The organism is Citrobacter sp. CF971, from assembly GCF_006385635.1.
GTDB classification, from domain to species: domain Bacteria; phylum Pseudomonadota; class Gammaproteobacteria; order Enterobacterales; family Enterobacteriaceae; genus Citrobacter; species Citrobacter freundii.
On the sequence record NZ_CP041047.1, the window covers coordinates 57,672 to 281,146 of the forward strand.

At 48.0% G+C, this 223,475-nt stretch carries 247 protein-coding genes, 16 pseudogenes and 3 riboswitches (1 of these 266 only partly in view); of the genes and pseudogenes, 100 read left to right on the plus strand and 163 right to left on the minus strand.

From position 1 onward, the window contains the following. The first annotated feature begins 82 nt into the window (after positions 1–82). The 3 genes from E6P06_RS00395 to arsH all read left to right on the plus strand — a co-directional run bounded on the left by E6P06_RS00395 (position 83) and on the right by arsH (position 2,253). Positions 83–1,096 (plus strand): permease, encoded by a 1,014-nt coding sequence (locus E6P06_RS00395; RefSeq protein ID WP_032951263.1) that lies wholly within the window; start codon positions 83–85, stop codon positions 1,094–1,096. A gap of 102 nt (positions 1,097–1,198) precedes the next feature. Continuing rightward, positions 1,199–1,522 carry a helix-turn-helix transcriptional regulator gene (locus E6P06_RS00400; protein ID WP_032951265.1) on the plus strand — a complete coding sequence of 108 codons (324 nt, stop codon included), beginning with the start codon at positions 1,199–1,201 and terminating at the stop codon, positions 1,520–1,522. A gap of 8 nt (positions 1,523–1,530) precedes the next feature. Beyond that, complete coding sequence (gene arsH / locus E6P06_RS00405) at positions 1,531–2,253, plus strand: arsenical resistance protein ArsH (protein ID WP_032951268.1); 723 nt, start codon at positions 1,531–1,533, stop codon at positions 2,251–2,253. A gap of 237 nt (positions 2,254–2,490) precedes the next feature. On the opposite strand, the gene crcB (E6P06_RS00410) is transcribed toward arsH, so the two are convergent. From crcB (E6P06_RS00410) to E6P06_RS00435, 7 genes and pseudogenes are all read right to left on the minus strand, one after another. Then, positions 2,491–2,844: a fluoride efflux transporter CrcB gene (gene crcB, locus E6P06_RS00410; RefSeq protein ID WP_032951270.1), complete on the minus strand. Its 354-nt coding sequence runs from the start codon at positions 2,842–2,844 to the stop codon at positions 2,491–2,493. A 104-nt stretch (positions 2,845–2,948) separates the two neighbouring features. Continuing rightward, complete coding sequence (eno, locus tag E6P06_RS00415) at positions 2,949–4,238, minus strand: phosphopyruvate hydratase (RefSeq protein WP_032951272.1); 1,290 nt, start codon at positions 4,236–4,238, stop codon at positions 2,949–2,951. A gap of 16 nt (positions 4,239–4,254) precedes the next feature. Beyond that, a complete protein-coding gene (locus tag E6P06_RS00420; protein ID WP_058799390.1) occupies positions 4,255–4,680 on the minus strand; it encodes a universal stress protein in 426 nt (141 codons plus the stop codon). Continuing rightward, positions 4,677–5,585, minus strand: coding sequence for a DHHA2 domain-containing protein (locus E6P06_RS00425; protein ID WP_058799391.1), 909 nt, complete (start codon positions 5,583–5,585; stop codon positions 4,677–4,679). The genes E6P06_RS00420 and E6P06_RS00425 overlap by 4 nt, the downstream gene beginning before the upstream one ends. Before the next feature lie 77 nt (positions 5,586–5,662). Continuing rightward, positions 5,663–5,731: riboswitch (Fluoride riboswitch) on the minus strand. A gap of 146 nt (positions 5,732–5,877) precedes the next feature. Continuing rightward, complete coding sequence (locus E6P06_RS27790; protein WP_058800927.1) at positions 5,878–6,345, minus strand: FAD/NAD(P)-binding oxidoreductase; 468 nt, start codon at positions 6,343–6,345, stop codon at positions 5,878–5,880. A 276-nt stretch (positions 6,346–6,621) separates the two neighbouring features. Further along, a complete protein-coding gene (locus E6P06_RS27795; protein ID WP_223195099.1) occupies positions 6,622–6,834 on the minus strand; it encodes a hypothetical protein in 213 nt (70 codons plus the stop codon). 43 nt (positions 6,835–6,877) lie between these two features. Then, positions 6,878–7,738 (minus strand): annotated as a pseudogene (locus E6P06_RS00435) (MBL fold metallo-hydrolase). Between the two features lie 154 nt (positions 7,739–7,892). Here E6P06_RS00435 and E6P06_RS00440 point away from each other — a divergent pair. From E6P06_RS00440 to E6P06_RS00475, 8 genes and pseudogenes are all read left to right on the plus strand, one after another. Further along, positions 7,893–8,204 (plus strand): annotated as a pseudogene (locus E6P06_RS00440) (metalloregulator ArsR/SmtB family transcription factor). Beyond that, on the plus strand, positions 8,194–8,622 hold the full coding sequence (locus tag E6P06_RS00445) for a YeeE/YedE family protein (RefSeq protein WP_058799394.1): 429 nt from the start codon (positions 8,194–8,196) through the stop codon (positions 8,620–8,622). The pseudogene E6P06_RS00440 and the gene E6P06_RS00445 overlap by 11 nt, the downstream one beginning before the upstream one ends. 40 nt (positions 8,623–8,662) lie before the next feature. Further along, entirely contained in the window at positions 8,663–9,094 is a 432-nt protein-coding gene (locus tag E6P06_RS00450; protein ID WP_009652881.1) for a DUF6691 family protein, read from the plus strand. Between the two features lie 36 nt (positions 9,095–9,130). After that, positions 9,131–9,928, plus strand: coding sequence for a sulfite exporter TauE/SafE family protein (locus E6P06_RS00455; RefSeq protein ID WP_058799395.1), 798 nt, complete (start codon positions 9,131–9,133; stop codon positions 9,926–9,928). A gap of 467 nt (positions 9,929–10,395) precedes the next feature. Beyond that, complete coding sequence (locus tag E6P06_RS00460; RefSeq protein ID WP_032951283.1) at positions 10,396–10,716, plus strand: DUF134 domain-containing protein; 321 nt, start codon at positions 10,396–10,398, stop codon at positions 10,714–10,716. Then, on the plus strand, positions 10,691–11,152 hold the full coding sequence (locus E6P06_RS00465) for a NifB/NifX family molybdenum-iron cluster-binding protein (RefSeq protein ID WP_009652880.1): 462 nt from the start codon (positions 10,691–10,693) through the stop codon (positions 11,150–11,152). The genes E6P06_RS00460 and E6P06_RS00465 overlap by 26 nt, the downstream gene beginning before the upstream one ends. A gap of 232 nt (positions 11,153–11,384) precedes the next feature. Beyond that, positions 11,385–11,735, plus strand: a complete 351-nt coding sequence (locus E6P06_RS00470) for a PaaI family thioesterase (RefSeq protein ID WP_223195104.1) — start codon at positions 11,385–11,387, stop codon at positions 11,733–11,735. Between the two features lie 114 nt (positions 11,736–11,849). Next, positions 11,850–12,326 carry a Dps family protein gene (locus E6P06_RS00475; RefSeq protein ID WP_077946589.1) on the plus strand — a complete coding sequence of 159 codons (477 nt, stop codon included), beginning with the start codon at positions 11,850–11,852 and terminating at the stop codon, positions 12,324–12,326. A 301-nt stretch (positions 12,327–12,627) separates the two neighbouring features. Here the strand turns inward: E6P06_RS00475 and E6P06_RS00480 are convergent, their stop codons facing one another. Then, positions 12,628–12,978, minus strand: a complete 351-nt coding sequence (locus tag E6P06_RS00480; RefSeq protein ID WP_058799396.1) for a helix-turn-helix transcriptional regulator — start codon at positions 12,976–12,978, stop codon at positions 12,628–12,630. Between the two features lie 160 nt (positions 12,979–13,138). Here E6P06_RS00480 and E6P06_RS00485 point away from each other — a divergent pair, with 160 nt between their 5' ends. The 4 genes and pseudogenes from E6P06_RS00485 to E6P06_RS00500 all read left to right on the plus strand — a co-directional run. Beyond that, complete coding sequence (locus tag E6P06_RS00485) at positions 13,139–14,797, plus strand: FAD-dependent oxidoreductase (protein ID WP_058799397.1); 1,659 nt, start codon at positions 13,139–13,141, stop codon at positions 14,795–14,797. A 95-nt stretch (positions 14,798–14,892) separates the two neighbouring features. Continuing rightward, a pseudogene (locus E6P06_RS00490) lies at positions 14,893–15,275 on the plus strand (IS6 family transposase); the annotation flags it as partial. Between the two features lie 91 nt (positions 15,276–15,366). Beyond that, positions 15,367–16,310, plus strand: a pseudogene (locus tag E6P06_RS00495) (integrase core domain-containing protein). A gap of 13 nt (positions 16,311–16,323) precedes the next feature. Beyond that, positions 16,324–16,626 (plus strand): annotated as a pseudogene (locus tag E6P06_RS00500) (DDE-type integrase/transposase/recombinase); the annotation flags it as partial. A gap of 194 nt (positions 16,627–16,820) precedes the next feature. Here the strand turns inward: E6P06_RS00500 and E6P06_RS00505 are convergent. The 7 genes and pseudogenes from E6P06_RS00505 to E6P06_RS00535 all read right to left on the minus strand — a co-directional run bounded on the left by E6P06_RS00505 (position 16,821) and on the right by E6P06_RS00535 (position 22,156). Next, complete coding sequence (locus tag E6P06_RS00505; protein ID WP_032951290.1) at positions 16,821–17,561, minus strand: sulfite exporter TauE/SafE family protein; 741 nt, start codon at positions 17,559–17,561, stop codon at positions 16,821–16,823. 9 nt (positions 17,562–17,570) lie between these two features. After that, positions 17,571–18,194: an FmdE family protein gene (locus tag E6P06_RS00510; protein ID WP_007372374.1), complete on the minus strand. Its 624-nt coding sequence runs from the start codon at positions 18,192–18,194 to the stop codon at positions 17,571–17,573. Positions 18,195–18,742: 548 nt separating this feature from the next. Further along, positions 18,743–19,122, minus strand: a pseudogene (locus E6P06_RS00515) (transposase); the annotation flags it as partial. Beyond that, positions 19,119–20,059, minus strand: a pseudogene (locus E6P06_RS00520) (IS110 family transposase); the annotation flags it as partial. The pseudogenes E6P06_RS00520 and E6P06_RS00515, both read right to left, overlap by 4 nt. 137 nt (positions 20,060–20,196) lie before the next feature. Next, a complete protein-coding gene (locus tag E6P06_RS00525) occupies positions 20,197–20,568 on the minus strand; it encodes a winged helix-turn-helix domain-containing protein (RefSeq protein WP_009651828.1) in 372 nt (123 codons plus the stop codon). Between the two features lie 19 nt (positions 20,569–20,587). Next, on the minus strand, positions 20,588–21,400 hold the full coding sequence (locus tag E6P06_RS00530; RefSeq protein ID WP_007372378.1) for a sulfite exporter TauE/SafE family protein: 813 nt from the start codon (positions 21,398–21,400) through the stop codon (positions 20,588–20,590). 114 nt (positions 21,401–21,514) lie between these two features. Then, complete coding sequence (locus E6P06_RS00535; protein WP_009651826.1) at positions 21,515–22,156, minus strand: recombinase family protein; 642 nt, start codon at positions 22,154–22,156, stop codon at positions 21,515–21,517. Between the two features lie 256 nt (positions 22,157–22,412). Here E6P06_RS00535 and E6P06_RS00540 point away from each other — a divergent pair, with 256 nt between their 5' ends. Further along, positions 22,413–23,621 carry a type II site-specific deoxyribonuclease gene (locus tag E6P06_RS00540; RefSeq protein WP_000110241.1) on the plus strand — a complete coding sequence of 403 codons (1,209 nt, stop codon included), beginning with the start codon at positions 22,413–22,415 and terminating at the stop codon, positions 23,619–23,621. A 33-nt stretch (positions 23,622–23,654) separates the two neighbouring features. Here the strand turns inward: E6P06_RS00540 and E6P06_RS00545 are convergent, their stop codons facing one another. Continuing rightward, entirely contained in the window at positions 23,655–25,088 is a 1,434-nt protein-coding gene (locus E6P06_RS00545) for a DNA cytosine methyltransferase (protein WP_032951294.1), read from the minus strand. Positions 25,089–25,186: 98 nt separating this feature from the next. On the opposite strand from E6P06_RS00545, the pseudogene E6P06_RS00550 reads away from it, so the two are divergent. Both E6P06_RS00550 and E6P06_RS00555 read left to right on the plus strand, forming a co-directional pair. Further along, a pseudogene (locus tag E6P06_RS00550) lies at positions 25,187–25,441 on the plus strand (IS1 family transposase); the annotation flags it as partial. Positions 25,442–25,575: 134 nt separating this feature from the next. Then, complete coding sequence (locus tag E6P06_RS00555; protein WP_032736818.1) at positions 25,576–26,598, plus strand: IS110-like element IS5708 family transposase; 1,023 nt, start codon at positions 25,576–25,578, stop codon at positions 26,596–26,598. 226 nt (positions 26,599–26,824) lie between these two features. Here E6P06_RS00555 and E6P06_RS00560 read toward each other — a convergent pair whose 3' ends face one another. Next, complete coding sequence (locus E6P06_RS00560) at positions 26,825–27,529, minus strand: IS6-like element IS26 family transposase (RefSeq protein WP_001067855.1); 705 nt, start codon at positions 27,527–27,529, stop codon at positions 26,825–26,827. A 63-nt stretch (positions 27,530–27,592) separates the two neighbouring features. On the opposite strand from E6P06_RS00560, the pseudogene E6P06_RS00565 reads away from it, so the two are divergent. Beyond that, positions 27,593–27,856: pseudogene (locus tag E6P06_RS00565) on the plus strand (transposase); the annotation flags it as partial. A gap of 356 nt (positions 27,857–28,212) precedes the next feature. On the opposite strand, the gene E6P06_RS00575 reads toward E6P06_RS00565, so the two are convergent. Then, on the minus strand, positions 28,213–28,716 hold the full coding sequence (locus tag E6P06_RS00575; RefSeq protein ID WP_007372141.1) for a hypothetical protein: 504 nt from the start codon (positions 28,714–28,716) through the stop codon (positions 28,213–28,215). 253 nt (positions 28,717–28,969) lie between these two features. Between E6P06_RS00575 and umuD the strand changes: the two genes are divergently transcribed. From umuD to E6P06_RS00605, 6 genes are all read left to right on the plus strand, one after another. After that, complete coding sequence (gene umuD, locus E6P06_RS00580) at positions 28,970–29,386, plus strand: translesion error-prone DNA polymerase V autoproteolytic subunit (RefSeq protein WP_008786793.1); 417 nt, start codon at positions 28,970–28,972, stop codon at positions 29,384–29,386. Continuing rightward, a complete protein-coding gene (gene umuC, locus E6P06_RS00585) occupies positions 29,386–30,651 on the plus strand; it encodes a translesion error-prone DNA polymerase V subunit UmuC (protein WP_009652912.1) in 1,266 nt (421 codons plus the stop codon). The genes umuD and umuC overlap by 1 nt, the downstream gene beginning before the upstream one ends. A 149-nt stretch (positions 30,652–30,800) precedes the next feature. Further along, positions 30,801–31,691 carry a DNA replication terminus site-binding protein gene (locus E6P06_RS00590; protein ID WP_007372144.1) on the plus strand — a complete coding sequence of 297 codons (891 nt, stop codon included), beginning with the start codon at positions 30,801–30,803 and terminating at the stop codon, positions 31,689–31,691. A gap of 312 nt (positions 31,692–32,003) precedes the next feature. Beyond that, the gene (locus E6P06_RS00595) at positions 32,004–32,384 is read left to right on the plus strand and encodes a type I-E CRISPR-associated protein Cas6/Cse3/CasE (RefSeq protein ID WP_127649377.1); all 381 of its coding nucleotides are present in this window, start codon (positions 32,004–32,006) and stop codon (positions 32,382–32,384) included. A 288-nt stretch (positions 32,385–32,672) separates the two neighbouring features. After that, on the plus strand, positions 32,673–32,930 hold the full coding sequence (locus E6P06_RS00600; protein WP_001333498.1) for a helix-turn-helix transcriptional regulator: 258 nt from the start codon (positions 32,673–32,675) through the stop codon (positions 32,928–32,930). A gap of 170 nt (positions 32,931–33,100) precedes the next feature. After that, positions 33,101–33,592 carry a GNAT family N-acetyltransferase gene (locus tag E6P06_RS00605; RefSeq protein ID WP_000217395.1) on the plus strand — a complete coding sequence of 164 codons (492 nt, stop codon included), beginning with the start codon at positions 33,101–33,103 and terminating at the stop codon, positions 33,590–33,592. Between the two features lie 85 nt (positions 33,593–33,677). Here E6P06_RS00605 and E6P06_RS27800 read toward each other — a convergent pair whose 3' ends face one another. Further along, on the minus strand, positions 33,678–34,361 hold the full coding sequence (locus E6P06_RS27800) for a hypothetical protein (RefSeq protein ID WP_008786796.1): 684 nt from the start codon (positions 34,359–34,361) through the stop codon (positions 33,678–33,680). Between the two features lie 356 nt (positions 34,362–34,717). On the opposite strand from E6P06_RS27800, the gene E6P06_RS00615 reads away from it, so the two are divergent. The 5 genes from E6P06_RS00615 (at position 34,718) to E6P06_RS00635 (ending at position 37,221) form a co-directional block, all read left to right on the plus strand. Then, positions 34,718–35,119 carry a hypothetical protein gene (locus tag E6P06_RS00615; RefSeq protein ID WP_008786797.1) on the plus strand — a complete coding sequence of 134 codons (402 nt, stop codon included), beginning with the start codon at positions 34,718–34,720 and terminating at the stop codon, positions 35,117–35,119. 185 nt (positions 35,120–35,304) lie between these two features. After that, on the plus strand, positions 35,305–35,595 hold the full coding sequence (locus tag E6P06_RS00620; RefSeq protein ID WP_007372147.1) for a hypothetical protein: 291 nt from the start codon (positions 35,305–35,307) through the stop codon (positions 35,593–35,595). Between the two features lie 77 nt (positions 35,596–35,672). After that, positions 35,673–35,909, plus strand: coding sequence for a hypothetical protein (locus E6P06_RS00625; RefSeq protein ID WP_007372148.1), 237 nt, complete (start codon positions 35,673–35,675; stop codon positions 35,907–35,909). Between the two features lie 29 nt (positions 35,910–35,938). Further along, the gene (locus E6P06_RS00630; RefSeq protein ID WP_007372149.1) at positions 35,939–36,490 is read left to right on the plus strand and encodes a hypothetical protein; all 552 of its coding nucleotides are present in this window, start codon (positions 35,939–35,941) and stop codon (positions 36,488–36,490) included. Positions 36,491–36,816: 326 nt separating this feature from the next. Continuing rightward, positions 36,817–37,221: a hypothetical protein gene (locus E6P06_RS00635; protein ID WP_008786799.1), complete on the plus strand. Its 405-nt coding sequence runs from the start codon at positions 36,817–36,819 to the stop codon at positions 37,219–37,221. A gap of 26 nt (positions 37,222–37,247) precedes the next feature. Here the strand turns inward: E6P06_RS00635 and E6P06_RS00640 are convergent, their stop codons facing one another. After that, positions 37,248–38,237, minus strand: coding sequence for a hypothetical protein (locus E6P06_RS00640; RefSeq protein WP_007372150.1), 990 nt, complete (start codon positions 38,235–38,237; stop codon positions 37,248–37,250). Between the two features lie 122 nt (positions 38,238–38,359). On the opposite strand from E6P06_RS00640, the gene E6P06_RS00645 reads away from it, so the two are divergent. From E6P06_RS00645 to E6P06_RS00720, 15 genes are all read left to right on the plus strand, one after another. Next, complete coding sequence (locus E6P06_RS00645; RefSeq protein WP_139934920.1) at positions 38,360–38,683, plus strand: hypothetical protein; 324 nt, start codon at positions 38,360–38,362, stop codon at positions 38,681–38,683. Then, entirely contained in the window at positions 38,676–39,746 is a 1,071-nt protein-coding gene (locus E6P06_RS00650; protein ID WP_007372151.1) for a phosphoadenosine phosphosulfate reductase family protein, read from the plus strand. Before E6P06_RS00645 ends, E6P06_RS00650 begins: the two co-directional genes overlap by 8 nt. Before the next feature lie 109 nt (positions 39,747–39,855). Continuing rightward, complete coding sequence (locus E6P06_RS00655) at positions 39,856–40,173, plus strand: hypothetical protein (protein WP_020996134.1); 318 nt, start codon at positions 39,856–39,858, stop codon at positions 40,171–40,173. A gap of 8 nt (positions 40,174–40,181) precedes the next feature. After that, positions 40,182–40,517, plus strand: coding sequence for a PerC family transcriptional regulator (locus E6P06_RS00660; protein ID WP_008786801.1), 336 nt, complete (start codon positions 40,182–40,184; stop codon positions 40,515–40,517). Positions 40,518–40,900: 383 nt separating this feature from the next. Further along, positions 40,901–41,362 (plus strand): hypothetical protein, encoded by a 462-nt coding sequence (locus E6P06_RS00670; RefSeq protein WP_009653863.1) that lies wholly within the window; start codon positions 40,901–40,903, stop codon positions 41,360–41,362. 90 nt (positions 41,363–41,452) lie between these two features. Then, a complete protein-coding gene (locus tag E6P06_RS00675) occupies positions 41,453–41,854 on the plus strand; it encodes a hypothetical protein (RefSeq protein WP_020996135.1) in 402 nt (133 codons plus the stop codon). Positions 41,855–42,053: 199 nt separating this feature from the next. Beyond that, a complete protein-coding gene (locus tag E6P06_RS00680; RefSeq protein ID WP_007372154.1) occupies positions 42,054–42,938 on the plus strand; it encodes a hypothetical protein in 885 nt (294 codons plus the stop codon). A gap of 79 nt (positions 42,939–43,017) precedes the next feature. Next, a complete protein-coding gene (locus tag E6P06_RS00685; protein WP_007372155.1) occupies positions 43,018–43,545 on the plus strand; it encodes a hypothetical protein in 528 nt (175 codons plus the stop codon). Between the two features lie 5 nt (positions 43,546–43,550). Further along, entirely contained in the window at positions 43,551–43,856 is a 306-nt protein-coding gene (locus E6P06_RS00690) for a hypothetical protein (protein ID WP_032941601.1), read from the plus strand. Positions 43,857–43,868: 12 nt separating this feature from the next. Further along, positions 43,869–44,321 (plus strand): hypothetical protein, encoded by a 453-nt coding sequence (locus E6P06_RS00695; protein WP_007372157.1) that lies wholly within the window; start codon positions 43,869–43,871, stop codon positions 44,319–44,321. Between the two features lie 82 nt (positions 44,322–44,403). Beyond that, positions 44,404–44,934: a hypothetical protein gene (locus E6P06_RS00700; RefSeq protein ID WP_007372158.1), complete on the plus strand. Its 531-nt coding sequence runs from the start codon at positions 44,404–44,406 to the stop codon at positions 44,932–44,934. Positions 44,935–45,256: 322 nt separating this feature from the next. Beyond that, on the plus strand, positions 45,257–45,814 hold the full coding sequence (gene ssb / locus E6P06_RS00705; RefSeq protein ID WP_008786804.1) for a single-stranded DNA-binding protein: 558 nt from the start codon (positions 45,257–45,259) through the stop codon (positions 45,812–45,814). A gap of 55 nt (positions 45,815–45,869) precedes the next feature. Continuing rightward, positions 45,870–46,223 carry a hypothetical protein gene (locus E6P06_RS27525; protein ID WP_154050669.1) on the plus strand — a complete coding sequence of 118 codons (354 nt, stop codon included), beginning with the start codon at positions 45,870–45,872 and terminating at the stop codon, positions 46,221–46,223. 277 nt (positions 46,224–46,500) lie between these two features. Next, on the plus strand, positions 46,501–47,181 hold the full coding sequence (locus E6P06_RS00715; RefSeq protein WP_007372161.1) for a hypothetical protein: 681 nt from the start codon (positions 46,501–46,503) through the stop codon (positions 47,179–47,181). A gap of 27 nt (positions 47,182–47,208) precedes the next feature. After that, positions 47,209–47,523 (plus strand): hypothetical protein, encoded by a 315-nt coding sequence (locus E6P06_RS00720; protein WP_127649449.1) that lies wholly within the window; start codon positions 47,209–47,211, stop codon positions 47,521–47,523. Positions 47,524–47,540: 17 nt separating this feature from the next. On the opposite strand, the gene E6P06_RS00725 is transcribed toward E6P06_RS00720, so the two are convergent. Then, complete coding sequence (locus tag E6P06_RS00725; protein WP_127649446.1) at positions 47,541–47,888, minus strand: hypothetical protein; 348 nt, start codon at positions 47,886–47,888, stop codon at positions 47,541–47,543. A gap of 133 nt (positions 47,889–48,021) precedes the next feature. Between E6P06_RS00725 and E6P06_RS00730 the strand changes: the two genes are divergently transcribed. The 18 genes from E6P06_RS00730 to E6P06_RS00815 all read left to right on the plus strand — a co-directional run bounded on the left by E6P06_RS00730 (position 48,022) and on the right by E6P06_RS00815 (position 60,441). Next, positions 48,022–48,435: a hypothetical protein gene (locus E6P06_RS00730; protein WP_007372162.1), complete on the plus strand. Its 414-nt coding sequence runs from the start codon at positions 48,022–48,024 to the stop codon at positions 48,433–48,435. Between the two features lie 62 nt (positions 48,436–48,497). Next, complete coding sequence (locus E6P06_RS27805) at positions 48,498–48,824, plus strand: hypothetical protein (protein WP_223227020.1); 327 nt, start codon at positions 48,498–48,500, stop codon at positions 48,822–48,824. Beyond that, positions 48,814–49,158: a hypothetical protein gene (locus E6P06_RS00740; RefSeq protein ID WP_032951317.1), complete on the plus strand. Its 345-nt coding sequence runs from the start codon at positions 48,814–48,816 to the stop codon at positions 49,156–49,158. Before E6P06_RS27805 ends, E6P06_RS00740 begins: the two co-directional genes overlap by 11 nt. A gap of 13 nt (positions 49,159–49,171) precedes the next feature. Continuing rightward, positions 49,172–49,471: a hypothetical protein gene (locus E6P06_RS00745; RefSeq protein ID WP_009653866.1), complete on the plus strand. Its 300-nt coding sequence runs from the start codon at positions 49,172–49,174 to the stop codon at positions 49,469–49,471. Between the two features lie 87 nt (positions 49,472–49,558). Beyond that, positions 49,559–50,827, plus strand: coding sequence for a DNA polymerase III subunit beta (dnaN, locus tag E6P06_RS00750; protein ID WP_223307982.1), 1,269 nt, complete (start codon positions 49,559–49,561; stop codon positions 50,825–50,827). A 150-nt stretch (positions 50,828–50,977) separates the two neighbouring features. Continuing rightward, positions 50,978–51,799, plus strand: coding sequence for a Dam family site-specific DNA-(adenine-N6)-methyltransferase (locus tag E6P06_RS00755; RefSeq protein WP_007372165.1), 822 nt, complete (start codon positions 50,978–50,980; stop codon positions 51,797–51,799). Further along, positions 51,796–52,026 carry a hypothetical protein gene (locus E6P06_RS00760; RefSeq protein WP_007372166.1) on the plus strand — a complete coding sequence of 77 codons (231 nt, stop codon included), beginning with the start codon at positions 51,796–51,798 and terminating at the stop codon, positions 52,024–52,026. The genes E6P06_RS00755 and E6P06_RS00760 overlap by 4 nt, the downstream gene beginning before the upstream one ends. After that, positions 52,013–52,996: a recombination-associated protein RdgC gene (gene rdgC, locus E6P06_RS00765; protein WP_007372167.1), complete on the plus strand. Its 984-nt coding sequence runs from the start codon at positions 52,013–52,015 to the stop codon at positions 52,994–52,996. Before E6P06_RS00760 ends, rdgC begins: the two co-directional genes overlap by 14 nt. Before the next feature lie 11 nt (positions 52,997–53,007). Next, entirely contained in the window at positions 53,008–53,886 is an 879-nt protein-coding gene (locus tag E6P06_RS00770) for a hypothetical protein (protein ID WP_009654998.1), read from the plus strand. Further along, positions 53,883–54,485: a hypothetical protein gene (locus E6P06_RS00775; RefSeq protein WP_223226832.1), complete on the plus strand. Its 603-nt coding sequence runs from the start codon at positions 53,883–53,885 to the stop codon at positions 54,483–54,485. The genes E6P06_RS00770 and E6P06_RS00775 overlap by 4 nt, the downstream gene beginning before the upstream one ends. 18 nt (positions 54,486–54,503) lie before the next feature. After that, positions 54,504–54,932 (plus strand): HNH endonuclease, encoded by a 429-nt coding sequence (locus E6P06_RS00780; RefSeq protein WP_032951321.1) that lies wholly within the window; start codon positions 54,504–54,506, stop codon positions 54,930–54,932. Positions 54,933–55,029: 97 nt separating this feature from the next. After that, on the plus strand, positions 55,030–55,512 hold the full coding sequence (locus E6P06_RS00785) for a hypothetical protein (RefSeq protein WP_032951323.1): 483 nt from the start codon (positions 55,030–55,032) through the stop codon (positions 55,510–55,512). Further along, positions 55,502–55,942 (plus strand): hypothetical protein, encoded by a 441-nt coding sequence (locus tag E6P06_RS00790; protein ID WP_223226831.1) that lies wholly within the window; start codon positions 55,502–55,504, stop codon positions 55,940–55,942. Before E6P06_RS00785 ends, E6P06_RS00790 begins: the two co-directional genes overlap by 11 nt. A 51-nt stretch (positions 55,943–55,993) precedes the next feature. Then, the gene (locus tag E6P06_RS00795) at positions 55,994–56,578 is read left to right on the plus strand and encodes a hypothetical protein (protein ID WP_032951326.1); all 585 of its coding nucleotides are present in this window, start codon (positions 55,994–55,996) and stop codon (positions 56,576–56,578) included. 191 nt (positions 56,579–56,769) lie between these two features. Beyond that, on the plus strand, positions 56,770–58,479 hold the full coding sequence (locus E6P06_RS00800; protein WP_007372173.1) for a DUF4942 domain-containing protein: 1,710 nt from the start codon (positions 56,770–56,772) through the stop codon (positions 58,477–58,479). Positions 58,480–58,632: 153 nt separating this feature from the next. After that, positions 58,633–59,388: a hypothetical protein gene (locus tag E6P06_RS00805; RefSeq protein ID WP_009654999.1), complete on the plus strand. Its 756-nt coding sequence runs from the start codon at positions 58,633–58,635 to the stop codon at positions 59,386–59,388. Positions 59,389–59,402: 14 nt separating this feature from the next. Continuing rightward, the gene (locus E6P06_RS00810) at positions 59,403–59,825 is read left to right on the plus strand and encodes a hypothetical protein (protein ID WP_043016719.1); all 423 of its coding nucleotides are present in this window, start codon (positions 59,403–59,405) and stop codon (positions 59,823–59,825) included. Positions 59,826–59,835: 10 nt separating this feature from the next. Further along, positions 59,836–60,441: a hypothetical protein gene (locus tag E6P06_RS00815; protein WP_139934921.1), complete on the plus strand. Its 606-nt coding sequence runs from the start codon at positions 59,836–59,838 to the stop codon at positions 60,439–60,441. A gap of 394 nt (positions 60,442–60,835) precedes the next feature. Here E6P06_RS00815 and E6P06_RS28155 read toward each other — a convergent pair whose 3' ends face one another. Further along, a complete protein-coding gene (locus tag E6P06_RS28155) occupies positions 60,836–61,015 on the minus strand; it encodes a hypothetical protein (protein WP_313859659.1) in 180 nt (59 codons plus the stop codon). Continuing rightward, positions 60,997–61,977 carry an IS5-like element ISKpn26 family transposase gene (locus E6P06_RS00820; protein ID WP_000019445.1) on the minus strand — a complete coding sequence of 327 codons (981 nt, stop codon included), beginning with the start codon at positions 61,975–61,977 and terminating at the stop codon, positions 60,997–60,999. Before E6P06_RS00820 ends, E6P06_RS28155 begins: the two co-directional genes overlap by 19 nt. Here E6P06_RS00820 and E6P06_RS00825 point away from each other — a divergent pair. Further along, entirely contained in the window at positions 61,976–62,683 is a 708-nt protein-coding gene (locus tag E6P06_RS00825; RefSeq protein ID WP_077260398.1) for a GntR family transcriptional regulator, read from the plus strand. The genes E6P06_RS00820 and E6P06_RS00825 overlap by 2 nt on opposite strands. 26 nt (positions 62,684–62,709) lie before the next feature. Here E6P06_RS00825 and E6P06_RS00830 read toward each other — a convergent pair whose 3' ends face one another. Then, on the minus strand, positions 62,710–63,096 hold the full coding sequence (locus tag E6P06_RS00830) for a plasmid partitioning/stability family protein (protein ID WP_046499110.1): 387 nt from the start codon (positions 63,094–63,096) through the stop codon (positions 62,710–62,712). A 13-nt stretch (positions 63,097–63,109) separates the two neighbouring features. Beyond that, on the minus strand, positions 63,110–64,072 hold the full coding sequence (gene parM, locus E6P06_RS00835) for a plasmid segregation protein ParM domain-containing protein (RefSeq protein ID WP_046499539.1): 963 nt from the start codon (positions 64,070–64,072) through the stop codon (positions 63,110–63,112). Between the two features lie 736 nt (positions 64,073–64,808). On the opposite strand from parM, the gene E6P06_RS00840 reads away from it, so the two are divergent. The 6 genes and pseudogenes from E6P06_RS00840 (at position 64,809) to E6P06_RS00865 (ending at position 73,895) form a co-directional block, all read left to right on the plus strand. After that, positions 64,809–66,182, plus strand: a complete 1,374-nt coding sequence (locus tag E6P06_RS00840) for a site-specific integrase (RefSeq protein WP_081354992.1) — start codon at positions 64,809–64,811, stop codon at positions 66,180–66,182. Next, positions 66,172–67,722: a site-specific integrase gene (locus E6P06_RS00845; RefSeq protein ID WP_071199356.1), complete on the plus strand. Its 1,551-nt coding sequence runs from the start codon at positions 66,172–66,174 to the stop codon at positions 67,720–67,722. The genes E6P06_RS00840 and E6P06_RS00845 overlap by 11 nt, the downstream gene beginning before the upstream one ends. Beyond that, positions 67,719–70,082, plus strand: coding sequence for a hypothetical protein (locus tag E6P06_RS00850; RefSeq protein WP_071199357.1), 2,364 nt, complete (start codon positions 67,719–67,721; stop codon positions 70,080–70,082). The genes E6P06_RS00845 and E6P06_RS00850 overlap by 4 nt, the downstream gene beginning before the upstream one ends. Further along, positions 70,082–70,563: pseudogene (locus E6P06_RS00855) on the plus strand (hypothetical protein). The gene E6P06_RS00850 and the pseudogene E6P06_RS00855 overlap by 1 nt, the downstream one beginning before the upstream one ends. Before the next feature lie 192 nt (positions 70,564–70,755). Beyond that, entirely contained in the window at positions 70,756–72,483 is a 1,728-nt protein-coding gene (locus E6P06_RS00860) for an ATP-dependent endonuclease (protein WP_008786699.1), read from the plus strand. Next, positions 72,480–73,895 carry a UvrD-helicase domain-containing protein gene (locus tag E6P06_RS00865; RefSeq protein ID WP_008786698.1) on the plus strand — a complete coding sequence of 472 codons (1,416 nt, stop codon included), beginning with the start codon at positions 72,480–72,482 and terminating at the stop codon, positions 73,893–73,895. The genes E6P06_RS00860 and E6P06_RS00865 overlap by 4 nt, the downstream gene beginning before the upstream one ends. Before the next feature lie 130 nt (positions 73,896–74,025). On the opposite strand, the gene E6P06_RS00870 is transcribed toward E6P06_RS00865, so the two are convergent. The 9 genes and pseudogenes from E6P06_RS00870 to E6P06_RS00910 form a co-directional block, all read right to left on the minus strand. Continuing rightward, entirely contained in the window at positions 74,026–74,787 is a 762-nt protein-coding gene (locus E6P06_RS00870; protein WP_008786697.1) for a hypothetical protein, read from the minus strand. A 531-nt stretch (positions 74,788–75,318) separates the two neighbouring features. Beyond that, the gene (locus E6P06_RS00875; protein WP_020996176.1) at positions 75,319–76,212 is read right to left on the minus strand and encodes a hypothetical protein; all 894 of its coding nucleotides are present in this window, start codon (positions 76,210–76,212) and stop codon (positions 75,319–75,321) included. 332 nt (positions 76,213–76,544) lie between these two features. Next, a pseudogene (locus E6P06_RS00880) lies at positions 76,545–76,691 on the minus strand (DUF2891 family protein); the annotation flags it as partial. Between the two features lie 188 nt (positions 76,692–76,879). Continuing rightward, entirely contained in the window at positions 76,880–77,137 is a 258-nt protein-coding gene (locus E6P06_RS00885) for a molecular chaperone DnaJ (protein ID WP_008786695.1), read from the minus strand. A 72-nt stretch (positions 77,138–77,209) separates the two neighbouring features. Further along, a complete protein-coding gene (locus E6P06_RS00890; protein WP_008786694.1) occupies positions 77,210–78,406 on the minus strand; it encodes a hypothetical protein in 1,197 nt (398 codons plus the stop codon). 383 nt (positions 78,407–78,789) lie between these two features. Continuing rightward, positions 78,790–79,569 (minus strand): HAD-IIB family hydrolase, encoded by a 780-nt coding sequence (locus E6P06_RS00895; RefSeq protein WP_020996177.1) that lies wholly within the window; start codon positions 79,567–79,569, stop codon positions 78,790–78,792. Positions 79,570–79,907: 338 nt separating this feature from the next. Continuing rightward, positions 79,908–80,297 (minus strand): DUF190 domain-containing protein, encoded by a 390-nt coding sequence (locus E6P06_RS00900; protein ID WP_008786692.1) that lies wholly within the window; start codon positions 80,295–80,297, stop codon positions 79,908–79,910. Continuing rightward, positions 80,294–81,667, minus strand: coding sequence for a voltage-gated chloride channel family protein (locus tag E6P06_RS00905; RefSeq protein ID WP_008786691.1), 1,374 nt, complete (start codon positions 81,665–81,667; stop codon positions 80,294–80,296). The genes E6P06_RS00900 and E6P06_RS00905 overlap by 4 nt, the downstream gene beginning before the upstream one ends. A 75-nt stretch (positions 81,668–81,742) precedes the next feature. Next, positions 81,743–81,811, minus strand: a riboswitch (Fluoride riboswitch). Between the two features lie 212 nt (positions 81,812–82,023). Continuing rightward, positions 82,024–82,602: a phosphatase PAP2 family protein gene (locus tag E6P06_RS00910; protein WP_008786690.1), complete on the minus strand. Its 579-nt coding sequence runs from the start codon at positions 82,600–82,602 to the stop codon at positions 82,024–82,026. A gap of 215 nt (positions 82,603–82,817) precedes the next feature. Then, positions 82,818–82,894: riboswitch (Fluoride riboswitch) on the plus strand. 42 nt (positions 82,895–82,936) lie between these two features. On the opposite strand from E6P06_RS00910, the gene E6P06_RS00915 reads away from it, so the two are divergent. Genes E6P06_RS00915 through eno (E6P06_RS00925) form a run of 3 tightly spaced genes read left to right on the plus strand, consistent with a single transcriptional unit; the run spans position 82,937 to position 85,633 of the window. Continuing rightward, positions 82,937–83,899 (plus strand): DHHA2 domain-containing protein, encoded by a 963-nt coding sequence (locus E6P06_RS00915; RefSeq protein WP_008786689.1) that lies wholly within the window; start codon positions 82,937–82,939, stop codon positions 83,897–83,899. Positions 83,900–83,902: 3 nt separating this feature from the next. Beyond that, positions 83,903–84,331: a universal stress protein gene (locus tag E6P06_RS00920; protein WP_008786688.1), complete on the plus strand. Its 429-nt coding sequence runs from the start codon at positions 83,903–83,905 to the stop codon at positions 84,329–84,331. A 15-nt stretch (positions 84,332–84,346) separates the two neighbouring features. Beyond that, entirely contained in the window at positions 84,347–85,633 is a 1,287-nt protein-coding gene (eno, locus tag E6P06_RS00925; RefSeq protein WP_008786687.1) for a phosphopyruvate hydratase, read from the plus strand. 75 nt (positions 85,634–85,708) lie between these two features. Here the strand turns inward: eno (E6P06_RS00925) and E6P06_RS27530 are convergent, their stop codons facing one another. Next, positions 85,709–85,846: a hypothetical protein gene (locus tag E6P06_RS27530; RefSeq protein ID WP_159060712.1), complete on the minus strand. Its 138-nt coding sequence runs from the start codon at positions 85,844–85,846 to the stop codon at positions 85,709–85,711. Positions 85,847–85,951: 105 nt separating this feature from the next. Between E6P06_RS27530 and E6P06_RS00930 the strand changes: the two genes are divergently transcribed. The 3 genes from E6P06_RS00930 to E6P06_RS00940 all read left to right on the plus strand — a co-directional run bounded on the left by E6P06_RS00930 (position 85,952) and on the right by E6P06_RS00940 (position 89,494). Then, complete coding sequence (locus E6P06_RS00930; RefSeq protein WP_020996179.1) at positions 85,952–86,638, plus strand: 2,3-diphosphoglycerate-dependent phosphoglycerate mutase; 687 nt, start codon at positions 85,952–85,954, stop codon at positions 86,636–86,638. A 34-nt stretch (positions 86,639–86,672) separates the two neighbouring features. Next, positions 86,673–87,047: a fluoride efflux transporter CrcB gene (gene crcB, locus E6P06_RS00935; protein ID WP_008786685.1), complete on the plus strand. Its 375-nt coding sequence runs from the start codon at positions 86,673–86,675 to the stop codon at positions 87,045–87,047. Between the two features lie 110 nt (positions 87,048–87,157). Further along, positions 87,158–89,494, plus strand: a complete 2,337-nt coding sequence (locus tag E6P06_RS00940) for an HAD-IC family P-type ATPase (protein ID WP_008786684.1) — start codon at positions 87,158–87,160, stop codon at positions 89,492–89,494. A gap of 64 nt (positions 89,495–89,558) precedes the next feature. On the opposite strand, the gene E6P06_RS00945 is transcribed toward E6P06_RS00940, so the two are convergent. Next, on the minus strand, positions 89,559–91,079 hold the full coding sequence (locus tag E6P06_RS00945; RefSeq protein ID WP_008786683.1) for a DNA mismatch repair protein MutS: 1,521 nt from the start codon (positions 91,077–91,079) through the stop codon (positions 89,559–89,561). Continuing rightward, positions 91,076–91,369 carry a hypothetical protein gene (locus E6P06_RS00950; protein WP_246862879.1) on the minus strand — a complete coding sequence of 98 codons (294 nt, stop codon included), beginning with the start codon at positions 91,367–91,369 and terminating at the stop codon, positions 91,076–91,078. Before E6P06_RS00950 ends, E6P06_RS00945 begins: the two co-directional genes overlap by 4 nt. Positions 91,370–91,463: 94 nt before the next feature. Here E6P06_RS00950 and E6P06_RS00955 point away from each other — a divergent pair, with 94 nt between their 5' ends. The 3 genes and pseudogenes from E6P06_RS00955 to E6P06_RS00970 all read left to right on the plus strand — a co-directional run. Further along, the gene (locus E6P06_RS00955; RefSeq protein ID WP_059331711.1) at positions 91,464–92,168 is read left to right on the plus strand and encodes an IS6-like element IS26 family transposase; all 705 of its coding nucleotides are present in this window, start codon (positions 91,464–91,466) and stop codon (positions 92,166–92,168) included. Positions 92,169–92,482: 314 nt separating this feature from the next. After that, the gene (locus tag E6P06_RS00965; RefSeq protein ID WP_139934922.1) at positions 92,483–94,174 is read left to right on the plus strand and encodes a PAS domain-containing methyl-accepting chemotaxis protein; all 1,692 of its coding nucleotides are present in this window, start codon (positions 92,483–92,485) and stop codon (positions 94,172–94,174) included. A 112-nt stretch (positions 94,175–94,286) separates the two neighbouring features. Further along, a pseudogene (locus tag E6P06_RS00970) lies at positions 94,287–94,406 on the plus strand (AAA family ATPase); the annotation flags it as partial. Positions 94,407–94,741: 335 nt separating this feature from the next. On the opposite strand, the gene E6P06_RS00975 reads toward E6P06_RS00970, so the two are convergent. From E6P06_RS00975 to E6P06_RS00985, 3 genes and pseudogenes are all read right to left on the minus strand, one after another. Continuing rightward, positions 94,742–95,446, minus strand: a complete 705-nt coding sequence (locus E6P06_RS00975) for an IS6-like element IS26 family transposase (protein ID WP_001067855.1) — start codon at positions 95,444–95,446, stop codon at positions 94,742–94,744. Between the two features lie 192 nt (positions 95,447–95,638). Beyond that, positions 95,639–96,790: a Na+/H+ antiporter NhaA gene (nhaA, locus tag E6P06_RS00980; protein WP_001000602.1), complete on the minus strand. Its 1,152-nt coding sequence runs from the start codon at positions 96,788–96,790 to the stop codon at positions 95,639–95,641. Positions 96,791–96,950: 160 nt separating this feature from the next. Beyond that, a pseudogene (locus tag E6P06_RS00985) lies at positions 96,951–97,193 on the minus strand (IS3 family transposase); the annotation flags it as partial. 56 nt (positions 97,194–97,249) lie between these two features. On the opposite strand from E6P06_RS00985, the gene E6P06_RS00990 reads away from it, so the two are divergent. Further along, positions 97,250–97,947, plus strand: a protein-coding gene (locus E6P06_RS00990) for an IS1-like element IS1B family transposase (RefSeq protein ID WP_095033700.1) whose coding sequence is annotated in 2 segments (ribosomal slippage) — positions 97,250–97,499 and positions 97,499–97,947 — 699 coding nt in all. Because the reading frame shifts where the segments join, the coding sequence is not laid out codon by codon here. A gap of 297 nt (positions 97,948–98,244) precedes the next feature. Here E6P06_RS00990 and E6P06_RS00995 read toward each other — a convergent pair. Beyond that, the gene (locus E6P06_RS00995) at positions 98,245–99,858 is read right to left on the minus strand and encodes an HNH endonuclease signature motif containing protein (protein WP_007372347.1); all 1,614 of its coding nucleotides are present in this window, start codon (positions 99,856–99,858) and stop codon (positions 98,245–98,247) included. A gap of 579 nt (positions 99,859–100,437) precedes the next feature. On the opposite strand from E6P06_RS00995, the gene E6P06_RS27535 reads away from it, so the two are divergent. Next, positions 100,438–100,704, plus strand: coding sequence for a hypothetical protein (locus E6P06_RS27535; RefSeq protein ID WP_016241542.1), 267 nt, complete (start codon positions 100,438–100,440; stop codon positions 100,702–100,704). A 211-nt stretch (positions 100,705–100,915) separates the two neighbouring features. Here E6P06_RS27535 and E6P06_RS01005 read toward each other — a convergent pair whose 3' ends face one another. Further along, complete coding sequence (locus tag E6P06_RS01005; RefSeq protein ID WP_007372345.1) at positions 100,916–101,134, minus strand: hypothetical protein; 219 nt, start codon at positions 101,132–101,134, stop codon at positions 100,916–100,918. Positions 101,135–101,416: 282 nt separating this feature from the next. Here E6P06_RS01005 and E6P06_RS01010 point away from each other — a divergent pair, with 282 nt between their 5' ends. Next, complete coding sequence (locus tag E6P06_RS01010) at positions 101,417–101,740, plus strand: hypothetical protein (protein WP_007372343.1); 324 nt, start codon at positions 101,417–101,419, stop codon at positions 101,738–101,740. Between the two features lie 35 nt (positions 101,741–101,775). On the opposite strand, the gene E6P06_RS01015 is transcribed toward E6P06_RS01010, so the two are convergent. From E6P06_RS01015 to E6P06_RS01055, 9 genes are all read right to left on the minus strand, one after another. Then, positions 101,776–102,639, minus strand: coding sequence for a hypothetical protein (locus E6P06_RS01015; RefSeq protein ID WP_016241543.1), 864 nt, complete (start codon positions 102,637–102,639; stop codon positions 101,776–101,778). A 240-nt stretch (positions 102,640–102,879) separates the two neighbouring features. Next, complete coding sequence (locus E6P06_RS27810; protein ID WP_223226822.1) at positions 102,880–103,254, minus strand: hypothetical protein; 375 nt, start codon at positions 103,252–103,254, stop codon at positions 102,880–102,882. 205 nt (positions 103,255–103,459) lie between these two features. Then, positions 103,460–104,257: an IS21-like element helper ATPase IstB gene (gene istB / locus E6P06_RS01025; protein ID WP_048213831.1), complete on the minus strand. Its 798-nt coding sequence runs from the start codon at positions 104,255–104,257 to the stop codon at positions 103,460–103,462. Further along, the gene (istA, locus tag E6P06_RS01030) at positions 104,257–105,429 is read right to left on the minus strand and encodes an IS21 family transposase (RefSeq protein ID WP_048213832.1); all 1,173 of its coding nucleotides are present in this window, start codon (positions 105,427–105,429) and stop codon (positions 104,257–104,259) included. Before istA ends, istB begins: the two co-directional genes overlap by 1 nt. Positions 105,430–105,555: 126 nt before the next feature. Beyond that, entirely contained in the window at positions 105,556–105,954 is a 399-nt protein-coding gene (locus E6P06_RS01035) for a hypothetical protein (protein ID WP_016241545.1), read from the minus strand. A 21-nt stretch (positions 105,955–105,975) separates the two neighbouring features. Then, positions 105,976–106,293, minus strand: coding sequence for a hypothetical protein (locus E6P06_RS01040; protein WP_009651680.1), 318 nt, complete (start codon positions 106,291–106,293; stop codon positions 105,976–105,978). Positions 106,294–106,380: 87 nt separating this feature from the next. Beyond that, positions 106,381–106,866 (minus strand): hypothetical protein, encoded by a 486-nt coding sequence (locus tag E6P06_RS01045; RefSeq protein WP_007372340.1) that lies wholly within the window; start codon positions 106,864–106,866, stop codon positions 106,381–106,383. Between the two features lie 410 nt (positions 106,867–107,276). Further along, complete coding sequence (locus tag E6P06_RS01050) at positions 107,277–108,143, minus strand: RepB family plasmid replication initiator protein (protein ID WP_008786567.1); 867 nt, start codon at positions 108,141–108,143, stop codon at positions 107,277–107,279. Positions 108,144–108,715: 572 nt separating this feature from the next. Next, positions 108,716–108,964 carry a hypothetical protein gene (locus tag E6P06_RS01055; RefSeq protein ID WP_016241546.1) on the minus strand — a complete coding sequence of 83 codons (249 nt, stop codon included), beginning with the start codon at positions 108,962–108,964 and terminating at the stop codon, positions 108,716–108,718. Between the two features lie 925 nt (positions 108,965–109,889). Between E6P06_RS01055 and E6P06_RS01060 the strand changes: the two genes are divergently transcribed. Further along, positions 109,890–111,008, plus strand: a complete 1,119-nt coding sequence (locus E6P06_RS01060; RefSeq protein ID WP_016241547.1) for a RepB family plasmid replication initiator protein — start codon at positions 109,890–109,892, stop codon at positions 111,006–111,008. 1,528 nt (positions 111,009–112,536) lie between these two features. Here E6P06_RS01060 and E6P06_RS01065 read toward each other — a convergent pair. The 4 genes from E6P06_RS01065 to E6P06_RS01080 form a co-directional block, all read right to left on the minus strand. Beyond that, on the minus strand, positions 112,537–113,256 hold the full coding sequence (locus tag E6P06_RS01065) for an HNH endonuclease signature motif containing protein (RefSeq protein WP_007372337.1): 720 nt from the start codon (positions 113,254–113,256) through the stop codon (positions 112,537–112,539). Positions 113,257–113,409: 153 nt separating this feature from the next. Beyond that, positions 113,410–113,835, minus strand: a complete 426-nt coding sequence (locus E6P06_RS01070) for a hypothetical protein (protein ID WP_016241550.1) — start codon at positions 113,833–113,835, stop codon at positions 113,410–113,412. A gap of 111 nt (positions 113,836–113,946) precedes the next feature. Continuing rightward, entirely contained in the window at positions 113,947–114,249 is a 303-nt protein-coding gene (locus E6P06_RS01075; protein WP_007372336.1) for a hypothetical protein, read from the minus strand. Between the two features lie 136 nt (positions 114,250–114,385). Beyond that, positions 114,386–114,931, minus strand: a complete 546-nt coding sequence (locus E6P06_RS01080; RefSeq protein ID WP_007372335.1) for a hypothetical protein — start codon at positions 114,929–114,931, stop codon at positions 114,386–114,388. 416 nt (positions 114,932–115,347) lie between these two features. On the opposite strand from E6P06_RS01080, the gene E6P06_RS01090 reads away from it, so the two are divergent. From E6P06_RS01090 to E6P06_RS01100, 3 genes and pseudogenes are all read left to right on the plus strand, one after another. Then, positions 115,348–116,045, plus strand: a protein-coding gene (locus E6P06_RS01090) for an IS1-like element IS1A family transposase (RefSeq protein ID WP_103215986.1) whose coding sequence is annotated in 2 segments (ribosomal slippage) — positions 115,348–115,597 and positions 115,597–116,045 — 699 coding nt in all. Because the reading frame shifts where the segments join, the coding sequence is not laid out codon by codon here. A 16-nt stretch (positions 116,046–116,061) separates the two neighbouring features. After that, positions 116,062–116,526, plus strand: a pseudogene (gene lacY / locus E6P06_RS01095) (lactose permease); the annotation flags it as partial. Between the two features lie 65 nt (positions 116,527–116,591). After that, positions 116,592–116,732 (plus strand): annotated as a pseudogene (locus E6P06_RS01100) (maltose acetyltransferase domain-containing protein); the annotation flags it as partial. A gap of 14 nt (positions 116,733–116,746) precedes the next feature. Here E6P06_RS01100 and E6P06_RS01105 read toward each other — a convergent pair. The 8 genes and pseudogenes from E6P06_RS01105 to E6P06_RS01135 all read right to left on the minus strand — a co-directional run bounded on the left by E6P06_RS01105 (position 116,747) and on the right by E6P06_RS01135 (position 122,049). Then, positions 116,747–117,442: pseudogene (locus tag E6P06_RS01105) on the minus strand (IS1 family transposase). Positions 117,443–117,616: 174 nt separating this feature from the next. Continuing rightward, a complete protein-coding gene (locus E6P06_RS01110; protein WP_008786579.1) occupies positions 117,617–117,982 on the minus strand; it encodes a hypothetical protein in 366 nt (121 codons plus the stop codon). Positions 117,983–118,108: 126 nt separating this feature from the next. Beyond that, on the minus strand, positions 118,109–118,309 hold the full coding sequence (locus E6P06_RS01115) for a hypothetical protein (protein WP_007372322.1): 201 nt from the start codon (positions 118,307–118,309) through the stop codon (positions 118,109–118,111). Positions 118,310–118,431: 122 nt separating this feature from the next. After that, a complete protein-coding gene (gene dnaB, locus E6P06_RS01120) occupies positions 118,432–119,844 on the minus strand; it encodes a replicative DNA helicase (protein ID WP_007372321.1) in 1,413 nt (470 codons plus the stop codon). 14 nt (positions 119,845–119,858) lie between these two features. Further along, positions 119,859–120,227, minus strand: a complete 369-nt coding sequence (locus tag E6P06_RS01125) for a hypothetical protein (RefSeq protein WP_007372320.1) — start codon at positions 120,225–120,227, stop codon at positions 119,859–119,861. Next, the gene (locus E6P06_RS01130; protein WP_223307977.1) at positions 120,224–120,733 is read right to left on the minus strand and encodes a hypothetical protein; all 510 of its coding nucleotides are present in this window, start codon (positions 120,731–120,733) and stop codon (positions 120,224–120,226) included. The genes E6P06_RS01125 and E6P06_RS01130 overlap by 4 nt, the downstream gene beginning before the upstream one ends. Before the next feature lie 166 nt (positions 120,734–120,899). After that, on the minus strand, positions 120,900–121,088 hold the full coding sequence (locus E6P06_RS28160; protein WP_317811428.1) for a hypothetical protein: 189 nt from the start codon (positions 121,086–121,088) through the stop codon (positions 120,900–120,902). Continuing rightward, positions 121,070–122,049 (minus strand): IS5-like element ISKpn26 family transposase gene (locus E6P06_RS01135; protein WP_016156491.1). Its coding sequence is split into 2 segments (ribosomal slippage): positions 121,070–121,170 and positions 121,170–122,049, totalling 981 coding nucleotides; the frame shifts between segments, so codons are not numbered across the junction. The genes E6P06_RS28160 and E6P06_RS01135 overlap by 19 nt, the downstream gene beginning before the upstream one ends. 366 nt (positions 122,050–122,415) lie before the next feature. Here E6P06_RS01135 and malT point away from each other — a divergent pair. Next, complete coding sequence (gene malT, locus E6P06_RS01140) at positions 122,416–125,121, plus strand: HTH-type transcriptional regulator MalT (RefSeq protein WP_106672542.1); 2,706 nt, start codon at positions 122,416–122,418, stop codon at positions 125,119–125,121. Between the two features lie 40 nt (positions 125,122–125,161). On the opposite strand, the gene E6P06_RS01145 is transcribed toward malT, so the two are convergent. From E6P06_RS01145 to glpE, 3 genes are read right to left on the minus strand one after another with little or no spacing between them, the layout of a single operon-like run. Beyond that, the gene (locus tag E6P06_RS01145; RefSeq protein WP_047372811.1) at positions 125,162–125,920 is read right to left on the minus strand and encodes a DeoR/GlpR family transcriptional regulator; all 759 of its coding nucleotides are present in this window, start codon (positions 125,918–125,920) and stop codon (positions 125,162–125,164) included. Positions 125,921–125,937: 17 nt separating this feature from the next. After that, complete coding sequence (gene glpG, locus E6P06_RS01150) at positions 125,938–126,768, minus strand: rhomboid family intramembrane serine protease GlpG (protein WP_106672543.1); 831 nt, start codon at positions 126,766–126,768, stop codon at positions 125,938–125,940. Between the two features lie 59 nt (positions 126,769–126,827). Further along, on the minus strand, positions 126,828–127,157 hold the full coding sequence (gene glpE / locus E6P06_RS01155) for a thiosulfate sulfurtransferase GlpE (RefSeq protein WP_047372809.1): 330 nt from the start codon (positions 127,155–127,157) through the stop codon (positions 126,828–126,830). A gap of 241 nt (positions 127,158–127,398) precedes the next feature. On the opposite strand from glpE, the gene glpD reads away from it, so the two are divergent. Next, positions 127,399–128,904, plus strand: a complete 1,506-nt coding sequence (glpD, locus tag E6P06_RS01160; RefSeq protein WP_139934924.1) for a glycerol-3-phosphate dehydrogenase — start codon at positions 127,399–127,401, stop codon at positions 128,902–128,904. Positions 128,905–129,147: 243 nt separating this feature from the next. Here glpD and glgP read toward each other — a convergent pair whose 3' ends face one another. The 24 genes from glgP to E6P06_RS01280 form a co-directional block, all read right to left on the minus strand. Next, entirely contained in the window at positions 129,148–131,595 is a 2,448-nt protein-coding gene (gene glgP / locus E6P06_RS01165; protein WP_106672544.1) for a glycogen phosphorylase, read from the minus strand. A gap of 19 nt (positions 131,596–131,614) precedes the next feature. Further along, positions 131,615–133,048, minus strand: a complete 1,434-nt coding sequence (glgA, locus tag E6P06_RS01170) for a glycogen synthase GlgA (RefSeq protein WP_047372806.1) — start codon at positions 133,046–133,048, stop codon at positions 131,615–131,617. Between the two features lie 91 nt (positions 133,049–133,139). Beyond that, on the minus strand, positions 133,140–134,426 hold the full coding sequence (gene glgC, locus E6P06_RS01175) for a glucose-1-phosphate adenylyltransferase (RefSeq protein ID WP_085006299.1): 1,287 nt from the start codon (positions 134,424–134,426) through the stop codon (positions 133,140–133,142). A gap of 14 nt (positions 134,427–134,440) precedes the next feature. Then, positions 134,441–136,417, minus strand: coding sequence for a glycogen debranching protein GlgX (glgX, locus tag E6P06_RS01180; protein WP_106672546.1), 1,977 nt, complete (start codon positions 136,415–136,417; stop codon positions 134,441–134,443). Next, entirely contained in the window at positions 136,417–138,600 is a 2,184-nt protein-coding gene (glgB, locus tag E6P06_RS01185; RefSeq protein ID WP_047372803.1) for a 1,4-alpha-glucan branching enzyme, read from the minus strand. The genes glgX and glgB overlap by 1 nt, the downstream gene beginning before the upstream one ends. 262 nt (positions 138,601–138,862) lie before the next feature. Then, the gene (gene asd, locus E6P06_RS01190) at positions 138,863–139,969 is read right to left on the minus strand and encodes an aspartate-semialdehyde dehydrogenase (protein ID WP_106672547.1); all 1,107 of its coding nucleotides are present in this window, start codon (positions 139,967–139,969) and stop codon (positions 138,863–138,865) included. A 206-nt stretch (positions 139,970–140,175) separates the two neighbouring features. After that, complete coding sequence (locus E6P06_RS01195) at positions 140,176–141,156, minus strand: IS5-like element ISKpn26 family transposase (RefSeq protein ID WP_016156491.1); 981 nt, start codon at positions 141,154–141,156, stop codon at positions 140,176–140,178. Positions 141,157–141,224: 68 nt separating this feature from the next. Then, positions 141,225–142,400: a ParB/RepB/Spo0J family partition protein gene (locus tag E6P06_RS01200; protein WP_007372318.1), complete on the minus strand. Its 1,176-nt coding sequence runs from the start codon at positions 142,398–142,400 to the stop codon at positions 141,225–141,227. A gap of 158 nt (positions 142,401–142,558) precedes the next feature. Beyond that, the gene (locus tag E6P06_RS01205) at positions 142,559–143,245 is read right to left on the minus strand and encodes a hypothetical protein (RefSeq protein ID WP_016241554.1); all 687 of its coding nucleotides are present in this window, start codon (positions 143,243–143,245) and stop codon (positions 142,559–142,561) included. A 20-nt stretch (positions 143,246–143,265) separates the two neighbouring features. Next, positions 143,266–144,015 (minus strand): hypothetical protein, encoded by a 750-nt coding sequence (locus E6P06_RS01210; protein ID WP_007372317.1) that lies wholly within the window; start codon positions 144,013–144,015, stop codon positions 143,266–143,268. A 1-nt stretch (position 144,016) separates the two neighbouring features. Then, entirely contained in the window at positions 144,017–144,334 is a 318-nt protein-coding gene (locus E6P06_RS01215; RefSeq protein WP_007372316.1) for a hypothetical protein, read from the minus strand. Positions 144,335–144,375: 41 nt separating this feature from the next. Further along, complete coding sequence (locus tag E6P06_RS27540; protein WP_009653096.1) at positions 144,376–144,549, minus strand: hypothetical protein; 174 nt, start codon at positions 144,547–144,549, stop codon at positions 144,376–144,378. A gap of 426 nt (positions 144,550–144,975) precedes the next feature. Next, complete coding sequence (locus E6P06_RS01225; RefSeq protein ID WP_008786582.1) at positions 144,976–146,607, minus strand: ATP-binding protein; 1,632 nt, start codon at positions 146,605–146,607, stop codon at positions 144,976–144,978. Between the two features lie 40 nt (positions 146,608–146,647). Next, complete coding sequence (locus E6P06_RS01230; protein ID WP_172745723.1) at positions 146,648–147,133, minus strand: hypothetical protein; 486 nt, start codon at positions 147,131–147,133, stop codon at positions 146,648–146,650. A gap of 39 nt (positions 147,134–147,172) precedes the next feature. Further along, complete coding sequence (locus E6P06_RS01235; protein WP_007372313.1) at positions 147,173–148,177, minus strand: ParB family protein; 1,005 nt, start codon at positions 148,175–148,177, stop codon at positions 147,173–147,175. Beyond that, complete coding sequence (locus E6P06_RS01240; RefSeq protein ID WP_007372312.1) at positions 148,174–149,427, minus strand: ParA family protein; 1,254 nt, start codon at positions 149,425–149,427, stop codon at positions 148,174–148,176. The genes E6P06_RS01235 and E6P06_RS01240 overlap by 4 nt, the downstream gene beginning before the upstream one ends. Before the next feature lie 663 nt (positions 149,428–150,090). After that, the gene (locus E6P06_RS01245) at positions 150,091–150,360 is read right to left on the minus strand and encodes a hypothetical protein (RefSeq protein ID WP_008786584.1); all 270 of its coding nucleotides are present in this window, start codon (positions 150,358–150,360) and stop codon (positions 150,091–150,093) included. Positions 150,361–150,406: 46 nt separating this feature from the next. After that, positions 150,407–150,928, minus strand: coding sequence for a hypothetical protein (locus tag E6P06_RS01250; protein ID WP_007372310.1), 522 nt, complete (start codon positions 150,926–150,928; stop codon positions 150,407–150,409). A 1,128-nt stretch (positions 150,929–152,056) separates the two neighbouring features. Continuing rightward, entirely contained in the window at positions 152,057–152,899 is an 843-nt protein-coding gene (locus tag E6P06_RS01260; RefSeq protein WP_007372307.1) for an HNH endonuclease signature motif containing protein, read from the minus strand. A 567-nt stretch (positions 152,900–153,466) separates the two neighbouring features. Beyond that, a complete protein-coding gene (locus E6P06_RS27545; RefSeq protein WP_007372306.1) occupies positions 153,467–153,631 on the minus strand; it encodes a hypothetical protein in 165 nt (54 codons plus the stop codon). 286 nt (positions 153,632–153,917) lie between these two features. Next, on the minus strand, positions 153,918–154,361 hold the full coding sequence (locus E6P06_RS01265) for a hypothetical protein (protein ID WP_007372305.1): 444 nt from the start codon (positions 154,359–154,361) through the stop codon (positions 153,918–153,920). A gap of 59 nt (positions 154,362–154,420) precedes the next feature. Next, positions 154,421–154,699, minus strand: a complete 279-nt coding sequence (locus tag E6P06_RS01270) for a hypothetical protein (RefSeq protein WP_007372304.1) — start codon at positions 154,697–154,699, stop codon at positions 154,421–154,423. Then, positions 154,671–155,513 (minus strand): hypothetical protein, encoded by an 843-nt coding sequence (locus E6P06_RS01275; protein ID WP_007372303.1) that lies wholly within the window; start codon positions 155,511–155,513, stop codon positions 154,671–154,673. The genes E6P06_RS01270 and E6P06_RS01275 overlap by 29 nt, the downstream gene beginning before the upstream one ends. A 41-nt stretch (positions 155,514–155,554) precedes the next feature. Continuing rightward, a complete protein-coding gene (locus E6P06_RS01280; protein ID WP_007372302.1) occupies positions 155,555–155,872 on the minus strand; it encodes a hypothetical protein in 318 nt (105 codons plus the stop codon). Between the two features lie 154 nt (positions 155,873–156,026). Here E6P06_RS01280 and E6P06_RS01285 point away from each other — a divergent pair, with 154 nt between their 5' ends. From E6P06_RS01285 to E6P06_RS01295, 3 genes are read left to right on the plus strand one after another with little or no spacing between them, the layout of a single operon-like run. Beyond that, on the plus strand, positions 156,027–156,467 hold the full coding sequence (locus E6P06_RS01285; protein ID WP_007372301.1) for an antitoxin Xre/MbcA/ParS toxin-binding domain-containing protein: 441 nt from the start codon (positions 156,027–156,029) through the stop codon (positions 156,465–156,467). Further along, complete coding sequence (locus E6P06_RS01290; protein ID WP_007372300.1) at positions 156,464–156,922, plus strand: RES family NAD+ phosphorylase; 459 nt, start codon at positions 156,464–156,466, stop codon at positions 156,920–156,922. Before E6P06_RS01285 ends, E6P06_RS01290 begins: the two co-directional genes overlap by 4 nt. Positions 156,923–156,965: 43 nt before the next feature. Beyond that, positions 156,966–157,196 carry a hypothetical protein gene (locus E6P06_RS01295; RefSeq protein WP_007372299.1) on the plus strand — a complete coding sequence of 77 codons (231 nt, stop codon included), beginning with the start codon at positions 156,966–156,968 and terminating at the stop codon, positions 157,194–157,196. A gap of 67 nt (positions 157,197–157,263) precedes the next feature. Here the strand turns inward: E6P06_RS01295 and E6P06_RS01300 are convergent, their stop codons facing one another. The 4 genes from E6P06_RS01300 to E6P06_RS01315 form a co-directional block, all read right to left on the minus strand. After that, positions 157,264–157,530 (minus strand): hypothetical protein, encoded by a 267-nt coding sequence (locus tag E6P06_RS01300; protein ID WP_007372298.1) that lies wholly within the window; start codon positions 157,528–157,530, stop codon positions 157,264–157,266. A 49-nt stretch (positions 157,531–157,579) separates the two neighbouring features. Beyond that, positions 157,580–158,134, minus strand: a complete 555-nt coding sequence (locus tag E6P06_RS01305; RefSeq protein ID WP_007372297.1) for a hypothetical protein — start codon at positions 158,132–158,134, stop codon at positions 157,580–157,582. Between the two features lie 158 nt (positions 158,135–158,292). Next, complete coding sequence (locus tag E6P06_RS01310) at positions 158,293–158,634, minus strand: hypothetical protein (RefSeq protein WP_007372296.1); 342 nt, start codon at positions 158,632–158,634, stop codon at positions 158,293–158,295. 118 nt (positions 158,635–158,752) lie between these two features. Further along, entirely contained in the window at positions 158,753–159,196 is a 444-nt protein-coding gene (locus E6P06_RS01315) for a hypothetical protein (RefSeq protein WP_007372295.1), read from the minus strand. Between the two features lie 237 nt (positions 159,197–159,433). On the opposite strand from E6P06_RS01315, the gene E6P06_RS01320 reads away from it, so the two are divergent. Then, positions 159,434–159,772 carry a hypothetical protein gene (locus tag E6P06_RS01320; RefSeq protein WP_007372294.1) on the plus strand — a complete coding sequence of 113 codons (339 nt, stop codon included), beginning with the start codon at positions 159,434–159,436 and terminating at the stop codon, positions 159,770–159,772. Positions 159,773–160,134: 362 nt separating this feature from the next. On the opposite strand, the gene E6P06_RS01325 is transcribed toward E6P06_RS01320, so the two are convergent. The 29 genes from E6P06_RS01325 to E6P06_RS01465 all read right to left on the minus strand — a co-directional run bounded on the left by E6P06_RS01325 (position 160,135) and on the right by E6P06_RS01465 (position 176,320). Continuing rightward, positions 160,135–160,461, minus strand: coding sequence for a hypothetical protein (locus E6P06_RS01325; RefSeq protein ID WP_007372293.1), 327 nt, complete (start codon positions 160,459–160,461; stop codon positions 160,135–160,137). Positions 160,462–160,544: 83 nt separating this feature from the next. Next, positions 160,545–160,943, minus strand: a complete 399-nt coding sequence (locus E6P06_RS01330; RefSeq protein ID WP_007372292.1) for a hypothetical protein — start codon at positions 160,941–160,943, stop codon at positions 160,545–160,547. 10 nt (positions 160,944–160,953) lie between these two features. After that, positions 160,954–161,241, minus strand: a complete 288-nt coding sequence (locus tag E6P06_RS01335) for a hypothetical protein (protein ID WP_016241556.1) — start codon at positions 161,239–161,241, stop codon at positions 160,954–160,956. 301 nt (positions 161,242–161,542) lie between these two features. Continuing rightward, on the minus strand, positions 161,543–162,073 hold the full coding sequence (locus E6P06_RS01340; RefSeq protein WP_016241557.1) for an HAD domain-containing protein: 531 nt from the start codon (positions 162,071–162,073) through the stop codon (positions 161,543–161,545). Between the two features lie 305 nt (positions 162,074–162,378). After that, positions 162,379–162,933, minus strand: a complete 555-nt coding sequence (locus E6P06_RS01350; protein ID WP_007372288.1) for a hypothetical protein — start codon at positions 162,931–162,933, stop codon at positions 162,379–162,381. 154 nt (positions 162,934–163,087) lie between these two features. Next, positions 163,088–163,246 carry a hypothetical protein gene (locus tag E6P06_RS27550; protein ID WP_016241558.1) on the minus strand — a complete coding sequence of 53 codons (159 nt, stop codon included), beginning with the start codon at positions 163,244–163,246 and terminating at the stop codon, positions 163,088–163,090. A 20-nt stretch (positions 163,247–163,266) separates the two neighbouring features. Further along, positions 163,267–163,575 carry a CcdB family protein gene (locus E6P06_RS01355; protein ID WP_007372286.1) on the minus strand — a complete coding sequence of 103 codons (309 nt, stop codon included), beginning with the start codon at positions 163,573–163,575 and terminating at the stop codon, positions 163,267–163,269. A gap of 2 nt (positions 163,576–163,577) precedes the next feature. Beyond that, on the minus strand, positions 163,578–163,817 hold the full coding sequence (locus tag E6P06_RS01360) for a type II toxin-antitoxin system CcdA family antitoxin (protein WP_007372285.1): 240 nt from the start codon (positions 163,815–163,817) through the stop codon (positions 163,578–163,580). Between the two features lie 138 nt (positions 163,818–163,955). After that, positions 163,956–164,420, minus strand: coding sequence for a hypothetical protein (locus E6P06_RS27815; protein ID WP_246862875.1), 465 nt, complete (start codon positions 164,418–164,420; stop codon positions 163,956–163,958). Beyond that, on the minus strand, positions 164,417–165,091 hold the full coding sequence (locus E6P06_RS01370) for a hypothetical protein (protein WP_008786597.1): 675 nt from the start codon (positions 165,089–165,091) through the stop codon (positions 164,417–164,419). The genes E6P06_RS27815 and E6P06_RS01370 overlap by 4 nt, the downstream gene beginning before the upstream one ends. 457 nt (positions 165,092–165,548) lie before the next feature. After that, on the minus strand, positions 165,549–166,181 hold the full coding sequence (locus E6P06_RS01375) for a hypothetical protein (protein ID WP_007372282.1): 633 nt from the start codon (positions 166,179–166,181) through the stop codon (positions 165,549–165,551). Positions 166,182–166,196: 15 nt separating this feature from the next. Next, positions 166,197–166,337 (minus strand): hypothetical protein, encoded by a 141-nt coding sequence (locus E6P06_RS27555; RefSeq protein WP_007372281.1) that lies wholly within the window; start codon positions 166,335–166,337, stop codon positions 166,197–166,199. Positions 166,338–166,484: 147 nt separating this feature from the next. Further along, the gene (locus E6P06_RS01380) at positions 166,485–166,943 is read right to left on the minus strand and encodes a hypothetical protein (RefSeq protein ID WP_008786599.1); all 459 of its coding nucleotides are present in this window, start codon (positions 166,941–166,943) and stop codon (positions 166,485–166,487) included. 400 nt (positions 166,944–167,343) lie between these two features. Further along, the gene (locus tag E6P06_RS01385; RefSeq protein WP_008786601.1) at positions 167,344–167,637 is read right to left on the minus strand and encodes a hypothetical protein; all 294 of its coding nucleotides are present in this window, start codon (positions 167,635–167,637) and stop codon (positions 167,344–167,346) included. A 12-nt stretch (positions 167,638–167,649) separates the two neighbouring features. After that, positions 167,650–167,955 carry a hypothetical protein gene (locus E6P06_RS27560; protein WP_008786602.1) on the minus strand — a complete coding sequence of 102 codons (306 nt, stop codon included), beginning with the start codon at positions 167,953–167,955 and terminating at the stop codon, positions 167,650–167,652. Between the two features lie 154 nt (positions 167,956–168,109). Then, a complete protein-coding gene (locus E6P06_RS01395; RefSeq protein WP_008786603.1) occupies positions 168,110–168,382 on the minus strand; it encodes a hypothetical protein in 273 nt (90 codons plus the stop codon). Positions 168,383–168,497: 115 nt separating this feature from the next. Then, positions 168,498–168,773 (minus strand): hypothetical protein, encoded by a 276-nt coding sequence (locus tag E6P06_RS01400; RefSeq protein WP_020996212.1) that lies wholly within the window; start codon positions 168,771–168,773, stop codon positions 168,498–168,500. A 75-nt stretch (positions 168,774–168,848) separates the two neighbouring features. Continuing rightward, a complete protein-coding gene (locus E6P06_RS01405) occupies positions 168,849–169,325 on the minus strand; it encodes a hypothetical protein (RefSeq protein ID WP_008786605.1) in 477 nt (158 codons plus the stop codon). 35 nt (positions 169,326–169,360) lie between these two features. Continuing rightward, positions 169,361–169,819: a hypothetical protein gene (locus E6P06_RS01410; protein WP_020996211.1), complete on the minus strand. Its 459-nt coding sequence runs from the start codon at positions 169,817–169,819 to the stop codon at positions 169,361–169,363. A 109-nt stretch (positions 169,820–169,928) separates the two neighbouring features. Next, on the minus strand, positions 169,929–170,195 hold the full coding sequence (locus tag E6P06_RS01415; RefSeq protein WP_008786607.1) for a hypothetical protein: 267 nt from the start codon (positions 170,193–170,195) through the stop codon (positions 169,929–169,931). 94 nt (positions 170,196–170,289) lie between these two features. Then, on the minus strand, positions 170,290–170,883 hold the full coding sequence (locus E6P06_RS01420) for a hypothetical protein (protein ID WP_008786608.1): 594 nt from the start codon (positions 170,881–170,883) through the stop codon (positions 170,290–170,292). Positions 170,884–171,034: 151 nt separating this feature from the next. Further along, the gene (locus E6P06_RS01425; protein ID WP_020996210.1) at positions 171,035–171,355 is read right to left on the minus strand and encodes a hypothetical protein; all 321 of its coding nucleotides are present in this window, start codon (positions 171,353–171,355) and stop codon (positions 171,035–171,037) included. A gap of 804 nt (positions 171,356–172,159) precedes the next feature. Continuing rightward, the gene (locus tag E6P06_RS01435; protein WP_008786609.1) at positions 172,160–173,332 is read right to left on the minus strand and encodes a hypothetical protein; all 1,173 of its coding nucleotides are present in this window, start codon (positions 173,330–173,332) and stop codon (positions 172,160–172,162) included. Positions 173,333–173,512: 180 nt separating this feature from the next. Continuing rightward, complete coding sequence (locus E6P06_RS01440; protein WP_139934926.1) at positions 173,513–174,208, minus strand: hypothetical protein; 696 nt, start codon at positions 174,206–174,208, stop codon at positions 173,513–173,515. Between the two features lie 63 nt (positions 174,209–174,271). After that, on the minus strand, positions 174,272–174,655 hold the full coding sequence (locus E6P06_RS01445) for a hypothetical protein (RefSeq protein WP_020996209.1): 384 nt from the start codon (positions 174,653–174,655) through the stop codon (positions 174,272–174,274). Positions 174,656–174,666: 11 nt separating this feature from the next. Next, positions 174,667–174,939, minus strand: coding sequence for a hypothetical protein (locus tag E6P06_RS01450; RefSeq protein WP_008786612.1), 273 nt, complete (start codon positions 174,937–174,939; stop codon positions 174,667–174,669). 15 nt (positions 174,940–174,954) lie between these two features. Further along, a complete protein-coding gene (locus tag E6P06_RS01455; RefSeq protein WP_071846954.1) occupies positions 174,955–175,206 on the minus strand; it encodes a hypothetical protein in 252 nt (83 codons plus the stop codon). Between the two features lie 121 nt (positions 175,207–175,327). Then, the gene (locus tag E6P06_RS27820) at positions 175,328–175,744 is read right to left on the minus strand and encodes a hypothetical protein (RefSeq protein ID WP_008786613.1); all 417 of its coding nucleotides are present in this window, start codon (positions 175,742–175,744) and stop codon (positions 175,328–175,330) included. A 12-nt stretch (positions 175,745–175,756) separates the two neighbouring features. After that, positions 175,757–176,320: a hypothetical protein gene (locus E6P06_RS01465; protein WP_008786614.1), complete on the minus strand. Its 564-nt coding sequence runs from the start codon at positions 176,318–176,320 to the stop codon at positions 175,757–175,759. Positions 176,321–176,438: 118 nt separating this feature from the next. Here E6P06_RS01465 and E6P06_RS01470 point away from each other — a divergent pair, with 118 nt between their 5' ends. Next, a complete protein-coding gene (locus tag E6P06_RS01470) occupies positions 176,439–176,675 on the plus strand; it encodes a hypothetical protein (protein ID WP_139156957.1) in 237 nt (78 codons plus the stop codon). A 57-nt stretch (positions 176,676–176,732) separates the two neighbouring features. Here E6P06_RS01470 and E6P06_RS01475 read toward each other — a convergent pair whose 3' ends face one another. Both E6P06_RS01475 and mobI read right to left on the minus strand, forming a co-directional pair. Then, a complete protein-coding gene (locus E6P06_RS01475) occupies positions 176,733–177,422 on the minus strand; it encodes a hypothetical protein (protein ID WP_008786615.1) in 690 nt (229 codons plus the stop codon). Positions 177,423–178,310: 888 nt separating this feature from the next. Next, a complete protein-coding gene (gene mobI / locus E6P06_RS01485; RefSeq protein ID WP_020996208.1) occupies positions 178,311–178,742 on the minus strand; it encodes a conjugative transfer protein MobI(A/C) in 432 nt (143 codons plus the stop codon). A 1,185-nt stretch (positions 178,743–179,927) separates the two neighbouring features. Here mobI and E6P06_RS01490 point away from each other — a divergent pair. The 6 genes from E6P06_RS01490 to E6P06_RS01515 all read left to right on the plus strand — a co-directional run bounded on the left by E6P06_RS01490 (position 179,928) and on the right by E6P06_RS01515 (position 184,041). Beyond that, positions 179,928–180,950 (plus strand): ParM/StbA family protein, encoded by a 1,023-nt coding sequence (locus tag E6P06_RS01490; RefSeq protein WP_008786616.1) that lies wholly within the window; start codon positions 179,928–179,930, stop codon positions 180,948–180,950. A 14-nt stretch (positions 180,951–180,964) separates the two neighbouring features. Further along, on the plus strand, positions 180,965–181,495 hold the full coding sequence (locus E6P06_RS01495) for a hypothetical protein (RefSeq protein ID WP_020996207.1): 531 nt from the start codon (positions 180,965–180,967) through the stop codon (positions 181,493–181,495). Between the two features lie 31 nt (positions 181,496–181,526). Continuing rightward, positions 181,527–182,087, plus strand: coding sequence for a transglycosylase SLT domain-containing protein (locus E6P06_RS01500; protein ID WP_008786617.1), 561 nt, complete (start codon positions 181,527–181,529; stop codon positions 182,085–182,087). Then, a complete protein-coding gene (locus E6P06_RS01505) occupies positions 182,080–182,610 on the plus strand; it encodes a hypothetical protein (RefSeq protein WP_008786618.1) in 531 nt (176 codons plus the stop codon). The genes E6P06_RS01500 and E6P06_RS01505 overlap by 8 nt, the downstream gene beginning before the upstream one ends. A gap of 2 nt (positions 182,611–182,612) precedes the next feature. Further along, positions 182,613–183,143 carry a FlhC family transcriptional regulator gene (locus E6P06_RS01510; protein ID WP_008786619.1) on the plus strand — a complete coding sequence of 177 codons (531 nt, stop codon included), beginning with the start codon at positions 182,613–182,615 and terminating at the stop codon, positions 183,141–183,143. A 127-nt stretch (positions 183,144–183,270) separates the two neighbouring features. Continuing rightward, positions 183,271–184,041 carry a hypothetical protein gene (locus tag E6P06_RS01515; protein ID WP_008786620.1) on the plus strand — a complete coding sequence of 257 codons (771 nt, stop codon included), beginning with the start codon at positions 183,271–183,273 and terminating at the stop codon, positions 184,039–184,041. Positions 184,042–184,084: 43 nt separating this feature from the next. Here E6P06_RS01515 and traN read toward each other — a convergent pair whose 3' ends face one another. From traN to E6P06_RS01620, 21 genes are all read right to left on the minus strand, one after another. Next, complete coding sequence (traN, locus tag E6P06_RS01520) at positions 184,085–186,742, minus strand: conjugal transfer mating pair stabilization protein TraN (protein WP_008786621.1); 2,658 nt, start codon at positions 186,740–186,742, stop codon at positions 184,085–184,087. A gap of 436 nt (positions 186,743–187,178) precedes the next feature. Then, positions 187,179–190,622, minus strand: coding sequence for a conjugal transfer protein TraG N-terminal domain-containing protein (locus E6P06_RS01525; RefSeq protein ID WP_008786622.1), 3,444 nt, complete (start codon positions 190,620–190,622; stop codon positions 187,179–187,181). 14 nt (positions 190,623–190,636) lie between these two features. Beyond that, on the minus strand, positions 190,637–192,076 hold the full coding sequence (locus E6P06_RS01530; RefSeq protein WP_008786623.1) for a conjugal transfer protein TraH: 1,440 nt from the start codon (positions 192,074–192,076) through the stop codon (positions 190,637–190,639). After that, a complete protein-coding gene (traF, locus tag E6P06_RS01535; RefSeq protein ID WP_008786624.1) occupies positions 192,073–193,173 on the minus strand; it encodes a conjugal transfer protein TraF in 1,101 nt (366 codons plus the stop codon). Before traF ends, E6P06_RS01530 begins: the two co-directional genes overlap by 4 nt. Beyond that, entirely contained in the window at positions 193,151–193,489 is a 339-nt protein-coding gene (locus E6P06_RS01540) for a hypothetical protein (protein ID WP_008786625.1), read from the minus strand. Before E6P06_RS01540 ends, traF begins: the two co-directional genes overlap by 23 nt. A 215-nt stretch (positions 193,490–193,704) precedes the next feature. Continuing rightward, positions 193,705–194,226: a hypothetical protein gene (locus E6P06_RS01545; RefSeq protein WP_008786626.1), complete on the minus strand. Its 522-nt coding sequence runs from the start codon at positions 194,224–194,226 to the stop codon at positions 193,705–193,707. 21 nt (positions 194,227–194,247) lie between these two features. Further along, on the minus strand, positions 194,248–194,637 hold the full coding sequence (locus E6P06_RS01550; protein WP_008786627.1) for a hypothetical protein: 390 nt from the start codon (positions 194,635–194,637) through the stop codon (positions 194,248–194,250). Between the two features lie 24 nt (positions 194,638–194,661). Continuing rightward, a complete protein-coding gene (locus E6P06_RS01555) occupies positions 194,662–194,922 on the minus strand; it encodes a hypothetical protein (RefSeq protein WP_020996204.1) in 261 nt (86 codons plus the stop codon). 27 nt (positions 194,923–194,949) lie between these two features. Beyond that, the gene (locus E6P06_RS01560; protein ID WP_020996203.1) at positions 194,950–195,171 is read right to left on the minus strand and encodes a hypothetical protein; all 222 of its coding nucleotides are present in this window, start codon (positions 195,169–195,171) and stop codon (positions 194,950–194,952) included. Between the two features lie 34 nt (positions 195,172–195,205). Beyond that, a complete protein-coding gene (locus E6P06_RS01565) occupies positions 195,206–195,433 on the minus strand; it encodes a hypothetical protein (RefSeq protein WP_064766556.1) in 228 nt (75 codons plus the stop codon). A 10-nt stretch (positions 195,434–195,443) separates the two neighbouring features. Then, the gene (locus E6P06_RS01570) at positions 195,444–195,752 is read right to left on the minus strand and encodes a hypothetical protein (protein ID WP_020996202.1); all 309 of its coding nucleotides are present in this window, start codon (positions 195,750–195,752) and stop codon (positions 195,444–195,446) included. 55 nt (positions 195,753–195,807) lie between these two features. Further along, positions 195,808–196,308: a hypothetical protein gene (locus E6P06_RS01575; protein ID WP_008786628.1), complete on the minus strand. Its 501-nt coding sequence runs from the start codon at positions 196,306–196,308 to the stop codon at positions 195,808–195,810. Positions 196,309–196,371: 63 nt separating this feature from the next. Further along, positions 196,372–198,285 (minus strand): VWA domain-containing protein, encoded by a 1,914-nt coding sequence (locus E6P06_RS01580; protein ID WP_008786629.1) that lies wholly within the window; start codon positions 198,283–198,285, stop codon positions 196,372–196,374. A 64-nt stretch (positions 198,286–198,349) separates the two neighbouring features. Continuing rightward, positions 198,350–199,705 (minus strand): DUF3150 domain-containing protein, encoded by a 1,356-nt coding sequence (locus tag E6P06_RS01585; protein WP_008786630.1) that lies wholly within the window; start codon positions 199,703–199,705, stop codon positions 198,350–198,352. A gap of 59 nt (positions 199,706–199,764) precedes the next feature. Further along, entirely contained in the window at positions 199,765–200,844 is a 1,080-nt protein-coding gene (locus tag E6P06_RS01590) for an AAA family ATPase (RefSeq protein ID WP_020996201.1), read from the minus strand. A 57-nt stretch (positions 200,845–200,901) separates the two neighbouring features. Beyond that, entirely contained in the window at positions 200,902–201,279 is a 378-nt protein-coding gene (locus tag E6P06_RS01595) for a hypothetical protein (protein ID WP_008786632.1), read from the minus strand. Positions 201,280–201,650: 371 nt separating this feature from the next. Beyond that, on the minus strand, positions 201,651–202,760 hold the full coding sequence (locus tag E6P06_RS01600) for a lambda-exonuclease family protein (protein ID WP_008786633.1): 1,110 nt from the start codon (positions 202,758–202,760) through the stop codon (positions 201,651–201,653). A gap of 57 nt (positions 202,761–202,817) precedes the next feature. Then, positions 202,818–204,374 (minus strand): recombinase RecT, encoded by a 1,557-nt coding sequence (locus E6P06_RS01605; protein WP_020996200.1) that lies wholly within the window; start codon positions 204,372–204,374, stop codon positions 202,818–202,820. A gap of 74 nt (positions 204,375–204,448) precedes the next feature. After that, a complete protein-coding gene (locus E6P06_RS01610) occupies positions 204,449–205,213 on the minus strand; it encodes a single-stranded DNA-binding protein (RefSeq protein ID WP_008786635.1) in 765 nt (254 codons plus the stop codon). 367 nt (positions 205,214–205,580) lie between these two features. Continuing rightward, entirely contained in the window at positions 205,581–206,081 is a 501-nt protein-coding gene (locus E6P06_RS01615; protein ID WP_020996199.1) for a hypothetical protein, read from the minus strand. A gap of 62 nt (positions 206,082–206,143) precedes the next feature. Continuing rightward, entirely contained in the window at positions 206,144–206,755 is a 612-nt protein-coding gene (locus tag E6P06_RS01620; RefSeq protein ID WP_008786636.1) for a hypothetical protein, read from the minus strand. Positions 206,756–207,193: 438 nt separating this feature from the next. Between E6P06_RS01620 and E6P06_RS01625 the strand changes: the two genes are divergently transcribed. Further along, positions 207,194–207,940, plus strand: coding sequence for an AcaB family transcriptional regulator (locus tag E6P06_RS01625; protein WP_008786637.1), 747 nt, complete (start codon positions 207,194–207,196; stop codon positions 207,938–207,940). A gap of 48 nt (positions 207,941–207,988) precedes the next feature. Here E6P06_RS01625 and E6P06_RS01630 read toward each other — a convergent pair whose 3' ends face one another. The 17 genes from E6P06_RS01630 to E6P06_RS01710 all read right to left on the minus strand — a co-directional run. Beyond that, positions 207,989–209,056: a TraU family protein gene (locus E6P06_RS01630; RefSeq protein ID WP_020996198.1), complete on the minus strand. Its 1,068-nt coding sequence runs from the start codon at positions 209,054–209,056 to the stop codon at positions 207,989–207,991. Continuing rightward, positions 209,053–210,366: a TrbC family F-type conjugative pilus assembly protein gene (locus E6P06_RS01635; protein WP_008786639.1), complete on the minus strand. Its 1,314-nt coding sequence runs from the start codon at positions 210,364–210,366 to the stop codon at positions 209,053–209,055. The genes E6P06_RS01630 and E6P06_RS01635 overlap by 4 nt, the downstream gene beginning before the upstream one ends. Beyond that, the gene (gene lepB, locus E6P06_RS01640; protein WP_008786640.1) at positions 210,360–210,884 is read right to left on the minus strand and encodes a signal peptidase I; all 525 of its coding nucleotides are present in this window, start codon (positions 210,882–210,884) and stop codon (positions 210,360–210,362) included. Before lepB ends, E6P06_RS01635 begins: the two co-directional genes overlap by 7 nt. Positions 210,885–210,897: 13 nt before the next feature. Continuing rightward, the gene (locus E6P06_RS01645; RefSeq protein WP_008786641.1) at positions 210,898–211,167 is read right to left on the minus strand and encodes a hypothetical protein; all 270 of its coding nucleotides are present in this window, start codon (positions 211,165–211,167) and stop codon (positions 210,898–210,900) included. Continuing rightward, on the minus strand, positions 211,164–213,650 hold the full coding sequence (gene traC, locus E6P06_RS01650) for a type IV secretion system protein TraC (protein ID WP_008786642.1): 2,487 nt from the start codon (positions 213,648–213,650) through the stop codon (positions 211,164–211,166). The genes E6P06_RS01645 and traC overlap by 4 nt, the downstream gene beginning before the upstream one ends. A gap of 27 nt (positions 213,651–213,677) precedes the next feature. After that, positions 213,678–214,442 carry a DsbC family protein gene (locus tag E6P06_RS01655; RefSeq protein ID WP_020996197.1) on the minus strand — a complete coding sequence of 255 codons (765 nt, stop codon included), beginning with the start codon at positions 214,440–214,442 and terminating at the stop codon, positions 213,678–213,680. Positions 214,443–214,626: 184 nt separating this feature from the next. Continuing rightward, positions 214,627–215,952, minus strand: coding sequence for a YadA-like family protein (locus E6P06_RS01660; RefSeq protein WP_246862876.1), 1,326 nt, complete (start codon positions 215,950–215,952; stop codon positions 214,627–214,629). A gap of 42 nt (positions 215,953–215,994) precedes the next feature. Further along, positions 215,995–217,142, minus strand: a protein-coding gene (locus E6P06_RS01665) for an IS3 family transposase (protein WP_088902985.1) whose coding sequence is annotated in 2 segments (ribosomal slippage) — positions 215,995–216,905 and positions 216,905–217,142 — 1,149 coding nt in all. Because the reading frame shifts where the segments join, the coding sequence is not laid out codon by codon here. 60 nt (positions 217,143–217,202) lie between these two features. Next, positions 217,203–217,460: a hypothetical protein gene (locus E6P06_RS01670; RefSeq protein ID WP_246862877.1), complete on the minus strand. Its 258-nt coding sequence runs from the start codon at positions 217,458–217,460 to the stop codon at positions 217,203–217,205. A 97-nt stretch (positions 217,461–217,557) separates the two neighbouring features. Next, the gene (gene traV / locus E6P06_RS01675; protein ID WP_008786645.1) at positions 217,558–218,124 is read right to left on the minus strand and encodes a type IV conjugative transfer system lipoprotein TraV; all 567 of its coding nucleotides are present in this window, start codon (positions 218,122–218,124) and stop codon (positions 217,558–217,560) included. Next, positions 218,121–219,518 carry a TraB/VirB10 family protein gene (locus E6P06_RS01680; RefSeq protein WP_139934927.1) on the minus strand — a complete coding sequence of 466 codons (1,398 nt, stop codon included), beginning with the start codon at positions 219,516–219,518 and terminating at the stop codon, positions 218,121–218,123. Before E6P06_RS01680 ends, traV begins: the two co-directional genes overlap by 4 nt. A 4-nt stretch (positions 219,519–219,522) precedes the next feature. After that, entirely contained in the window at positions 219,523–220,638 is a 1,116-nt protein-coding gene (locus E6P06_RS01685; RefSeq protein WP_020996196.1) for a type-F conjugative transfer system secretin TraK, read from the minus strand. Between the two features lie 160 nt (positions 220,639–220,798). Further along, entirely contained in the window at positions 220,799–221,425 is a 627-nt protein-coding gene (locus E6P06_RS01690; RefSeq protein ID WP_008786648.1) for a TraE/TraK family type IV conjugative transfer system protein, read from the minus strand. Next, on the minus strand, positions 221,422–221,706 hold the full coding sequence (gene traL, locus E6P06_RS01695; RefSeq protein ID WP_008786649.1) for a type IV conjugative transfer system protein TraL: 285 nt from the start codon (positions 221,704–221,706) through the stop codon (positions 221,422–221,424). Before traL ends, E6P06_RS01690 begins: the two co-directional genes overlap by 4 nt. A gap of 49 nt (positions 221,707–221,755) precedes the next feature. Further along, positions 221,756–222,574: a thioredoxin domain-containing protein gene (locus E6P06_RS01700; protein ID WP_008786650.1), complete on the minus strand. Its 819-nt coding sequence runs from the start codon at positions 222,572–222,574 to the stop codon at positions 221,756–221,758. Further along, on the minus strand, positions 222,571–222,864 hold the full coding sequence (locus E6P06_RS01705) for a hypothetical protein (RefSeq protein ID WP_008786651.1): 294 nt from the start codon (positions 222,862–222,864) through the stop codon (positions 222,571–222,573). Before E6P06_RS01705 ends, E6P06_RS01700 begins: the two co-directional genes overlap by 4 nt. 84 nt (positions 222,865–222,948) lie before the next feature. After that, positions 222,949–223,475 carry the 3' portion of a DUF4400 domain-containing protein gene (locus tag E6P06_RS01710; protein WP_008786652.1) on the minus strand. It continues 124 nt past the right edge of the window, so 527 of the gene's 651 nt are visible here — the last part of the coding sequence; its start codon lies beyond the right edge, outside the window; it ends in the stop codon at positions 222,949–222,951.

The following is a 223,475-nucleotide window of genomic DNA, read 5'->3' on the forward strand; positions in this document are numbered from 1 at the left end:
TCCAGAAATATGATTTACAGTAATGGTTGTTTGTATTACCCTTGCTTAATATTCGATACATCCGGAAATACAGGAGGGTTATATGTCCGCAGAACTGCAGGATGTCGCCGGCATGTTTGCCTTACTCGCCGTCGAACTGTCGGCTTTATTTTTACTCATCAGTTTACTCGTTGGTGTACTGCAAAGGCATGTTCCGCCGGCACGTATCGAGGCATTACTCAGTGCTGGCCGCTTCAGAAGCTATTTTCTGGCGGCGGGCCTGGGGGCTATCACGCCGTTTTGCAGTTGCTCAACCATTCCTGTGCTGAAGGGACTCATCCGCGCGCGCGCCGGATTTGGCCCTATGATGGTCTTTCTCTTTGCATCTCCTCTACTGAACCCGGTCATTATTGCCCTGATGGCCGCGACATTTGGGTTAAGCCTGACGCTGATTTATGCCGGCGCCGCGCTTCTGGTATCACTAATTGCGGGATGGTTACTGCAGATTCTGGGTTTTGATAAATACATACGCAGCGGGGTACATGAGGGGAGGGCTTCCAGCCAGACAATTAAACGCGGCAGTACTGTGAGCAGTAAAAGTCCCTGCTGTGGCGAACACCTGTCCGGAAACCACTCCCGTCAGGCTGACATGACGAGAGCTGTACCGGAAAATTGTTGTAAACCGCAATCTGACGTTAATGCCTTACCCCGCCGTTACAGAGGCTTATGGCGTGATACCTGGGCTGACTTCAGAGGTGTTTTCCCCTACCTGATCGCCGGGATAGCTATCGGAAGTATAATTTATGGTTACCTGCCCACGACGTTACTTGAACAGTATGCCGGACCGGCAAATCCTTTTGCCATTCCTGCTGCGGCGATTATTGGTGTGCCCCTTTATATCCGGGCTGAAGCGGTTATTCCTCTGGCGGCTGCATTACTGGCCAAAGGGGTGGGGGCCGGAACGGTTCTGGCCCTTATCATCGGCAGTGCAGGTGCCAGCCTGACGGAACTGATCCTGTTGCGCGCCCTTTTCAGGTTCAGGCTGCTGGCAGCATTCGTGCTGGTCATTATTTCGATGGCGATAATGGCTGGCTACACAGCTTATCTCTTTTTCTGAACAGCCCGTAAATGCGCCCCTGGACATTACTGCTGTCAGATTTACAGGATTGCTATATTTTAAAATTCCATTATTCTGGAAATACAGATTTAAGGAGGTGTTATGGATATTGTTAAGGCGGCAGATGCACTGAAGGAGCTGGGTCATCCGACCCGGCTCGGCATCTTCAAGGAACTGGTTAAATTTGGATATACAGGCTTGCCTGTCGGGGAGTTACAAAAGCGTCTCGATATCCCGGCGTCGACGCTAAGCCATCACCTGTCTGCCCTGTTGTCTGTGGGGCTTATACGCCAGGAAAGGCAGGGGCGCACTCTGTACTGCCAGCCACAGTATGAACAACTGAGCCAGATTGTCGGATTTTTGCTGGATGAGTGTTGCATGGGCAGCGCAGCCAGTGTTTCAACAGTTACATCAACCCGTGAGTAAAGTCTGCAATGAACAAATTGAATGACAGCCTGCCAAATATCATCCCTCACATTTTCAGCGTGCCGGATTTCACTGATAACCCTGTATCTGAAACCCCAGTGCATGCACCGCGTATTTTGATGCTGTATGGATCTGTACGTGAACGTTCTTACAGCCGCCTGGCGACGGAGGAAGGCGCACGCCTGCTCACCGCCATGGGGGCTGAAGTCCGTATTTTTAATCCGTCAGGGCTTCCCCTGCCAGATGATGCTCCGGATACCCACCCGAAAGTTGCCGAGCTCCGTGAACTGGTGCGATGGTCGGAAGGGATGGTGTGGTGTTCCCCTGAACGTCATGGGGCAATGACCGGGATTATGAAAGCACAGATAGACTGGATCCCACTGAGCGAAGGAGCTGTACGCCCTTCCCAGGGGAAAACGCTGGCGGTGATGCAGGTCAGCGGTGGCTCCCAGTCTTTTAATGCGGTAAACCAGATGCGTATTCTTGGCCGCTGGATGCGAATGATCACCATCCCGAATCAGTCATCAGTCGCCAAAGCCTGGCAGGAATTTGATGAAGAAGGCAGGATGAAGCCCTCAGCCTATTACGACAGGATCGTGGATGTGATGGAAGAGCTGATGAAGTTTACGTTGCTTACCCGGGGAAGAACGGCCTGCCTGGTTGACCGCTACAGTGAACGTAAGGAAAGTGCAGAGGCACTTTCTGCGAGAGTTAATCAGCGCAGTATATAGTATGTCAGGGTACCTGCGGTGTCAGCGTTAGGGGCTCACAGAGGAGGGGTTCCGTAAACCCACCTCTGTTTGAGTAGCTGAATGTCTGCCCAGGTAAATGTCGCGGACTGTAATTGTCTTTAGCCGGATTACCGGCATTGCCTCCAAAGCCCTTCACCGGCACAGTTGTTCTCAGGGTACACCATTAATTATGTGCTTGATTATGCCTGGAGGTTAGTTTTGCCTGGTACCTGAGAATCATATAAGACACGCTATCAGATAAAAACCCGCCGCGGTCATCAGCAGCGATCCCATCACGTGCACCAGTACGGAGGTGAAAGCCCACGTGTAATTTCCTGCCTGCAATAAGGTGAAAACCTCGACAGAAAATGTTGAAAAGGTAGTCAGCCCCCCACACAGACCGGTGACGATCAGCAGTTTCCAGGCCGGATCTACGTGAGGATGACGAATGAAATATGCCATTGCGCCACCAATGATAAATGCTCCCAGCAAATTCACTACCAGGGTTCCGGGTGGAAGAGACGGGAAGAAACTGTTGAATTTCATCCCAAAAAACCAGCGGATAATACATCCCACGGCCCCACCAATCATAATTGCTGCCAGCTGACTCAATGCTGCGTTCCCCACCTAAGAAGAATTAAGGCGTATACCGGACTCATCCGGTATACGCTGCTCTGATGTCCGTGATATGCCCGTCAGAGATGACGAACAAAGGCGTTTATACCTGCATACCGGGCTTCGTTGCCCAGCTCCTGCTCGATGCGCATAAGCTGATTGTATTTTTCAATTCGTTCTCCGCGGCAGGGTGCGCCGGTTTTAAGGTGTCCCGCACGCAGCGCCACCGTCATATCGGCGATAAACGTGTCCATGGTTTCACCGCTGCGGTGCGAAATAAAAGCCCCCCATCCGTTTTCATGACACAGTGAAACTGCGTCAAATGTCTCGCTGAGCGTGCCTATCTGATTAAGTTTAATGAGGGCTGCGCTGGCAAGGTTTTCCTCAATGCCACGGCGGATATACTTCACATTGGTCACGAACAGGTCATCACCGACCAGTTCAGCACGCCCGCCCAGTTTGTCGTGCAGATATTTCCAGCCAGTCCAGTCATCCTCTGCGAGTCCGTCTTCAAGCAGAATTACGGGGAACTGGTTCATCAGTTCCCCGTAATAATCCGTCATCTCTTCAGCACTCAGGGCGCTGTTTTCGGTGCGAAGATGATATTTCCCGTCACGATAAAATTCGCTGGAAGCCGGGTCCATACAGATACTGATGTCTTCCCCCGGACGGTAACCGGCTTTTTCAATGGCCTGAACGATGAATTCCAGAGGCTCTCTGTTTGATGAGACGGCAGGGGCAAATCCGCCTTCATCACCCACCGCAGCAGAGAGATCCCTTGACACAAGGATCTGACGCAGGGCCTGATAGACTTCACTGCCCTGACGAACCGCCTCAGTGAGCGTTGATGCACCGTGCGGTGCTATCATGAACTCCTGAAAGTCAGCGCCCTGACCCCGGGCATGAACGCCACCATTAATAATATTCATGCACGGAACGGGCAGAAGACCGGCATTAAGCCCCCCAAGATAGCGGTACAGTGGCTGACGGGTGACCTGTGCAGCCAGTCTCGCTACTGCCAGCGATACACCCAGAATGGCATTGGCGCCGAGCCGGCTTTTGTTCTCCGTGCCGTCAAGCTCCCGCATAATATTATCCAGCCGCCGCTGCTCCCGCACATCGGCTCCCCTGATGGCATCACAGATTTCAGTATTGACGGCCTTAACAGCATCAAGCACCCCTTTGCCACCAAAACGCCCCGGGTCACCATCGCGGCGCTCAGTTGCCTCCCGCGAACCGGTACTGGCCCCGGAGGGCACTGATGCACGAGCCATCAGCCCGTCAGAAGTCCAGGCATCCACCTCTACAGTGGGGTTACCGCGGGAATCAAGTATTTCGCGAGCGGTGACTTTTTCCAGTATAAAATTCATGGCAATCTCCTGTAACTCAGTCGTAAATGTGTTTAATCAGAACATCCACGTTCAGGTGGTTAACGTATTCAGCTGAACGTGAGGTCAGCGTGCCCATAAACCGGTTACGGTGACCTGCAATCACAAGATCCGCACCGGTATCGGTGATGCATTTCTGTATATCCTCGAAACGCCGCATGGTGACCAGCTCACGGGCGTCAACGTGCTCAACCACCGAGGATGTCAGCTCACTGAGCAGCGCCTTCGCCTGGACAACATCCCTGGAGACGGCATCGTCCATCAGGCTGTCCGAGACATAGTTCATCTCCCGGTAGTCGTTACAGATATGGGCAAGCGTGATTTTCATCTCAAGCAGACGGGACAGAGCCGCCGCCAGTGCGAGAAGGGGAACGCCATCCTCTTTCCCCTGAACCAGAACAAGTGCGTGAGTATAGATTTTCATGGCTGTCTCCGGCCTTGCCTGAGGAAATGTTCGAGCCAGGGCAGAAGTTGTTTCTTGCGGCTGACCATGCCCGGTAAAGAGCATGATGTGGCATTACCGCTCTCCGGTCCGGCGAAATAGAGTGTTGAAAAACACTTATTGATATCGGTTACCATCAGCACGATCAGCCCGGCTCCCGTATTTACCACCATCTGCGCCATCGTATTCCGCAGTTCCTCCAGTAAAGGAGCGACCTGATCAGGTGAGCTCACCTCCAGTTGGGCAATACGCACATCTGTGCCTGCGAGCGAAAAAGTCTTAAGATCTTTATTCAGAATCTGACCGGCCGTCTGTCCGGTGATATCGGTTTTAGCGGCCATAAGGCCGTGAACAAAAGCTTTGTGTTTTATTCCCGACAGCACGAAAAGCTCAGCGGCTGTCCGGATATCGTCTTCCGTCGTGGTGGGAGAACGCAGGTTTACCGTGTCGCTGAGCAGCGCACCAAGAAGCAGGATGCCGAGAGTCGGGGGCATGGTGCGGCGCATTTCTGCATCCATCAGCAACCAGAGTACTGTTGCGCTGCTACCTGCCGGTTTTATCCAGACCTCCGGCGGCAGTAAGGTGGCCAGACCTCCCAGCCGGTGATGATCGATAATTCCGATGATATTACTCTCAGGAAGGTCAGCAGGCCCCTGCGCCGGTTCGGTAAAATCGACCAGCCATACCCGTTCCCCTTTCAGGGGGAAATCGAGAAGGGGGGGCAGGGGGATACCGGCTGTTTCAAAAATATAGCGGGTTTCCGGGTTCGCTTCACCGTTCCTCCACGCACGGGAAGGACGGCCCTGTCGGGAAAGCCAGTCAGCTGTGACAGCGGCGGTACAGATGGCATCACTGTCAGGATTGAGATGACCAAAAACATTAATCAAAGATGTATCCCCGTTAAGGGAAGTATACAGGCCAGAAGGATTTATGAACGGCCTGACATACCTCCTGAAATTCAAGAGTCATATCAGGCGTCATCAGCCCCGGACGGGGCGGTTGGGAAAGGTGGAACGCCATCACCTTGACAATAGTATAAGTCAGAAAAAAGAACCTGTCAGCCAGCTTTTTTCCTTACAGCGAGCCGCTAATGAAACGTAAAATGTAAGGCATTAAAATGATTTTATGCACTGTGAAGCCCTTGACTCAGGTAACCCTAGGCTCTGAACTAACTGTTAATCATGGGCTCCGTTTGGGAAAGTGAAAATATTGTACGTAAGGCGGTTTTTTATATTGCAGTGGCCCGATCAAAGACCGACCGGACCGAGTGCTAACTGTCTCCGAAGATAATTTTTTCGAGATTCTGTAAGTCCTGCTGTGATTGCTCATTGAGATGGACCTCTGCCTTGTCGTACCGGGCACCAACCAGGCACTTCTGGCTAATTGCGTATCTGGTTTTACACCAATAGCCAGCAACACCATCCCCGTCGCCAACACCTCGCCCGTATTCAAACTGAGCTGTAAAAGCTGGGTATCACCCACCTGCGTAATCGCTCCCATACCCGATTGCAAACGCAAATTGACGCCCTTCTGCCGGAGCACCTGGTGTAATACGGCAATCATCTCGGCATCAAGTGGGGTCATCACTTTGGCACCCAACACCAACAATGTCACCCTGAGCCCCAGATTGACCAGTGCCTCCACCATTTTCAACCCGATACCCCCAGACGACCGTGGCATGTGTTAGCCGATGTTAGTGGATATGCGCCAGAATGTTATTCATATCCGGCAGCATACGCAGAGTAAAGACACCAGGGAAGTCAACGCCCTCCAGGGGAGGACGAATTGCATTTCGCTGAGCAGGAGTTTTTCATAGCTCTCGTGGCAAACCTCCCCCGTCTGCTCATTCCTGATGTGGACCACTTTCTTGTTAGCCTCGATCTGCAACACCTGATGCTCAATACGGACATCAATGTTGAAACGTTAAATAAAATCCTGCGGTGCTTTCAAAAGCAATTGCTGGCGTTCGGGGATCTCGCCTCCGATGTGATAAGGCAGACCACAGATGGCCAAAGATACATAGGCACCACGCTCTAACAGAATAATCTCGAGCGTTTCCGATAAACGCCGGGCCCTCACTGTAGCCGAAGCTCCCCCAGCCACACCACCGACAATCACTAACATGATTTTACTCATGATCAACACCATTCCATTTCAGCCAACTATAACCCCTGCTTGGTTACAGATGATTTAAAGGGATTTTTAAATAACAGACGCCATTATCTTCCGCTGACGGGAATTCACCGGCCCGGATATTGATCTGAATCGACGGTAACAGAAGTGCCGGGGTGGCCAGAGTTTTATCCCGCGCCTGCCGAAGCGCCACAAAGGCGGCCAGATCGTTCCCATCATGGAAATGAATATTGGTCTCCCGCTGTTCGGCTACGCTGCTCTGCCATTGGGGCTCCCTGTCTGCAGGGGGATAGTCATGGCACACATATAAACGGGTCTGTGCCGGAAAACTGAGGATCTTACGGATGGAATGATAAAGCTGCTGCGCATCCCCACCCGGGAAATCACAACGCGCGGTGCCCACATCAGGCATAAAAAGGGTATCGCCAAGGAAAATCGCATCAGCAATCTGGAAAGCCATATCTGCTGGCGTATGGCCAGGAACCTGCAACGCCTGCACTGTCAAGCCCCCCAGTTAAAAGGTTTCACCGTCAGTCAGCAGATGGTCAAACTGTGATCCATCCAGTGCAAAGGTGTGCTCAAGGTTAAAAATGGGCTTGAATATCCGCTGAACTTCGACAATTTTTTCGCTGATGGCGATGTTGCCGCCGACCCTCTCGCGCAAATAATGGGCTGCCGAAAGATGATCGGCATGGGCGTGAGTTTCCAGTAACCAATTGACGGTCAGTTGCTGCTTTTTCACGAAATCTATCAGCCGATCGGCGGAGGTTGTCTGAGTCCGGCCGGATTTCGGATCATAGTCCAGAACCGGATCAATAATGGCCGCAATCCCCCCAGTTCTATCGGCCAGCACGTAGCTGACAGTACTGGTAGCCGGATCGTAAAAACCCTCGATAAGTGGTGTCATGGTGAACTCCTAATCTGGACGTTGCATGATGTATCTTCACACAGGCTCGCTTTGATTATATAATATTATATTATATAAGAATTAAAAGTGTTATCGCGAACGTGGATCAGAACAAAGAGAACTCATGAGTAACGTGTTTATTGGCCATAAAAAAATGCGTGATACCGCCAGTGCAGCCACCGCCGTATTGCGTGCTTTGGCGAATGATGACCGGCTACTGCTGCTGTGCCACCTCAGTCAGAGACAAGCTTCTGTGGGGCACATATAAAGTGCTATGGGGATTGGGCAACTGGCATTGTGACAGACGTTGGAAGTCATTCGACGCCTTCAACTCGTGGCAACGCGCCGTGAGGGAAAACAGTTTTTTTACCGAATTGATGAGCCGAATATGTTGATATTACTCATTACCCTCTATCAACTTTACTGTCAGGAAGATGACACAGAAGGTGTTAACCATGACCATTAATCTGGTGCAATTCACTCCGTTACTGAGTTTCTTAGGGGGGGTATTGATCGGCTGTGCGGCCTGGATATTGCTCCTGTTCTGCGGACGTATTGCAGGGATCAGTGGCATAATCGGGGATGCGCTCTCAGCGGGTATCCGAGATCGTGGCTGGCGTCTGGCTTTTCTGATCGGCATTATCGTCTCGCCTCTTTTATATGGCCTCGTTCATCCGCTTCCTGTGATCGAGGTTTCTGCCTCCTGGCCTGTCCTGATGATCGCCGGGTTGCTGGTTGGGATCGGAACCCGCTACGGTTCGGGGTGTACCAGCGGCCATGGGGTTTGCGGTCTGTCGCGTTTATCCTCCCGTTCTCTGGTAGCTATGTTGACGTTTATGGGGGTTGCTTTTATCACCGTCTGGCTGATGGGATTGTGGATTTAGTCAAGCTTGCTCGCACAGTAAATCGCTCAAGGGGACATATATGAATCTGTTTTTTTCTCTGTTGGCAGGTGTGATATTCGGCGTTGGATTAATACTCAGCGGCATGGCAAACCCTGCAAAAGTGATTGGTTTTCTGGATATTACCCGCATCTGGGATCCTTCTCTGGCTTTTGTAATGGGTGGAGCCATCAGCGTGGGTTTCTTCGCTTTCCGGTCAGTGAAACGACGCACCCACTCGGTGTGCGGTGGCGCGATAAATCTGCCGACCAGCAAACAGATTGACAAGCGTTTGATTGGAGGGGCTATTCTGTTTGGCATTGGTTGGGGACTGGCGGGCATTTGCCCTGGTCCTGGACTGGTATTACTTGGTGCAGGGATGATCAAAGGTATGGGTTTTGTTGGTGCAATGGTCGCTGGCATGCTGCTTTTTGAACAGCTTGAACGTAAACGAGCGAAGCGTCATGCATCGTAATTCTGCCCCGAACGTTGTCAGCCATCAGTAACGCCTATGGTCATTTCGTTACTGTCAGGTCTGCTCGTGGGAGCAGTGCTCGGTATCACAGGAGCGGGTGGTGGCATTTTTGCCATTCCCACCCTGGTGATGGGCATGGGATGGGCACCACAACAGGCTGCTCCGGTGGCCCTGGTCGCCGTCGCCGGGAGTGCGGCTCTTGGAACCTTTGAGGCCTGGCGCAAGGGCCTGGTGCGCTATCGTGCCGCTATTGTGATAATACTGGCGGGCGTGCCCATGACGAGCGTTGGGTTATGGGTTGCCCACCGAACTTCCCCTGCGTTGCTGAGCCTGCTGTTTGCGGGGGTAATGCTAATCGTCGCGTGGCGATTGGTTCGGGCCCCCGAGATAGTTGCCAGGCATACTTATCCCGTCGAACTGGATGAACACACCGGACGATTTATCTGGGCTGTAAACACATGGTTGCTGTTTCTCATGTTCGGGGCTGTTACCTGTTTTATGACCGGGCTATTAGCCGTGGGTGGAGGATTTATTATCGTCCCGTTATTGCGGCAATTTACCCCCCTTCCTATTCACAGTTGCATCGCAACCTCGCTGATGATTGTCGCATTGGTAAGTATAGGCGGGATTGCAGTGGCAGTGATACAGGGTGCCACTCTGCCCTTGCCTTTCACTCTCTGGTTTGTGCTTAGTGCTGCGACAGGGATGTCGATTGGCCGAAGGCTAAGCCAGCATTTACCTGAACATATTGTGCAGAAGGGGTTTTCCGGACTACTGATCGTCGTTGCCCTGGGGATGGTATTTAATGCCGTTATGATGAAGTTTAGTGGCTAAGATCAATATGATTGCCGACAGAGATATAAAAGCTCAAGGATAATGAATTCCTTGCTTTATTGTTTCGAACTTATCTGTCGCCTGCAATACCACGGGATTGCTATAACCAGCGACGAACCCGTTGCGTATAGCGTTTCCATTCCAACCCGAAACGTTTTCGAAGCTGTTCCTCTTCAATATCGATATGCAATCTGGCAACTACATTGCAAGTTCAAACCTCATCGAGATAGGTTTTATTAATTAATAGCAGAATGAATCGTCACGGACAATCTTGACACTTCCGAGCCAACTATAAAGGTATAAGGCAGAATCGCCTACCGGTTCAGAGTCATTCCATAGTTCCCTTTGGTATGCTGCACACTCCCAGACTCAAGAGGCAAAGCAAAAAATTCTCCACCGGTGAGCAGAGTATATTGCATATGCCAGTTTACGAGTGTATATATAGCATATGCCAATAAGGAGCCTTCATGCCAAGACCCAGAATTCCCCGTAACATCTGTGGCCGCCCTGCGGATACCTGTTTTAAGCCCAATGCGCGACCGATGAGCCAGCTTGAACATGTTCATTTAAAAGAAGATGAGTTTGAAGCGTTACGACTGGTCGATTTACTGGGCATGCAACAGCAGGAAGCGGCTGTTGCAATGAGGGTTTCAAGACAGACACTGGCCAATGTCCTGAAAGCAGCCCGTTTTAAGGTTGTGGACTGTCTCACTCAGGGCAAGGCCTTAATAATGCACTCTGAAAGGGAAGGAGTTACACAAGATGATCACAGCCATTCCAGTGAATGACGACCGGGTAGCAAATCATTTTACCAAAGCGAGTCACCTTGTCCTAGTGGATGAGCGCGGTGTGGAGCTCAGCCGGACAGAAAATCCCGCGCTGGGCGCAGATTGTTCAGGTAAACGGAAGCTGGTTGACCTTCTGGTTCAACAGCAGGTCAGCCGCGTTGTGGTCCGTAACATCGGGGAACGGATGCTGGGTAAATTATTGGGGCATCAGATCGCGGTGTACCAGACTGACTGTGGCCGTCGTTTGTTCACTGAACTGTGTGATCCGGATACCCGTGTTCTGACTGAACTGAATAAGCCGGAGCAGGGGCGCCAGTCCTTTAATCATGAGGCGAAAGGGAAAAAATGCTGTAACTCTGACGGGAACACAGCAGAAAATGCGTGCCAGGGTGGGCGTCAGCATCATCACGGAAACGGGCGCTGTTGCCATTCATGAGTTTATTTCATCACGGGCGGTGATTTTTATCAGACCCGTACTGTGTATAAACCAGGAGCCGGAATGAATGATGCCGGGAAAGACACTCAGCTGACTGAATTCCTGATGCCTCCCGTCAGTACAACCGGACGCTGAACAGAAACAGATGAATTGTTATCTTGATGCCAGAAATGCCCATAACTGTTGTATGGTTTGTGGTTCCCTCGACAACAACCCTGATACGGTGAACTTAATGTTTTCAGAATACCCGGATGGATCTGTATGTGCTGACTACACGGCCGATCACAGACATCAGGGGTATACGGGTCTTTTACATGGCGGAATGACGAGTACCTTGCTGGATGCCGCAATGACTCACTGCTTGTTTATGCAGGGAGTGCAGGCCCTGACGGCTGAACTGACAGTCAGATTCATTTCACCCGTTTGTACCGGTGACAAGCTGATGGTCTGTGCCAGACTGCTTGGGCAACGCAGGGGGGTTTACCAGCTCGAAGCATGGCTGGCAAAGGGACAGCAGAAAGTAGCTCGTGCCACGGCGAAATTCATTGTCCCGTCGCAGGATATTGCTCTGGCGCATGGCTAGTGTGGCAGACGCCAGGTGTAACTGGTTATTATAAAAATATGAAGCGTGTTTTGCTCAGACCGGAAAGAATAATGGCATATCGTATATCCCACTTAAACAGTGTAAGAGGTAGTTATGAGTAAACAAATAATTGATATTGGTATTCCTGAATCATCCCGGGTGGAGATTGCAGACGGTCTGTCCCGGCTTCTTGCTGACACCTATACCCTGTATATAAAAACACATTACTATCACTGGAATGTAACTGGCCCCATGTTTAACAGCTTACATTTAATGTTTGAAAATCAATACAATGAGCTGGCCACTGCTGTTGATGATATCGCTGAACGTATACGCTCGCTCGGATGCTTCGCGCCCGGCACATATCATGAATTTTCACGTTTAACCGCTGTTAATGAAGACCAGGATATTCCAGCAGCAAAAAACATGATTGAGAATCTTGTCCAGGGCCAGGAGACTGTGGTTAAAACTGCGCGCTCCCTGTTCCCTGTTGTTAATAATGCGAATGATGAAGCCACAGCAGATCTGCTTACACAACGTATCCAGTTACATGAGAAAACTGCCTGGATGTTGCGCAGCCTGCTTGAATAATGTAAACCGGTGGCAGCAGAAAAAACGGTTTGTCAGCCACAGGCCATTGCTGTCAGTGCAGTACCATCCGTGCTGCCGTGGCTGTTTTTTCTGACCGTAATAGTATAAAAACCGATAAATCAATAAGTTAAACAGTGAACGCGTGAGCGATAAATACAGTCCGGACAGGCATTACCGATGGGTATATCCGGACCACTGTCGCTTTCCCGTTATAATATCGCAGATACCGGCCAGGCTCTTCACAACCTGACAGGGTTAATGCTGCAATGATAAAACGGTTTGCGTGGAAAGCAGGATCACATTATTCGTTGTTATGGCTTCCTTTACCTGTGCCTGCCTGCGGGCAGTAGAGATCATACAAGGTATTTAACAACGTCATGATACGGTTATCCTCAATACGGTAATATACCATTTTACCTGCCCGTCGGGTCTCGACAAGCTTCAGGCGGCGCATTACACCCAGTTGCTGAGACAGGGTCGGCTGAGTGATACCGACTGCAGCTTCCAGCTCGGCCACATTCGCTTCCCCCTGGCTTAACTGGCACATCAACAGCAACCGGTCGCTGTTAGCCAGTCCCCGTAAGACATCTGCTGCCCCCAGGGCTGCATTTTTCATATCGGTCTGACGTTTTGTGTCTTCATTCATGGGCATTGCTGGTTTCTCACATTATGTATTTTTATATAATGTTATTTAGTATACTGATGGTGCCATAATTTTGCCACCGTGTTCGCCAGGTCTGCAGCGTCCAGCTGGCCCGGGTAACTAATTATATCTGGCAGACATTTTGCCCCGAGTGAACAGAGAGGATGTAATGAAAATAGTGATTGTTGGTGGTGTTGCCGGCGGTGCGTCCGCTGCAGCCAGAGCTCGCCGGTTGTCAGAAGATGTCAGTATTGTTGTGTTTGAACGGGGAAGCGATGTCTCTTTCGCCAACTGTGGATTGCCTTATCATATAGGCGGAAAAATTCCGTTACGGCAGTCACTTATTCTTAAGACTCCGGAGGATTTTAAATCCCGCTTTAACATAGACGTCCGTACCTGCCATGAAGTGACGTCAGTGGATCCGGTTAATAAAACAGTGACAGTTAAAAATTTGACCTCAGGTGAGATCCATACCGAAGTATGGGATCGTCTACTCCTCAGTACCGGAGCCGCGCCGGTTGTCCCTCCTTTGCCCGGGCTACAGCAAGAGGGCGTCTTTACGCTCCGAAATCTTACTGACATGGATGCTATCCTGGCGTGGATTGAGCAACATAACGTCGCTCACACCACGCTTGTCGGGGGGGGATTCATCGGACTTGAAGTGATGGAGGCTCTGAGCGAACGGGGGATCCGTGTTACCCTGCTGGAGATGGGGGAACAGGTTATGGCTCCGGTTGATCCTGAAATGGCATCAGCCCTGCATCAGGAAATCCGGAATCATGGCGTGGATCTGCGTCTCAGAACGGCACTCACCGAGGTGCTGCGGACAGAAACGGGATTCCGCGTTGCACTGTCTGACGGTGGCTTTGTGCAGACCGACATGGTTATTCTCGCCATCGGGGTAAAACCTGAGAACAGCCTTGCCACAGTAGCCGGGCTCGAAGTGGGTAAACGGGGAGGTATAAGCGTCAATGCCTGTATGCAGACCAGTATTCCTGACATCTACGCCGTGGGGGATGCAGTTGAAACACCTGACCTTGTCTTTCAGGAACCCGCTAATATTCCTCTGGCTGGGCCCGCCAACCGCCAGGGACGCATTGCTGCTGATAACATGCTTGATCACCACAGCCTTTACCATGGCAGTCAGGGGACATCCATTTGTAAGGTATTTTCGCTTAGTATTGGCAGCGTCGGTGCGAATGAAAAGCAACTGAAAGCCCATGGTACCCGATACGAGAAGGTTTACGTCCATGCTGCTGATCATGCCGGTTACTACCCTGGGGCTACGATGATCAGTCTGAAACTGCTGTTCAGCCCCGATACCGGTAAAATTCTGGGGGCCCAGGCGTCAGGGAAAAAAGGGGTTGATAAACGCATCGATGTTCTGTCTGTCGCGCAGCGCGCGGGACTTACCGTCAACGATCTCGAGCATCTTGAGCTGACTTATGCCCCGCCTTTTAACAGTGCAAGGGACGTTGTTAACCAGGCCGGTATGGTGGCGGCAAATGTCATCAGGGGAGATACGGCCATATGTCATGTCAGCGATGTTTTGCAACGGGAACCGGACAGGTATTGTTTAGTTGATATTCGTTCTCCTGAAGAACTGAAACAATTTGGCGAATATCCTGATGCGCTATCCATCCCTCTGGATTCTCTGCGGGAGAATCTTGAAAAATTGCCTGTAGATAAAGAGATTTTTATCGGTTGTCAGAGTGGTCTGCGCGGGCATGTGGCATACCGTATTCTGCAGGCTCACGGCTTCCGGACATATAATCTGAGTGGTGGCTTTATAACCTGGCAGGCGGTTACGGAGTCAATGAGTAAATAAGAGATGAGGTGCCATACACATGGCACCTCATCTGGTTCTGACGCATTAAGACGTCGCCGGGTAACATACTGTTTTTTTTATAATGTTACCTGCCCATGCTTCTGATACGAAAAGCTTTTAAGCGCCTGCACTATCCCATTGATGTTATTGCTCAATGTGTTCGCTGGTATCTGACTTACGCCCTCAGCCTGCGCAATCTCGAAGATATGATGACGGAGCACGTCGTTATCGTTGACCATTCACTCTTCATCGCTGGGTTATGCGCCTGGCACCGTCGTTCCGCCAGTATAAGCGTAATGTAGGTCGGCGGTGGCGGATGGACGAAACTTACATTAAAATCAAAGGCCAGTGGAAATATCTGTACCGGGAGGTTGATACCGCGGGGCAGACCGTCGACTTCCTGTTGACCGCCAGACGCGACGCTGCGGCTGCCTTACGCTTCTTTCGCAAGGCCATTCGCCACCACGGTGAGCCTGAGTAGACTGGCTCCATGAATCTCCAGACAGTTGGTATCACTTAAATTAGTGATAGTCTTAATACTAGTTTTTAGACTAGTCGTTGGAGTCCGGATGATTGATGTTTTAGGTCCGGAGAAGCGCAGACGGCGCAGCCTTCAGGAAAAAATCGCCATTGTTCAGCAGAGCTTTGAACCCGGTATGACCGTGTTGCTGGTTGCCCGTCAGCATAGTGTTGCTGCCAGTCAGCTGTTCCTGTGGCGTAAGCAGTACCAGGAAGGTAGTCTCACCGCCGTTGCTGTGGGTGAACAGGTTATACCCGCGTCGGAACAGGCATCTGCGATGAAGCAAATTAAAGAGCTACAGCGCCTGCTGGGCAAGAAAACCATGGAAAACGAGCTGCTGAAAGAAGCCGTTGAATATGGCCGACAAAAAAGTGGATAGCGCACGTGCCCTTGCTGCCGGAGGATGGCGAATAAGCCTTGTCAGCTGTTGGCTACGGGTCTCACGTGCGCAACTGCATGCTATGGCTCGTCGGTCGAAGAACTGGCAGGAGCGTCGACGCAAGCGCAAGCCTGATGATATTGAAGCTCTGGATCGTATCCATACCGTTATCGGCGATCTGCCTACGTATGGTTATCGTCGGGTGTGGGCACTGCTGCGCAGACAATCAGAAACGGACGACATGGCGGTGATCAATGCCAAACGCGTATACTGAATCATGCGTAAGAATGCGCTGTTTGCTTGAGCGTAAACCGGCAATACCGCCCTTGAAGCCGGCGCATACAGGGAAGGTAGGACTGGAGCCTAAACATACGGCGGTACGTAGCCCGGAAAGCAACGGGATGGCAGAGAGCTTCGTGAAAACGATGAAGCGGGATTACATCAGCATCATACCGAAGCCGGACGGGTTAACAGCGGTAAAGAACTTTGCAGAGGCCTTCGAACATTACAACGAATGGCATCCGCATAGTGCACTGGGGTATCGTTAGCCACGGGAATATCTACGGCGGCGAACCAGTAATGGGTTAAGCGATAAAAAGTGTCTGGAAATATAGGGACTAATCTACTGAGGTTGTAACCATCGATAAAAGCGGTGCCAACATGGCGGCGCTGGCCACACTCAACGCCAGTAAACCTGAAGAAGAAACCATCACCATCAGGCAGAGTAAATACCTGAACAACCTGATTGAGCAGGACCATCGGAATATCAAACGCCGAATACGACAGATACTGGGGTTCAAATCATTTCGGCGAGCGCAGACGATAATGGAGGGCATTGAGTTAGTGCATATGATACGTAAAGGGCAATATCAGCATCCCGCTGAAGAGCCTTTATCACCGGCGGAACAATTTTACCTGTTGGTTGCCTAAAATATAGACAGCGCAATAATTACTGACTTGTCTACGCTAATGCGACAGAACCCAACGAGCTGGATTGCCAATCGGCGAAGACCTCTACGGCAGAAAATCCGAGCGTAACAACGAGCGGCCAATACAGCTTCGCTCCGGTTGAGTTGCCATGAATATGGCCATCGTGTGCTTACATGATTTTGATTCCGTTTATTTTACAAAAGCCCCCAGATGATCTTGACGGCGGTCCCTAACAGGACGAATCCAATGATGTATTTAAGCTGTTGCCCTTTGAGTTTTTCGCTCATTAACCACGCGCCAAATGCAGCCCCTCCCGCCGATGCGATACCGGTGGCACCGACCAGCGAATAATCCATTCCCGAAAGCGTTGCGTGGGCAAAGAAACCGGTCAGAGAAGCAAACACGACCACGAAAGAAGCGGTTGCTGACGCCCGTTTGGGTTCCAGCCCGGCCCCCACGAGTGCCGGGACGATGATGCTGCCACCTCCAACCCCTAACAGGCCACCGACAAAACCCGCAACACCGCCAAGGGACAAACTACTCAACATCTGGCTTCGCGCACTACGCTGAATTCCAGAAGATTTTGGCGCGTACAACAACATCATGAGGCTGGCAAAAATAAGAAAACCGGAGAACAGCCACAGTAGAAAATGGCGGTCTAACCTTTGGCTGACATGAACCCCGATTGGCGACAAAACCACGGCCACAATCAAAATGGGGAGTGCCAACCGCCATTCGACCAAACGCTTGCGAATGAATGTCGTTGTCGACACGCTCGTCGATATGGCATTCAGAAGCAAGGCGGTGGCCATCGCTGCATGAATTTCGACCCCTAGTGCCAAGAAGATCGGAACCAGAATAAAAGCGGCTCCGACTCCGGCCATGGCCATGATAGCGGTTAGAAAAAACGTTGCAACGGCAGCGATGGCAAGCATTTCAATTCCTTAGCAAAATGAGGATACAGTATGTCCAGCCAGTTTTTCCTGGCAAGGAATGCAAAGCCGTCCCGCTTCCGTGTCGATCAGTTTATCGACAAAGACACGTTCCCCACATTTGGCGCATAGTTCCGTGTCAAAGCAGCTTTTACCGCGTGGAAGTTCAAACGGCTTCTTTAGCCCGATATCGAGAAACATTTCTTCCGGCATCGATATGACCTTGTTAACCAGGGGGTCAGTGACTTCGGCGGGAATATCCTGTGGCGCTATGCCTTGTTTGCGTTGGGCAACAAAAGGCGAGTTGAGCATGTTGCCGAAAAACTCGTCCTTTAGCCGTACACGTACTGAGCGCCCGGTCTTCACGTCTATCAGAGTGAAAGCCATCTTGTTGTAATAGCGCTTCTCGATGTTCGACTTGCCGTAGGTGCATCCCGTAGCCGACATTACGCCATCCAGAAAGCATCCCGCAGCATGGCCTTTCCCTGTTTCTGCTATGACATGCAGCTCCTTGTCTTCTGCCCGTTCCACACCGAGCGCTCTCATCGCTGCTTGCGCAGCACGGTAGCCTAAAGGCATTGCTGGACACTTATGGCCGTGAAAGACCATCGCCGCTTCGAATTCATCGTGTGTCATTACTCTATCTCCTTCGTGAGTCGCGTAGCTTCCTGATGAAGCCACTATCTTGAAGACGAATGAACTCGCAAAAGGATGCAGAAATTTTCTTCGAGATTGATTTCAGTAATCCTCACGCCGAGGTGCGTGGTAACAAGCCCGACCACTGTAGTCAAAGTGCACTTGGCAATTACGTATCAACACCTCGCGCAACCGCTGACGAATTCTCCGTAACCTAGACTTCACGACGGAAAGACTTAACTCATGAGTATCGGCAAATTCTTGCTTACAAATGCTGTGCTGGGGGCAGTTTGGATATCGAATCTATGGTCACTCCCGTTTTTGCAACACTGATTTTCGACGATATCATTGGCTTGCTTAAATCTATCCAGCGTCAGAATCGCGCCACGATGAGTTCTGCGCCTGATGAACCTCAGAAAAATCATACGGCTTCAGATGAGCCATTCCGATATACAGGTTCTTCAACAGGCCGGTCGGCCGTTTGTATCATCAATGATCAGCATTCGCAAACCAGATAGGTGATTGTTTAAAAATTTATTGTTAGAGACTTACGACGCGAACGTCTGTTGTCGCGTCGTAAGCACCCAGGCTATCCTGGCCAGCTTGTTTGCGAGTGCGCAGGTCACAACAAAGTTGCTTTTTCTGCACATTAATTCCCTGGCCCAGTTTGCCTTTCTGGTGTTCTAGTTTTTGTTTTTTGTATGAACACTCTGGGGCACTGGACCAGTAATATTCGGATCTTTTTGTTGCCTCGTTTGCTGATCCCCAACAGAGTTGTTCGACCACCGGTGCTGTACTCACGTGGAAGCAGCCCCGTTGCCGCTGCGAAGTCACGACTACTGGCGTAGTGTTTCCCATCGCCAAGCTCAGTGGAAATAGTACTGACCGTGAGCGTTCCCACACAGGGAATGGTCAATAGACGTTGGCCACAACAGCCTGCCAGTACCTTCTGCGCTCAACCAACATACAAACCCAACGGCTGAATGAGTCATTCCTTTTCTCAGCGCCAATAAGCACTGAAAGATCCCCCTGTACCAAGAGCGTTCGCAGATACGAATAACCGGCTTTTGTGATCCTGCCGAGCTTCGGCTTTCCGCCGCTGCTGTATTGTGATTGCGTCAGTCCCAGCCAGGCGGCCAGTTGACGTCCATTTTTAAAATCATGTGCATTACCGATACTGGCGACCAGCGCACAGGCAGTTGTGGGGCCAACGCCCTTTAGCTCCATCAGCCGCTGACTGCGATGATCTGTTTTGGCCATGCGGGACAAAATTCGGTCATATTCAGTGATGTTAGCTTCAATGTGTTCCAGCAAATCATCAACACATTGCTGAACCTGAAGCGGTAAAGAGCTCTTCTGCACAGAAACTATGTGGCGCAGGGCATCAGTATTTTGTGGCGCGATGACACCGAATTCAGATATCAATCCTCGCAGACGATTATACGTTGCTGTTTTCTCTTCTATGAAACCCTGACGGGTGCGGTGTAAGCATTGCATTGCATCGCCTGCTGGCTTTCGTCCTTCACGGGTACAAATCGCATATGTGGGCGACGAACCGCTTCACAGATAGCCTGAGCATCAGCTGCATCATTCTTCCCTGATTTGCCGGCCATGCGGTAAGTAGACACAAATTTAGCGGCCATCAGACGTGGCTCATGACCATACTGCCGAAATAACCTTGCCAAGTAGTGAGCCCCAGAGCATGCTTCCATCCCGATAACACAGGGAGGCAAACCTGCAATGGACTCAGGAAGAGCAGCACGCGAAACTTTAGGTTTAACCAGAACAGTTCTGCCATTCTGATCAACACCGTGAACAGCAAACACATTTTTAGCAAGATCGATACCGACAGTCGTGATAGTCATAACGAATTACTCCGGGACGATGTGTACCCCATGATTGCACAAGAGTTAATCAGGCGCATAATCAGGGAAAGTCCCTTCCATTCGTTAAGATGATTTTTTGTACGGTTATGGCCCGATCAAAGACCGAGCCGAATGGGTTAACTCTCACCGAAGATAATTTTCTCGAGATCCTGCAAGTCCTGCTGTGATTGCTCGTTAAGGTTGGCCTCTGTTTTGTCGTACCAGCTAAGTAACTTCTGGCCAAGTGGTGTCAAAACCGAGCCTCCACCTTTGCTGCCGCCTGTTGACGTGATGACCACGGGCTTACCTATCCCTTTGTTTAACGTATCAATCAGGAGCCACGCCCTTTTATAGGGTATACCCAAATCTTTTGCGGCGGCTGACAGGGAATGAAACCCATCTATAGCGCGCAATAGATCGATTTTACCCGGCCCCAGCGAGATGTTGTCATTAATGTAAATTCGGGGTCTGACCAAAATAAAATCAGATATAAGCGCTTTTTTATTCATCCTGATACCTTTCTCGAAATTATTTTTGCCGGGTGTGTTTGAACGTTTTGATGGCGGAGATAAGAAGGATCACCCCAAGTAAAGTCATAAGTACTTTAACCGGGAACAGGCCGACCAGAAGTCCGCCAATTGCCGCACCAATCACAGATCCGATGACCATCCATACAAACAGCGGCCTTTCTTTTTTCAGAATCTGGAAAGCATCTGCATTTGTATAACGGGAAAAACCAACAATCATTGTGGGCAGGCTAATCATCAATGACAGGCTTCCGGCCAGTTTGATATCAACCCCGAACAGGATAACGATTGTGGGGATCAGAAGCTCACCGCCTGCCACACCGAGCAATGCTGCGACTATCCCGATAAAGAACCCTGAAATCACACCTGCAATAATTGTGGCAATACCGGGTTGAAATAACCCGCCGGAAATACTGTGCAGTGGTAGCCATGCTTCTGAGAACATGACGAACGACAGTAAAACAAGGAGGAGCAGAATGATTCTGTCCAGCCAGATTCTGGACATCTTAATGGCGCGGCCTGCGGCCCACCATGCCCCAATAAGACTTCCTGCCAGTAAATTCATGACAATATCAAGATGCTCTACCAACTGATCGGTGGCTATCGATTTTGTGCGGAAAATTAGAGCGATAGCGACAACAGCGAGGCTCATTGCTTTGTTAAAGATGACGGCTTCCAGGGTGGGTATTTTGAAACTACCGATCAGGACGGGAAGGCGAAACTCAGCCCCACCGAGCCCAATCAGCCCTCCTAAAGCCCCAATTACCGCGCCTGAGAAAAAACCTTTTCCATTCCTTTTTGAAACTGATGACATGCATTCCTCTCTGATTCGTTATGTCATTCTTGACATAACGATGAGCATAGCATTTCAGATGATAAGTTTGATAGTACGTTGTATAGGCGGGAATTGATCCAGCTTAAAGCTGATTCAATCAGTACCGGTGATTTTATTAAGCGCCTGTATCCGACAAACCTGAGAAGAACTGTAGCCGGTTGCTTCTGCTGTCTCCCGTATACTGAGTTTCTTAACCTGTCGGTAGTACAACACCTTCTGGTGTCGTTCACTGTCTGCCTGCTTGCCCCGGTATTTACCCAGGGAATGAGCACGCTCAATTCCCTGTTGCTGTCGCTGGCGACGACTCAGCCAGTCCTTATGCGACATTGCGGCCATCAGATCGATCAACATATTGTTGATCGCCGTGATAACTGCGCGGGTTATCGGGTCAGCCTGTGAAGGATCTTTATCTGACAGAGCCTGCCATGAAGTTGGGACGTCAAGACTGACGATCCGCAGTTCATGTTGCTCAATCTGCTTTTTCAGCGTCATCCAGTCGCTGTTGCTCAGACGGGTCAGACGGTCTATCTGCTCGACAAGTAAAATATCATTGTGGTGACTGTCCATTAGCAGGCGTCCCAGCTCCGGGCGGTCGAGTTTTGTTCCGCTGATATTCTCCCGGTAGTAACTGGCTATTTTATACCCTCGTTCCTGAACGAACTGCTCCAGCATATCTTTTGCTCGATCGGCAAACTGATCTTCCGTCGACGCTCTCAAATAAGCTCTGATGAACATTTTTTCACCGCATTATCGCTTTTAGGTTATTGCATTTATTCTATCGCATATAGGTTATGTCATTCATCGTGTACCGTCACGTTTTTATTATGGCGTCAGGGTGTACCCTATTGCTACAGGTAAGCCTGTTCAAAAAACAGGCTTACCGTACAATAATTCTCTATATCCAAACTGACCCCTGTAACAGCCTTTCTGGCTGTTTGTATATAATTATGAAAAAATGGTGAGTAGAGTTTCAGGGTAACAGGGGATGCTTATGTCGGTTTTCCACAACTGGCTACTTGAGATCGCATGTGAGAATTACTTCGTCTACATCAAACGCCTTTCCGCCAACGATACCGGCGCAACAGGTGGTCACCAGGTAGGGCTTTATATCCCTTCAGGTATCGTTGAAAAACTCTTTCCGTCTATCAACCATACCCGTGAACTGAACCCTTCGGTTTTTCTCACCGCACATGTGTCATCGCATGATTGCCCTGACAGCGAAGCCCGGGCAATTTATTATAACAGCCGTCATTTTGGTAAAACCCGGAATGAAAAAAGGATTACCCGCTGGGGTAGAGGCAGCCCACTTCAGAATCCTGAAAATACAGGGGCTCTGACGCTCCTGGCTTTCAAGCTTGATGAGCAAGGGGGGGACTGTAAGGAAGTAAATATTTGGGTATGCGCCAGCACTGATGAAGAGGACGTCATTGAGACCGCTATTGGTGAAGTTATACCCGGAGCGCTTATATCCGGCCCCGCAGGACAGATTCTAGGCGGACTATCTCTACAGCAAGCGCCAGTAAATCATAAATATATTCTACCTGAAGACTGGCACCTGCGCTTTCCGTCGGGAAGTGAAATTATTCAGTATGCAGCCAGCCATTATGTGAAAAATTCCCTTGATCCGGATGAGCAACTTCTTGACCGCCGGCGCGTGGAGTACGACATATTTCTATTGGTTGAGGAACTGCATGTTCTGGATATCATCCGGAAAGGATTTGGCTCTGTGGATGAATTTATTGCGCTGGCCAATTCTGTCAGCAATCGCCGTAAATCCAGAGCCGGGAAGTCGCTGGAACTGCACCTGGAGCATCTATTCATTGAGCACGGCCTGCGACACTTTGCGACGCAGGCCATCACAGAAGGTAATAAAAAACCCGATTTCCTTTTCCCTTCCGCAGGGGCTTACCACGATACTGAGTTTCCCGTAGAAAATCTGCGCATGCTGGCAGTCAAGACTACCTGTAAGGATCGCTGGCGTCAGATACTGAATGAGGCTGATAAAATTCATCAGGTGCATCTGTTTACACTCCAGGAGGGAGTTTCTCTGGCTCAATATCGGGAGATGCGGGAGTCGGGTGTCAGATTGGTCGTGCCATCATCTCTGCACAAAAAATACCCGGAGGCGGTGAGAGCTGAGCTAATGACGCTAGGTGCGTTTATTGCTGAGCTGACAGGGCTTTACGCAGATATTCCATAGATTATCTCCCGGCATAAATACCGGGAGGAGCGATCAGATTCGTTCAACCTTGCACGAATCGGCATTAACCGCTTTCAGGATATAAGGTTCAAGCAGTTTGGCTACGGCTTCAAACACGGGCACCACTACGGAGTTACCGAACTGCCTGTACGACTGAGTGTCTGACACAGGAATGCGAAAAGGCCTGCCATCTACTTTTTCAAAACCCATAAGGCGCGCGCACTCTCGTGGAGTCAGCCTGCGGGGCCGATGCGCCTGATTTTCTTCGTTCGCGAAGTCTGTTTCACCTGTGGCCATATCCCAGCCACGGTCTATCAGAATTTCAGACCCGTCTTTGTGATAGCGAGCAGAAAGCGTACGGGCAATGCTTTCTTTATTTTCAGGATTAACGAGGCCAAAACCGAATCCGTTACCCTTAGCTGCGTGCTTTTTGGCGTAGTTATAGAGATACTCCCAGAGTTTCGACGTCAGTATATATTTGCTGTCAACCACGGGTTCCAGCAGTTCGCCAAATGACGGACGCTGTTCCGGATAAAAACGACTAATATCGCGCAGGGTAAAGCCCTGGTGAATGTTCAGATCACGACGGAAACCGACCAAAACGATACGTTCTCGGTGCTGAGGTAAAAAGTGCTTTCCGTCGATAACTTTAGGATCGTTTTTGCCCATCTCAGCTGCATCCGCAACTTCATAGCCCAGTTCGTCGAGGGTATCCATGATGACTTTAAAGGTTTTACCCTTGTCATGGCTCTTCAGGTTTTTAACGTTTTCAAGAACAAAGATGGCAGGTTTTTTTGCGCGGATAATACGCGCCACATCGAAGAAAAGCGTTCCCTGAGCCTCACATTCGAAACCATGCGCGCGCCCGAGCGAGTTTTTCTTGCTTACGCCCGCAAGGCTGAACGGTTGACAGGGGAAACCTGCTAGAAGTACATCATGATCCGGCACATGCTCATTAATGTAAGCATAGGCATCGTTTTCAGGTACTTCAGGTTTATCACTGAGCGTGACTTCCCGAATATCGAGATTGAAAGTGTGTTCCTGAGCATCGTTAAACCAGTTAGCTTTATATGTGCGCACAGCCTCTTTATTCCATTCACTGGTAAAAACGCACTGGCCACCGATGGTTTCGAAGCCCTTCCGTATACCTCCAATCCCAGCAAACAGGTCAATAAACCGGAAGGCATAGTCAGGGTGATGTGCAGGCGCTTCCGGAAGCATTTTTCGTAGAAGTTCCTCTTCGGCTAACGTCAGCGCCTTAGGTGAGCACTTACCATTAATCCAGCGATTAAGAGTCTCGCGACTCCACTCATTTTTACCAACTTTTCTAAGCAGTTCAGCCACGTACTTCTGGTCATAGATTTCCAGCACCTGCCCGAGCAGCTTTTTATCATTTTCCTGTCGCAGTTGTTCTTCCGCTTCTGCTTTCTCAAGCAGATCCTGCGCCAGTAATTCAAATTCAGACATATTGCCTCCATTGGGTCTTATGGGTGAAACTGTATCACTCATTTGACCCAGATTGAATGTTTTTATCTGGATATTTAAACAGGTTTATTGTTAGGTAACGCACGTTGGCCACGCTGGAGCGTCTTCTGGGCCTGCTGTCGGCCTTTGAGGTCGTGGTATGGATGACGGATGGCTGGCCGCTGTATGAACCCCGCCTGAAGGGAAAGCTGCACGTTATCAGCAAGCGTTACACTCAGCGCATTGAGTGACATAACCTGAATCTGAGACAACATCTGGCAAGGCTGGGACGGAAGTCACTGTCGTTCTCAAAATCGGTGGAGCTGCATGACATGACTCTGAGGTGTCTGTTAAACCCGTGGCGATTCAAAGCGGACCGTCATACCTGCTTTAGTCACTGGCTTAGCGAATGGAAGGGACTTCCCCTGGATATGCGCCTGGTTAACTTTCATGCAATCATGGGATAAACATTGACCCAGAGGGATTCGTTATGACCATCACCACTGTCGGTATCGATCTTGCTAAAAATGTGTTTGCTGTTCACTGCGTTGACCAAAATGGTAAAGCAGTTCTGGTTAAACCCAAGGTGTCGCGTGCAGCACTTTCTGAACTCATCGCTGGTTTACCTCCCTGTGTCATTGGAATGGAAGCCTGCTCGGGTGCCCACTATTGGGCAAGATTATTCAGGCAGTATGGCCATGATGTCCGGTTGATGGCACCGAAATTTGTCTCACCCTATCGCATGGCGGGTAAGACCGGGAAAAATGATGCAGCTGATGCAATAGCTATTTGTGAGGCTGTGCAGCGGCCGCACATGCGCTTTGTACCCGTCAAAGACGAAAGCCAGCAGGCAATGCAATGCTTACATAGGACAAGACAGGGATTTATTCAGGAAAGAACAGCGACGTATAACCGTCTTCGGGGGTTGGTATCTGAATTCGGGGTTATTGCCCCACAAAGCACTGATGCTCTGCGTCATGCTGTTTCTGACCAGAAGGAAACTCTGCCAGTACAGGTCAGGCTGTGCATTGATGATCTATTAGCACATGTCACTAATATTGAAGAGAAAATCGCCGAATATGACAGGGTGTTATCTCGTGTTGCCAAAACAGATCATCGCAGCCAGCAGTTAATGGAACTGAAAGGTATTGGGCCCACAACGGCGAGTGCGCTGGTCGCCAGTATTGGCAATGCCCATGATTTTAAGAACGGGCGCCAACTGGCAGCCTGGTTGGGGCTAACGCCATCACAATACAGTAGTGGCGGAAAATCAAAGCTTGGCAGGATAACAAAAGCGGGTGATGCCTACCTGCGAACCCTGCTGGTCCAGGGAGCCCGTTCTGTTATGGTAGGGGCAGAGAATAGAACGGACTCGTTTAGCCGTTGGGTCTGCTCGTTGATTGGTAGGCGGGGATACTGGCGTGCTGTCGTTGCAATCGCCGCCAAGAATGCGAGGTTGTGCTGGGCATCATTACATTACGGCGATGACTTCAGACTGTATTCAACAACGTGAAAAATTAAACTGAGTAGTAACTGAACTGTAACTCGTTGATGGTAAAGGGTTAGACCCCCGTGAGAAGTATCTGCATATCCTACTGGATATCACTATCCGATTAACGAAGGAGGATCTCACGAGCGTCTTTCATCAGGGTCCGAATCAATAGCGATTCAGCGTGACCGTTTATAGGGCACTGTTGCAAAGTTAGCGATGAGGCAGCCTTTTGTCTTATTCAAAGGCCTTACATTTCAAAAACTCTGCTTACCAGGCGCATTTCGCCCAGGGGATCACCATAATAAAATGCTGAGGCCTGGCCTTTGCGTAGTGCACGCATCACCTCAATACCTTTGATGGTGGCGTAAGCCGTCTTCATGGATTTAAATCCCAGCGTGGCGCCGATTATCCGTTTCAGTTTGCCATGATCGCATTCAATCACGTTGTTCCGGTACTTAATCTGTCGGTGTTCAACGTCAGACGGGCACCGGCCTTCGCGTTTGAGCAGAGCAAGCGCGCGACCATAGGCGGGCGCTTTATCCGTGTTGATGAATCGCGGGATCTGCCACTTCTTCACGTTGTTGAGGATTTTACCCAGAAACCGGTATGCAGCTTTGCTGTTACGACGGGAGGAGAGATAAAAATCGACAGTGCGGCCCCGGCTGTCGACGGCCCGGTACAGATACGCCCAGCGGCCATTGACCTTCACGTAGGTTTCATCCATGTGCCACGGGCAAAGATCGGAAGGGTTACGCCAGTACCAGCGCAGCCGTTTTTCCATTTCAGGCGCATAACGCTGAACCCAGCGGTAAATCGTGGAGTGATCGACATTCACTCCGCGTTCAGCCAGCATCTCCTGCAGCTCACGGTAACTGATGCCGTATTTGCAGTACCAGCGTACGGCCCACAGAATGATGTCACGCTGAAAATGCCGGCCTTTGAATGGGTTCATGTGCAGCTCCATCAGCAAAAGGGGATGATAAGTTTATCACCACCGACTATTTGCAACAGTGCCCAATACAGCAGCGGGGGAAAGTCGAAACTCGGCAGGATCACAAAAGCCGGTGATTCGTATCTGCGAACGCTTCTGGTTCAGGGGGCTCGTTCAGTGCTTATTGGCGCCGGGAAAAGGACTGACTCATTCAGCCGTTGGGTTTGTATGTTGGTTGAGCGCAGAGGGTACTGGCGGGCTGTTGTGGCCATCGCCGCCAAAAATGCGCGGCTGTGTTGGGCATCACTACATTACGGTGATGATTTCCGGCTGTACTCAGTCAACTAAAGCTCGAAGCTGTATAACCATCTGACCTGCAATTCGTTGATGATAAAGGGTTAGACCCCGTGAGGCCTATCTGGCTATTGTACAGGATATACGTATCCGCTTAACGAACAAGAACCTCACGCGCGTCTTTCATCAGGGCCCGAATCGATGACGATTCATCATGGCCGTTTATAGTACCGCAGTCTCTCCCCTTTATTTTTACTGAAGAGCAGACAGAAACCATAAATACCGGCTTTGACATGCCGGGGAAGTCCTTATAGTACAATAATTTTCGATATCCAAACTGACCCCAAGTAAGGACGGTCGCGCCTGTGGTGGTTTTATCTCCGTGGAGCGCCTGGCCCCGGCCATAATTGTTAGTTCGATACCCCATGAGTCACGCCTCCGGGTATTGCCAGAAAGTCGGGGGCTTCAGCCATACCTTTGCGCGATAACAGCACTAATCTGTCCTGCGGGGTCGAGACAATTTCATCCCCGTTATCCAGTACGCTGCCCACCAGCGCGAGCCCTTTCTCGAAGTGTGTAGCTTTCTGGCCAGCGCTTGAAACAATCCGTGCAGATGAACCATCGGTATAAGTGACTGCATCACCCTCCACTGCGATTTTGACCATTTGACCGTTGCCTAGATCCATAACCCTGGCGCTATCAACAGCGGTTACGACACCACCTCGCGCAGTCAGGCTTCCCTCGACCGCAACACGCCAGATTGCTGTTACCGGGTGTTGGCGATCCCTTTCAGCGTTCTGCTCAATAATTTGTCGAGCATCCACATCCATTGCGGCCAGATCAGCGTCAGAGAAAGGGGATTTGTCAAAGTCGGCCAGCATTTGTTGAGTTGCTTCATTTGTAAACTGCTTCATCGTTATTACTCCTTATAAAATGTACGGATAAATTCCGAATTGTATACGAAGTAAGCACGAGTAAATTCTGAAAATGAACTGAGGAATCATATGGTTGCAATTTGTTATGTGCAGTTACCCACTTCTGGACAAGTGATAAGAAAAACCTGAAGAGTGATAGCGGAAAATAACTTTCGGAAAAGGAGGTGCGAAAATTCCTGGCTCCTGTCTATAATACTGTATGGATATACAGCACCACGAAGAGCAGAGCATTATGAAACTTATCCCAGTGACACAACAATCACCAGGCCAATTCCCGTTGTTCGTTGAGCCTGTCAGCGCAGGTTTCCCTTCAGTCGCTTCCGATTATGTTGATGAATTTATTGATCTAAATACTCACCTCATCAAACATCCATCTGCAACCTACTTCTTACGAGTAACAGGTTCATCGATGGTAGAGGCACGTATTCACGAAGGCGATCTGGTCATCGTGGATAGCTCACTTGAGGCGAAAGAGGGGGATATTGTGATTGCGACCGTTGATGGTGATTTCACCATTAAGCGGTTGCAGCTAAGCCCGGCTCCCGCGCTACTGCCAATGAATAGCCGGATGTCACCGATCTATCTGAAAGAAGGCGAAGAACTGGCCATTTTTGGCGTGGTGACCTTCATCGTGTACAAGGCCTTGTGATGTTCTGCCTGGTGGATTGCAACTCATTTTACGCCTCCTGCGAGAGAGTCTTTCGGCCCGATCTGGTGAACAAGCCAATTGTATGCCTTTCGAACAATGATGGCATGGTCGTGGCACGTTCAGCGGAAGCTAAAAAATTAGGTATCCAGAATGGTGACGTGTACTTCCAGAAGAAAGCATTCTTTGAAGCTAACGGTGTACATGTTTTCAGTTCTAACTATGCCTTGTACGCGGAGATCTCCCGTAGGGTGTGTGAGACATTATTTAAATTCTCCAGTAATACTGAGGTCTACAGTATTGATGAAGTTTTCCTTTCGTTTGAAGGAATGCAGAAAAATTATAATTTTGATGACTATGGAAGAGAAATAAAGAAAACCGTATTAAAGAGCACCCATATACCCGTGGGGGTGGGCATATCGACAACTAAAACTTTGGCAAAACTAGCAAATAAAGCTGCAAAAACATGGACTAAAACAGGCGGAGTGGTTGATCTCAGCAGTCCAGAAAGACAACGTAAATTATTGCCATATATTGACGTAAGCGATGTCTGGGGGGTGGGCCGGAGATATGCCACCAGACTGAACAGCATGGGCATCAGGACTGCTCTCGATCTGGCCAATGCGCCAACATCGCTTATCCGTAACACATTTGGAGTCGTACTGGAGCGAACGCAGCGCGAATTGAATGGCGAGTCCTGCATAGCCCTGGAAGAGGTGAGGAAGGTTAAGCAGCAGATCATCAGCTCGCGTTCATTCGGCCAGAAAATAGAGCACTACGAAGCAATGCACCAGGCGGTGTGTGAGTATGCCGAACGTGCAGGCGAGAAGCTGCGCGAAGAGAAGCAATACTGTCGCTGCATAACGGTTTTTATTGGCACAAGTTACTATTCGAAAACGGCCCCTTACAGTGGCCAGCAGACAGTCAAGCTGGAAAACCCCACCGCCGATACCCGGGAAATCATTGCGGCTGCGGTCGCAGGGCTCCGGCATATCTGGCAGGAGGGATACCGATACCATAAAGCCGGAGTGATGCTATCTGACTTTTATGATAGCGCCACCAGCCAGCTCGATTTGTTTGGTGAGAACCGACTCTTTGCCAATGGTGAAGCGTTGATGGGCGTGATGGATAGAATTAACCGGTCAGGTCGGGGGAAATTATGGTTTGCGGGCCAGGGCATCGACAAAGACTGGACGATGCGGCGGGAGTTATTGTCACCATCCTATCTCACTAACATTAATGAAATCCCTCGCGTCAGGATTGGCTAATCAGCAGTGAAAACTTCATTCGTCATCGATAAAATTCGTCTGTAAACAAAACGAACTTGATATACTCGGTTTCGCTTGTTATGAGTATGTATGTACATACAGTCCTCCGTGCAGCGGAGGGAGTTTAGAGCCCTTTTTCGGGGATAGAAATGAATATCTCAACAACTTTCCAGACGCTGGAGAGCGAGATCACACAACTTCGTGGAGTGCTGGGTTCCCGGCTTCCGCTCAAGGCGAGTGTCTGCGTCCTGCCAGCCGTTGCTGATGGCGAAGAAGATATGGCCATCGAACACATCATGCCTGAGCTGAAACAGGGACACGATGCTGTCCATGCTGCCTGCGCGGCATACGCTGACCTGCATATCAGGGATGGCTATTCGCAGAAGTCCGCTCGGCGCACTACCGGCGTATTATGGTACGACAATACAGATGCGGAATTCTCTCAGCTGGTTACCCGTTTGGTGACATCCATCAACCAGCATAAAGAGAGCATTCAACGCCACATCATCGAAAACTACGGTGGTGATCGCCGACCGGAATACATGCGCTTCAACGCGCTGCATAGCGCCTGCCCTGGTGTCATGACCCTGCATCTCTATCGGCAGCTGCGTATGTTTGATAATGCTAACGTCAATCTGGTCAGTTTCGGCTGGAGGCAAAAGACGCTTTTTAGCAGGGTTAACAAAATCGAGTTGCTCCAGAAGATGGGCAAGGACATCGAGGAAGATGAAGATAAATCAGTCAGACTCAACTCGTTGATTAAGGCTATTGCGCGTGTACCGGAAGAAAAGCTTCGCTTACGCCGTCCGGTTAAAGTGCATCCAGCTGCAAACATCGCGATGGCTGATCCTGAACACCCCGACCAGATACTGCGTCTTTCTGCCGCTTCATCTATGCCGTTCATTATCATTCAGGATGAGCACGTGAAAATTCGGCCATTGCCAGAGTTCGTGGCCAATGAAGTAAAGCCGAGGAGTAACCGCCTCAAGACAGATGTGATCGGTATATTCCACGGCGAAAGTATCGAAATGATTCTCTGACCACACCGGCCAAAGGACTGGCCGTATTCCCCCCTCATAATTTCGTCACTCGCCGTCCATGCCATACCCTGAAACTAATATTGAAAATTCATTATGTTCAGCAAGGAATGTGGCGTGAAATACTTTGAATGTGCGCTCAGGTTCAGAATCGCCCCAGGTGACGTGTATGGGATCCACCAGCAACTGGATAAGGTAGTCCAGGAACGTTCTGGGTCGCGACTCCCATACACCTTCTACTCTCGCAAACAAAGTGCCTCCGACACCCAGGTTGTTCTGAGAACGGCTGTTGCACTCGGGCTCCCTGGCGAAGTCATGAAGGAAATCATGTTTGTGTCTGGCCAGAAAATTCGAATCTGCGGCTCGCTGGCCACTATTCGACGCGAGGAAGCTGGAGGCCGGAAAAGAGAGATTTGTCCACCTGCCCATGAACTCCCGGATTATATCCACTATCACCTGGAACGGGCCGGAGTGATCTGTGGACGGTTACGTATCGTTCGAAGCACCAAGTTCCATATTATTAAGCCCGGGAGCGTTGGCCGTACATCCCACAAGATCATTGTACCGATGAGCCAGTACGATGCTGAATGCGTGATTGAAGATGTCGGCGCACTTGAACAGGCATACGCTTTCGGGATCGGCAGAAAGCGGATATTCGGCTTTGGCTATATGAACAGCATCGAAGTGCTTTCCTGAACAGGCCATTAAGCATAGTTATTATCTGAATTTCAAACCGACTCGCAAACTTACGGCATTAACACTTCTGATACACCCTTTAAATGCTGTAAACTGTTGTAGCCCTTACTAAATCGTAAGAGTGGGGATTTGCAGCCCCGACTAATGACACGCCGTTCATGTACTTGAACGGTTCGCACTCGCTCGCCTGTTTTTTGTCAATGGTGGGTCGGGGCGTGGGAGCCTTACGGCTCGCCAGTCGTCATTAGCTGGTACTGCAAACCATGTTCCGATTCACCACCAAAGGAAATGGAGATGGAAAAACAGGACTGGCATAAGGCAGACATCATAGCTGCGCTACATAAGAAAGGTTTGTCACTTGCCTCACTGAGTAGGGCTAACGGTCTTTCAAGCAGCACTCTGGCAAATGCACTGACACGTGACTGGCCTAGAGGCGAGATCATCATCGCTAATGCAATTGGTGAAGAACCTCAAGAAATATGGCCAACCCGATATTTTGATAAGGCAGGAATGCCGATCAAGAGAATCATAAGAAAACCGGTTTAAATGAAAAAGGCTGGCATTTTTGCTGGCCTTATATACCTCCTGGCTCTGCTACTGAAACCACTAACACCGATCAAATGGTCATCAGCGAAATACCCCGTTCATTTCTATTGACCTCTTTACCTCCATGTAATCAAATTGATGGAATAATAACGGTTACGAGAGACAAACTGATGACGGTGTTATCTGCCCCTGAAATGCGCTTTGGAACCAAACAGGATGTTCCCTTTATCATAGCGGTGATTCGCGACGGTATGCGGGATGGGTATTTTAACTTTGATGATGATGACGGACTGTCTCAGTTCGAAAGTCAGATCTCAGAAGCCATTGCCAGGCGGGAACGGGGAGAGAATTGCGCCGATTTCTTGTTTGTCTTTGATGCTCAACATAATGGCGCAGCGATAGGTTTTGCCCTACTGACGGGCAAAAATGGTGCAAATGGACTTGCTTCACATCTGGAAATCAGGATGTTTGGTGTTACCAGGAGTCAAAGACAAAAAGGATTTGGGCGCTCCATGTTGCAAAGTATTCTGGATGCTACTCCCGGCCATAAAGTGGAGGCATCCTGTCTTCCTGCATCAGTTGTCATGGCCAGGATGCTGACTAATGCGGGTTTTCACGTCAAAGAGATAAGCCCGTTTGGAAAGCGTACTTTCAGACGCTAATGTAAAATTCAGATAAAAAAACCGGCTGACGAATTCAGTCGGTTTAGTAATCCTGCAAAAGGATGCTGGACAGCGACGGACGACTTCAGAGCTGTGGCAATGGCCCCTGGTTATCTTCAGTCGCAGCCTGGTCTTTATCCGGGGTGGCCGTTGCAGTCCGCGAGGCATCAAATGAGACCGTTGGGTCGCTGAGAGTCAGGATGCCAGTGTCTTCAACTTCTCGCGTTGTCAGCGTAAGCTCAGATTTACTGTCATCACACTTATTCGTTTTCTCCGCCAGTGCCTTGCACCAGATATAACGACCTCTCTGGGCATCAGAGACTGAAGGCTCTCCATATTTCTCGATCGCCGACTTCAGTAAGAGATCAGGGTTGCTGAATGAAAAGCGGATTTTGTAAGCCACCGGCTCAATGGGGTCAACTGCCGTATCGGGGATAAAATAGACCACCGTCTCCTGGTGAGCATCTCCCCAGAAAATACTATTCAATGAGTTGTTACTGTAGCGCTTTTGAATTTCTTCACCAGCAGACTGGCCAAGTTTGTCAGTGATAGCAGTGATCGCTTCAGAAGCTGTCATCCGCAGGCTTACCGGCCCTATAGAAAAAGACATAACATCAAAGCTATTCAGGGGGGTAATGGTGCTTTCTGGAGCGGTAGATGAATCGGGTACGTCATCACTGTACAGACTGTCATCCCCCGGAGAAGGCGTTACAGGTGCTGAATTTTGGATGTCAGGTGTGTAGCTGGGATCGGGAGCGTATAGGCCCATTGTATCATTCTGTACAGCAGAATATACCGAAGCGGTCGGCAGGACGGTAAGGAGCGCAAGGGCGCAGTATCCAAGGTATCTGGTCATATTCACCTCGTCAGTAGCAGTTGTCCTACTGTAACAGCGCGAGGTTTGAGAACATCATGGAAATGGGGTCAAAGCGGGGCGAAAAACAAGCCTGATTCACATGGCTTACGTAGCAGCATGGAGATCTCCTGAAGTCGGAGAAAATGAGTCAGATAACGCGAATATCGAAAATGGAACGAAGTACTTAATTACCTAACAGGAGGTACATGTTAACCTGACGAACATTGCTTACTGCCTATTTGTAGATTCAGGCTACAGGGAGAATCCAAGTGCCAAACTGCATACCCCTTAATCCGGTATTACCTAAAAACTTCGACGATACACCTAATGAAAAGCGCTCAAAGTCTCAGCTTGATGCCTGGTGGGATCATCCATATGGCATTACTTGCCCGGACGGGAAAATCACTGTTCGATGCCTGAATGGAGGAGCTTGGGATCGTTCGACAGTGCTGGGAGTAGCGGACAATTACGAAGAAGCCTGCGAGCTCGCAGAGCGCGAGCAATCAGCATGGGTCAAACGCCGTGCGGAGCCAATATTCTACTATAGCGGTGAAGCTCCATTCAGAGCGATAAGGGATGCACAACGTCCTGATCAGGAGCAGACCTTTGTCGCGTCTTTTGACACGCAAGATGAGCTAATCAGCTGGCTTAATAGTCAGAAAACCAGTTAATACCAAGTCTGGAAGTCTGCTTCTCAACAGACTTCCACATTTGATTATCAAGCTCCCCATAATTTGGGTTCAGTATAAACATTCCATTACGTTCTATTCCCCTCATTACATTCATCTATCCGTAAATTTCGTTAGCCAGCACATCGGGGTGATACTGATGTCAGGTAAACAAAACGGATGCAAAAATGCAGACATGTTCGGAAGTCCTGGCGGTTGAAATATTCAATCAAGTTGGACGTGAGGCAGCTATTGCTCAATATAACTTAATTTGTGAAATAGCCCAGCGACGTTACGAAGACAGCCTGGCCAAATATGGTTCCGTGCCAGCTGGTTTCACCGCGCTCAATTTCCTCCATCCGGCAGAACTTCAGGAGCGTTACATCCTGGGGTTGGGAATTCAGCTTTGTATCGATGAGCAGCATGAAGCCAGGGAACGGGTTTTAGCTCGCTGCCTGGCAAGAAAAAGGGCCGCATAAACAGGTGATAAAACAACTCAGCTATAGCTGAACACGCACTAATTGGCTATGTTAACAAAACGAACAAGGTGGCGATTATGTACAGTGAATCTATCGATCGTGCTATCAGTATCCTCAAGGACGCGGGCGAAAAAATCGGTATGGAACTGGGTAGTAATGTGACATCTCAGGAATCAGAACTGCTTGAGGATGCGCTGGTGGGCCTGACTAAAGTTAAAGGGCAACTCTGCGGTAATCACTCCTTAACTGATGTAAAAGCGGACGTCGTGCCTTTTAGTCTCAGTTCGACGAAGAACGTCGATAGCCCGCATTAATTAACAACCACCAACTGGACGGAAGGGATATGACTGAAGACAACGCCGGTAGTGTTTCTGGAAAAGCACAGAACGCCCCAAAAGCAAATGCCCACCTGGACAGGCTCTTTGATTTCATTGTGACAGAAATCAAAGAGCAGGGTGCAGCACCGTCTTACGAGCAGATCTGTTCTTCTCTGGGGTATTCAAAAGGGCTCGTTTCCCGGCGTATCCGGCAGTTGCATGACCAGGGACGAATCATTATCGATGGTGAAAGAAAGTCTATGACGCTGCGCGTAGCGAAAGGACAAGGTCATGATGACATTGCCGAACTCCCGGACATGACCAGTGACAGGAAAGCAATCATCACGTATGTCAAAAAATACATGAACAGAAATGGTGGCCGTGGGCCATCAGTTCACGCAATAGGGAAAGCGCTCGGCTTCTCGAATAACAAGGCGCGTAGACATGTGGACTATCTCGACGAAGTAGAGAGGGTACGTTACAGCCCTCATCTTAATGAAGTAATCGTTATCAATCAGGGTGATTACGTTAAAATTACCCAGGACAACGATGAACCACCGAGCCCGGCAGAAGGTTAGCCATGATTCGCATATGGAGAGAAGTTGTAAACGTAAAGGTTCAGGACGGGAGCCGTAACGGACGAATCTGGTTTCTTGAACTTTCGTGTGGCCATCATGCTGTCAGACGTATACCTCGATTACGTCTGCATAATCTGACGCAATTCGAACGACTTGAGCCACCAGCTAAATGTCACTGTGTATTGTGTGAAATAGATGCTATTGCAGGACAAAAATAGCAATAAACACAACATAAAAGCCCTCAATTTGTCCCCATTGTTTTTAGCCTGACAGCATTGGTACTGATAGCCTAATCATATTTAAACGCATAACCCTATGGTGGACATATGAAAAAAGCTGTTTTTGGCCTTTTAGCACTATTGCCCTTCATAACCAGCGCAGAATCGATCGATCCGAACGATTTCTATGCTCAGCAGCCTTCTCAAAACTACCAACAACCTGCTGCCAGCGAGCAACAGGACGATGCTGACAATTCCAGTGACCAGACAGCTGCGATCGTATTGAACCTGGAAAGTTACAAACCGCTGGGGAATTTTGTAGTCCCCCAGGGAGTAGAACGCCCATTCATTGGTCTTATTAACAGCAAAATTTTCATACTGTCTGAGCAACCAGATAAACGCTTGGCTGGCCTATGGATAGGTCGTAGTCAGGATGGTCGTGAAGCACTTTGTGGTTACCTGAACAACAGTATGCAGGTCAGAAAATGTTATTACATCTTATATCGTGAGTAAAAAATGGGGCCGTAGCCCCATTTATTTTAATGTTTGAATGAGGGTATAAAGGGTATTACTGGATTTGTTCCTAGCGAAGCTAATTCGTTAGGCGCAAGATAACGTCGCAGTTCAGTAATCAATATATCAACTGATTTATCCCAGCCATCTCTCACAATGTTTAGAATGTGCCGAGCTGGATAATGTGTTAGAAAAGGATGGTTGGGGCCAAATTTATTAAGGTGTTCAATAGTACCTATTGCATCGAGATAATCTGTAACAAGATGGTGTTCTGACTCAAAAATAGCGACAAATTTATAACCATCAGCAGCGTTTACCCACTGGCAAGTACAGTCATTAAGCTGAAATTGATTAGAACGTTTTTCCCCCTTGGGTTTAGGATTGACTCCAATACCAAAAGACAAATACAAACCTTTCCTTCCCCAGAAGGCCGGTCTCTTCAAGTCCTGACCATTGTTTCCTTCGACCTCTCCAAGAATGCCAAACAAAGTAGCTGATTCTTGGTTAGGATTCGTTCTCATACGGAAAAGAATGCATAGATCTGCAAACTTTAAGCTATTATAAACTGAATTATAAAAGACATTCTCATGGCCAAGTAGATAAGGATTATGCTCTACCGCAAAATTAGTGCCACTTCTAAAGTCACGGCAGCTAATGAATACACCAAACTGGCTCATATTAGCGAGGATATCGACATTGCGATAATCAGACAAATTAATAAGTATAGTATTTAAGACTTCTCTACCTTCATAACTCATCAGATAGTGGCAGAGCAAATTTTGTAGACCGAAGTTTCTGAACTGATCTTTAATTAAAGAAAAATATCCTTCACCAGCTAATGAAACTAGGTTTCTCATTGTTGGTGTATGTTTCCCCATGAGAGGGGAATTAAAACGTACCTTCATCCGGTTATTATCATAAAGGGTTTCAATAATTGAGCAAAAGTGCATCGCCCAATACGCGTTGTTATCACCAATTAAACCGGGTTTCACTACAGTAGTTTTAGAAAAATCCATTCTGTCTCCAAAGCAGTAATCAGTCACTCATAACACGATATTTGCAGTGAAAGTTATATCTGTAAGCAAATTTCGTCAGCTGTTAGCGTCGTATTAGGCTTAGTAAAAAGCCGGAGGTAGATATGCCTAAAGACGATGTTGCAACAATCATAATCCAGAATGGGTTGACGCATAAAGTAAATGTGATCTGCAAATTCAGCGCACAAATCGACAATCAAATGTTCTCATTCATCATCCATCGCACATTAAGCGTATGTCGATATGCGCTTGTCTGTAAGGTAACAGGCCAAAGAATTGCAGTTCTTGATACCAGTCGAGTAAAGGCACTTGGTATGGAAGCAGCAGGTAAACTAGCGCTATCAGATCTGGCCTCATCATTAGGCGAGACTAGACTTGCTGCGATTCTGACAAATTCACTTCAGAGCAGGAGCGCGGCAAGTGAGTGATTTAATCGACGATAACTTTATTATTCCTGCACTGAGTAGCATAGCAGGCATCACCACGCCACTATCAGGACAAACGTACAGGAACGCTCCAGATATCGACATATCTTGCTATGACGTGATAATCATTTGCCTTAGCGGCGGAAAAGACTCCATAGCCTGCCTTCTCCACTTAATTGACATCGGGGTCGATCTGTCCAGGGTGGAACTCTGGCATCACGATGTTGATGGCCGCGAGGGAAGTACTTTAATGGACTGGCCATTTATGGCCGACTACAACCGCAAAATAGCTTCAACATTTCAGATACCGTTGATGTTCTCCTGGCTTCAGGGAGGAATGGAAGGTGAGATGCTGAAAGAGAATGGCTACAGTCGCCCGCAATGTATCGAAACCCCAGATGGATTAATAATCGCGGAACGTGATATCCAGCGAAGCACTCCCGCCACGCGACTTCGGTTCCCTCAGCAATCACCAAGCCTTAAAACACGTTGGTGCTCATCAGCACTAAAAATTGATGTTGGTCGGCGAGCACTCACAAATCAGAGACGCTTTGACGGAAAAAAGGTGCTTTTTATTACGGGGGAAAGGAGAGCGGAAAGCTCTAATAGATTCAATTACTTACAACTGGAGCCACATACCAGCAGTTGCAAAAAAAGACAAGTTGATGCCTGGAGGCCAGTACTTGAATGGTCTGAAGAACAAGTCTGGGAGATTTTAGCAAAACATCGTGTTACAGCCCCAGTACCGTATCGTCTTGGATGGGGTCGCAGTTCATGCTTAACGTGTATATACAACAGTGCTCGCATATGGGCAACCATCAAACATTATTTCCCCGAGCGTATTCACGCAATGGCCAACTATGAAAACCGCTTTGGGGTCACTATCAGTCGTAAACGAATAAATGTTCTGGATCTAAGCCAGAATATTTCTCCTATTAATATCACGGATGAGGAAGCGCTGCTGCAAGCGGTAAATCCGGTCTATACATTGCCCGTCATTAACATGTCAAAAGAATGGGTGCTACCTGGTGGGGCGTACAACCGGGAGAAATGCGGGTCAGACTAATTAGCCATCAGCGATTTATAGCTGAGATTTCGTCACCTGAATATTACGTGGAAAATAGATATCAAATAGCAACATTGATACAGGCTTAACCGCCTCTGAAGGAAATATTATGACGATGGTAACGGCCAGAAATTGTACTGAAACACGGTTCAACCAGTTATGGGATGCTCTGCATGAAAAAAGCAGTGCGGAAAACGAATCCTTGTTTCAGCAAGAATTGCATCGCTGCCGCAGTAAACGTCAGCGAAGTAAACTGGCCGGGCGATTCGCCGGTGCCTGGCAAACCTTATTCGATGCCTTCTGTGAAGGTCGGGTCTTCTGCTCACTTCTGGACTCGGTTATCCACCAGGAGAGTATCAGCGAATGGCAGGTTGAAGAGTTAATCTCATTCACTTCTGCCCAGATGTCGACTCTATACAAAGGGTAGAGGTAGATATGGGACAAAGAAAATGTGCAGCAGCGTTCCTGCTCGCTGAAGAAATGTACCAGATACCAGCGACCAAATCGGTGATACTTGCCCGGGACCTGGAAGAAAGAGGGTTGTATCTCCGCGCTGCCAGGCAATGGGGAGAGGTCATGTTTGAACATACCCAGTGTACTGAGTACATTGTTGAACAACGGGAACGTTGCATTCGGTTATCCAATTCTCGCCATGAAGACCGTATCAGACAGCATGAGCAGGCAAGTGATCTTCAATATATTCACAAGCATATTAATGATGTATACACACGGATGGGACTAAAAGACGATGGTGTCTTTAATACCGCCTGATTTGTCGACCTTTTCCGTTCATTAAAAAATGAAACTGAGGAGAATGAGCGCACTCTTGACTGATTTTGACGGAGGATTACGTAAGTGGTTAAACAAAGTTTATTTGACCTTATAGGAGCTACCACGGGCCCAGAGCGAGATCTGTTGATCGTAAGCCTTCAGTCTCTACATCGTGAACGAGTAAGCTCATACAATGCATTGTGTACAGCCTGCTCAATCTCTGGAGATAAAGTCCCGCCAATGTCTTTATTCGGCATAGACGAGGTTACTGATGCACTACGCCGGTTAGGTGCATTACCGATCAGATAGTTCTTCAAGTAGTCAGGGTGAACAGGTTTGAATTGATACAAACGGCCTATGCTGAAGAGGAACAGAGATAACTGATGAAAACAAACGAAAACCTGCTGAACAGCATTGGAAAAAGTATTCGAATGTGGCGAGATAACTGCTTCCCTCCATTTCAGCGAGCGTATGGAACATGGTTATTGGTTCTGGTTTCGGTTAATGCCGGGATATGGTTTTACATAACCTCTGACTGGTCTGTACAGTTCGTCGGCAATATAGCAGGGCTCTTGGTTTTCCCAATGCTGGGTCGAAAGGTTTTTACAAAACGCGCCAGATCTTGGCAAGAAGAACTGGATATTAAGCTGGCAAAATACAAACCGCATAACATAGCTGCATGGAGGGAGTTGCAGGCTTATGCCTTGGAATCCAATACGCTATCTTCACAAATTGTTGAACGGTGGTATTTCAAAGAGCGGGAATTTATCAAGACGGCCCAAAAAGGGAAGCCGGGTAGTTCTGAACTCAAATTTCTCAAGAATAATACTGGATCAAAGCCTTAAGGAATCTGAGAGCCGGTGCGTAATGCAGAACCCACAGCCGAAGGGTTTTGGGAGTTAAACTGATACAGCTTTTACCGTGAGGTGGGATTTATGTCGAATGTCTTGCAGAAAGAAAACATCATCATGTCTCTGCCTCATCGTGACTGGAGTTGTGAAGTCATCGAGTGCCGATTAAAAGTGTGCCCCGTACCTGACGAACTCGACAGGGGGAATAACATCTTTTTCATCGTGGAAGACCTTTACCAGCTACGCGAGAACAGTGAATCACTTAACGTGCTTGGACAAATTCTGGCGAAACGTTTCCCACACATACCACCAAAAAGAATGCACCTTGTGCTGCACCGACGTGATGTGCAGAAAGCTCATGGAGTAGCCATCCACCTCTACCGCTTCATGCGTAGCGAGAAAGAAAATAACCGTAGTATTTTCATTGGTCGTAACCCTACTGAAGTTTCCCAGAAGACGGCATACGCCTCGATGTGCATTTTCTGACCACCAGCTGTTGAATCGTCACAATAGCCGACATAGTCGGCTATTTTTTTACGCTAAGAAAAACCATTTATGCCCACAAATTGCGGTTGAAAAAGCTATTTATTTTTGGGTGCAAAACGTCCTCATTCTCACTGTAACAATAAATTTCAACATGTGATTATAGTGAGAGTCGAAGCTGAAACATGAATGGTGGCTACATATGCATGATCTCCAGAATTCGTTAACTAGCAAAAATACCAACATTATCCGTGCTGAATTTGAAAATATGCTTTCTGCGCGTGGAACATCTATCGTGCGTTTTGATACCAACGCAGGGGCGAACAGCGGCGAGTATATAGGAAAAGGAATTCAACGTGAGTGGGTTGGGTATTTGCTAAACCATACGAGTTCTGGCCATACGGTCAAGGCATTTGAACCGGTGTATTCTATTCCTTTAAAAATCAGGCCAGACCTTCAATCCAGAAATATTGCAGACCACCAGACTAAAGTAAAAAAGTTATTTGAAAGTTATGATGAAGCGTATCTTACAGCCGCTATAGACTCAGAAGAGTATTGCAAGCCATTCTGGGTTTATCAGAATGCAGATGACGGTCATTACTCGATCAGTACTCGCGGTTTCAAAAATGCAAATGCACCTGCAAGCATTCCGAGCGATAATCGCATTGATATCGCTCAGATGAAAATGGGATATCCCATGCTCGATTATTGCCATAACATTATACCGTCCTCAGTCGTGCGATTAGGATTTAATGGGCGAGTGTTTACGCAAGGTAAGTATTATTACACCAATGAAGAGGTTTTCAGTTGGTTGTCCCGGAACCCGGATAGCGCAGTTTTCATTACGTTCCCAAAAGTTAACCAGACTGATAGATCTGAATTGATGTCAATTATGAAACGAGAATTCCTGAATTCGTGGGGTTTATTCTCATATTATCGCTGGCTGGGACGCAGCACCGCATTACTGGCATTGAGCCCGGTCAGTTCTAATGCTTCTGTTAAGTTAAGAAGTAGCAATGCACACTTCTTCAAAAATGCAATGCTGGCTGTTAACACGATCATTCCTAAAGGTAACGGAATTTCGTAATCGGAATAGTTACCGTTAGAGTGATTTAAAGATCGATTCATTCTGGAAATTGAACGAAGAAAATTTAATGGGAGTAACTATGACTGCACTACGCCGTATCTCAACAGAACCAAGCTGGACTCCAGTTGGCATCCGGGGCGAAGGGTTACCGACTAAAGCAGGTGTATACCGTTTTATTGTTCCCCGGGAAGCCGATAGCTCAGAACATATTGAGTTTCTGGCGTTAGTGCGCTGGCGTAAACACGGTGTTCATCAACTGTTATTTCCCACCTTTGAATACATCGTATGCGACGAGAATATCGTGCTCCCAGAAGGCACATGCTGGCGTGAACGCGAACCGTGGGATCCAGATACGCTGGGGGAAACCGAGTTCATCATCGTTCCTGAAATGAGCGCGGGTGCTCAACGCTGTCCGTTCTGCAAAGAAGTTCCGCGCATCGTTGGTGATAAATACAACTTTGAGTATAAGGAAAACTACATCACGAAAATGCCTCACCGGTTTAACCGCCTGTGGTTCAGCTGCTGTAAATGGGTTGCTCCTGTGCCCACTTCTGGGATTCAGTCACTGATTACGGCCTGGAACAAAATGCTCGGGTCATCCCGGTAGGAGTAATGATGAAATGTGCGTACCTACGAAAGTTTCTGATCATTGCTTTCATAACCGGCATTAGCGGATGCCAGAGTCTCGGAATAGGGTTAAGCCTGGATGAGCGCTACCAGAAGGCTTATCAGAAAGTACTGGCTGACCCTAATGACGATAACATTAAGACTTTCATGAAACTCAGCCAGGAAAAAGGCGAAAGAGACATGCAAGAGGCAAATTCAAAAGCCGCAGCCGACACTCGTGAAAGCGATAAGGGGTTTACTGAGTATTTTAAATCATATGGCAACGATGGATTTAAGCGGGCCAGACAATAAGAAAGAGGTCATATGTCATTACAGCAATCGCATGAAAATCTGGAGTTCCTGAAGGGGGCGGTCTGGTGCGCCGCAAAACTCGTTCAGGAAATTGGCGATTCAAAAGGTGCAGCTATTCTTATCACAAACTTGCCGGTTGGAATTTTCCCTCAATGTAGCGAAAGGGATTTATTTGTTCTGAGGCAATATGTCAGGAAAGATCTGCCACTTGGTATTGATGCCGAATATAGCGATATCAGGCCGGTCTTAATTGATTATCTGGGAGAGCCAGTAGACCTTCCTGAGTGTGAACTGGATAATTATGAACCGGCTCCTGGTGAAATGCTCCGCTGGGGAGTAACTGGAGATCTCAGTTCCGGGACACGATGTGTGCTGGTGGATAATCTTGCTTATCTCGCTGAAGCAATTGGTATCAGCAACGCACTAAGGCAACAGGCCGCAGAGTCAATCCAGCGCACCCTGTGATTAGTGAGTCGCCCCGAATTTCGTAAGCAGCATAAATGCCCTTAATCTTTATCCTACATATTTCAGGTTGTTGGGGTTTACCATGTACAAAGACCATTTTCCACAAGCGTGTCCTTCATCGATAAAAGAGGGCCAGTCATGCTGGCGGGTATTTATTGATATGGACGTAGACAACCCGTCGAAAATAAAAACCAGCGTCGAATTAATAGAAGTTGGCGTAAAAACAATTCGAATGAAAAAGAATGCGGCAGAAGGCAGTGAAAAAACTGTTTTTCTTGTGGATAAAATCCCTGGAATCACATTTATCAAAATTCGGCCTAGCGACAAAAAGCCAAGCGTCTGGAATACAAGCATCAGCAGTTTCTATAAACATGACGTGGAAATCGGGAAAACATTCCCCGTTGGTATCAGAACGACTAAAAGCGCTGCGTTTCGTACAGCAACAAAAAAAGTTGAACAGAGTATGCAAGAATACACTGATACTATAGCTAAGCTTGAAAACGACTATGTTAAGAATGAGACGGAGATTGCTGAGTACAAAAATGAACTCGCTGCTTACCAAACAATACTCCAAACCCTAAAACGTATGGCAAAAAGGCATCTCAAGCAATAATACATTTCGTCTCTTTTCAGGTAAACAAAATGGAAACACAATGTATTTTCATTGCAGGTTTCAAAAATTGTTTCACTCTGGGCCATACATGTTTAGTATGGGGACATAACAAAGAGAACGCTGGCGAGTACGCTGGCATAAAGATCACCTTTCCCGGCCTGGCCGGGATTTTTTTTGTCTGATGTGCCGTCCTTCTCACCACAAACTTAATATCCTGACTATTTTTATGGATGTGCAGTGCAATTATTTAACGAATTACCATTCGTCACCAGACCGGACAGGCTGATAATAATGTCATCCGATACAGAGCTGGGGAGGGTGTATGACTAATCGTGGCTATAGCAAAGTAATTATCGAAGGTACTGTAGGCCGTGAGCCTGAAATCCGACAACACCCTACCCACGGCATCTACGCAAAGATTTATGTAACAACATCTGAGTCCTCAATGGAGGATAAATCTGGTCTGGAGAAAATTACGGAAGAACACTATCAGATCATTTTGCTTGGTCAATTTGCTGATGTGGCCCGCAATCATCTTCATGTCGGGACAGGAGTGTACCTGGAGGCCCAATTGCGTACCCGCCTAATCAAGGAGGATGGTAAAGAACGCTTCTTTATGGACGTACTTGTCAACCCCGTGAAGGGGCATGTTCTTCGCAAAGTCAATGTAGGCGGTAATAAACTGGTGAGTCGTCACCTCCAGCAGAACCGTGGGCAGGATCACCGGCAGAATACCAGTTATAGCCGCAGGCCACAAAACACGAACGCGAGGCCAGCAACACCACGCAACTCGCCCCCAACAATGGAAAATTATTATTTGGGAAATCAGGATGAAGTTCCAGGAAGCACTGGTGCTTATGGAACTGAGATAGCCTTTTAATGATTAGCAGCATATCTGTTTTAATTTGTATCATAACTAATGGGGAATTATTGCCGTGAATGAATTCAATAACGCACTCCAGACGATACTGGAAAATGGGTCTATGTCATATGGCCAGGCTGCTATTTATGCCGGTGGTGCAATTTGCGTTGCGGCCCTTTTTTCGGCGATACTCAGAAGTGGACTACTGGTAATTTTGGGAATTGTCTCAGGCTTTTATCTGTTCAGTCTCAACACTCCAGACAGTACACTGGCGTATACTGCTGCTGCCTCAGACCGTCTCATCGAGCAGGTTAAAGCTGTCGGTGGATGCGCCACTAGACACATTGAGGATGCGCAAACTCTGGGTATCATCATAAAAAATGGCGATGTTATCGAGATAGCAAAGCAGTGCGGTATTATAAAATAATAACCGTAGCATATTATGATTGATGAATGCCTGAATGGTAATCTGCTCGCGGATTACCATTATTTTTTGAGATGTCTTATAGAACTTATCTAAAATTACATACGACTGTCATGACAGTATAAGGTCTTTATGAAAAACGTCGTCAAAACTTTACTACCCTCAGTGAACACTGGTGATCAAGACGAAAGCGTAAAATCGGATACGCTGACTGGCACTACTAAACCCTGCGACCACGGACTGGTTCATAATCATCTTTTAGGGCAGGAGGCCTGTTACTATGCCAAACACTAACGACTCGCTGACAGGACTCAACGTCGAGCTCGTTGGTGCATCGAAACAAGAGTTTACTCTCCTCACTGAAAACCATCTGATGCGCCGCATCATAGTGGCTTTATCTGAGTTAATGCGTAACGCGGAAGGCGTGATGATTGATTCTCATGTTTACCCGTGGGATCAAGTTCTCCCTGCTGCGATGGACATTCCATCATCCAACGCTTCTGATGAAGAGATACAGAACTGGATGATCAGTGCCTGTAAGGAGTGGCAGTGCGAATACAATCGCCGGGTTCAGTCGTTTACCGCATCAGAAGTAAAAAGCAAAAGCGACACCGAGAACGATAACCTATTCCTGCTGAATATCACCAACCTAGCCCATATGCTGATTGACCGGTTACTGCCGTTTGTCAGTATCGAGGAGATTAATCATGAGGATCCAGATTTACTCCCCCAAGTTATTGATATCGTGAATTATATGGTTGGTGTTATAAATGGTACAACCAGCACACAACAAGTCAGACAAGAATTGTTTACTGCCGGTGCTGATGACGCAGTATTTGCACTCAAACTAAAGCACAAAGAGCTAACCAGCCGGGGTGAAGATGCTGGATGGCTTGAAGAGGCAATGAAGATAATCGAAGAAAACAAACGCCAATCCATCGACTTTATGCAGCGCAGCTAATCGTTCCCATAATAAAAGGGTAATGCTATGAGTAAACATCTGTACTGTATTAAGGGTGTTTTAAAACCCAGGAAATTTTCTGTAAGTCTGATAAGAAATAAACTTAGCTCATTTGGTTTAAGGGGAAGTACTCTTCGTAGCGAAACCGCTCGCATTCTTGCCGGGCCAATAGATGGTATTAAGGGTACGTATCCCTTCGGCTGGTCAGAAGAACATTTTGACCGCAGGATGAAACGCATATTCATTCGCGCCGGTAATGCTTCCAGACTTTCTGATAATCGTCCATTTGCATTAAAACGACGCAGCGCTTTAACTATCAGTAAAAAGTATCTTTCTGTGTAACCACCAGCAGACGAGTTTTACTCGTCTGCCTGGCCCCATGCCTCTAATCTTCGCACCCGAAATGAAGTTGCCTGGAGTTCTCCTGATGAAGTTAACTCAAATGAAACTGTAAGATCGTTTTTGTTCCGGTACTTCCATACATAGCCATTTTGCTGCAATGTTTTGAGTGACTTACGTAGGTTGGGCTCAGCTACATCCTGGCTGTCTGGAACAGAGTTAATAAACCCCAGCAACCTGGTGAATGGCACTATCGCAGTGCCTTTTTCTTTGCACAAAAGAAGAAGTACCAACGCATCCTTCTGAATACGGGAAAAGCGCTCCAGGCGATGTTCAGTACCATCTCCCTGCATATTGGCATTGTTCATAATCAACCTAATCATATGGGATATGATTAAGGTTAAAAAACACCCCCCGTTTTGTCACCCTTTTTTTTTCTTACTCACCACTTAAAGCAGTAAGCTCAGTTCGATAAATCTGAATTAAATAAGGCGAGGTTATATGAAAACGAAATTATTGCTGGCGCTAATTGCGGGATCGACTTTCTGCATCAATATTGCTGAAGCCAATATTCCTCTTAGAGCAGATGGAAGTCCGGCAGCGGGGCAGACACCAACTCAGTTCATTCAGCTTAAAAATGAATGTCCTGAATGCGTCATGGTCGCAACTGATGTAGTAAAGATGCGTAGCGATAGCTGTAAACAGCAGGCATCCATCGATTCTACAATCCTACAGGATCCTGTTTACGCATATCTCAACAGTATCCGTCTGGTAGTTGCCGGGAATGGTGGTTATGCAAGTCCAATCTATACATCCGCCCGTCAGGTCGTAGCGTCAAACATCAATTGCAGTGATGCAAACGACTGGGTAGCGAGAAGTAAAACGGTAATGGATAACACCTTCAAAACGCCGTAAACAATCCCTGAATATTTCGTTGCAGTAATGCTATCCCGTAGTATGACGTTAAAGGCGGAGCTTTGAATCGGGAAAAAATAACTACTGCACTTAGAGGTATTTATATGGGTCGTCACTTTACTGGTCTGATTGATAGTTCGCAGCAAAATTTTACAATGCCAATCCGTCCGTATGGACGGAGCCGCATGGCTGCAAAATTAAAAGGAATCTCCCGATTGAAAAAATCTGAAAAGCATGACGATGAATATCCTGATGAACTCTGGAAATTTATGAGTCCTTCAGAGAAAGCTAAATTTCTGGTCGCGGATGTATTTTCACGCAGTAGTAAAGACTCTTCCGCCATTCAACCGGGAGAACATAAGCAAAAGGAGCATGATAATGAGCACTGATAATTTACTAGCAGAACTCACTTCAAAAACAGGCCTGACAGAAACGGAACTTAATCGGCAGGCATTGATTATCGGTTTGATGGCATTGTGCCACCCGGATGCTATTGCCGGTGATTTGGTGAGCGCGGCACTTACGGGGTCATACTCAGATAGTACTGATAAACTACTTACCCGTGGTGATAACGCATCAGACAGTGTGTTGATGTCCATGCGTATCTTACTTCACCGGTTGAGTAAGTATGAAGGGTCTGATGGCAAAGTAGGTCAGATCAATAAAATGATGCACCGACTCGGCTACTTTAAGGCATCCGATGTGTTACGCGAGGCTCAATAAAGAGGCTCAATTTATGTTCACCATGACGAATTTCGCGTCCAATATTCTTGACATGGTTTTTCTATCAGAAATGGAAGGGGAACTCATTTATATAAAAGCGCTTAGCGGCGTTACTGGTTACGTTCCTCAGATCCATCTTTTCCGCCTCCAGCTTATCGCATTTGATATAGGTTGGTACTACGAGTACAGATTGAATTCAGGCAACCTCATTATAAAGGAAATTGTTGAGGCCATCACATCTCTTGGATGTGCTTTAAATGAATACCAATGGCAGTTCGCGTTTGAATTAGGTTATCGCCGTCACCACAAATAAACTTCATTTTTTCATAATTTGCTATTCGTCACTTGATTGACCGGGGGTACGATTAATTTAACACGGATAATTATGGGAGACAGTAAAATGACAGACGCATCTACAATAGACGCAGTTCAACCAAAGGCAAGACGCTTATCATTTAAAGAGCTTCCAGGGTTTGATATTTCTGCTGAAGCACTTCTCAAAATTATCGAAATGCCGTGTATGGTTATTCGCCGGTCTCCTGCAATGAAAGTACTGGAGATGATCACGCTGCGGTTACGTGGGGATTGTCTTTCTGCCCTTGGCATTGACTTAAACTCTGCCCAAATTACCAGTAAAGGGACGGTATCGGGGGGCAATGGTGATATGGACGTATCAGTACCTGCAACACAACTCTTTTCTTTAATCCGCAACATGCGCGGCGAAGATGAAATTAACGTCCGCTTCCATGCGGCAAAAAACCATCTTGTCATTCGCACCGACAAAAACTCCTATAACATCCCGGTTTGCTTAGACCATATACCCGAAATTCAGGCTGAGACGCTGGAACATAATTACAGCGTTTACTTTCCAACGCAGATGCTGAGTCAGATTATCAAGCGTGTCAGCCACGCTGCGGCTCAGAACGATGTCCGCTTTTATATGAATGGGGTCTACCTCGGTATCGATAATGGCCAATTTATTGCTGTAGCCACTGATGGACATCGTATGGCCGTCAGTTCTCATGATATCGACTTCAGCGATGACGTGGGCGATGAGATTCAATCTCCGACAGCTCCTACCTCTATCAGTAACACGAATGCAGGTGTGATTTTACCCAACGGGGTTTTCCCCGTGCTCCATAAAATCCTGAGCGGTAGCCAGGGTCAATTCAAAATTGACTACAGCAACCGTAACCTGACATTTACGCTCGGAAGCCATACAGTCATTTCAAATCTTGTCGATGGCCGTTACCCGGACTGGAAGCGCGTGGCCAGCACGGTAGCCAAAAATACTGAACTGTTTAAGGTTGATCCTTCTGAACTCACCACCGCACTAAAACGCGCAACCCCATTGCTTAAAGAGGGCTCGCCAAACAACACCAGTGTTTGTGTGATGTCATTCAAAGACAACGCCCTACAGCTTAAGTCGCCCGGCTCAAATGCAATCAGTTGCAAAGAGGTGATGGACATTGCGAAAGAGGCAGGCGAGCCCGAAACAATTGTTGATATCGGTATGAATGCCGATTACCTCCTGGAATCACTGGCAAGCCTGGGGGCGTGTTCGGAAGAAGGAGAAGCCGCACAGATTGCTTTGCGTGATACAACGACCGGCATATTGATTTCAGTAAACAAAAACAATTACGACATCATCATGCCTGTCCGTGTCTGACAAAACGCTCTCGTTTTGTCGGCCTTTTCGAAATAGCCAATTTCATGGGCGTGATAACGTTAAAACAAGCTTCCTGACGGGATGGCTATATGCCATCTCGCTCCCATTGGTCGCGATCACTGCGTCCTAATATTCTGGAGCCAGAATGAAATGAAAAGCGTTCTGAAGTGGGTAGGAGCCAAACACAACATTATGGCAAGTCTTAAGCATGTACTACCGAAAGGTGGTCGGCTTATTGAGCCCTTTGGCGGTTCAGGCGCTGTAATGATGAATACGAATTACCCAGAATACATTTTGGCCGATATTAATAGCGACCTGATCGATACATACCAGAGTATTTTTAAGTCGCCTGAAAAGGTACTTTCTGAGCTTAAACGCCTTTACTGTCTCGGGCGTTCTGAGGACGCCTATTATGAGCTGCGAAGCCAGTTCAATAATCATGATAGTGCAAGTGACACTCAAGCTGCTCTGTTTATCTATCTGAATAGGTTTGGCCATCGCGGACTATGCCGATACAACCGGAAAGGCATCTTTAACGTCCCCTGGGGTTATTACGCCAACCCCTATCTCCCAGAGACAGAGTTATACGCAATGGCTGAGAAAATGTCCTCAGCAACTTTACTTTGCGCCAGCTTCCAGACCACGCTATCAATGGCCCGCCCGGGTGATGTGGTGTATTGCGACCCACCATATGTTAATCCCGGCAGATTCACGGCTTACCATGCCAGCGGTTTTACACCCGCTATGCAGATTGAGCTTACCAAACTGCTCCAGTTGCTGCCTGAACGCGGGGTTCATGTCATCGCATCATGCCACGATGCGCCTGATATTCGTGAGCTTTATCAAGCCTTCGCTATTCATGGTGTGACTGCCCGGAGAAGCATATTTAAAGGCAGCGGGGATGGGAAAAAAGCTTCAGAAATCTTCGCGGTCAAATTAGCGGATAACTCGAAAAAGGGAGCTGCGGCATGAAACGCTTCCATTGTTCTGAAAAGCTGCATAACCCAGAGACTGAGAAATTTTGTCAGGATATCGCCGAACAATATCGGACAGCACCTGATATTGCCGTGGCGCAGTTTAAACAAGTGCTGAGCTCTAAGCCTCTAACTTACTGGGAGTGTGTCGTGATCCGCGAGCGTGTCTCTGACCTTATTAAAATTAATCAAGCAACAGCTGAGGGCCACGATGAGCCAATTTAAACCCAAAAGCCTTGTAGTCTACCGCATCCAAAAAGCTCTGGAATTAGACAAGCTGGATGAACAGTTAAGTGAGTTGAAATACACTCCCTGCGGGCCTAATGATATGGCACGGTCAGGATGGATCCCGCCATTGGGTGAAGATGTCGAGCTGTTAAAGCATGAGTCGAATAATCTCATTCTTCTGACTGTTAAGCACGAATCGAAAATACTTCCTCCCGCGACCATCAAAGAAATTGTGCGAACCCGGGTTCAGAAACTGGAGAAAGAGCAAAACCGCAGGCTAAAGAAAATGGAGATCCAGGCCGTCAACGATGCCGTGCTCGCTGAGCTCATACCAAAGGCTTTCAGCAAATACAGCACTACAAACATTTGGGTGGATACTAAATCACGTCTACTGCTTGTTGAGACCACCAGCCATAAAAAAGCAGATGATGTAACAGCTTTGCTACGTAAAACTATTGGCTCACTTCCAATTATCCCATTCACGCTGGAAACGCCGGTAGAACTGACGTTAACAGAGTGGGTCAAAACAGGAAGTCTGCCGCCTGGCCTAGCTTTATGCGACGAAGCCACGCTCAAAGATGTGCTCGAAAACGGGGGGGTCGTTACAACAAAACGCCAGGATTTGATATGTGATGAGATCGCTCATCACATCGAGGCCGGAAAGCTTGTGACAAAGGTTGCACTGGGCTGGATGAACCAGATGTTTTTCATCCTGAATGACAATTTCATCTTTTCACGACTGACCTTTACGGAAGAACTTATTGAACAGAACGATGACATTTCGCCAGAAGATCACGCCCAAAGATTTGATGCCGATTTCGTTTTGTTTACCTCTGTTGTTATGGAGGTTCTGGACACAATGATAAAAGCCCTCGGGGGTGAAAGCCCAGGACTCATCACAACGCCGTCAGACGAACAACAAGGTGTCGCGGCAGAAGCCAAACAACCAGAAAAAACCTTCCATTAAAGGGCTGAGAGATGATTACAGCTACAGAACTCCAAGAGTTATCACGCCAGGTTGAAAATGCTAACATTGCCCGAGCCCTGGCAGTTAAAGAGTTGGTTAAAGAGACAAGAGATCGTCAGTTTTCATTGTGGGCGCTATTTATTGGTCTCTTCAGAGAGACACCGGCGCGAAAAAAGCTGAACGAATGTGAATTGCATCTTAACCTGCTGCTGCCAAAATGCAGGAGCATCTTTCTTCAATACGTAGTTATGTCCTCGTTGGAAGAAATTTCGAAATCACCAGATTGTGAGATTTATCAGCATCTAGTCAACTGCTGGAAAGAAGCTCAGATAAAATATAACGAGTCAGGCAGACGACTCAAACTTGCAGAAAATGCCCGTGAACTATTAAAAACAGCAAAGGATGAATGTAATAGTGCTTCCACAACTGAATTTCTGGATATGGTTACTACCAGTAAAGCAATATCCATACTTTCAGCAATAGACACATCCTCTGCGAGTAGTTCGTTAAAGAGAGCTATGGGTGCGCTTAAGCGATTAGCAGATGAAATGCCTGCCCGGCAATCACCTATTGATTCAAATTTACCAGATGACACGCTTGATCTGTTTGTCGATCTGACTATAAATCCTGTTATCGATATTCTCTCCTGGTTAAATATTGAAAAGCTGGATAATGCCGAAGTGCAGTGCAGCAAAGCCTTAAAGAAACTTCAGACGTTATTAGGACAACTGGGTGCTGAGCATGATTTGAGAACTAAGGATTATCAATCTCAATTAGATACGCTTAAGAGAATTGAACAACCATACATCAAAAAGGTGATGCGGCATATACCCGAAAATATGAAGTTCAAGGAGCCTGAGTATCTCCAGACTATAGGAATGAACCCATGACTCTAAAATATATAATCGCTCTCGCAATATTTCTGACATTTGTGTGCTTTGCAGCTTTCATACTTATCTACGCGAGTCGAACAAAACGAGAACAACAACAAACTCAGCAACCTTTGGACGAGCATGATCAGCAGGCAGATATTAATGCCGATGCCGACGAGAACGCCGCACTTGATGGGTTGAGCGAGTACTTCATCAAAAAAAATTCGATATTGCCAAAAGTCCTGATGGATCTTTATGTGCGCTTGAGTGCGGTGTTCAATGGTCAGTACATTATCGCACCCCAGGTGCTTGCCCGGGACTTAGTAGAGCTGGAGCTCGAAGATGAACCGGTTGCCCCGGTTGACGTACTTCAGGCGCAACAGTACGCAGATGAATTCGTGTTCGATTTTGTTCTCTCCGATGCGCATACCGGGGAACTAGTGCTAGCAATGATCAATGAAGATGCTATCAGCGCTCAGCCTGAAGGAGAGTTCATTATTGCCCTTTTTAAAAGAACTCACATTCCTGTCTTTCGCTATGAAACGTTGTCAGGCTTGGACGATAACGCCCTGGCAGTCAACATCGCTGAATCAATAGACGATGGCCGATTCTCTTAGTTCCACAAGGAATTTATTATGTCTCTGTCAAAAAAACAAAGAATAGTACTGAGGGCTAAATTTGGTGGTCGATGTGCATATTGTGGCGAGGTACTGAAAGAAAAAGGTTGGCACGCTGATCACGTAGAACCTGTGCTAAGGAAATCCGTACAGGATATGCAAGCTGCGGCCAGAGGGAAATTTAAGCTTAAGGCTACCGGTGAAGTGTTTAATGAAAGTGCCAACTGCTTAGAAAATCTTTTCCCAGCCTGTGCGCCCTGCAATCTGCTCAAAACAACATATTCACTGGAAATGTTCCGCAAACAAATAAGTTTACAGGTTGAAAGGGCACGGAAGAGTAGTATGAATTTCAGAACGGCAGAAAGATTCGGCCAGATAAGCATTGTAGAGAAACCCATTGTTTTCTGGTTTGAACAGTATTCAGAGAAAAATGGTGCTATCAAATAAACGACTAATTTAACATTATCATGGCGCGTATCGCGCACTGCTTCGTCAAATATTCAGCCGTGATAATATTGTTTAGTAGGCCCATTACGGAGCGTATATGACTAATCATACAAACTGGACTGGAGACCTGACCGAAGGCGCAACTATATTTGTAGCCACACCAGATGGCCAGCTCAGCAAATGTAGAGTCGAGTCCGTTCGAGACCGACATTTCTCGGTCGAGGGTATTGAACGTGAATTCGATAAGTTGAATGCCTGCTCAGTTGATGGGTTACTACACTCTTACCCCGACGATTTCGAGTCGAGGGAGTTATTTGGTCTGTGCCAGCAAAAAAACAGGCTCAAGTCTCTGCAAATTGATTCATTATCGTTACAGCAAGTCCAGTACATGCTGGCTGGCCTGGAACTTGCCAGGAAGAGATATGGATACCAGTACCGAGGCAGCAAAGCCGTAGATACCAATCAGAAGGGTAGACTGGCCATGAGCATTGATGATTCGCTTCACCCAATTCAGATCGCTTATATACTGGCAGGTTTAAAATTATCTCTCCTTCAAACAGAGGTGAACCATGACTGCTAACCAACGTAAACGTCCTTCGCGTAACAATCGAGCTGTCCAGTTAACGTCCGAGCAGCTGGTAGAAGCGAAGACGCTTGACCTGAAAGCCCACCATTCGTTTAAAAACCTTATGGGTCTTGCTGCAATCAGTGTCGTGGTGTTTGTCTGTCTTGGCTCCTTGATCCATAAACAACGCTCAGTAATGAACGAATGGGACCTGGGTGAAGTGATCAGAGGCGTTGATTTGAAAGCCGGAACCCTCGCAAAAAACAACTTTTTCATCACCAACAAAGGGCAGTTTGAAGCAAGTGGCGTTACAGTGTCACTTACGGGTACAAAACTGAAATTACAGCAGCATCAGGACGGAAAATATTACGTTTGTAATTCTGCAACAGGTGATTGTGTTCTGGTATCCGATGTACAAGCTGAAAAAATTCGTGACCAGCTGTAGCGAGGGGAAAATATCGGTTACTGTCACCGGTAACCGAAGGAACCTTCGTATATGTCACGACAAGAAGCCGCAACGCAGTTATTTATGTCTGCACCACCAGCAAGTATTGATGTCGTTATTGAGCAGCTGGAAAGGGACGCTCAAGCAGCCGGTATCGATATCCATACAATCTCTGTAATGGCCAGCCTGTTACGTGATCGAATAGAAGCATACAGTGACGTGCTTAAAATCGAGCCTGAGCGGGTGATACACGCACTTGAGGTACTGCGAGGTACGGAAGTGCCGTGGGCTTTTTACACTCCGTCCAGGCTACCTGAGCTTGAAGATGTTCATTGCTGGGAAACTCCTCACGATTTTGACCAAGACCTAGGTGAACACCAGCTGCGGCGCTATATTTGCCCTAAATGCGAGCATGAATCAACCGACCCAATGCGCTGCACGGCTGGCCATGCTCCTGGAGTTAACCAGTATCCTGAAAGCTGTGATGCCACTATCTGGAATTCGCCCGATTCTTGGGATAGTATTAACCCTATAATAAAATTAATTATCAAATCTACGTTCCTGGCTGACCTGACTGTTCATACAATCTTCTATCCAAAAGGGTTGAAGCTTCCTGAAATTCAGGACGTTGAGTAGTCTGCTTCGGGCTCTGTGATCTGATAGTTATATATACCTCATTTAAGACCCCTTACTGGGGTCTCTTTTTTTGGACTTCCGCCGTGCTATGTACTTCACGGTATCCCCAAATATCCCGGCTTATGTAGTTCGTCGATTTGCTTCGTCACCTGCCATACCTGTCTCATAATTTCTCTATTTGGAGAAATCTGATGAACCTACCGACAGCTGTATTAGCGAATAACGATGAAAATGAATCAGACGTCCTCAGCCTTTATGCTAATCCCGTAGACAGTCAAAGTGGCCTCATTGAACATGACGGCTTTCAAAAACTAAATGCCATGCGCGATCTGCTGGTGGAATACAACACAACACTGAAGCACATGCAGGCCATGTATGATGCAGTGATGCGGAACCGGCATGATGAAGCATGGCGCATGTTCTGTGATTCTTGTGACAATTCCATCAAATATACGCTGGCTGTAGAAAATTTGTTCTGTATAGAACGGGCCCGCTGTGCTCTCGATGAAAAGTACTGGCAAAAGCTGCTCGATCTGACCGGCGTAAAACCATTTATGCCCACCGAAAGATACGATGACTGGAACGAAGGATTAAGGGCATGGCGAAAATCATCAGAATCAAATTTTGAGAAGCTTAAGCCTGTACCCTTCAACGAAGAAAGTATCTTTTCTACCGCATTCGCATTGAATGAAGAGAAAAAAGACTACTTCGCCCAGATGGTTCATGGTGTGTTTGAAAAGCTCTCCGCTCTGCATAAGACTAACCGTGCCCAGGGCTTCAGCAACAAACTCATCATAGCCAGCTGCTTACCAAGTAGAGATAACCGCAGATCCTATGACTATCTCAACTATTTTAATGACCTTCGTAAGGTTATTGGACTGATGTATGGACGAAGCGGTGCTGAGGATGTGAATTCGGCTGCGGTCAAAGAGTACATGATGAGTAACCCTGGCGAATGGGTAAGTATTGATAACGATAGTCTTAAAGTGAAGGGGTTTATTAACGGCAATGTGCATATCCTGATTGAGGAGGAAACTTGTGACAATCTCAATCTGGTACTATCCCATTTAATGCCAGGCTGCATTCCTCTCGATCGCCGATACACCACCGGCCATAACTCCGCAAGAACTGTAAAAACCAATGAATATCGGTCGCAGTTGATATCATTCTCTGCTGTTAACTCCTTAATATCATATGCCACTGACCATTTGAACGCGGGCAAACACCTGTCACCGGGGCCGCACACTTTTATCCTGCGGGACAACCAGTCTGTTAGTGAGAAAAAAGAACTGGTGAACATATGGGAGTCATTGGGTGCTGTCAGAAGATATAGAGAAGTATATGACTTTGACTTTAGCCCCGTTGAAGCATTCAAACTTCTGGCATTACATGGTTCTATACCTGACCGCTATACGCACCAGTTCTATGCAACGGTCGGAGAACTCCAGAAACGAGCAATTGATGAATGTATGGTGGCTTCAGGTATGCGTTTGCTGGAACCGAATATCGGTCTTGGTGCGCTACTGAAAGGGTTACCAGAGGGGGTGGATGTTACTGGTTTTGATATACACCCCGCAGCTGTTGCAATTACTGGCCTGCGCTGGAACGTCACCCTTAATGATTTTCTATTGGTCAAGCCTGAAAATACCGGCTTGTTTGAAAGAATTCTGATGAATCCTCCATTTAGTGACTCACGCTGGATTGCACATTTTCAACATGCGATGAGATTCCTGAAACCGGGAGGACGCTTGATAGCAATACTGCCAGGGAGCGCAAAGGAGCATCTTTTAACCCGAGAAGCTGGGCCCGGTTACGACATCAATATTCTGGGTTGCTATGACAACGCCTTTGAAGGAACCGCAGAATCCATAAAACTTTTCTCCGTTGATGCCCATGAATAGTGGGGAAAGGAAGAGCTGGTCGAGTTAATTTCGTCACCCGTAACTGAACAGAAAAAATGAGATAGAGAAAAAGCCGTCAGTTTGTCGATGTTAAATGCTATTCAAATTTTTCAACATGCGACAATTGAGCCAACTACATGAAGAGGAAACACAATGTCAGCATTTCTCATCAATAAATTATCTTTCGAAGATACCAAACAAATAATGTTGTCCTCCATGAAAACAATGGCATCTCTTCATGGTATTTTGGCAATATTCTTGCCGATAATTGCTGGTGGTGGACTCCTGACACTCATCATGAAAAATGTGACAATGGAGGGGCTTGCATTTTTTATCTTACAGCCAGTTGTACTCACCCTCTACCTTACGGCTATCTTATGCCGATATCAAAGCTCAGAGCTAAGATTGAATATCTGGGAAGAACTACGCAACTTTATCGTTGTGTTAGTTTATGCATTATTCCTGACCGTACTAATGATCGTAATATTGTGGTTAGTCAAATTTATGATTGCTTCAGCGGTTGCGGGTGAAACCAACCATGTTGAATATAAACAACCAACATTAACAAGCATTAGTCTGGCTTACTCCAACCTAATAGTGTATTTCAATATGTACGCCCTTGCCACTTTGAGCGTATTTATCGCTACGCCAATGCTCGTTTTATTCATACCAACAGTTACGCGGTGTAAAGGTTCTCTGCTGAAAAGTATACCAGTCATTTGTAAAAGTACTTTTATGAATATTGGGCCGTTGTTCGCATTTTCAGCTATCTCTGGTGTTGTTTTACTTTCGTGGTCATACTTTTCGCTCAGGTATGAATGGTTAATCCCGGCAGCAACTATACCTCTGGCCTACTTATCAATATTGAATTACCAGCTGTCTGAAGCAGCATTGCCTCGTAACCAATAAAAAGGAAACCTGTGATGAGAAAAATAATATTAAATGCGGTTGTTTGTTTATTTGCAATTAATGCATCAAGTTTCGCAATATCAGCGGAAAGCTCTCCATCTCGTGACGAACTGAATGACGTGATGAAAGTTCATGCTTCCGAGATTGCTGCTGTTATCGCATGTAAAGACTACCTCGAAAATGGCGAGGAACGTTTGACTGAAGCGAAATCAAAAGCTGGCCGTGTACTGGGTAAGATGGTAGGCAATCAAGCCAAGGGTAGCGAGTATGCTAGTCGGATTCTGGTAACTGTTAACGAAGCTAAGCCAGATGAGCAACTGAAGGCTGAATTCGACAAGGTCAACCTTGACCACTCAGTCCGCGTTGCAAAATGCGCTCAGCTAGTAGCTGGTAATGCCGCACGTGCGGACGATGCTGATATCAATTATCTGAATTAAGAGGCTAGCAATGGCGAAGATCAGGATCACTCATCGTTATGACATCAATAAAGACATGTTCTATGGCGTAGAAACTAACCAGCCATATGAAAAGGTTGTTCAGAGGTTAGCTTATCTCCAATTGATTCATTCCACGTTGCCTGATTTTCCCTACATGGCTAATTGCCTGGAACAGGCCGATGCAGTAGAACTCTATTGTCGAATCTTTGGTGGTATTCCTTTAAACACAAATCAACATTATACCGCAGAGATTGATTTATATAGGAACTGGGAAATAGATACACGCGAACTCGTTAATGACATTAATTGCCAAAATTCAATTGCCATTTCCGGCTGCGTAGAAAAAATATTTAAATACATTGTTGAAAACTCTGTTCAGATCTATCAGCTCACAAAAGAAGCTTATAAATTAGGGCAGGGCATGACTAATAATGAAAAAGAAGAAATGGCTCTTTTACTGATTTATATGGATTGGCAACTTCAAAGGATGGATCGTGTTTTAATGGGTGAGAATATTCAAAAAGAGTGGGATTGGCGGGATTTTGAGGGAAGGTTAATTTCAGATATTTCGTATTCACCGACCGAGCAACCTGACCTATACATCCACAAAGATTAATGTTATTGACGCACAAGTAGAAAATATTAAGACCTGGCACAAATAGGAGGCAAACACATTAGAAAAAATTAACCATGTATTTATGATGGGTTCTGTTAAGCCTAAAATCGGGGTAGTAATAGATCTGTTATTGAAAATGCCAGACATGCTGATAGAGTTGAACGAATGATAAACGTTTCACCTTCTCTGCTCTGGCGGATGCCAGTTTATGGATGTGCATACTGGAACTATTTGAAATATTTGGGTAGAGGGATCTACTTAATATGTAATGTGATTAAAAACATTCTGTTTTCTATGTGGTCAAAAAGTTCAGTATGAGTGATATATGATTGATGATTACAAAAGCTTCCTCAAAAACCCCGGAAATTTACCGGAACTAATTAGTTACTCTCCGTCAGGCAGACCTAGGGAAGGTGCGAATAAGCAGGTCATTTCTTCCCAAGCTGACTCGCTGATTAAAATTTCGCGGATCTGGGCCGATTTTTTTCCCGCAAACACATCGAATCAGCCTATTTAGGCTATTTTTTCCACCATTTCTGGCGTTATTTCCGGTTTTTACTGAGATCTCTCCCACTGACGTATCATTTGGTCCACCCGAAACAGGTTGGCCAGGGTGAATAACATCGCCAGTTGGTTATCGTTTTTCAGCAGCCCTTTGTATCTGGCTTTCACGAAGCCGAACTGCCGCTTGATGATGCGAAACGGGTGCTCCACCCTGGCACGGATGCTGGCTTTCATGTATTCGATGTTGATGGCCGTTTTGTTCTTGCGCGGATGCTGCTTCAAGGTTTTTACCTTGCCGGGACGCTCGGCGATCAGCCAGTCCACATCCACCTCGGCCAGCTCCTCGCGCTGTGGCGCTCCTTGGTAGCCGGCATCGGCTGAGACAAATTGCTCCTCTCCATGAAGCAGATTACCCAGCTGATTGAGGTCATGCTCGTTGGCCGCGGTGGTGACTAGGCTGTGGGTCAGGCCACTCTTGGCATCGACACCAATGTGGGCCTTCATGCCAAAGTGCCACTGATTGCCTTTCTTGGTCTGATGCATCTCCGGATCGCGTTGCTGCTCTTTGTTCTTGGTAGAGCTGGGGGCCTCAATGATGGTGGCATCCACCAAAGTGCCTTGGGTCATCATGACGCCTGCTTCGGCCAGCCAGCGATTGATGGTCTTGAACAATTGACGTGCCAGTTGATGCTGCTCGAGCAGGTGGCGGAAATTCATGATGGTGGTGCGATCCGGCAGGGCGCTATCCAGGGATAATCGGGCAAACAGGCGCATGGAGGCGATTTCGTACAGGGCATCTTCCATGGCACCGTCGCTCAGGTTGTACCAATGCTGCATGCAGTGAATACGCAGCATGGTCTCCAGCGGATAGGGCCGTCGGCCATTGCCCGCCTTGGGATAAAACGGCTCGATGACAGCGGTCATATTCTGCCATGGCAGAATCTGCTCCATGCGGGAGAGGAAAATCTCTTTTCGGGTCTGACGGCGCTTAGTGCTGAATTCACTATCGGCGAAGGTGAGTTGATGGCTCATGATGTCCCTCTGGGATGCGCTCCGGATGAATATGATGATCTCATATCAGGAACTTGTTCGCACCTTCCCTAGCTTAACGAGACGAGTTGAAGATCGCCTTAAATGCGCACTTATCCTCGGCTACCTCAAGCCCGGTGATAAGGTGGTAACAAAAAACATCGCCGATGCTATGAAAATGAGCGTCACGCCCGTCCGTGAAAGCCTGATACGTTTGTCTGCCAGTAGTGCTCTTGCTTTGACCCCATCACATGCCTTTTTCGTGCCCGTCATCACCAGTGAGCAGTTCAACGAATACATGAGAATGAGGCGATTGATTGAGCCAGAACTGGCAGAAAAGGCCGTACTGAATATGGATGACAAGAGCTTTGAAGAATGCCTATCTATGTGCCAAAAGCTGCGTTCAGCATATGATCGAAGGGATGTTTATCTGGCACACCAGCTCAACCTCACTCTACGGCTGAAGCTTTACATACACGCCGATCTGCCTGAATTTTTCAAAATCGTCACCCAACTTTGGATTAACCTGGGGCCAACTCTGAGTTACACGTTCGAATCTGACTCGGAGGAGAAATGGCCAATATTTTTCTCGTCGCTTGAACTCGCACTTTCAAACAGGGATGCAGGGGCAGCAGCAGATGCCATTAGAGAGTCACTGGATAAGGGGTTGCGGATCTACCTGAGCCTGTTAACCGAGCAAGGTGAGTAAACCGGCTACTAGTAGCCGGTTCTGATTCAACGTTTGAGGTTTTGCATCATCAGGGAGGGTTTAGGAATTTGTTCTTTCTGCTCAGCAGGCTTATCCGAATCAATGGTGGTTGCTGCTCGGATACCTGTGGCCTGGGTTTCCACTGATGAAGAATTCCGTTCAACGGCTATGCCCAGCGTTTGCGACAGGATGTTGCTCAGCGTTTCGGCATTAAACGATGTCGTAGTTTGCGCTGCCAGCAAATTAATTAACCGAGGGTCGAGCTCATGCAAGGCAGAGGCTATTACCAGTGCCTTACGGTAAAATTCCCCCCGGGAGCGTCGGGGTAAGCGCTCCATAATATCAAGAGCTTTACCGTCTTCTGGATTATTGCCGGGCCGGAGCCAGACGAGTAAACGTTTATCTTCTTCCATCACATGACCTCGTTTAGACGCTTGCCATAGCTTTGACGAGCGCGAGCTGCGCGTCAGGCGCTTTGATGACATCCAGCTTAGGGAATAGCTCGACAATATGAGAATGGATGAGCTCAGCACCGCCACCGGCCAGGATGATTTTGTGGACGCTATTCTGACGACGGATATCAGCTGCAACAGCTTCGGCCAGATTTTTCGACTCAGAATCGATAACAGCAATGATGGCATCGATTTTAGAGTGATCATTGACCGCAGAAGCAATCAGATCTCTATCATGACGGTTTTTAATGATGATATCTGCAATGGCATAACTGCTTGGAGACTGGGCATCCTGGAGCGCTGCCATAACAGCTTTCGTCACTCGTGAAACGCCAACATCGCTGTTGCCAAAGATATCGGATATGCCCTCCATTGCCCCCTGAATGATGGCCAGGTCTAGGGTTGTCCCCCCCAGATCGACAACCAGGGTTCGTGTAAGCTGCGTGGTTGTTTTAGGGTCAATCAGATATTCAGCCGCAGGTACTGATTCAGGCATTACGTTAACTTTTACAACATGAAAAGTTTCGCCGTTATTCAGGCTTATTGGGCCCATGACGTTGGCCTTTTTCTTTTCAATGTTAGCTTCGTTCAACTGTGCATCGCTCGTGAAGAACATGGCCACCGGTAGAGTCACTGTAAGTTCAACGTCCTGTGGCTCAAGCCCGGACGTCAAAAGAGCATGATGAATTGCTACACGACTAACAGCGTCGAACTGGAAAGAGGTATGGGTTGTTGTAATTGCAGATGTTGAGCCAATGTCGTGGGTAAATTTCCGCCCATCAATAAGATAGTTGTGGATAGTTTTACCACCAAATGCAAGGGGAGTTGCCCAGCCTTCGCGGAAGGCATTCTGCGAAACATGGGTTTTGATTTCACCATTCTCAACCCAAGCAAGTTTTACGTTCGTTGAGCCGTCATCACAAGCGATGTTCATCATGGTATATACCTCATTAAAATGTTCAAAAGTATCGAAAATCCCAGTCATTTTAGATAGTAAGCTATCATGAAGCAAGGAATGCGCACCTGTAGCGCACATTTAATGTCCGCGAAATGACTATAAAAAGTGAATTACGAGTGTGTTAAACAGGAACGATTCTAGCGGATTGAAATCTGGAGGGTAAACGAGCAAGAGAGATGTAAACGTAATATGCAGAGGTCGGTAGCCCTGGAACATCAACGGTAAAAGTAACAAACCACCCGAAAAATGAACCAGAGCCACCAGATTAAATTGTGACGGTGGATGGCCAATACTGCAAGGGCTTACAAGATAAAGGCACATACAATGTAAGTCCACATGATAGCGTGTATTGGAAAGAAGAGTCACCAAACTGATAGATTTGACCCGGGCCAAAACTGTAGTCAGCAAACTTCGTAACTTATTGAACGGATTGTAGTAGACAAGACAGCTTCTGTGTCGCAATTATCTGAGGCCAATTGGAGCTCATACCAAGCCAAAACCCAGTGCGCACAATGAATGATTAAAACACAAATGCCTTTAAATTCAAGTACATATAACAAAGATTATGTTAAATAACCTCCATAGGTCTATTACTTCATGGTTCACTCATGCGGTCACAGAAATCAGCATGTTGTGAATTTTGAGATACCTCCCTTTTCTCACATTAGGTCTGTCGTACATTTACTTCACCGCATGCTGATTGTTGGGTATTTCTATGTACTCACTTACCCAGATTGTAAGTTCAAACGGCCGAAGGCACTGGATTCTGATGGATGTAAAAATCTGTCTGCCAGCACTTTATCCGCTTAGGTATCTAGTTGACCATCTTGAGTATCGCTCGCTTTCAACTCAATCAGCTTCTCTCCAGGCGATTAAGTTTTTTTATGAGTTCTGGTACATGAAGCATAGAGCCACATTCTGCTATAGCTTTTACTGCTCGGGACATGACCCTGCAATCGCTATTCAGGAGATGACAGATTTTTTTCAATACTTAGAAAATGGTCGCATGGTCAGCTTCGCACCACGATTACTGCCATTTAAACATTCTAGCGGCATGACAAATGCTTCTAGAGTACGTGCAGTGATTAGATTCATAGGCTACCTGATTGCTACCTATGTATCTCCGTACTATCGAAATGAAACGCCCAAAGAATTGTCTCGTCATGCATCCCGTCTCAACACTCGATTGCTGATATGTAAAGACGACTTTAAAACTCTGGAAAGAAGCAATCAGCGGTATTATTCTCGAGTCACTCAAGGATTTCAGAGCATGACTGGTGATATGGTTGAAAATGTATATCGCATAGTCGTACCGAGTTCAAAACATAAAAATAACCTTCTAAACCCCTTCCCTTCAGGATTTATTCAATTTCGCAATTATTTAATTATACGGTTAATGCTCAACTATGGGTTGCGTGTTGGTGAGTTGTTATTGTTAGAGTGCTCATCGGTTAAAGCTAGTATCAGTGGAGATAAATTTAGCTTAATCATTAGTATGCCTCAAAATATGACCGATCCAAGAACACATGCACCATCATTAAAAAATGAGTACTCACATCGAGTTTTGGAACTAGATAAAGCAGATTATGAATTTCTTATTATTTACATGCAGAAAATTAGGAGAAAATCAATAACTCACAACTTCATATTTGCATCAAGACAAAATCCTGAAAGCCCTTTATCCTATAATGCAGTACATTTGATTTTCTCTGAGATAGATAAGGTTTTTTCACTTAACTATCCTGAATGTAAATCAGCAGAGCGCTTTGATGCTCTAATGAAATTTACACCTCATGTTACACGGCATACATGGGCTTACTTAACTATAAAGAAACTATATAATTTACAAAATAAAAGATTTAATGGCGCTGGTAATGATTTTGTCAAAAACTCACTTTCAATAGGGGTGATGGATGAGGCAAAAGAGACTCTCCGTTTGCTGGGCGGTTGGAGTATAAAAAGTCAAATGCCTGAACTTTATGCAAAAAGATTTTTATCTGAGCAAGCCAATGCTGAAAATATCCATCGATTATTACAACATGATTCTGAGCTCGATTACTTGATGAAGGAGTTGTTTGATGGATATTAAATATAATAAACAGTCTCTATCAGACTCTAGAATGTTTGATCGAAATCTATCTTCAAAACTAGAATGTTTAGTCATTCCTAAAGATGTTTTTTTGAAATCTAGCAGCGATTTTGATGATAAGCATATTCACAACGGGGAAAATAAATGGGTTTTTTATTATTCAGGAAGCAAGCGATATGTTTACTTCAAGCTTGATAAGTTAACCAATACTCTATTGAAGTACTTTTGTTTCAAATATGCATCCACGATGTTCCCAACTTTCTTACCAGTACTGTCATATCAGTGGACACAAGCATTCAATTACTGTAGTGAAAATGGCGGTTTTAGATTGAACACTTTGCGACAGTATATTGAAAACGATGACCTAGATGCCAGGGGCTTCTATTCTATATTATTCGGACTGAAGATCCTTTGCTCTGAAGAGTTTCCTGGATTTACTTTGGAAGACTATGAGGATCTTGAGTTTATACCCAGACCAAATGCGTTTAACTGGGATATTTATCAGGATATTGACAATCTCCTCGATCCTTTTGAAAAAAACATGATAAGTAAAGGATTATTTGAAATGGCAGCGGCGTTGGCTAGGGGAAAATATTATGACATCAGAGAACTCAAACATGCCGCAATACTCGGATTAAGTTATGTTACTGGGGCACGTCCTGTGCAGTTGGCAAAATTAGCTGTTAAAGACTTGCGTCTTGATACCTGTGATAATAGCACCGGACTATTTCGATACAGTATTCTGCTACCTTACGTCAAACAACGACGCCTTACGACCGACCGTTTACTGCTGGCTATTCCACCGGAAATTGGTGCGATAATTAAGCAATATGTGGAGCGAACCCAGTTATTACCTGATGATAAAATGTTCGACATGGGAGTGTCCGCCCCTGCTTTTGCCTCTAAGTCTATAAGCCAAGCAATTCTAAACTTCAGCCCACCTGATTATCAAACTGCCGTTGCTTGCGGCGAGGCAGCCCTACCAACAATCACATCAACCGATTTACGCCACAACGTTGGTCACTCACTAGCTATGCAAGGAGCCAGTGCGGAGGAGATTGCTCACATTCTTGGCCATTCATCTCTAGTTGTAGCAAAGCACTACATCCTGGCGACACCAGCCTTGGCATTGATCCGCGCTAAAGCTCTTGGTTCTAACCCCGTCTGGCAAAACATGGTGGCTATGATGTTGACTGGGAAATTGGTCACTTCAAAAGAATGGCAAGGTCGACGTGTGGTTGGAATTGTTGGGGACCGGCTGCACTACGAGATCGGCGGTTGTTCTAGAGCCGATGACGAATGCCCTTTCTGTGAAGTCCGTTGCTGTTATGGTTGCTTATATTACCGCCCTTTCCTCGATGGTCATCACCAGGACGTATTAGAAAGCGTCTCTAAAGAAGTCGATGAGCTAATAGCTGTTTCTGATTGCGTCGGGAATGCTCACAATCCACTAATTTCTATCCACGAAACAACGCAGATCGAAGTCAAGTCAGTAATAGCCCGTTGTCATTTGCATCACGTCAAAGGTTGTGAACAATGAAAAAAAATATTGAGAACTTTGACACTTTTATTACGGAACAAAAAGCCTGGTTCGGTGAGAATCTGGCAGCAGATTTTGCAGAGTCATGGGATAGCCGTACATGGGTGTGTGGGCGCAAAGGCTCCGGCTGGTTACGTGGCAATGGTGATAGTGTATTGCGTTTCGATGAAATTAATCGGCTCAAAGGGATCGACGAGCACCATACTTTATCCGAGCCTTATCAGCTGTTCATGAAAGCCATGTTGGTACTCGTCTACCGAGCTAGAAATCGCAGTATTTCCCCTGCGGTTGCTGTTGCAACGCTGGTTATTTTGAAACGCTGGTACTGCGCTCTCTTCAAGTTAACCGGGCAAACGCATCCCATCTATCTGACTACAGATGTCGTACGTAGCGCAATGGATACTCTGAGTGCTGCATCCCGGCCAGGTGATCCCAACGTTGCCAATTACAAGGGGCGTTGCGTTAAGATTCAAAAATTAGTAAACCATCACGCCTTCACATTAGTAACACTGCAATATGTATCCGATGATCGTTATACCAATCAGACTAATTTGACCCGAAAAGCCCGGGAAACAATCGCTCTAAAACAAAAAGACAAGCTGGATGATACGGCCACTGATGGTGAAGATGCTCTGATTACAATTAGAGGGTTCCTCAATATAGTGTCATTAATCCAGCGAGTCGAAAGCAGCACTGAAAAGATTGCTCTCAATTGCCTTCTGTTACTGATCGTCACCGGATTTCGTTCTGTCGAAGCATTCAATCTCAGGCAGGATGCGTTAGTCAAACGACAAATAGATAGCCAAAATATTAGTAGGCACCTGAAAGATAAGGGGTTACCGGATTATTTTCTTGGCATCCGTTATATTGGTGTTAAGGGAGCAGGTGAACGAACACATTGGGTCGAGCCCTTAGCGGTCCCTTTGGTTGAGAGCATATTCAGCTCGGTTAAGTCGCTAACAGTTGAGTTACGAAAGCATCTCGCAAATTTACGCTCAAAAGAATTTGCTGATTATTTACCTGAGGCAATCTGTGAATTTGAGGGTGAACTCGTTGAACTCGATGATATTGTAGAACACATAGCCCAGTCCTCATCAGAGCTTCGTGGTCGTGCAGGATTACGTGATAAAGTGTCGAAAGCGTTATCAAAACGAGGCTGTATCCCGACTCAAGTCATTCTTGGAACACGTAATCAGAAAGGAAAATATTACTCAAAATCAGACCTTAGCCTTTTTCTTAAAAATGAATTTGGTGATAACAGCGAAAATACTCCCTGTACTCACGCATGGATAGAAAATGGCAAAAGATATGAGGTTATGTATGAGGATTTATTGTTCCTTTTCCCTAAAGGATCTCTGACTTTAAAAAGAGGGTTGGAGCTGAAAACAACACCACAGCCACTTAGTAATGCTGGACTAAACAAATTTCTCGGTAACGTTGACGGTCATTCTTCGGTCTTCAGTAAATATAGGCTGCTCGAAGATGATGGCCGCCCCACCCAGCTCCGTACTCATATTCCTCGTCACAATATAAACACTTTTCTCGCTATTGCTGAGATTTCAGACCACTTACAAGCGATGCTGATGGGGCGTGTTGATATCACTCAAAATCAGCATTATCAGCACCTGGCTCTCAAGGAACGGCGAAAAGCAGCTTCTCTAACCCCTTTAGTTCCAACCGTACCGGAGCAGTCAGCATCTAGTGCTGTTGACGTTGATTCACCTCTCGATGCGGTAAAGAAAAGTGGTTTAATGACGTTTAATCGCGTCCAGAGCCTGGAAATAAATATAAAGGCAAACCTACATACCTTCGATGACCGTAACGATGTTGCAGGCTTCATTGAAGCGTCCTTAGGTGATGGATTATTCGAAGACATTGCCGCTGCGTTTGAAGAAATCAGTAAAAACGAAGGGCCATCGCAAGCATCTGAAATGGTGCAAAGGCACGCTGTACTGCATCCATTGAAATTGGGTTCTTGCATGAGAGACGTTAACTTGTGGGGATGCCCTTATCGAATGAAGTGTCAGGCATTGAAGCCCTGTGAGCATTTCACGTTGACCGGGCGTGTTGATGAATACTCCGCTGTTGTATTCAAAGGTAGGGCATTAAACGAGGCCAAACTTGCTTTTGAACAGTATACCGCAGCCCTTTCTGACAACCAGCTAGTGCAAGGCAATATTGACGATAGTCTTGCACAGCTAGATGCACTAAGTGAGCAATTACGCAGACGCTCAAACTCGTTGGAAGCAATTACCTCACAGGCACTTCTGTCAGGAGAAATAAAGGTGGAAGGTGAAATTCGTACACTGGCTCAATTATTTGCTATCGAGTACCAAAAAATCAAACAAGGAGAAGACTGATGCGTGGTAAAGAACTGGATACTCAGATCGAGCATGAGCTCCAACTGATGCTGATTGAAGGGTTTGATAAATCGCCTATTTCGGCTAAAAGCTTGCATGCCAGACTTAAATCAAATGCATCATCAATGGCGGCTTAAGTACATTAAGTAACATTGAACGAAAACGTCTTATTGCAGCCTATGTCGATCAACAATTATCCCCTCTAAATCTTCGTCCCAAAGAAAAGCAGCAGTATGTGAATCGTAAGACGCGCCAGGCTTTACTTGGTCGTAATCAGCAGTTGCAGGAGGAAAATAAAGAGCTACGTGAACAACTTGCACAAAACACCCTGTCATTGATTGAAATTGTCAAAGCAGTAAAAATCAATACTGTGATACCAGTCGAAAGCCTGCTGGCGCCTCACGTTCTTAGGGAGTTGATAAAAAAAATTGATTTCACGTGGTCAGTGCCACGTATGGCTATGGTGTGTCTTATTGCTTAAAAATTTTCGTATACGAAAACATGAAGCCGAGAATTATAGTGGGCACTAACCCTCGACTCCCCCGATCTTTCATGATCTTTCTTCAGCCAAATCAGGAGCAGCTTTGCATCACAGCTAAATCAGAAAATGTGTGTAATAATTCCTTCCAATTCAATGCAGATACAACATTTTTGGTTTATGAGGGAACGATAAATGGCTGTTATCCGCCACATCAGCATCCAAAACTTTCGGGCAGTGCGACAAGCAGAATGGTGCCCTGGCCCAAGCCTCAATTGTCTGATAGGCCCAGGGGATTCAGGAAAATCGACCATCATTGACGCGATTGACCTGGTGCTTGGCGCAAGAAGATCGTTTACGTTCAGTGATGCAGATTTTCATTTGATGAACACAGCCACGCCAATCTGCATCAGCATAACGCTAGGACAGCTCGATGACGGATTGCTGAATCTCGAAGCTTACGGACGCTATTTTCGTGGGTTCAACATTGAAACGAAAGAAATCCATGATGAACCGCTGGCGGGTGATGAGACTGTGCTCACGCTAAGAATGGTCGTCGAAGATGATCTTGAACCAGACTGGCTCTTATTTTCTGAACGAACAACTGCGGAAGGTCTGGAGAAAAGACTGCAATGGAAGCACCGTGAGCAATTAAGCCCGACGCGCCTTGGGGCTGCATCCCACCACCACCTGGCATGGGGAAATCGCTCAGTATTAAACAAACTTTCAGATGAGGATTTCAATGTCAGCGCAACGCTGGCCGAGCTTTCCCGTCAAACCCGGCAAAGCTTTGCTGCCCGGGAACTTCCGCAGCTTGATGCCATTCTGACCGAAGTCAGAACTATCGCGAATTCACTTGGGGTACCGGTCGGTGAACTGAAAGCGCTTCTGGATGTTAATGGCGTTTCACTCTCTAACAGCGCAATCAGTCTGCATAACAATGATAATACGCCGCTGAGGATGCTTGGCACGGGATCGACCCGTTTACTGGTAAGCGGGTTACAGAAAGCTGTCGGGCGTCCAGGGACCATACTTATTGATGAAGCGGAATATGGGCTGGAGCCCTACAGAATAAGCCAGCTGTTGCATCAACTGGGCTCCCGCGATCCTGAGCCCACTTCGCAGGTATTCATCACCACTCATTCCCCATATGTTCTCCGGGAACTCCAAGCAACCCAACTATGTGTGCTGCGAAAAGTAAATCAACCGGCCCCAGAGCCTTCACACCTTTTCCTGACACTTAGCGGAGAAGATCAGGAACAGGCAACCTTACGGGCCTGCGCTGAAGCCTTCTTTAGCAAAGCCGTGATTGTGGGTGAAGGTGGGACTGAGGTTGGTTTTATCAGAGGACTGGATTTATACAGGCAAAGCAGAGGAAGAACGGGTTTTCAGGATCAAGGTGCCTTTGCTACCGATGGCGCCGGTGGGGAAAAATATTTCAAACGCGCCGAGGTTTTTGCACGACTGGGGTATCGTACTGCATTACTAAAAGACTCAGATATTATCTCGCAAGCACACAGACTAAAGACAGAACATTGCCGGGCCAGGGGCGTGACCATTTTTGAATGGGGTAATGGTTTTTCAACAGAGGGAGCCCTGCTAGCCTGGTGCCCTGTTGAGACTATCCGTGACATTGTTCTCCTCGCTGCGGCTCTGAACAGCCAACAACAGGTGGATCAGCATATTCAGAACTGCTCCCAGGGAGCTTATAACTTTGAAGCATGCACTGAGGAACCAACGATAGAAATGAGAGAGCCCGTGGCGCGTGCGGCAGGTGAATATGGTTGGTTTAAAACGATCGGCAAGGCTGAAGACCTGGCGGAAAATATTGTGGGCCCGGCTATCAATGATTTTTCACGGCCGTTCAAGGCGATAATCAGAGATTTGCTGGGGTGGGCTGCAGATGACGGTGATCAACAATGAGTGTGGATGCCGTTTTAAATGCCACTAAAGGCCTGATTGTAGCGCCTGCCGGATGCGGCAAAACCCACCTGATTACTGACGCTCTGAGTGTTGCACAAAGTAAGCCGTATCTCGTGCTGACGCATACAACTGCAGGTGTAACGGCACTCAAAAAGCGATTGAGTCGTTTTGCAATTCCTCCGCGAAACTATATTGTGACAACAATCGATGGATGGGCGCTGAAGATAGCAGGCTGTTTCCCGGGATTGTGCCCGCTTGACGTTGGTCCTGAAAATCCAACCCTTTTCTACCCTTCTCTTCGCCGTGCCGTACTGAACTTGATTGTTAACGGTAATATTAGCGAAATCATCACAGCTACTTACTCGCGTTTGCTGGTCGATGAATACCAGGACTGCAATAGTGAACAGCATGAACTGACTTGTGCGCTTTCACGTTTGCTACCAACGGTCGTCTTTGGTGACCCGATGCAATGTATCTTCAGCTTCAGCGGCCCTATGCCTGACTGGACCCGAACCGTTGAGACTTTTTTCCCTACTCTGGCAACCTTGCAGACGCCCTGGCGCTGGAACAATGCCCAAACCCCAGATTTGGGCCAATGGATCCTTGAGCAAAGACATCGTTTACTTCGCCGGGAGCGCATTGACTTAAAGTCTTGTCCTGAATATGTCCGTTTTCATCCTCTTTCACGAAATCACAATGACAATATCCAGCGCCAGCAGCGCGAATATTACTCGCTGCTGCGACATTTCCCCAACGACTCGATTTTGGTTATGGGTGATTCACGAAGAGCTTCATCCCGGCATCAATTTGCACAACGTATTAATGGTATTGATGTTGTTGAACCCGTTGATCTGACTGATGTGATGAGAATGGCCACTTCCCTTGACGAGGCTAATACCGCTAACGTGATGCCAAATATATTACAGGCAGCAGCTGAGCTGATGACAAATGTGGGCGTTAGCGCAACCCTACGCAGAATTGGTTCTATTCAAGCCGGTCGAAACATAACGCCCCCTTCTTCACTTGAAATTGCATTAGTAGAGCTTGCACTGGCACCCACCCGACAAAACATGCGAACAACGCTTCTCTTGCTTGAAGAGAAGTATGAAACTCGCGTATTCAGGGCCGGAGCGCTGCAAGTGCTAAAAGATGCAATAAATCTGTCCATCAGTTCACCCGAAAAAAGCATTCATGAATCAGCATCTGTCATTCGTGAACAACGCAGATACCAGGGAGAAGGACGTGTATCGCATCGCTCAATAGGCTCAACACTTCTTCTGAAAGGACTGGAATGCGATCACGCATTAATACTGGATGCAGGAAATATGGGAGCAAGTGATTTGTATGTTGCACTCTCCAGGGGGGCTAAATCTGTTACGGTCTTCTCAGTCCGTGATGAATTCACACCCTGATAGTCCACCAATGGGGCTGGATTTTTTACCTGAGCGGAATCAGTCCGCAATGGCTCAGAAGCATCCAAAGCATCCGTGGCGATTCAAAGTGTTATTTCACTCATAGACCATTCCTTCAATTTCTTTCAATCTATAACTGTGAGGGAGTCGAAATAACTACATTTGATTGCCATTCGGATTCACCACGACGGCGAAAATCTCTGATAACAGCCTCTATGACATCCACGTTCAAAGCTGGCGCATCAACAATCATTTTAAGGCCGATTCCGTAGGAATAGCCAGGTAAGTAACGGTACTCACTGTAAATTTGTATGGGAGTATTAAGCGCTATTTCTTGTTCTCGCTTCGAAAGATACTCAGAAAAAGTTAATCCATTGAATATTGCATAGCGAGTAAGATGCCTTGGACTATCGCGTTGCATGGTATCTAGCCTAAATTCTTCTTCACGCTGATGTGTATTCAACAAACTGTAGGCTTCTTCAAAGGCTAATGAACCAACTACATCATTAAAAGCGGTCTGCGTGGTAATGATTTCAGCATTCCATAATACGTCAGGCTGGAGACCTAAAAAATAGATATCGCTCCAGTTCCAGATATAATCTTTGCTGTTATAATATTGATCTATATCGCATTCATCGTAGAAGATGCCACCATAGATATGACGAGTATTCCGGAGACGATTTTTCAGCTGAATCACTTTTTGCCGACGTTTTCGACGCGAAAGAGAGATAAAAGAGCGATGCTTTCTTATGCTCGGCATTGAGACCTCTATACTATCAGAGTTATGCTTACCTGAAAAATGGCAGCCGATCAGGGTAATGGAAAAAAAGTATACTTTCAAGCGTTGGCTTAAAGTCTGTTCAGCGATAACATCGTTCTTCGTCGCTGACAACTTCCTTGCGCTCCACTATCAGTTCCGAGGCCCGGATTTGCTTTTCCAGTGACCCTGACCTGAAATCCTGCCCCATTCAGAAACATAATTCCGGCATGATCTACGCTGCCTGAACGGAGGTGGTGCCGATGCCCCCTTCTCTTCGTCATGCAACACTATCGCTATGCTTACCGGCTTCGTTATACTGATACAAATTTTATACATCTTTTATTCAGTCAACATTAACAGTATCTCAGTGTGTTTCCCTGTTATTTCTGCGCGGGTTAAACTGAAGCATCGTTTTTTGCTCTGTAGAATCGGAAGCATCTGTCCCGGAAGGACAAATGAAAAAATCAGAAAAGCACAAAGATGCATTGCTGTGCAAATAGGTGACACCTATCCAGAAATACTTGAACCATTGCGGGAAAAATTCGAAATGATTATAAATATCGACAACACCGCCCCACATACCGGGGCAACTAAGATAGTGAATGCTGTTCATTCATGCGACTTGTGAGATGATGGAAGGAAGGTTCTGTCGTGGTCAACTATCTACAAGCCGCTATAATAGTCAATTAATTGCTTGCAAAATTTCTTGCTTCGGATGTTACCAACATAGCTGCTGTTTAACAAAGTACCAAATTGTCGAGCTTTTTCATTATTGAACCCTCGAAATTTGTCTTGGTTGCTGTGATAGATATATATTGATTCAAATTCTCCAATGTTATTTCTTAAGAGCTGTTTATCTATATCTACTGCTATATCGCTAATTAGTGACATGTATTTCTTCAATGATTCCAACTCAACCTTGTCATGGAATTTATCTTCCACTCGATCAACAAAGACGCCATTATCCATTCTGCTGAATGAATGCGCCGCTCGATTTCTTATTTTTCTGATTTTCTCCAATGTTTCAATGTTATCACGAATTGAGGATGGTAATTCCAAAAATACCAATTCGAAATTCCTAGCCCTATCATACCAAGTACCCTTCACAAGGGAGGTTATTATTTTTTCAGTGTTCACTGCTTTGGTGTTTTTAATTAACTTCGTCCCATCAACTGCCCTAGATTCTCCAATCATGACACCTGGGTCTGATAACAAGGAAATTGTGCCAATCCTTTTTATATAAAATTCCAAATATGAAAGGATTGAGGTTAAAGCATTTATATAGCATAAATTCTGGAAGCTCTTGAAGTTTTTCATCCAAAGTGCTTTACTTTTCTCTACTCTTCTAGAGTCTATCCCGGACACATGAAATATATCATGAATAGTTTTATCAGCTTTATCATGCCTTACTAAATACTCCCCAAAGCTTTGTAATGGTACAAAGCTCCAAATATAATTATTTATTTCACAATGGTGTTTGTTAAAAACTCGATAAGAATTTGTATTTGGATCAAGACAACTCCATCTATTGAAACTTTCGTTCTCATCTTCGTTCATGATAACCACGTACTCCTTATTATAAATTTTATGGGCTGTAATTATTCGACTTGCAGAGAATAGCATGAACAAGCATAGTGGTGAATTTCTTTGTAATCCCACTTTAATATACTATATTAACCTTCTTATCCTGCCGATACTCCTGATGTAGACCTCGGTAAACTTAACAATGCTACCGCCATCAGAGTCATAAGTTCCGATAAGGTATTGATGTATCAAATGCTACCAAATTTCATGGATTGTTCAAGAAGGCAATCAGACAACCCCTAAAACTTGATGGGCCTAGCTATGTGATTGCGATGAGACATGGTGACCTGCCGGATGCATCAAGGCAACAACGCTTCGGTCAGCGCTCCGGAAATATACTCATCACCGCCCGGTTCATAGTGCGCAGCATAACGCGTATCGGCGAGATAAAACCGGTTCGCCGCCTGCTGAATTGCGTCCTCAAGTACGGTGTCCTCAAGCGCACGGGCATAAATTCGAGTATCGGTCAAGGCCACCCGTTTCCGAGTAGCCTTGTACTTTATTACCAACATATATGAACTGGTATTTCTATGTGATAAGTTGATGCACTTATGCACCAGTCTTACGCCTGCTCTAGAGACCTTGATTTAACCCTAAACGCCGTGTTAACGAGTGGGTGAGCGTCTTAGGAATGCGGGCGTTAGTCCTTCTCCTCGTCCCAGTCCTCTTCATCATCATCTTCCTCTTCATATTCGTCTTCTTCTTCATCGTCAACTTCGCCCACACCACCGCAGTGGGGGCAGATTGACGTTTCAGTTGTACCATCACCATAACAGGTGTGGCATTGTGCAAAGGGTTTGTCTTCTTCAGGACTGTAACCCGATCCATCGCACTCCGGGCAGGTAACCTCGAATAGGCCGTCTCGGCCATGGCATACTGGGCAAGTTTGAATTGTCATTCTCTCTTCCTCTAATTTTGGGATGCATAAATAAGCCCGGTCAGTAACTGACCGGAGGGAAATCAACACGGCTTACTTAAACCGCGCCTTAAGGGATTTAATTTGGGGGGTCGTTGCCAGCTCACAGCACCAGGCTTCAGTATCTGGGAAGGCAGAAATTTTATGGCGTAGCTCGTGTAGGCGCTCGTTTTCGGGATCAACACCGTGCAGCGGCAAAAAATCCGGGGTCAGGATGCACAGTGCGCAGGCTGCAAAGCCTTCCATGCGCTTTTCAGCGCCCTCAAGCTGTATGGTCACCAAATTACGCGTTAGTCGATCCACTTCCACCGGATCATCACTGTTACGAATAGCCTCTACCACGATTGTGTTGTAATTGCGATAGAGATCGGTTTCGGAATCACCATGCGCAAATACTGGCACCTGGGCCCGACGCTGTCGATATTGTTCAAAGGTCATCTCAATCACCTCTAACGCCAGCTGCTTATCAATCCGGGTCGTATCAGCCTTATAGAAAAGTGATTGTGCTAGCTGATGGCCAGCGTATATCTCTCCAAGCCGAAACATTCCCGAGAGTGCCATGATGCCCCGCCAGGTTTTAATGGGCTCTCCGGTGTTAATCCAGCGTGTAGCAATGGTGCCAACCTCAAGAATGAGCAACTCCCAGGCAGGTGAAGAACGAACTTTGGTCATAAGGCTGTCTTCCTGGGCCAGGAAGTGTAAAGCGATAGCTCGGTACACATGTTTTTGCTCAGGATTCTCAGACCCAACTAAATGATCAAACACATGGTGGAATTCCTCAATCAGGCGGCCTTCATCTTTGGCCTGAACCATCTCCTGATAATTTGATTCATACTTGTCTTCTACAATCGCCAGGGGCTGCACTAACTCGATTAGGTTCACACACTGAACATAAAGATTATCCGGCACCCGGAAATGTGCTTTCGCTGCATGGTGATTGATAAATGCAGACAGGCGGTCAGCCATAGCCTTACGGCGATCAATAACCTGGTTCCAGGACAAACCTTCATCGACGACAAGGGCAAGTGCCGGTATATCATTGAGCTTTTCGACGCCCAGCATGGCAGTCAACAAATCCGTTTCACCCGACTGTTGCCCTTGGACATGGTACGCATCATGGTAACCTTGCCGAAATGTGTTGATATCGGCTACAGAGTCAAATTTTTTGAGACTTGATTTAATGCGGCCGATGGCCGTGCGAGCAAGTTTACGGTCGAATTTCTGCGACGCGAATGACGATGGTGAGTTCATGGTTTTTCCTCAAGTAGACAAAGTCCTGACACATAAAAAGTGCCATGTATTGGACCCGGAGTCGTCTGACCCCCTTGAGGTTGGGTAGTAGCCTAACCCTTTTACCGTATCGCGCTTGCCCTGTGATGTCAATACACCTTACCCCAATGACGCTATAACGCTTTTTACAACCTTTTATTAGTTTGGAAAAGGTCCATGAACTGAAGCAGAGTAAGCTGTCAGAATATATTTAAAAGAGGCGCATTTCCTGTTAGTTCATGAAGTTCTCTTAAAGTGATTTCAACTTTCTGTTAAAAAAATCTTTTATAGCAGAGAAGCACACGCATTAAAAACCCGGCCACTGTCACTGTGACTGGATAAGCCGACGGGACCTGCGTTTCTCATTATCTGGCGGCAATTACCGCATCTGCAATTTCCACAAAACCAGCACCTCCCGGGCCACGGGTGATCCACTGTGGAGGTTTCGGGATTTGATCAAGGAAATCTGATACCGTGCTCACTCCCACCGTATGTTCAAAGAATGAAAACATCGGCGCATCATTCGTCGAGTCGCCGCTATACAATACGGCAGAACGTTCGGCATCAATGTCGAGATCGTAATAATCCCTGAGCACTCGTCGGGCCATAGATAACTTGTCATACTCTCCAGACCAACCAAGAATCCAGAGATTGTTTACGGTGGTTGTCGCACCTGCTTGCGTCAATGCGTTAAGTATTAATGAACACTGATGGGCTTCTGGCGGTTTAGCAAAGGCAATGGACGTCATCCTGAAAGGTTGATCGTCGGCAAAATGAGCGGCAGGAATTTCCCTTTTTATCTGTTCCCCAATTTGCGTCAGGCGCTCAGCGACGTCAGGATATTTTTCTGTGCCGTGCCAGAAGAAACGCTCAATGCCATGACCGTCATTTTGCCTCCTGAAAAACACACCGCCATTTTCACCAATGACACCATCAACTGGCCACATCCGTGCCATCTGGTCGCACCAGCCGGCTGGCGCGGCTGTGACCGGTATCACTTTGACTCCCGCGTTCTGCAACCGTTCCAACGCCATATAGGTTTCAGCCGCAAGGCGCCCCTTGTAAGTCAGCGTTTCATCCATGTCTGTGAGAACAAAACGCACATGTTTAAATGTTGACGAATCTGCGGAACAGATCTCTTTCATAAGCACGCTCGAAGACTTGTAGAGATAATAATGGTTTATAATTAAACGACTTATGGAATTATTAAAGTCAAAATCGTACTAAGTTATAATTTTTATTGCGTTATTTACACCTCAGAGTCGCGTTTGGGCGGTGAAGGTGTGCTGGGTGCGGTTCAGATGCAGCATGTTCATACTCACACAACTTAACATCTCCCAACGGCTCTCGTCGAGTCATGGCGTTCTGAATGAAATCGGAGAAATCTTGCGATGACTAGTCGAAAAATTAAACTGTTATTTTATTACAACATGATATCCGGGGTTCTCTCCCCGGATATTTTATCATGACTACTTTCCTGTATTCAGGCAAACTCAGGTGCATGAAGGGAAATATGGTGAGCATGAGGCTCTTCACATTTTAATAGTACGGCATATACCTTTTTTAACTCTTCCATATTTTCATGAAGAAAAGCTCTCAGATTTTCTTCCGAGTCCAGTAGCTCGAGACACTGGGGATGTGTCATATTGGTTAACTCAGGATGATGGTGAGATAATCGTTTTCCGGGAAGATAACCGGAGGTGACATGATGTAATGTCGCTGCTTTAATGTCTGATTTCTTCGCCACGGAAAGAAGATGCTGCGCCAGTTGGGGAGCTAGTAATCTGTGCCAAAAACGTCTGGCACTGGCTTTAGATGCGACTGGAAAATATAATCTTAAAGCGGCTAAAGTCTGGACTGCATCTGCACTCATTTAGAACTCTCCATTGTGACTTCTTTGTCTTTTTTCGGTTGGATTTTTATTTCATTTTCTTCACTTGATAACGCGAAAGATTTCTTCCTGCGAACAGCAGAAATTTCAGAAATGCGTAGCTCAGACGGAACAAGTGTACGGTATCGGCGGCTTTTGGCATGACCGACTCGCTGGGCATGATAAATCCCGGTATGTCCTGAAAAAAGATATGCCGTAAAGCAGCCGACGGCAGAAAATACCGCCATTTCGGTACCGAACAGTTCCATCGCCATAAAGGTTGTCGCAAGCGGGGTATTTGCCGCACCGGCAAACACAGCTACAAAACCTATCCCGGCCATAAAAGCAAATGGCATGTGCAGAAGAGGAGCGAGAGCATTCCCCAGAGTGGCACCAATGTAAAACAGAGGTGTGACCTCACCACCTTTAAATCCTGTCGCCAGAGAAACGATGGTAAAGCTCATTTTTCCCATAAAATCCATCGGATATAGCGGTTCTTTAAAGGCTCGGACAATTTCCGGAATACCGAGACCAATATAACGGTCAGTACCGATAAACCAGACGGCGGCAGCAATCAGTATCCCTCCGAAAAAAGGACGCAAAGGAGCATATTTAATGTAACGTTTAACGATCCCACTAGCCTTTCCGGTCGCGACAGAGAATACCATTCCTGCCAGCCCGAATACGGCACCCGCTATCACAACGGACAGGAAACTCCATATAGTAAATGCCGGGATGAAATCGATGCGGTAATGTGTGTGATGTACCCCCCATGCCAGACAGACCTGATCGGCAAGCACTGCGGCAACCAGACAGGGGAACAGCGCGTCATAACGAATTCGCCCTATTGCCAGTACTTCCATCCCAAAGATAGCACCGGCCATCGGGGTACCGAATACTGACGAAAAGCCCGCGCTCATCCCAGCCATCAGCAGTATCCGACGAGCGTCTTTCTTCACTTTAAACATATGCGTCAACTGATCGGCCAGGGCTCCCCCCATCTGAACCGCCGTCCCTTCGCGCCCTACCGAAGCGCCAAACAGATGCGACATGAGGGTACCGCCCAGAACCAGTGGCACCATCCTTATCGGAACCACCTTTCTCGGATCGTGTATCTCATCGATAATCAGGTTATTGCCAGCGTTGACGGGCTCGCCATACCAGCTGTAAACCAGTCCGACCAGGAGACCTGCCAGTGGAAGCAACCATATCATCCAGGAATGGGATTCCCGCCATGCTGTGGCATTATCGAGTGAGAGCAGAAATACCGCGGATGCAGTACCTGCCAGTAATGCGATAAGACTCGCAGTAACTAACCATGCCCCTATATAGGAAAATAATTCAATTTGATCGTGGTGTTTTAGTCGTTTCATTGGTCCTGGCTCGTGAGTTTCAGGGCTGACCAATGGGGAGTGCAGAAAATAGCCTACAGTACCGACAAAGGTCAGTGTTCTGTAGGCGTCATTAACTGTCAGAAAACAGTGGTTATAAGGAGGAACGCCATCTCCGCCGGGCACTATACCTGTTCTGCCCAACGTTGACCATGATTTTTCCTGCTTCGCCTGCGGAATTAGCCTCCCCTCATTCGCAAAACCGTAACGGATCGCCGGAAAATGGAGTGTTCCGCAGATTGTCTGCCAGTGAAATATTATTCAGGATAGACAGACCAAGATACAGGAAATGAAGATGACAGTTTTTAAATATTGCCACTGCCATCTCCCACCCATCATTAAATTTTGAATAATTTTAAGCTGATTGTTTTAAAAAAAGAGAATACATATTCACCTTTATATTTCCATAACCGGCAGAAAAGAGCATTAGACACCATCCCCGTGATGACACCTCCTATCATATCGAGAGGAAAATGTACGCCAAGATAAATACGTGACCAGGCGACCAGAATACTAATGCCCAACACCACCAGGCCGGTACGTACTGCCTTTGCGCTGATCAGCGCAAGCGCAAAACACACAAAAATGGTCATATGATCACTCGGGAATGAGTAATCTGCCGTATGCGAAAACCAGACATAGCCCAGCGGAACCATAAATGGTCTTGGATGCGGCCAGAAGGTTCCAATAATCAGGCTCAACACTACACCAATGACCATTGTTAACGTTGAGCGAAGCGCCAGTATCTTTCCTTTTTCTTTACCGGCAAACCATAAAAAAATAATAATAAATGGTATGGCATAAATAAGGGTATTCGCAAAAAAATTCGCAATAACCAGAGCTGAATCAGGCGTTCCAGGCTTAGCGTTCATAGCAAGGAAAATTTTTCTGTTCAGAGTTTCAATTTCATTCAGCATAAATGTTAATTACCCAGAAAAAAGAAGCATAATACTGCCTGATTCTTAATATTCACTTAAGAAAAATCCATGATGGCTGGCAGATCCCCCCAGATTCTCACCGTTCATTCTCGCTGAAGCCCTGGAGGGATAGGATGACACCGCGCGTAAGGAATAACCTACACAACAGAGAACAATAATTGATATTGATTTATTGCAACGGTCCATATAAGATTGATCAACAAGGTGATGGTGCTCCACCTTACCCAACCGCCGGTTTCTTTAAAAACCGGATGATGACGCCTGATATACAGTTGAATTAGTCCTTTTATAGGCATGTATGTCAGGTATCGCTATGAAAAATCAAACCACATTACCGCTTACCTCAGAATCTCTCTCTTTTCAAAGAGATAATCCAATCCATGTCTTCGGTCATCGAAATCCTGACAGCGATGCTATCTGCAGCGCGCTGGTTGTGGCTGACTGGCTTAATTACACTGGTCGTCCCGCAACGCCCTGGCGCCTGGGGGATATCACCCCGGAAACCCGTTACATCCTCAATGTCGCGGGTGTTTCACAACCTGATTTACTCACCGCCGACTTGACTGATAAAACCGTATGGCTGGTTGATTTTACGGATGCGGAGCAGGGACCATCCTCGTTGATGGACAGCAACGTCATCGGCATCATTGACCATCATCGTATTGGCACCCTCATTACCCGCAATCCACCGGATGTCTGGGTGCGGGCGGTAGGATGCTGCGGAACCGTAATTCTCTCAATTCTGATGCATGACATTCCGATGCCGATTACGGCATCTCAGGCAGTGTTGCTGATGGGGGCGATCCTCAGTGATACCGTTGCGCTGACTGGCCCCACCACCACCACTCAGGATCAGGAAGCCGTGGCAGTTTTGCGTGAAATCGCCGGTATCGATTATGACCAGTTTGTGACAGGGCTACTGCGTGCCAAAACAGATATAACCGGGCAATCCACATCGGTATTACTCAATCGTGACGCCAAAAATTACCGGATCCATGATGTGCCGCTGTTGTTGTCACAAATTGAGGTACGCGACATGGCTGATATTACTCCCCTGTTGCCCGCGCTGCTGCAGGAAATGGATAAAACCTGTAAAGACAGTTCGCTGGACATGGTTATTTTGATGGTGACAGACATCACCAACCGGAACTCCGTTTTACTTTTTTCAGATAGCAGCCTGACAGGCTCTCTCCAGATGTCGCTGCCCGGTATGACAAGCCGGAAGAAAGAAATCCTGCCCTGGCTGACCGACCACTTCGCTTCTTATAAGAGGTGATTTATGCAAATTTACCGGCATGCCTTATTACTTGTACAGAATGAAACCGATGGTCTGCTGTTGCTTGAGCAGGCAGAACGTCTGGCAAAAGAGATGGGCACCCGTATTACTGTCGGCCATCTCAGCGCTGACTACCGGGAACTGGATTATACCAGTGATTCATTAACTAAAGATCGCCAGTCACACGAAGTTATTGATGCAAAGGCAATGCTGAGCCGTCTGGTGGAGTCCAGCAGTATTGATATCAAAGTCAGGTCCATCGTCAGTATCCATCGTTTCCGGGACGTCGAAGCCGTTGTTCAGCACGAAGATATTGATCTGGTCATGCTGGGGCATAAAAACCGCCTGTTCGGGGTTTTTTCTTCCTACTCTTTCGAATTTATCAATCACCTTTCTGTTGATGTTTTGATTAAACACATTCCAACCCCATAAAAGAAGGTCAAACTTATGAGCTTTAAAATTGAAAATATCGTCGCAAGAGAAATTCTGGATTCCCGTGGTAACCCGACCGTAGAGGTTGAAGTGACTTCTGAGAGTGGCTGTGTGGCTCGTGCCTCCATTCCTTCAGGCGCCAGCACCGGCTCCCGTGAAGCCATTGAGCATCGCGATGGTGACAAAACCCGTTTTGGCGGTAAAGGTGTACAGGATGCGGTCCGCTGCATAAATACCGAAATTAACGATGCCCTGCAGGGCTACGATGTACGCCGCCAGAAAGAAATCGACAACTGCCTGATAACCCTTGATGGCACAGAAAACAAAGGCCGTCTGGGCGCCAATGCGATCCTTGGCGTGTCGCTGGCAGTATCCCGCCTGGCAGCACAACTATCCTCTACCCCGCTCTACCGTTATCTGGGTGGCGTCGGCGCGAATCTGCTGCCGGTTCCCTGTATGAACATCATTAACGGCGGGGTCCATGCCCGCTGGCAGGGCGCTGATTTTCAGGAGTTTATGATTGCACCATGGGGGGCTTCTTCCGTACGTGAAGCTATTCGCTGGGGCAGTGAGGTCTACCAAGCCCTGCGACAGGTTCTGCTGGAAAAAGGTTTATCCACCGGCGTGGGCGATGAAGGCGGTTTTGCGCCGGCCGTTTCCTCAAATCGCCAGCCGCTGGAGCTTATCGTGGAGGCAATTAGCAAGGCGGGATATCGCCCGGGTGAGGATATCGTTATTTGTATGGATCCGGCCTCCAGTGAGTTCTACGCCGATGGGAAATATACCCTGCGTACTGAAAATACCCGGCTCAGCGCCGAGGAAATGACCCGCTACTATGAGCAATTGGTGAAGGATTTTCCGATAGTCCTGATTGAAGATGGCCTGGCGGAAGATGACTGGGCAGGCTGGCAGATCCTGCACCACACGCTCGGCGATAAAGTTGAGCTGGTTGGCGATGATATCTTTGTGACCAATGTGAAATATATCCAGCGAGGTATCGATGAGAACCTGGCCAATGCAGCACTGATCAAACTTAACCAGATTGGCACCCTGAGCGAAACCATTGAAGCCGTTCAGTTGTGTCAGGATAACAACTGGGGAACCTTTATTTCACACCGGAGCGGGGAAACCGTGGACAGCTTCATTGCGGATATGACCGTAGGCCTACGAGCCGGTCATCTGAAAACCGGCGCTCCCAGCCGCGGGGAACGCATTGAGAAATATAATCAACTGATGCGTATTGAAGATGAATTAGGTGATGCCGCCATCTTTGCCGGTAAAACCGCGTTCAAAAAACGCTGATTCCGTCACCCTTCCCGTATGCTTAGCTACGGGAAGGGGTAAGGTGATCCTATGAACGGAAAAATACTCATACTGTCAACAGCAACGGGGATCCTGGCAACCTGTCTGGTTTTCCTGATCGCCGATGTCTTTTTTAACGTACTGCCAGATGATACCAGCGCTGTTGTAATCGCGCTGTTCATCGGGAGCTGCACCCATCTTCTGATGCGCCACCTCCTTGACCGGAGCCCAGGTAAATTCAGGTAATCAGTACAAACAACTGAACGGGTTCAGGTCCTTCAGGTTCAGTCGCTGTTGGTGACCGACAGGTAGTTGCTTATGGGAAAAATTATTTTACTCCGCCATGGAGAGAGTCAGTGGAATCAGCAAAATCGTTTTACCGGATGGGAAGATGTTCCGCTGACGCAGAAAGGAGTGGAGGAAGCCCGGCGCGCAGCAAACCTGATAAAACGGTCGGGGATCATCATTGATGGTGCCTGCACATCCGTTCTGAATCGGGCAATTCATTCACTCTGGCTGATAATGGAAACGCTGAATCAATTGTGGTTACCGGTGGACAAATCATGGCGGTTAAATGAACGCCATTACGGTGCGCTTCAGGGAATGAATAAGGATGAAGCCGCTCAACAAATTGGCCAGAATATCGTTTATCACTGGCGGAGGAGCTATCGTGGCATCCCTCCTCCGTTGCTGGATGCGCCTGCTTTACTTCATCGTGAGGCACGTTATCGCCATGTGTCCCTGACGGACCTACCGGCGGGTGAAAGTCTGGAAATGACGCAGCGAAGGCTGCTGCCTTACTGGCACCACGTCATTGTCCCGCGTGTTGCCAGTGGTGAAACCATGCTGCTGGTCAGTCATGCTAATGCATTGCGTGCGCTAACCATGTTTATTGAGCAGATTGATGAGAACAAGGTTCCCGATCTGCATGTCCTGACGGGTATCCCCGTACTGTATGAAATGAATGAAAATCGGGCCATCACCGCACGTTATTCCCTTGAATGACGGTCTGATGGTGCCCTGATTTCTGCGAGGTGGTATGTACAAATCATTATTCGCGGTAGTGATAGGCGGCTCGATCGGCTGTGTGATCCGCTGGATACTGTCCATGCGTCTCAATGCACTTTTCCCCAATCTTCCACCTGGCACCCTGGTGGTTAATCTGGTTGGCGGATTTATCATCGGTATGGCACTGGCCTTCTTTGTCCGGCAGCCTCACCTCGATCCCGCCTGGAAGTTTTTTATTACCACCGGCTTATGCGGCGGTATGACCACCTTTTCCACTTTTTCAGCTGAGGTGGTAGTTCTACTTCAGAATGGCAATTATGCATGGGCTGTCATTTCCGTACTGACGCACGTAACTGGCTCGCTTTTGATGACTGCAGCCGGTTTTTTTGTAATGACACTGTTGTAAAGGCATATGCGCCATACACTTAACCGGTGCCATGTCTCCGTCAGACTTTTATTATATCGGCATAACAACACGCCTGACCTGCCGGGTCAGTTTTTTCCGGAGAAGGATGTATGGAGATGACCCCTGAGAATAACGTGAAGGGACTTTCCGAAGCCGAGGTGCAGGCCAGGCTGGTGCAATATGGCTATAACGAAGTACGTGAACAGCCTCCGGGCCAGCTGCGTACGATCCTCAAACGTCTGTGGGGCCCCATCCCCTGGATGCTCGAAATTGCGCTGGTACTCGAAGTGGCTCTGGGAAAGACGGTTGAACCCGCCATCATTGCAGGATGGCTCGCTTTCAGTGCGGTCCTTGGCGGCATTCAGGAACGGCGGGCACAGTCAGCACTTGACCTGCTGCGTAGTCGGCTGAAAGTTAATACCAGTGTATGCCGTGATGGCACCTGGCGCCAGATACCGGCCCGAGGGCTTGTCCCCGGTGACTTTATCGTCTTAACGGCGGGGAACCTGGTCCCTGCCGACTGTATGATTGATGAGGGAGTCGTGGATGTTGACCAGGCAGCCCTGACCGGGGAGTCGACCCAGGAGTCACACAACAAGGGTGATACTCTCTATTCAGGATCGACGATTACACGCGGTAAGGCGACAGGAACCGTCACCGCCACCGGTACCCGAAGCTACTTTGGGCGTACGGCAGAGCTGGTACGAACGGCCAGCTCTGCCAGCCATCTTGAACAGCTTCTGTTCGCTGTTGTGCGCTATCTTGTGACCATTGACGCCGTGCTTGCGGTCATTCTGGCCGTTGTTGCACTCTGGCGCGGTGAAGATTTGTTGCCCCTCGTCCCCTTTTTTCTTGTTCTCATTATTGCGACCGTCCCGGTGACAATGCCGGCAGCCTTTACGGTCGCCAATGCAGTGGAAGCCCGGCGACTGGCGAATCAGGGGGTACTTGTCACCGGCCTGTCAGCGGTACAGGAAGCGGCAACCATGGATGTGCTGTGTATCGACAAAACCGGTACACTGACCAGAAACCAGCAGTCAGTTGCCGGCATAACGGCGCTTCCGGGAGAGAATGAGGACGAGGTACTGGCCTGGGCTGCCGCAGCCTGCGACGAAACGATGCAGGGGCAACTTGAGATGGCGATTCTGGATGCGTTACGACGCCGGGGGGGAATGCCGCACATCCGTGAGCAATTCATCCCGTTCGATCCTGCCACGAAACGTTCCGAAGCCCGTGTGTGTTCAGACAATGACGGATCGTCCGTTCACGTCATTCTGGGTTCACCGATGGTCGTTGCATCACTCGCCGAATCTCCTCCTGAGTTCACCACGATCCAGCAGGCCATGGCGGCGTCCGGCGCCAGGATCCTGGCAGTCGCAACCGGCACCGACGGCCATCTCCGTATCCGAGGGTTGCTGGCACTAGCCGATACACTACGCGATGATGCCGCAGCCCTCGTCAGGGATATCCGGGCACTGGGTATCAGGATAATCATGGTCACCGGTGATACGGTTGATACCGCCAGAGTTATCAGCCGCCAGGCAGGACTCGGTGACCGCTTCGGCGATGCAGCCAGGGACCTGCAGGCACCTCTCCACTTTGATGGTTTTGCTAACTTCTATCCGGAGGAAAAATTCCGTCTGGTGCAGTCCCTGCAACAAACGGGCTGTATAGTCGGCATGACGGGTGACGGTGTGAATGATGCGCCGGCACTGAAACAAGCCGGAGTGGGCATTGCCGTACAAACAGCGTCTGACGTGGCAAAAGCAGCTGCTCAGGTGGTATTGACCCACCCCGGGTTAGACGGTGTTGCCGCCGTCGTATCAGGGGGCCGCTGTGTGTTTCGCCGTATGCTGACCTGGACAATAACGAAAATAGCCCGGACCGTTGAGCTGGCGGCCCTGCTGACCATCGGCTATATCGCGACAGGATTCTTCGTCACACCGCTGGTTCTGATTGCCGTGATTGTGGTTCTCAATGATGTGGTGACCATCACGCTGGCGACAGACCGGTCATGGATTTCTTCATCACCGGAAAGATGGAACGTTGGTGAAATTGCCAGGCTGGGAGGTGTCCTGGCCGCAGGCTGGCTGGTTCTGGCATTCATTATCCTGTGGTTCGTCCTTACCAGGTTGCAGCTTCCCGTCCCACAAATCCAGGCCCTGATGTTCGCCTATCTGATGTATACGGCCCAGATGACGATTTATCTTTCACGAACGCCGGGCCGCTGCTGGTCACTCCGGCCGGGCCGGTTTGTTGTGTTGGCCACGGTGGGCAATATCATCATTGCCACCGTACTGGCTGCCGGTGGTTTTCTTATGACGCCGGTTTCACTGACACTGCTGGTCATCATGTTTGCTCTGGTTTTGCTGGCCACCCTTCTGCTCGATCAGATCAAGATATGGCTCTTCGCCAGAAGACCTGTTGAGGACTCACCGAAAAGCTGAACACAGATTATAACCGTTCGCCATAGCCTGAACGGTTATCGCCTGTCGGGCTATGTGGGGGCATTCAGCTGCGTTCAGCGGGTTGTGCCGGAGGCGTGAAGACCTCCCGGTAGAGGTCTTCACCATAGCTGGTATCCAGTGGTGTCCCTTCCGTCATGCGGAACGTTCTTTCACCATCATCACGCCTCTCCGCGCACAGATAAACCGTATCCTGGTGATACTCCTGATAAAATGCGCAGGCAAATTCCGACGTGTGTGTGACGAAAAACAGCTTCACATGACACTCTGCCAGCGCGGTCACTATCCCCCTGATAATACCGGCTCCTTCCCGGCTGTTGGTGGCGGCAAACGATTCATTAAACAACACCAGATCATCCGGCTTCAGTTCGCTAACGATATCCCGCATGCGTCTGAGCTCTTCATCAAGCTTTCCGCTGACCATATGGCTGTCTTCTTCACATTTATAATGAGTAAAAATCTGCCGGCAGATATCGGAACTGAAACATTCAGCAGACACAAACATTCCCGTCTGCATCATTATCTGAGCCAGGCCAATGCTGCGCAGGAACGTTGATTTTCCACCCTGGTTAGCCCCGGTAATAATAAAGGTATTTTTATTATCCGTTTTCAGGGTATTACTGATGACAGTATCCGGAGAGGTCAGCGCCAGACAGGTATCAAATAATGAATCAAAGACCAGATGGCGCTCCCTTTTGTAGATCGGAACCGGAAAACACTGTGGCACATTCCGGTGATTCAGCACCTCAGCAAGATTCAGGCAGGCGATATAGAAACCCAGCTCAGCACGCAACGCGCGAAAGAAATTGAGCAGATGTGCTGTAGACTGAGCCATTGCGCTGGCAACCAACACCAGTCCTTCATCCTGCAGGTCACTGAGTGCCCTGAACCCATTTTCATCCCGGGGAGCAATCTGTACCGTATAATGTTCCGGTTTGCGGGAAAACAGACGCCGGAACCAGTTTCTGCTCTCCGCGGCAGGCTGGCGAAGAACATAGGCCTCCCCCCGGTTTCCCGCCCCCAGTCTGGCGCTCAGCAATACCCCTTTTTTAAATGTCATCTGCCTGAGGTGTTCCTCGATCACCTCAAGGTATTCATCATTCAGCTCCTGCATAATCATGACAAACAGGCGTTCCATACCGGGTGAGGCGACATGAAGAAGGTTTTTCTCCGCTATTCCCCTGACCTTACGTAAATTGTCCAGCAGAAAACGGGTGAACGAAATGGACTGATGAAGAATGGCGGAAGGGTATCGCCCGAAAATACCGTAATGGAGTTTTTCCTTTTCCATTAACAGGCAGTCCACCACAATTTTATAAAATTCCCTGAAAATTTCAGGATTGTAGAGACAATCGCGCAGGATAGCCTGCCGGTATTCAATATCCTGTACCTCGGTCAATGGTTGTGAACACGCTTTTCTCACCACCGAATACAGAAAATCATCCCCACCGGAAAGCGCCTGAAAGAGGACATCCAGCTCAAGGTCTTTAGTCAGAAGGGTAAAGTGGGCAGGAAATGATTCATCCACGATAAAATCATCATGTTTATACATCAGGTATGCTTTCATCCGTTTAACCCCGCTTTTATTTTTTCGTAGGTCAGCCCATATTTCTGCACCAGGGTGACCGACCATGCCACGCCATCAGCAGGTTTCCTGATAATTTTATAGGTCCGGGAGGCCTCATTATCCTCTTCCACCGTACTCATCATGCTGACGACTGACGTATCCAGTGCCGTCAGTTCATCGATAAACGTCACGCAGATACAAATGGCATCCAGCGCGATGACCTTTTCAATGATCCGGGTACCCAGAAAAATCGCATCGTGTGAGGTTGTGGAGGTGAATATCTCATTCATAATGATGAGACTGCGGGTAGTGGATTTATCCGGCACTGTTGCAAATAGTCGGTGGTGATAAACTTATCATCCCCTTTTGCTGATGGAGCTGCACATGAACCCATTCAAAGGCCGGCATTTTCAGCGTGACATCATTCTGTGGGCCGTACGCTGGTACTGCAAATACGGCATCAGTTACCGTGAGCTGCAGGAGATGCTGGCTGAACGCGGAGTGAATGTCGATCACTCCACGATTTACCGCTGGGTTCAGCGTTATGCGCCTGAAATGGAAAAACGGCTGCGCTGGTACTGGCGTAACCCTTCCGATCTTTGCCCGTGGCACATGGATGAAACCTACGTGAAGGTCAATGGCCGCTGGGCGTATCTGTACCGGGCCGTCGACAGCCGGGGCCGCACTGTCGATTTTTATCTCTCCTCCCGTCGTAACAGCAAAGCTGCATACCGGTTTCTGGGTAAAATCCTCAACAACGTGAAGAAGTGGCAGATCCCGCGATTCATCAACACGGATAAAGCGCCCGCCTATGGTCGCGCGCTTGCTCTGCTCAAACGCGAAGGCCGGTGCCCGTCTGACGTTGAACACCGACAGATTAAGTACCGGAACAACGTGATTGAATGCGATCATGGCAAACTGAAACGGATAATCGGCGCCACGCTGGGATTTAAATCCATGAAGACGGCTTACGGCACCATCAAAGGTATTGAGGTGATGCGTGCACTACGCAAAGGCCAGGCCTCAGCATTTTATTATGGTGATCCCCTGGGCGAAATGCGCCTGGTAAGCAGAGTTTTTGAAATGTAAGGCCTTTGAATAAGACAAAAGGCTGCCTCATCGCTAACTTTGCAACAGTGCCACTTTTTGTGGTGTTTAAATAAAACATTGGGCACCAAAACATATCCAAAAGATGCAAATTTCGTTACCATGAAAACACAAAGGTGTCAGAGAAAGAATCTCGGTCCACCTATAGTTCAAGTCCGACAGGCTGCTAACCGCAGCGATTTGCCGACCTTGCGCGCCTGCATATGCCTGCGCGGGCGACGGTGCAAAAATCGCGCGCATGCTGCGAATCGAACGAACCAAAACCGCAATAGAACACACCGTCCAGGGAGCAAGCAATGCGAACCAACATGCCAGTAACAAATTCCGAGTACATCTTGAAGGACACGGAAACGATCGTTTCCAAGACTGATTTGAGCGGGAATATCACCTACGTTAACCAGGATTTCTGCATTATCAGCGGCTTCTCGGAAGAAGAACTAATTGGATCGCCGCAAAATATCGTGCGTCACCCGGATATGCCGGCTGAGGCGTTCAAAGATTTCTGGAGCACTATCAAGGCCGGCAAAGCGTGGACTGGCCTGGTGAAAAATCGCTGCAAGAACGGCGATTATTATTGGGTCGAGGCCAATGTCGCGCCCATGCTGGAAAACGGCAAAATGGTCGGGTACACATCGATTCGCGTCAAGCCCAGCCGGGAGCAGGTAGCTGCCGCTGACAAAGCCTATCGCACGATCAAAAGTGGCAGCAACGAACTTCAGGTGCACGAAGGCTCGGTCGTCGCGCGCTCATTCTTCCGGCGCTTCGACTGGCTGGCGATCCTGTCGATCAGATCGAAAATCATGCTGTCGTCCGGGCTGCTGACGCTTCTGTTCATTGCAAACCTGGTCTTCTCGGCTTCTGGAAACAAGCAATTCGACGCATGGTCGAGCGCCGCTTCCATCCTCGGCATCGTCCTGGGCCTGGTGTCTGGATTCCTGCTGTACCGCGCCGTCGTCGTGCCGCTGCAAAACGTCAAGCATGACATCGAACGGATGAGCGCGGGCGACCTGAGCGCCAAGATCGACGCCAATGGCGACGATGAGCTGGCGCAGATGATCCAATCGCTGCGCGTGCTGCAAACTAATGTGAAGCTATTGGTCGGCCAGATCAAGGAAGCGACCGATGTCGTCAATAGCGACGCCGCGGAAATCGCAACCGGCAATGCAGACCTGTCGGCCCGCACCGAATCGCAGGCTAGCTCACTGGAGGAAACCGCTTCCTCGATGGAAGAACTGACCAGCACCGTGAAACAGAACGCCGACAATGCACGCGAGGCAAACCGACTGGTTGCGTCTGCATCCGAAACTGCGATAAAAGGCGGCCAGGCGGTCGGCCAGGTGGTCGGCACGATGGGGTCAATCAAGGAAAGCTCCCGCAAGATCGTCGATATCATCGGCGTCATCGACGGCATCGCGTTCCAGACCAACATCCTGGCCTTGAACGCAGCAGTCGAGGCCGCGCGCGCCGGCGAACAGGGCCGCGGCTTCGCGGTGGTAGCCGCCGAAGTGCGCAATCTTGCACAACGCTCGGCAGGCGCCGCCAAAGAAATCAAGTCCCTGATCAGCGACTCGGTCGAGAGAGTCGAGGCTGGCAGCAAGCTGGTCGACGATGCCGGCAAGACGATGGATGAGATCGTCACACAAGTCAAACAGGTTGCCGGCTACATGAGCGACATCACCTTGGCCAGCCAGGAACAAAGCGAAGGAATCGAACAAGTCAATCAAGCGATCACGCAGATGGACGAGGTGACGCAGCAAAATGCGGCGCTGGTCGAACAAGCGGCAGCCGCTGCCGAGGAAATGCAAAGCCAGGCAGGAAAACTGGCCCAGCTGGTCGACAGTTTCAAACTGGTCTCCGGTGCACAGGCAACGCGAAGTGGCAACACGCAGCCTGTTGCCATACGCGCGCCCACCCCGGTTGCACGCAAGCCTGTTGCCGCGATCCGGACGGCAACCCCGAAAAAACTTGCTCTAACCGGCAGGCGGTAGTGCGGTAACTAGAACCAACATTTGAAACATTGCTGAATGGCGCGTCATCACCGCTTATTCTGGGAGAAATGAAATGCTAAACTCATTTACGTAGGAATCCTTGCGGTCCCCCATGACCGAACAGTTCGACGCCAAGTCGGCCGAGATTCGCGCGATGCTCAACAACCAACTCGAACCAAAGCACACGGCCGAGATCCGCGAGCGCATGCTGGCGGCGGGCTTGCCGATATAAGCCATCATTTGCAGTTAGCGTGAGCCGACGGCGGTGAAATGCGAGCTGGCGCCATCGACTGCAAGCTCGTTTGCAGATATTGAGAGCATGTGCGCTCCGTCATTTGCAGTTAATTCGAGCCGAAACCGGTGTCAAATGCGAGCACGGCCGATTTCAAACGCGAGCCGCTACAGCTAAGCCCCTCCTTTTTTTTAACAGTGGCAGGGACTGCTAAAAATGAATGATGGTAGGCGGGATTTCTCAATAAGGAACTAACATGGCTGACTGGTTTATTGCGACTGAGGGCACTGTTGCAAAGTTAGCGATGAGGCAGCCTTTTGTCTTATTCAAAGGCCTTACATTTCAAAAACTCTGCTTACCAGGCGCATTTCGCCCAGGGGATCACCATAATAAAATGCTGAGGCCTGGCCTTTGCGTAGTGCACGCATCACCTCAATACCTTTGATGGTGGCGTAAGCCGTCTTCATGGATTTAAATCCCAGCGTGGCGCCGATTATCCGTTTCAGTTTGCCATGATCGCATTCAATCACGTTGTTCCGGTACTTAATCTGTCGGTGTTCAACGTCAGACGGGCACCGGCCTTCGCGTTTGAGCAGAGCAAGCGCGCGACCATAGGCGGGCGCTTTATCCGTGTTGATGAATCGCGGGATCTGCCACTTCTTCACGTTGTTGAGGATTTTACCCAGAAACCGGTATGCAGCTTTGCTGTTACGACGGGAGGAGAGATAAAAATCGACAGTGCGGCCCCGGCTGTCGACGGCCCGGTACAGATACGCCCAGCGGCCATTGACCTTCACGTAGGTTTCATCCATGTGCCACGGGCAAAGATCGGAAGGGTTACGCCAGTACCAGCGCAGCCGTTTTTCCATTTCAGGCGCATAACGCTGAACCCAGCGGTAAATCGTGGAGTGATCGACATTCACTCCGCGTTCAGCCAGCATCTCCTGCAGCTCACGGTAACTGATGCCGTATTTGCAGTACCAGCGTACGGCCCACAGAATGATGTCACGCTGAAAATGCCGGCCTTTGAATGGGTTCATGTGCAGCTCCATCAGCAAAAGGGGATGATAAGTTTATCACCACCGACTATTTGCAACAGTGCCAAAAATACCCTCAGCAATTAGTGTACTGAGGGTATTGTTAACCATCCGTAGGATCGTTCAACTGATCAATGCCTTAACTGATCGGTGTTATCCCGATTGGGAGGCTTTACAAAATAGCTCATTTTTATCTTACGCTTGCGCTTTCTTAGGCAAAGAAAAGTGCAGTAAGGCATAGCCAAGTAATGCTGCTGTCGTAGAACCCATTAAGATACCGAGTCGAGCATAGGTATCAAATTCAGGACTTACATTTCCGAACGCTAAAGAGGAAATGAAGATAGACATTGTAAAGCCAATACCACACAACACAGATACCGCAAAGATATGCTTGAAGTTAACGCCTTCAGGTAACTTAGCAACGCCCATTTTTACCGCTGCCCAGCTAAAGGTAAAGATACCTAGAGGCTTACCAACCAGTAGACCCAAAGCAATACCGAGTGGCAGCATTGAAGTTAGACCTGACATCGATACGCCTTCTAACGAAATCCCCGCATTGGCAAATGCGAATAGAGGCAGAATACCAAATGCCACGTATGGGTGAAGCGCGTGCTCCATATGTTTAAGTGGAGAATGTTCGCCCTGCTTTCCCTTTAGTGGGATAGCAAAACCAATCACTACACCTGCCAATGTTGCGTGAACACCAGATTTAAGCACCGCGAACCATAAGATCGCACCGACGATCATGTATGGCGTAAGTTTTGTTACTTCCTTCGCATTCAACATGAATAGGACACCAGTCATGATGAAGCCAACAAGCAACGCCATGGTCGACAGGTCACCGGTGTAAAATAGCGCGATAATAACAACTACACCTAAATCATCGATGATAGCAACCGCCAGCAAGAACACTTTTAGGCTTACTGGTACACGCTTACCTAATAACGCCATGATACCTAAAGCAAAAGCGATATCTGTCGCCGCTGGAATTGCCCAACCAGAAATCGCCTCAGGATCGTTGGCATTAAAGGCTACGTAAATAAGAGCAGGAGTTAATATACCGCCAACCGCTGCAATCGCAGGGAAAATTGCGGTTTCTTTTGATTTTAACGCACCTTCAAGCAGCTCTCGCTTAACTTCAAGGCCAATGAGTAAGAAGAAAACAGCCATTAGGCCGTCATTAATCCAGTGAGAAACTGACATACCAAATACATAAGTATGCAGTACAGATTGATAAGTTTCGCCCAGCGGTGAGTTAGCAATGGTCATCGCAATTGCCGCGGCAATCACGAGAAGAATACCACCAGCTGATTCCATTTTGAAAAAGTCACGAATGACATCGTTCATGGTTTCGTCCTTATATTTATTATCTTAATAAACGATTAACAAAGAATGATAAGAGTGTATAGCGGTCGAAAACTTTAGAATAATTGAATCGCCACGGATAATCTAGACACTTCCGAGCCGTTGATTGGACTGACCCCACGCCCGTAGACAAATTCTGTCCTCACGACGAGGCCTGTTCGAAGGCCTCCGGACTGACGCCGCCGAGGTGACTGTGGCGCCGGGCCCGGTTGTAGAACACTTCAATGTAATCGAAGATATCCGCCCGGGCTAGATCCCGGGTTTTGTATATTCTCTTCCTGATGCGCTCTTTTTTCAGTGAACTGAAGAACGATTCGGCCACCGCATTATCCCAGCAGTTGCCACGCCGGCTCATGCTCGGGACCAGGTTATTAGCCCGGCAGAAGGGTGATGCTGCCAACTTACTGATTTAGTGTATGATGGTGTTTTTGAGGTGCTCCAGTGGCTTCTGTTTCTATCAGCTGTCCCTCCTGTTCAGCTACTGACGGGGTGGTGCGTAACGGCAAAAGCACTGCCGGACATCAGCGCTATCTCTGCTCTCACTGCCGTAAAACATGGCAACTGCAGTTCACTTACACCGCTTCTCAACCCGGTACGCACCAGAAAATCATTGATATGGCCATGAATGGCGTTGGATGCCGGGCAACCGCCCGCATTATGGGCGTTGGCCTCAACACGATTTTCCGCCATTTAAAAAACTCAGGCCGCAGTCGGTAACCTCGCGCATACAGCCGGGCAGTGACGTCATCGTCTGCGCGGAAATGGACGAACAGTGGGGATACGTCGGGGCTAAATCGCGCCAGCGCTGGCTGTTTTACGCGTATGACAGGCTCCGGAAGACGGTTGTGGCGCACGTATTCGGTGAACGCACTATGGCGACGCTGGGGCGTCTTATGAGCCTGCTGTCACCCTTTGACGTGGTGATATGGATGACGGATGGCTGGCCGCTGTATGAATCCCGCCTGAAGGGAAAGCTGCACGTAATCAGCAAGCGATATACGCAGCGAATTGAGCGGCATAACCTGAATCTGAGGCAGCACCTGGCACGGCTGGGACGGAAGTCGCTGTCGTTCTCAAAATCGGTGGAGCTGCATGACAAAGTCATCGGGCATTATCTGAACATAAAACACTATCAATAAGTTGGAGTTATTACCGAGCTCTCCATGATTTATATGCAGAACTTCAGCGAATTTGGCCACAGGTGGAAGAGTATTATACTCAGATGCCAACATACCAAATGGAACGTGAGTTTTACGCTGAACTCGTGCAAATAAAGATAAAGGCTGAAGAGTACCTACGTAGAACTAAGCAGGAACAATAAAACAATTCGTTTTTGGGGAGCCCGGTGGGCTCCTTTTTTGTGATGGTTCAATCCGGTGACGTGGGGTTACCGAGCTGGCGCATTCCCACGATTCGCACCTGATGGATTACCGGTTTTACTTGGTCAGTTCTAACCGGCGCTGATAACGCTCCCAGCGCATGACGAGATTCGCCGGGTCTATCGGACGGCAAAGCCCGGTAATCACATGGCCATCGTATTGCTGCAAATCGGGATCTTCGGCCTGCGCGACAGGGTCAACGTGGACGGTCAACGTCTCCGGGCAAATGGCAAGGACGTTGTCGTCAAACAGCCGGTGCAGATCGATACGAAGCAGCAAGCCATTACTCCAGTGATCCAGACCACCAGCACTATGCTCTACCAGGTGTGCGGCCTCTGTCCTGCGGCGTAAGCTTGCTCCTGTAATCACGCAGCGGTCGTTACAGTTTCGACGGACGGTAGCAGCGAAATCAGCCTGATCCGGCCTGGTCACCACGCAGGTTGTAGAGCCTTCACGTTTAGGGTGCGCCAGGGGCGCAACAGACGGTTCCTGCATGGAGACGCGGGATTGTTCAACTTCGACGGAGATCAGGGCTGGCTGGGGTGCTGGCTGCGATTCTCGCACTACATCGTGCGTAATGCCGTTGGTTTCCGCTTCTTTAAGCTTTCCGACCTGGCTTGCTGCGGCCAGCGCACGGTCACGCGCTTCCTGCTTTTCTTCCTTCGTCCATTTACGTTTGGCAGGTTCGTGTGTGGGAGCCGGGAGATTATCTGGTTCATTGACCGGCACAGGGTCAACCATCTTTTTGCCTTGCATTGACTCAGCCATAAACCGGCGAGCCAGCACATCAGCGCGTAGTCCCGTATCGCGATGCTCATAAAGATAGGTGCGAAATTCCGTCACACGTCCGCCCACCAGCTTAATGGCCTCACTCATTCCGGCCTTGTTGATGGAAGCGCTACTGGTTTTCAGGTTGGGCAAACCGTACTGACGTGGGTTTTCTTTCTGGGTGCTTTCAGCGCCGGTCAGACGGCTCTCTCTGATTTTTCCATTATGCCGGGTCGGTGAATCGCCATTCGGATGTTCAGGAGATCGCCAGGTGTCTGCGGGAGGCGTATACGTTGTACCGTTCTTCTGGGCCATGTAGGCGAGCACTTCCCGCATATCAACACGGGTCTTTTTGCGCTCGGCAATACCTTCATCAATCTGACGTTCAAGATCCGCTCGCTTCTCTTTGTGCAGGCGGCGCGATTCCAGTACGGTTTCGTTATCATTCAGGCGTTCTACTATCTCACCGGTATTTAAATTCTGGTTTGCCAGTTCGCGCACCATGCTCAGCACTAAATCGCCCATTGGATGCCGGGTTGTGATACCCAGGCGCTCAAACGCCCGGTTGGTGATCTCGTTTCTGCGGGTTTGATTGGCCAGTTCCGTGATCTTCTTCAGGCGCTCGATTTCGGCAAGCTGTGCCCGCTTCATCAATTCGCTGCCGGTTAGCATGGCAACAATCTGAACCTGACTCTCACCCTTCAGTAAGTGCTCGGTGATGAATGTAGAAAGAGCTGCCCGCCCACCGTGATTTTTAGGGATACCCAGCGTGGCCAGAATGTCTCTCTTTAGAATATTACGCAGGTTAGCGGCCTTTTTTTCCGCTTCATGTTTGGCCTGCATGTCCCGGCTATGCTGCTTACGTTCGGCCCGGGTTTTCTTCACCTTCACTTTCGTCGTCACTACTCTTTACCTGGCAGGGCATCATCATCATTGATACCGGTCGCGGAGGCCTGCGGTCGTTACCTATCCCCCGCCGCTGGCCGCACATTTGATGGCGAGAGTATACCTGCTCTGTCGGCAGCGCGTCTTTTCTTGTCTTCATATATGCAAAATTAGTCCAACATACAAAAGCGATCAGGGTCAACACCCCCGCGTCCACCCTGCAAAGCGCCCTTGACCTTAATACCCACTGAAACCCTCGCGCCCCCGGCCCCTCTTTTTTTTCTCTTTTTTTCTCTCTTTTTCTCATATTTTCTCGCATGGCTCATCCAGCGACCGGAGTCCCTATGTGGGGTTTGCAGGAACCGGACGGAAAGACCGGCACGGCCCGGTTGCCGCAGGCGGGGGAAATGGCCAGACCGGGCACGGCGGTTTCTTTTTAAAATGGTGGGCCCGGGCAGAATGGTTACCCCGGGCACGGGCCCGATCCTGAAAACGACACGGAGGTTTCAGGTACGGCTCCCCTTTCTGCCCCAAGCGAAGCGCAGGGGCAGAAAGGGGAAGTTTATTTGTATGTTGGACTAATAGAGGGTGATGTACGTGAATTCTGCCCGGGTTTTCCCGGCGATTATCCCGGAATCCATCACCGATATTCTTCCCTTTATCCTAATACCGGTGATGGCCACCGGCACAAAATGCAGGGTGTTCCGGCCCGGCGAAGATGCGGCCGCAAACCAGCACGAAAGTGTCGGTCGGAAAAAGGTGAAGCCAATGCTGGTGGCCGCACGGAATTCAGGCGGGCACTCGACGTTACTCACCCACGACTCCGGGTTAACGGTTCGACTCCGGGTAGCCTGGCCCGGGTGAAGCCCGGGGCAGGCTACCCTGTTTTTGTATGTTGGACTATTTTGACGGGTACTGGAGCAAACCACTCTGCCACACGATATGGCATTTAGTTACCGCTCTTGCGGTTCATGGATGAAATAGTCGGTTCTGTCAGGAGGGAGTCAGGGAAATGTGAAGAACCGAAATGGCCACGCTGAAAGATCATGTAGCCAGTTCAGATAAGCAAATTGAGTTAACGCCCTCGCTCATACCGCACCAGCTCTTCAGGTTTAGACAACCACTCTGTAATCTGGTGATCATGCATTGACGTATCGTATTCAAAGTCTGGCGGATAATACATATCGCCAACAAACCACTCTTCCTGCTTTAATTCATCCTCATCTATATCACAACCGCTATCAAGCCAGTCCCATCGGCCTCTTTTGTTAAAAATCACTCTCCCATTCGGCATAAAAGCTCCTTATTCAGTCAGATGGTTACGGTCTCGATATCTCGATGCCAGGTTAACATCGTTCACCAGTTTTACCACGGCTGGACGTTCGGCTTCAGTCCAGGAATCAGGCTGATAGTACACCCGCAGCGATTATCATCAAACTACTTCGCCTCTCAATCCCGCGCTCTCAAATTTCTGTTATGCATCATGCCAGAGTACAATATGAGGACACTATCGCCGGAATATTACCGACCGCCCCGACGATTAACGTTACCGGCCTAAGCTGAGGAAAATGGTTCTATGAAGTCATTTCTGATCAAAATGTCAAACGCGCATAACGAACACATCCGGGAAGTCGCTTCCGTGGATGAAGCTATTCGTATCGCATCCGAAAGAGCAAATGAAGGTTTCTGGCTTCCACCCAGCCGGGTCTGCGAAATGAGCAAGGAACATGAAGGCCGGTATACAGTCGGTGATGATGGCTGGTTCCGCCCCATCGAGCTGGCGGTTCCAGTCGAAATAGAAGAAGTGAAGTCGTCCTACGGGAACGGTGGTTACGACATGATTTCCGTAGGCAAATGGATCCAGACTCAATCAGGCTGGCAACCGTCACCGGCTGTCTGACTCTCCTTTTGTTTCGGTGGGGCTAGAGTGCCCCACTATTCTTCCGCTTTACGCTCGCGTTTTTCTTTGTCGCACTTCACTTTTTCATAAGCCTTGCCAAACCACTTAGGCTCTTTTCCCATCCCCGAATAAGATAGTCCTTCCGGCAGACTCTTCCAGAACACCGTTATCGCCTCGGCAAATTCTCTAAACTGTTCCTCGGAAACTTCAAGTTCTTCGTGGCGAGCTGGTCTCTCTTGCGGATAACCTTCGCATTGCCATACTGAGTAGTACTCCGGGTGAGCATTAACCAGTTTCTGGTGGGCATCACCATCTCCATGTTTATAAACGTTGACAACCTGATGACATGCACTGATTAACGGGAAACATGGCATGTTTCGTACTTCAATACCCAGCCATTCCATCAAATCCATAAGCCTCGGAAAACTGAGGTTCCAGATCAAATCTGATATCACAACCATGTCGAGCCACCGCCAGCTTCTGGCCTCCCGGATAAGCAGATCTCGTAATGCCTTGTCAAACTGGTGGTACATCCCAGCGGTCAGGGAAAGCGTGACCGTGACCTTCATTTCCCGCAACGCAACCCAGTGGCAAGCTTCAATCTGTTCAATATTCTCGTATACGTCACTTTCGTCGTGGTAATCAGGATTGAACCAGTCTCCAGCTGACTCTATAAATGACTCGCCTTTCTTTGTCGCTTCACTCCTGATCTCCACATCACTGAACTGCGACAGCAAACGTTCCTGCGCTTGTTCAGCGTAAAAAAGATGCGGGTTAAGCACCCACGGTCGGTCAATTGCCGCAAAGAAAAAGATGTTCCATCTCGGGTCGATAATTTCTTTTTCAGCATCAACAGCTGGCGCTGATACACTGCGGTTTGATTGTTTTTTTCTACCCATACCACTATCCAAATTAAAAACAGACGAAAAAAAACCGTCCAGCTGGACGGTTAATATCAAAATATCCTTCAGAAGTCTGACACGGGTCAGGCGCTAACCCGGGCAGTCGCTACTCACTAATTAAACCCCGCATAGGGGAAAACAATATTTTGATACTCCGACAACGCACCCCGCGATGGGGGAAGGTATGTCAGGCCAGTCTAACAAACCCAAAGCTCGTTGCAACCGCCAATCAGTGACTTAATCCTGGCAATCCTGATCATCAGTTTCAGTTCCGCAACTTAAGTAATCCATATTTAAAAACATTTTGTTCCCCGAGCCTGCCAATGCAGACAGACCTGAGATTTTACAGATCACGACAATCGACGGTACGCGTTTATAAATCTCGATTTCGCTTTCCCAACTTGACGCAAGATACCTTTCAAGCTGAAGTTCAGGGGTTACATCAACAGGTTGAATTCTGACCACAAAACCGTCTTTTCGCCCCTCATTGCGAAGAGATGTTAGCTGTTTTATCTCTGCATCGTTGAGTGTGGAAAATTTACGGCCATTAAGAATATGAGAGCAAAAATTGAAGCCAGTGATATGAGATGAGCCACCAGTTATCGATTCCAAAATGCTTGCATATTAGCTATCTGGGGGTTAGGCTCGCCTGTTTGCGGAGTGGATTCACATAATTCAAGGAGTCTTTCCAATTCCGATTTGGAATCACCCATACCCAATTCATTGCAAGGAAAAACATTGTGATTATTATTCATGAAAACTTGTCAACGCCAAGATTTATGGCCGTTTTTCGCCATTTTTAATGTCCGCTATTTGATCACTTCTGTTGTCCGCTTTCCGCCATTTCATCATCACTGATTGGCGTTGCGTTTTTAGCCAGCACTCCGGCTTTGCGTTTTTCCTTCAACCGGTAACTTTCTCCTTTTATATTCACTGTGGTTGAGTGGTGCAGCAGCCGATCCAGGATCGCCGTTGCCAGCACGTTATCGCCGAACATCTCTCCCCAGTCTGCGAAGCCTTTGTTTGATGTCAGGATTATGCTCGCTTTTTCATACCGGCGATTCAGCAGGCGGAAGAACAGACTGGCTTCCTCTCTGTTCATCGGCAGGTAGCCTATTTCGTCCAGGATTAGCACACGCGCATAGCTCAGCTGTTGTAGCTGACGCTCCAGCCGGTTTTCCAGCTTCGCTTTCATCAGCGTTGCTACCAGTCTGTCGAGTGGCATGAACAACACCCTGTGACCTGCATCCGCCGCTTTCACGCCGAGGGCTACAGCCAGGTGGGTTTTCCCCACTCCGGGAGGACCCAGCAGGATCACGTTCTCACTGCGTTCCACGAACGCCAGACCGGCCAGCTCCCTGACGACCTTACGATCGATGCCTGGCTGGAAGCTGAAGTCGAACTGCTCCAGCGTTTTGACCCACGGCAGACGAGCCTGCTTCAGCCGGGACTCCATACCGCGCTGATGCCTGCCGTTCCATTCCTGCTGCAGCGCCATGTACAGGAACTCCCGATAGTTCAGCTCTTTTTTAGCTGCCTGCTCCAGCAGACTTTCCACGTGATAACTCAGGTGCTCCATTTTCAGGCGACTCAGCAGCGCTTCAAGTTCATGCATCACAGCAGCTCCTCATACGCACTCAGTGGACGATGCTCCACCATGCTGACCTGCTGCCAGAGCGGGGCATGATGTTCCGGCACCGTTTGCCAGCCAGATGATGCTGAACAGAGCCGGTGTGATGCCACCTGCTGCTCATTACTGTAGATCCGCAACTCATCATCCAGCGATATGCGTATCGAGACCGGCTGGCCACACAGCGTTTCGGGAACGCTGTAGCGATTGCCGCCAACCTCGATATAGCTGTCCCAGGAGACATGGCGGATGTCGAAGTAGCTGGTATCGAAGTCCGTATCAGGCAACGGCTGCAGATGTTCCTGCTCGAGCGCGAAGCGCTGTTCCGGGGTCTGTCTGAACTGGCGAAGCTCCCGTTTGTCAGCCACATCAGCCATCCATTGCTCCAGTTGCTGGTTAACATGAGCGAAGCTGTCGAACCTGCGATAGCGGACGAAGAAGTTCTCCTTGAGATATTTCACCATCCGCTCCACCTTACCTTTGGTTCTGGCCCTGCGCGGACGACAGGCACGCGGCAGGAAGTCATAGTGGTCGGCCAGCAACAGGAACCCGGAGTTGAACACCACTTTCCCGTTGTTATTTTTCAGCACCGCCGCTTTCTGGTTATCAACCAGCACGGTTTTCACACTGCCACCAAAGTAGCGGAAGGTGCGAACCAGCGACTCATAGGTGTGTTCCGCATCCTGCTTTGGCGCGGCGAAGACATGGAAGCGACGGGAGAACCCCAGCGTATTAACCGCGAAGTTAACTTTGCATCGCTGCCCGGCGACCTCCACCTCAACTTCGCCCCAGTCGTGCTGCAACTGGTAAGCGGGCTGGGTTTCGAAGCGGACCGTTTTCTTCGACGGACGCATTTTGCGTTTGGGCTGGATGTAATAGCGCAGCATGGAGCGACCACCGGTGTAACCCATCGCTTTGATTTCTGCGAGGATGACCTCGCCATTCCAGACATTTTCGGCCAGACGTGTATCGATATAATCCATAAACGGCTTCAGTTTGGCCATTTTGTGGCGCGTCTTTCTGGCCGGTGGCTCAGGGTATTTAAGATACCGTCTGACGGTGCGTTCAGAGCAACCCACCTGAGTTGCAATATCGATAATGTACGCACCCTGCTTGCGCATTTGTTTTATCATGTAAAAGTCCTCTCTGCTCAGCATGTCGATGTCCTTTCTGGTGTGAGAACCTCAAGGAAACAACATGTTGGGTGGAGCGGACAATTCAAATGGTGAATTACCGTCTTATATCATTGGCGCTAACAAACTCCGTAGCATTAGATTTGAAGGCTAGTTTTCAACACTATGGGATCCCGAAATAAGTTCTCCCCCCCGCTCCCGGTAAGCTTTCGTTAATACCGCATAACTTTCTGAATTAACATGCTCATCAACCCCCGAACAAATCAGCCGGTTCGTCGGTGCTTCAAAAGCGTGGCGTTCGTATTTTTCGACCACGCGACAATCTTCCGACCATCTCTTGCCGAGCAACAAATCATTTGTGGTAATTGATGGAAACATCATCAATGCAAAAATTCCCCCAAGACAGCCTATTGGCACGAGCCACATGCAAACGATCTTGTTTTCGGAGCGTACAAATTTCAACCCGATGGTAGCGCCTATGATAGTCACGACAAATACCACCAGCAGAATTTTTAAGGGTAAAATCAGATCTGCGGCATAAATTAGCATTAATCATATCTCCTTAACTTTTCAATATTTGGTTCCTTCAAAAAGCCATCCATACTTTCCTTCATCTGGATGATCTGTCTTGTAGTTTATCTGGCAAGTGGTGAACTGACGCATCCATTCTCGTGACCTAAAAAATTTCCCACGAGGAAGTTTATCGCCAGGTAAGCATTGTTCAGCCCATTCGACAAAAGCAGGACAAACCCCCTTAAAGTGAGGAATAACAACTTGCGTGGCTTCTTTACGCATTACTGCTGACTGAATGGTTTTGGGATCAATCGTCATGGCTTCACAGGCTAACCCGACTTCACAAACATTTCTATTCTGCTGATGTTCTGTCATAGCGCCTTCCAGTTGAAGTTAAGTAGGGTCAGTTTGGATTTGAAAATTGTTGTACGGTAAGCCTGTTCTTGAACCTGCTTCGTGATCTTATGCCCGTTTGATGGCCACGGACTGACGCAAAAGTGCAAGAACGTCACTGACACTCATATCCCACGCATCCGCCTGCCGTTTCAGAATAAATGCCCCTACTTCCATTCTTTGGGCATGGTTCAACATATGCGTCAGCATATCCCCACCATGAGAAAAGTTTATCCCGCAGCCGGATGCACCATTGTTGATGAGCGTAAAACCTTTGTTTTTATCGGTTCCGTGAAAGTTTGCCCTCATCTCCTTTTCCAGCCCGAACAATACCGCGCAACATTGAGTTAATTCATAGCGATTCAGCTGGATGACGCGCTTAAGCTCCCATTGGGCTTCTTTTGCGCCATCAGCAATCGGAGCCATAGTGATGTTCACCGTGGGAAACGCATCCTTACCAGGCGAAACCACATATTGAAAATCAAGAGCAGTACGTTTTGCGCCCGTTTGCCGGTCTGCATAAAGCTTCAGCTGCTTACCAAATGTCGAAGTCATAACTATCCTCCAGAACTTAATTTACCCTGGTCATTCCAGCCGACAAAAGATTGTCGGGTTGTTTTCTACAGGCCTTCCCTCTCAATCCCACCGGGTATATTTTCCCCTTCCCTCTCGTTCCCACCGGCGATAAAAACTGTGCAGATTAAAAAAGTATCTTTTTGGGATTAGGCGAACAGCAGTAATTATAAAGAGGAGTGTTATTTTCTTTATTTTTCATGGTAATACAAGTTGTATTCAATAGAGGCCTGACGCGCCCCATCAGCTTTTCAGATGTAAATGGGACTATTTATCCTTTAGCGACTACAAAATCACGGGTGGGTTTGAGAGGGAAACGTCAACTTAGTGTTTTTGACCGGTGGGAATGAGACAGCACATTCCCGGAACCGGGCAAAAAGACGTTTCAAACATCAGGAACCTGTTAGTTTGGGATTCCGATCCGTGATCTGAATGGTGGGTACGCTGGTGTCCACCAGGTAGTAAAATTTCAGGTAACCGATGCTGGCAAGCACATCGAGAGCAGTTCGCATTTTCCGGTTCTGTTCGGCAATGCGCCCATTGAGCAGTAAACGCTGTCGAAGTCTGTCAAAGGTGATCGGGGCTGGATGTTGAGGTAGCGCTTCAAAAAATGTATAGAGCGCCTGAGCCGTTTCATTCCTGGTAAGTAGCTCCAGGGGTTTCTTCCGCAACAGAGTAAGATGATCTGAACGGTACAAATCCCAGAGTCGTTCGTCGGCTTCCAGGATGATGTAATCACTTTCACCATCAAATTCCGCCTCTTTCAGCAACCCGGCTACTTTGAACTTGGTGATCCCCGGGTTCTTCTCAAACCGAATGCTTTTTGAGCGAATCTTCGTCAACGAATCGGCTATCTCATTGCGCAGTTTCGTGCTGTAGCGTTTTGATGGGTAGCCGCAGAGTTTGGCAAATTCACTAAAGGGCATTTTAATCCGGTTACCTTTCAGCGCATCAGGCGATACGCTGAAGGAATGGACGATTGCTGTCCAGCACCGGAAGTCCTGGAAATAATTCAGCATCGGGCCGGTGATCTTTATGTCCGTGTACCCTTCCTGTTTTGCAATTTCCAGACTGGATAGCGCTTCCGTCACGTTTAGCGTGACCGTTGCCTCTGTTCGGCAACTGGGAGTAAAAACGCCCAGGCGGAGCAGTGATACAGGTTGTACTGATGAATTTTTTGTCACCGTCAGCTTTCCAGTCGACGGCTGATTGAAGTCGGGAATAGCGTCCTTGAAAAGAAGAACTTCATTCGAGTTCATCGTGTGGATCCCCCAGTTTTATTGTTATTTTCCGGGTATCTTGGAATGCCCAGTCCGGGCGAATGTATCACGGTGATTTTTATTGATCATGAGAAATAGGGGTCATTTAGTCCCCATTTATCGGGTATTGGTTTTTATTTGTACTAAATCAATACGTTATTTCAGAGATGAATCGGATAAATGTCGTTGACATCAAATTTTTGATCTGCTGCCAGTGTGGACAAAAAATGAATACCGATCACCTATTTTTGAGATTTGTTACGTATGATTATGTTTTTATTTGATGTTTTCATTAGCACAGCAGATGTTGATAATTAAGTTCCTTTCCCCTTCCAATCCCACCGTTATTCCCTTTGAACACCACCAGCTACCAGGCTAACCCCACCGACAGCCCTTCAGAGCTCACTTTTTTCCCTCTCAACCCCACCGGGGCAGGTCTTCAGAGCTTACCAGCTGCGGGTTTGCGGGAGCGGGGATCTTTTTGGTTCTATTTGGTCTTAATCTGGATCGATCTGTTGATCTACCCGGTGGATATGTGGATTAGTTGAGTCACGTCCTTGTTACTCGGTTGCTTAAATTTGGCCACTACGAACTGTCTCAATACCACTCTGAACAACATCCCAGTTGATACCGATATCACCATCGTGAGTTCGGTCTATCAACGCTAAGGTCGACTCAGCTTCGCTAGCTGAAACCTGCGGCATGTTTCGGTCTATTGCTAACTCCTGAACATCAGACTTGTACCAGACACGGACTAGCACCTTTTCGTCAGGGTTCATTTTTTGCAGCTTTGCGATAATTTCTTTTGCAGTTGCGTACATGTGAGTGCCTCTTATCGTTTTGTTTACACAATCAGTAAAGCACCGAGTCAGTAGCTGACGAAGGCAAAAAAGATACTTTTCCACAGGACAGTTCCAATAAAGAGATCCCAAAGGTGCAACGGAGTACAAAAGAGATCCCTGTACGCTGCAAGCCGCATGGTTACTGGGCTCAAGGGCATTTTATGACAATGGTAATGACTTTTTTGACATTGGTAATGATTAAAATGACATTGGTAGTGACTATTTCGACGTTAGTAGTGAGTATTTGTGACAATGGTAGTGAGTTTTATTGTGTGATCTGAAGGTATAACTCTTAAAGAGTTTTGAGTATATTTCTATTATAATTCATATAGATACCATCTATCACCTGTATGATGAAACAAAATTATTAAAATCTTATCCACTGTTTTCTATACGCATTTTCCTTTCATGCCCGTACATATTTTCGACAATTTAGCTATTCGATGTTGATTTAACTCGAAGAGAGAATTTATCCCCATTTTCCACAAGGTAGTTCCAATAATTAGTACCTTACGAGTTCCCATAGATCACAAGAGATCCCCGCAGCTCGGAAGCCAGACGGCACAAGGCCTGGAAGCCAATCGGTGACAACGGTAGTGATTATTTTGACATTGGTAGTGAGTTTTTTAACGGTAGTAGTGAGTTTTTTGACAACGGTAGTGATTGCGGCGACAATGGTAGTGATTTTTTAAAGGATCTTTTTCACCGGAATTGATCCTTTGTTGATAAACTACGTATGTATTTGTTTTTATGTGAATTTCAGAGTTTTATATTTAGTCGTGGCGTTTTTTTAGCCTGGACTTATGCACAATCTGAGATCGTCGCAGAGATCCCTTAAGTGACACTGAGGGCTTTGGGCGATAGTATTCAATAATCTGTTGATTAATACAGTCGATAAACCACTATGACCAATGAGAAAGATTCTGAGCAGCAAGGCCAGATGGTTACCAGGGCTTTCTCTGTAACAGAGAGAGAGACAGGTAAAGAAATTATTTTACGTCCTAATAGCAGCAGGACGGTTCAGTCTATCGCGCTCATGCGCCTTGGGTTGTTTGTGCCATCACCAAAAAGCGTTGGCCGTCAGAGTCGTGAATACAAAACTGTTGGCTTTGATGCCACGAAAGAACTACAGACACTTTCTTTGATGGAGAGCGAGGGTTTCACCAATATCTCGATCGTGGGTCAGCGCCTCGATATGTCTGTTGACTTCAAAACGTGGATGGGAATCATCCGAACGCTAGCTAACCATCCGATTGATAACGATAAGATCAGCCTCAAATTTACTGAGTTTCTGAAGCTCTGTAACCCTGAAAATTATCGTTCCTCTACCGCATCCCGTAAGCGTATCGACGCGTCGTTACGCAGGCTGGCATCCGTGATGTTGTCCTTCACCAGCACCCACTCGTCAAAGGTGTATACGACGCACCTGGTGCAGTCTGCCTTGCTTGACCCGGACTCTGATCAGGTAGAGCTACAGATAGACCCTAAGATATTCGAGTTGTATCAGTACGACCACAAGGTTTTGATGCAGCTGAAGGCTATCAAGGAACTGGCGAAAAAAGAGAGCGCACAGGCGCTTTACACGTTCATTGAGTCACTTCCACCAAATCCAATCCCGATCTCCTTAACGAGACTTAAGAACCGATTAAATCTTAAGACCCGTGCCAACAGCCAGAACGCCACAGTACGTAAGGCATTGGAGGAGCTGGCATCCATTGGTTACCTTCAGTACACCGAAGTAAAAAAAGATGGGAAGGTTTATTTCCAGATCCACAAACGCGATCCTGATTTGAATCTGAACAATATCCAACCACCACCTGATGGTGATGGCGAGGGTGATGCTGATGAGGAGAACAATGGCACGTCGGGTAAAAATAATGGTGAGCCACTGGAAGGTGAATTGTGCCCACCAGATGAGCCCATTGATGGGGATGAAACGTTAACCATCCATGACTTAACAGCTGAAGAACTTCACTACATTCGCAGCCTTAGAAGCCAGAAAAAGAACAATCCCGCCAGCTAGCATTCCCTCCGGGCTGTCAGATGACGGCCTGGAACCCTCCCTCCCTGCACATCGTCAGAGAATCCTGTTTAGCTTAATGACAACGGTATTGAGTGACGCGGTCACTACTGTTGTCATTGCGGGGTGACCACTCATGACAATGGTAATGAGACTAGATAGCTCACTACTGTTGTCATCATCGACATCTCTCCAGACCAGCTTCTCAGGGAAGGTCTTACACCGCTCACTACCATTGTCGGAATCGCCGGTACAGACAAATCGCTGATACCCATGACACCATGACATCGGCAATGAGTCTTGGCAGCTCACTGCTGTTGTCATCATCGACAACTCTCCAGAGCAGCTTCTCGGAGAAGACCTCATACCGCTCACTACCATTGTCGGCATCGTCAGTACGGATTTATCGCTGATTCCCATGACACAATGACAACGGTAATGAGTGATTTGACTCACTACCGCTGTCATTTGCTCCCGGCGCATTTGAATGACCACTGTATTGACTAAGAATACTCACTACCGTTGTCATTCATGATTCAGACCAAGTTCTTACTGCTCCACCAGCACAATGACAACGGAAATGAGTTCTGTTGGTCATTACCGTTGTCATATGCATTCCAGGTTAATCAGGCCTTTCAGGTAGCTATGGTAAGGATTCACTCGCCGTACTGTCTGCTCGTACTTGAGGGGCGGGATGAATGACCGTGGTAGTGACCGCGTCACTCCCTGTCGTTGTCGTTGTATGAATACATGGCCTGTCGGTGACAATGGAAATGAGTCCAACCGCTGTCGTAGCTAACCTGATTGGTCAATGACAATGGATGTGATTTTTTCAAGTCTCTACCATTGTCATCGTTTCCAAGTACATTTCAGTGGGGTCGTTCCGGCGATGACGAATCAAGTGAGTGCGGGATCACAACCATTGTCGAGGCACAACTTGCCGGTTGTAGCCATACCGAACGCTGCGACAACGATAGTGATCTCGATCACTCATTACCGTTGTCACCAGGCGGATGGTGAAGCACCAGAATCACTACTGTTGTCATCTAACATTCTGCTACCCATGCAACCAATGACGATGGTAGTGAGCAACGCCGTCTACTTGCTGTATATAGGGATAGTATGATGAGCCATAACAATGGTAATGACTCACTACCATTGTCATAGTTCCTGTACTTGATTGCCGGTAACCAGACAAGGGTTAACCATTAAGTCACTACCGTTGTCATTACAGAAAGGTACTTTCCTTAATTGTCATTACCGTTGTCGACCATGCACCCTCTTACCAGTAGTAACGGTTCGTTAATTATGTGAAGGTGATCATTACCATTGTCACTGGTTACACTCCCGGCAGATTCAAAAATCGAGTGACAATGGATGTGAGTTCGATGCGCAGGACGGCATCTCAGTGCCGATGGCAATAGTTATGAGCTGACCAGACTGGTGACAACGATAATGAGCCAAGCATTGAAGCCCGTTTGCTACGACAACGGTAATGATTAGGCCTCACTACCGTTGTCAGACACGATGCTTACTTCGGCCAGGTAAGTTCATCCCACCGGGATTTTAACCAGGCAGGGTTTACAGGTTTTCTTGTCGGTAATATTGGCCGAGCTTCATACGCGATGAGATCGTCATCCTTAGCCAGGATAGTGGGGTGGAAATGGATTGTCAGGGTGCTGGGATTAATCACACACAGGCCGTTGTCGTATAACCGATGTATGTCTGCCCGAAGCCACAGGCCATTACTCCAGTGGTCAGAGCCCGCTTTATGATGCTCAATCAGATGTGCTGCTTCTCCCCTGCATTTTGTCTTCACACCGGTGACGACACACCGCTCCATGCAGTTGAAGTATACCCTGTCGCTGAATTTCTTCTGATCAGGACGGGACATCGCACCGTACCGGCGATATCCAAAGCGTTTTGGTGAGACTTTCTCATCCAGGTCATCGTCAAATGAATCCTGACTCTCAGGCCGGAAGGTCTTCAGACGAACTTCCCAGCGAATGCCGTCACGTGCAAATTGCTGCCCTACGCGTGGGTCATCATCAGGCCAGATAGCTATTCCCTTAGCTTTAACAGCCAGCCGGAACTGGCGGGCATCAGCAGGGGTTCCCGTGCGGGTTAGTGTCATAAATTCATGGACACTCCGGTACTCCACTGGTTCTCCTGATGAGCCAGCAGGCCTGGCGAGAACCTTGTCTTTAATATCGCGGGCGAGTTTATCGGTTTGATTTTTATCTGAAGCCATGTGAGCTATGCCATACCGGAAGAGGGAGGCATGAATAATGGGCTGTTTTCCGAGGATAAGCCATAGATACTCACTACTGTTGTCATTCTTGTCGATGACAACAGTAGTGAGTCTGGTTGGTATGCATCATGTCGAAATCGGAGCACCGGTGACTTATCGAATAGTCTGAACTGACTTGTAATGCGCTTGTGCAGGGTGGCCATAAGCCGTATTCGAGCGTGGAACTTCGAGGTGACCCGGCATCCATCCGGTCGTTTTTGCAACCCAGAAACAGCGTTCCTCACCGTCATCGGTAGTGACTCTAACACGACAACCTTCAAGCCCAATTAGTTGGGGGGAAAGATTACCGGGGCAGCATTTCCGGGAAGCGTTAGCATATACCTGCCCGCGCCGCATGAGTTCTGCACATTGTTCAAAATGTTCTTCTGTACCCAGTGCAGCTACTGGTGCTTCAACGTCCATCCAGTCAGCTACGGCGGTTGCTTTTGTATGCAGGAGATCAAATCCGTAGCTTGATAGAATAGAGCCACATTTAAGAACATAGAGCTGCTGCTCTTTGTTAATGTTTTCGAGTTTCATAGCCGCTCCTGTTAGATTATCGTTGCCTGTTATTTAAAACATGGCTTTTCAGTAAATAAATAACCACACCTGCATGACGATTGGGACGCGATAATAAATAACGAGTATCTATTAGCTTTGAGTGCCGAAAAAACCACAATCCATAAGTTGCTCACCAACGGTATTGTCGAATAACATATCGTCTACTGAAACTTCATAGCTATTCTCTGATGAAAAATATCCAGCGTTATCATAGTCGACTTCTAAAGCGTCACCATCAATAACCACAACCTCAGTATTAACGAAAAGATCATCAAGGTCTGAAATAACCTCAATATCTTCACTCTGTTCATCGGTAATGACAATGACAACCATATCATCTTCAAACTCGGAAGCTGATACTTCATCATATCTTGCTGCAATTAAATCTGACATATTAGCCTCCAGTTGAATGTGATTGCCTATATGTCTATATTACCACCCACATGCTTGTGACGAAGTGATTTGGCTTATTTTTAATCGTTTAAAACAAAAAAGCCACCCCGGTTATTTCCTTGGTGGCTAATTGATATTATCCCTCGGCTAGTTCCAGCGCTTCCTTCTGGGAAGTGGCTTCACCGAACCAGACCAGATCATAATGCGTGAAGTCAGTAGATAACATGCTCCTGACCCGTTGTTCCTCTGTTGCCACAGTGCGGCTATAGACAGCTACACAGCGCTCTCTCTTCCCGCCCCGCAATGATGAAGGGCTGTTGAAAATCGCAAAACACATCGTTTCCGGCTTAACGTTAACCCCGCCCATTTTTTCAATGACGTAATCATAGGCAATTTTTTCAATGTCATAAAATGAGCCGTCAGATGACACCATTGAATATTTCAGAACAGTACCCCCCAGAGCTCGCTTAATCTGGTGCTCCCTTTGCTGCTCGTTGTTCCAGCGAAAGGTTTGACGGCTGCTGGGGTGTCCTACTTTCTGTTCCGCTTTTGCACGTGGGCTATAGCCGTCAGCAATGAGTGAATCCATAAATTCACGCATTGATAAAATCTTACCGTTATGACGAATTTGTTTGGCTAGGAAGTTTTCAATACGTTTTTCGTTGGCTTTTTGAAGTGTCATTTTTTCTGGCCTATGGTTCGTTGTCGTTATATTCAGTAAACCATAGGTCGTTCATGTGACGAAACGTGTATTTATTCAACCCTATCTTCAATTATTTCGGTCATTAGAAAACGCAAATGATGATTATCGCCATCAGGATTGATTTTGTTTTTGTGATAATCCATTACGCTTACATTTCTTGCTTGTTTGAAGTGGTAATTATCCATCGCGTTTACAGTTTTCTCATAGTAAGCTTCAGCTGAATAATCCAATAAACTTCGATAATAGGCAGCGACAACATCCCATCGACGATTTTCCGATGCTTTACATAACTCTTCGTCGTCACCTATTGCCGCTATGATATAACCATATATATAGCCAAGGTGATGCTGCCAACTTACTGATTTAGTGTATGATGGTGTTTTTGAGGTGCTCCAGTGGCTTCTGTTTCTATCAGCTGTCCCTCCTGTTCAGCTACTGACGGGGTGGTGCGTAACGGCAAAAGCACTGCCGGACATCAGCGCTATCTCTGCTCTCACTGCCGTAAAACATGGCAACTGCAGTTCACTTACACCGCTTCTCAACCCGGTACGCACCAGAAAATCATTGATATGGCCATGAATGGCGTTGGATGCCGGGCAACTGCCCGCATTATGGGCGTTGGCCTCAACACGATTTTACGTCACTTAAAAAACTCAGGCCGCAGTCGGTAACCTCGCGCATACAGCCGGGCAGTGACGTCATCGTCTGCGCGGAAATGGACGAACAGTGGGGATACGTCGGGGCTAAATCGCGCCAGCGCTGGCTGTTTTACGCGTATGACAGGCTCCGGAAGACGGTTGTTGCGCACGTATTCGGTGAACGCACTATGGCGACGCTGGGGCGTCTTATGAGCCTGCTGTCACCCTTTGACGTGGTGATATGGATGACGGATGGCTGGCCGCTGTATGAATCCCGCCTGAAGGGAAAGCTGCACGTAATCAGCAAGCGATATACGCAGCGAATTGAGCGGCATAACCTGAATCTGAGGCAGCACCTGGCACGGCTGGGACGGAAGTCGCTGTCGTTCTCAAAATCGGTGGAGCTGCATGACAAAGTCATCGGGCATTATCTGAACATAAAACACTATCAATAAGTTGGAGTCATTACCCGTAACGACAATGGGCGAATTACTTAACGCCTCGATTATGTTTTTTGCGCCACTGATCATTAATCGCATCGGTGGGAAAAACGCCCTGCTGCTGGCTGGCACTATTATGTCAGTACGTATTATTGGCTCATCGTTCGCTACCTCAGCACTGGAAGTGGTTATTCTGAAAACGCTGCATATGTTTGAAGTACCGTTCCTGCTGGTGGGCTGCTTTAAATATATTACCAGCCAGTTTGAAGTGCGTTTTTCAGCGACGATTTATCTGGTCTGTTTCTGCTTCTTTAAGCAACTGGCGATGATTTTTATGTCTATTCTGGCGGGCAATATGTATGAAAGCATCGGTTTCCAGGGCGCTTACCTGGTGCTGGGTCTGGTGGCGCTGGGCTTCACCTTAATTTCCGTGTTCACGCTTAGCGGCCCCGGCCCACTTTCTCTGCTGCGTCGCCAGGTGAATGAAGTCGCTTAAGAAATTAATGTCGGATACGGCGCGAGCGCCTTATCCGACCAACTTATCAGGACGGAATGTTAAAAATGAACATGTCGATGACAGAAAAAATAAAAGCAGGCAAGCTATTTACCGATATGTGCGAAGGCTTACCTGAAAAAAGACTTCGTGGGAAAACATTAATGTATGAGTTCAATCACTCGCATCCATCAGAAGTTGAAAAAAGGGTAATGACTCCAACTTATTGATAGTGTTTTATGTTCAGATAATGCCCGATGACTTTGTCATGCAGCTCCACCGATTTTGTGAGCGACAGCGACTTCCGTCCCAGCCGTGCCAGGTGCTGCCTCAGATTCAGGTTATGCCGCTCAATTCGCTGCGTATATCGCTTGCTGATTACGTGCAGCTTTCCCTTCAGGCGGGATTCATACAGCGGCCAGCCATCCGTCATCCATATCACCACGTCAAAGGGTGACAGCAGGCTCATAAGACGCCCCAGCGTCGCCATAGTGCGTTCACCGAATACGTGCGCAAACCGTCTTCCGGAGCCTGTCATACGCGTAAAACAGCCAGCGCTGGCGCGATTTAGCCCCGACGTATCCCCACTGTTCGTCCATTTCCGCGCAGACGATGACGTCACTGCCCGGCTGTATGCGCGAGGTTACCGACTGCGGCCTGAGTTTTTTAAGTGACGTAAAATCGTGTTGAGGCCAACGCCCATAATGCGGGCGGTTGCCCGGCATCCAACGCCATTCATGGCCATATCAATGATTTTCTGGTGCGTACCGGGTTGAGAAGCGGTGTAAGTGAACTGCAGTTGCCATGTTTTACGGCAGTGAGAGCAGAGATAGCGCTGATGTCCGGCGGTGCTTTTGCCGTTACGCACCACCCCGTCAGTAGCTGAACAGGAGGGACAGCTGATAGAAACAGAAGCCACTGGAGCACCTCAAAAACACCATCATACACTAAATCAGTAAGTTGGCAGCATCACCTGATGTGCCAAAGTCGATTACCTGTTGCATGGTTCACCTGTTTATTTATTCGTTTTGTATATTTATTTAAACACGGGCGTACCAGCTGACGAATAAGGCCAGCGGTATTATTTAATGATTTATTTAGTAATCGGGGATGGAAATAATTGATCAAGACAACTCATTGGTTTGCCAATGGCATTTGTGAGCTTTAGAATTTCTCCCGGCGTAACTGCCTTAAGCATTTCAGAGCGCCCTTCACGGATATATTCATCTACAGACATATTCCGCCATCCTGCTTTTGGTCGATTACTGCAACCTTGCCAGTTTGAATCAGCATTATCCCGACGAAGAACATATACATCGATAGAGCGAGTTAACCCTGCACCGAACGCAGCCTGAGCAGTAATTTTCACTTCAGATCCATCCTTGCGTTTAATGACCTGCGATATACGCGTGATTAACTCTTCAGGTGCGGATGCGTTGTTCTGAGTTTCATTTGTCATAAAACACCTCGTGAATATTGTCCGGTTTGTTTACTTATTAAATCACGAGGCATTCGGGTGACGAAGTGATGTTCAGAAAGATACTTTTCTTTGCTGGAGCAGGCTTAACCGTTGGTTGTCTGGATGCTACCATTCATAAGAAATGACGGTTAGCGTATCACTCACCTGTTCTTTGGTGATCTTTGGTTTTACCGGTTCGGGTAAAATTGTAATCGAAATTTGAATAGTTGCCGTTGCCTGTTGCTTTTTATCACCACTATTTCCCTCATCCTGTGCCAGTGCATTCCATGAAACAACGAATAATAAAGCTGAGAGTATCGTTTTCATTTTACACCTATATAAAAGATTGCTGTCCGTAGAACCATTATCTATCGGGCCAATCAGCTGGCGAAATTAAACAGTCGAAAACCTTTAATTAAATATCAGGATAAGGTCAGTAGCTTTTATGGTCAGTCGTCATCATGATACTCAGGGCCACCATAATTATCAAATCGAGACCATTGACCATTAAATGTGAGACGTACTGTCCCTATAGGCCCGTTGCGCTGTTTACCTATGATAATTTCGGCTATACCTTTCATATCGCTATTTTCGTGATAGACCTCATCACGGTAAATAAACATGATCAGGTCAGCATCCTGCTCAATGGAGCCTGACTCTCGCAAATCTGAGTTTACCGGACGTTTATCGGCACGTTGTTCAAGCGAGCGGTTTAGTTGCGATAAAGCGATTACCGGTACATTCAGCTCTTTTGCCAGTGCTTTCAGAGATCGGGAGATTTCAGCAATTTCCAGAGTTCTGTTGTCAGATAACGACGGTACACGCATCAACTGAAGGTAGTCGATCATAATGAGGCTAAGCCCACCGTGTTCGCGGGACAATCGACGCGCCCGGGAGCGAACGTCCATAGGTGTTAGGCCAGAGCTGTCATCAATGTAAATGTTCTTTTTTTCCAGCAGCAGTCCCATTGTGCCGGATAACCGGGCCCAGTCCTCGTCATCGAGCTGTCCGGTTCGGATGCTGGTCTGGTTGACGCGTGATAGCGATGCCAGTGAGCGCATCATGAGCTGTTCCGTAGGCATTTCCAGGCTGAAAATCATGACGGGCTTATCGTTTGTCAGCGATACATTCTCGCAGATGTTCATTGCAAACGTAGTTTTCCCCATTGAGGGTCTGGCAGCGATAATAATCAAATCCGAGGGCTGTAGACCGGCTGTCTTCTTGTTCACGTCCACGTAGCCGGTATCAACTCCAGTGACCCCGTCATGGGGACGCTGGAACAAGGCTTCAATCTTGGTAACGGTTCTGTCCAGAATGCTGCTGATATTTTCCGGCCCACCGCTTTTATTTCCCCTTTGCTCTGCAATCTGGAAAATCCGGCTTTCTGCAAGATCAAGCAATTCGTCACTTGTCCTACCTTCCGGGTTGTAACCGGCCTCGGTTATTTCGTTGGCAACTTTTATCATTTCCCTGATTACGGCACGTTCCCTGACGATCTGCGCGTAGGCAATTATATTTGCCGCACTGGGCGTATTTTTTGACAGTTCTGCCAGATAGGCGAAACCGCCGAGACTATCCAGCTTACCTTCTCCCTCGTTTTCGATGTGCTCAGCGAGGGTTATCAAATCAATCGGGAATTGATTCGCAACGAGCGATCTCATTGCAGAGAAAATTGAGCGATGCGGTCGAGAACTAAAATCCTGCTCACTAACGATTTCTGCCACATCATCCCATCTCTGGTTTTCAAGCATTAACCCGCCCAGCACGGACTGTTCCGCTTCTATCGATTGCGGAGGGGTTTTTAAGCTGTATTCAGCTGTTTGCTTTGTCTCACCTGTTTCGGTAAACGAGATGTCCGCCATAGTCATAAGTGGCCTCAGAGGTTCTGGAATAGCTTTTGTTTTTGTAATTGTCGTGCGCATTCCGATACCAACTCCGGGTAACTGGATGCTATTGCCTTTAGAATTGCTTCAGAGAGCTCATTCGCTTCATCAGAGCGGCCCACCAGCCTCAGCTCGGCTACTGTACCGGGGTCGCAGTTTGTCAGGTTGGCGCGGGCGTAATTGACTTTCAGCCGCGCCAGAAATTCCACCCCGGGCTTGCGCTTCACCGCGTGGACAGAAAGTGTTTTTCGGCAAAATCGACCAGCTGTACGGCGTTCGTGATGCTCCAGAGCTTTTGCTTCCAGCTCCTGCCCGGCGATAACGGTCACATAGAGGCTACTAATCAACGCCGATACATTCATGCAGCAATCCCCCGCTTATTAGCCAGCGCAACGGTATCCAGAAGTACGAAGTCATCAAGCAGGTTCAGTCCTGCGGGCGTCTTCTGATCACGCCATAGCGCATCCAGTACATCGGTGTCTGGCATTCCCGTTGGGATTAGGCTTAGAAGTTCGGATAACGTATCTACCTGTAGCATGTGGCAGATAGAAGCCAGCATTATTCCCTCTGACGCTTTATCCATAAGACCACCGATCAGAATCTGAATTTCCGGGGTCATAACAAAATGCTCATAATTGGATTTATTGAATCGGCACTGAATGAGTTTATAACCCTTGAACTCAGTAATTAACTCCTGAAGGAATACATGCAGCATATCTGGTTTTGTTTTTCTAATAGCCGCTACCTGCATTGCAATTTTTAAAATGCCATCATCAACTCTTTCGTGCGGGCATCCTGCGGAGGAATAAATACTTTTTGCCTTTTCGAGCCAATTTTGCAGCTCGATATAATTAGTCTGAATATTCAACGCGACCCCCATTGCTATCCAAAAAAGTCTATAACCCTGATATTTTAATGCGCTCCTGTCTATCATCGAAAAATTTAAGACAGCAAAATGCGGCCATTTATATGTGCAAAAATATGAGCCGGTTTATCCGGCCCATCAGAATGAAAAGGAATTTTATGCAGGTCTGTTAAAGACCTGCTGGGAGGTTAGGGAAGGTGCGAATAAGCAGGTCATTTCTTCCCAAGCTGACTCGCTGATTAAAATTTCGCGGATCTGGGCCGATTTTTTTCCCGCAAACACATCGAATCAGCCTATTTAGGCTATTTTTTCCACCATTTCTGGCGTTATTTCCGGTTTTTACTGAGATCTCTCCCACTGACGTATCATTTGGTCCACCCGAAACAGGTTGGCCAGGGTGAATAACATCGCCAGTTGGTTATCGTTTTTCAGCAGCCCTTGTATCTGGCTTTCACGAAGCCGAACTGCCGCTTGATGATGCGAAACGGGTGCTCCACCCTGGCACGGATGCTGGCTTTCATGTATTCGATGTTGATGGCCGTTTTGTTCTTGCGCGGATGCTGCTTCAAGGTTTTTACCCTGCCGGGACGCTCGGCGATCAGCCAGTCCACATCCACCTCGGCCAGCTCCTCGCGCTGTGGCGCTCCTTGGTAGCCGGCATCGGCTGAGACAAATTGCTCCTCTCCATGAAGCAGATTACCCAGCTGATTGAGGTCATGCTCGTTGGCCGCGGTGGTGACCAGGCTGTGGGTCAGGCCACTCTTGGCATCGACACCAATGTGGGCCTTCATGCCAAAGTGCCACTGATTGCCTTTCTTGGTCTGATGCATCTCCGGATCGCGTTGCTGCTCTTTGTTCCTGGTAGAGCTGGGTGCCTCAATGATGGTGGCATCCACCAAAGTGCCTTGGGTCATCATGACGCCTGCTTCGGCCAGCCAGCGATTGATGGTCTTGAACAATTGACGGGCCAGTTGATGCTGCTCGAGCAGGTGGCGGAAATTCATGATGGTGGTGCGATCCGGCAGGGCGCTATCCAGGGATAATCGGGCAAACAGGCGCATGGAGGCGATTTCGTACAGGGCATCTTCCATGGCACCGTCGCTCAGGTTGTACCAATGCTGCATGCAGTGAATACGCAGCATGGTCTCCAGCGGATAGGGCCGTCGGCCATTGCCCGCCTTGGGATAAAACGGCTCGATGACAGCGGTCATATTCTGCCATGGCAGAATCTGCTCCATGCGGGAGAGGAAAATCTCTTTTCGGGTCTGACGGCGCTTAGTGCTGAATTCACTATCGGCGAAGGTGAGTTGATGGCTCATGATGTCCCTCTGGGATGCGCTCCGGATGAATATGATGATCTCATATCAGGAACTTGTTCGCACCTTCCCTATTTGTGCGATTACATCGCTATTTTGGGAAATATTCCACTAAAGCCCCCAAAACATGCAAAACTATTTCGCCTTATTTTGAACCGCCTTACTGCAAATCGGGCTGCATGCCCTTTCGCCACAGGTACTGTCTCTTTATTCACAACTCAAATAGAAATGTGACATAGTGCAAATTCACAATCGTCAGATCCGGACATAACTTGCAATAATTCGGAATTTATCCGACTTTATTTATATTAATTACGAAGCGCAAAAAAAATCGTTTTTCCCCTATGTCCTCACAGCGAAGTGATAACTATGTTGATTCCGTCTAAATTAAGTCGCCCGGTACGCCTCGACCATACTGTCGTTCGTGAGCGTCTGCTGGCTAAACTTTCCGGCGCGAACAATTTTCGGCTTGCGCTGATCACTAGCCCGGCAGGGTACGGAAAAACAACGCTCATTTCTCAATGGGCTTCCGGTAAAAATGACGTCGGCTGGTTTTCGCTGGATGAAGGCGACAACCAACAGGAACGTTTTGCCAGCTATTTCATTGCGGCCATTCAGCAAGCCACCGGTGGGCATTGCGTCAGCAGTGAGGTGATGGCGCAAAAACGCCAGTACGCCAGCCTCTCCTCCCTCTTTGCCCAGTTATTTATTGAACTGGCAGAGTGGCAACGCGCGCTCTATCTGGTGATTGATGACTACCACCTCATCACCAACCCGGTAATTCATGAAGCCATGCGCTTCTTCTTGCGCCATCAGCCAGAAAACCTGACGCTGATTGTGCTGTCGCGCAATTTACCGCAGTTAGGCATCGCCAACCTGCGCGTACGTGAACAGCTGCTGGAGATCGGCAGCCATCAACTGGCCTTTAATCATCAGGAAGCGAAGCAATTTTTCGATTGCCGCCTGACCTCGCCCATCGAAGCGGCAGAGAGCAGCCGCCTGTGTGATGACGTTGCCGGCTGGGCCACTGCGCTACAACTCATTGCCCTTTCCGTACGCCAGAATCACAGCGCCGCGCAGCAATCCGCTCGCCGTCTGGCGGGGATCAACGCCAGCCACCTGTCCGACTATCTTGTGGATGAGGTGCTGGATAATGTGGATGCCAGTACGCGCCTGTTCTTACTGAAAAGCTCATTATTGCGCTCTATGAACGATGCGCTGATTGTCCGTGTCACTGGCGAAGAAAATGGTCAGATGCGGCTGGAAGAAATTGAGCGCCAGGGGCTATTCCTGCAGCGCATGGATGACTCCGGCGAGTGGTTCAGCTACCACCCGCTGTTCGGCAATTTCCTGCGCCAGCGCTGCCAGTGGGAACTGGCGACTGAACTACCGGAAATTCATCGCTCGGCAGCAGAAAGCTGGATGGCGCAGGGTTTCCCCAGCGAAGCCATTCATCACGCACTGGCCGCGGGCGACGGTATCATGTTACGGGATATTCTGTTGCATCACGCCTGGGGGTTGTTCAATCACAGCGAACTCAGCCTGCTGGAAGCATCGCTGAAAGCGCTGCCGTGGGAAAGCCTGCTGGAAAACCCTCGCCTGGTTCTGCTACAGGCCTGGCTGATGCAAAGCCAGCATCGCTACAGTGAAGTGAATACCTTGCTGGCCCGTGCCGAGCAGGAGATGACCACCCGAATGGATGCCTCCCTGCATGGTGATTTCAACGCGTTACGCGCGCAGGTCGCGATCAATGATGGTGACGCCGTCGAAGCGGAACGTCTGGCCATGGTCGCTCTCGACGAACTGCCGCTCGCCAATTACTACAGCCGTATTGTCGCCACATCGGTACATGGCGAAGTGCTGCACTGCAAAGGGCAACTCACCAACTCCCTGGCGTTAATGCAGCAAACCGAACAGATGGCGCGCCGCCACGACGTGTGGCACTACGCCTTATGGAGCCTGATTCAGCAAAGCGAAATTCTTTTTGCGCAAGGCTTCCTGCAGGCCGCCTGGGAGACCCAGGAAAAAGGGTTTGTCCTGGTGCGCGAACAGCATCTTGAACAACTGCCGATGCACGAATTCTTACTGCGCATTCGTTCGCAGTTGCTCTGGGCCTGGGCACGCCTTGACGAATCTGAGGCCGCCGCCCGCCAGGGGATGGAGGTTCTCGCCTCCTTCCAGCCGCAGCAACAGTTACAGTGTCTGGCGCTGGTGATTCAAAACTCGCTGGCAAGAGGCGATTTGGATAACGCGCGCGCGCATTTGCATCGTCTGGAAAACTTGCTGGGTAACGGTCAGTATCACAGCGATTGGGTATCGAACGCCGATAAGGTTCGGGTGATTTACTGGAACATGACAGGGGATCGCAAATCCGCAGCACAGTGGCTTCGCCAGACGCCTAAACCGGAGTTCGCTAATAACCATTTCCTGCAAGGGCAGTGGCGTAATATCGCCAGAGCGCAAATTCTGCTCGGTGATTTCGATCCAGCCGAAATGGTCCTCGAAGAGCTTAACGAGAACGCCCGCAGTCTGCGCCTGATGAGTGATTTGAATCGCAACCTGCTGTTACTGAATCAGCTGTACTGGCAGTCCGGACGCAAAAACGACGCACAGCGTGTGCTACTTGAGGCGCTGCAGCTTGCCAACCGCACCGGGTTTATCAGCCACTTTGTCATAGAGGGCGAGGCGATGGCGCAGCAATTGCGTCAGCTTATTCAACTCAACACATTGCCGGAGCTGGACCAGCACCGCGCGCAGCGTATTCTGCGCGACATCAACCAACATCACCGGCATAAGTTCGCCCATTTTGACGAGAACTTCGTTGAACGTTTACTGAACCATCCGGAAGTGCCGGAACTTATCCGTACCAGTCCGTTAACCCAGCGAGAGTGGCAGGTTTTGGGGCTTATTTACTCAGGCTATAGTAATGAGCAGATCGCCGGTGAGCTCGCCGTAGCGGCGACCACCATTAAAACGCATATCCGTAATTTGTATCAGAAGCTGGGGGTTGCTCACCGTCAGGATGCCGTGTTGCATGCCCAGCGGCTGCTGAAAATGATGGGCTATGGCGTCTGAGTTCAGGTCGGGCTGGCGCAACGCCGCCCGACACTATCTCTCAGCATAACTCTAACTGGATGTTATTACTGGTGATCACCTGCATGACGCCCGCAGGTGGCATAGTATCGGTGTACACTGCATTCACCATGCTGATACTGCCCATATTAACCATCGCGTTACGTCCAAACTTCGAGTGATCCACCACCAACATCGCATGGCGGGAGTTTTCAATGATCGCCCGTTTGGTGCGGACTTCATGATAGTCAAACTCAAGCAGCGAACCATCAGCGTCAATGCCACTGATACCAAGAATGCCAAAGTCCAGACGGAACTGAGAGATAAAGTCCAGCGTAGCTTCGCCGACAATGCCGCCGTCACGGCTACGCAATTCGCCGCCCGCGAGGATGACGCGGAAATCTTCTTTTTTCAGCAGCGTATTTGCCACATTGAGATTGTTAGTCACCACGCGTAAATCGCTATGATCGAGCAGCGCGTGCGCCACGGCTTCCGGGGTAGTTCCAATATCAATAAACAACGTTGCGCCGTTCGGGATCTGGCTGGCCACTTTACGGGCAATCCGTTCTTTCTCCGCCGTTTGCGTTGCCTTACGGTCATGCCAGGAGGTGTTGACGGAGCTGGAAGGTAGCGCAGCCCCCCCGTGGTGGCGCAGGATTTTGTTTTGATCAGCCAGATCGTTCAGATCGCGGCGAATCGTCTGCGGACTTACCGAGAATTGCTCTACCAGTTCTTCCGTGCTGACATATCCCTGCAGTTTAACCAGTTCAATGATCGCGTCATGACGTTGTGTTTGTTTCATGAAATGTCTCTGGATAATTATGTTCGTTTTCGCGCATTCAATGTATCTACCAGCGCCATCGCAAGGCCAATCACCAGCCCGCCGGTGTGGGCGCCGATAGCCGTATCCACTGCTGAGATGCCAAACCAGTCAGCAACCAGTAACACGACCGTAAAAATAACCAGTCCACGGGGCAGCCAGACCGGGCGTTCCGGGTCTCGCTCACCCCGTAGCCACACATAACCAATCAATGCATAGACCACACCTGACAGACCACCAAACCAGGGGCCCGTCAGTTTGTACTGTAAAAAGCCGCTCAGTAACGCGCTGATAAGCGTGATCACCACCAGCTTGCCGCTTCCCAGACGTTTTTCAACGGCTCCGCCAAGATACCACCACCAGAACAGGTTAAAGATGATATGAACCAGCGAAAAGTGCATTAGCGCATGGCTAAAGTAGCGCCAGGCTTCAAATTTCAGCGAGGCGTCATAGGGCCAGGCAAGCCAGACCATCACGGTCTGATCGTCAGACATACTCATCAGGATAAAGACCAGCACGCAAGCCGCGAAGACAGAGAGGGTAATCGGCCCACCGCGCTCCCGTAGCGCCGTGCGCAGAGAAAATCCACGGTAGTGCAAACCGCTGCCTGTCTCTCCGGATTGCCAGCTTGCGGCGAGATAACGTGGATCGGTGGGATTTTCCAGAAAACGCGCCAGTTCAGCTTTCACGCGCTCAGCCTGGCTTTCGTCCGCCAGCCAGATATCGCTTTGCGAGTGGTGTTGAATCGTAAGAATGACGCCCTGTGTTTGCATGTAATCGACAAACGCCTGGGCGACGCGCGGGTTGGTAAATGATGTAATCATCAACATGGCTGGCGGTCGCTTTGTCTCCGGAAAAGAGCACAGTATAGCGGCAGATTCATCACTCTCTAAAGGGATCCCTGCGTGACTTCCGCTGGAAAGTGACGGTGCCAGGCATCAAAGCCACCATCGACGCTGAATACCGAATCATAGCCTTGCTGGAGCAGGTATTGTGCCGCACCTTTACTGCTATTGCCGTGGTAGCACATCACCATGACCGGGGTATCGAAGTCGGTTTCACGCATAAACGCCCCGAGCGTATCGTTTGTTAAATGAAAAGCGCCCGGCGTATGGCCAATCGCATAGCTTTGCGGGTCACGAATATCGACCAGAACCGCCTGCTTAAGCTGCAGTTTCTGGTGGGCCTCTTCAACATTAATACAGACAAAATGATCCATTCTGATCTCTTTTCTTTTACGTATGACAGGTGGTACGCCTGCTTCTTCCCGTATACATCAGGGCGGAAAAAGCAGGCTGCATAAGTTTACCGCTTAGTGTACGTCCTCCAGGTGGAGAAACACCATTATGTTATGTATATCACTCTAAATTGTTTTTCTGATGTTACCAAAAGCGCGATCTTTTGCTATTATGAGCGATATCGAACATTTGTGAGCTTTAACGAAAGCGCGTGAGGGCAGCATGGAAACCAAAGATCTTATCGTTATTGGCGGGGGCATCAACGGTGCCGGTATTGCGGCGGACGCCGCCGGGCGAGGTTTATCCGTGCTGATGCTGGAAGCCCAGGACTTAGCTTGCGCGACCTCCAGCGCCAGCTCAAAATTAATTCACGGTGGCCTGCGCTACCTTGAACACTATGAATTTCGTCTGGTTAGCGAGGCGCTGGCCGAGCGTGAAGTGCTGCTGAAAATGGCACCGCACATTGCCTTCCCGATGCGCTTCCGCTTGCCGCATCGCCCCCATTTACGTCCGGCGTGGATGATCCGCATAGGTCTTTTTATGTACGATAATCTGGGGAAACGCACCAGTTTACCCGGATCGCAAAGTTTGCGTTTTGGCTCAGAATCGGTCCTCAAACCTGAAATCGTGCGCGGTTTCGAATATTCTGACTGCTGGGTCGATGATGCCCGTCTGGTACTGGCGAATGCGCAGATGGTTGTCAAAAAAGGCGGTGAAGTGCGCACCCGCACCCGCGCCATCTCAGCAAAACGTGAAAACGGACTGTGGATTGTTGAAGCGGAAGATATCGACACCGGGGAAAAATTTAGCTGGCAAGCACGCGGTCTGGTCAATGCCACCGGCCCATGGGTTAAGCAGTTCTTTGATGACGGGATGCATTTGCCGTCTCCGTATGGTATTCGCCTGATTAAAGGCAGCCATATCGTGGTACCGCGCGTTCATTCACAAAAGCAGGCGTATATTCTGCAAAACGAAGATAAACGTATCGTCTTCGTGATTCCGTGGATGGATGAGTTTTCTATCATCGGCACCACCGATGTGGAATATAAAGGCGACCCGAAAAACGTCGAAATCGACGAAAGTGAAGTGAATTACCTGTTGAAGGTCTATAACGCGCACTTTAAAAAGCAACTGACGCGCAATGACATTGTCTGGACTTACTCCGGTGTGCGCCCGCTGTGTGACGATGAGTCGGATTCTCCGCAGGCAATCACCCGCGACTACACGCTGGATATTCACGATCAGGACGGCAAAGCGCCGCTGCTTTCCGTCTTTGGTGGCAAACTCACGACCTACCGTAAGCTGGCTGAACATGCGATGGAAAAACTGGCCTCCTATTATGAAGGTATCGGCCCCGCATGGACCAAAAACTGTGTGTTACCCGGCGGTGAACTGGCGGGCTATCGTGATGATTACGCTGCAAAACTGCGTCGCCGTTACCCGTTCATTAGCGAATCGCTGGCTCGCCATTACGCACGGACCTATGGCAGCAATACCGAGTTGATTCTGGCCGGAGCCAGTAGCATCGAGGACCTGGGTGAAAACTTCGGGCACGAGCTGTACGAAGCCGAGCTGCGCTACCTGGTTGAGCATGAGTGGGTGCGCCGTCTGGATGATGCCATCTGGCGTCGTACCAAACTGGGCATGTGGCTCAATGCCGACGAGCAGTCCCGCGTAGCCCAGTGGCTGGCTCGCCACAGCAAAGCAGAACTCTCGCTGGCCTCGTAATCGTGCCCCCGCTGAGAGATGCTCAGCGGGGGTTTTATGACGCGGCAGCGGGGGCTTACAATGAAAGCCCACAGTGCCTCAACATAAACAGTCTTCCCCTCATCCGCACCTATCCCCTGCCGCCTTATCCTTGTTTGTCGACTCACTACAGAGACCAGACAGGAGGGTTTATCCCTTTCATCTTCTGAAAAAAAACGGAGCCCTGAGGCTCCGTGCGGTATTTATGTCAAAAGCAAAAGTGACTTACAGGCGTACCGGATCGATATGCCAGATCTGCTCGGCGTATTCCTGAATCGTTCTGTCAGATGAGAAATAGCCCATATTGGCAATGTTGTGCATCGCCTTCGTGGTCCACTCTTCAGGAGTGAGATAGAGTTCGTCTACCTTATCCTGGCAATCAACGTAGCTGCGGTAATCGGCCAGCACCTGATAATGGTCGCCAAAGTTAATCAGCGAGTCCACAAGGTCACGGTAACGGCCTGGATCCTGCGGATTGAACAGGCCAGTCGCGATTTGCGTCAGCACCTGATGCAGCTCCTCATCTTTTTCGTAATATTCACGTGGTGAATAGCCTTTACGACGCAGCGCTTCCACCTCTTCCGCAGTATTACCAAAAATGAAGATGTTCTCTGCCCCCACATGTTCGAGCATTTCCACGTTCGCGCCGTCCAGCGTACCGATAGTCAACGCGCCGTTCAGGGCAAACTTCATGTTACTGGTGCCGGATGCTTCCGTCCCTGCCAGAGAAATCTGCTCAGAAAGATCTGCCGCCGGGATGATCACCTGCGCGAGACTTACGCTGTAGTTAGGAATAAAGACCACTTTCAGCTTATCGCCAATCTGTGGATCGTTGTTGATCACCGCCGCCACATCATTGATAAGATGAATGATGTGCTTCGCCATGTAGTACGCTGAGGCCGCTTTACCGGCGAAGATATTAACGCGCGGTACCCACTCCGCTGTCGGATCCGCTTTGATACGGTTGTAGCGGGTGATCACGTGCAACACATTCATCAGTTGCCGCTTGTATTCGTGGATACGTTTGATTTGCACATCAAAAAGCGCTTTCGGGTTGACCACCACATTAAGCTGCTGACCTATGACTGCCGCCAGGCGCTTTTTGTTCTCCAGCTTGGCATGACGAATCGCCTGATTCACCAACGGGTAGTCGATATGCTGCTCCAGCTCACTGAGCTGGCTCAAATCGGTACGCCAGGTGCGACCAATATGCTCATCAAGCACACCAGACAATGACGGATTCGCCAGTGCCAGCCAGCGACGCGGTGTTACACCGTTGGTCACGTTAGTAAAGCGCATGGGGAAAATTTTGGCGAAATCGGCAAACAGGGACTGCACCATCAAGTTTGAATGCAATTCAGACACGCCATTCACTTTATGGTTCACCACCACGGCCAGCCATGCCATGCGCACGCGACGCCCGTTCGATTCATCGATAATCGACACGCGACTGAGCAAGTCAATATCGTTAGGGTACTGTTCCTGAATGGTTTTCAGGAAGTAATCATTAATTTCGAAGATGATTTGCAGGTGGCGCGGCAGGATCTTACCGAGCATCTCTATCGGCCAGGTTTCCAGCGCTTCGCTCATCAGCGTATGGTTGGTGTATGAGAACACCTGGCAGGTCACCTCGAACGCTTCATCCCATGAGAATTTATGTTCATCAATCAGCAGACGCATTAATTCGGGAATCGACAACACCGGATGGGTGTCATTCAGGTGAATCGCGGTTTTCTCCGCCAGATTGTTATAAGTTTTGTGTAGCTGATAATGACGGCTCAAAATATCCTGCACGGTTGCCGACACCAGGAAGTACTCCTGACGAAGGCGCAATTCCCGGCCTGAATAGGTCGAGTCATCCGGATAGAGCACGCGAGATACGTTTTCGGAGTGGTTTTTATCTTCCACCGCCGCAAAATAATCGCCCTGGTTAAATTTACCCAGATTGATCTCGCTACTCGCCTGCGCATTCCACAAACGCAGGGTATTCGTTGCGTCGGTATCGTAGCCTGGAATAATTTGGTCGTAGGCCACGGCCAAAATCTCTTCGGTTTCCAGCCAATTGGACTTTTTACCTTCCTGCTGCACACGGCCGCCAAAACGCACTTTATAGCGCGTGTTATGGCGTTTGAATTCCCATGGGTTACCGTATTCCAGCCAGTAGTCCGGGGACTCTTTTTGCCGTCCATCGACAATGTTCTGCTTGAACATGCCGTAGTCATAGCGAATACCGTAACCCCGGCCCGGTAAGCCCAGTGTCGCCAGAGAGTCGAGGAAACAGGCCGCCAGACGGCCCAGACCGCCGTTGCCGAGGCCGGGGTCATTTTCTTCGTCGATCAGCTCTTCCAGATCCAGCCCCATCTCTTCCAGAGCATTTTTGACATCGTCATAAATACCTAACGACAACAGCGCATTGGATAGGGTGCGGCCAATCAAAAACTCCATCGACAGGTAGTATACCTGGCGCATTTCCTGAGAGAGCTGCGCACGGTTGGAGCGTAACCAGCGTTCTACCAGGCGATCGCGCACCGCAAACAATGTGGCGTTCAACCACTCATGTTTGTTGGCGATGACAGGATCTTTACCAATGGTAAACATCAGCTTGTAGGCAATCGAATGTTTTAACGCTTCGATGCTCAGTGTGGGTGATGCATATGTAAAAGGTGCATTCATACAAGTGATTCCTGGAAAACTATTTCAACCGATAGTAAAGATCGCGATAGGATTGCGCGGCGACCTGCCAGCTAAAATCCATGCCCATCGCCTGACGCTGAACAAAGCGCCAGAGAGAGGGACGGGACCACAACACGAAAGCACGCCGAATCGCGCGAAGCAGCGACCAGGCATTACTGTCTTCAAATACAAAACCACTGGCGATTCCATCTGCCAAATTCTCCAATGAGCTATCGGTCACGGTATCCGCCAGCCCGCCCGTGCGACGAACTAACGGCAACGTGCCGTACTTCAATCCATAAAGTTGCGTTAACCCACACGGCTCAAAACGGCTCGGAACCAGAATGACATCTGCCCCGCCCATAATGCGATGCGAAAACGCCTCGTGATACCCAATTTGCACGCCGACTTGCCCTGGATGCTCAGCGGCCGCCGCAAGGAAACCCTCCTGCAGAACCGGATCGCCCGCGCCAAGTAGCGCCAGTTGCCCGCCTTGCTCCAGCAAACCGGGTAATGCCTCCAGCACCAAATCCAACCCTTTCTGGCTGGTTAAGCGACTCACCACCGCGAAAAGCGGGGCTTTGTCGTTCACTTTCAGCCCCATAGCGATCTGTAGCTGGCGTTTGTTCTCCGCCTTTTCCTCCAGCGTATCCCGCGTATAACGTGAAGAGAGCAGCAGGTCTGTTGCCGGATCCCAAATTTTTTCATCCACGCCGTTCAGAATACCGGACAGACGTCCTTCAACCTGCCGCTGACGCAGCAAACCCTCCATGCCATAGGCAAACTGCGGCTCGGTAATTTCGCGCGCATACGTCGGGCTGACCGCCGTAATATGATCCGCGTAATACAGCCCCGCTTTCAGGAAAGAGATCTGTCCGTTGAATTCCAGCCCATGCATATTAAAGAACGACGATGGCAGCTGTATTTCACTCATATGTTGTGCGTAATACATCCCCTGATAAGCCAGGTTATGTACCGTGAACACCGACTTTGCCGGGCGCCCCTTCGCCGCCAGATAAGCGGGCGCCAACCCTGCATGCCAGTCATGGGCATGGACAATATCGGGTCGCCAGAACGGGTCCAGCCCGCTGGCCATCTCAGCGCCAACCCAGCCAAGCAAGGCGAAACGCAGTACGTTGTCGGTATAAGCAAAAAGATTAGTATCGTGGTACGGGCTCCCGGGACGATCGTAAAGATGCGGCGCATCGATTAAGTAGATCCCCACCCCGTTGAAATGTCCGAACAGCAATGAAATACGACCAGCGAATGTATCCCGCCGGGTGACCACTTGAGCGTCAGTCACACCGCGACGAACATCCGGGAATGCAGGCAGCAAAACGCGCGTATCAACGCCATCGGCAATTTGCGCCGCAGGCAATGCGCCAATAACATCAGCCAGACCACCGGTCTTCAGCAACGGAAACATCTCAGAACATACATGTAAAACCTGCATTATCGCTCCTGTCAAAACCGCTAACACTTAGCGGGCGCTAGCGGGAAAAACAGCGCGCGGACCCCTTCCGCGCAAGGTTATCTCGATGCTGTTACTCTTGTTGCAACTTACGCAGCATTTCGCGCGTCACCAGTACAATCCCCTCTTCGGAGCGGTAGAACCGACGGGCGTCTTCTTCGGCATTTTCACCAATGATCGTCCCTTCCGGGATGACACAGGCCCGGTCAATAACGCAACGCCGCAAGCGACAGGAGCGTCCGACCCAGACCTCCGGTAAAAGAACCGCAGAGTCGATATTGCAGAACGAGTTCACACGCACCCGTGAGAACAATACCGATTGCACCACTACCGATCCGGATATCACACATCCACCGGAAACCAGTGAGTTCAGCGTCATACCGTGACTTCCCGATCTGTCCTGAACAAATTTCGCCGGTGGTAAAGATTCATTATAGGTACGTATTGGCCAGTTACGGTCATACATGTCCAGTTCAGGTACAACTGATGCGAGATCGAGGTTTGCTTTCCAGTACGCTTCGAGGGTTCCTACGTCACGCCAGTAGGGTTCTGATTCAGGGTCCGAATGCACACAGGACAGTGGGAAGGGATGTGCATAAGCCATGCCAGACTTGGTTATCAGCGGGATGATATCTTTGCCGAAATCGTGACTGGAATTTTCATTCTTGTCGTCTTCTTCGAGCAACTCATAAAGGTACTCAGCGTCGAAAACATAAATTCCCATGCTGGCGAGCGATTTTGTGCTGTCATTCGGCATTGAAGGCGGGTTGGCGGGTTTTTCGACAAACTCAATAACTTTGTCGTTTTCATCCACCGCCATGACGCCAAACGCACTTGCCTCTTCAATGGGCACCGGCAGACAAGCCACGGTGCAACGCGCACCTTTTTCGACATGATCGATAAGCATGCGTGAATAGTCCTGCTTATAGATATGGTCGCCGGCCAGAATGACGATGTACTCCGCACCATAACGGCGAATGATGTCGAGGTTTTGCGTAACCGCATCGGCAGTGCCGCGATACCAGCTCTCGCCATGCACACGCTGCTGAGCAGGCAACAGATCGACAAATTCGTTCATCTCTTCGTTGAAGAAGGACCAGCCACGCTGAATATGCTGCACCAGCGTGTGGGATTGATACTGCGTGATCACACCAATACGACGAATACCGGAGTTAATGCAGTTGGATAATGCGAAATCGATAATACGGAACTTACCGCCGAAGTGAACCGCGGGTTTGGCGCGTTTTTTTGTCAAATCTTTAAGGCGGGTCCCGCGCCCTCCCGCAAGTATCAGGGCTACAGATTTTAATGGCAGCTGGCGCGCTAACATTAAGGGATCGTTCTTATCTAATCTAACCATGACTAACTCCTTTTTTATGACCTTTCAAAGACGCACACTCCGTGCGCGGGCCCATGCCAGACAGCCATCACTACCGGATTATCCTCACCGGCAAACGGAGGAACAGCACGCCATTCCCCTTCTGGTAGCGCAATCTCTGCAACTTCATGCGTGCCGTTAATCGCCAGCAGTACACGATCGGACAGCAGAATTTGCAGACGGTGGACACCGCTTTGCCACTCCGCAACACTGAGAGGCTGCGCTTCCTTATTAAGCCAACGCACGTTGCCATCCCCCTCTTCCCACCATGCACCCCGGGTTAATGCGGGAATACGCTGGCGGAGGTGAATCAACGCGGCGGTAAATGCCATCAGCCCACTGTTAGCGTGTTGCCAGTCAAGCCAGGTCAACGCGTTGTCCTGACAGTAAGCGTTGTTATTACCGTGCTGGCTATGACCATGCTCGTCACCGGCCAGCAACATTGGTGTTCCCTGGGACAATAGCAGTGTTGTTAACAGGGCATGGACGCTTGCTCGCCTCCTTTCTGTTACATCAAAACTGCTACTTAGCCCTTCTATACCATGATTATTACTGTGGTTGTTGTTAGTACCGTCGCGATTTTCCTCACCATTCGCTTCGTTATGCTTATGGTTGAAACTCACGCAATCACGCAATGTAAACCCGTCATGCGCCGTCACCAGATTGACCGACGCATGGGGCAGACGCCCTTCGCGACGGAACATATCGCTGGATGCGGCAAAGCGCCCGGCAAACTCCCCAGGCGAGAGTGACTGCTCCAGCCAGAAACGGCGCGTTGCATCACGAAAATGATCATTCCATTCGGCAAACAACGGCGGAAAATTCCCCACCTGGTAACCGCCCCAGCCGATATCCCAAGGCTCAGCGATAAGCTTCACCTGGGAGAGCAACGGACAGTTTTTGATTGCCTCAAACAACGGCGCCTGCTGGCTGAATGCCGGCGTGCGGCCCATAATCGTAGCCAAATCAAAACGAAAGCCGTCGATATGGAAAGTCTCTACCCAATATTTCAGGCAAGCATATGCATAAGCCACGCCGCCTGGATGACTCAGGTTTAACGTATTGCCGCAACCGGTCCAGTTTTCGTAATCGCCGTCATCCCTGATCCAATAATAGCTACGGTTATCAATTCCGCGCAGGGAGAGGGTTGGCCCATCAAGGTCAATTTCAGCGCTGTGGTTCAGCACGATATCAAGGATGACCTCAATACCGTTTTGATGCAGTGACTTAACCGCATCACGCAACTCATTGATGGCCGACTCGGGAGAGGTGGCATAACGCGGGTCAAGCGCAAAGAGCGCCAGCGGGTTATAGCCCCAGTAGTTACTTAAACCCAGACGTTGCAGGCGCGGCTCACTGATAAAATGCGCCACCGGCATCAGCTCAAGCGCGGTGATACCCAGCGTTTTGAAGTAGTTGATCATTACCGGATGACCAAGGGCTTTATAGGTACCGCGAATCTCAGCGGGCAAATCCGGGTGCAGATACGTCAACCCTTTGACATGCGCTTCATAGATGACTGTATTACCCCATGGCGTGCGTGGCGCGGCATCATTCTCCCAGTCAAACGTGTCATCCACGACCACGCTTTTTGGCGCGATGGCCGCGCTGTCATGTGGATCAGGAGAATCATAGCCGCCGTGCAACAATGGGCTGTCTTTCACATCACCTTCGACACGGCGCGCACAGGGATCGAGAAGTAGCTTCGCCGGGTTAAAGCGATGCCCCTGACCAGGTTCCCACGGGCCGTGTACACGGTAGCCATAACGCGTACCGGGCAACGCATTCGCCAGGAAACCGTGCCAGACATCGCCGCTACGGGCGGGTAAGTCAAAACGCTGTTCGTTGCCTTCGTCATCAAAAATGCACAGCTCCACTCGCTCCGCATGTGCCGAAAATAGCGTGAAATTCACGCCATTTTCCTCCACATGGGCTCCCAGTGGCGTCGCGTTGCCTGCGGTCAGCCTGGTCATCACCCCTCCCGCACAAACCAGACGGTTGCCAGCGGCGGAATCGTCACCGAGAGAGATTGCGCCCTGCCGTTCATCGGGATTTCATCACTGTGCACGCCACCGCCATTGCCGGTATTGCTGCCGTGATAGTGCATCGAATCCGTATTTAATTCTTCACGCCAGCGCCCCGGCTGGTTGATACCAAAGCGGTAGTTATGGCGCGGTACGGGGGTGAAATTGCTGACAACAATAATTTCGTTCCCGGCTTTATCGCGACGCACAAAGACAAACACCGAGTTTTCATGGTCATCCACCACCAGCCATTCAAAGCCATACGGGTCAAAATCCAGCTCATGCAACGCTTTGTGATGACGGTAGACGTGGTTCATATCCCGCACCAGACGCTGCACGCCGTGGTGCCAGTTATCGCCCCCTTCAAGCAGATGCCAGTCGAGGCTACTGTCATGGTTCCACTCACGCCCCTGCGCAAATTCGTTACCCATAAACAGCAGTTTTTTACCAGGGAAAGCCCACATCCAGGCGTAGTAAGCACGCAGGTTGGCAAACTTCTGCCACGCATCGCCGGGCATACGGTCAAGAATAGATTTCTTGCCATGCACCACTTCGTCATGGGACAGCGGCAACACGAAATTTTCCGTGTAGTTGTAGAGCATGCCAAAGGTGAGTTTGTCGTGATGATGTTTGCGATAGACCGGATCGAGCTTCATGTAATCCAGGGTGTCGTGCATCCAGCCGAGGTTCCACTTGTACCAGAAGCCCAGGCCGCCCAGCGAAGGCGGACGCGAGACGCCGGCAAAGTCGGTGGACTCTTCCGCCATACTCACCGCGCCAGGAACCTGCTCGCCAAGAATGCGGTTGGTGCTACGCAAAAACTCGATGGCTTCGAGATTTTCCCGCCCACCAAATTCGTTGGGGATCCACTCGCCTTGTTTACGGCTGTAATCGCGGTAAATCATCGAGGCGACGGCATCCACGCGCAGGGCATCAATACCAAAACGCTCAACCCAGTAGAGCGCATTGCCCACCAGATAGTTGCTGACTTCACGGCGACCATAGTTATAAATCAGGGTATTCCAGTCCTGATGGTAACCTTCACGCGGATCGCTGTGTTCATAGAGCGCGGTGCCGTCAAATTCGGCCAGAGCAAAGTCATCGGACGGGAAATGACCTGGTACCCAGTCCAGAATCACATTCAACCCAGCGGCATGAGCCGCTTTGATAAAGTAGATAAAATCATCACGCGTGCCAAAACGGCGCGTCGGGGCATAGAGGCCCGTTGGCTGATAACCCCAGCTTCCGTCAAACGGATGCTCATTAACGGGCAGCAACTCCAGATGGGTGAAGCCCATCCATTTTGCATACGGCACCAGTTGGTCCGCCAGCTCACGGTAGCTCAGCCAGAAATTATTGTCCGTGTGACGACGCCATGACCCCAGATGGACCTCGTAGATGGAGATGGGCGCATCAAATTCGTTGGCCTTTTTACGCTCTTGCGTCTGCGCTATCTTTTCCGGCAGATCGCAAATCATGGATGCTGTTTCCGGGCGCATCTGCGCTTCAAAAGCGTAAGGGTCAGATTTGATCCGCAGCTTGCCGTGCGCATCAATCATCTCAAATTTATAGAGCTGCCCATTGTGCGCACCCGGAATGAAAAGTTCCCAGATACCGCTTTCACGGCGCAGGCGCATGGGATGGCGGCGACCATCCCAGTAGTTAAATTGCCCGACGACGGAAACCCGGCGGGCATTTGGCGCCCACACAGAGAAGCGGGTCCCGGTCACGCCGTCCATTGTATCTGCGTGCGCGCCCAGCGTTTCGTAAGGTCTCAGGTGGGTGCCTTCGGAAAGCAGCCAGGCGTCCATATCCTGAATCAATGGACCAAAGCGGTAAGGATCGTCGATAAGGTTCTGCTGCCCATGCCAGATAACGGCCAACTGGTAGCGAAAGGGGTTTTTGCGTCGCGGCAGAACGCCACTAAAGAAACCGCGTGAATCAAGGCAATCAAGATTGCCTACTTTGCGCCCGGTTTTGGGTTCAATAACCCAGACCTCGGTCGCGTCAGGTAATAATGCGCGGACTTCCAGCCCGGCTTCCGTCTGGTGCATGCCGAGGACGGAAAAGGGGTCTGCAAAATGGCCTTCAATGAGCGCATTAATCACGTCTCTATCTACAAAAACAGACATGGTTTAATCCTTGTTATTTATGTCACACCTTTCCCGGCAAGGTTATACGCCCAGCTGTGACATTTTTTTTGACCTGAACGGCGCAGCACATAATGTGCATCCTCTCTGCTCCGTCCTACCTTCAGGCAGAATGCGTAAACACCCCACTTAAAGCATAGCCAACGCTTTATCTGACTCCCGAGAAAAATATCAACATCTGCGTACACTCCGTTAATACGCAAAAAAAAGGGGTGACAAGCACCCCTTTTTAAACAAATTAAGATTATGCGAGCTGGCGTAATACGCGGCGTAGCGGCTCCGCTGCGCCCCACAGGAGCTGGTCCCCTACGGTAAATGCAGAGAGGAAGTCCGACCCCATATTCAGCTTACGCAGACGCCCTACAGGGGTGGTCAGCGTGCCTGTTACGGCAGTTGGCGTCAGTTCACGCATGGTGATTTCACGGTCATTCGGCACCACTTTCGCCCATGGGTTATGGGCCGCCAGCAGCTCTTCGATGGTCGGAATAGACACATCTTTTTTCAATTTAATGGTAAATGCCTGGCTGTGGCAGCGCAGCGCACCGACGCGAACACACAAGCCATCAACCGGAATTGTGGTGGTTGTCGCGAGAATTTTGTTGGTTTCAGCCTGGCCTTTCCACTCTTCACGGCTTTGACCGTTATCCAGCTGTTTGTCGATCCAGGGGATCAGGCTACCAGCCAGCGGCACGCCGAAGTTATCGACGGGCAGTTCGCCGCTGCGAGAGAGCTGGGTAACTTTACGTTCGATATCGAGGATGGCAGAAGCCGGGTCTGCCAGCTCAGCCGCCACGTGACCATGCAGTTGCCCCATTTGCGCTAGCAATTCACGCATATGACGCGCACCGCCGCCGGAAGCAGCCTGATAAGTCGCCACAGAAACCCATTCCACCAGATCGTTGGCGAACAGACCGCCCAGTGACATCAGCATCAGGCTGACAGTACAGTTGCCGCCCACGAAGGTTTTGATGCCTTTGTTCAGGCCGTCGGTAATCACCGCCTGGTTCACCGGGTCAAGAATAATGATGGCGTCATCTTTCATACGCAGGGAAGAAGCAGCATCGATCCAGTAACCCTGCCAACCGCTTTCACGAAGCTTTGGATAAATTTCGTTGGTATAATCGCCGCCCTGGCAGGTGACAATGATGTCGAGGGCCTTCAGTGCTTCCAGATCGAATGCGTCCTGCAACGTACCGGTAGACTTACCGCCGAACGTCGGGGCTGCCTGACCAAGCTGGGAAGTAGAGAAGAAGACCGGGCGAATGGCGTCGAAGTCGCGCTCTTCTACCATGCGTTGCATGAGTACGGAGCCGACCATTCCGCGCCAACCGATAAAACCAACATTTTTCATAGCGTATTTCCTGCGAAGGTGTGTGCTGTTAGTGCGAGCCAGTATCCAACTGGCGCTAAGGAAGGTGCGAATAAGCAGGTCATTTCTTCCCAAGCTGACTCGCTGATTAAAATTTCGCGGATCTGGGCCGATTTTTTTCCCGCAAACACATCGAATCAGCCTATTTAGGCTATTTTTTCCACCATTTCTGGCGTTATTTCCGGTTTTTACTGAGATCTCTCCCACTGACGTATCATTTGGTCCACCCGAAACAGGTTGGCCAGGGTGAATAACATCGCCAGTTGGTTATCGTTTTTCAGCAGCCCCTTGTATCTGGCTTTCACGAAGCCGAACTGCCGCTTGATGATGCGAAACGGGTGCTCCACCCTGGCACGGATGCTGGCTTTCATGTATTCGATGTTGATGGCCGTTTTGTTCTTGCGCGGATGCTGCTTCAAGGTTTTTACCCTGCCGGGACGCTCGGCGATCAGCCAGTCCACATCCACCTCGGCCAGCTCCTCGCGCTGTGGCGCTCCTTGGTAGCCGGCATCGGCTGAGACAAATTGCTCCTCTCCATGAAGCAGATTACCCAGCTGATTGAGGTCATGCTCGTTGGCCGCGGTGGTGACCAGGCTGTGGGTCAGGCCACTCTTGGCATCGACACCAATGTGGGCCTTCATGCCAAAGTGCCACTGATTGCCTTTCTTGGTCTGATGCATCTCCGGATCGCGTTGCTGCTCTTTGTTCCTGGTAGAGCTGGGTGCCTCAATGATGGTGGCATCCACCAAAGTGCCTTGGGTCATCATGACGCCTGCTTCGGCCAGCCAGCGATTGATGGTCTTGAACAATTGACGGGCCAGTTGATGCTGCTCGAGCAGGTGGCGGAAATTCATGATGGTGGTGCGATCCGGCAGGGCGCTATCCAGGGATAATCGGGCAAACAGGCGCATGGAGGCGATTTCGTACAGGGCATCTTCCATGGCACCGTCGCTCAGGTTGTACCAATGCTGCATGCAGTGAATACGCAGCATGGTCTCCAGCGGATAGGGCCGTCGGCCATTGCCCGCCTTGGGATAAAACGGCTCGATGACAGCGGTCATATTCTGCCATGGCAGAATCTGCTCCATGCGGGAGAGGAAAATCTCTTTTCGGGTCTGACGGCGCTTAGTGCTGAATTCACTATCGGCGAAGGTGAGTTGATGGCTCATGATGTCCCTCTGGGATGCGCTCCGGATGAATATGATGATCTCATATCAGGAACTTGTTCGCACCTTCCTTAGTACACCGGGTGCAGCTGAGTCTCTTCAGTTTCACCATTCTGCTGGTTAGCGCCATCGGTATCGGCATCAGTCGCATCGTCAGCACCGCCGTTGTTTTCAGCACTATCACCGTCGTTGTCACCATTAGCTTCAGCATCTTCTGCCTGTTTTGCTGATTCCAGTTCAGCCAGGGTAGCCATCAGAGTACGGGCCATTTCAGGAGTCAGGCGTAAGACGACTTCTTCCGGCACGGTTTCCGTAATTTCGATCTGATTTTCATGCTCACCTTCCGGCTGCGGCGGGATCTGGTCGCGCAGCTGGCTCAGGGTTGGCAACAGGCTGTCGAAGGTTTTACGGATAACTTTCGGTTTCAGGCCAGTCTTTTTCTTGGAACTCACGAATTTGGCAGTGACGCGGGTTTTCCCAGCTCCTTCTGCCTTTTTCAGGGATTCCATCAGGACTTCATACGGGTCGCGGTCAGTACCCTGACATTCGTTAATAACGTCAACGGCAACGTCACCAGATACCTTATCTTCTTTCACCAGCATCTTGATGCTGAAGTCAGCGTTTGCCAGCACGATACTGCGGCGAACGGTGACCAGAGAGACACCCAGACGCTGAGCAATCGACTCAATGGTGTGACCCCAGCCAATCAGGCGCTTGAAGCCTTCAGCGCGTTCCACCATCTTCAACTGAAGGGAGTTGGCGCTCTCGATCATGTTGTAGACTTCTTCGTCCTTGCCGCCTTCAAATTCCTCGACGGTGATTTTCTGGAAGCTCGCGCCCTCAGCAATCGCCATCATCAGGCCAGCAAAACGGTGGTGGCCATCAATGATTTTCAGGCGGGTTACGCCTTCCACTACTACTGGTTTAACGCGGATGACAGGCACTGACTGAGGACGTTCCAGATAAGCGTGTTTGAACATTACCGCACGGTCATAATTTACGTCGCGGAGGTTCAGTCCCTCTTCCACAAACAACCAGTACGGGCTCACCGCAAAGACGTTGTTACGCCCGATATCGGCTTCTTCGAACTGTTCCGTATTGCCGCTTTTACGCGCTTTGGTTACGAAATCGCTCAGTGCTCGGAGTGATGATGGCGCTTTGTCTAAGCTGCGCATCAGTACCGCAGCGCCTTCCAGATTTTCCAGGGTACGGCTTTGTTCGAAGATAGCTTTAACGTCGGTGTTCATGGTGTTTCTCCGCTTTAGTTATTGTGTCGCGAGGTTCGTTGCTTGCTGTAAATCCAGTTAAACACACACCAAACAGGTGACGAAGCGTATTTGGGGACAAAATGTCTCTTTTTTTTCGGGTACATAAAAAAGCCCTGTAATCCAGTGATTACAAGGCCTTAGCTCGTAATGATGACATCAAGATGGCGACGTTTTTCGATTTTGACCGCATTTTTCATCAAAATTGTCATCACTTCATTTAGTTTTGAACTCTCCCCTTCCTCATATGAACCCCAAGGTAGGAATGGAGTAGGACTATTGATATTGAATGCAACGCCCGTAGGGCATCGCCATGCAGTTGGCTTCTTTGAGTCAGGTTCCCATTTCACCAGGAGTATTGGCGCGTTACAGTCGATGTCATCGATGGCTGGTATAGCCTCATATAAAAACACTCCCGCATCATCCCCACTGAAGAAAGCTAGATGCTTATACGCGCTGGCAAAAGAGACTACGCCCGCGAAAAGGCCCACAACGATGAGGTTAAGGTTCGATGTTTTGTGACGGATACGTTTTTGCTTCAGGCGAACCATTGTCAGGGCTGACAAGAAGATAGCCACCAGCCCCCCGGCTCCTGCGAACCAAACGGAATTGATTTGCAGGAAGGAAATCAAATCACGATGCTCTCTCTGGTTTTCTTCAAGCATCAACGACACAAAAGTTGTTGTTACTGGCATTGATATCAGGAATATCGTGATCATCACTATTGCAAAAGTCTGTATGGAATAGCGGTCTCTATTTTCCTCTATAACAGAATTAAAGGATAACAGATAAACAAATGTAAATAATAAAATGGAAAGAAGGTACATTGGTTATGCCTTTTTTTGGGTTATCGCTGAATTCTTTTATTTAATTCTGTTCTGAAAAATGCATACAAGAACTGCCACCCATCACCATGAGCCGTTCTGAAATCTTTTTCAGGGAGTACCGGAAAACCAAATTTAAAATTATCTTTTCCAGTGTGGCGCTGGCAAAAGTGCGCAAGCTCATGTGCCACTACGCCTTTGATATGATCCAGTTGATTGATTGAATAAAATGCTCCGATGTCCTTACGCTGCTCTATATGTGCGTACTCATGGTAGCGATAGCGCGGTGTATCACTGTCAGGATAAATGGACGATGGTGAAATAGTGATTGAGCTCCTGCCGCCCCATGAATGTTTGGCACTCCAGTTGACCCGAACTTCAGGCGCAGGGCCGGTGAAACCATATGCCTGTCTATAGAGGTGCAGAAGATACCCTGAATACAGAAAAACAACTTTCTCCGCCGTCATAACGCGAGAAACGCCATAGCGAGCAACTGCCCTATCTCTGGCTGTCAGAACGGGGGTTTTTACCCGTGGGGAGAATAATTTTGTTGGGCTGAATAGCCAGACTTCTGAATCGTCATCAGGCATATCCAGTATCACCTGAATTTCTTCAGGCGACCCAACTCGTTGATGCCACCTTTCAAGATTATCGCCCACTTCATTCAGGCTGATTAAATCATCGGCATTCTCGTAGAATAACCAGATCAGCGTTCCTCGTGGGAGTGCTTTCTCAGCTGTAATATGTGAGAGGATAATTTGACGTGGTGTCATCTTATTCGCCACAGTTCCCGGATGCTTCTATCAGTTTTATTTTTGTTGCTTCTGCCGCCTGCATTTTTTGTTTCATCTTCTCAATGCTAGCGGTCACACGGCGGGCGCACCATTGATACGCTGCCTGACGTGATTCGAAAAACTCATAATCCGCGTGCAGGTAAACTGATGTGCCGTAGGAGACGGACATACGGTAACCCTTCGGCGTTTCATTGATGACTTCCCGTTCTTCTACACAGTTTTCAAACTCAGGGACATAATCCACGAATCGACGACGCAGAATGCAAAACAGCACCTTTATTTGGTTTTCATCAGTCATTTGTTATCCTCGTTATTCTTCTTATTTATCATCAACCTTTCTTAATTGTCGATGCTGAATACGGCGGAGCGGATTTCACGCTTGGCCTGCTGACGGGCGCGGTGTTTGCTTACACGAAGAGATCTATCGTATGCATTGTTTTTACGATAGCCACGCGAGCGGCACAGTGAACAAGTGCAGCCTTCTACTGAATAGAAAATCCCAAACGGTTTCATAAGTATCACCTTTAAGCTTGATAATAATGTTTATCATAGCTGGAGTTATTCAGGTGACGAATAGTTAAGGGGCGCGTTTTGCTTGGGTTTTTACACTATCGTTTATTGAGTCGATGAGGTCGGAAATAGAAAGGAGTTTTCTGCCAAAGAATAGTTTTCGTCTGGCTTCTATTTCGTAGCGGAAGGGTTCAATAATTTCATCTTCATGCATGATTACGAAACGATAGCCGTTATTAAGGAGTTTATGCAGCTTGTTTGTTTTTTTTCTTATGGGACTTAGCTTAAACATTGTTATCAACTTCTCATCATGATCACCTGAATTGTTATAACACAGTTATTTCCGACACGCTGCTGCTTTTGCTGAAGAACTCGGATTGCTTTGGGCTGGGCCAGCAGGTTGTATGCCGGGCGAACCCGGCATCGTTATCACAGGGCTTTTTCTTTTCCCTTTCGTTCTATCCCACGAAACATCGCGCATTTCCGCACAATATCCAGTGTCGGGATGCTACCACTCCCCTGCTCTTTCACGCTCATTCGCAACGTGAGCCGTAGCAACATCTTGATGTCACGTGGTGGAAGTTCTGGGTAAGTGTTTACAAGTGATCTGACCAGTTCATCAGGAATGTTCACGCCAAAGTTCTCACCCATAATCTTCCAGATCTTTTGGGCATCTGATTTCTCCGGCACATCATAGTGAATGATTGCAGCGCATCTTGGTATGATAGCCTCATCGATGTCACTACCCCGGTTGCTTGTCATGAACATCAACCCATCGAAATACTCCAGTGTACGGAGGAACTCCGCAACGATGGCATTTTGAGTCAGTGATGCTCCACGCTGCATGACAAACACATCGGCTTCGTCCAGAAGCAGGACACAGTTCCAGCGTTTAGCCCGGGTCAGAATCGTCCGCAGATTTTTCTCAATGTCATCGGCGTTGGTTCCCAGTGCGCCAGCATGAATTGAGTACAGGGGCCGTTCAATGACCTCTGCATACACTTCAGCAGTTAATGTCTTCCCAAGTCCGGGTGAGCCCACGCACATGATGATGTTACCCGCGCTTTTCCCTTCAACAATATCGCTGGTGAAAGCGCTGATATCCGTGGTCAGTATATCGAGTAAATCACGGTGGTCTTCCGGCAAAACCATCTTTTTTGGCAGTTCTTTATCATACTTGTATGGTTCTACGTTATTGGCATGTATCCAGATAAAGTCTTGCAGCGAGAGATCAAAATAACGCTGCACAGGAATTTCGGGTAAAAGGCCAAACTGGTCATCTTCAAAAAGAGGCGACTCCACTTCTGCACCGTAGGCATCGCACTCACTATCAGGCAAATCGTGTATCAGTTTATGCCCTGCTATTTCCAGATTCCGGTCGCTGTAGCTATACGATTCCATTCTGACAGCCCTGCCGGTTGCTTTAAACTGATTGCCAAATTGCCCGTCGACCACTTCCTTAAACCGCGTTAGTTGTTCCAGGTACTCTTGTTTCAGCTCATGCGTTTCATGGTAGATATCACGGTCGGCCAGTGTCTTAGCGACACTGCGCCGCGCCACCTCATTAGGCTCGAAATTCAGGGCGGTAAGCTGGGTTCCGTAAACCTTTTTGGAGTGCGAATATTCGCCGAACCCATACCAGCTGATTTGTAACAATAGTGATGGGGGACGGTCAGAGTTTTTTTCTGATTTTACTTCTTTTATTGCTGTAACAAGACCGGGGTACAGGTTGCCGTCATGACCGCGTCGGTATATCCAGCCATCAATTCGATTTGACTTCAGATACTGTAGTAACACACGACCGAATGCCGGAAAACTGCTCACAGGCTTATCGAAATCACCTTCCAGTGCAGTGATGATCGATTCAAGAGCTCGTCGATTTTTTGACTCTCCATCACCACGACATGCCTGTAAAAGTTCATTCAGATCATCCCGAGATAAACATAGCGGATCGACGGCAATCTCATCGTCAGAACTACGGTGGCTATAACGATTACGTAAAGCCTCAAATGTTGGGCTTGTGGTAGCTTTTAGTGTTTCTGTTTTTATCGTGAGTGCCATAGCCGTCCTCGTCAGTAATTTACTTTGATATGCCTTAAGTTCACATGGAAGGGGCAACTTCGAACGCATTAGGAACTCTGATCCGCGAGCCTATTTCCAGTTTAATGGTTGCCTTTACGTATTCACCCTCCTTCAGATAGGTGATGTCTTGGTTATGAAATGTTGACTTTTCATGTGTAGCCCACCATTCCATAGAGCTTGGGATTTTTAACGTTAGCCCAAGATGTTCAGTGAGATAGCATACTCCCATGTTTGAGTAGGTCTTAACGGGGTTCGGGTAGAATTGAAAGTTACCCTCTACGAGACAATCAGTACGAGGATCGATGAACGAAAGGAAAACGCTAAAAGTACCCTGACGTTTTAGCTCGGCGTAAGCCTCAAGAATCGTGAAACGCTTTAATGCGTCATTTGAAAACAGGGTTACAATTTTTTCCGAAAGCATAGCCACCTCATGAGCTGTTTTTTTCCTATTATCAACCGGTGTCTCCTCCTGACGAATAGGTTTGCGGCCAAAAAAAAACTGCACCAGGAGGTGCAGTTTCGATAATCAAGCAATGGCGAATTGTTATTTTTCGCTACTCAGTTTATCCGTAATAAATGCTTCAATTTCTGCCATGAGCTCGGTACTCATTCGGTTAAATTCAAAGCGAACTTTACGGCCTGATGCATTTTTGCTGATACGGGCGTATTTGTCCTTATTAGCAAAATTAGCCAGATCACGGGTTTCCCAACTTTTTGCAGGTGGCTTTTGATCGAGTAATTCAACCGCCTTTGTGATCTGCGCCATGACAATTTTCTGCGCTTCCGGGATGTCACTGATGTCCAGATTAGCAATTTCTTCTTTCACCCTATCAACTACATCTGCAAGAATGAAAAGGTTGCTCTCTACGTATTTCTGAAGTTTGGACAACCGGCTGTAGAAGGAGTTTGGTATACCTTCATAATCCGGGAACAGAGCTATCAACGAACCGTCAATACGCGCCGCCTGAATACGTTTAAAGACTGACACATGGCTTATGCCAAGAAAGAGGGCAAGCTCTTCATTTTTGGTGAATCCTTTTTCCTGCATTAGTTCCAGATACTGAAGCCCAACCTCTCGGTATGAGAATCGGCGTGATGTTTGTGCAGCGGTAATAATCGCCTTGATGTCCTCAGCTGATAGATCATCTGGTAGCACCCATAAAGGCAGATCTTTTTGAGCCGCAATACAGCAAAAACGTCTGCGGCTACCTTCAATAAGCAGGTACACGCCATCACGTTTAACGGCAACACCTTCAGTATCAACACCCCTTGACTCAATTTGTTGCAGGATATCTCGTACTGCGTTTGTGGTAAGCGCTTCCTGATTTCGCGGGTTCATTGGGTGAACGGCGGTCTCAGTAGCGACATTTTCAGCTGCTACAGTGACGTGCTCAGCTTCAAGTTTTCGCCCGTTATGAAGGGTAAAGAGTTTCTTAATGCGAGGGGGACTCTTAAGGTTAGCTAACCCGGAACGGTGGCCTACATCGGTTCGCTTTGGCGTATTTAGATAACGCGATTTATCGTTTCCGATATGCTGTTCATCACTCATGCGTTAACTCCTTCCTTCGCTGAAAAACTCTTTATCTCATTAATAAACTGTTGATATACGGACATTACGGATTCTTCGGCAATATCCAGCTGCTTTGGTGAACATAACTCTTCAGATTTCTTAATATCGAGAACCGACCTACCCCGTGACGCAGCTGCTTTGAATGCTTCAGAGTTTTTGATATTGGTTGCCATAAACAGGTCTTGAACGGTTCGAATTAACTTATCGAGGACTATTTTTTCGTATGGGCTTTTATCATCGACGTTAACGGCCAGTACTTTAAACCATTTAATATTTTCACCTTTATTGGGAGACTGACGGAATCGCTCACTGATCGTCAGCATAAAATCAGTTGTGGATGCATAGTCGTATTCTCGCGGAGAAACTGCGACAAGAATACCGTCAGCGGCCTCATCAGCGGCCCAGATAATTGGCGAGTCTTCTGGAGGGGTATCGAAGATAATAAGGTCATACTTAGCTTTCAGGACTGGCATTATCACTTCTTTGAATCGTAGCAACAACTGAGTGCGCTCTTCTTTACTGCACTGCCAGTATTTATCTTTGAATCTCGCATCGGTTGGGAACGCAGTAATTACATCAAGATTTGGCAGATGGGTTGAGAACGGCATATTCTCAATGATTTCAGCCTCAGAGTAACCCATGTCGAGGTATTTTTTATATTCAGAACCTTCTTCATACACGCCCAGGATTGCGTCGATTGCAGTCAGGAATACGTCGTCTTCAGATACGCTTTGAATCATACCGCTACCAATAGAGCCTTGCGGATCCCATTCAATTACTAAAACTCTGGCATTCAACTGGAGATCAAGTGCTGCTGCTACAGCCAGAGCCACTGAGGTCGTGCTTTTTCCTGTCCCACCTTTATGATTCTGAACAATGATTGTTCGGCTCTGGTAGTAATCTCTATAGCGCGGATAACCCAGGGCATCCATAATATTCTGGACATCCCAGCGGGTATAAAGGTGGTTTTTGTTCTGATAAATAGGTTGACCCACCAGCCTTTTTTCTTCGAGATCAGCGAGAATTTTATTGAAGGTAACTCGAGATTTTCCAAAGAAGTCGGAGAGATTTTTTTTATTCAGGCAGTGGTTATAGATAAGGCGATCTACCCCCTCCACACTGTCATCTGATACAGATACCCGGGAAGAAGCCAGTAACGATTCTTTCAATGAAATTTGTTCGGACTTCATGCGTTGCCCGACAAGGGCAATTTTATCTATTAGATTCATTCTCGTCATACCCTCAAACCTGAATTATGAATTTAAACGCATATGCGTATACTTTACGTATAATGCGTAAAATGACGCTCTATGCGTATAATTGTAACGGCAATCAGATTGAGACGCTAACATTCTATTTTGTTTTTTCTTCATTTTGCGATCTCGAAATGCAGTTCAATGACACATCATCTTTCTCTTCTGGCGATTAAGGGGGTTAAGTAATCCACGGGGCGGGCAGAACCCGGAGAGACTGACTGGCGATTAAGGGGGTTAAGTAACCCACGGGTCGGGCAGAACCCGGAGATGCTGGCTGGCGATTAAGGGGGTTAAGTGACCCACTGTACGGGCAGAAACCGGAGAGGCTGGCTGGCGATTAAGGGGGTTAAGTGACCCACTGTACGGGCAGAAACCGGAGAGGCTGGCTGGCGATTAAGGGGGTTAAGTGACCCACGGTACGGGCAGAACCCGGAGAGGCTGACTGGCGATTAAGGGTGTTAAGTAATCCACGGGTCGGGCAGAACCCGGGGATGCTGGCTGGCGATTAAGGGGGTTAAGTGACTTAGCGCTGGAGGATACGCCCTGCAACTATTGGTAAATGAATGACAAGGTTTCCCGTAAGACCCATCAAATAAAAAAGCCTCTGAAGTAGAGGCTCTTGGGTATTCGATATAGTTAGGCTAATTCGTCCGGGTCGTTGATGGCACTAACGAAGAACTCCGTGCGGTAATCATTCCCCCATCCCAACCAGACAGAAGGTGAACCCTCCTTTGCCAACGAACGGTCACCCGTCATGCTGTCCGCTTGGACAGGAACTGTCACGCATTCTTTAATAGTATCGGCCTCGGCAACCAGTCCAGTACTCTGGGTTTCAAATCCGGCAATTACGACAACAGCATCAGGGTCGTGTAGCTGAAGCTGGGCGATAAGCTCTTTAACTTTCATAGTGATCCTCTGCGCTAGAATTATCCAATTCTACCACGCTTGATGGTCAGGCGTATAAGTGCTTACTGTACAGCTCGAAAGCTTCATCATGTTCCAAATCGTCCAGGATAACGATATCAGGGCCATGTTCTTTTTTGATTTGTGCGATGTATGAAGCGTATTGAGCCTGGCTTTTGTAGCCCACTGTCCAAAGTCTACCTTCGCGTAAGACGCAGATTTTCTTGCGGTAAACCTTCTTGAAACTTGATTTAGTTTTCCGGTTACGCTCCTCGTCACTGACAAGCTGGTCGATTACTTCAATCAGGTTTGAGTCTATGAGAAATGGCTTGCCATTGTGTTCGCCAAGGCAGATTGGCAGAAGACCCTTCGCATATGATTCGGCCTGGCGGAACAGCTCTTTTTTTCCTGGTTCGAACAGTACGCGAGTTTCGCCACCATGCCCATCATTATCAGCTGTACCTATGCTCAGCCCGTCGAAGAGGACAGTAGCGTTAAAGCAGACTGTTTCCTGGCTCATGCCAGTATAGATTTTGAGGCCTTTCAATTTGATTCTTGTCTGAGTGTTCATTGTGTGTTCCCCGCTTTCTAATTGTGATTCTATTTTCAATCACCTTGAGCAGGTGACGAAGTGATACGGAGAAATAATTGTTGGGTCGCCTGATAGCCGGGCTGGTGGCAGCCGCAACCCTTAGTCAGTACTTCGGGATCGTAGTTCCGAAAAGCCACAACAGTCTCCACAGCGTTTTGGGGGTGTTAACCCCCATACGCTTTGAGACTTTGCCCTAGCGGGCCGCGAATTCGCCTAATCGCCCCGTGAGGGCTCTATTCGAATTTACATGTCGTGCCTGCTTCGCTTGAGAGCGAAGCTTTTGGACGGCGATTGCCCGCGTGGCGGGCAGACATTTTTACGTGCGCATTGCGCACGATTTTCTTCGGTTACATTACAGGGCTGGCTGGGGATTGGCTTATTGCAATATTCTACAACGAAGCTGGGAACGGCTGGCTGGAACGCGAAGATTTAAATCATACTCTATATCGACTGATATCAACGACGGTATCAGCGGGGTCTGTTGCCAGCTTACAGGTCACTTGACCTTCCTGATCCAGCATCAGTGTCGCGGTTAACGGTTCATTTTGAGCATCGATTACAGTGACATTCACGCGTAACCGTGTTGGAAGCATCATCAGAATTCGCGTAGGGCTCTCTGATAATGACACGTTTCTGGCTTGCAGAACCGCTAAAACACTCTTCATTAACTCTGCTTGGTCGATCATATAGTCACATGCCACTGGATGTATTGGGATGAAATCGTGCCTACCGCAGGGCTACACGAAAGATATAAATCAGTATGACATGCGGGCCGGACTCAAACCATCAATTACTGGAACCAGTCCGAAGATAGCGCTCTGGTTTTTATGCTGTTGAATTTACATAGTTGTTATTTAGTGAATTATTCGTACCTTATCATTCACTGATATCACTTAAATTCAAAGTGAACAGGAGAGGATTGGATTAAAAGTCCATAAAATGTGAATTAAAAGTGCGCTAGGAAATGCGATAAACTGATTGATTTGTTTTGATATGGTTTTTATGTGAATTATCGGTGAGTTACTTGTGTGCTACTTATCTCCATGCTGCTATGCCTTTCCAATAAATAGATTGGATAGGGCAGGGAGATGGAAGAGGGGAGAGGGCTTACTCCGCAGGTGATTTCACTTTAAATTCAAGCCATCTTGCCCCGAGCCTGTTTTTATCCAGATTGTAGAACAACGGTTTTATACAGACCCCTTCATACTCAGGGAACTCTATACCGCTGGCGAAGTGAATCTGTAGTGTATCAGGATCAATACCCATCATGTTTGTGTCAAACAGCCTGTGGAATGTTGGTGATAGCAAAATGCCGTTACTGGCGTTATAGCAGCCTGCTACGGATGTTGGTTCAATATGTGCTGCCTCCAGCACACCGTTGAGGTGTTTGCCCGATACCGCGCACAGGCTTCCGAAATTCTTATCCACCAACTCACGGAACTGAGACTGGACATGCACATCGCGAACGCTAACCTCTCGGCGGAAGCTCGGGGAGCGCATACGGATATCTGCATGGGGGAGGTGACCGCGTGGTAATGGCAATACAGCCGGTTGCTCATCCATTACTGGATTCTGCTCCTCGCAGTAGGTGTCCACGGACTCAATCAAACGGGATGTGTCATTACCAAATCGGCGAGTGAACCAGAGCCTGAAGTGAGCCAACCGTGATGCCGGAATTTTGTTACGTGCGTACTCCTGAGCATTCTCCTTTTCGATTTCAGTATTTAGTAAAGCCAGACGGGCCTGAGAAGCACGAATTTCTTCCTGGACTCTGAGATATCCTGCCAGTAGACAAACTTTGGATTCCTGATGTTCAGGCCGTCGCGGATAACCAGATCCTGTTTCAACCACGCCAAAGGCTTTGTACCGGAACATTCGGGGAAAAAGCGTTAATGCCACCCGGTTGTTACGACGAACGAGGGAACGAATCAGATTGGTTATCTTCCTCATGTTCTGAATAGTGCGGGGAGAAAAGAACGCGGCGTATTACCTCTGCTCTATCTATTCCCGACATTATCCCTCTGCGAATGACACCACGGAGGTGAGCATTATGTCTTGCCCCGCTTACTAGGCCGAACTCACGGGACAAACTGACATACTCTTTCAGGAGGTGATGCTTAGGGTCGGTAAACGCCTCTGGAGGAATCACCTGATATGCAACTGACGAAAGTATACGGAAAGTCAGTTCAGATGCTGTCCAGCCCTCACGCCGAAGCCGAATAATTGTTATAACGAGATCATCGATACCAGGCATATCCGGTTCGATATATAGGGACATCAGAGTGTCGTTCATTCCGGGAGGAAGGCTAGCAGAGTGTGACGGGTTGCTCATAGGGTAAGGTACTGATCGGACGTAGAAGAAGCGCTTATGTTACGGAATTCGCTCTGGTGGGTTTTAGCTCCAGTGGCGAACGCTGGAACTACGGGTAAAAAAATCCCCGGTTTACCGGGGAAGTTAACAACTACCTCCAGAAGGGTTGGAGGCAAAGCCGGTTGGGCGACCGGCCACAGGGAATGCTACGGCTTAATGCCGAGTACTACACCGCCATAGACCAGGTACATCACGATGGCGAACAGCATGAAGAAATGGGTTACCGGGTGCGCCAGCGCGGCTGCTGCCGCATTGCTTGCGCTGAGCTTCAGTGAGCCAAAAGAGTGATTACGAACAGCTTGTGCTTTCATGGGTCGCTCCTGATAACGGGTTACATGTTGTGGCTTCTGTATCCAGTATCTGGTGAGTGACTCAGGTGACGAAGAAAACCAGGGCATAAAAAGCCCTGTATTTTCAGAAAGATAATATCGGTTTCGTTTTGTGTTGTGCTTGCTATTCCGGGCATAAAAAAACCGCCTGGTGAACCAGACGGCTTTGGGATAAACAGGCTTTACACAGACAGGTCAGTGGATCATTTAAGTCACTTAACCCCCTTAATCGCCAGTGTATTGCCACCAGCAGTACGTGGTCTAACGCTTAAATATCGTAGCGACCTTCTTTGATTTGCTGGAGCTGTTCAGCCAGCACCTTCGCCAGTGGTTCGGCTTCTTCTTCATCATCAAGATTGTCGATGAGCGTCAGATTCGACTCACCCGCACGGCGGGCATAAACCCCATACGCTCGCTGGCCGGAGATATCGGTGACCGAAGTCTGAGAGTGATCGCAGATGATATTGCCGTGACGGTCTACCGGCCCGAAGCTGATGGCTTCATAATCCGCATCGTGGCCCAATGGTAAATCGCGCAAAACAAACAGGCGTAATGGGAGAACGTCGTACTCAGCACCACATTTTGCTGCCACATCCAGATCGTTAATTTCACGGAGAAAATCTTTCGCTACCACCGAGTCAGAATGCATCCGGTAAATGGTCGATGCGGCCCAGATTGCACCAGCATAAAATTGTGATTCTTCTTTTGTCATTTAGCACCTGCTCTTATTGTCATGGGTATGCCGGTCGAACGGTATCCCCGTGCAGACCGTCAGTAAACGGTTATTTCCTTTGCGCAGCAGTCGCATTGGTATTCGTTGATACCACCAGTTGCGACCCAGTTTATTGCGCCGCAGCGGCAACTCAACAGCTGGCGCATACCAGGAGCAAGTGCCCGCTCTGAAAACGACTCAACCGGGACTTCGCCCGGGTAGTAGTAACCTTTTATCAGCTTGCTGCGTGAATGCCCGTCAGTGTCGGTGTAATGCAGATACACCTTCCGGGTATAAATCATACCCGAGTCAGTGCCGAACTGCGTTTTCAGAAGCATACATATCCTCCAGACGCTGAATACATTGTTGTGCGGCCTTATCAAGTAGTTCAGCCGTGGGTTCATCATAGATGCCACGTACCAGCAGACCAAATATTTCCGGGTCTACAGACAAATCGTACATGCATACGCGAACGCCAAGCGCTGTACGTAGCGCATAGACATGGCGGTTAGGCTTTCCGCCGATACCGGTGACTGACGCGACATTTTCAAAATTACCAGGGTTAACCAGGTTAATCACGGGGCACGATATACACTCAGGGATCCGCTTCAGAGCCACAGCATCCAGATACAGGCTGTGGCCCACTTTCAGGTTTTTTGGCAACGCTTGCAACGGCATGGCTTCGAGGGCCAGATTTTCTTCAAGATGCAGGTTATCCGGCAAAGTGGTAATACGGGTGTTTGACAGCATCATACTGCCAGCTACTTTCAGCGTATCCGGCAGATAGGCGATATCAGTACACATGATGTCCAGAACGCGGCCCACCGTCAGATTTTCCGGCAGATACTTAAGACGTGAAGAATTCGCCATGAGCGTACCGGTAATGGTCAGGTTGTCAGGGAGAGATTCCAGCTCAGAGTAGCTGATAAACAGATTGCGGGCCACCAGCCCGGCAGGGATGCTATGAATGCCCGACAGAATGGTCAGGGTGTTCGTCACGGTCAGATTCGCGGGAATATAGTCGCAGGGAATTGCCGGATCTTCTGGCTCAAGCGTAAACCCGACACGAAGATCGCCTTCAACGATGATTCGTCCGTCCTGAAGGGTAAAGGCCACACCATTCGCTGCCAGTTTATCAATGAAGTCTGTCATATCGGTTTCCTTTTAATGGCCCGACGAGCCGGGCCGGAGGTTCAGAGTTTGCTGACAAAGTTCTGCTGCGTGAACAGGTACATATCGCCCTGCTCATTGAACATGCACAGATTTTCGAGGATGCGCTTTTCAATCCAGACGACCGGCTTTTCACGCATATCCTTCGCGAGCGAAAAGGTGTTTCGCAGCCGGGTAATGCGGTGCTGATCATTGATTGCCTGGTGAATTGCGGCCTTTGACGCTGCCGCCTGCTTTTTTACGTTGTTGCGGGCACACCATAATTCGCCACTAGCGGCTGATGCCCGCGCTGCTGGCTGACGTGAGGAGTCCAGTTGGTCATAACGTAAGAGATTCGGCATGATGCCCCCTGTCATAGTTTTGTCGTTATTGACCTATTATCTGGCAGGTGGGGCTGGTGACGAAGGGCGCTGAGGTTGTCTGATGGTTAAAAGATTGCCGTTAGTGTTCCATATGGTATAATTGAATTACCAAATGGGAGGGCTAGTTATGACGATGAAAGTTTTTTCTCCAGACGTTACCAAAACGAATCAGCACTGCTTATGGCAGGTTGCTGGGCTGGATAATGACGGTATCGCGCTGATGGATAAAATCAATCACGGTCTCGATGGCACAGTAGCTAAGCACATTTCTGAATGGGCTAACATCACGCCGTCTGAGCTGCGCAAAATGTCGGGTATACCTAATACGACGTTTAATCGTAGCATCAAAGACCGTTTCACTGCCGATCAGAGCGAACGTCTGGTGCGCATTATCCGCGTAATTGAACGCGCTGTAGAGCTGTTTGAAGGTGACAAAGAAGCGGCGCACAAATGGCTGAACGAAGCGAACCGTGGTCTGAGCTGGAAATCACCGGCAGAGCTTGTTTCTTCTGAGACAGGTGCGCTTGAAGTGATGCGCCTGATTACGCGTATTGAGCACGGGGTATACTCGTGATCCTTTACCGACTGACCAAGACCCGTTATCTGATGACTGCGTGGTCTGGTCTGGGTGCGAAAGAAGCGGGGGGCCGCTGGAACAGCGTAGGCACTGCAATGGTCTACCTGTCTGAAACGGCCAGCCTTACCATGCTTGAAACGCTGGTACACATTCACGCGCCGCAGTTACTGGACGACTTTACACTGCTGAGTCTTGATGTACCGGATGATCAGATCCAGACCTTCGACATGAGCCGTCTCCCTGATAACTGGGCGAGTGAGGATGCTCCTGCTGAGCTGGCGCTCTACGGTGATAACTGGGCTGAAAGCGGTTCTTCTATCGCGCTGCGTATTCCAAGTGCGTTGTCTCCGGTTGAATTTAACTACTTGCTGAATCCGGCACACCCTGAACTCTTTGACCTGATGGCTACGGTTAAGAAAATTCCGTTCCGGTTTGATTCCCGCCTGAAATAACACACAGGCAACTCCCCGGCATTGACGAACTGAGGTGTCTCTGATGATTCAGAAAGCGAAAGTCGCTAAAGCGTTTATCTCTGTAATTGCCTTGTTCGCCTTTGTCTACTGGGGACTTGATCCCGATTCAATTTGTCAGGCAGTTGGTGACGCATCTCAAACCTGCGGTTACTCCGGCAAGAATGGCGATGCGAGTCTGGTTGGTTCCGTGTTTGCTCTGATGCTGACGGTGTTGGCGGGTGCGATGCTTTGGGCGTGGGTCAGGAAAGGCTAATCAGAACTCTTGCAACTCCCTCCGTGATGCCGGGTGACGCTCCTCACTGAGCGCCACCAGTCAGTCATTACAAACGGGTTGATGATTCAATCGCGGGCGGAAGGCTACTATTCAGCGCGTCGAACCCGCCAAATGCCCGGCCCTCTTTTGTCAGCACCAGATGCATCGGCGTTTCGTTGATATTACGGGCGATGTAATCGTTGATGAATGCCCGCGCCTGATCGGCATTTTTAACCTCTGCTGTTTCCGGCATGGAGTTATGGGAACGATTAAAGACGACAGAGACATAATTCCCTTCAATTCTTACCGGGCGAGTCGATACGGTGAGTTTCATGGTCATTTTCCTGTAGTGAGTGTTGTGTGTATTGGTGTTCTGCCACTATCTACTGCAACGTTGCGGCCACAGGGCGAAGAATTGCTATCGCCTTTGATAACGCCTGCCGCTCACCACCATCAAGGATTCTGACTGCTTCTACGCAAGCCGCTTCTGCTGTATCAGCACGTTCTACCAACGTCCTGACGGTATTTTCATATGATCCGCAATCAGGCTCCTGATTGCTGTCTTCGCTCAGCGTGTTCCATGACTCAGTGAGGTTAACTGCAACAGCGACCAATTGGTCAGTGCTGATATCACCTTTTACGCAACGGCAGGCCACTTCAGCGCCCAGACGTTCAGCAATGTCGTAGTACCAGACTCCCGGTTCTTCAGATGCCTGATACGCAGGTTCGCAGGCTTTACAGATCTGCTCTGCGGCATCCAACATCCAGTGAGCACATTCAATTTCGCCACCAGCCAGCGTTTCACAGATCATTGTCTGTACGCTGTCACAGTTGAAGGTGAGGGGGATAGGATTAGCCACTGATAATGCGGTCAGACGGGAGACTTCATGCTGGAAGCCCTGAAACATGAACATGGCGCAGATAGCTGGATTTAACATGGTAGACCCCTGTAGTTATGTGTGTTGTTCGTTTTGTTTACATAACCAGTTAACCACGCTCCCCGCAGGTGACGAAGGCTTTCGGGGCAGAAAATTCACAAAAAAAACCGACCATTAAGGCCGGTTATGATCTGGAGTATATGGGGCTGAAAACCGCGTTATGCCTTCACTTTCGCCATAAACAGCTGCATGGTTTCTTCAGCAAGCGGAGTGCCAACCTGCTCAAGAACATACTCCGCGACATGCGGGGTGAGAATGAAGTCGATAAACTCCGGCAAGGACATGCTGTTCAGGCTCGGTAGCTGTCTGGACAGTGCATTCTGGTAATTTTCCACTTCACCCAGTTTGCGCTCGGGCCAGCCCACCAGCTCAGGGTGCTTTTCCTTAAGTGCGAGGCCGCGCTCCGGGAAACTGTTACTGATGGGGTGTCTGGCGAGGGTGGGGATCAGGAGATTCGCCAGAAAATCCACTTTCTCGTAATCAAGACAGACAGAATTCATATAGGTTTACCTCTTGCCACTGGCTATGATGTTCGCTTGCTATCTGGAAAACTCTACCAAAGCGGCTGGCGATATCTCATTGAAAACGCCAGCAGAATGCGGTCATTTCCAGCAGGAGTTACCCCATCTGATAACTGTCATAAGATGCCCCGCAGGCTTCCACCAGCGCATCCAGATCACCGGTAAACTCTCTGGCCCGCTTCATCAATGCACGGTGTAATTCCGCTGGTGGAATGTCATCGCTACTCTTCGCCGGGTATTCAACACTGAACGCGATGGTAAACGCATGGCTATACCACGGCCCGGCATTCTGGTTTTCAAAGCGGGCCATCAGCTGGCTTTCGGTTGTATCGGTAGCAAATGTATCGAGGTGGACGACATCGACCGGCACGTTGAGTGCCCCGGCAGTGGTTGATGCCAGCTGCCGGGCTTCGTCTCCTCGCTCTGGTGGTGCGCAGTAGAGACATTTCCCGTTCAGTACCACCAGCGTCTGACCGTAGGTCGTACTGACGATACTCACGGTGTTAGCCGGTTGCGGGTGTGTGGTTGCAGTGTGCTGCATGGTGTTCTCCATTAGGTCACTCACATGGCAACCAGCTTACCCGGCACAATTCAGCTGACGAAATCAGGACGGACTGGTGTATATCGTTCGCAAAATAAAGATATTTTTTATCATCAGCACCGGTAGTTACGGGGCAAATTGCAGGTATCCGGTACAATGGTGATATGAAGGGCATTACATGCAGAATCGTGTGGCCCGGCAGACGGATACCGAATATCAGCAGAAGGAACCAGGACAATGCAGGAACTCGACTTTGACCATATCCAGATAAACCTGAACCCGCGAGCGTGTGCTGTCACACCTATCCCGGAAGACCTGAAAAGGGAGCTGGCTTATCTGGGCGCTATCGCAGAGAGAAAGAAATTCGCGGCAAGCCTGATTGTTAATCTCTACAACCCGGACGTTTGCGGGGCGAATATGTACAAACTCACGGCCTATTGCCGTAACGAGTCATGCGATACCCTTCGCGATGGCATGATGACCCTGATACAGCTTTGTGCATACATGGAGTCACATGAGATCTATGGCGAGACGTTTGTCAAAAAGCTGATTAAACAATGGGAGTTTCGTAAGTAGTCTGCTGCTTCAAAATACCTTTCTGACAGGGCGCTATGTGCGCCCTTTTATTTTAAAAAAACGGGAAGGTCTTGCCCGGGTATTACCTGCTATTTTCAACTACCAAACCACAACGGCAGAAGAAAATTGACCAGTCGAAGCAATTCGACCAGGAGTTCGACATACAGGAAATGGAAGTCTTTCATAACAGTCTCTTCATATAATTGGCTCGACAAAATCGTTGCATCACGACGATCGCAGGTGTGAGGTTTGTTTTCTTCGTGGGGGTTGTCAGCTATCACGACATTGAGGCAGGCAAGCGCAGGTGTCACAGTTTCGGGTATATTTTATGCTGGTGGGGTGACCACCAGCTGCGGGTATAGTTACTTAATGGTTTTCAGGAGGGTGAACTTGGTTTTGCACCGGGTGCATTGCGCTTTCAGAGACCCGGAGCGCACCTGTTTCAGTTTCCCGGCGCACTGGGTACAGGCTACGTCCTTCACACGTTGTGCCATTCGCTCATCCACAGCGAGTGTTTTGGTCGGGTTATGCTTACGCTTGGGAGCCTTCAAAAGCCCCAGCGCCCGCAACGTGGCTTTGTACTCCCGGGTGATCCATTGACCGTCGCGCTCATAGTGCAGGCCATCCCCCATCATATCGCCAAGCTGTATCAGCCGCTGATGCAGCACTTTTTCTTCTTCAGGACTCATATACCGTGCTCTCTTTAAATTATTGAGACGGAACCGAGCCGATTGATACCTCATATGAGGCCACCAGCGTCTTTACTGGCGTTTCAACGAAGCTGACGCTCTGCTGAGTAGAGTCGAATGAGAATCGCGTCCAGCGCCCCACAGAGCGCGATCCTGAAGCTTTCGCTATGACCGTCCCGTTCGCGCATCTCCAGAAGGGCATCCAGCTCGTTATCGTCAATCGGCAGTGGCCCGGAACAGAAGGTTTTCACCATGTCAGAGGTGTCAGGGTTTATACCTGCAATGCGCAGGATATCGGGAACCTCAGACCGGTAGATCACCGGTCGGCCTGATGGCGGTGTCCACGTTATCGGCTCTATCTTCAGTTGCGGTAAGCCAGCACCGGCGAGGGCGTTATTCAGATCGTCTATAAGCACGACATCCGCTCCTGAAGGAGGATGTACGCCGAGGGCCGCAGGGATTTCGACAGAGATATTGTGCATGGCGTTTACCTCAGTGAAGGACGTGATTAACCAGCGACGGGGGGATATCGAGTGACCCGACACTCCAGCCATTGGCAGTTGTCGCAATAAGATCTGGCCGGAACCCACCCCAACCCGTCACACGGCCCGAATCGTTGACCACCACCACCAGCGGCGCACCGGTATTTTGTGTCAGGCGAACGAGATCTGCGTTGTCCACCAGCGGGATCTCATTCACGTCCACCCCAGCCAGAGAAAAGCGGGTAAGCGTCATGCGACATTTCGGACAATCAGGGGCAGTAAACACAGTAATTTTCATTGGGATAGCCTGGTGTATACGGGATATATTCATTATCCCAGCTTTCCGCTTCTGACGAAGCGTTGCGCGGGTAATCAGAGCGTAAGCAGGTAAGATATTGTTGGGGCCATCCTGCAACATCAGTTGCGCCAGTTGCCTGGCTATTCGTCGCTCTCTCCATTAGAGAAAATAAACCAAATAAGCAGAACGCCTCCGACCCACATTCCAACAAAGAGGCAAATACCGATCAGGTCATAGACGTATTGTGGGATTTCATTCATAACGCATCCTCATTAATAATTTGTATTCAGCCTTAAACCGGTCATTTCATTAACCGAATCCGGTCTATCAAAGCGCTACCCTGCGTTGCATTCAGCCCCTCGTGCCGGTGAGTCAGGAACAGGGCAGGGCAGTCAGTTGGAAAGAGTCGAGCGGTATCGTCCACGAAGGTGTAATGCTGTAGGCCGAACCGTTTAACGACCGCCATGCATTCGTGATAACGCACGTGGTTATTCACCAGCCCATCCAGATCGGGATTGAGTCCAGCAATCCGATCGCGTATACCCGCAGGGAAATGACTCAGCACCATCTCCCGGGGTACGCCGGTACGCCAGTTTGTGGAAAGGATAATTCCCGTCTGCGGGCATTGCGTCAGCACGTGATCCAGCACAGGCATAAACTCCAGTGACCCGTTTTCCGCCCGGTGGAGTACACCGTCGATGTCCAGGAAAATCCAGTGACGACGGGCATCTATTTCCAGCCAGAACTCGCCCGCAGAGCGCCGGGTCGACATACAATCTATATCGTCCTGACAGGTAAACCTGACTAACCACTTCTGTAATAATCGGAACATAGAGGCCTCTCGCGGTAGTTGACTATATGCAGAACCGGCAACCATCAAAATCATACGGATTCTGTTGCCATGAAATACGGCCACACCCGGGGCAATTCCAGCGAGTCAGCCCCTTTGACTGTCGGCGATTTTGGCGTTTCAGCCAGGCAGGCATCAGCAGACCGGCCCCCTGCGTCATTTTACGGCGGTCTACCAACGGTGTCACGCAAGCTGACCAGATAAAAACGGTCTTTCATGAAACACTCCAGAGGATGATGGCAGGAAAATAGCCCGGCGCGGCGGATACCGACACCGGGGAGGAGGGGTTAGCTTTCGATTTTGCTGACGTTTACGGTGTCATCGTCGTTACGCTTTACACCCAGCATGGTATCGCCATCGACTTCGATAATGCCGTCAAAGTAGTCGGTCATTTCGTCATAGCTGACTTCATCAAGGTCATCCAGCCGGTAGGAAGAGCCATCCGGCAGAACAAACTGACCATCCAGCGTGGCAAGGTCATACGCCAGCGGGGTAACCGTGAAGTAATACTCATCGGTGAACCAGACCGCGCCAACCACCAGTGGGTGAGAAATGTGGAATTCGACGGTGTTATAGCCCTGCGCTGCGATTGCATCCAGCAAATCAATGAAGCCGGGCATCGTATCGCCATCCCAGCCATCAGCCGATAAGGAAGGCTTGAGGTTATCCCAGTCGCTCAGACTGAAAAACACTGTGCCCTCACCGTCATCGCTGATATGGGATGAAATGTACGTCGCGCTTGCTTTTGAAGCCATTGCAAACAGGAAGTCCTCATCGAGCACGTGTTTGAGGGAGGTTTTAAAAACCTTGTCAGTGCCTGCTGCCGGGATAATCGCTAACATGAAACACCTCAGTGGTTGTGTTGGTCTGTTTTTATTATCGAACGACTGAGTCTGCTGACGAAGGAAAAAAGGGGACAAAAAGAGGCTGTTTTCTCAATAAAATCAGAAAGATTGTGACGGCCCGAATTCAGATGAAACGGGCGCAGACGGGGGGTTATTTGCTGGCGGATTCGGCTTCGTAAATGACTTCGTCGGCCCAGTCTCGATCAAATCCCGGCATCACCGGTAATGCTGCAACGACATCGGTAGGGAGGGCATCAATATAATCGCGCATGGCTTTTGCCACTTCCAGCAGTTCATTTTGCTTCATCATTTTCTCGCTCATTATCTCTGTCAGAAACCATCCAGCAGGAAGTCCACCGCACTTTTGATAGTGTGCCGGAACGGAGATGCGTCCATGACCGCCTGACCGAGCTGCTTCACGCGGACTGAAGCCATTTCATGCGTCATCAGGATAACGTCATTCCCTTCCACCTGTATGACCGGAGTTAATCGCGCAACCGGGGCCGAGGCTCCTTTTTTAAGCCGATGAAGGGGGATCACCAGGCGGGTATTTAACTCGCCAATGATGTCGCTCTGTATATCCAGCAGGTAAGGGTATGCCTGGCTGTTGCCGGGATTGCGGTAAACGGTATATTGCATTATCAGAACGTCCTGTATTCGTCAGACAGTAACCCATGCTCTTCAGTGATGCGGTTCAACTCCTGAATACCAGCACGATTCTGTCGTTTCCATTCTTCCGCTGCACTGGCCTTCAGTTTGCTCTGAAGCGCTTCTGCCAGCGTGGCGGACAAGTTAATCCCAGCGTCTTTTGCCTGCTGTACGAGCATTGGCTCAAGGGTGACACTGACGGTTTTTTTCTGGCGAGCAGCTGTAGCCTGCATGTGTCCTCCAATAAAAAAGCACGTGTCGATTACACGTGCTTTAAGTATGCGCCCATTTTATCCCACCAGCAAATTTGTTTGCCTCCGAGAGAGTCTACTGCGTCAGTTCAGCAGGTCAGATGGCCTAGACCGCAGAGGCTACGTTTTTCCAATCATGATAAGCAACACACGCCTGTTTGGCAGGTTGGCTGCAACTTTAGCTGCTTTATCAATGCTTTGTGCTGTATACACTACCCCTCTTTCTTTCAGGTTCTCCGCGTTCTGACGCAGCGTTTCCTCTGAAAAGCTGGACGACTCATCAATGCCAACTGGGCCGGGCTTTGCACCGCGCAAACTGAATGGCACAGGGCCATGCCAATCATTCTTTACCAGTAACAGTCGGGCATCAATGATCCGTCCTGGTAGCTTTCTTTCGATGAGGTAACTTTTTCCGGTTCCAGTGCTGCCAATCAGGCAAACGGTGTAACCGAAACGCAATGCCCATCGAATGATTAGAGCCCAATACCGCGCCCGGAACGCGGAAATGACAGGCATTTCACCTGGTCTAAATACCGCTGCGAAAAGACATGAATAGCTATATTTCTCAGCGTTACAATCTTTCATAAAACTTTATCCAGTGATGTGTTTTTGGGGAATTTTCTGCCCGCCCAGCAGGTAGCTGGTGTATCTGAAGTACATAACATCTTGTAGTTGCCTCTGACTATCTCTCTGGATATAGACTTATCAAATTCATTTCTATCCATATCAAATAGCCAGTAGAACCCATCAGCATAGATAATTGTGGTTCGATTGGGATCCGAAGCTACGACGCGAGCATCCGTAATCAAATTCTCCTCATAGCGCAAAGGCGAAGCGGAGAAAAAGAATATTATTAATACGAACCAACTCCCTATGAAACACGGTAAAACATGTTTTTTGCAATCCTTTAAACCATCTTTGTTGCCTTTCATTTTGTAGTCATAAAGACCAAGCAAAAAAAGTAAGAAAGAAAAAGCAAACCCCAGAAAAACGTGAGTATAAAACTGATGGATGCCGTCACTCCATGTAATACTGATACTTCCAGCATTTGTTCTTTTTGTTGTTATTTCTAATACGGAAATGAAAATGGCTGTTAACTGACTAAAACAAAATATTTTTATGCTTAATTCAGACTTAAACGCTTTGTTATATACTAATACAATCACAAAAAGTATTACGATTACAAAAGCTGTAATCATAAACTCACTCATCATCATGAGCACACTGTTATTAATACTGTAATTTATGTTCATCATCACTCCTTAATTTCACAACTTTTCATCATTTTATTTGAGAATTGACAGGCTTATCGAGTAGGGGGTTTAGCGTCCTTGAATATGTTCGCTCGTGTGGCGCTCACTAGACACCAGATAACAGAAGAAAGCAGAGCAAGCATTGCGTAAACCATTCGGAAGTTTGAATCCCACTTCGCGGTTACTATTGATTCATCGACCGCCTCGCGAACGCAGGGAGATTCGATAAGTGTCGGGGGAGTCGTGGATTGTGGCTCTTCGGTACATACCATTAGTTTGCCGACCGGAGCACCATCAATGACAGCCCTGGCTGCACTAACCAGATGCGCTGAAGGTGAACCTGAATAGTTCATGCAGATGAACGTGATAAATAAAGCAATCGCCGGGCCGGAGACCAGAGTGAAGAATGCGAAGCTGCGGCAGGCCGTAGTATGGCGATGCAAATTAGCGAGAAATGTCATCATGATTTGTCACTCTGGGTTTTAGTCGTATCCGACTCGGTGTCACATCGCTGGAAAGCTACTTGAGGAGGAATTTGATCAACCCCGGTAAAGCAATATTTCAGGGATAGTTGCTTTTTTCCCTCATCCAGTCCAACAAAAAAGATATCGACCGGATCTTCATGAAGTAGCTCTTTTGAGAGCCGGTTGTAGGCCATCCAGCTCCCAACCATATCGACCATTGGCTTAAATTTATCAGTTGCGTTATCTGTAGGTTTAAATGGAATTACACGGAAAACATTCCATCGTGAGCAACGAACCAGCAATTGAGCATCACTCTGAAAGACGTCCAGATCAGTGTTATTTGTCAGGACTTTACACAGCGACTTGAGATCGTTACCCCTGACCTCCAGTTGGCTGAAGCTTCTATAATACTTTTCACATCCAGTTAAGTGCTGAGCGTAGCACTGCTTCAACAGTGTTGTGTCGTTACTGGCCTGCAATTGAGTATCTTTCGCCACATAGGCATCACTGATAAGAAAATCGGGATAGAGGTGTCCCTCCCATAGCAGTTTCTCGGCGATAGCGCCCCCCAGCACCACCACCAATAAGATAAAAAAAATTGGGAACGTCTTACCCAGAGGTATTTTCATAAATCTCACCAGTCGTTAATTTGAGGTAAATTTGCTTTCCAGATTCAGAATGCATTTTTCATGTGCATACATGACGGCGGAATCATGGCCGTAATAGAGTTCGCCATTTTCACGCTGCCACTCACGCGCTTTTCGGGTACGGAATGCTTCTGACATATGTTTTCCACACAACTCACATGGCCCGAAAAAGTCGCTGCTGCGGCCTGTTGATTTTGTGAGTCTGACGATATTGCCTGTAGGTCTACCCATACTGCCCCCTGTGCTGCTGGCATTGACCGGCTGTCTGCCGTGCTAAATGAGTGGTTATTTATCCGCGTCATCATCGGATTCTTTCGGCACGAGTTTTGTATAGCTAAATGTCATATCAGAGGGACGGATCCCATAGCGCCACGGCTTTCTGCGGTAGTTAACTGCCTCGCTTACCATCCAGCAGATAAGAGCGATACCCGCCACTATCAGGTAGCCTTTGAGCAACAGCGAGTCCCATTGTTTAATGGCATCATCGGCATTCACCACGTGTCGCTGGCATTCTGAGGAGCGGAACGCGGCAAACACTGCTTTCTCTTCAGGGCAAACCATGACCGAGGTGCTGGTGGCATTTCCAACCAGACTACGGGCCTGATCGAGGAAGACCTTGGATGGTGAACTGGTAAGAACTGTGCAGAACAGAATGAGCAGTAACGCAACTGCCGGAGCAGTGACAAACGAGAAAATGAATGCCTGCCCGGATTTCCATAAAACGTCGCTGATGTAAAATTTCATGTCGGTGTTTCCTCTTATCGGTATTCAGGCCCAGAGCAGCCCGGGGCTTAATTTATGCTGACTGGAGTCCGCCAGATTGTTTCTCTTCAGCGCGGGTATTCCAGCGCGTCACAGCGGCTTGTTCGGAGTCCTGAAACGCCACCGTGGCCTCACAGGAATTGCAGCAGGCGCGAAAATTATTCGAAATCTCCCGAACCCGGATACCTGCCCGGCACGAGGGGATAACCCTTTCGCGTCCAGGAAGGAGTGATAGGCTCGCTCAGTCATTTCAGCGGCAGTCATCCGGGGTTTGTTGTCTGGCATATCCGTACCTTGTTCTCTGCTGCTGCTCAGTAATTACAGCCTGGCAGCGGCTATCGAAGTCAGGGACATCCTCAAGCTGGTGGATGTACCGGGTTCATCAGTCTTTCAGTGAATGGCCTTTAAAGCGTCTCACATAGCGTTTAATTTCATTTTCGGCCTGTTCCAGCGCGGAACGGTCGCTATGCTCCAGCACACAGTAAGGCCCATGCGCTGGCCCGCCTTCACTGGTTTCGCAGCTATCCAGCTTGAAACGGTTGGATGCTTCAAAGATAAACTGGCTGATTTTCGCAATGGAGATCTGGTCTTTGTCTTCCTGCTCTTTGGTGTCGATGACATCGCCGTTATACACGTCGAAATCGAGCCGCAGGCGGTAAACCGTGTCGATGGCCATAAGCGGTTCCTTTCAGAGGATGTCGTAGATGACCGGAACGCGGCCACGCTCTACCTGTTGATTCAGGGTGCGGAAACCACCGTGATCCACAATGTAGAATTCTCCCGCCACAGCGGAGCGATGGAAGTCGGCGAGCTCTTCAGTTCCAAAGACAAAAACCGGGGTGGCAGAGGGAACGGTCATACTGGCAGATTTTCCGCCGTAGCCGCGAACCGTGAAGGTCATTACCCCATCCGCGCTGGCGGGCAGGAAATCGGCGAAAATCGAATGAAAGGCTTTATTCGCCTTATCGCTGAATACGTCGGTCAGTGTCTGCATGATGCGCCCCGTGATCTCGTTTTATGTTGTACTGATACCAGTACAACACGGGCCCGACAGGTGACGAAGGCGATACGGCGGGTATTATCAGAATGATTATGTCGGTCTGAAATGGTGCATAAGGGAGCCGTCAGGCCCGGCTCCGGGATGCGAATCAGCGGTCGTTATGCTGTAGCACCTCCACGAACTGTCCGCAGCTGTCACAGCAGTACTCATTGGCGAATCTGCCATCGTCCTTCCAGTTGTTTGCCCCGCAGCGGCAAAGCAGTACACGTACCTGAGAAGGGCGGATGCGAGCTTGCCCGAATTTGGTTGTCCACTGAGGCTCGCCATCAAAGCGAAAGGAGTCGATGCGAAACCTGCTTTCGCGTTCGAGGGTGTTGAGATATTTGAAGTACAGCTCTTCAGAAAGGATGGCATCGGTCATCGTGTATTCCCTGTCTGGCCCCGTGGCTGGTGATTTGCGGCAGAGTGTTGCGTTGCGAAAACTGCCTGGGTTGTCGGAGCCATTACACCACGGGTCATACAGGTCACGAAGGGGGCTACTTGCCTGCCAGCGCTTTCTCTTCCCGGGTAGCCAGGCGCATTTGCCCAAAACCTTCACGGATCAGCAACGGCTTTTCTTTCTTCCAGCCCTTAATGACGGACTCACCGAAACGACGCGGGGCGTTACCATTCCAGGTGGCGATGACATGGTTGTCATGGACTTCGACAATCACGACCGGGTGGACGACAACCGTCTTAAGTGTGGTGTTGCCCATATTTACCCGGCTAACCGACCAGACACTCATCCCGGCTTCCAGCTGGCTTATTTTCATCTTCACTTCCTTCTAAACGAACGTCGTGCGCCACGCGCTTAATGTCGTGACGCACATTACCATGCCCGGGGCTTATCAGAACATAAGCCAGGTGGCGTTACCGGCAGTATTTCTGGACTGGTAAGCTTTTGCCTGCGCGTGAAGCAGCTTCCACAGCTGGCGAAGTGTAGCGGCATGATTTTCACCACCAGCATTAACCCGCAGTTCACCGATCTCGCGGGTAACCGTGAAGCAATTCCGGCTCTCATCCCAGCCTGAATGTTCACGCGCTTCCACCACCAGATCATTGGACGTATCAGGGCCGGTCTTAGCAGCATTCAGCACGAACTCCGTTTTCACAGTAATACGGCTGGCGTTATCCGGCGCATCCAGAAAGACGGTGAACCCCTCAGTTCGGCGGTCAGTAGTACGACGGCTCCCCCAGGAGGTGATCCCCCGCTGGACACGCATCATTGAAAGGGCGTGGGACTCGGTAGCCTGCACCGAGCGATACAGGTCGGTCAGGGAAGAAATGCTGAAGCATTCAGGGGTAGTCTGGTTAACATCGGTCATGGTAGATCCTCGGTTATGTGGTGTGTTTTCTGGCTTCAGTAGCTGTCGTTTGCCACGTAATAGGACGTGCCTGGATAGAAGTAGCGGTAATCCGGCTGCATATCATTGGTGATGACAGATGTTTCTTCCCAGACCCCGCTGGTGGACATAAACTCATCTGCCGTTTCATTATCCAGACGCATATAGCGCTCAGGAGCGCATTCCGCCCAGGTGCGTTTCACCGTATCCCAGTTAGCGTACTGGCTGATTTCAATATTCAGGGGCGCATTCTTCTCAGGCTGGTTACGGCGGGAACTCAGCACGAAATTCAGCTTCAGGACGATACGACTGTCGTTGTCAGGAGTATCCATCCAGATCTGGTATTCAGCCGTAGGCCGGGATGACTGGTTTTTGCGGCCCCACGAGGTGACACCGGTTTTAACCTGGACTATCGAGACTTTATGCGCGTCGGTCTTGCCAGCGCTGGTCATCAATTCAGACAGACTTTTAAACATGGTGCATCCCCAGTGATAATTGGATTTGTTCGTTTTGTTTACTTATTAAATCACTGGTTACCCGGGTGACGAAGTCAGAGCCGGGTAAAAAATGGACTAAATTTGCGGATTAATTGCTGGTGGTGGTATTGACCTGCGGGACGGGGGCATCGAACAATTTGTCAAAGAAATCCACGCCACGCTGGTACACATCGCGCAGCTCAATATCTTCCTGCTCGGGCAGGTTTATATTATTGAGCACGGCAAGGCCTTTGCGAAGACGAGGAGCTAATACGGTTTCCAGATAGATCCTGCGGCCCGCGATGGTTTCCGGGGATGCTTCATTGATGTAAAAATCAATGGTCTTCGTGATGCTGTAATTCTTCACTTCACTCATCGTCTGGTACTCCTCAGAATGATGTCATAACACTCGGTTTGAATTCAGGGGAGGGGGAGCAACCCGGGCGAACGTACCCGGGTGCAGGCCGTGGTTATTCGAGACCCAACGCCACGTGATCGCCGTCCTCAGACAGGCGAATGAAAAGCATCTGCGTCCCGCCGCTTAAGCCGAACTGTAGATCCCAGCCAGGGACTGAAGAGGTTTCGCATTCACGCACATCGATGACCTGGTCACGGTAGAGGACGAAGCGGGTATCAGACTTGTCATCTTCTGCGACGTGGGACATCTGATCAGCAAATTCGTCTTCGAGATCGAACCAGCTTTCCAGCCAGACCTTGTCAGAGACCAGGCTGATACCGCTGGTGGATTCCGCCGTGCCGGTCACAGCCTCAGCGACTGGTGCGACAGGAGCCATATTAAATACCGCATCAACCACCAGCGCTTGCTCTGCGGTTGCCGGGTAAATCCCTTGCAGATAAACGCTATTGCCGTTCACTTCGAAGCCCTCTTCAAGGCTGATATCGCCATGATCAACGTCATAAACATCCGCGAGGTTGCGAAGACAGATCAGGTTGGCTTCATCTTCGTTTTCCGCTTCAACGCGCATCAGTGGAAACTCGCCACCGCAGGAGTCGAATTCAAAATAGTGAACGTAGAAGATTTTTTTTCCGTTGGTGGTAGTCATGATATTGCCCCGTGTGTTGAGTGTTGTTCGTTTTGTTTACTTATAATCTCACGGGGTATTCAGGTGACGAAGGGAATCGGGCATAAAAAAGCGGGGATTTAACCCCGCCTGTCTTCGATTTCAGAGATTAGAAATCTGAGGGCGCTACTCGCTAATATCCGTATTTTGAAGTTGAAGTGATATCAGGAGCTGGCGAACGTGAAAGGGGAAAGGTCTTATCTGGAGCAGGCACGAGTTTATTGGTTTTTGGTTGCCACGATACAACGACCGTACCTGACTGCGTAAGGCTAAGAGTGACAGTGACTGGTTGCCCATCAATAGCAGAATAAAAATTACATACTCGTCGCATTTTCAACCACAGCGCGGTGTAGGTATGTCCGTCCAGAAGGTATAAGCCTTCAGAAGCTAAAGCCGCCGCAATTTTTTTCTGCATCTCGTTAGCAGCATTTATTTCTTGAATTTCGTCGCTCATTTTCATTCCTCAATGTGTGTAGGTCAAAAGGAAACCAGTTCGTCAGACTTCAGCTAAAAAGAGAAAGAATTCTACGTTTAATCCTTAAGCATCATGGCATAGGGCGCGGGGGAGACGAAGAGAAAAAATACCAAAAAAAAAGCGGGGATTTATCCCCGCAAAACTACACACAGTAATTAATTACAACAATTTCCAGGGGGGGGCACTACACACACTCACACATCACAACTTCAGGGTGTCTGACGGAAACCGGCCTAAGCGCTTGTATCCCACCAGATGAAAAAATTGGTTTTAAAAACCGGTAATTCGTTAATACTTTCGTCCTGCTGCCCCGGTCTATTACCGGGGCAGCGGAGTCCGCCATTCTCGGCAGCGCCAGCAGATCAGTTTACATAGACTCGGATGTAAAGTTACGCGTTCGCATATAACCTCCTTAATGTGAGCCGGTTCACTGGATTGTGAATTGTCAGTAACGCTAAATTCGTAGACTTCTGGTCTACAGCCTGGCTTATATAGGCAGGCGCGGCAGTTATTTAAGAGTTTGAACGTAACGAGAGCATTTACATAAATCCTCCTTTCTGTAGCTGACCAGATTTAACGTCTTTGCCTATTCAGTGAACCATACCCTATTCAGGTGACGAAGGTTTCTGAGTGTAAAAATACGTAATTAGCAACGCTATTATCGCTAATCCAAAAAATAGGGCGAGTGAAAACACCGGCAAAACGCGGACGTTTATACCGGTATTATTTATGAGTTGCTGGGGGCAATATCGCGAGGTAAGCAGTAGTCTGCTTTGCAGGAACTTAACGGCCCGTATTGCTGGTGGTTAAAGTCTCATCCTGCGCCAGCAATGTGATCACATCCCCGGCAATCTCCGGGCGGATACCAGGCGATTTATGCGCGGCATGGGCCGCAACAGCCAGCGGTCTCCAGTTGAGAGACGCTGCAATACGCCTGATCTCTTCAATAACCCGGAATGTATCGCTCTCCAGTGCCAGGCCCGCACGAGCGGTATCGAAAGATACGCGCTGCGCCGAAGTGAGCGGTGAGTGCTTCTTCAGTTCTGCGGTGATGATACGCTGCGCTTCAGCACCGATTGACGCACCACCTTCGACGACCCCGGTTAAACCGACGAGCTTACCTCCATCACTGCGGGTATTATCGTCTTTAACCCTGGGGGGCGGGGCCAGGGCGTTCAGATCCACGTCCTGTTGCAAGAGCTCCAGCAGGTCAGCCAGCATATCGGGTTGAATCACACCTTTTAAAGCCGCTGCGCGTTTCGCCAGGCTGACAGGAGAACGTCCCAGGCGGGCGGACATCGCGATAAGGCAATTAGCCACAACAAAGAGGTCATCAACCCCAATCAGTGGGGCACACTCCAGCCGGAACGTCTGATCATCACGGATTGCATGAGCTGGTGGGGCCGGTTTAGGTGTTTTGGGTTTTGCCTGCGGCTTGTCATAACCACGAAGGGCTTTTTCTGCACTGTCAGAAACCTTACGGATGCTTTGCGCCAGTTCGTCACCACCAGCCAGGCCTGCGGTCAGCTGAAGCATATAATTGAGTCTGCCGAGCATGTCAGGGGATGCAAGCCCGGTCGCTATCTTCTGGCTGATGTCGTTAAGGTTGCTGAGTATGCCACCGGCGATTTTTGACGGGGGTGTAACAACCGCCTGGACATTATGGCTGGTATGAATTTCCCGCGACACCAGAGTGAGCACTTTGCGCCAGTCAGGTTGTACACCGGCATCCAGCGTCTCAAGGTGGCTGATTGCATTTCTCAGGCTATCCCATCTGGATAGCTGTAGAGGCTCACCGTGCTGCTTTCCCGATTTCAGCCACTGAACGAGGTAGACGAAGTCAGATGTAGCTGAAGCCACCAGCCCGGCAATAACACGCTCTCTTGCTTGAGGCGTTGTAGGGTTAGTTCTGCGCACCGGCAGACGGTCATTTTTGTGCGCGGTTGGTCTTTTCATCTCGTATATCTCAACTTGGTTCCATCAACGATAAATCCGTGTCCGGGATCCAGACAACAATCAATCCATTGTATTTACCATGTTTGATATCGGCACAACCGGCAGCGCCGTCAAAAATTTGATTCATGACGGCGCTGATCAGAGCAGAAAACACTGAGGGAGGGGTTACAACTTCATGCGCTAAGCCTTGAGTGAGCGATGCAGCTGCTTTACAAATGCATCGAGATTTGGAGTAATTCTGGCATTGTCTGCATAGGCCATTTTGCCATTGGTATCGTCATGCAGATGCATCCTTCCGCTATTGCGGGCAATACGGCGAAGTTCTGTATTTGCTGGGTAGAGTTTGTGAATGGCTTCTCTCAGGCGCTCTATTTCCGAAATCAGCTCACGGGGGTTCTCAACAGGTTCGGCGGGGGAAGTGGTAAGCACCCGAAATTCAGCGTTCTCTGGCTGCATCTTAATCACTTCGATGACTCTGTCCCGGGCAACGGAATTCCATTCTGTAGCCATGCCGTTGTACTGGTTTCGAATGCGGAACTGGTAAACCGGCTCCTGCTCGTTGACCAGTAACCAGGCATCGGCGAGCGCTAAATAGAAAGATACAGGCCGGTTTATCACTTGGTGTTCCTGAAGGGTATTTTTATAGCTGAGGACATCTTCAGGAAGGATATCCGTGATACTGGAGGTGAATTTTAGCGGATCCAGTGGATAGACCGGGCCGATTACCTTAAGTACAGCAACAGGGTTATTACCATCATCGGTAAACCAGAAATCATTATCCTGGCCGATATTGAGCCGAACATCTGCGGTCTGATTATCTGCGAGAACGGCCTGCACCCGACGACCATTTTGCCACCAGCGTGGTGTACCTTGCATACATACCTCTTACAGGAATATAGCCCGAAAGCCCACCTGCTGGTGGGCGGACAGAACATGGGTCTACTGAAGGTACTGCTCTGCCTGAGCAATACGTGAAAGAGTACCGGCATTCGGTTCAATCATCTGTATACGTCGGCTGTCCTCCAGTAAACCGGCAATAAGGTGTTTGTCGGTATATGGGGCATCGTCATCCCCGAGCATACGGCGGATAGCGGATAAATCTCCGTTGGGAACCGGGTAAACCGACTCGATAAAGAGCTGATCACCGTGAGGGTTCTCCCACTCATACGGGCCTTGGGCGGAAGCCGCAAAACCGGAATCATTCAGACTGGCGAAATCTTCAAGCGCCTGGAGGCGGGCCGCAGTTTCATCAGTAGCGTAGATTAAGATCATACGCGCCGTCTCAGGCGATGAGCAGAACAGCAAAATGAGGAATGGCAGCATGTTGAACTCCATCAGTTAGCGATTTGTTGAGCTGGCGGTGTGGCTACGCCGGTGAGTTGCTTAAGACGAATATTGAGCTCATGAATCACGTCATCGCGTTTGCGCCAGCTGGTGGATGGCAGGGCCAGGAGCGCTTCAGCTTCAGACACGGAGAGACCAGCCAGGTGAGCTTTCGATGAAATCTCTGCGTTATATAATTGCTTCAGCACAACCAATGAGTGCTGGGAGGATGCAGCCATCATCATGAAATGGCGAAGCACCGCACAATAGATTTGAGTAGACATATTAAGCCGCCTCGTTCAATGCGTGAGGTAATGATTAATGGCATGTTCAACATAGCCAACAGATTTACCCACTAGGTGTGCAAGTTGCTGCACATGATGATGGTGAACTTCACGGCACGGGCCAAATGAAGTGGTGTAGCGATACCAGAGACTACGGCCTACAGAAAAAAGTTCTTTTTCTGTCTGCGGGCGTACTGGATAACAAACTGGACGTGCAGATGTAGTGCGACGACCGTTATTTCGAACTTGATGAATTGCAGTATTCATAAATCACCCCGCGTATGTTTTTCGTTTTGTTTACTAACTTCAGTTAAACACACGCCGGGTGGCTGACGAATAGAAAAGCCATAAATAAAAGAGCTAAAAAATTAAGCTCTTTATGAAAGAATTATTCTGGGGTTGGAAACCAGATAATGTCCGAAATAGGCTTATTGCCCGTCAGTAAAGCCAGGCTGGAATGCAGTTCTTTAACGATCTGCTTATTATTCTGCGTTTTCTCAAGTGCCGCTATAGCCTTTAGCAGAGTATTTGCCACGGATGCTTTAGCATATGCCTGCGGTGAGCCGGTTAGCACCTGACTCATTATTTCCGTATTGTTAGATGGCAAATAGCCTTGCTCCTCGGCAATTCGTTCTGCACCGGGTGCTGAAATAACCGATGCGGCAAGTTCGTGTTCGTTTGCATAGTTGATAACATCAGATAACATTTCGAGAGCAGTGGTATCTGTCATGATAAAGCCGTCTGCTACCCACTGAGGAGCAACATCGAAGCGAACCACCCAAGAGTAAGGTATTACGTTTGACATATAGTGACCTCATTAAAGGGAAATATAAGCGTCAGGGTTTTCTTCAACAGAAAGAAACTCAATATCTTCGAGATGCATTCCTGCATTACGAATACCTACCTCGGATAACCAGGACAGGATTGTTTCATGATCCGGTTCACCAGAAAAATCAACAAAGGCTGGAAGAACCCAGTCGGGTGCATAGCCCGCGCTATACATAACAGTGGCAGTAAAGCGCCCAACGTGCGGTATTTTGAAAAGAATGGATGCCTGCTCAGGGGTATTAATTACCATGCCGTGCTGATAGACGACTTCCCAGCTTATCCCATGCTCTCCTGTATTTCCGCGATAGAGATGGTGGCGGTCAACGGCCCAAAGGACACCTTCGCGATCCAACCAGCAGAAATAGTTATTATCTGGGGATACAGTGATCCCAAGGTTCATTAACTCAGCCACCAGCAAGCAAGGGTTAATATCAGTTACCGTTTTGATAACCGTCAGTACTCCCTCGGTTACGGCAGTAACTGTCAGTACCTTCGAGGCACTGATCCAGAATTGATAACCTGCTTCTTTAGCCTTCGCGATTAAATTAAACATTGTTGCTTCCCATTGAATGGCAGTTAGGTCAATAACAACATGAGGCTGGTGGGTGACAAACAGAGAAACTGACGATATTTCAAGAAAGAATTTAGCGATGAGAAATACTGGGGCTGCAATGCAGTCTGTACTTGCCAGCGCTTCGCTCGGCCAACCCCTCGACAGCCCGAAAGCAAGTTTCGGTCTGCCTCACGGTTATCTACGGGCGAAAGGCGGCACATTTGTGGGGGTGTCAGTGGTAGGGGGAAGTAATAATTCCGTGACATCAGCGTCGTGTTCGCTTGCCAGCGCTTCGCTCGGCCAACCCCGAGACAACCCGAAAGCAAGTTTCGGTCTGTCCCGGGGTTCCTGGTAACGACCAGACTTACCGCAGATCTACTATTTCGTTAATCATATGGCCTATGAATAAGAGTTAATCACGATACAACTGGATAAAACTCTCCACCCGGGTTCCATCACAATAGCTCGGCCAGGCATTCATCACAGGCAGTTCTTCCGTTGTGAATCTCCCCAGTGCCAGCGCTACCGAATACCAGACCGGGAATATCGTATTGGCTGATGTCATATTTCCATTGTTGATTAACTCATAGAGTCCGCGTCCATTCGCCCAGGCACTTTCTGGTGTATCACCGGCAAGGTAGTTATCGACCCAGATGGATGGTGACAGAGCATGACCTTTCGCCAGTCTCGCTAACGATTCATACCACTTCAGATATTCCGTGGTTCGCAGTGAGAGAATCGGGATCCCGCCACGTCTTAACAGTGCTGCCGCAGAAAGTGAGTCTACCGGCGCGGCAATTTTATCCAGCTGGTTACGGGCTTGCTTAATCCGAGCTAATAATCCCGCAGGACTCACCCGGGTGATGTATTTCTCTACCGTCTCAGCAGCCTCAGCTATGCCCGGGGCCGACGACCCTTCAACATGGAGGGGGCATAATACAAGGCCGGTATCATCGTGAGTAACCCAGGCAGAATTGTCAGCCGGATTCCTGACGATAGACAACGACTCACTTTGACCCAGGATCGTTAACCTGAATGACTGAAGCCGTTCGGCTATCCAGCTGCCTCCATCACCAATAACCTCAATGCGCTCATGACTCATACCGCATCACCTCTGCAAGTGCTTTACATTCAGACCTAATCATAATGGCTTCCCCGTTCGCAACAAAATCAGGGTGAGGACAGGCATAGCCTAACCATACTCAGGAAATTTACAGATATGTCGATCCACAAAACGCGCTCAAAACGCTCAGGCGCGTTTTAATCAATCCGATCGTGAAAATACCAGGGGGATAAGCTCAGAATCGTTCTGAGGCCATTCTGGCGTGGTTTTATCCCAATAACGGATCCTTTTGCGAATACAGATCGATTTCACAAGGGTATTTAGCCGGTATGAGACAGAGATGATCCGTTTTGATAATCAGAGCGATAAATTATTACTGGTTCCGTTTTGTTTACGCTTGTATCGGGAGGAATGTCATTCCGAACGAGGGTATCGACTTCGCATTGGCCGTTCTGATAGCCGATCACAATATCCAGGCAGTACGCGCCGCGACAAAAACCCCCGGAGGAAAACCATGTCGGTTATTCACTTTTGGTTTTCCCCGGCGATTAAAACCCAGGGCAACCTCCGGTTGCCCATAAAAACCCCCGGAGGAAATTCATCTTTCCTCCGACATCGAGCGGTTTGATTATTACCATGCTCAACCTTCCGATGTAAAAATAGAGAAAACCGACGCTATCGCTTCCGCTTTGTTTACCTTCCATATTCGCGCCCGCGAAATAGCCCGCTGCATTCCCCACCGTTCATACCCGGGCGAAAACAATCGCGATCATATTGCGATCATCCTGATTCCTTTCCGTCGCGATAAGTCCGCTATCGCCTATAGGCTCACTAACAGATCGCCTGAAGGCTCACTAACAAAAATACCAGGTCATCGCCTGGTATTCATGTTTATCCGTTATGTTTACTCCAGAGAATATTGTATTTCTAAAGCTGTTTTCTTAGGTGAGTTATTCGAAGCGAAAGAGCCTGCCGAATTGCACGGTTTTTTCGTAGCTCATCACGCAACCAAATAAGCTGACCTTCATACAGTTCGATAAGCGCAAGTTCTCGCTGACTTGCGTCCTTAAATTTCGCAGGTGGATATGATTCGCCTTTGTTGAGAGGTAGGTATTTGGGGACGACACGATCAATGCCTCCACCAGCTTTGCGTAAAGGAGTCAATCTGGCCCAGCGGATCCTGATAGTTGTTCCTTGCCTGGTTACGTTAAAACTGTACCGCGCCTTCTCGTCGTCAGCGATAGCTTTCTCCCAATATTCCTCCCGAAGACTATTGGCTTCGTTAAACAGAAGTTCTGCGGCTGAATCAACCGCATCGCGAGCCTTTTCCAGATCATTGATATACCCGACGAGTTGCATAAAACTACCTCGATGATTTTTGATTAGGACTTAACCCCAAAAAAGAGAATCTCTATTATTACGCCAGAACCCTACGTTTCTGGAGAAAGAGAAAGTTCCTTTTCAGGTTCGATTTTAAGTATTCAGTTCCGAAACAGGAATGATTGATTCTCCAGTTAAGTAACTTTCTGGGTGTTCTCATTTTTTGGATGTTTCTGGAGAATACAATGGCAATCTGGTGCTTGAGTTATTAATATCAGCCTGTACTGGTACTTTTATCAAGCCATTTTATTTTAATCAAGCTGTTTGCCAATCTCTATATGATATGGCAGAAAACTACGTTTCTGGGCATTTCTATTTTTTCATAGGTTTCTGGGGAATATAATGGAAACTTACTTTCTCTGACGTAAAGGTGATTGACGAGATGATTGCCGTCACTGCATAGACCTCATCGTTAGCGCTTATGTGGAATCGCTATATGATATGGCAGAAACCCAGGCTTCTGGACTTTACCGTTTTGACTACCTTTCTGGGGAATACAATGGCAACCAGACCGAAAACAGCCTTACACTTTCACTTGTCTTCAGGATCAATCCTAAATTACATCGTTATCATGGTGATTCAGGTCACATTTCATAGGTATATATACTAGTTTGAGAGAGTGTTTTTTGGGGTAAAATGAAGGTTTAAAATGCATATTTAAGTGAAATTCTTTCTTGTTCTTAAGTCAAATTTTAACGGGATGCCACCTTGAAAAATCCCCACAGCATTCCTTAACTCACGTCTCCTTAACTTGCCTGTCCAGTATATATACTCCGTCAAATTCCCAGGCGGAAAGCCTATCTAAAAGCGTTGTCCTCACAAATTATCATCTAATTTACCCAGTCTAATTTAAGTTAGGGGTTGATGATTTTAAGGCTAGATTTAGCCATATATAGTGTCATGTTTCATGCAGCATTTATGTACATAACGGACATCTTAAGCGTCCAAATCTAGCCATTATTAACGTCAAAAATGGGGGCGTTTTGCCGATAAAAAAAATGGTATTCAATTATCGTTTGAATACCATGTAACAACTTGTTAACGGTTTATTCCCGACGTTGGCAGGGGGAGGCCACCTTTCATTACGTTAGTGCGACCCCCTTTTTTGGCGCTCAAATGTTATCGGAGTGGCAGTAATTCATTTTTAACTTGCAGGGTTAACGAATGAGCAATGACAAATTGGTTGTCTGCGGAATTGATATTGGGTACAGCAATGTAAAAATTGCTGTCGGGGATCCAGCGGATGACAAACCCACAGTCAGTATTTATCCGGCCTACGCAACGAATGAGGCTGTAGAAGATGTGCGGCTGGTAAAGCGTAACTGCGAACACGAAGTGCTTGTCTACCCAGGCGGTAAAGAATGGCGGGCTTTTACCGAACGCCCCGATGCACGGGAGTTGCATGACCGTTACCACATGACAGAAATGTACCTGGCGCTATATCTGGCCTCACTGGATAAAATAGCCGCTAAATCTGGCAATGACATCGATCTGGTAGTAACAGGTTTACCTGTTCGTCTAGCCAACGATAGCGAACGCGCAAAACTTACCGCTAGGCTCACCGGGACGTTTACCATTGCGCCTGGAAAAACAGTGACTGTTAAAAAATGCCTTGTTCTTCAGCAGGGCGTAGGTGTCATCAATGACATCGTTAACAGACCAGGCCTTATCAGCCAGGAAGAGTTAGAGAAGGCGACTATTCTCGTGGTTGACCCAGGCTTCTTCTCGATGGACTACATCGCCTTTAAGAGCGGGAGCCGGGTATCAGGCTCTTCAGGTTCATCACTAAAAGCAACCAGTGCAATTATTGAAAGCATTGTGAATCGCCTTAATGCCGTTAACCCGGAAGAGCGTATCGATGATTTACCAGAAATCATTGAAATCGCTCTCCGTAACAATGAACCATCTTTCTTTAATGGGTTCCGCCACATTCCCCTACGCCCTCTGCTTGAAGAAGCAATTCCCTCCATCGCCAGTGATGTAGTCAAAGAGTTGCGAAAATCGACAAGGGTTCTTGGGCCAGTCCATATCATTGCAGCTGCCGGTGGTGGGACTGGTTTCTATGAACAGACTATTCGTGAGGAATTCCCCCGAGCCAGGATCGTATCGAGCCCGTTGCCTGTTGCCAGTAATGCTATCGGTTTCTGGAACTATGGCGTTGACTTGATGCTTTACGGTGACGATTGAGCAAAGGGGGGTTCATGCAAGTTCGAGTGACGATTAATCCAATACTGTTTCCAGAGCTGATTAATTATCTGGAATCAAAACCGTCTGGCCAGCGTAGTAGTTCTCTATTGGCGCTGGCGAACCGAGCATTGCTAGCGGGTGACAATTTTATACCCGGTGTCGTCCGTGAGACTTCAAAAAAACGTAAATCAGAACAGAAGAAATCAGTCCGTGGGCCGAATATAGAAAAGGAGACTGGTCTGATGACTAGTCAAAGAGACGGCCACTTACCCAAAGAAAATGAGGACAAGGAACCAAAATTTCGTCACGTGGTTAGCGACGATATAGTCAATACAGGCCCGCCGTTTGGTGAGGGCGATGATATTCAGCATCTCGAAGTAAACGATGGACAGTTATCGACGGCGAACCTAATCAGTCAGCCTGAGCTTACTGGAAACGAACCGGAGCCCAATCCCGGAGATAAATCGGGTTTTGGGGAGGCAGGTAACAATCAAGGTAGCGGCGTTAATGTAAAGGGTACACCAAGGCGTGTACGCATAAGTTGATGCCATCGTAGGGTTAGTGGGGAGGGGGGAAATGCAGAAAGCAACGAAGAGTTTGGTGCTCGCTTTACTATGTGCTGCTTACTGCACGAGTTCGAACGCCAGGCTTGTAGATCTTCGTGGCACTTCCTGGGAAAAACATTCCCAGAAAGAGTGTGGTCTCGATCCGTACCTTCTCTACGCGGTGGCACTCACCGAGAGTAAAAAAAATGCAGGAACCAAGGGGTATGTTGTTCCGAGCCCCTGGGCATTGAACAACTATGTTTATGGGTCGTATTACCCGACAAGTTATGAAGATGCCAAGAGAGCGCTAGCCCGCTACCTCTCTGCCACTCCGGTAACAGATATTGGAATCGTTCAAATTAATTTTCGTTGGAACGGACAGTATGTTAACCATCCTGAAGAACTCTTGGATATCGATACAAACATCCGAATCGGGGCAAAGACTTTGTGTGCGGCCATCAAAGCTAACCCTGGTGATATAGAACTGGCGATAGGTGGATACAACACTCAAAACCCTAAGTTGGAAGGCAAGGCTCGTGAATATGGTCAGCGCGTATTACGCGTATGGAAGAGGCTTATCGAAAATGATTAATCAAAATTTGTATTTTCTACAGACTGCCATCTCAATTATTACCCGTGCGCAATCGTTGTATAAAAGCCCTTTTGAGTTAGCAGAAGGAGACCGGGAGTTCTTGATTGAGAAAACTAATCAGGCAAAGCTCGCACTATCGATGGAGAAGTATGACTTGCCCATCTTTAATATCTGTCATGATCCTGAACGCAAGATTTCTACTGAGGTAGAAAAATTCGTTCGCCATGACTCATACATCCTGCGGCTTGCTCTGCTGGTATTCAGTATTCGTGTTTTCATTAATACAGGTACTGTCGCCCAAACATTCTACTGGTTTGATAATGAAAAAACCGTCCAGCTTGTCGAACGTATGGATGATGCACAGACAATTGATGCAATCATAACCGGCAAAATATATTTTAAACCTATTCGTCCATTTGCCGATTTAGTAGATTGTGACTTCAGTACAGTTATTGGAGCCCCCAACCCAACCTTGGAATTAACAGGCTACTTACAGTCGCGCTATTCTCATTGGAGTAATTGATTATGAAGGCTGCTCTTGTCCGGGATGAAGATAAATTTGCGTTAACACAAAAAATGGTAAAATTAGGGTTTCGTCGAAAAATCATTGTGCATTCGCTTAATGCGAGTGACCGCGTTATTGATTTTTTGCGTAAAGAGTTCCATCTGAGTGATGTATCGATCGGACGGCTTAAACATTCAGAAACGCTGCTCAACACGACACATAAAAAAGTTGAAGCAACCAATTTTATGAGTATCTATCTGCGACGTTCGAAAGACCCAAACAACAGCGACAACATCGTTGATGTGGTTAGTGCGTTCGAAATTTACCGGGAACTAAATCTAAAATTCCGCCCGGAAGAAGCTTCAAAAGTGATGATTGATGCCAATGAGGCCTGGACTCTTGCGCGTGATTTTCGGGCCGAAGAAATACGCATGGTAAGGTGTTTCCGTTGCGACCTTTCATTTATTTCTCCGCAGAGTTGTGACCGTCCACGGAAAAAACATATTTGTCCGTTCTGCTCTGATGCAGAAGCTGAAAATGAAAGCTCGTAAGTGACTAAGCTAAATTTCATAAAAAAGCCCGTTTTAACGGGTTTTTTTATTACCTGGGTACTTCGTCACCTGAATGAGTCGGGTTAGTATTGAATAACAAACCTACTGGTGTCCCAAGGAAAATAAAATGAAGAAAATCTCTGGTCTTGCTTTGGTGTCGTTGATGTTGGTTGGTTGTGCGGCTTCTCAACCCCCGGCTATGCCGGTGGACTCCAATCCATCTGATGCGTTGAAATTTGCCCGAGCGATGGATTTACGTCAAATTACCGATGCTGGCGATCAATATCTTATCTATAACGGGTTTTTATCCAATGGCCAGATTGTTCCTCTTAAATCACCGGTTAAAGCTGGTGAAAATGGAGTGGCTAACAGTGGCGGTAATGGGTTGGCAGATGTTGCAGCTGGCTTCGCTACACACACATCATTCATTCCGGTTCTGTCTGTCTTAACGGCCCGGCGAGCAGCTGCTATTAGTGATGGCATTGTACGTGTCGCGTCGTGGAACGGTAAATCTCAGGAAGATAATGAGCGCGAGGTCAACACTATACTCTGGAATACGCTGACCCGAATGGACGGATACAAAGTAGGGGGAGTGTGCGAGGGTAAAGGTGGTGCTGTTGAAATTCTTGTTCGCCGGAAAGCAACAAACGGCGATTGGTTATCGTATGCCGATATTGCCCCAACGTTGCCTAAACCACCTATCAACGTCAGCGGTCACGCGACATTCATACTCGGTAATGAATGTTTCAATCTCTATGCAACCCGAGTTTCAAATGTGAAACTGGTTAAAGCAATGAGTAAAGAACTGGGCGCTCAACGAGCTCTATTCTTGCCTGGTTCCCCTGAGCATGAGCCGATGGTGTTCAGCGACGGCAAGCAGTACCTGTTCAGGAAATAAAAAAAAGCCCCGACATAAAATCGGGGCTTTTTATTTGCCAAGGCTATTGAGTCTTCAGTACGGCCTCTGTACTTGATTTTGCAGCGTCTACATCAATGCTGTTAACACCGCTCTGGAAACGCTCCAGAGTGTTCTGGCGTGAGCCATCGATATTCAACACGCTTCCTTTACCGGTTATCTTATCCAGATTTATCTCGGAAGCTTTTGGGAGAAGTTTTGCCTCGTAAAGTGAGCCAATCCATTCTGATAAGTCGATTTTATTAAAATCGATCCGACCAAATTCTTCTAATGTCAGAGCTCTACAATCTGGGTTCTTTTTATCACCCCAGCCGATACCTAGCATTGGTCTTCCTTGCTCCTGAATAATGCGACCGATCTGCGAATCAAATGTGCAATAACTTGATCGTTTCTCGATACAGACACCCAGGAACTTTGTTTCACACCAACTGGATATATGCACGGCTAGTTTAGTTTCTTTCTTGACGGCCAGCTTAAATTCATCAGAAGTACAAGCCCAGATGATGTTAACCAGAATGTTGGCAATCTGATAGGCCATATAAGCGTACCCAACAACGGATATAGCGGAGACTATTGTGGACGACAATTGCACAGATGTTGCCAAGCCTGATGACGTTACAGCGGCCCCTCCTTCAAAAGCCGCACTTTCAAAAAGCATATTTGTTGCCGCAGGGCCGAAGGTGTCAAGCGTCCACTGAGCAACCTGTTTAGTCAGCGCTCCGATAGCCTGATTCATTAATCCAGACAACCCAGCTTCTGTAGCTTGCTGAGCGGCTTCAGTGCCTGCCGTACCTACCAGACTGTTGAATGCCGAAATTGCAGGACGGGTAATTGTATCGATGGCATTAGTCATGAGCTCGGAACCCATATCAAAAATGCCTTTCCCTTGTTCGAACATACCGGCTTTAACCGCGACAGCATCTGCAATTTTCAGGGTGTAATAAGATAACTGCAAATACTGAATCCAGTTGACATCTACAGGTTGATCGCAACAATCCACCCAACCGCCCATAGCCGATTTACATTGAGCTGACTCACCCTTGAAAAGAGTACATGAGCGGTTCGTTTCATCAGTATCATCGCCGCACTTCATTTCATTCAATGCGTAAGTTGCGGCCTGAAGGGTTGCAACTGCTTTATTGAAATCACCGCTGGGTTCTGTTGATGGCTGAAGGCAAGAACCATTCAGGCACTGAACTGCACCAGGGCACACATAAGTATCAGTGGCAGAGGTATTGGGTACGACGACATCTGTTCCGCAATCCCAAACTTCTGTAGCCTGCCAGCATCCGTTTTTGTCCCCCTCAGCACCAGTAATGCAGGTGGATTTGATGAACTTACATGCGGTATCAGCATCATACTGCTTACAGGTGTTGTTAACACCAGCGTCAGTCCCACAGTTAGAAACCACGGTAGCCGATTTGCAGAACGGGGATAGGCCACTGATAGGTGGCTTAGCAAGCTGACTTTCGCATATACGAGCACCATTAATTGTTGCGCATCCATTAGCATCAGGCGTGACAGTTTCGCGGCAGGTGACCGTATAGTTCTGGCAATAACCGGCGTTTATGGCTTTCAGCAACGTATCGAATTGTTCCGGTTTATCGACAGTCCATTCGTTATCCGAAATGATCTTGCTCGGGTCGAAGTTAATATAGATAAGAGCATAACCTTCGCCACTGCCGGTTACCGACACTCGGTTTTTGAAATTAAGAACTCCATTCATGGGAGTGTTTCGAATTTGCGCAGTGACATCTACATTAATTGACTGATCCCAACTGGTGCTAAGTTCACACTTTCCAGCTGTTTCGGGGGGGAACGTACCAGTACCGTATGGCCCACCCCATACAAGGCTAGCTCGGTCTGTTCCGCCGACGTAAATTTGCATATAGTCATCCCATTTTGCCCTGACTATCCTGGCGCTGGTGACTGCCTGCGGATTGTAAACGGTGACAGCCATTGCCTGTTCGAAAATCTTACAATTGCCGTCCCAGTAGTTATCCCCAACAGTGCCGAGCCAGAGCTCGATACAGTTAGTCCCGCAGGAACCGATGTTTGCAGCCCCGCTATAATGCGAAAGCATACCGGCTACGTAAGGATGGTAGAGAGTAAATGTGCCGCTAACACTCGTGGTACGGGTACATTCCCGGTAGTCAGGAATGTGATTAACGGTATCTTTGTTGGTCATGGTGCGCGTCATTGAGCAGTCACCAAGATCCTGCATGTATTTATCCTGATTTTCCAGGAAGTCTTTGTGGCCATCAAAGATGGAATCGTCGGGCTTAAGGTTTGCCGTAGTTTTCGTCGAGCCCACCAGCGTTCGATAAGCTTCACCGCGAAGAGAATCTTCTGTTTTCAGATTGGCGTTGGTCGTGTTGCCAAGTTTTAACGTGTTGCTGTCATCCCCGAATGTACCTGTCAGGCTATCCAGTGAAGTTGATGAACCCTGATTTGGGTAAGCCGAGTTCAGGTCAACGGCCTGGCCTTTTCCATACTGAACCGTACCATTTGACGTAGCTGATACCTGCGGAAGTGTTTTGTAGAAATTGGTAGCTGATGTGACGTTTTCCTGGGTCGTAGCGGAAAAGGCATACGGCACGTAGGATACAACACCAAGGTGACATAACATCGTAATTGTGCAGAGTGGTCTGTAAAACCATTTTTTTCGGAAAAGGTTTTTCATTCTATGATCACCTTTGTCGTGGTTACTGATTATGAAGTCAAAGATCTCGATAACTAAATTTCGTCAGCCAGCATTTCTATGCGAAGCTACTAAAATGAAGGATTAAGCAGGCAGCGTATTAAACAGACTGGTTTCAGACAATAAAGAAGGACGGCAAAACGAGGGTGTTTTCTGCGTTCTGATTATTACCGACTGGAGGTGCTTATGGACATGTTTGGTATAACGGGCCTTATCCCATTATCGGGGCCAAGCGATTCAGATTATGGCGGTGGAAATGGTCGAAGAGGCCGTGGAAGAAAAGGGCGGACGGCCAAAAGTAAATGTGAGCGAATGTGGGAGTTTTATATTCTGTTCTATTCTTTATTGAGCCTTCCTGTTGTTTATATGTTTGCCACTACGTAAAAGCCCCGCCAGGCTGGCAGGGCTTTATTACGAATCACTTTTTCGATGAAATAATCATGTCATCGTTTCCGCCGCTATGGCCACCTTTACCTTCCTTATGTCGCGGATGAACCGGGACATACTCCTGATGCGATTGAGTAGTTCGTGCAGGTGGCGGATCACTGAACATTGTACCTCCGTTATTTGAATCGCTATGGCCACCAGCACCGTGGGCATTAACGGTCATAGTTTCAGCTTCGCCATATCCCTGGTTGTGGGTTCCCATCGCATAGGGAACACCATCGCCTACAGAAGAACCTCCATTAGATGCCTGATGCATTCCTCCAAGGTTATTGGCCATACCTCCGGTGTTATATTCATGCGTCTGACGATCTGTATTCAAAGCAGTTGTAGCCTGCTGAATAATGGATCCATCATTTGCTGAACGGTCTAAACCGGCATTATCAATACGGGCAGCAATACCACGGGCAAGGGATGTATTCCCGCCAGAAACGGTTCCATTGTTATTTTCCCCACCTGTCGCAAGTTGAATACGAGCCATCATGTCACTGCGGGCCTGGGTAAGTTGTTGTTCAGATGCACCAGCTTTGGTCATCGCGTAGTAATTCACAATGGAATCTCGCGCTGCTTCGCGGTTTGCATCACCACCCAACGGAATTTCTCCGGCGATTGATTTGGCCTGGTTATGCACCTGCTCATAAACCGGGCTTTCCTTGAACGCATTGCTGACATGAGAAACGAGCTTGTTAAAGTCTCCAGTGATACCGCCGAGATTATAGTGGTTGTTTTCGAAGTCATTCGCGGCGGTGTTACCCGCTTTAGTCATGACTTCACCTTGATTTCCTTTATGAATTTGATCAACTGCACCGCTATTCTGTCCACCGACAGTATTAACCTGGCCTTGCCCATAACCATCTGACGATGAAGCATGTGCATCACCCAACGCACCGTAAGAACGGCCAGTTACAGCATTTACCGAGTTACTAACGTCCGCTGCACCAGCAACTGCCCGGCCACCTGCACTTTCAGCTCCGCCACTCACTCCACGGTATTGCTCAGATGCGGTTGTGGTCAACGCTGGGCTGGAGTCAGCGTTAATGAACCCGGCTTTGGCTGCTACTGCACCTGCTAAACCAAGTTCACTGGCTGCTTTGAATTGCGCAAAGGTATGTGCATCTTCGTGAGTCATACCTAAAGAGGTCAGGCTCGCTGCATCACCGGCGATTTTGCTGGATAGTTCAGGGTGCGCCGCGAGGGTTTGAGTCAATGTTGCTTGTGCATCATGGTTACGACCAATAGCCGTAGCAAGTTGCGCTGCGTTCATTGTCTGGCCCATTGAGGTACTTGAAGCAAACAAGTTTGCTTCCTGGAAATTCTTTTGTGCGGACTGCATTCTTTGATTTGCCTCAGCAAAAGAACGAGTCGACTGAGAACTTTCTCCTTCTTGCGATAAGGACTGGTACATCGCACTTGCTGCCGTGTTGACGATGCGTGACTGGGTAGCGCTGTCGACTTTATGCGATGTGGCACTGTCCGTAGAACCGTACTTAGCGCTGTTGTCATTACTCAGCCCACTGCTTTCTGCCTCTGAACGAGACATACCACCCTTAACGCCTACACCACCGCTTGGGCTTCCAAATCCCCCACCGACGCTCGCATCGCTTTTGGCTATTGATACAAGCGCCTGCATATCAGAAATTCCTTGTTCTTTAGCTACAGAACTAACATAGGCGCGGTCAGAGCTGCTCAAGCTTGCAAATGCTGCGTTTGAAGCATCACTGTAAACCTGCGAATGCCCCCCAGAGTTCATGTTGCTGGCCACCTGGCTAATCATTGCGCCGGATTGAGCAGTCAACGAGCTAGAGGCTGCATCAAGTTCCTGCTTAGCACTGGACAGGTTGTGAGTAGCGACCTGTTTCATATCAATGTTTGGGAGAGTGCCAGAAGACCCACCCATGATCGTCCCTTGCGTTGGGTTAAATTCGGCTTCAGAGCCACGGGTATTGATTGGTGGAGCGTTTGTAACATCCGGCGATAGGGTTTTGGTATCAGCTGCTGAAGGAGCGGCAGCAGAATTGGCCAGCGAGTTAAACGCTACGGAACTGCCCCATACAATGAACCCACCTAATGCCGGTATCATTCCATATAAATTACCAGCCAGGCCGATGCTTTTTTGAGTCTCGAATAACAGCTGGTATAGCTGGGCAAAACTAAGACCACCGGAACCCGAACTGACAAGTATTTGGCTTGATGCATCACGGATGCTATTCAACACATACATGTTTACTACAGCTGCCAATGGTAACCATGTCCACGTCCAGAAGATGACGAGAAAATACTTCATCACCAACCTGATCCCCATAATACCCAGGCCGAAAAGGAAGGCCATGAAAGGGGCAAGGGCGTAAATAATCCCCTGAAAAATGGGCATGAATGACCCCATCCAGCTTAAAAAGGATGAGCCGGAAGATGACCACTGGAATGCTTGCTGGGTCATTGTCTGCGCACGTGTGACCGCAGCAGTACCACGAAAGGAACTTTCAAGGCCATACATCGGCATTTCTCTGAATGACGGATACATGACCATCATGAGTTGGAAGTCACGTATATCCGTTCCCATGATATTGAAGAAATTTAAAACCTCTTGAGTTTTTCCAGACCCTGAGCATGTAGCGCCACCACACGTGCGCCCAGCTGCGGCATAGGAACGGGCAAAAGATGCATCGAGAGCCGCTGAGTTCAGAGTAGCCAGGCCTTTGAGCTTCGTATAAGCATCAGCACATGTGTATAAGGAACCACCTTTTGCAGATTCATCAGTTGCTGTCGACCAACCACTACGGACGTTGTCATAGATAACTACGCGTTGAAATGAGTCATTTGAAGCTAGCCCGGATACCCCTTGATTGGAGCGGTACATTGAAGCAAACGTTTTTGAACCACGAATTATGTCGTTACCTACACAATTCTTAACATAGTTAGAAATGCTACCATCCAGATCACCATAACCTTCTGTTTCACCAGTCCAGCGCATGGGCGATTTCATGGTGTCGTACAGTGTGGCGAGAGTGAAAAGGGGATCAAGTGACCCGTATTCCGTCATTGAAGGAACAGAGAAGGCTTGTTCCATTTTTTCAGTAGTGGCATATCCAACTGTCGAAATAAGGGAAGCCGCAGCTGCAAGGCCAGCAGGTACGTTGTCTACGGCTTTGAAACGGCCAGTAGTTACGTCCTCGATATTGACGCGCATTGAGACACTGAAAAAGATAAAATACATCACTATAGCGATACCCATTTGCCCAAGTGATAATGTTTTACCTGCCGTGATTGCGGCTGCGATAACCACTCCGATGACGCCAATTAACGCAGCTATTTTGAATAATGAGGCGTAAGTACCGTCATTAAACAACATAGCAACCGCATTAAAAATATTGTAGATAAATTCAATGTTACCTACGGTATATACGTTCCATTCACTCATGTTTAAATGCCCTCTTAGAGCGAGCCGTTAAAAGAGGCTTCAGACTCATAATGAGTCTGGGGAAGGGTTTTCATATAACTATTGAATGACTCGGGTATACGGGCTTCCCCACCGTATCGGGCGATCATCGCACTATACGAAACGTAAAGGTTTTGCCGTGCCTTCTCAATTAATTCAGCAGCATCTTTATAATAAATGGATGCGGATTTATCATTCTGCTGCATAAATCTAGCACCAGTGGCAGCTGCTGTAAGCATGTCGCTTAAATAGTTGTAAGCCGCTGAATAAGCAATTATTGGTGATAGCTCACGGACATACGAATACGATGCGCTTAAATCATGCCTGGCTATTTGCGTTGCTTTGCTTGACGCTCCTGTAACGTTGTAATAGTTTGCCTGGCGCAATCTGGCATCACCAGGATTAATACCATCTTTCGCGGCGCTTAAATATCCATTATCAATGAAGAATAAGGTTATATTGGCTGCAATACCTTTAAGGGCTTTTGTCTGTTTTTTTGGATTCTCACAAGTGGCTGTTTGTCCTGAGCAAGACCAAAAGTCAAAACTATCGTCACCATTAATGAAAGAGTCCAGAACGTTGCCTGTAGCCAATGGAGCCAGATTAACAACGCTTTGTTTCGCGGAACCATCCTCAGCAGTACCAACCTCGCTTCCCACAATAATAGTGCCTGTCATGCTCATAATAAGTTCTTTTTGTTCATCTTCAGAACCGGTGAACTGATCATTAAAATCACCATTCTGAAGCAAACACCACATGATATTACCGTAATCATTGCATGGTTTACGTTTGCCAGCCTGCTGCTTCTGAATTTCAGGAGCTTTGCCACCAGCAAAGTTTCCCCACATCGCCCCAAATTGATCAGATAGACCTGTAGTTGACAGCTGGGATGAAACAGCAGCTTTTGCGCCATCACCGAATGCAGCAGCGGTATCGACCAGAAGTCCTTTGGCAAGCTGGCAAGAGTTCGCCGTTAAGTCATTCATTTGTTGTATGATCGCCTGCATTTTCGATATAGCATTATCGAGTACGGCATCCATTGCATTTAGTGCCAACTGGAAAGCGAGACCGGCTGCATTGGATGCAATATTTCGTAGCATCTGAACAAATTGTTCGGCATTGATGAATGAGAATGAACCGCCGAATAAATCAATACCGCCACAACCTCCGGCTGCTGTTGGTAGGCTAATCGTAACAGGTGTTAATGTGCGAAGTTTGTTTCTTAAAACGAATCCACCGCCTGTATAACCATCCCGTGTGACACTTTGATAATCCCCTGGCGCAGTGACATTGGACATTGAACCAAACATATTATCTAGCTGAGAGTTAATGCTGGTGGCGAAACTGTTTGCTGAAAATAAAATAGAAAACCCGATAGATAAGGCCATTAATGATTTACGAAAACCACATTTTGGTGTACGAGGTGAAATAATCATTTTTCCTCCTGGGACGTACCGTTCTGAGCGTCAGCGGTTGAATATCCGGCTTTTGCTTGAATGTACTTGATGAACTCATCAGGGTTTTCGGTAAATTCTTTAGGCATTTCCTTCAGAATATTGGAATCGATATAACCCGTATCATTGTATGGCAAGGTACTTTTATACTGCTGGTCTGTAATAAGTCCAGAATCATGAGCGATTAAAATGGTTCTTGAAACAAGCTGGTCAGCTGCAATAGGGCCGAAGGAGACAATTTTAGTTGTTGACGGAGGAATAGCCAAAGCAAGAGCAGGAACATTAGAAATCTGGAGTTTAGCTGCTTGCCCGGTATCACGTTTCCAGTCAGGCATCATGTTCCCAGGTAATGGTTTCCCATCAATAGAGATAGGGATAATTTTAATACCTGTCATGTAATTAAAAGCGGTCATTACAGATGCTTGTTTTGAGCAACTAGAACAATCTTCACCTCGGAAAAAGAAGAAGATCCCAGCCTTTGTGGCTATATCTTTTACCACTAATGAAGACTTATCTGCGGCAGCATTAGATTGATCCATAGCACCGAATGTAGACGTAGATCTCCGGCTGCTTTCATCTATAAGCGGGTCGGTAGAAGTAACCAACCTAGCCATATCAGTAAAGCGGCTGGCTTTATCCAGCATAATGCGTTGGGCCAGAAAATACGCTCTAACGTTTTCTTGAGTAGGATTGTCAATGGCCTGGTTGCGCAGTTTCTGAATGTTTTCATTGAACCAAGCGACGGTGAACGGAGCGGGGCCGGGCTTTTCCGTTGCGACAGGTTCTGGAGTCGATTCCACAGGTGTTTGAGCAACCTGTTTGGGTGTATCTTGTGGCGGTAAAGTCGGCGGAGGAGGTAGCTTCACTGGTTTTTTCTTCACTGGCTCAGGTGGCGATTTACGCCAGAACCAACCTTCCTCTTTACCATTCAGAAATGCCTGACCACCAGCGAGGTCGTCACTGGTGGTCTGAGGGGATTGAGGCGTTATGGTATTACCCTCATCCGCAAGAACAGAGGTAGTAAAAGCAAAACCCACTAGCAGGGGAATAATGCTCTTAGTTAAAAATTGATATTTCATCGGAATTACCCTCGGAAATTATTCTTGCGATGGACTCCGTCCAGAAAAAGGTATTTTTTCCACTAAAGACCCTTGCACTTTCAAGCTGGCGAGTTAATGCATAATGCCGATATCTGACCTGCCCTATACGTTTGGCTACACTATCCGACTTAACGCCAATTTCGGAGCAAGCCTCATCGAGAGTCATGCGTGTTCCATATTTACGCAACAGCTCATCAGTAACTATGTTCTTAGGGTCGTCGTTAACTAATACCGCAGGGATTTTGTGTGCTGGCATAAGCATTGCCCTGTTATGAGAACATTTAAGTGTCTTCATAAAACTCCCTTATCATAAATACGGACGGCATTACGATTAGTTTGCCATATGGGTAAAAATAAGAAGTTCAAAAATGGCAGCGTTTTGACTGTAAAAATCAAAAGTAATTTTCGTGTGCATCCGTTTTGTTTACATGTTTGAAATCAGCAAATACAAAAAAACCCAGTCCGAAGACTGGGTTTTTCAGTGTTAGCTAATTAAAAGAATTAGATGCTTTAAAGACCAAAGTTATCTTTGAAATGACGTTGGTTTTTCCAGGATGAATTTTCAATCACACAGCATTCAAATACTGTATTCAGGTCGTCATCTGGAAATTTAAGGGCATCGTTGCCTATACGAATGATGTTACCGATAAGTTCACGGGCTAGCTGAGAATTACGCAAGAAACGAGTAAAGAACTCATTGCTGATATGTTTGCCCAAGTTATAAGCAAATTCAAGCAACGTTGCATCGTTAGCAGTCAGCACCGCACCAGATTCAGATGCGAAATAAAAAACATTCTCTTGGCAGCCGAGGTTTTTCATTGCGCGGAGAAACAACATTTCTCCTTCCATATCCATAAGGCGTAGAATTATATCAATATCAGATTCATCGTTTACGACAGCACCGACAGCATCATAAAGTACGGCAGCGGGAGCTTGTTCAAACTCATCACGTTCGTAATTCATCAACATACGGTTTTGTGCGTTATTAAAGCTATCAATATGATCTGATTTAGCAGTAGTTGAAGTATACATGAGTGACTCCTTAGAAATTTTCTACCAGACAGTTTGTTCTTTCATGAAGTCAGCCTCATTCGCTATAAAGCGTTTTGCTTCATTCATCGCCGTATCGAAATGTTTATTACCCAACTTGCGTCCGAGATCAGTTATCTGTTCAACAAGAAGAGCACATTCAGGGTGAGTAAATCGTCCACCACCTTGGCAGTAAGTTAAACGAGTAACCAGCATTGATGCCTTCGACTCATTTTGTGTTACATGAAAGATGGTTTTGTGAGTTCCTATCCCTCGTTCGTTCAGAATATTAATGGTTTCCATATCGGCGAGTAGTAATCTTAAGTCCTGCAAATCTCTTTCAATCGAATGAGTTTGCAATGACATACCGCCTGAGACAAAACCATAGACATCCCCGGTTTCAGAATAAAACATATATACCTCGATAAATTAAATTAATTAGAAGATACCCGGCTTACACCGTAATAGAGCATTAAAAATCTGCTCGCGAGCCTCAGAAGGATTTACTTGTTTTGCAATCCCTTCAATCCACTCATCAACCGGTATTCGGGTAAATTGATGGTCTGTATTGCGAATCCTGATTGCAATGACAGCCCAGTGAGCGAGAGCATACTGAACATAATGCTTATCGCCTGGTGCAACCTCACCGCGTATTCTGGCGGTGCGGTTGTTATACTCTATCAACGCGCAGCCACTCATACAGACTCCAGTTATTAATTAATATAGTTAAAAGACAATTCCATCATCAATCGCCGTCAGGCTTTCAATTTTTGGAATATCGATGAAATTAAATCGCCGAACATTTTTCGCCGTAATAATCCGACCGTCATTAAGCTGAAGGGTCTCACTTTCTTTATCAGAACGTGATGGCCAGGCAGCGATAACTGAGTCTTCAGTGATTACATAATGCCGACTATTTGATGTAAACAAAATGCATGGGATATCCATGAAATGAGACTCCAGACATTCAGTCTTTAAAATATTACCATTCTGTAGTGCCAATCCATACATCATTAATATATGCATTGGCCCCAAACTCAACCCCGCGTGGCTGTATTTTATCCAGAATCTCGAACGTCCATCCTTCTTCAGGAGGCCATTGAAAAAGCAATGGTGCTCCATCCAAATATTTTATGGCAAGGACGCTATGACGAAGAGGATCGAGGATGCTAGTCTCACCGGGTATTGCTTTAACCCAATAATGAATCACGATGTCACCTTTATTGATTTACAAGAGGAATAAATTGAGTTTGGGTCGTTATATCAGACATGAGTTCATATATCTTGTAGGGCCACCACTTTTTATCCATATCACGTAAGAAATGAACCTCAGTGATATCGGGACACATTGGATGCCACAGGCTAATAACCATGAGCTCAGATGCCTCAACCTCAATGAACTGATTGATTGAAGTAACCCTGAACTCATTCGTGGCAATAAACCCTATTAGATCCTCCAACTGATTAAGCAAAAAACCCGCTTGTCGCTGTTCAGAGGAACTGTCGAAATCATGCTTTAAAATATTCATGTTAGTCTCCAGCGCGGAACGAAAAAAACGCTGACCGAAGTCAGCGTTTATATTTTTACAGAGGCTTATCCCTAATCGGCTTTGCAGCCTCTTTAGGATAAGTGTGATAAAACGCTTTTCTGTACTTTTCGTATCCAATACGTTGGGATGCAACATGTTCCATATTAGTGGGAGCAGTAAAGTGATGACGCGCAATCAGACTTGCTTGCTTAGCCAATTCACCAGACCACTCGTGCAGGATTTCCATTCGGGTTTCGAATGGGTCAAGACCTGCTATTTTGCAGCAACTCGTAAATGAACAAAGGTCTTCCTGATTTTCTTCCGAACAAATCCAGAGGATTTCATCCACACGCTGCTCGCCAGTACTACGGTATGCAGTCATGATATATATGCTATCCCGAATTATCTCGTAAGCCATCTTTGATGAAAAACGAAGTTCATAATTATGTTCTGAATCGGCTGATATCAGATCATATTCACTTTCAGTGGCATCGAAAATACTCATGAATGAGAGTTGATTTTCGTGAACCACTTTAAATTTTGCGGTTGCAGACATAATGATCACCTTTAAAATAAATTAAATTAATTTAGAAAGTTAAAACAGAGATTAAAATACAGATTAAGACAGGAGAGCTTTACGGGTTACTTCAAAGAGTTTGTTACGTAAGGCAGAAACAGAACCGACAGAAATACCGGTATCACCAAAAAGACTTTTCATCATGCTGTCATTGGCATCACCGAAACCGATACCAATAACGATGATGTCATCATCTTTAGCGCTTTGTATCATCGCTCGCGCAGAAGCCATATCATCAGGCTGGCCATCAGTTGCAATAACCAATACATGGCGATCCGCTTTAGCTGACGTCAGGTCTGCAAGTGCAGGCCATAACGATTCGCAAAGAGGAGTACAACCTTGCGTACCAATTCCAAACTGATGAGTTCCAATAGCTGTCCGTAGAGTTTGCTCCCGTCCTTTTAACAGACCTACGCTATTATGCGCGGCGTGTGGGAAATGATATGCCGAGGTAGTTACCCCCTGAATACCATCGAGCGCATACAACATTGATACAACAGCGGCTTCAGCCTCTTTAACCGACCGGCTCATTGACCCGCTAGAGTCCAGCAGGATAGTAAAAGCAGAACTGACATCTACTGCCTTGGACTTATGTTTAAAAAGACGCGTATTTCCCAGCATGGCACTGGTAACCAGTCGAGAATCAAGCTTACGACCAGTTTCACGATGTGTTCTTCTCACCGCTCTTACACCCTGCAACAACCCATGAAGTGATTGACGTAACCCGGTAGCCATCTGCACCCCTAAACTTACGGATGCATTACCGGTATCGTGCCGCTTCGCAGGTGCTACTGAATATGGAGTAGGTGAAACGATACGTTGATGCGGGGGTACTTTGTCTTTGATTAGCTGATTGAGCTTATCTGAAGTGTTCTGTCCTGTACGGCCAAGATCATTCGATGTGGTTCCCTCGAAAGGGTCTTTTCCGTTCTGGGACAGGTTACCGACAGAAGATTCACCCTGAGCATTTACGCCCGGATGGGAAGCAGCGGCGTTGCTGTCACTCGAGTTGGAAGCAGGAGCATTACGATTAGCTGATGTTGACGAAGAATTTTCGTTTTCATCATCGGTATCGTTTTGCCCATGTTCTTTATCTGGTGCGCCACCGGCATTACCATCAGGTTCTGAAGAAGGCTCATTCTGACCGGCTGGCGATGACGATGAACCGTCATTACCGCCTGCACTATCATTCTGGCCATCCCCATTTTTGTCAGAACTGTCGGATGACTGGGCCGGGTCTGACGAACTGTCATCACCTTTGCTGTCATCAGAATCAGCACCCTGATTATCATCCTGCGGAGGTTCTTCCTGCTCATTAGTTTCGTTAAATGCATCTACTGCGAGGTCATATAACCGACATGCAACTTCAAACACCTTTTTAATCGAGGTTGCTTGTACTGCTTCAGCCATAACCATCATAGCTTTGTCATACAGCTCCAGCCCGAAGATACGTTCAAAGTCCTCACGCGCTTGCTTTGTTGGAATAGTTAAACCGTTGAAGCGGTTCAAACCACAAGTAAGCAGGGTATCCAAAAACACCGAAGAAGCTTTATCACAGGATTCCGCTTCCTCACTGAACAAAAAATGATTCAGTGAATTGAGATACTTTAATGTACCTGGATAGCGACAACTCATCGCACGTTCAATGCGCAAATCTTCGCAAAGGTTGACCAGATGTTTAAGTACCTCAACGTTGTATTTATCCGACTTCATATGCTCTTGCATGAATATCTTGAGATCACCAAAATCAGTGAAACGGATATGTGCTGCTTCATGTACGGCATACCCTAACAAAGGATTTGCCAACATTTCAGCGTCTTTGAAGAATGGAATGTTAATAAGAAAACCAGCTCCAGTCTCCGTAGCATATGCTTCATTGCCGCCGACAGAAACATTAAGGCCAATCTGAGAGCTTAATGCACGTGCGACAATAGGAAGGGAATTATAAATACCCATATATACCTCACAATAAATTTAAATAGATTAATTAGAAAAAAGGCCCAGAGTGGGCCTTTTATTTTTAAAACACCATTATTGTTCCGTCATCATCGTGTGAAGACGAAGTTTCAATTTCCGGCTCTTTTCCATCAATGACTTTTTCAGAATCCAAACCCGAAATAAGAGCAGGGTCTGGCAGAGAACGGGGTGCAACAGAATCACCGTCCAAAAATGAATCATCATCGACCATAACCGCATCAAACGCAGGAATTACAGCATCATTAACAATTACATGCTCCTGGGTATCGGACAAGTCGTTAACGTCAGTATCAGCCGACGTATTAACCAGTTCGATTGCCAAAGGCGTATCAGCAGAACCATTGACCTCTACCAGTACAGATGGGGCTTCAGCGAGTGAATCAACGTTTTGCAATCCGACCGGATCTTCCACTACCACAGCAGATGCAAATGCATCTGTATGCAGAGGAGGTATCGTTTCCGCCTGAACCTGAGTTGCCGACATGGCCGCTAAAGTAATGGCATCATCATCTTCAATAAGGTTCATTGAAAGTGATGGGTCAATTGCATCGTTACCATCTGTAGTACTGGCGGATGACAGCAGTTCCACAAACTGTTTTGCATGAATTGGGTCGCGTAAGTTATTGAGGAGAGAGAGAATGTCGTTATAAGGTTTGCCCGTCACTTTACCGGTTAGCGGAATGTCTTTCATTACCTGATTAACATAGTCGCTAAGAGACTGGACGCTGGGTGCGATGAAAGCCAGGGACGCGAGTTTATCGCCGCAGCGGCGTAAAGGATTTAGTGTGTGCTGAGAAAACGCATCAGGGTTCCTGTTTTTAAGGAATCCTTCCACAACATCAGCCACATCCTCATAAACTTCATCCGCTAAACTTTTAACTTGCCCAGTTAAACCATCCTGAATGACACTGTTGCCATAAGGAGTGATGTGAATCGCAGTAAAGCCAAATTGTATCTGGCTATCCATATAAGACAAATCGATAGCAGCATCACGCAAAAGTATAGAGCGATACTTTTCTTCAAAAGAGTTAATCCAGCTATTAAAATCAGCTTTCATAAATTCCTTTTTGTAATCGTAAAACTCGCCCTTAAGTACATTCAGTTTACCAATTAAATCATTAACCTTGTCGGCTGGAATTGCATAGCCGCCCATAAATTTAATACCCGCTTCGAGACAAAAAGCGTGAGCTGAATTCTTTTTGCGGGTAAATGGATTGATGAGTTGTGGGTCAATGATTTTCTTGCTGCCTAATGAAACGAGCACATCAGGTGGCAAATCAGCACTGTTACCAAGATCTTCTCTTTTCAGCTTACGACGACCACTAATACTGGTGATATCAGAAAGAGAAACGAGAATAAGTTGTTCCAGAACCTGAGTGGCATTGGATTTGATAGTCATGACATACCTCATTAATTTAAAATTGATTTAAAAAGAATTAAAAAACCCCAAGCGGGGCTTTATTTAAGTGCTTCAGAACCGAATACAGCTTCAACGATGAGATGCAAAGATTTTTTATCATCTGCTGATGCACGATTACCAATCTGATAATCGAAAGCTGTTAATAATGCACGTGGCATCTTTGCAGCTTTCATCATTGAGTAGCGGTCAAGCCAGGCCACCAGCGAACGAGTTGAACACGTTACTGATAAACGAGTGTCGGGAAGAACACCGTCCGGGAGTTTTGCACTGTTAGTATTGACACTAGTGTCAATTTCACCGGTGATATTCTTGCCTACAAAAAGACCGCGAATCATATTCGCAACGTCAACAAATTTCTCCGCGACTTTGGTGTCGGGGATATATTTGGTAATCAATTTAGTCTCGGTCTCTTTTGGCATATAGTCAGCAGTGATAAACATATAGCGGTCAAGGTTGGCCACATTTAATGTTTTCACACCGCCATAAACGCCAGTAAAATCGCCCTGACCAATCGAGTTAGCCGTTGCAACAAATCTGAAGTTCGGGTGCTGTTTAATTACCTCGTTGGTTTCAGGAATAACTAAATTCCCTCCTTCGAGGATGGCGTTAAAGGCATTGGCACAGGATGGGTCTAATTGATCGTACTCATCGAGTAGGAAAATCAGTCCATACTTGTACGCCAGCGTCAGTGGGCCATGAACAAAAACAGTCTTGGTATCACCGGTCAGTTCATTACACTGAAGCCGGAGACCGCCAATGAGATTGTTAATATCCAGGTCTTGTGAAGCTGTAGTTTTCATGACAGGCCAGTTAAGTCTTGCTGCTACTTGTTCGACAACACTGGTTTTGCCACAACCTGTTGGGCCAGAGATCCACAGAGACTGATTTTGTGGATAGTTAATCCACATCAGTACAGATGAACGCAAATACGCTTCAAAAACATAGTCGTCATTCTGTTTAGGCACGAATGCACTAAATGGATTGGCTGAGTCAAATCCCTGGAACGGTTTCACTTTATCCATCTGATGTTCTGGTACAACAATACCAAATACAGAAGGGTGGACAGGTGTAGAGCGCGCCATGATTTCAACAGACAGGTTTGCGAAATTAGTAGTCATGATATACCTCATTAAATTAGATAGATTTAAGAATTAAAAAAATTAAGAAGAATGATGCTATGCAGCAATATCAGCACGTACTAAATCAACATGCTTATAATTGCGGCTTACACTGCCACTGTTATCAACACTGGTTACCTTTGGGGCATACGTTACATAAGAGACGATGCCACGGGCACTCAATGCAGAGACCAGAACGGGCATAAAAAAGGTTTTGGCATAAACAAGTACGCCGTCAGCCTTATATTTATTGCAGAGAGATGTAGCGATTTCAGCGAATTCTTTAGCCTTATCGGTCATAACATCTTCTGAAGGACAGGTATTAAAGGTCAACAGTTCACGTAATGCGTGTGATACTTGCTGATCAACATCAATAACGCCCATTTCCCGTTGTTCCGGGGATGCAAGATATGCAGTCATATTTACAAGAAACATGATCAGACTCCTCATTTAAAAAGATTAGTGAATTAGATGAATTAAGCCTTACATGAAGGCTGAAGTTAGGTACTAGTTTCAGTTTGGGAGTGACTGAGGCACTTGTTGTTGTCTACGTGACAACGAAACACCTTTTTCGACGGACAAAAAAGCCTGCCGCTTATGTGAGCCGCAGGCTATCGAATTTGTTTAGGCGAGAAAAATCCTTGTGAATACCAGGAGGTATTCAGGAGTGGCTTGAGCGCCGAATTTAGAAGGTGTTTAAAGGCAGTTGCCTGAAGTTAAGCGGACTAAGCCGCTATTTAAAGATAATAAAGGATGTGTAATTGGTCAAGCAAAAAAAAAGCCCAGTTTTAAACTGGGCTCAATAATTAAAAAACAACGAATTGTTGGGCTGAGTCTGTCTCTTCTGCACCAGGTGATACCAGTACGGAATTGTCATCCAAAGGAATGTAGACAGTATCAGTCAGAGTTGATTTATATTCATAGGTACTTAGTGAATTTCGTACCGATGACTGACCGTAACATTCTGGATGATGTTTCGGGTCAATAGATAATTTATCGCAGATTCGTTTGTAGCTCGGTTTTTCCGGTACGCGAGACTGAAGAAAACGAAAGCCAAAGCCATCGATTCTAACAAGCTCGTTATAGGAAAAGCCAACAGAAACACCAAGACCCTGGATCAATAAATTGACCGAGTTCTGGTATTCTTCGAACTGCTTTTTCTTTAAAGCTAACTCTTTCTCCATCTGCTGCAATGTTCCAACTTGTCTGGCTATGTCTACCACACGAGCTTCCAGGTCGTCTGGAAGCTTAAAGCCTTGTGTATGAGACATGATTACAGGATCAGAGATAAGTAAAATATCTTTTTCCTTATCAAACGGCATAGCTGTTTTTGTCTGTACCCTATTCCAGAAATATTCGCAGGCAACCTGGACGCGATAAAACGCTTTCTCCGAAGGCATAATTTTAAAGACCTTGGTCTGGTCAGTTGCTGACCAGAACACAAGATATGCCTGGGGTGCGCCTGTTGTCAGCAACTGGTGCTGAACTTGCCAGTAGTAATAACGAAATTCTGGCGATTTGGTTTCAAGCTGAAGAATAGAAAGATGTTTGCTCTCGCAAAGATTCTTTATCTCAAGGATTGAACCATCGTCAAATTGACCATCCAGTGAAGCAATCATGTAAGGATACTTTTTGTTCCTTACACAGAAAGGCAGGGCGATTTGTCCTATCTCTTTTTCGCAGTAACTTCTGGCAAGTGCTTCAAGCTTTTTACCAGCATCAACCTGTTTAATGACAGAAAGGTCTTCTGCCTGAATCAGGCCAGCGTATTGCAAATAGAGTTCGTAGGGCGTTTTAGTTGCACCTGGCTCCTCTAACAGAATTGGGGAGCATGTTGCAGTCACACCGGTTTTACGCCATTCGAGCCAGTCCTTTGAACCCTGCACAACATCAACGACTTCATAAATGTCAGACATAATGATCACCTTAAGATAAATTTAGAAAGTTAGACCGGCAGTTTCCTGCCGGATAAGTTAAGCGGCCTGAAGATCTTCAATAAGACCTTCTACCATTTCTTTTAGAGGGGGGAATGTCACATTGCTGAGAGCGGCATGAAGCCTGGTAAAATCAGAGGTATTAACAGCCTCAAGATATAACTGGTGTATTTCCACTGATTCGGCCTGGACTTCACCAACCCATTTGGCCGCGTCGGTTTTAAACTCACCCTTACCCATTTTTTCGATGAAGTTAAGGACTTGAGTAAAATCGAAGCTACCTACTGCGTTAATTAAATGATTTTTGAGAAGTGCCCTTCGGGATTTTTCTAAAGATAAGCGAGCGAACGCCAGCTCACTTTCATTCAGATCGAAACTGCTTTTTGCATCGGTTAAAATAGTTTCGTATCCAAGCGTTTTTTCTGCCCGGCTTACTAACTTTTTAATTCTGCGTTCAACCCATTTTCTAACCCCGGGATGTTCAGACATTTCTTCATTGGACTGCCCATTGGTTTCTGCGGGTGGGGGGAGAATATCATCAGCCGCACCGTTTACTTCGGCTGGAGGAGTATTTCCCTCAGCCGTATCGTTAACATCGGTTGGTGTATTGCTCTTGATGTCCTGCTGCTCGGCTGAATTAGGTTCTTCAGCGAGCTTATTGAACTCGCCTTCAATAACTTTACCATCAGCCTTTTCAGTTTGGATAGTGGTATCCGTATTACCAGCCGTCCTGGCTTCTTGTCTAATCTCCATTTCAGCTTCAGCAGCTGCGACGGGTATTGTTGCTGTACGGAAACCTTCACCACCAGCAGTGTTCAGATATTCAATCATCGAACTCAGGCGAGTACGGTTACCGGGAATTAAGTGTATGGTCTGCTTAATAGCAGACTTGAGCACCATCTTCCACGGGAACTGAGTCCACGGAGAATACTGCCGTTTCTCCACTTTTGCCCAAGATTCGGATTTCGCCCGAGATTGAGCTAAATCCTGAAGGTCAATGAAAAATACCAGATGACGTCCATCCTTCATTAAATAGTCGACATAAGCCCCCCTGAACATGCCCCGATCTCCTAAATCACCCTGATCGGTGTTTGTGAGAACGAGTCCCCCTTTATAAGCAAAGGGGTCAAATTCGTGGTCTGGGCTGGAGCGACGACCATTGGTTTTAAATGAGTCCTTATCAAAAACTAATTCAGCCACAATGTCTTCGCATAAACCTTCATCGGTGGCCATCCTGCTGAGCCCAATATAGGACACGTCGAGAATGACACGACCATCGCGTGGAACCAGGTAAGCCTGCTTCTGCGCCGGGTCAAGAGTGAGGCCGCTACTTGCGAGCTGAAGGAATGCAGTTTCGAAGGACTTTGGATTATTAACTGCTATGTCAGCCAGGAAGTTATTATTGTTGACAATATGTTTTGCAAATACGCATTCACGTTCGAATGAGATATGCGGAGCACTGGAACCTGCGGATGCGAACATCTTATCCAGCGACAACATATGTCGTGCAATACTGTCCATCTTTACGACAATATCGGAGTTGCCTTTATTGTTGTTAGAAGAGGAACCTGAGCTACGTGATTTATTTGAGTACATATATACCTCATTAAATTAAATATATTAAAAAATTAAAAAGAAGAAGGTTGCTGATAAATCAGCAACCAGTCATATCAACCGCGAACTGATGAATATGCGTTGGTTAATGTTTCCGGCCCGGTAGAGCTTAATTGTTCATTAAGTTTCATACGGGCTGCAATAACGGCTGCTGTCGAATTATCGGCTGGCAGAGTTGTCCAGGCTTGCATGTTGACTGGGCGCTTAGAGGTAGCCACTTGCGGACGTGATGTCTGCACGGCTCTATTCTTAGCGTCCAACTTCTGCGAAGTGTCTGGCTTCTTCTTTTCTGACTGTTTATTGTTGTCTGGTAATACAGACTCATTTCCAGGGTGAAGCTGTTTTTGCTCGGCATAGACTGTTCTCCATTTTTCAGAAGCAGTTCTTACCTCTTCATCAGACATTTTCTGCCACTTCATATCGTCCTTTAGTTTTTGCGCTACTTCAGGGGATAACGTAGTGACGGTTGATGTCGATGTTGCCTTTACAGTTTCATTTGCACGGGTATCAATTGATTGGCCAGTCTGAATGATTCGAGCCATGAAAACATGAAACTCAGTCCTCATTTGGTCAATACCATTTTTTGTATAACGGAATGATCGAGCTAATGCCTCGATATACAGTTCGGTATTCATTTGAATATTGTCACGTAGAAAATCCGCGACTTTACCAAATGCTTTTATCGAATAGAACTCGGTCTGGGACTTGCCGCTGATGGACATGTCACAGCGTAAACGAAAATAAATATACGAATCTGAATTATCAGATGCGGGCATATACTTAGGTTCTATCGCAACAATACCCTTTGCTCTGGATTGCATAGTTTATACCTCATAAATTTTTAAATTAAGAAAGTTAGAATAATTTAGTGCTATAGGCACAAGAATTAGAAAGATTGATGAAGCATCCAGTTAGAGTGCTGGACTCACTGTATCCTCAACAAGAGGAAAAACACCTTTTTCGACGGCGCAGAAAACACGATGCATGATGCACCGTGTGTCGAATTCTATGGGCGTAGGGAAGCCGTGCGAATGAACATATTCATTCAGGGATGGCGCGTTGCCGAAATAAAGAGTGTTAAAAGAAGTTAAGCGGTATGTCCGCGATATAAGATTATGATACGACGTTGGGTTGGTCAATCCAGAAAAGAAAAAAACCCAGCTTTCGCTGGGTTTTTGTTGGGAGGTATTAGCATAACAAGCGTTCCAGACGCTTCCATGTTTGGATTGCCATGTCGGTTGATGCATCTGATATCTCTTTATAGAGATTGGTATTTCGCCGTTCATAATAACCTGGATAGATGAGCCTATGCAGGCAATCATCTAACCTTGAAAGATCTCCAAAGTCCTGAGCGCCTACATTGATTTTTGCCCTGATTGCCAGTATATCTCCCTCTATTTTCATGAGCTCAATGAGCTCATGCATTTCGAAGAAAATATTAGACTGATAACGACCAGCATGTTCTTCGCATTCGATGCTATCGCATACGTCACATACTTCAGCGTTACAGGAATGATAACCGCAGTGATTACACGTATAAGAGAATCGCTGGTTTATCGCTCCTGCAACACAGTCTTCATAAATCCGATGTCGGCAGTCATTCCCACAATTTTCGCACTCTGCAATCATTGTGTAATCATCCAGTTCCATACCACCCGGCTCAATGCTACTACCATAGACAATTGTCATAATATACCTCATATATTTAAAAGATTAAAAAGTTAAGGCTTATAGCCTGAGTTAAGAATATTTTAGCTTTCGGCGAGTACTTGCATAACCCAAATGCCGCGACGTTTTTCGCTCAAAAGATTACGATACCCTGTAACCTTACCGCCTTCGTCAAAAACTTGTGCTTTGTCGGTTCTCACTTCAGACTCTTTCCAGACTGAAACGATATCCCCAACTTGTGCCCCACAAGTCGCAACAGCACTTTTGAGCCCAATTGCCCAAATTTCATGGTCTTTCCCACCACTACGAATTGTGACTAAATACGTTTTATCGTTATTAGGATCGTGTTTCCAGTTTTCGAGACCGTGGTAAACAAGTTTTCCTTCATAACGATGGTTCGTATATTTGGCTTTGTCATTATTTGCCCCACCCTGAGAAGAACCTTCAACAATGTTTCCATTAGTTGATTCATTAGATTTTTTCCCAGACTTGGTAAAGAATGAATTATAAATAACCAGTAAAGCAACCACCACACACACAGTCGCAGTAACAAAACCGAGACCAGTGAATAGTAAACCGCGTTCCGTTATAAAAATTGCCAGCCAGATTGGGCCAAGGAATCTGATATATTCAGCACGGTAATACACAGCACCAAAAAATACGATACCTGCCATTAATGAGATTGGGTCAGACATAGATCACCTATAAATTTAGAATGCGAAAATTTAGCCACCTAAAAGGTAAACTAAACGGATGTACACAAGAATGCACACCTGTTGATTTCGCTGGAGTTAAAAGGATTAACAATTTTTTTTGTTTGGGATTGAGAACCAAAATACCCGTTTGGGTAAGCAAAGAGACATGTCAGGTTTAACCTAAACACATCAGAGATGCTCGGGCCTGTAGGAGGCGTAGTTAACCCGGGAGGAGGTCATCCGGTGGGCGCTGGTAGAGCGCGAAATTAACTAGGAAGTTGTGCTGATGTCCGTCAGCTCGGTTCTTATTCATTTAAGCATAATTGTTTATTTTTTCAAGTCAGTTTTTCATGGTCATATTGCAGCCATTTTTCAATGACAACTATCCTGAGTTTTGGCCTAATCAATTGGCATACAAATTAACTCCGAGGTTCTGTTATGGCTAAAGCACCGGTACAAACCGTAAAACAAGCTAAAAAGAGTGGGGCTCAGGATAACCGAACCCCTAACACCCGTGTCGAATATTCCAATCCTGAAGCTGTCGTGAAATTTACTCTTCACACACAGGAAGGTATTCGTGTCCAGTCCCGAAATTTTAACATTATCTCCCAGGCGCTCTTCAATCTGACCAATAACAGCCGAGCCCTTGAACGGCTTGGCGCTAAATACAGTGGTGCAATTGAACGTACACTGAAGGCAGTTAACGAAGTAATCGACATGCCTGAGAAAGAACTGGAAAATAACATTGCTATTCTGAACCGTGCGGTAAAAGAAGAAGAAGAACGCAGCAGCCTCAATGAAGTCGGGTACACCCATCCAAAAGAACATGAGGTTCGCATCAGAACGCCGCAAGCAATGCGGGTTATCCGCATTATTCAGAACTTTGATAAATTGCACCAGATCATCGATACCCTCTGGTTAAATAACTGTTTTAATCAGGATGAGGTCGAAGAGTTTAAGTCTCGTCTTCATAATCTCATTCGTGATCTGGCTGCATCACTCAAACGTCACGCGCAGGCATCTGCTGATGAGCTTAATCAGGCCAATGGCCGGGCCGCTGAAAAAGAATTGGCTGGAAGCACTGAGACAGAACCTACCCAGGTAGACCAGGATACACCGGTGTTGCAGGATGCCAGTAATGAAGCGAATGATGATCAGAATGAGGCCATTAAACGGCAGGCTTAATTCAACGAAAAACAAAAATTAAAAACCCTGCATCGCAGGGTTTTTTTATTACATTGTGCGGCAACAATCTACCCACTGGAAAATCATGTAGGTACTGTCCTGGCCTTTACCGGTTGGATAGCGGAAAGGCCCACCTTGCCATTGGTATGGGGACTCACCGACCTCATGACTGTTTTTTGTCTCCGGGGTAGGGTAGAACATATTCAATTTGTACTGCTGCTTTGGCAACGTTGGGTAAATCTTGGAGCGACAAACAGTATCGTTTCCCATCGAACGGTAGGCCAGTCCGCGCCGATGTTCTGCGGCCAGCATACGGATCCCGACCAGGCTGGTTGTTCTGGGGGCATCCATACTCCGTACCGAACCAGTTAAAGGATACTGCCCACCCCAGGAACCGGCACACCACCAAAGTGAGTCTATAGGCTGTTTACCTGCAAATTGCGCAGCTGCTTCACCGGCGCAAGCCTGCATTGCTATCACGTTAGCCACAGCTGCTGATTCCGGGTTCTGGAAGAATGCCAGCATCGTATTATTCCAGGTCGGGTCAATCTCCGTGAAATTAATGATGTCAAAATCGCTGTATGGGTCGGCATTGCACTGGCCGGGTAGATACATATCAAGCATTCTTAATAACGGCATCGCATACATATGAGCATTGTAGAAACTGATCGAGAAACGCTCCCGTTGTTCCTCGGCTGCACCATCGGTCTGCGGGCCAAACTGCAAATCATTACCAAGGTCGAGGGTTACCCCCCCAAGCGATGACATACACCCGGGTGTTCTCGTTAACTCAATGAGCTTTCGCGGTTCCCACATCGCGGTCAATACACCCGGGTGATAGACGTTAAGCCCGTCCTTACAGGCACATACTGTCCCTGATGCTGCATTGTCAGGTGCAGTGCCAGTCATCGACAGATTAATACCGGCAAGCTTTATCGGGAAAATACAGTTCCAGCAAACATCGGTAATGAGTTTCGCTGATAAGACCTGGTTATCATGACAGACCTTGTTCTGTACGGGTGATGAAACGTCAGCGGCCAAAACCGGGAAAGTAAAAGCCAGACATGCGAGCACCAGGGTCTTGGGTGATTTCAGAACTGAGAGTATTTTTTTCATTTCAGCTCCTCAAAATCTTTGCGCGAGTATTCATCATTAATGAATCGCTTACTGTCGGCTGTCACAATGCTGGGCACGTTTATCAAACCATAACGTTCGGCCATGCCTGGCTGAATCATGTATAGCCTTGCGAAATCACCGTATTCTTTCTTGGTGTCACGGAAGGTCTGCCAGCCATCACCATACACGTTTGTCGTGACCAGTATTGGCGTGAGGGAGGCAGGTGTATGTTCAAACTGATACCTGGCGAACTGGCGTTGCCATTCTTCACGTGCATCGAAAAAGATTAGCTTGATGGTAAATGGCATCACAGTTAGCGGGTTAAATCGCCCCCGTTTCGCAACGATATCACCGTTAGGTGAAGTAATGTTTTGAGGGATAATGACCGTCGGATCGATGGTTCTGGTAGTTCGCTTTGTCGCTTCCGGGAATTCCTGGAAAACCTGGCGGGGCCAGTAGTTATCAATGGCCTTTTTCTTCATGCCATCAAAATCGAGTTTCGCGACACTTTCCTGTAATTCATCAATAAGGTTCTTCTCCACGACCCCAACTGCGGGCCCGGCCACACCAAGGTCGCCGGTCTTGTCTTTCAGGTACGCGATGTCATAGATGCCTGTCACCCTGGCCACCAGCTCACCATCTTTTTCATGGATAATGGTTGGTACAGAGCTGACGTTGTAGTTTTTGAATACAGTTGGATCAAGGTTTACGGCAAGAGATGACTTGGAGTCGAAGGAAAGTCTCTGCCAGTGAGTCAGTTCATCAAGCAGGTTCTTTTTATCTTTCGCCCCCTGGACAACCAGCGCGATATCCGTGCGTCCATCATATAACTTGAGAATGTCGGTGATTTCAGCATCGCTTAGAGACGCGGAGACGAGAATATAAATAAAATCACCGACTGGCTTATTTTGTTTCTCGTTAGTCATATCAGACTTTGCTAGCGCACCTCTTACTGCATCATCGACTAGTTCATCTGTATTTTTATACTCGGGCATTTCACCCATCATTTTTCGATTATCTTTAACCGTGTCAGTAGCCTGGTCGGTAGCGACATTTTGATTATCACGAGCCGCTTTGATGAGACTGTCAATATCTTTCAATTCAGTAGCAGATAATTGACGCTTAGCTTTTTGAATGTCGGTGACCGAATAGTTATTAGCCGGTCTGGTCGGAATGTTATCTAAGTTGGCTAACGGCCTTGACGGTAGATCACTTAAATCAATACCAGAGCTTTCGGCCCAGGTTGGGGTGCAAACAACAGCGGTTACAAATGGCAGTATTGAAAGACGAAAAGGTGTTTTTTTTACCATAATGGATACGCTCGGCCTATAATTTGCGACTCGTCTAATGATCCCCAGTATCGGGAATCAAAACTGTATCTGGTGCGCCCCATCATCCACAGGCGACCATTCGGTACGACTCCACTACGCGTGAGCTCCTGTTCGGTGTGGCCAGACTCTGCTGCTAATGCCAGTCCCTCGCCGACCATAGAGCCGTTAATTGCAGTCTCTTCGGGATCAACGGATACTTTGTCTCCCGCAATGCCATCAACTATTTTCAGTCCTTTGCCATAAGGTTGCATTAGCTCAGAATGAAAGGCGTAAATTTTCCCCTTGACGATAGATTTGTCCATTTTATCGACGAGATATATTCGGTACGGAGGAAGACATTGGTTATTTTGTGGATCGATACCAATCTCGTACCGGTTAAGCACGTATAGCGTCAGCGGTGCGGTTAAGAAAATAACAACAATGCTGAAAACAATATGTTGCCTCCAGCTTCGCTTTTTACGAAATATTAAGCTCCATACCGATTTGGGTGTGTTCATTCGTCCACCACTATTACTGAGTACTGATGGTCTGAGGGATCTGGAGCCCTGTTGGGTAGCTATAAAGTGCTGAGGCATTGAGCACAAGATATCCCGCCTTTGAAAGCTTCTCAGCGCGAGCTAACACCAACCTTGACTGGGCTTCACCTAACGGGTGACCTTTATCATCCATAAAGTTGATGACTGCTACATAGTCATAGGGCGAGGCTGGTGGGAATAACCGCCCAAAAAGGGCGGCTCCGATGAAACCAAACAGCAGGGCGATTGCAGCGGTTTTAATCATGCGGCTAACCCCCGCTCAACCAGGATTTCGTTGATAGCCTCTTCGGTATTAATCCCCCGGGACTTTCTGTCCTTTATCGCGGCAACGTCTTTCGGGTCAGTCGAATAGAGCAGTAAGCTGAACGGGTCAACCACAAGCCTGCAAATACCCTGGCCTGCTTTCGATATGACAAAGATTTCAGAATAAACACCTTTCGTGGAACGGACAGTTTTAAGGAACCGATAACCGGCCTCGTCCAGCGCCAGACGTTTATTAGCTTCGGCTTCGTTAACTGCGGATTCACTTTGCCCCAGCAAGAGCATAAAGGCTGAGTTATCTGCGATCGATTTCCCGATACTATCTTTGTAAATATCGTTGATAGACTGGGTGATGGTAATTGCAGCTCCATTATATTTACGGAACCGACGATAGCCCTTCTCGATGAATGCCCCGATATTTCCTGATAACAACGCCCAGGCCTCATCGATGATGACCAGCTTCATCTGGCTACGGTCGCCCATGAACATGTCCTGCTGGATTTGATAAATCAGCTGAAGGAGGACAACCTGTTTAAGGTGTTCTGAACTTTCAAGTCGGGAAAGCTCAAGTACAGTGAACGGGTTTTTGAAGTCGATATTGTTCTTACCAACAAAGTATTTCCCGTACTGGCCCGCACTCGTGAACGGATAGAGCTGATGGCCAATTCGTTTAATGTCTGGATCTTCATCATGTAGCAGTGAATCAGCAACCATATCAACGGTGGTCTCTTTCTTGTGTACACGGACAAGATCAGCTACGTGTTGTTTAAGTCGAGACTCTTCGAATGAATTCAGACCTTCTTTAGGCGCGGCCATCACCGATAACAATCCAATGATCAGATCTTCTTCACCACCACTGGAGTCATCATCTTCAGACTCGCCGAAATAGTCTTCGATCAGTTCGAAGAAGTTAAGGCATGGCCTGGTTTTGGGATTGAAGTCGAGATAATCGCCCTGGTAGGTCTCACAGATGTTTTTGTACGAGTCACCTACATCAATACACCATACTTTAGCCCCGAGGCTTCTGTAGGCGGTGATAATGTAGTTTGTCAGGAATGACTTACCAGACCCTGATTCAGCTGCGATACAGGCGTTATAGTTAGTATCAGAATCAAACAAGTCCAGTGATTGGATCTGGCCAGAGCGGGATGTCAGCATTAAGGCGGGTTTGTCCGTACCTTGCCAGTCAGCATAGAGAGGCGAAAGTACCATCGCTTCACTGAGTGCCATTGTACGATATCGGCCAATGGACTTTTCTGCTGATGCTTCGTTAAACATTGGCAGAGCAGACAGGAAAATTGGCGCAACATAGTAGGTATCTGGGATCATCTTAAACTGATAGGTGTTCAGATAACTAGCTGCTTCCTGAGCAGCGCGTAACACACCATCTTTTGAGTTCGAGAAAATTGATACCGTAAATTTGGCTTTGCAAATTGGGTCGTTGTTATCAACTTTCTCGCTCAGAAGATCGAAGCCTTCACGCAAGTTAATCAATGATGGAACCCACTTAATTAATGGGCCACTGGTTTGCTGAACAACCCAGTTACGTTTCGATGTGAACTTAGTTTTTTCACTTTGCTGATCAAAGAAAATCAGGCTCATTGAAATGATGCAGGATGATTTAATGCCGGTGACACCGCTCATCATATCGCCGAGGAAGTATTGCGCTTGCCCGGGAAAGAATCTTTTCGGGAATTTTCGCGCACTCAATGTTTTCACAAACGTTGTCGGTGTAGGTGCTTCCCCTCGAAGCTCGGAATCTGTCGGGTCACCAAAACCGCAATAGTCTTTCTTAATGAAAAACATGCGGTCGTGGTCGACTAACTGTTCTGAAATGTATTTATCTTCTTGTGGCTGCACCGGCGTCCGGTCTCGCCAGGAGGCGCTTTCGCCCTGGTTGCAAATGGAGCTCAATACATCGATGTAACTTTCGCGTGTCAATGCACCGGGACACAAACCGGTGATGCTCAGCGTCGTTTCGAACACATTTCGCAGTTCGTTCACGTGATTGAATTCTTCTTCACGCATTTCATAGTTATATTTGATCGGAATTTTTACTGTAATGAGAAGCACACAATTTCGGACACGAGTGCCGGTTCGCTTCATTGGCGATTCGGTACTTTTTAGAAGGAATTTAGAGCGGTTATAAATTGCGTTACGCAGGATTGCGTCTCGACAATCCATACGCAATACATCCATCCGGTTAATTTTCTGTACGATGTTTGGGCTTGCAACCAGGTCAAACTGAACGATAGTTTTGGCGGGGAAATTGGAAGACAGCAACGTTTGAAGGTTAGTCATCTCCTTGCCGGTTGTCCCGCTTAAGGGACGACATACAAATCCGAAGCCAACATATTTGTTGTCGCACATAAACAAATGATTGGATTCGTCATACGCACGAACAGGACACAAGTCAGAAAAACGTTTCAGGTTCTTGAGTCGCTGAAAAATTAAAGATTCACTCATAATGCCTCCAGGATTCCCAAGAAAGTGTTACTTGTTCTCGATAAAGTTTTTGAGGCCTTGTTTTGGTGAGCCGAGTACGTAGGAGCCGTCATCACGTACAATGAAAGGGATCATGCTGACACCTAGTATCTGAGCCGTAACTTCACGTCGAGCCAGAGCCTGCATATCGCAGTTCTTTACCTGGTCGAATTTCTGAGCGGAATTGCCGCTAATAATTGCGCGGTCTGCGCGGTAGCGGTCGGATGCGCAATACAATTCAATATTTCGCTGCTGGCTTGCCGGGCCCAGAGCTCCGAGCGACAGAACGCTAACGGTGAATTCTTTCGGGTCTAGGTCAGCAAGTGCGGAAAGCGGGGCTGCACAGGCTTCACAACCTGGTGCGGTAAATATCATCACCTTTTTAGGCCCATCGCCCCATACGGCGGGGCGCAAGTCCGCAATATTCAGGTTCAGCTCTTTCATTGGGATGATGCTGGCGTTTTTGGTTATTTCACTCATGGTGGTCAGGGGTTTTTTAGCCCATGTATCATAGAGCGTTCCCTGGATAACAAAGCGGCCATTTGAAGAAAGTAAATTAACTTTCCCATCAATCTCTAATGCGATGATGCCGTTAGTCGGAACGACAAAACGTTTTACTTCCTGCGAATTCTGAGGAATGTTCTTGAACGCTTTTTCATTGAAAATCGTATCGATATTCCCGGTGTTCGTTTTTACTGTATCGGCGAATACAGAAGTTGATGCAGAAAGTGCCACCAAAAGTGCCGCAGTCGCGACATGTTTGATAAAGTTCATAGTAACCGCTCCAAATGAGAGAGGTTTCATTTTCACATATTGATTTATTTTGCCGCAGGAAAAAGGACTGCAAACTGTCCCCAAAAAAAGAGATGTAGTGAAATGTTAATATTGATTTTGATTACTCAATTAATCCAAATAAAAAAGCCACTAAAAAGTGGCTTTTTTTATTCATGCTTTATTATTACTGGAAGCCAACCGCAAATCCTGCACCAGCTCCAACACCACCGGCTGTATCTGCCGACATGCTAAAGCGGACGTTTACTTTTTCGTTGATAGCGTAATTTGCACCGCCCGAAATTGCTCCCTGGTCTCGGTACGCGCCCATTGCCATACCAAAGCCAGAAACGTTATTGAGGAAGGGAATAGACGCGATAGCAATAGCGCTCGCTGAGCCTGCTTTTGCTCTTTTATCATTACGGTCAACCGTCTTTTTAAGGTCAGAGAACTTCTGGTTTGTGTAGCTATTGGCTGAAGCCAGAGTCTGGCGGTCACCGTCAATCCGCGACTGGCGCTCAGTATCGACAAGGATATCAGTTCTGGAGTTGATGACAGCTTCACGGGCATCTGTATGACTGTTTGCACTTAGCAGTGTTTGAGCATCCCCAGTAACCCGGGATGCGCTTTCTGTTGCAATAAGACTATCAGTTCGGGCGTTAATCGACACTTCGCGCTCGTCGGTATAAGTATTAGCATCCGTTGCAGCCTGGTTATTGTCGTTACTGCTACCAGCCCCTGTACCGCTTCCTGTCCCGTTGCCGTCCGTACCGTTATTGTCATTTCCTCCGGTAATAGGTGGCGTTGTGTTAGAACCAGATCCAATGGATGAGAGGTACGAACTGATAGCACTATCGGTGTATGCCTGAAGCGAACTAACCGAATTCATGAGCTGGCCATAGTTCACAGCATCATACCGGCTGGAACCATCTGCTACATTAGTCAGCGTTCTTTGTACCGTTGATGATCCAAACGATACTGTATCTGCGCTATTGGAGATCGAACCGTAACCAATGGCAATACCACCATTGGAAGCCGATGCGTAATTACCAATAACGATTGCGTTATCATCGGAAACAGTATTGTAGTTACCCAGTACGATTGATTCATCTGAATCAGTAATGGTATTAATCGTCCCGATTGTGATGTTGCCGAATTTAAAAGGCACGGAGGGGTCACCAAATGGAGACGCTGTAATATTGTTAAGTGAACCTATTGTCAAAGCATAGGAACCACCACTCAATGTGTTGAATGTGCCGATTATTGAACCTGCATAATTAGTAACAGTGTTTCTTGAACCGAGAATTGCGCCCATACCTACAGTATCCAGATCGTTATAACTACCCATGACCTGTATTGCACTTCCTTTTATCTTGTTGCTATACCCCATTATATCAACGTTAATGCCATAAACGTCATTAGCACTGCCGAAAATATTTAATCCTTGTAAATATGTACCAGTATTGTAATTACCATATACGTTAAAACTGTTTGCATAACTAGACCAACTCAAGCTTGGATCATATGTGTAGTCAAGTGAATCGCCACGGATAATCTAGACACTTCCGAGCCGTTGATAATACTGGTTTTCATATTCTGTCGGTGACATCTGTTCGCTAGAACCATGCCGACGCTTACTGTTATAAAACATTTCGATGTAATCAAAAATATCACTGCGGGCTTCTTCCCGCGTTCCGTAGATCTTTTTCTTTATCCGTTCACGTTTCAACAACTGGAAAAAACTTTCTGCAACCGCATTATCATGGCAGTTACCGCGACGGCTCATGCTGCCCTCCAGGCCGTGTGATTTCAGGAACGACTGCCACTCATGGCTTGTGTACTGACTGCCCTGATCCGAATGAACCAGCACCTGTTTTTCGGGATTACGCCGCCATACAGCCATCAGCAGTGCGTTCAGGACAATGTCCTTTGTCATCCGGGGTTGCATGGACCAGCCGATAATTTTGCGTGAGAACAGATCAACAACAACGGCAAGATACAGCCAGCCTTCGTGGGTCCTGATGTAGGTTATGTCCGTTACCCAACGCTCATCAGGAGCATCCGGATTGAACTGTCGCTGGAGCCTGTTGGGTGACACGATACTGGCCTCGCCTTTACGTGCCCGCGGGCTTCGGTATCCGACCTGAGCCTTTATTCCGACACGTTTCATCAGTCTCCAGACTCTGTTGACTCCGCACTGTTGCCCGCTGTCACGCAGATCCAGATGGATTTTGCGATAACCATAGACGCATCCCGATTCCAGCCAGAACTGTTTAATCTGTCCTGTCAGTCTCAGGTCTGCCTGATGGCGTTGTGAATGCGGCTGCTGAAGCCAGGCGTAAAAACCACTGGGATGAACATCCAGCACCCGACAGAGCAGGCGAACAGGCCAGCAACAGGAGTTGTCACGGATAAAGGCGTACCTCAGTCGGACAGCTTTGCGAAGTACGCCGCGGCTTTTTTTAATATGTCCCGTTCGTCAGTAACCCGCTTCAACTCCTTCTGGAGTCGGCGGATCTCGGCCTGAGCATCTGACTGTTCTTTGTTAGTGGATGAGTCCGGACCGTACTTCTTTATCCAGGCGTAAAGGCTGTGGGTGGTGATATCGAGACGTGTTGCCACGCTGGCAACAGAATAACCGCGATCAACAACCTGTTTGACTGCTTCAGTTTTAAACTCTTCGGGATAACGCTTACCGCTCATGGGCACCTCTCTTTAAGCCATCTTAAATGACTCTGAGGTGTCTGTTAAACCCGTGGCGATTCAAAGTTTATTATTATTACCAGTTATAACGTAGTTTGATAGACCAGTTATAATGTTATAACTACCATTAACGCTTGACGGCCCATCAGGTACTTCGCATTTGTCAGAATGTGTACATTGAGATAGTCCAGTAACACTATTCTCATCACCAATTACAGTAACTTTGTCAATTTGGTGTTCATCAATTGTGTTATCTGCATAGGCAGCGGCACAATGAAGTGCCAGAACAATAGCAATATATAATGACTTTTGTTTCATGTGCTTTACCTTTATCAGTGATGGGTATTAAAAAGACGACCAAGGAATACAGCACATAAAAAAAAGTAGTACCGGTTATACCGGTACTACCGGTCAATTATTTAATGTAACTCCCTTTCTGAGGTGGTTGCGATGTCTCACCCTGGGATTGCGCTGGTACAGCGGCAACCGGTGCAGACATCGGTCTGATAACAGCAGTTGACGTGGCACTATTTCTTGCACCTACCTCCCAACGACGCGGCTCAATCTCGGTATAGACGTAGCCAGGGACGTTAAGGTCACCATCTGCGGTCTCATAGGGGTCAACCAGCACCCGCATGACGATAGATTGTGTTCGGATGGGTTGAGGATCAGCAGCGGTAGCAGGCACAGGGACGTATCGACCACCATCGGCAGTATTCCGTCCACCGTTCTCAGCTGTAGTGCGAAGCCGCTTAACCTCCACAGGCTTTCCCGAAAGTTGGTTTTCAGATGCGGTGTCAATCTGCTCCTGATAATCATCTCCATCGGTCAGGGCATACACATCTCGGACATTCATACATGTGACCGAATTGGGCATTCCCTTGCATCCATATTCATCGTTCTGGCCCAGTAGTGAGCAACCCGACATCGCAAAACCGGCACTAACTAAAAACAATGCCGATACAATTTTCTTCGTCATCATTTCTTGCCCCCAACGGTTTGAGTTTTTGAAGTAACACGTGTGAATTTCAGCATGACCCCTTTTTGCACAATAAAATCAACACTACGGCCTGGATCAATTTCAATTACAGGGAAAAGGTCACCGGCCATTTGCATATAGAAATCGGCAAGGCGATTCAATGCGCCACCTACGCCAGAAACAGCTGCGCCCTGGAGTGCGTCAGAGCTCATAACCTGCTGGTATGGAGTGGAATCGCTGCTATCTCCATCGCGTTTAATACTGATTGTAGGAATGCTCTGGACATTAAAGAGCTGAGACGCTGCCTGTAGGAAGCCTGCGGTCAGGGCTCGCGCCAGGTATTGCCCTTGTTTGGTAACCAATCGACCACGAACGCCTGATTTACCATCTTCACCAACAGCGTATGCTACGAGTGGGGCTTCAAAAACCGCACCGTCATCCCGAATGCACGTAATGACTTCCGACCTGAAATAAGCTCTTCCGGAAGACAAATCACCGAACCCAGCTGCAAGCATTCCGCATTCGCGTATATCTGCCCGGAAACGGTTTGGAAGAATTGCATCCTTTTTCACCCTGGCCAGTGCCGGGTAAGGGTCTTTTCGTGCATCACGAGATGTTGGAGCATCCATCCCCGCAATCAAAACAGTACTTATGATCGACGTTGCAGGAAGGTAGGTCTGGTTCTCGGGGTTATCATCTTCGTCAGCAACGGGGGCGGCTTCAATATCTTCCTGTACAGTGATAATTTCAGGAGTTATCTGGCTTGGAACTGCTTTGCCATCCTTCCCTTTCTGCTGTCGCTGGTTTGCTGCGGGTTCCGGTACGACTGGGGGAGCCGCATCTTCGTATACGCGCTGTAATGTTTTCCCGTTATTGAAACTTCCTGAGTTTCTGGGCGTAACGGAAGGGGCTGATATCTCTTCAGGTTTATATAGAGTTGGGACGTTACGTTGGCCGTTTCCAGCCAGTGGTGTCGCTCCGCGTGGCTGTTGTGAGTAAGGCACAGGGTTAGAGACGGTATCAACGCGTTTCTTAATAGCGGCAACCTCAGCGCCTGATTTTTTCTGGCCGTTCTCCAGATTGCTAAGTCGCTGAGCTGTCTGGTCAGCACCATATTTTTCGGTTAACGCTTTAATCAGTTGGCCTTGATCTTTAATTGTCTTGTCGAGTGCGCGAATTCGCGCCGCAATAGCATTCTGGCTAACCCCATTGGTATCACCGTCGGTAAGGACGCTGGCAATCACTTTTTCTTGTGGCGCACGGCTTCGGGGGCCAGCTGAGTCAGGGATAACCAAGAGCAAAAAAAGTATGGCGAAAGTCGTTACGCCAGCCCATATAACCCATTTTTTATGCTTTGCTGAAATTGAGGCCCATTTCTCTTTTAAAGGGATAAGCATGATTTTACTCCGCGAGTTTAGGGCGCATGGAATCGTTAGCTTGTTCGTTTGGCTGGATGTTGCGGATAACGAAGTAAGCTTCAGTTCGCTGGCCAGGCTGGAGAGTGTTACGACTCCATAATGCTCTTGCTGCAAGCTGAGGGTGGGTGCAGAGTGATTCATCAACCATTACCGTTGATGAACCAGTGTTTTGTGCAACCCCGATGATGACACTGAATTGACTACCCTGAAGATACTGGCCATTACCGAAGGAGTAACGAATCTGATCCTGGTCAGTGCCCGTGCGGAAATTACAGTTTGGGATCCCAACCCCTGAAGATAGATTGCCCAGCGAGTAGCCAGGGGGGATGTCGCCAAGCGCGATAGTTCGCATTATGTTTCGAATGGTCTCGATGTAGTTATCTTTCTGTTCCCATCGTTTGGCTTTAACTTCACTTCCACCAAAGCTGTTATATCCAGCAGGAATGACCCCAGATGCACCGGTGGAATTCAGCTTGCGCGAAAGCATAAGGGAGGCCTGAACAGGCGCAATTTTCTGGGGCACTAACGATACGGAAATCGCAACGCTTTCGTCACCTTTCTCGCTGATATAAAGACTTGCCGGGTTACTGTCAGCAGTTGACACGTAGAGGGCATTATCTTTGACGGTTACGGTCACACCCTCCTGTTTTACCTTCTGAACAACAGGATGTTCGAATGGCGTAACGAGTCGGTTGATCTGGTTAATAGAGATCGGCACGAGGGTATTAACGCCCGGTGTAACGATGTACTCCAACCGAGATGGGATGACCTCTTTAGTCAGTGGAACCGGGCTGGCAATGGCGGCTGGAACTGGTTGAATATTACGGCCATCAATAGCCGGTTCATCACCACCCGCGTTTGTGCCATTTGCTGGTGGCGTGTAGTTGTCAGGGTAAGGGCGTGTTGCCGTACTGAGCATTGCCTGGGTCGTGGACGCTGGTCGAGAGGCGAGCTTCGCAGTAACTTTTGGTTGTGCCTGAGCATCAGGCTGTTCAAACACCATCCCTTGATCAACCGACATTTCCCCCGCAGTTACATGGGCAGCAAATGTGGATGACACGAAAAGCATCAGGATAATTGTGCGTTTACTATTCAACATTTAGCCCCCCGATAAGTGGCAACGCTACGTTCATTTTTAAATTGGCTATTACCAATCAGAAAAATCATTTCGGCACATCCGTTTTGTTTACTGATTGCTGGTTTATAAAAAACTCCGGTTACAGATTTATATCCCCGGTAATACAACTGACGAAATTTTGTTAGGATGTTCTTGCAGCCGAAGATTTCTGGCTTTGACCTTTGTGTTTGTCTTGTTCACTTGGCAGCAGCGGTTTACCACTCTTTATCTCAATGAAGGTAATAATGGGCCGGTAGCCTTTTACGTTAACAGTAATCTCGTAATAGACCGGTGTGGTCGATGGTTTGCCGGTGATACCTTCGAGAGTCTGGTTACCGGTGACATAAAAAGTACCAACTGCTAACGGGTCGGTGATAACCCCGACCGGATTGAAAGAAAGTGAGATGCGGTCGCGTTTAATTTGGTCAATCTGGTCGTCCATTGCTTTCATGACTTTGGTGTAAATTGATGCGTCAAGAAAGGGGCCGATAGAGTTTTTGAGTAGATCTAAAGTAGTAGGGTTAGCATTACCGAAACTGTCAGCAATATATAACGCCCAGGCCTTCATGTAAGAGCTGCTGGCTGCTTTCTCATCCAGCCATGCTGTTTCTGTAAGGTTTGGCGGAATAATGGTGATGGGTTGTGTTTTGGCCAGCAGGGCGTAACCAAGTACAAGGTTCGCCAAAATCATCGAGGCAGCGATTAACTTGAAACTCTTGTTTTCTAACTGAAGTCCAACTAATCCTTTTTTGAAATTATGGATATTCATACAATAAACTCCCGGTCGAAGGATTCAGGTACAAAAGTGCCACCACCGAATGTGACTCCGAATTTCCAGTAACATAGGTGCATAAAATATTTCTCAGAGGCTCGCGACAGAAAACCACCGTATACACGTGAAACAACTACACCCAGAATTATCATCGGTAATAATCGTCCAGTGATAATTCCAACCGCGAGTGCTACGAAAAATGGCATAGCTTCATCGACAGACCAGAAAAATAACTTTGGTGGTTCGTCAATCGAGTGAGAAATATAAACTGGTTCCATGATGACCTCTCATATGAATTTTTTCAGATTAATTGACGACAAAATGCGGCTATTTCTGACCAGAGCCAGCAAGCTGAGCCATCATCTGCATAAGACCAGCGCCATCAACTGCGCCCTGAACAATGGCCGATTTATCTCCATATACAACAATGTTTGTAGGGGTCTTTTGGATACCAAGCTGACCGGCTTCATGAACGTCGTCGGCTATCTTGCTCGACGGCCTGGCAGCATTGATACATTCAAGTAAGCGGTTCGCATCTAAACCAGCTTCGCGGGCGATTTGGTCAAGAGGTGCGCTAAGACCGTGGCCGTCAGATTGGCTGTAGCGGAACAATGCTTTTGATAACTGGAAGAAAGATGGATTTCCACCTTGCTCAACAGCGCACTCCGCAGCTAAAGCCTCAGTTCGGGAAGCCTGCCCGTGAACAGGAACATGTTTGAAGACCATCGCAATATTCCCTTGCGATGAATCCACGAGATCCATAACGATAGGGAAATGTTGTTTGCAGTAGGGACATTCAAAGTCGGAATACTCAATGATATAGAACTGAGCATCCGGGTTTCCGTAAATACGTTCATTGTCTGTTGAGGGTGCATAGGCGGTATCGGGTTTATTGCCAGTCCGGTAACCAACATTAGCTTGTTTCTGGGATTCAGGCTTAAGTCCTGCCGCATTCATGTATTTTGCAAATGCATCCAGTAGCTCGCTTTTGTTGTTGACTACGGGTTGGTGGGTCTCTGCAACAATCGCCAGATCATTCAGGAGTTGTGACTGTTGGTTAATTTGGTAGGTAAAGTACGCCGCAGTGGTTGCCATAATAATGAGCGGAAGACCAAATATAAGAGAGTTAAAAATGTTCTTTTTCATTTGTAGCCTCTTGATTGCTGCAATTGTTCCGGCGTATAGATTTCGTTTGGCTTTTTGACTTCGACCTGAGACGCCTCAGCTGCTTTCTGCTTTTTAAGATATGGCAGTATGATTTCAGCCATGTCTTTGTTCAGGACATCCCGTGACTGGGGGTAGGTAGCAACCGTTATCTTCTGATTGAGGATACGGATTTTTTCTGGGACATCAGAAATTAGTAAATAGCTAATCATCCCTACGGTAAACGTCAGGCAGAGCAGGGCAGAAAGAATAAATGGTTTTGAATTAGTCATGCGTCACCTCGCACAGCTAATTTAACAAACAAGAAATATTGAGGATAAAGAAAAGCACCGCAAATTGAGGTGCTTTTCTGAAGGTTAAATGCGTTTTGGTAGGTTTGAAATAAGTAGAGATGAACCAATCGGAATCATCACAATCATTATGAGTGCTCCGATCATTGGAGGCACAGGTAACGGTATAAAAAGCGATAAAAGAACGCTATAAACACCCCAGCCAATCAATACCATGCTACGACGGTTAAGAAACGGGCTGGCATATCCAAAGTTATATCTTTTTGCCATCCACCGCATTATGCCTGCGAACAAAGATGGCATGATAACAACGGTCATGTACGGCAACCAGTACATGTCCAGTGTTAAACGATACATAATCATGTAAAGCCAATAATTCAGGTTTTCGGCAATATTCTGGAAAAGGCCAATAAAGTACTTCAGAGGCCCGCCGTGGTTAGCCATGTCGCTTGGGGGAAGCTGGTAAAAATCCTTTAGAGCTTTGTCAATCCCCGTATTTACAAATGATTCCGTATAATTGTCCCGCGCCTTTTGCAAAACCATAATGAAATCCTTTTCGCCGATCATCTTGTGGCCCCAGGCTATTTCCTTAA

What these genes read in the sequence shown, in the direction of transcription:
- E6P06_RS00475 (WP_077946589.1), top strand. Translation starts at nt 11,850, where the DNA reads ATGAGTAAACAAATAATTGATATTGGTATTCCTGAATCATCCCGGGTG.
- E6P06_RS01580 (WP_008786629.1), bottom strand. Translation starts at nt 198,285, where the DNA reads ATGGGTATTTATAATTCCCTTCCTATTGTCGCACGTGCATTAAGCTCT.
- E6P06_RS01195 (WP_016156491.1), bottom strand. Translation starts at nt 141,156, where the DNA reads ATGAGCCATCAACTCACCTTCGCCGATAGTGAATTCAGCACTAAGCGC.
- E6P06_RS00840 (WP_081354992.1), top strand. Translation starts at nt 64,809, where the DNA reads ATGTACTCACTTACCCAGATTGTAAGTTCAAACGGCCGAAGGCACTGG.
- E6P06_RS00850 (WP_071199357.1), top strand. Translation starts at nt 67,719, where the DNA reads ATGAAAAAAAATATTGAGAACTTTGACACTTTTATTACGGAACAAAAA.
- traN (WP_008786621.1), bottom strand. Translation starts at nt 186,742, where the DNA reads ATGAAAAACCTTTTCCGAAAAAAATGGTTTTACAGACCACTCTGCACA.
- E6P06_RS00715 (WP_007372161.1), top strand. Translation starts at nt 46,501, where the DNA reads ATGCCAAACACTAACGACTCGCTGACAGGACTCAACGTCGAGCTCGTT.
- E6P06_RS01625 (WP_008786637.1), top strand. Translation starts at nt 207,194, where the DNA reads ATGGCTAAAGCACCGGTACAAACCGTAAAACAAGCTAAAAAGAGTGGG.
- E6P06_RS00725 (WP_127649446.1), bottom strand. Translation starts at nt 47,888, where the DNA reads ATGAACAATGCCAATATGCAGGGAGATGGTACTGAACATCGCCTGGAG.
- E6P06_RS00730 (WP_007372162.1), top strand. Translation starts at nt 48,022, where the DNA reads ATGAAAACGAAATTATTGCTGGCGCTAATTGCGGGATCGACTTTCTGC.
- E6P06_RS00460 (WP_032951283.1), top strand. Translation starts at nt 10,396, where the DNA reads ATGCCAAGACCCAGAATTCCCCGTAACATCTGTGGCCGCCCTGCGGAT.
- E6P06_RS01455 (WP_071846954.1), bottom strand. Translation starts at nt 175,206, where the DNA reads ATGAATACTGCAATTCATCAAGTTCGAAATAACGGTCGTCGCACTACA.
- E6P06_RS00810 (WP_043016719.1), top strand. Translation starts at nt 59,403, where the DNA reads ATGAGAAAAATAATATTAAATGCGGTTGTTTGTTTATTTGCAATTAAT.
- E6P06_RS00590 (WP_007372144.1), top strand. Translation starts at nt 30,801, where the DNA reads ATGAATATCTCAACAACTTTCCAGACGCTGGAGAGCGAGATCACACAA.
- E6P06_RS00685 (WP_007372155.1), top strand. Translation starts at nt 43,018, where the DNA reads ATGACTGCACTACGCCGTATCTCAACAGAACCAAGCTGGACTCCAGTT.
- E6P06_RS00915 (WP_008786689.1), top strand. Translation starts at nt 82,937, where the DNA reads ATGAAAAATCAAACCACATTACCGCTTACCTCAGAATCTCTCTCTTTT.
- E6P06_RS01035 (WP_016241545.1), bottom strand. Translation starts at nt 105,954, where the DNA reads ATGCTAATTTATGCCGCAGATCTGATTTTACCCTTAAAAATTCTGCTG.
- E6P06_RS01530 (WP_008786623.1), bottom strand. Translation starts at nt 192,076, where the DNA reads ATGATTATTTCACCTCGTACACCAAAATGTGGTTTTCGTAAATCATTA.
- dnaB (WP_007372321.1), bottom strand. Translation starts at nt 119,844, where the DNA reads ATGGCGGACATCTCGTTTACCGAAACAGGTGAGACAAAGCAAACAGCT.
- E6P06_RS00455 (WP_058799395.1), top strand. Translation starts at nt 9,131, where the DNA reads ATGGTCATTTCGTTACTGTCAGGTCTGCTCGTGGGAGCAGTGCTCGGT.
- E6P06_RS01685 (WP_020996196.1), bottom strand. Translation starts at nt 220,638, where the DNA reads ATGTTGAATAGTAAACGCACAATTATCCTGATGCTTTTCGTGTCATCC.
- arsH (WP_032951268.1), top strand. Translation starts at nt 1,531, where the DNA reads ATGAACAAATTGAATGACAGCCTGCCAAATATCATCCCTCACATTTTC.
- istA (WP_048213832.1), bottom strand. Translation starts at nt 105,429, where the DNA reads ATGCTGAGCAGAGAGGACTTTTACATGATAAAACAAATGCGCAAGCAG.
- E6P06_RS01080 (WP_007372335.1), bottom strand. Translation starts at nt 114,931, where the DNA reads ATGACACTTCAAAAAGCCAACGAAAAACGTATTGAAAACTTCCTAGCC.
- E6P06_RS01490 (WP_008786616.1), top strand. Translation starts at nt 179,928, where the DNA reads ATGAGCAATGACAAATTGGTTGTCTGCGGAATTGATATTGGGTACAGC.
- E6P06_RS01680 (WP_139934927.1), bottom strand. Translation starts at nt 219,518, where the DNA reads ATGCTTATCCCTTTAAAAGAGAAATGGGCCTCAATTTCAGCAAAGCAT.
- E6P06_RS00820 (WP_000019445.1), bottom strand. Translation starts at nt 61,977, where the DNA reads ATGAGCCATCAACTCACCTTCGCCGATAGTGAATTCAGCACTAAGCGC.
- E6P06_RS01425 (WP_020996210.1), bottom strand. Translation starts at nt 171,355, where the DNA reads ATGAGCGACGAAATTCAAGAAATAAATGCTGCTAACGAGATGCAGAAA.
- E6P06_RS00445 (WP_058799394.1), top strand. Translation starts at nt 8,194, where the DNA reads ATGACCATTAATCTGGTGCAATTCACTCCGTTACTGAGTTTCTTAGGG.
- E6P06_RS00950 (WP_246862879.1), bottom strand. Translation starts at nt 91,369, where the DNA reads ATGAATGAGATATTCACCTCCACAACCTCACACGATGCGATTTTTCTG.
- E6P06_RS00760 (WP_007372166.1), top strand. Translation starts at nt 51,796, where the DNA reads ATGAAACGCTTCCATTGTTCTGAAAAGCTGCATAACCCAGAGACTGAG.
- E6P06_RS00905 (WP_008786691.1), bottom strand. Translation starts at nt 81,667, where the DNA reads ATGAAACGACTAAAACACCACGATCAAATTGAATTATTTTCCTATATA.
- E6P06_RS00485 (WP_058799397.1), top strand. Translation starts at nt 13,139, where the DNA reads ATGAAAATAGTGATTGTTGGTGGTGTTGCCGGCGGTGCGTCCGCTGCA.
- nhaA (WP_001000602.1), bottom strand. Translation starts at nt 96,790, where the DNA reads ATGAACGATGTCATTCGTGACTTTTTCAAAATGGAATCAGCTGGTGGT.
- E6P06_RS00825 (WP_077260398.1), top strand. Translation starts at nt 61,976, where the DNA reads ATGATGTCCCTCTGGGATGCGCTCCGGATGAATATGATGATCTCATAT.
- E6P06_RS00575 (WP_007372141.1), bottom strand. Translation starts at nt 28,716, where the DNA reads ATGAAGCAGTTTACAAATGAAGCAACTCAACAAATGCTGGCCGACTTT.
- E6P06_RS01055 (WP_016241546.1), bottom strand. Translation starts at nt 108,964, where the DNA reads ATGTACGCAACTGCAAAAGAAATTATCGCAAAGCTGCAAAAAATGAAC.
- E6P06_RS00775 (WP_223226832.1), top strand. Translation starts at nt 53,883, where the DNA reads ATGACTCTAAAATATATAATCGCTCTCGCAATATTTCTGACATTTGTG.
- E6P06_RS00605 (WP_000217395.1), top strand. Translation starts at nt 33,101, where the DNA reads ATGACGGTGTTATCTGCCCCTGAAATGCGCTTTGGAACCAAACAGGAT.
- E6P06_RS01615 (WP_020996199.1), bottom strand. Translation starts at nt 206,081, where the DNA reads ATGACAATTGTCTATGGTAGTAGCATTGAGCCGGGTGGTATGGAACTG.
- E6P06_RS00395 (WP_032951263.1), top strand. Translation starts at nt 83, where the DNA reads ATGTCCGCAGAACTGCAGGATGTCGCCGGCATGTTTGCCTTACTCGCC.
- E6P06_RS01200 (WP_007372318.1), bottom strand. Translation starts at nt 142,400, where the DNA reads ATGAACACCGACGTTAAAGCTATCTTCGAACAAAGCCGTACCCTGGAA.
- E6P06_RS01545 (WP_008786626.1), bottom strand. Translation starts at nt 194,226, where the DNA reads ATGTATACTTCAACTACTGCTAAATCAGATCATATTGATAGCTTTAAT.
- E6P06_RS01300 (WP_007372298.1), bottom strand. Translation starts at nt 157,530, where the DNA reads ATGAAACTCACCGTATCGACTCGCCCGGTAAGAATTGAAGGGAATTAT.
- E6P06_RS01325 (WP_007372293.1), bottom strand. Translation starts at nt 160,461, where the DNA reads ATGAGTCCTGAAGAAGAAAAAGTGCTGCATCAGCGGCTGATACAGCTT.
- E6P06_RS01570 (WP_020996202.1), bottom strand. Translation starts at nt 195,752, where the DNA reads ATGAATATTTTAAAGCATGATTTCGACAGTTCCTCTGAACAGCGACAA.
- E6P06_RS01445 (WP_020996209.1), bottom strand. Translation starts at nt 174,655, where the DNA reads ATGCTGCCATTCCTCATTTTGCTGTTCTGCTCATCGCCTGAGACGGCG.
- E6P06_RS01235 (WP_007372313.1), bottom strand. Translation starts at nt 148,177, where the DNA reads ATGAGTGATGAACAGCATATCGGAAACGATAAATCGCGTTATCTAAAT.
- eno (WP_032951272.1), bottom strand. Translation starts at nt 4,238, where the DNA reads ATGAATTTTATACTGGAAAAAGTCACCGCTCGCGAAATACTTGATTCC.
- E6P06_RS00755 (WP_007372165.1), top strand. Translation starts at nt 50,978, where the DNA reads ATGAAAAGCGTTCTGAAGTGGGTAGGAGCCAAACACAACATTATGGCA.
- E6P06_RS00470 (WP_223195104.1), top strand. Translation starts at nt 11,385, where the DNA reads ATGTTTTCAGAATACCCGGATGGATCTGTATGTGCTGACTACACGGCC.
- E6P06_RS01605 (WP_020996200.1), bottom strand. Translation starts at nt 204,374, where the DNA reads ATGTACTCAAATAAATCACGTAGCTCAGGTTCCTCTTCTAACAACAAT.
- E6P06_RS01360 (WP_007372285.1), bottom strand. Translation starts at nt 163,817, where the DNA reads ATGCAGGCTACAGCTGCTCGCCAGAAAAAAACCGTCAGTGTCACCCTT.
- E6P06_RS01315 (WP_007372295.1), bottom strand. Translation starts at nt 159,196, where the DNA reads ATGCAGCACACTGCAACCACACACCCGCAACCGGCTAACACCGTGAGT.
- E6P06_RS00780 (WP_032951321.1), top strand. Translation starts at nt 54,504, where the DNA reads ATGTCTCTGTCAAAAAAACAAAGAATAGTACTGAGGGCTAAATTTGGT.
- E6P06_RS01510 (WP_008786619.1), top strand. Translation starts at nt 182,613, where the DNA reads ATGAAGGCTGCTCTTGTCCGGGATGAAGATAAATTTGCGTTAACACAA.
- E6P06_RS00895 (WP_020996177.1), bottom strand. Translation starts at nt 79,569, where the DNA reads ATGAAAGAGATCTGTTCCGCAGATTCGTCAACATTTAAACATGTGCGT.
- E6P06_RS01495 (WP_020996207.1), top strand. Translation starts at nt 180,965, where the DNA reads ATGCAAGTTCGAGTGACGATTAATCCAATACTGTTTCCAGAGCTGATT.
- E6P06_RS01110 (WP_008786579.1), bottom strand. Translation starts at nt 117,982, where the DNA reads ATGACAAATGAAACTCAGAACAACGCATCCGCACCTGAAGAGTTAATC.
- glgA (WP_047372806.1), bottom strand. Translation starts at nt 133,048, where the DNA reads ATGCAGGTTTTACATGTATGTTCTGAGATGTTTCCGTTGCTGAAGACC.
- traL (WP_008786649.1), bottom strand. Translation starts at nt 221,706, where the DNA reads ATGGAACCAGTTTATATTTCTCACTCGATTGACGAACCACCAAAGTTA.
- E6P06_RS01330 (WP_007372292.1), bottom strand. Translation starts at nt 160,943, where the DNA reads ATGCACAATATCTCTGTCGAAATCCCTGCGGCCCTCGGCGTACATCCT.
- E6P06_RS00690 (WP_032941601.1), top strand. Translation starts at nt 43,551, where the DNA reads ATGATGAAATGTGCGTACCTACGAAAGTTTCTGATCATTGCTTTCATA.
- E6P06_RS27790 (WP_058800927.1), bottom strand. Translation starts at nt 6,345, where the DNA reads ATGGTGGAGGCACTGGTCAATCTGGGGCTCAGGGTGACATTGTTGGTG.
- E6P06_RS01435 (WP_008786609.1), bottom strand. Translation starts at nt 173,332, where the DNA reads ATGAAAAGACCAACCGCGCACAAAAATGACCGTCTGCCGGTGCGCAGA.
- E6P06_RS00595 (WP_127649377.1), top strand. Translation starts at nt 32,004, where the DNA reads ATGAAGGAAATCATGTTTGTGTCTGGCCAGAAAATTCGAATCTGCGGC.
- E6P06_RS01045 (WP_007372340.1), bottom strand. Translation starts at nt 106,866, where the DNA reads ATGACTTCGACATTTGGTAAGCAGCTGAAGCTTTATGCAGACCGGCAA.
- E6P06_RS27545 (WP_007372306.1), bottom strand. Translation starts at nt 153,631, where the DNA reads ATGAAAGCACAAGCTGTTCGTAATCACTCTTTTGGCTCACTGAAGCTC.
- E6P06_RS00560 (WP_001067855.1), bottom strand. Translation starts at nt 27,529, where the DNA reads ATGAACCCATTCAAAGGCCGGCATTTTCAGCGTGACATCATTCTGTGG.
- E6P06_RS00645 (WP_139934920.1), top strand. Translation starts at nt 38,360, where the DNA reads ATGCCTAAAGACGATGTTGCAACAATCATAATCCAGAATGGGTTGACG.
- E6P06_RS01145 (WP_047372811.1), bottom strand. Translation starts at nt 125,920, where the DNA reads ATGAAACAAACACAACGTCATGACGCGATCATTGAACTGGTTAAACTG.
- E6P06_RS01240 (WP_007372312.1), bottom strand. Translation starts at nt 149,427, where the DNA reads ATGAATCTAATAGATAAAATTGCCCTTGTCGGGCAACGCATGAAGTCC.
- glpE (WP_047372809.1), bottom strand. Translation starts at nt 127,157, where the DNA reads ATGGATCATTTTGTCTGTATTAATGTTGAAGAGGCCCACCAGAAACTG.
- crcB (WP_008786685.1), top strand. Translation starts at nt 86,673, where the DNA reads ATGTACAAATCATTATTCGCGGTAGTGATAGGCGGCTCGATCGGCTGT.
- traC (WP_008786642.1), bottom strand. Translation starts at nt 213,650, where the DNA reads ATGAGTGAATCTTTAATTTTTCAGCGACTCAAGAACCTGAAACGTTTT.
- E6P06_RS00555 (WP_032736818.1), top strand. Translation starts at nt 25,576, where the DNA reads ATGACCATCACCACTGTCGGTATCGATCTTGCTAAAAATGTGTTTGCT.
- E6P06_RS01125 (WP_007372320.1), bottom strand. Translation starts at nt 120,227, where the DNA reads ATGAATGTATCGGCGTTGATTAGTAGCCTCTATGTGACCGTTATCGCC.
- E6P06_RS01320 (WP_007372294.1), top strand. Translation starts at nt 159,434, where the DNA reads ATGCAGGAACTCGACTTTGACCATATCCAGATAAACCTGAACCCGCGA.
- E6P06_RS00535 (WP_009651826.1), bottom strand. Translation starts at nt 22,156, where the DNA reads ATGTTCATCAGAGCTTATTTGAGAGCGTCGACGGAAGATCAGTTTGCC.
- E6P06_RS01295 (WP_007372299.1), top strand. Translation starts at nt 156,966, where the DNA reads ATGATTCAGAAAGCGAAAGTCGCTAAAGCGTTTATCTCTGTAATTGCC.
- E6P06_RS00900 (WP_008786692.1), bottom strand. Translation starts at nt 80,297, where the DNA reads ATGAGTGCAGATGCAGTCCAGACTTTAGCCGCTTTAAGATTATATTTT.
- mobI (WP_020996208.1), bottom strand. Translation starts at nt 178,742, where the DNA reads ATGCAACTCGTCGGGTATATCAATGATCTGGAAAAGGCTCGCGATGCG.
- E6P06_RS00945 (WP_008786683.1), bottom strand. Translation starts at nt 91,079, where the DNA reads ATGAAAGCATACCTGATGTATAAACATGATGATTTTATCGTGGATGAA.
- E6P06_RS00695 (WP_007372157.1), top strand. Translation starts at nt 43,869, where the DNA reads ATGTCATTACAGCAATCGCATGAAAATCTGGAGTTCCTGAAGGGGGCG.
- E6P06_RS01280 (WP_007372302.1), bottom strand. Translation starts at nt 155,872, where the DNA reads ATGCCGAATCTCTTACGTTATGACCAACTGGACTCCTCACGTCAGCCA.
- E6P06_RS01305 (WP_007372297.1), bottom strand. Translation starts at nt 158,134, where the DNA reads ATGTTAAATCCAGCTATCTGCGCCATGTTCATGTTTCAGGGCTTCCAG.
- lepB (WP_008786640.1), bottom strand. Translation starts at nt 210,884, where the DNA reads ATGAACACACCCAAATCGGTATGGAGCTTAATATTTCGTAAAAAGCGA.
- E6P06_RS27820 (WP_008786613.1), bottom strand. Translation starts at nt 175,744, where the DNA reads ATGTCAAACGTAATACCTTACTCTTGGGTGGTTCGCTTCGATGTTGCT.
- E6P06_RS00420 (WP_058799390.1), bottom strand. Translation starts at nt 4,680, where the DNA reads ATGAAAATCTATACTCACGCACTTGTTCTGGTTCAGGGGAAAGAGGAT.
- E6P06_RS27800 (WP_008786796.1), bottom strand. Translation starts at nt 34,361, where the DNA reads ATGGGCCTATACGCTCCCGATCCCAGCTACACACCTGACATCCAAAAT.
- E6P06_RS00530 (WP_007372378.1), bottom strand. Translation starts at nt 21,400, where the DNA reads ATGTCATCAGTTTCAAAAAGGAATGGAAAAGGTTTTTTCTCAGGCGCG.
- E6P06_RS01540 (WP_008786625.1), bottom strand. Translation starts at nt 193,489, where the DNA reads ATGAAGACACTTAAATGTTCTCATAACAGGGCAATGCTTATGCCAGCA.
- E6P06_RS01310 (WP_007372296.1), bottom strand. Translation starts at nt 158,634, where the DNA reads ATGAATTCTGTCTGTCTTGATTACGAGAAAGTGGATTTTCTGGCGAAT.
- E6P06_RS01210 (WP_007372317.1), bottom strand. Translation starts at nt 144,015, where the DNA reads ATGACACCACGTCAAATTATCCTCTCACATATTACAGCTGAGAAAGCA.
- E6P06_RS00745 (WP_009653866.1), top strand. Translation starts at nt 49,172, where the DNA reads ATGTTCACCATGACGAATTTCGCGTCCAATATTCTTGACATGGTTTTT.
- E6P06_RS01060 (WP_016241547.1), top strand. Translation starts at nt 109,890, where the DNA reads ATGACCAATGAGAAAGATTCTGAGCAGCAAGGCCAGATGGTTACCAGG.
- E6P06_RS00400 (WP_032951265.1), top strand. Translation starts at nt 1,199, where the DNA reads ATGGATATTGTTAAGGCGGCAGATGCACTGAAGGAGCTGGGTCATCCG.
- E6P06_RS00770 (WP_009654998.1), top strand. Translation starts at nt 53,008, where the DNA reads ATGATTACAGCTACAGAACTCCAAGAGTTATCACGCCAGGTTGAAAAT.
- E6P06_RS00625 (WP_007372148.1), top strand. Translation starts at nt 35,673, where the DNA reads ATGTACAGTGAATCTATCGATCGTGCTATCAGTATCCTCAAGGACGCG.
- glgC (WP_085006299.1), bottom strand. Translation starts at nt 134,426, where the DNA reads ATGGTTAGATTAGATAAGAACGATCCCTTAATGTTAGCGCGCCAGCTG.
- E6P06_RS01440 (WP_139934926.1), bottom strand. Translation starts at nt 174,208, where the DNA reads ATGCAAGGTACACCACGCTGGTGGCAAAATGGTCGTCGGGTGCAGGCC.
- E6P06_RS01375 (WP_007372282.1), bottom strand. Translation starts at nt 166,181, where the DNA reads ATGAAAATACCTCTGGGTAAGACGTTCCCAATTTTTTTTATCTTATTG.
- E6P06_RS00975 (WP_001067855.1), bottom strand. Translation starts at nt 95,446, where the DNA reads ATGAACCCATTCAAAGGCCGGCATTTTCAGCGTGACATCATTCTGTGG.
- E6P06_RS01670 (WP_246862877.1), bottom strand. Translation starts at nt 217,460, where the DNA reads ATGAAACAAAAGTCATTATATATTGCTATTGTTCTGGCACTTCATTGT.
- E6P06_RS01690 (WP_008786648.1), bottom strand. Translation starts at nt 221,425, where the DNA reads ATGAATATCCATAATTTCAAAAAAGGATTAGTTGGACTTCAGTTAGAA.
- E6P06_RS01620 (WP_008786636.1), bottom strand. Translation starts at nt 206,755, where the DNA reads ATGTCTGACCCAATCTCATTAATGGCAGGTATCGTATTTTTTGGTGCT.
- E6P06_RS01590 (WP_020996201.1), bottom strand. Translation starts at nt 200,844, where the DNA reads ATGACTACTAATTTCGCAAACCTGTCTGTTGAAATCATGGCGCGCTCT.
- E6P06_RS01385 (WP_008786601.1), bottom strand. Translation starts at nt 167,637, where the DNA reads ATGGCCATCGACACGGTTTACCGCCTGCGGCTCGATTTCGACGTGTAT.
- E6P06_RS01355 (WP_007372286.1), bottom strand. Translation starts at nt 163,575, where the DNA reads ATGCAATATACCGTTTACCGCAATCCCGGCAACAGCCAGGCATACCCT.
- E6P06_RS00800 (WP_007372173.1), top strand. Translation starts at nt 56,770, where the DNA reads ATGAACCTACCGACAGCTGTATTAGCGAATAACGATGAAAATGAATCA.
- E6P06_RS01115 (WP_007372322.1), bottom strand. Translation starts at nt 118,309, where the DNA reads ATGAAAACGATACTCTCAGCTTTATTATTCGTTGTTTCATGGAATGCA.
- E6P06_RS01410 (WP_020996211.1), bottom strand. Translation starts at nt 169,819, where the DNA reads ATGTTTAAAAGTCTGTCTGAATTGATGACCAGCGCTGGCAAGACCGAC.
- E6P06_RS01575 (WP_008786628.1), bottom strand. Translation starts at nt 196,308, where the DNA reads ATGTCTGCAACCGCAAAATTTAAAGTGGTTCACGAAAATCAACTCTCA.
- E6P06_RS00450 (WP_009652881.1), top strand. Translation starts at nt 8,663, where the DNA reads ATGAATCTGTTTTTTTCTCTGTTGGCAGGTGTGATATTCGGCGTTGGA.
- E6P06_RS01075 (WP_007372336.1), bottom strand. Translation starts at nt 114,249, where the DNA reads ATGTCAGATTTAATTGCAGCAAGATATGATGAAGTATCAGCTTCCGAG.
- E6P06_RS00480 (WP_058799396.1), bottom strand. Translation starts at nt 12,978, where the DNA reads ATGCCCATGAATGAAGACACAAAACGTCAGACCGATATGAAAAATGCA.
- E6P06_RS01205 (WP_016241554.1), bottom strand. Translation starts at nt 143,245, where the DNA reads ATGTACCTTCTTTCCATTTTATTATTTACATTTGTTTATCTGTTATCC.
- E6P06_RS01450 (WP_008786612.1), bottom strand. Translation starts at nt 174,939, where the DNA reads ATGTCTACTCAAATCTATTGTGCGGTGCTTCGCCATTTCATGATGATG.
- E6P06_RS01340 (WP_016241557.1), bottom strand. Translation starts at nt 162,073, where the DNA reads ATGTTCCGATTATTACAGAAGTGGTTAGTCAGGTTTACCTGTCAGGAC.
- E6P06_RS01015 (WP_016241543.1), bottom strand. Translation starts at nt 102,639, where the DNA reads ATGGGTAGAAAAAAACAATCAAACCGCAGTGTATCAGCGCCAGCTGTT.
- E6P06_RS00860 (WP_008786699.1), top strand. Translation starts at nt 70,756, where the DNA reads ATGGCTGTTATCCGCCACATCAGCATCCAAAACTTTCGGGCAGTGCGA.
- E6P06_RS01350 (WP_007372288.1), bottom strand. Translation starts at nt 162,933, where the DNA reads ATGTTAGCGATTATCCCGGCAGCAGGCACTGACAAGGTTTTTAAAACC.
- E6P06_RS01245 (WP_008786584.1), bottom strand. Translation starts at nt 150,360, where the DNA reads ATGAAAGTTAAAGAGCTTATCGCCCAGCTTCAGCTACACGACCCTGAT.
- glgB (WP_047372803.1), bottom strand. Translation starts at nt 138,600, where the DNA reads ATGTCTGTTTTTGTAGATAGAGACGTGATTAATGCGCTCATTGAAGGC.
- crcB (WP_032951270.1), bottom strand. Translation starts at nt 2,844, where the DNA reads ATGATTGGTGGGGCCGTGGGATGTATTATCCGCTGGTTTTTTGGGATG.
- E6P06_RS01370 (WP_008786597.1), bottom strand. Translation starts at nt 165,091, where the DNA reads ATGATGAACATAAATTACAGTATTAATAACAGTGTGCTCATGATGATG.
- E6P06_RS01065 (WP_007372337.1), bottom strand. Translation starts at nt 113,256, where the DNA reads ATGGCTTCAGATAAAAATCAAACCGATAAACTCGCCCGCGATATTAAA.
- E6P06_RS00890 (WP_008786694.1), bottom strand. Translation starts at nt 78,406, where the DNA reads ATGAACTCACCATCGTCATTCGCGTCGCAGAAATTCGACCGTAAACTT.
- E6P06_RS00700 (WP_007372158.1), top strand. Translation starts at nt 44,404, where the DNA reads ATGTACAAAGACCATTTTCCACAAGCGTGTCCTTCATCGATAAAAGAG.
- E6P06_RS00510 (WP_007372374.1), bottom strand. Translation starts at nt 18,194, where the DNA reads ATGACACACGATGAATTCGAAGCGGCGATGGTCTTTCACGGCCATAAG.
- parM (WP_046499539.1), bottom strand. Translation starts at nt 64,072, where the DNA reads ATGATGAACATCGCTTGTGATGACGGCTCAACGAACGTAAAACTTGCT.
- E6P06_RS01265 (WP_007372305.1), bottom strand. Translation starts at nt 154,361, where the DNA reads ATGACAAAAGAAGAATCACAATTTTATGCTGGTGCAATCTGGGCCGCA.
- E6P06_RS01550 (WP_008786627.1), bottom strand. Translation starts at nt 194,637, where the DNA reads ATGTTTTATTCTGAAACCGGGGATGTCTATGGTTTTGTCTCAGGCGGT.
- E6P06_RS00635 (WP_008786799.1), top strand. Translation starts at nt 36,817, where the DNA reads ATGAAAAAAGCTGTTTTTGGCCTTTTAGCACTATTGCCCTTCATAACC.
- E6P06_RS00670 (WP_009653863.1), top strand. Translation starts at nt 40,901, where the DNA reads ATGAAAACAAACGAAAACCTGCTGAACAGCATTGGAAAAAGTATTCGA.
- E6P06_RS01285 (WP_007372301.1), top strand. Translation starts at nt 156,027, where the DNA reads ATGAAAGTTTTTTCTCCAGACGTTACCAAAACGAATCAGCACTGCTTA.
- E6P06_RS00940 (WP_008786684.1), top strand. Translation starts at nt 87,158, where the DNA reads ATGGAGATGACCCCTGAGAATAACGTGAAGGGACTTTCCGAAGCCGAG.
- malT (WP_106672542.1), top strand. Translation starts at nt 122,416, where the DNA reads ATGTTGATTCCGTCTAAATTAAGTCGCCCGGTACGCCTCGACCATACT.
- E6P06_RS00875 (WP_020996176.1), bottom strand. Translation starts at nt 76,212, where the DNA reads ATGAACGAAGATGAGAACGAAAGTTTCAATAGATGGAGTTGTCTTGAT.
- umuC (WP_009652912.1), top strand. Translation starts at nt 29,386, where the DNA reads ATGTTCTGCCTGGTGGATTGCAACTCATTTTACGCCTCCTGCGAGAGA.
- E6P06_RS01515 (WP_008786620.1), top strand. Translation starts at nt 183,271, where the DNA reads ATGAAGAAAATCTCTGGTCTTGCTTTGGTGTCGTTGATGTTGGTTGGT.
- E6P06_RS00680 (WP_007372154.1), top strand. Translation starts at nt 42,054, where the DNA reads ATGCATGATCTCCAGAATTCGTTAACTAGCAAAAATACCAACATTATC.
- glpD (WP_139934924.1), top strand. Translation starts at nt 127,399, where the DNA reads ATGGAAACCAAAGATCTTATCGTTATTGGCGGGGGCATCAACGGTGCC.
- E6P06_RS00540 (WP_000110241.1), top strand. Translation starts at nt 22,413, where the DNA reads ATGTCGGTTTTCCACAACTGGCTACTTGAGATCGCATGTGAGAATTAC.
- E6P06_RS01635 (WP_008786639.1), bottom strand. Translation starts at nt 210,366, where the DNA reads ATGGTAAAAAAAACACCTTTTCGTCTTTCAATACTGCCATTTGTAACC.
- E6P06_RS01275 (WP_007372303.1), bottom strand. Translation starts at nt 155,513, where the DNA reads ATGACAGACTTCATTGATAAACTGGCAGCGAATGGTGTGGCCTTTACC.
- glgP (WP_106672544.1), bottom strand. Translation starts at nt 131,595, where the DNA reads ATGAATGCACCTTTTACATATGCATCACCCACACTGAGCATCGAAGCG.
- E6P06_RS27540 (WP_009653096.1), bottom strand. Translation starts at nt 144,549, where the DNA reads ATGAAACCGTTTGGGATTTTCTATTCAGTAGAAGGCTGCACTTGTTCA.
- E6P06_RS01705 (WP_008786651.1), bottom strand. Translation starts at nt 222,864, where the DNA reads ATGACTAATTCAAAACCATTTATTCTTTCTGCCCTGCTCTGCCTGACG.
- E6P06_RS01645 (WP_008786641.1), bottom strand. Translation starts at nt 211,167, where the DNA reads ATGATTAAAACCGCTGCAATCGCCCTGCTGTTTGGTTTCATCGGAGCC.
- traF (WP_008786624.1), bottom strand. Translation starts at nt 193,173, where the DNA reads ATGAAATATCAATTTTTAACTAAGAGCATTATTCCCCTGCTAGTGGGT.
- E6P06_RS01610 (WP_008786635.1), bottom strand. Translation starts at nt 205,213, where the DNA reads ATGCAATCCAGAGCAAAGGGTATTGTTGCGATAGAACCTAAGTATATG.
- E6P06_RS00525 (WP_009651828.1), bottom strand. Translation starts at nt 20,568, where the DNA reads ATGAATAAAAAAGCGCTTATATCTGATTTTATTTTGGTCAGACCCCGA.
- traV (WP_008786645.1), bottom strand. Translation starts at nt 218,124, where the DNA reads ATGATGACGAAGAAAATTGTATCGGCATTGTTTTTAGTTAGTGCCGGT.
- E6P06_RS00910 (WP_008786690.1), bottom strand. Translation starts at nt 82,602, where the DNA reads ATGCTGAATGAAATTGAAACTCTGAACAGAAAAATTTTCCTTGCTATG.
- E6P06_RS27550 (WP_016241558.1), bottom strand. Translation starts at nt 163,246, where the DNA reads ATGATGAAGCAAAATGAACTGCTGGAAGTGGCAAAAGCCATGCGCGAT.
- E6P06_RS01010 (WP_007372343.1), top strand. Translation starts at nt 101,417, where the DNA reads ATGAAGTCATTTCTGATCAAAATGTCAAACGCGCATAACGAACACATC.
- E6P06_RS01595 (WP_008786632.1), bottom strand. Translation starts at nt 201,279, where the DNA reads ATGTTTCTTGTAAATATGACTGCATATCTTGCATCCCCGGAACAACGG.
- E6P06_RS01395 (WP_008786603.1), bottom strand. Translation starts at nt 168,382, where the DNA reads ATGACCGATGCCATCCTTTCTGAAGAGCTGTACTTCAAATATCTCAAC.
- E6P06_RS00920 (WP_008786688.1), top strand. Translation starts at nt 83,903, where the DNA reads ATGCAAATTTACCGGCATGCCTTATTACTTGTACAGAATGAAACCGAT.
- asd (WP_106672547.1), bottom strand. Translation starts at nt 139,969, where the DNA reads ATGAAAAATGTTGGTTTTATCGGTTGGCGCGGAATGGTCGGCTCCGTA.
- E6P06_RS00740 (WP_032951317.1), top strand. Translation starts at nt 48,814, where the DNA reads ATGAGCACTGATAATTTACTAGCAGAACTCACTTCAAAAACAGGCCTG.
- umuD (WP_008786793.1), top strand. Translation starts at nt 28,970, where the DNA reads ATGAAACTTATCCCAGTGACACAACAATCACCAGGCCAATTCCCGTTG.
- E6P06_RS01465 (WP_008786614.1), bottom strand. Translation starts at nt 176,320, where the DNA reads ATGTTTAATTTAATCGCGAAGGCTAAAGAAGCAGGTTATCAATTCTGG.
- E6P06_RS01655 (WP_020996197.1), bottom strand. Translation starts at nt 214,442, where the DNA reads ATGAACTTTATCAAACATGTCGCGACTGCGGCACTTTTGGTGGCACTT.
- E6P06_RS27795 (WP_223195099.1), bottom strand. Translation starts at nt 6,834, where the DNA reads ATGAGTAAAATCATGTTAGTGATTGTCGGTGGTGTGGCTGGGGGAGCT.
- E6P06_RS01335 (WP_016241556.1), bottom strand. Translation starts at nt 161,241, where the DNA reads ATGAAAATTACTGTGTTTACTGCCCCTGATTGTCCGAAATGTCGCATG.
- E6P06_RS27560 (WP_008786602.1), bottom strand. Translation starts at nt 167,955, where the DNA reads ATGCAGACACTGACCGACGTATTCAGCGATAAGGCGAATAAAGCCTTT.
- E6P06_RS00720 (WP_127649449.1), top strand. Translation starts at nt 47,209, where the DNA reads ATGAGTAAACATCTGTACTGTATTAAGGGTGTTTTAAAACCCAGGAAA.
- E6P06_RS00955 (WP_059331711.1), top strand. Translation starts at nt 91,464, where the DNA reads ATGAACCCATTCAAAGGCCGGCATTTTCAGCGTGACATCATTCTGTGG.
- E6P06_RS01005 (WP_007372345.1), bottom strand. Translation starts at nt 101,134, where the DNA reads ATGCCGAATGGGAGAGTGATTTTTAACAAAAGAGGCCGATGGGACTGG.
- E6P06_RS01470 (WP_139156957.1), top strand. Translation starts at nt 176,439, where the DNA reads ATGCAGTCTGTACTTGCCAGCGCTTCGCTCGGCCAACCCCTCGACAGC.
- E6P06_RS01225 (WP_008786582.1), bottom strand. Translation starts at nt 146,607, where the DNA reads ATGGCACTCACGATAAAAACAGAAACACTAAAAGCTACCACAAGCCCA.
- E6P06_RS00965 (WP_139934922.1), top strand. Translation starts at nt 92,483, where the DNA reads ATGCGAACCAACATGCCAGTAACAAATTCCGAGTACATCTTGAAGGAC.
- istB (WP_048213831.1), bottom strand. Translation starts at nt 104,257, where the DNA reads ATGCATGAACTTGAAGCGCTGCTGAGTCGCCTGAAAATGGAGCACCTG.
- E6P06_RS27555 (WP_007372281.1), bottom strand. Translation starts at nt 166,337, where the DNA reads ATGTCAGAAGCATTCCGTACCCGAAAAGCGCGTGAGTGGCAGCGTGAA.
- E6P06_RS01420 (WP_008786608.1), bottom strand. Translation starts at nt 170,883, where the DNA reads ATGACTACCACCAACGGAAAAAAAATCTTCTACGTTCACTATTTTGAA.
- E6P06_RS01600 (WP_008786633.1), bottom strand. Translation starts at nt 202,760, where the DNA reads ATGTCTGACATTTATGAAGTCGTTGATGTTGTGCAGGGTTCAAAGGAC.
- E6P06_RS01585 (WP_008786630.1), bottom strand. Translation starts at nt 199,705, where the DNA reads ATGACTATCAAATCCAATGCCACTCAGGTTCTGGAACAACTTATTCTC.
- E6P06_RS00640 (WP_007372150.1), bottom strand. Translation starts at nt 38,237, where the DNA reads ATGGATTTTTCTAAAACTACTGTAGTGAAACCCGGTTTAATTGGTGAT.
- E6P06_RS00790 (WP_223226831.1), top strand. Translation starts at nt 55,502, where the DNA reads ATGACTGCTAACCAACGTAAACGTCCTTCGCGTAACAATCGAGCTGTC.
- E6P06_RS00600 (WP_001333498.1), top strand. Translation starts at nt 32,673, where the DNA reads ATGGAGATGGAAAAACAGGACTGGCATAAGGCAGACATCATAGCTGCG.
- E6P06_RS01560 (WP_020996203.1), bottom strand. Translation starts at nt 195,171, where the DNA reads ATGGATATCCCATGCATTTTGTTTACATCAAATAGTCGGCATTATGTA.
- E6P06_RS01555 (WP_020996204.1), bottom strand. Translation starts at nt 194,922, where the DNA reads ATGAGTGGCTGCGCGTTGATAGAGTATAACAACCGCACCGCCAGAATA.
- E6P06_RS00785 (WP_032951323.1), top strand. Translation starts at nt 55,030, where the DNA reads ATGACTAATCATACAAACTGGACTGGAGACCTGACCGAAGGCGCAACT.
- E6P06_RS01630 (WP_020996198.1), bottom strand. Translation starts at nt 209,056, where the DNA reads ATGAAAAAAATACTCTCAGTTCTGAAATCACCCAAGACCCTGGTGCTC.
- E6P06_RS01215 (WP_007372316.1), bottom strand. Translation starts at nt 144,334, where the DNA reads ATGACTGATGAAAACCAAATAAAGGTGCTGTTTTGCATTCTGCGTCGT.
- E6P06_RS00505 (WP_032951290.1), bottom strand. Translation starts at nt 17,561, where the DNA reads ATGCTTGCCATCGCTGCCGTTGCAACGTTTTTTCTAACCGCTATCATG.
- E6P06_RS00660 (WP_008786801.1), top strand. Translation starts at nt 40,182, where the DNA reads ATGGGACAAAGAAAATGTGCAGCAGCGTTCCTGCTCGCTGAAGAAATG.
- E6P06_RS01405 (WP_008786605.1), bottom strand. Translation starts at nt 169,325, where the DNA reads ATGACCGATGTTAACCAGACTACCCCTGAATGCTTCAGCATTTCTTCC.
- E6P06_RS01475 (WP_008786615.1), bottom strand. Translation starts at nt 177,422, where the DNA reads ATGAGTCATGAGCGCATTGAGGTTATTGGTGATGGAGGCAGCTGGATA.
- dnaN (WP_223307982.1), top strand. Translation starts at nt 49,559, where the DNA reads ATGACAGACGCATCTACAATAGACGCAGTTCAACCAAAGGCAAGACGC.
- E6P06_RS01250 (WP_007372310.1), bottom strand. Translation starts at nt 150,928, where the DNA reads ATGAACACTCAGACAAGAATCAAATTGAAAGGCCTCAAAATCTATACT.
- E6P06_RS01050 (WP_008786567.1), bottom strand. Translation starts at nt 108,143, where the DNA reads ATGAACTCGAATGAAGTTCTTCTTTTCAAGGACGCTATTCCCGACTTC.
- E6P06_RS00630 (WP_007372149.1), top strand. Translation starts at nt 35,939, where the DNA reads ATGACTGAAGACAACGCCGGTAGTGTTTCTGGAAAAGCACAGAACGCC.
- E6P06_RS00830 (WP_046499110.1), bottom strand. Translation starts at nt 63,096, where the DNA reads ATGGAAGAAGATAAACGTTTACTCGTCTGGCTCCGGCCCGGCAATAAT.
- E6P06_RS00885 (WP_008786695.1), bottom strand. Translation starts at nt 77,137, where the DNA reads ATGACAATTCAAACTTGCCCAGTATGCCATGGCCGAGACGGCCTATTC.
- E6P06_RS01040 (WP_009651680.1), bottom strand. Translation starts at nt 106,293, where the DNA reads ATGACAGAACATCAGCAGAATAGAAATGTTTGTGAAGTCGGGTTAGCC.
- E6P06_RS00795 (WP_032951326.1), top strand. Translation starts at nt 55,994, where the DNA reads ATGTCACGACAAGAAGCCGCAACGCAGTTATTTATGTCTGCACCACCA.
- E6P06_RS00845 (WP_071199356.1), top strand. Translation starts at nt 66,172, where the DNA reads ATGGATATTAAATATAATAAACAGTCTCTATCAGACTCTAGAATGTTT.
- eno (WP_008786687.1), top strand. Translation starts at nt 84,347, where the DNA reads ATGAGCTTTAAAATTGAAAATATCGTCGCAAGAGAAATTCTGGATTCC.
- E6P06_RS01380 (WP_008786599.1), bottom strand. Translation starts at nt 166,943, where the DNA reads ATGAAATTTTACATCAGCGACGTTTTATGGAAATCCGGGCAGGCATTC.
- E6P06_RS00545 (WP_032951294.1), bottom strand. Translation starts at nt 25,088, where the DNA reads ATGTCTGAATTTGAATTACTGGCGCAGGATCTGCTTGAGAAAGCAGAA.
- E6P06_RS00815 (WP_139934921.1), top strand. Translation starts at nt 59,836, where the DNA reads ATGGCGAAGATCAGGATCACTCATCGTTATGACATCAATAAAGACATG.
- E6P06_RS01525 (WP_008786622.1), bottom strand. Translation starts at nt 190,622, where the DNA reads ATGAGTGAATGGAACGTATATACCGTAGGTAACATTGAATTTATCTAC.
- E6P06_RS27815 (WP_246862875.1), bottom strand. Translation starts at nt 164,420, where the DNA reads ATGAAAGATTGTAACGCTGAGAAATATAGCTATTCATGTCTTTTCGCA.
- E6P06_RS01260 (WP_007372307.1), bottom strand. Translation starts at nt 152,899, where the DNA reads ATGAGGAAGATAACCAATCTGATTCGTTCCCTCGTTCGTCGTAACAAC.
- E6P06_RS00805 (WP_009654999.1), top strand. Translation starts at nt 58,633, where the DNA reads ATGTCAGCATTTCTCATCAATAAATTATCTTTCGAAGATACCAAACAA.
- E6P06_RS00865 (WP_008786698.1), top strand. Translation starts at nt 72,480, where the DNA reads ATGAGTGTGGATGCCGTTTTAAATGCCACTAAAGGCCTGATTGTAGCG.
- E6P06_RS00465 (WP_009652880.1), top strand. Translation starts at nt 10,691, where the DNA reads ATGATCACAGCCATTCCAGTGAATGACGACCGGGTAGCAAATCATTTT.
- E6P06_RS01400 (WP_020996212.1), bottom strand. Translation starts at nt 168,773, where the DNA reads ATGAAAATAAGCCAGCTGGAAGCCGGGATGAGTGTCTGGTCGGTTAGC.
- E6P06_RS01070 (WP_016241550.1), bottom strand. Translation starts at nt 113,835, where the DNA reads ATGAAACTCGAAAACATTAACAAAGAGCAGCAGCTCTATGTTCTTAAA.
- E6P06_RS01700 (WP_008786650.1), bottom strand. Translation starts at nt 222,574, where the DNA reads ATGAAAAAGAACATTTTTAACTCTCTTATATTTGGTCTTCCGCTCATT.
- E6P06_RS01500 (WP_008786617.1), top strand. Translation starts at nt 181,527, where the DNA reads ATGCAGAAAGCAACGAAGAGTTTGGTGCTCGCTTTACTATGTGCTGCT.
- ssb (WP_008786804.1), top strand. Translation starts at nt 45,257, where the DNA reads ATGACTAATCGTGGCTATAGCAAAGTAATTATCGAAGGTACTGTAGGC.
- glgX (WP_106672546.1), bottom strand. Translation starts at nt 136,417, where the DNA reads ATGACCAGGCTGACCGCAGGCAACGCGACGCCACTGGGAGCCCATGTG.
- E6P06_RS00675 (WP_020996135.1), top strand. Translation starts at nt 41,453, where the DNA reads ATGTCGAATGTCTTGCAGAAAGAAAACATCATCATGTCTCTGCCTCAT.
- E6P06_RS00655 (WP_020996134.1), top strand. Translation starts at nt 39,856, where the DNA reads ATGACGATGGTAACGGCCAGAAATTGTACTGAAACACGGTTCAACCAG.
- E6P06_RS01505 (WP_008786618.1), top strand. Translation starts at nt 182,080, where the DNA reads ATGATTAATCAAAATTTGTATTTTCTACAGACTGCCATCTCAATTATT.
- E6P06_RS00620 (WP_007372147.1), top strand. Translation starts at nt 35,305, where the DNA reads ATGCAGACATGTTCGGAAGTCCTGGCGGTTGAAATATTCAATCAAGTT.
- glpG (WP_106672543.1), bottom strand. Translation starts at nt 126,768, where the DNA reads ATGTTGATGATTACATCATTTACCAACCCGCGCGTCGCCCAGGCGTTT.
- E6P06_RS00930 (WP_020996179.1), top strand. Translation starts at nt 85,952, where the DNA reads ATGGGAAAAATTATTTTACTCCGCCATGGAGAGAGTCAGTGGAATCAG.
- E6P06_RS01415 (WP_008786607.1), bottom strand. Translation starts at nt 170,195, where the DNA reads ATGAGTGAAGTGAAGAATTACAGCATCACGAAGACCATTGATTTTTAC.
- E6P06_RS01270 (WP_007372304.1), bottom strand. Translation starts at nt 154,699, where the DNA reads ATGCTTCTGAAAACGCAGTTCGGCACTGACTCGGGTATGATTTATACC.
- rdgC (WP_007372167.1), top strand. Translation starts at nt 52,013, where the DNA reads ATGAGCCAATTTAAACCCAAAAGCCTTGTAGTCTACCGCATCCAAAAA.